The organism is Streptomyces sp. NPDC048523 (assembly GCF_043199815.1).
Taxonomy (GTDB): Bacteria; Actinomycetota; Actinomycetes; order Streptomycetales; family Streptomycetaceae; genus Streptomyces.
Genome location: NZ_JBICWQ010000004.1, coordinates 56,190 through 283,693, shown reverse-complemented (window position 1 = coordinate 283,693; position 227,504 = coordinate 56,190). Strand labels below are relative to the sequence as shown.

At 71.0% G+C, this 227,504-nt stretch carries 190 protein-coding genes, 2 pseudogenes and 1 riboswitch (1 of these 193 only partly in view); of the genes and pseudogenes, 89 read left to right on the top strand and 103 right to left on the bottom strand.

Annotated features, from left to right (window positions below):
* Positions 1 to 555, top strand: the 3' end of a protein-coding gene (locus ACGFWE_RS22160) for a glycosyl hydrolase 115 family protein (protein WP_393601952.1). The gene continues 2,349 nt to the left of window position 1, outside the view; the window shows 555 of its 2,904 coding nt (coding positions 2,350–2,904); the start codon falls outside the window, past its left edge; the stop codon is at positions 553 to 555.
* A 209-nt stretch (positions 556 to 764) separates the two neighbouring features.
* Entirely contained in the window at positions 765 to 1,535 is a 771-nt protein-coding gene (locus tag ACGFWE_RS22155; protein ID WP_352386657.1) for a LuxR C-terminal-related transcriptional regulator, read from the top strand.
* On the opposite strand, the gene ACGFWE_RS22150 is transcribed toward ACGFWE_RS22155, so the two are convergent.
* The 6 genes from ACGFWE_RS22150 to ACGFWE_RS22125 form a co-directional block, all read right to left on the bottom strand.
* On the bottom strand, positions 1,510 to 2,985 hold the full coding sequence (locus tag ACGFWE_RS22150) for an MFS transporter (RefSeq protein WP_352387132.1): 1,476 nt from the start codon (positions 2,983 to 2,985) through the stop codon (positions 1,510 to 1,512). The genes ACGFWE_RS22155 and ACGFWE_RS22150 overlap by 26 nt on opposite strands.
* Positions 2,986 to 3,092: 107 nt before the next feature.
* Complete coding sequence (locus ACGFWE_RS22145) at positions 3,093 to 4,538, bottom strand: alpha-amylase (protein ID WP_393601122.1); 1,446 nt, start codon at positions 4,536 to 4,538, stop codon at positions 3,093 to 3,095.
* A 62-nt stretch (positions 4,539 to 4,600) separates the two neighbouring features.
* A complete protein-coding gene (locus ACGFWE_RS22140) occupies positions 4,601 to 7,978 on the bottom strand; it encodes a pyruvate carboxylase (RefSeq protein ID WP_352386661.1) in 3,378 nt (1,125 codons plus the stop codon).
* Positions 7,979 to 8,113: 135 nt separating this feature from the next.
* On the bottom strand, positions 8,114 to 8,902 hold the full coding sequence (locus ACGFWE_RS22135; protein WP_352386663.1) for a DUF427 domain-containing protein: 789 nt from the start codon (positions 8,900 to 8,902) through the stop codon (positions 8,114 to 8,116).
* Positions 8,903 to 8,916: 14 nt separating this feature from the next.
* Positions 8,917 to 10,125, bottom strand: a complete 1,209-nt coding sequence (locus tag ACGFWE_RS22130; protein WP_352386665.1) for a cysteine desulfurase-like protein — start codon at positions 10,123 to 10,125, stop codon at positions 8,917 to 8,919.
* Between the two features lie 442 nt (positions 10,126 to 10,567).
* Positions 10,568 to 10,936, bottom strand: coding sequence for a MerR family transcriptional regulator (locus ACGFWE_RS22125; RefSeq protein ID WP_393601119.1), 369 nt, complete (start codon positions 10,934 to 10,936; stop codon positions 10,568 to 10,570).
* 100 nt (positions 10,937 to 11,036) lie between these two features.
* Here ACGFWE_RS22125 and ACGFWE_RS22120 point away from each other — a divergent pair, with 100 nt between their 5' ends.
* The 3 genes from ACGFWE_RS22120 (at position 11,037) to ACGFWE_RS22110 (ending at position 14,214) form a co-directional block, all read left to right on the top strand.
* Positions 11,037 to 12,110, top strand: coding sequence for an alkene reductase (locus ACGFWE_RS22120; RefSeq protein WP_393601117.1), 1,074 nt, complete (start codon positions 11,037 to 11,039; stop codon positions 12,108 to 12,110).
* Positions 12,111 to 12,184: 74 nt separating this feature from the next.
* Positions 12,185 to 13,444 carry a glycosyltransferase family 4 protein gene (locus ACGFWE_RS22115; RefSeq protein WP_352386671.1) on the top strand — a complete coding sequence of 420 codons (1,260 nt, stop codon included), beginning with the start codon at positions 12,185 to 12,187 and terminating at the stop codon, positions 13,442 to 13,444.
* On the top strand, positions 13,441 to 14,214 hold the full coding sequence (locus ACGFWE_RS22110; protein ID WP_393601115.1) for a hypothetical protein: 774 nt from the start codon (positions 13,441 to 13,443) through the stop codon (positions 14,212 to 14,214). The genes ACGFWE_RS22115 and ACGFWE_RS22110 overlap by 4 nt, the downstream gene beginning before the upstream one ends.
* Positions 14,215 to 14,226: 12 nt before the next feature.
* Here ACGFWE_RS22110 and ACGFWE_RS22105 read toward each other — a convergent pair whose 3' ends face one another.
* The gene (locus ACGFWE_RS22105; protein ID WP_393601113.1) at positions 14,227 to 15,384 is read right to left on the bottom strand and encodes a cytochrome P450; all 1,158 of its coding nucleotides are present in this window, start codon (positions 15,382 to 15,384) and stop codon (positions 14,227 to 14,229) included.
* Positions 15,385 to 15,505: 121 nt separating this feature from the next.
* On the opposite strand from ACGFWE_RS22105, the gene ACGFWE_RS22100 reads away from it, so the two are divergent.
* The 4 genes from ACGFWE_RS22100 to ACGFWE_RS22085 all read left to right on the top strand — a co-directional run bounded on the left by ACGFWE_RS22100 (position 15,506) and on the right by ACGFWE_RS22085 (position 20,505).
* Complete coding sequence (locus ACGFWE_RS22100; protein WP_393601111.1) at positions 15,506 to 16,882, top strand: hypothetical protein; 1,377 nt, start codon at positions 15,506 to 15,508, stop codon at positions 16,880 to 16,882.
* Between the two features lie 67 nt (positions 16,883 to 16,949).
* Positions 16,950 to 18,212 carry an AAA family ATPase gene (locus ACGFWE_RS22095; protein ID WP_393601950.1) on the top strand — a complete coding sequence of 421 codons (1,263 nt, stop codon included), beginning with the start codon at positions 16,950 to 16,952 and terminating at the stop codon, positions 18,210 to 18,212.
* A complete protein-coding gene (locus ACGFWE_RS22090; protein WP_393601109.1) occupies positions 18,209 to 19,477 on the top strand; it encodes a VWA-like domain-containing protein in 1,269 nt (422 codons plus the stop codon). Before ACGFWE_RS22095 ends, ACGFWE_RS22090 begins: the two co-directional genes overlap by 4 nt.
* A gap of 128 nt (positions 19,478 to 19,605) precedes the next feature.
* A complete protein-coding gene (locus ACGFWE_RS22085) occupies positions 19,606 to 20,505 on the top strand; it encodes an amidohydrolase (protein WP_352386681.1) in 900 nt (299 codons plus the stop codon).
* Here the strand turns inward: ACGFWE_RS22085 and ACGFWE_RS22080 are convergent.
* The gene (locus ACGFWE_RS22080) at positions 20,489 to 20,923 is read right to left on the bottom strand and encodes a GNAT family N-acetyltransferase (RefSeq protein WP_393601107.1); all 435 of its coding nucleotides are present in this window, start codon (positions 20,921 to 20,923) and stop codon (positions 20,489 to 20,491) included. The two genes, ACGFWE_RS22085 and ACGFWE_RS22080, sit on opposite strands and share 17 nt — an antisense overlap.
* A 26-nt stretch (positions 20,924 to 20,949) precedes the next feature.
* Between ACGFWE_RS22080 and ACGFWE_RS22075 the strand changes: the two genes are divergently transcribed.
* The 4 genes from ACGFWE_RS22075 (at position 20,950) to ACGFWE_RS22060 (ending at position 24,182) form a co-directional block, all read left to right on the top strand.
* A complete protein-coding gene (locus ACGFWE_RS22075) occupies positions 20,950 to 21,477 on the top strand; it encodes a CGNR zinc finger domain-containing protein (protein WP_393601105.1) in 528 nt (175 codons plus the stop codon).
* 130 nt (positions 21,478 to 21,607) lie between these two features.
* Positions 21,608 to 22,519: a metal ABC transporter solute-binding protein, Zn/Mn family gene (locus ACGFWE_RS22070; protein ID WP_393601103.1), complete on the top strand. Its 912-nt coding sequence runs from the start codon at positions 21,608 to 21,610 to the stop codon at positions 22,517 to 22,519.
* Entirely contained in the window at positions 22,516 to 23,316 is an 801-nt protein-coding gene (locus ACGFWE_RS22065; RefSeq protein ID WP_393601101.1) for a metal ABC transporter ATP-binding protein, read from the top strand. Before ACGFWE_RS22070 ends, ACGFWE_RS22065 begins: the two co-directional genes overlap by 4 nt.
* Positions 23,313 to 24,182, top strand: a complete 870-nt coding sequence (locus tag ACGFWE_RS22060; protein WP_352386691.1) for a metal ABC transporter permease — start codon at positions 23,313 to 23,315, stop codon at positions 24,180 to 24,182. The genes ACGFWE_RS22065 and ACGFWE_RS22060 overlap by 4 nt, the downstream gene beginning before the upstream one ends.
* Before the next feature lie 17 nt (positions 24,183 to 24,199).
* Here ACGFWE_RS22060 and ACGFWE_RS22055 read toward each other — a convergent pair whose 3' ends face one another.
* On the bottom strand, positions 24,200 to 24,976 hold the full coding sequence (locus ACGFWE_RS22055) for a helix-turn-helix domain-containing protein (protein ID WP_393601098.1): 777 nt from the start codon (positions 24,974 to 24,976) through the stop codon (positions 24,200 to 24,202).
* 70 nt (positions 24,977 to 25,046) lie between these two features.
* Here ACGFWE_RS22055 and ACGFWE_RS22050 point away from each other — a divergent pair, with 70 nt between their 5' ends.
* The 3 genes from ACGFWE_RS22050 (at position 25,047) to ACGFWE_RS22040 (ending at position 28,021) form a co-directional block, all read left to right on the top strand.
* On the top strand, positions 25,047 to 25,868 hold the full coding sequence (locus tag ACGFWE_RS22050) for a phytanoyl-CoA dioxygenase family protein (protein ID WP_352386694.1): 822 nt from the start codon (positions 25,047 to 25,049) through the stop codon (positions 25,866 to 25,868).
* A 2-nt stretch (positions 25,869 to 25,870) separates the two neighbouring features.
* Entirely contained in the window at positions 25,871 to 26,152 is a 282-nt protein-coding gene (locus ACGFWE_RS22045; RefSeq protein WP_352387136.1) for a hypothetical protein, read from the top strand.
* Positions 26,153 to 26,242: 90 nt separating this feature from the next.
* A complete protein-coding gene (locus tag ACGFWE_RS22040) occupies positions 26,243 to 28,021 on the top strand; it encodes a SpoIIE family protein phosphatase (protein ID WP_393601096.1) in 1,779 nt (592 codons plus the stop codon).
* Positions 28,022 to 28,033: 12 nt separating this feature from the next.
* Here ACGFWE_RS22040 and ACGFWE_RS22035 read toward each other — a convergent pair whose 3' ends face one another.
* The 3 genes from ACGFWE_RS22035 to ACGFWE_RS22025 are packed head-to-tail and all read right to left on the bottom strand — an operon-like array spanning position 28,034 to position 30,725.
* Positions 28,034 to 28,576 (bottom strand): hypothetical protein, encoded by a 543-nt coding sequence (locus ACGFWE_RS22035; RefSeq protein ID WP_352386698.1) that lies wholly within the window; start codon positions 28,574 to 28,576, stop codon positions 28,034 to 28,036.
* Complete coding sequence (locus ACGFWE_RS22030; RefSeq protein ID WP_352386700.1) at positions 28,573 to 30,033, bottom strand: HAMP domain-containing sensor histidine kinase; 1,461 nt, start codon at positions 30,031 to 30,033, stop codon at positions 28,573 to 28,575. The genes ACGFWE_RS22035 and ACGFWE_RS22030 overlap by 4 nt, the downstream gene beginning before the upstream one ends.
* On the bottom strand, positions 30,030 to 30,725 hold the full coding sequence (locus ACGFWE_RS22025) for a response regulator transcription factor (RefSeq protein WP_352386702.1): 696 nt from the start codon (positions 30,723 to 30,725) through the stop codon (positions 30,030 to 30,032). Before ACGFWE_RS22025 ends, ACGFWE_RS22030 begins: the two co-directional genes overlap by 4 nt.
* 98 nt (positions 30,726 to 30,823) lie before the next feature.
* Here ACGFWE_RS22025 and ACGFWE_RS22020 point away from each other — a divergent pair, with 98 nt between their 5' ends.
* Together ACGFWE_RS22020 and ACGFWE_RS22015 are read left to right on the top strand one after the other, a co-directional pair.
* Positions 30,824 to 31,687: a DUF3152 domain-containing protein gene (locus ACGFWE_RS22020; RefSeq protein ID WP_393601093.1), complete on the top strand. Its 864-nt coding sequence runs from the start codon at positions 30,824 to 30,826 to the stop codon at positions 31,685 to 31,687.
* Positions 31,688 to 31,750: 63 nt separating this feature from the next.
* Positions 31,751 to 35,071, top strand: coding sequence for a S8 family serine peptidase (locus ACGFWE_RS22015; protein ID WP_393601091.1), 3,321 nt, complete (start codon positions 31,751 to 31,753; stop codon positions 35,069 to 35,071).
* 88 nt (positions 35,072 to 35,159) lie between these two features.
* Here the strand turns inward: ACGFWE_RS22015 and ACGFWE_RS22010 are convergent, their stop codons facing one another.
* Complete coding sequence (locus ACGFWE_RS22010) at positions 35,160 to 35,609, bottom strand: ArsI/CadI family heavy metal resistance metalloenzyme (protein WP_352386707.1); 450 nt, start codon at positions 35,607 to 35,609, stop codon at positions 35,160 to 35,162.
* 89 nt (positions 35,610 to 35,698) lie between these two features.
* Between ACGFWE_RS22010 and ACGFWE_RS22005 the strand changes: the two genes are divergently transcribed.
* From ACGFWE_RS22005 to ACGFWE_RS21995, 3 genes are read left to right on the top strand one after another with little or no spacing between them, the layout of a single operon-like run.
* Positions 35,699 to 36,091, top strand: coding sequence for a metalloregulator ArsR/SmtB family transcription factor (locus ACGFWE_RS22005; protein WP_352386709.1), 393 nt, complete (start codon positions 35,699 to 35,701; stop codon positions 36,089 to 36,091).
* A complete protein-coding gene (locus tag ACGFWE_RS22000; RefSeq protein ID WP_393601088.1) occupies positions 36,088 to 36,858 on the top strand; it encodes an aquaporin in 771 nt (256 codons plus the stop codon). Before ACGFWE_RS22005 ends, ACGFWE_RS22000 begins: the two co-directional genes overlap by 4 nt.
* Complete coding sequence (locus ACGFWE_RS21995) at positions 36,855 to 37,274, top strand: arsenate reductase ArsC (protein WP_352386713.1); 420 nt, start codon at positions 36,855 to 36,857, stop codon at positions 37,272 to 37,274. Before ACGFWE_RS22000 ends, ACGFWE_RS21995 begins: the two co-directional genes overlap by 4 nt.
* 39 nt (positions 37,275 to 37,313) lie before the next feature.
* Here the strand turns inward: ACGFWE_RS21995 and ACGFWE_RS21990 are convergent, their stop codons facing one another.
* Positions 37,314 to 37,739, bottom strand: coding sequence for a secondary thiamine-phosphate synthase enzyme YjbQ (locus ACGFWE_RS21990; RefSeq protein WP_393601086.1), 426 nt, complete (start codon positions 37,737 to 37,739; stop codon positions 37,314 to 37,316).
* 122 nt (positions 37,740 to 37,861) lie between these two features.
* On the opposite strand from ACGFWE_RS21990, the gene ACGFWE_RS21985 reads away from it, so the two are divergent.
* From ACGFWE_RS21985 to ACGFWE_RS21965, 5 genes are all read left to right on the top strand, one after another.
* Positions 37,862 to 37,945: a putative leader peptide gene (locus ACGFWE_RS21985; protein WP_350495123.1), complete on the top strand. Its 84-nt coding sequence runs from the start codon at positions 37,862 to 37,864 to the stop codon at positions 37,943 to 37,945.
* A gap of 124 nt (positions 37,946 to 38,069) precedes the next feature.
* Positions 38,070 to 38,969 carry an ABC transporter permease gene (locus ACGFWE_RS21980; RefSeq protein WP_352386717.1) on the top strand — a complete coding sequence of 300 codons (900 nt, stop codon included), beginning with the start codon at positions 38,070 to 38,072 and terminating at the stop codon, positions 38,967 to 38,969.
* Positions 38,942 to 39,760, top strand: coding sequence for an ABC transporter ATP-binding protein (locus ACGFWE_RS21975; protein ID WP_352386719.1), 819 nt, complete (start codon positions 38,942 to 38,944; stop codon positions 39,758 to 39,760). The genes ACGFWE_RS21980 and ACGFWE_RS21975 overlap by 28 nt, the downstream gene beginning before the upstream one ends.
* Positions 39,761 to 39,802: 42 nt before the next feature.
* Entirely contained in the window at positions 39,803 to 40,819 is a 1,017-nt protein-coding gene (locus ACGFWE_RS21970) for an ABC transporter substrate-binding protein (RefSeq protein ID WP_393601083.1), read from the top strand.
* 39 nt (positions 40,820 to 40,858) lie between these two features.
* On the top strand, positions 40,859 to 41,935 hold the full coding sequence (locus ACGFWE_RS21965; protein ID WP_393601081.1) for an NAD(P)-binding domain-containing protein: 1,077 nt from the start codon (positions 40,859 to 40,861) through the stop codon (positions 41,933 to 41,935).
* A gap of 13 nt (positions 41,936 to 41,948) precedes the next feature.
* Here the strand turns inward: ACGFWE_RS21965 and mltG are convergent, their stop codons facing one another.
* Both mltG and ACGFWE_RS21955 read right to left on the bottom strand, forming a co-directional pair.
* Positions 41,949 to 42,800: an endolytic transglycosylase MltG gene (gene mltG, locus ACGFWE_RS21960; RefSeq protein ID WP_393601079.1), complete on the bottom strand. Its 852-nt coding sequence runs from the start codon at positions 42,798 to 42,800 to the stop codon at positions 41,949 to 41,951.
* Positions 42,801 to 42,862: 62 nt separating this feature from the next.
* Positions 42,863 to 44,719 (bottom strand): ABC transporter ATP-binding protein, encoded by a 1,857-nt coding sequence (locus ACGFWE_RS21955; protein ID WP_393601077.1) that lies wholly within the window; start codon positions 44,717 to 44,719, stop codon positions 42,863 to 42,865.
* A gap of 94 nt (positions 44,720 to 44,813) precedes the next feature.
* Between ACGFWE_RS21955 and ACGFWE_RS21950 the strand changes: the two genes are divergently transcribed.
* Entirely contained in the window at positions 44,814 to 45,251 is a 438-nt protein-coding gene (locus ACGFWE_RS21950; RefSeq protein WP_352386727.1) for a MarR family transcriptional regulator, read from the top strand.
* A 63-nt stretch (positions 45,252 to 45,314) separates the two neighbouring features.
* Here ACGFWE_RS21950 and ACGFWE_RS21945 read toward each other — a convergent pair whose 3' ends face one another.
* Both ACGFWE_RS21945 and ACGFWE_RS21940 read right to left on the bottom strand, forming a co-directional pair.
* Positions 45,315 to 46,685: a cation:dicarboxylate symporter family transporter gene (locus tag ACGFWE_RS21945; RefSeq protein WP_393601075.1), complete on the bottom strand. Its 1,371-nt coding sequence runs from the start codon at positions 46,683 to 46,685 to the stop codon at positions 45,315 to 45,317.
* Positions 46,686 to 47,033: 348 nt separating this feature from the next.
* The gene (locus ACGFWE_RS21940; RefSeq protein ID WP_393601073.1) at positions 47,034 to 47,759 is read right to left on the bottom strand and encodes a hypothetical protein; all 726 of its coding nucleotides are present in this window, start codon (positions 47,757 to 47,759) and stop codon (positions 47,034 to 47,036) included.
* A gap of 182 nt (positions 47,760 to 47,941) precedes the next feature.
* On the opposite strand from ACGFWE_RS21940, the gene ACGFWE_RS21935 reads away from it, so the two are divergent.
* From ACGFWE_RS21935 to ACGFWE_RS21920, 4 genes are all read left to right on the top strand, one after another.
* Positions 47,942 to 49,810 (top strand): ABC transporter transmembrane domain-containing protein, encoded by a 1,869-nt coding sequence (locus ACGFWE_RS21935; RefSeq protein WP_393601071.1) that lies wholly within the window; start codon positions 47,942 to 47,944, stop codon positions 49,808 to 49,810.
* Positions 49,807 to 51,588 (top strand): ABC transporter ATP-binding protein, encoded by a 1,782-nt coding sequence (locus tag ACGFWE_RS21930; protein WP_393601069.1) that lies wholly within the window; start codon positions 49,807 to 49,809, stop codon positions 51,586 to 51,588. The genes ACGFWE_RS21935 and ACGFWE_RS21930 overlap by 4 nt, the downstream gene beginning before the upstream one ends.
* A gap of 363 nt (positions 51,589 to 51,951) precedes the next feature.
* Entirely contained in the window at positions 51,952 to 52,422 is a 471-nt protein-coding gene (locus tag ACGFWE_RS21925) for a DUF5709 domain-containing protein (protein ID WP_352386737.1), read from the top strand.
* A gap of 90 nt (positions 52,423 to 52,512) precedes the next feature.
* A complete protein-coding gene (locus tag ACGFWE_RS21920; protein ID WP_020118411.1) occupies positions 52,513 to 52,773 on the top strand; it encodes a type B 50S ribosomal protein L31 in 261 nt (86 codons plus the stop codon).
* 20 nt (positions 52,774 to 52,793) lie between these two features.
* On the opposite strand, the gene ACGFWE_RS21915 is transcribed toward ACGFWE_RS21920, so the two are convergent.
* Positions 52,794 to 53,588, bottom strand: a complete 795-nt coding sequence (locus tag ACGFWE_RS21915) for a metal-dependent hydrolase (RefSeq protein WP_352386739.1) — start codon at positions 53,586 to 53,588, stop codon at positions 52,794 to 52,796.
* Between the two features lie 145 nt (positions 53,589 to 53,733).
* Between ACGFWE_RS21915 and ACGFWE_RS21910 the strand changes: the two genes are divergently transcribed.
* Both ACGFWE_RS21910 and ACGFWE_RS21905 read left to right on the top strand, forming a co-directional pair.
* Complete coding sequence (locus tag ACGFWE_RS21910) at positions 53,734 to 56,247, top strand: DEAD/DEAH box helicase (protein WP_393601066.1); 2,514 nt, start codon at positions 53,734 to 53,736, stop codon at positions 56,245 to 56,247.
* A 37-nt stretch (positions 56,248 to 56,284) separates the two neighbouring features.
* Positions 56,285 to 57,151: an acyl-CoA thioesterase II gene (locus ACGFWE_RS21905; protein ID WP_352386743.1), complete on the top strand. Its 867-nt coding sequence runs from the start codon at positions 56,285 to 56,287 to the stop codon at positions 57,149 to 57,151.
* Between the two features lie 23 nt (positions 57,152 to 57,174).
* Here the strand turns inward: ACGFWE_RS21905 and ACGFWE_RS21900 are convergent, their stop codons facing one another.
* Together ACGFWE_RS21900 and ACGFWE_RS21895 are read right to left on the bottom strand one after the other, a co-directional pair.
* The gene (locus ACGFWE_RS21900) at positions 57,175 to 58,056 is read right to left on the bottom strand and encodes a DUF6397 family protein (protein ID WP_393601064.1); all 882 of its coding nucleotides are present in this window, start codon (positions 58,054 to 58,056) and stop codon (positions 57,175 to 57,177) included.
* 124 nt (positions 58,057 to 58,180) lie between these two features.
* On the bottom strand, positions 58,181 to 58,594 hold the full coding sequence (locus ACGFWE_RS21895) for a roadblock/LC7 domain-containing protein (protein ID WP_352386747.1): 414 nt from the start codon (positions 58,592 to 58,594) through the stop codon (positions 58,181 to 58,183).
* Positions 58,595 to 58,688: 94 nt separating this feature from the next.
* On the opposite strand from ACGFWE_RS21895, the gene ACGFWE_RS21890 reads away from it, so the two are divergent.
* A complete protein-coding gene (locus ACGFWE_RS21890; protein ID WP_352386749.1) occupies positions 58,689 to 59,117 on the top strand; it encodes a PPOX class F420-dependent oxidoreductase in 429 nt (142 codons plus the stop codon).
* Between the two features lie 28 nt (positions 59,118 to 59,145).
* On the opposite strand, the gene ACGFWE_RS21885 is transcribed toward ACGFWE_RS21890, so the two are convergent.
* The 5 genes from ACGFWE_RS21885 to ACGFWE_RS21865 all read right to left on the bottom strand — a co-directional run bounded on the left by ACGFWE_RS21885 (position 59,146) and on the right by ACGFWE_RS21865 (position 64,169).
* The gene (locus ACGFWE_RS21885; protein WP_352386751.1) at positions 59,146 to 59,751 is read right to left on the bottom strand and encodes an ATP/GTP-binding protein; all 606 of its coding nucleotides are present in this window, start codon (positions 59,749 to 59,751) and stop codon (positions 59,146 to 59,148) included.
* 147 nt (positions 59,752 to 59,898) lie between these two features.
* Positions 59,899 to 60,312 carry a DUF742 domain-containing protein gene (locus tag ACGFWE_RS21880; protein WP_352386753.1) on the bottom strand — a complete coding sequence of 138 codons (414 nt, stop codon included), beginning with the start codon at positions 60,310 to 60,312 and terminating at the stop codon, positions 59,899 to 59,901.
* A gap of 22 nt (positions 60,313 to 60,334) precedes the next feature.
* Positions 60,335 to 60,808 (bottom strand): roadblock/LC7 domain-containing protein, encoded by a 474-nt coding sequence (locus tag ACGFWE_RS21875; protein WP_393601061.1) that lies wholly within the window; start codon positions 60,806 to 60,808, stop codon positions 60,335 to 60,337.
* Positions 60,805 to 63,330: a nitrate- and nitrite sensing domain-containing protein gene (locus ACGFWE_RS21870; RefSeq protein ID WP_393601059.1), complete on the bottom strand. Its 2,526-nt coding sequence runs from the start codon at positions 63,328 to 63,330 to the stop codon at positions 60,805 to 60,807. The genes ACGFWE_RS21875 and ACGFWE_RS21870 overlap by 4 nt, the downstream gene beginning before the upstream one ends.
* A 65-nt stretch (positions 63,331 to 63,395) precedes the next feature.
* On the bottom strand, positions 63,396 to 64,169 hold the full coding sequence (locus tag ACGFWE_RS21865) for an MHYT domain-containing protein (protein ID WP_352386757.1): 774 nt from the start codon (positions 64,167 to 64,169) through the stop codon (positions 63,396 to 63,398).
* Positions 64,170 to 64,320: 151 nt separating this feature from the next.
* Here ACGFWE_RS21865 and ACGFWE_RS21860 point away from each other — a divergent pair, with 151 nt between their 5' ends.
* Positions 64,321 to 64,920 carry a class I SAM-dependent methyltransferase gene (locus tag ACGFWE_RS21860; protein ID WP_393601057.1) on the top strand — a complete coding sequence of 200 codons (600 nt, stop codon included), beginning with the start codon at positions 64,321 to 64,323 and terminating at the stop codon, positions 64,918 to 64,920.
* Positions 64,921 to 64,926: 6 nt separating this feature from the next.
* On the opposite strand, the pseudogene ACGFWE_RS21855 reads toward ACGFWE_RS21860, so the two are convergent.
* Positions 64,927 to 65,043 (bottom strand): annotated as a pseudogene (locus tag ACGFWE_RS21855) (alpha/beta fold hydrolase); the annotation flags it as partial.
* 14 nt (positions 65,044 to 65,057) lie between these two features.
* Complete coding sequence (locus ACGFWE_RS21850) at positions 65,058 to 66,488, bottom strand: FAD-dependent oxidoreductase (protein WP_393601055.1); 1,431 nt, start codon at positions 66,486 to 66,488, stop codon at positions 65,058 to 65,060.
* 195 nt (positions 66,489 to 66,683) lie between these two features.
* Between ACGFWE_RS21850 and ACGFWE_RS21845 the strand changes: the two genes are divergently transcribed.
* Both ACGFWE_RS21845 and ACGFWE_RS21840 read left to right on the top strand, forming a co-directional pair.
* Positions 66,684 to 66,980 carry a hypothetical protein gene (locus ACGFWE_RS21845; protein ID WP_352386762.1) on the top strand — a complete coding sequence of 99 codons (297 nt, stop codon included), beginning with the start codon at positions 66,684 to 66,686 and terminating at the stop codon, positions 66,978 to 66,980.
* A gap of 136 nt (positions 66,981 to 67,116) precedes the next feature.
* Positions 67,117 to 68,109, top strand: a complete 993-nt coding sequence (locus tag ACGFWE_RS21840; protein WP_352386764.1) for a hypothetical protein — start codon at positions 67,117 to 67,119, stop codon at positions 68,107 to 68,109.
* Between the two features lie 56 nt (positions 68,110 to 68,165).
* On the opposite strand, the gene ACGFWE_RS21835 is transcribed toward ACGFWE_RS21840, so the two are convergent.
* Both ACGFWE_RS21835 and ACGFWE_RS21830 read right to left on the bottom strand, forming a co-directional pair.
* A complete protein-coding gene (locus ACGFWE_RS21835) occupies positions 68,166 to 68,348 on the bottom strand; it encodes a hypothetical protein (protein WP_352386765.1) in 183 nt (60 codons plus the stop codon).
* 130 nt (positions 68,349 to 68,478) lie between these two features.
* Positions 68,479 to 69,537 carry a fatty acid desaturase family protein gene (locus ACGFWE_RS21830; RefSeq protein ID WP_393601052.1) on the bottom strand — a complete coding sequence of 353 codons (1,059 nt, stop codon included), beginning with the start codon at positions 69,535 to 69,537 and terminating at the stop codon, positions 68,479 to 68,481.
* Between the two features lie 298 nt (positions 69,538 to 69,835).
* On the opposite strand from ACGFWE_RS21830, the gene ACGFWE_RS21825 reads away from it, so the two are divergent.
* Positions 69,836 to 72,640 (top strand): SNF2-related protein, encoded by a 2,805-nt coding sequence (locus tag ACGFWE_RS21825; RefSeq protein ID WP_393601050.1) that lies wholly within the window; start codon positions 69,836 to 69,838, stop codon positions 72,638 to 72,640.
* Positions 72,637 to 73,905, top strand: a complete 1,269-nt coding sequence (locus ACGFWE_RS21820; RefSeq protein WP_393601048.1) for an SWF or SNF family helicase — start codon at positions 72,637 to 72,639, stop codon at positions 73,903 to 73,905. Before ACGFWE_RS21825 ends, ACGFWE_RS21820 begins: the two co-directional genes overlap by 4 nt.
* On the opposite strand, the gene ACGFWE_RS21815 is transcribed toward ACGFWE_RS21820, so the two are convergent.
* Complete coding sequence (locus ACGFWE_RS21815; RefSeq protein WP_393601046.1) at positions 73,885 to 75,060, bottom strand: cytochrome P450; 1,176 nt, start codon at positions 75,058 to 75,060, stop codon at positions 73,885 to 73,887. The genes ACGFWE_RS21820 and ACGFWE_RS21815 overlap by 21 nt on opposite strands.
* Positions 75,061 to 75,112: 52 nt before the next feature.
* Positions 75,113 to 75,958 carry a patatin-like phospholipase family protein gene (locus ACGFWE_RS21810; RefSeq protein ID WP_393601044.1) on the bottom strand — a complete coding sequence of 282 codons (846 nt, stop codon included), beginning with the start codon at positions 75,956 to 75,958 and terminating at the stop codon, positions 75,113 to 75,115.
* 100 nt (positions 75,959 to 76,058) lie between these two features.
* Between ACGFWE_RS21810 and ACGFWE_RS21805 the strand changes: the two genes are divergently transcribed.
* Positions 76,059 to 76,739, top strand: a complete 681-nt coding sequence (locus ACGFWE_RS21805) for a TetR family transcriptional regulator (protein ID WP_352386775.1) — start codon at positions 76,059 to 76,061, stop codon at positions 76,737 to 76,739.
* Positions 76,740 to 76,892: 153 nt separating this feature from the next.
* Here ACGFWE_RS21805 and ACGFWE_RS21800 read toward each other — a convergent pair whose 3' ends face one another.
* The 3 genes from ACGFWE_RS21800 to xylA all read right to left on the bottom strand — a co-directional run bounded on the left by ACGFWE_RS21800 (position 76,893) and on the right by xylA (position 79,042).
* Positions 76,893 to 77,048 carry a hypothetical protein gene (locus ACGFWE_RS21800; protein WP_393601042.1) on the bottom strand — a complete coding sequence of 52 codons (156 nt, stop codon included), beginning with the start codon at positions 77,046 to 77,048 and terminating at the stop codon, positions 76,893 to 76,895.
* Between the two features lie 104 nt (positions 77,049 to 77,152).
* Positions 77,153 to 77,482 carry a hypothetical protein gene (locus ACGFWE_RS21795; RefSeq protein WP_352386779.1) on the bottom strand — a complete coding sequence of 110 codons (330 nt, stop codon included), beginning with the start codon at positions 77,480 to 77,482 and terminating at the stop codon, positions 77,153 to 77,155.
* A gap of 393 nt (positions 77,483 to 77,875) precedes the next feature.
* Positions 77,876 to 79,042: a xylose isomerase gene (gene xylA, locus ACGFWE_RS21790; protein WP_393601040.1), complete on the bottom strand. Its 1,167-nt coding sequence runs from the start codon at positions 79,040 to 79,042 to the stop codon at positions 77,876 to 77,878.
* A 145-nt stretch (positions 79,043 to 79,187) separates the two neighbouring features.
* Here xylA and xylB point away from each other — a divergent pair, with 145 nt between their 5' ends.
* The 5 genes from xylB to ACGFWE_RS21765 all read left to right on the top strand — a co-directional run bounded on the left by xylB (position 79,188) and on the right by ACGFWE_RS21765 (position 85,711).
* The gene (gene xylB, locus ACGFWE_RS21785; RefSeq protein ID WP_393601038.1) at positions 79,188 to 80,633 is read left to right on the top strand and encodes a xylulokinase; all 1,446 of its coding nucleotides are present in this window, start codon (positions 79,188 to 79,190) and stop codon (positions 80,631 to 80,633) included.
* Positions 80,634 to 80,640: 7 nt separating this feature from the next.
* Positions 80,641 to 81,849: an ROK family transcriptional regulator gene (locus ACGFWE_RS21780; RefSeq protein ID WP_352386783.1), complete on the top strand. Its 1,209-nt coding sequence runs from the start codon at positions 80,641 to 80,643 to the stop codon at positions 81,847 to 81,849.
* 309 nt (positions 81,850 to 82,158) lie between these two features.
* Positions 82,159 to 82,752: an N-acetylmuramoyl-L-alanine amidase gene (locus ACGFWE_RS21775; RefSeq protein WP_393601036.1), complete on the top strand. Its 594-nt coding sequence runs from the start codon at positions 82,159 to 82,161 to the stop codon at positions 82,750 to 82,752.
* A gap of 62 nt (positions 82,753 to 82,814) precedes the next feature.
* The gene (locus ACGFWE_RS21770) at positions 82,815 to 84,131 is read left to right on the top strand and encodes a GAF domain-containing protein (protein WP_393601034.1); all 1,317 of its coding nucleotides are present in this window, start codon (positions 82,815 to 82,817) and stop codon (positions 84,129 to 84,131) included.
* Between the two features lie 56 nt (positions 84,132 to 84,187).
* The gene (locus ACGFWE_RS21765) at positions 84,188 to 85,711 is read left to right on the top strand and encodes an aldehyde dehydrogenase family protein (protein WP_393601032.1); all 1,524 of its coding nucleotides are present in this window, start codon (positions 84,188 to 84,190) and stop codon (positions 85,709 to 85,711) included.
* A gap of 426 nt (positions 85,712 to 86,137) precedes the next feature.
* Here ACGFWE_RS21765 and ACGFWE_RS21760 read toward each other — a convergent pair whose 3' ends face one another.
* From ACGFWE_RS21760 to ACGFWE_RS21750, 3 genes are all read right to left on the bottom strand, one after another.
* A complete protein-coding gene (locus ACGFWE_RS21760; RefSeq protein WP_352386791.1) occupies positions 86,138 to 86,737 on the bottom strand; it encodes a TetR/AcrR family transcriptional regulator in 600 nt (199 codons plus the stop codon).
* Positions 86,738 to 86,886: 149 nt separating this feature from the next.
* On the bottom strand, positions 86,887 to 88,278 hold the full coding sequence (locus ACGFWE_RS21755) for an amidase (protein ID WP_393601030.1): 1,392 nt from the start codon (positions 88,276 to 88,278) through the stop codon (positions 86,887 to 86,889).
* Positions 88,265 to 88,471, bottom strand: coding sequence for a hypothetical protein (locus tag ACGFWE_RS21750; protein WP_352386794.1), 207 nt, complete (start codon positions 88,469 to 88,471; stop codon positions 88,265 to 88,267). Before ACGFWE_RS21750 ends, ACGFWE_RS21755 begins: the two co-directional genes overlap by 14 nt.
* A gap of 335 nt (positions 88,472 to 88,806) precedes the next feature.
* Between ACGFWE_RS21750 and ACGFWE_RS21745 the strand changes: the two genes are divergently transcribed.
* Positions 88,807 to 89,742 carry an MBL fold metallo-hydrolase gene (locus ACGFWE_RS21745; protein ID WP_393601028.1) on the top strand — a complete coding sequence of 312 codons (936 nt, stop codon included), beginning with the start codon at positions 88,807 to 88,809 and terminating at the stop codon, positions 89,740 to 89,742.
* A gap of 629 nt (positions 89,743 to 90,371) precedes the next feature.
* Entirely contained in the window at positions 90,372 to 91,448 is a 1,077-nt protein-coding gene (gene recA / locus ACGFWE_RS21740; RefSeq protein WP_393601026.1) for a recombinase RecA, read from the top strand.
* Between the two features lie 284 nt (positions 91,449 to 91,732).
* Here the strand turns inward: recA and ACGFWE_RS21735 are convergent, their stop codons facing one another.
* The 5 genes from ACGFWE_RS21735 to ACGFWE_RS21715 form a co-directional block, all read right to left on the bottom strand.
* Entirely contained in the window at positions 91,733 to 93,550 is a 1,818-nt protein-coding gene (locus ACGFWE_RS21735; protein ID WP_352386800.1) for a glycoside hydrolase family 15 protein, read from the bottom strand.
* Between the two features lie 25 nt (positions 93,551 to 93,575).
* Positions 93,576 to 94,994 carry a DUF2252 domain-containing protein gene (locus ACGFWE_RS21730; protein ID WP_352386802.1) on the bottom strand — a complete coding sequence of 473 codons (1,419 nt, stop codon included), beginning with the start codon at positions 94,992 to 94,994 and terminating at the stop codon, positions 93,576 to 93,578.
* Positions 94,991 to 96,577 carry a GMC oxidoreductase gene (locus tag ACGFWE_RS21725; RefSeq protein ID WP_393601023.1) on the bottom strand — a complete coding sequence of 529 codons (1,587 nt, stop codon included), beginning with the start codon at positions 96,575 to 96,577 and terminating at the stop codon, positions 94,991 to 94,993. Before ACGFWE_RS21725 ends, ACGFWE_RS21730 begins: the two co-directional genes overlap by 4 nt.
* A 79-nt stretch (positions 96,578 to 96,656) precedes the next feature.
* A complete protein-coding gene (locus tag ACGFWE_RS21720) occupies positions 96,657 to 97,571 on the bottom strand; it encodes a YhjD/YihY/BrkB family envelope integrity protein (protein WP_393601021.1) in 915 nt (304 codons plus the stop codon).
* Between the two features lie 296 nt (positions 97,572 to 97,867).
* Positions 97,868 to 98,800: a cyclase family protein gene (locus ACGFWE_RS21715; protein WP_393601019.1), complete on the bottom strand. Its 933-nt coding sequence runs from the start codon at positions 98,798 to 98,800 to the stop codon at positions 97,868 to 97,870.
* Positions 98,801 to 98,934: 134 nt separating this feature from the next.
* On the opposite strand from ACGFWE_RS21715, the gene ACGFWE_RS21710 reads away from it, so the two are divergent.
* On the top strand, positions 98,935 to 99,909 hold the full coding sequence (locus ACGFWE_RS21710; protein WP_352386810.1) for a DUF389 domain-containing protein: 975 nt from the start codon (positions 98,935 to 98,937) through the stop codon (positions 99,907 to 99,909).
* Positions 99,910 to 99,914: 5 nt separating this feature from the next.
* Here the strand turns inward: ACGFWE_RS21710 and ACGFWE_RS21705 are convergent, their stop codons facing one another.
* The 9 genes and pseudogenes from ACGFWE_RS21705 to ACGFWE_RS21665 form a co-directional block, all read right to left on the bottom strand.
* On the bottom strand, positions 99,915 to 100,478 hold the full coding sequence (locus tag ACGFWE_RS21705; RefSeq protein WP_352386812.1) for a gluconokinase: 564 nt from the start codon (positions 100,476 to 100,478) through the stop codon (positions 99,915 to 99,917).
* Between the two features lie 116 nt (positions 100,479 to 100,594).
* Entirely contained in the window at positions 100,595 to 101,014 is a 420-nt protein-coding gene (locus ACGFWE_RS21700) for a hypothetical protein (RefSeq protein ID WP_393601017.1), read from the bottom strand.
* Between the two features lie 273 nt (positions 101,015 to 101,287).
* Positions 101,288 to 103,065, bottom strand: a pseudogene (locus ACGFWE_RS21695) (cation:proton antiporter).
* Positions 103,066 to 103,171: 106 nt separating this feature from the next.
* Positions 103,172 to 104,212: a cytochrome d ubiquinol oxidase subunit II gene (locus ACGFWE_RS21690; protein ID WP_393601015.1), complete on the bottom strand. Its 1,041-nt coding sequence runs from the start codon at positions 104,210 to 104,212 to the stop codon at positions 103,172 to 103,174.
* The gene (locus ACGFWE_RS21685) at positions 104,212 to 105,696 is read right to left on the bottom strand and encodes a cytochrome ubiquinol oxidase subunit I (protein WP_393601013.1); all 1,485 of its coding nucleotides are present in this window, start codon (positions 105,694 to 105,696) and stop codon (positions 104,212 to 104,214) included. Before ACGFWE_RS21685 ends, ACGFWE_RS21690 begins: the two co-directional genes overlap by 1 nt.
* A 54-nt stretch (positions 105,697 to 105,750) precedes the next feature.
* Complete coding sequence (locus tag ACGFWE_RS21680) at positions 105,751 to 107,070, bottom strand: NAD(P)/FAD-dependent oxidoreductase (RefSeq protein ID WP_393601011.1); 1,320 nt, start codon at positions 107,068 to 107,070, stop codon at positions 105,751 to 105,753.
* Positions 107,071 to 107,076: 6 nt separating this feature from the next.
* Positions 107,077 to 107,913 carry an SDR family oxidoreductase gene (locus tag ACGFWE_RS21675; RefSeq protein WP_352386824.1) on the bottom strand — a complete coding sequence of 279 codons (837 nt, stop codon included), beginning with the start codon at positions 107,911 to 107,913 and terminating at the stop codon, positions 107,077 to 107,079.
* Between the two features lie 347 nt (positions 107,914 to 108,260).
* Positions 108,261 to 108,545: a hypothetical protein gene (locus tag ACGFWE_RS21670; RefSeq protein WP_352386826.1), complete on the bottom strand. Its 285-nt coding sequence runs from the start codon at positions 108,543 to 108,545 to the stop codon at positions 108,261 to 108,263.
* 92 nt (positions 108,546 to 108,637) lie between these two features.
* Positions 108,638 to 110,071, bottom strand: a complete 1,434-nt coding sequence (locus ACGFWE_RS21665) for an endo-1,4-beta-xylanase (protein ID WP_352386828.1) — start codon at positions 110,069 to 110,071, stop codon at positions 108,638 to 108,640.
* A 353-nt stretch (positions 110,072 to 110,424) separates the two neighbouring features.
* Between ACGFWE_RS21665 and ACGFWE_RS21660 the strand changes: the two genes are divergently transcribed.
* A complete protein-coding gene (locus ACGFWE_RS21660; protein ID WP_352386830.1) occupies positions 110,425 to 111,888 on the top strand; it encodes a non-reducing end alpha-L-arabinofuranosidase family hydrolase in 1,464 nt (487 codons plus the stop codon).
* A 51-nt stretch (positions 111,889 to 111,939) separates the two neighbouring features.
* Here ACGFWE_RS21660 and ACGFWE_RS21655 read toward each other — a convergent pair whose 3' ends face one another.
* The 4 genes from ACGFWE_RS21655 to ACGFWE_RS21640 form a co-directional block, all read right to left on the bottom strand.
* On the bottom strand, positions 111,940 to 112,773 hold the full coding sequence (locus ACGFWE_RS21655) for an endonuclease/exonuclease/phosphatase family protein (protein ID WP_393601008.1): 834 nt from the start codon (positions 112,771 to 112,773) through the stop codon (positions 111,940 to 111,942).
* A 66-nt stretch (positions 112,774 to 112,839) separates the two neighbouring features.
* A complete protein-coding gene (locus tag ACGFWE_RS21650; RefSeq protein WP_393601006.1) occupies positions 112,840 to 115,773 on the bottom strand; it encodes a hypothetical protein in 2,934 nt (977 codons plus the stop codon).
* A gap of 2 nt (positions 115,774 to 115,775) precedes the next feature.
* Positions 115,776 to 117,644, bottom strand: coding sequence for an HSP90 family protein (locus ACGFWE_RS21645; protein ID WP_352386836.1), 1,869 nt, complete (start codon positions 117,642 to 117,644; stop codon positions 115,776 to 115,778).
* Positions 117,645 to 117,721: 77 nt separating this feature from the next.
* Positions 117,722 to 118,705 carry a hypothetical protein gene (locus ACGFWE_RS21640; RefSeq protein WP_393601004.1) on the bottom strand — a complete coding sequence of 328 codons (984 nt, stop codon included), beginning with the start codon at positions 118,703 to 118,705 and terminating at the stop codon, positions 117,722 to 117,724.
* Between the two features lie 211 nt (positions 118,706 to 118,916).
* On the opposite strand from ACGFWE_RS21640, the gene ACGFWE_RS21635 reads away from it, so the two are divergent.
* A complete protein-coding gene (locus ACGFWE_RS21635) occupies positions 118,917 to 119,324 on the top strand; it encodes a RidA family protein (protein WP_352386840.1) in 408 nt (135 codons plus the stop codon).
* Positions 119,325 to 119,344: 20 nt separating this feature from the next.
* Here the strand turns inward: ACGFWE_RS21635 and ACGFWE_RS21630 are convergent, their stop codons facing one another.
* The 5 genes from ACGFWE_RS21630 to ACGFWE_RS21610 all read right to left on the bottom strand — a co-directional run bounded on the left by ACGFWE_RS21630 (position 119,345) and on the right by ACGFWE_RS21610 (position 125,319).
* A complete protein-coding gene (locus ACGFWE_RS21630; protein ID WP_393601002.1) occupies positions 119,345 to 121,081 on the bottom strand; it encodes an amylo-alpha-1,6-glucosidase in 1,737 nt (578 codons plus the stop codon).
* A 58-nt stretch (positions 121,082 to 121,139) separates the two neighbouring features.
* Positions 121,140 to 121,949 carry a carbohydrate ABC transporter permease gene (locus tag ACGFWE_RS21625; RefSeq protein WP_352386844.1) on the bottom strand — a complete coding sequence of 270 codons (810 nt, stop codon included), beginning with the start codon at positions 121,947 to 121,949 and terminating at the stop codon, positions 121,140 to 121,142.
* The gene (locus tag ACGFWE_RS21620) at positions 121,946 to 122,899 is read right to left on the bottom strand and encodes a sugar ABC transporter permease (protein WP_352386846.1); all 954 of its coding nucleotides are present in this window, start codon (positions 122,897 to 122,899) and stop codon (positions 121,946 to 121,948) included. Before ACGFWE_RS21620 ends, ACGFWE_RS21625 begins: the two co-directional genes overlap by 4 nt.
* Before the next feature lie 20 nt (positions 122,900 to 122,919).
* Entirely contained in the window at positions 122,920 to 124,167 is a 1,248-nt protein-coding gene (locus tag ACGFWE_RS21615) for an extracellular solute-binding protein (RefSeq protein WP_393601000.1), read from the bottom strand.
* 132 nt (positions 124,168 to 124,299) lie between these two features.
* The gene (locus ACGFWE_RS21610) at positions 124,300 to 125,319 is read right to left on the bottom strand and encodes a LacI family DNA-binding transcriptional regulator (protein WP_352386850.1); all 1,020 of its coding nucleotides are present in this window, start codon (positions 125,317 to 125,319) and stop codon (positions 124,300 to 124,302) included.
* Between the two features lie 396 nt (positions 125,320 to 125,715).
* Here ACGFWE_RS21610 and ACGFWE_RS21605 point away from each other — a divergent pair, with 396 nt between their 5' ends.
* Positions 125,716 to 129,315, top strand: coding sequence for a LamG-like jellyroll fold domain-containing protein (locus ACGFWE_RS21605; RefSeq protein WP_393601948.1), 3,600 nt, complete (start codon positions 125,716 to 125,718; stop codon positions 129,313 to 129,315).
* Positions 129,316 to 129,428: 113 nt separating this feature from the next.
* On the opposite strand, the gene ACGFWE_RS21600 is transcribed toward ACGFWE_RS21605, so the two are convergent.
* Positions 129,429 to 131,534 carry an alpha-galactosidase gene (locus ACGFWE_RS21600; RefSeq protein WP_393600998.1) on the bottom strand — a complete coding sequence of 702 codons (2,106 nt, stop codon included), beginning with the start codon at positions 131,532 to 131,534 and terminating at the stop codon, positions 129,429 to 129,431.
* 168 nt (positions 131,535 to 131,702) lie between these two features.
* Between ACGFWE_RS21600 and ACGFWE_RS21595 the strand changes: the two genes are divergently transcribed.
* The 6 genes from ACGFWE_RS21595 (at position 131,703) to ACGFWE_RS21570 (ending at position 140,179) form a co-directional block, all read left to right on the top strand.
* The gene (locus tag ACGFWE_RS21595; RefSeq protein WP_393600996.1) at positions 131,703 to 132,773 is read left to right on the top strand and encodes a LacI family DNA-binding transcriptional regulator; all 1,071 of its coding nucleotides are present in this window, start codon (positions 131,703 to 131,705) and stop codon (positions 132,771 to 132,773) included.
* A 463-nt stretch (positions 132,774 to 133,236) separates the two neighbouring features.
* Positions 133,237 to 134,547 (top strand): ABC transporter substrate-binding protein, encoded by a 1,311-nt coding sequence (locus ACGFWE_RS21590; RefSeq protein ID WP_393600994.1) that lies wholly within the window; start codon positions 133,237 to 133,239, stop codon positions 134,545 to 134,547.
* A 305-nt stretch (positions 134,548 to 134,852) separates the two neighbouring features.
* On the top strand, positions 134,853 to 135,809 hold the full coding sequence (locus tag ACGFWE_RS21585; RefSeq protein ID WP_352386857.1) for a sugar ABC transporter permease: 957 nt from the start codon (positions 134,853 to 134,855) through the stop codon (positions 135,807 to 135,809).
* Positions 135,806 to 136,660: a carbohydrate ABC transporter permease gene (locus ACGFWE_RS21580; protein WP_328975254.1), complete on the top strand. Its 855-nt coding sequence runs from the start codon at positions 135,806 to 135,808 to the stop codon at positions 136,658 to 136,660. Before ACGFWE_RS21585 ends, ACGFWE_RS21580 begins: the two co-directional genes overlap by 4 nt.
* 57 nt (positions 136,661 to 136,717) lie before the next feature.
* A complete protein-coding gene (locus tag ACGFWE_RS21575; RefSeq protein ID WP_393600991.1) occupies positions 136,718 to 139,312 on the top strand; it encodes a CBM35 domain-containing protein in 2,595 nt (864 codons plus the stop codon).
* A 75-nt stretch (positions 139,313 to 139,387) separates the two neighbouring features.
* Positions 139,388 to 140,179: an IclR family transcriptional regulator gene (locus tag ACGFWE_RS21570; RefSeq protein WP_352386861.1), complete on the top strand. Its 792-nt coding sequence runs from the start codon at positions 139,388 to 139,390 to the stop codon at positions 140,177 to 140,179.
* Positions 140,180 to 140,186: 7 nt separating this feature from the next.
* On the opposite strand, the gene ACGFWE_RS21565 is transcribed toward ACGFWE_RS21570, so the two are convergent.
* The 6 genes from ACGFWE_RS21565 to betA form a co-directional block, all read right to left on the bottom strand.
* Positions 140,187 to 142,625 carry an FAD-dependent oxidoreductase gene (locus tag ACGFWE_RS21565; RefSeq protein WP_393600989.1) on the bottom strand — a complete coding sequence of 813 codons (2,439 nt, stop codon included), beginning with the start codon at positions 142,623 to 142,625 and terminating at the stop codon, positions 140,187 to 140,189.
* Between the two features lie 178 nt (positions 142,626 to 142,803).
* Positions 142,804 to 143,769: an ABC transporter substrate-binding protein gene (locus ACGFWE_RS21560; RefSeq protein WP_393600987.1), complete on the bottom strand. Its 966-nt coding sequence runs from the start codon at positions 143,767 to 143,769 to the stop codon at positions 142,804 to 142,806.
* Between the two features lie 13 nt (positions 143,770 to 143,782).
* Positions 143,783 to 145,792, bottom strand: coding sequence for an ABC transporter permease (locus ACGFWE_RS21555; RefSeq protein ID WP_393600985.1), 2,010 nt, complete (start codon positions 145,790 to 145,792; stop codon positions 143,783 to 143,785).
* A complete protein-coding gene (locus ACGFWE_RS21550; RefSeq protein ID WP_393600983.1) occupies positions 145,792 to 146,880 on the bottom strand; it encodes a glycine betaine/L-proline ABC transporter ATP-binding protein in 1,089 nt (362 codons plus the stop codon). Before ACGFWE_RS21550 ends, ACGFWE_RS21555 begins: the two co-directional genes overlap by 1 nt.
* Positions 146,881 to 146,900: 20 nt before the next feature.
* On the bottom strand, positions 146,901 to 148,370 hold the full coding sequence (locus ACGFWE_RS21545) for an aldehyde dehydrogenase family protein (protein WP_393600981.1): 1,470 nt from the start codon (positions 148,368 to 148,370) through the stop codon (positions 146,901 to 146,903).
* A gap of 184 nt (positions 148,371 to 148,554) precedes the next feature.
* The gene (betA, locus tag ACGFWE_RS21540) at positions 148,555 to 150,225 is read right to left on the bottom strand and encodes a choline dehydrogenase (protein ID WP_393600979.1); all 1,671 of its coding nucleotides are present in this window, start codon (positions 150,223 to 150,225) and stop codon (positions 148,555 to 148,557) included.
* Between the two features lie 207 nt (positions 150,226 to 150,432).
* Between betA and ACGFWE_RS21535 the strand changes: the two genes are divergently transcribed.
* A complete protein-coding gene (locus ACGFWE_RS21535; RefSeq protein ID WP_352387141.1) occupies positions 150,433 to 151,179 on the top strand; it encodes an IclR family transcriptional regulator in 747 nt (248 codons plus the stop codon).
* On the opposite strand, the gene ACGFWE_RS21530 is transcribed toward ACGFWE_RS21535, so the two are convergent.
* From ACGFWE_RS21530 to ACGFWE_RS21515, 4 genes are all read right to left on the bottom strand, one after another.
* The gene (locus ACGFWE_RS21530) at positions 151,167 to 152,318 is read right to left on the bottom strand and encodes an aromatic ring-hydroxylating dioxygenase subunit alpha (RefSeq protein WP_393600977.1); all 1,152 of its coding nucleotides are present in this window, start codon (positions 152,316 to 152,318) and stop codon (positions 151,167 to 151,169) included. The two genes, ACGFWE_RS21535 and ACGFWE_RS21530, sit on opposite strands and share 13 nt — an antisense overlap.
* Before the next feature lie 88 nt (positions 152,319 to 152,406).
* Positions 152,407 to 153,567, bottom strand: coding sequence for an NAD(P)/FAD-dependent oxidoreductase (locus ACGFWE_RS21525; RefSeq protein ID WP_393600975.1), 1,161 nt, complete (start codon positions 153,565 to 153,567; stop codon positions 152,407 to 152,409).
* Positions 153,564 to 153,926, bottom strand: coding sequence for a bifunctional 3-phenylpropionate/cinnamic acid dioxygenase ferredoxin subunit (locus ACGFWE_RS21520; protein WP_352386878.1), 363 nt, complete (start codon positions 153,924 to 153,926; stop codon positions 153,564 to 153,566). Before ACGFWE_RS21520 ends, ACGFWE_RS21525 begins: the two co-directional genes overlap by 4 nt.
* Before the next feature lie 160 nt (positions 153,927 to 154,086).
* Positions 154,087 to 155,172, bottom strand: a complete 1,086-nt coding sequence (locus tag ACGFWE_RS21515) for an S-(hydroxymethyl)mycothiol dehydrogenase (RefSeq protein ID WP_393600973.1) — start codon at positions 155,170 to 155,172, stop codon at positions 154,087 to 154,089.
* A gap of 227 nt (positions 155,173 to 155,399) precedes the next feature.
* On the opposite strand from ACGFWE_RS21515, the gene ACGFWE_RS21510 reads away from it, so the two are divergent.
* Positions 155,400 to 155,537, top strand: a complete 138-nt coding sequence (locus ACGFWE_RS21510; protein ID WP_393600971.1) for a hypothetical protein — start codon at positions 155,400 to 155,402, stop codon at positions 155,535 to 155,537.
* Between the two features lie 47 nt (positions 155,538 to 155,584).
* Here the strand turns inward: ACGFWE_RS21510 and ACGFWE_RS21505 are convergent, their stop codons facing one another.
* From ACGFWE_RS21505 to ACGFWE_RS21485, 5 genes are all read right to left on the bottom strand, one after another.
* On the bottom strand, positions 155,585 to 157,960 hold the full coding sequence (locus ACGFWE_RS21505; protein ID WP_393600969.1) for an ATP-binding cassette domain-containing protein: 2,376 nt from the start codon (positions 157,958 to 157,960) through the stop codon (positions 155,585 to 155,587).
* 54 nt (positions 157,961 to 158,014) lie between these two features.
* The gene (locus ACGFWE_RS21500) at positions 158,015 to 158,362 is read right to left on the bottom strand and encodes a VOC family protein (RefSeq protein WP_352386884.1); all 348 of its coding nucleotides are present in this window, start codon (positions 158,360 to 158,362) and stop codon (positions 158,015 to 158,017) included.
* A 54-nt stretch (positions 158,363 to 158,416) separates the two neighbouring features.
* Positions 158,417 to 159,007: a TetR/AcrR family transcriptional regulator gene (locus ACGFWE_RS21495; RefSeq protein ID WP_352386886.1), complete on the bottom strand. Its 591-nt coding sequence runs from the start codon at positions 159,005 to 159,007 to the stop codon at positions 158,417 to 158,419.
* 24 nt (positions 159,008 to 159,031) lie between these two features.
* Positions 159,032 to 161,083 (bottom strand): discoidin domain-containing protein, encoded by a 2,052-nt coding sequence (locus ACGFWE_RS21490; protein WP_393600966.1) that lies wholly within the window; start codon positions 161,081 to 161,083, stop codon positions 159,032 to 159,034.
* A 157-nt stretch (positions 161,084 to 161,240) separates the two neighbouring features.
* Positions 161,241 to 162,890, bottom strand: coding sequence for a cellulase family glycosylhydrolase (locus ACGFWE_RS21485; RefSeq protein WP_393600964.1), 1,650 nt, complete (start codon positions 162,888 to 162,890; stop codon positions 161,241 to 161,243).
* Between the two features lie 176 nt (positions 162,891 to 163,066).
* Here ACGFWE_RS21485 and ACGFWE_RS21480 point away from each other — a divergent pair, with 176 nt between their 5' ends.
* Positions 163,067 to 164,233, top strand: coding sequence for an NUDIX domain-containing protein (locus ACGFWE_RS21480; protein ID WP_393600962.1), 1,167 nt, complete (start codon positions 163,067 to 163,069; stop codon positions 164,231 to 164,233).
* A gap of 157 nt (positions 164,234 to 164,390) precedes the next feature.
* Here ACGFWE_RS21480 and ACGFWE_RS21475 read toward each other — a convergent pair whose 3' ends face one another.
* Positions 164,391 to 169,103, bottom strand: coding sequence for a LamG-like jellyroll fold domain-containing protein (locus ACGFWE_RS21475; RefSeq protein ID WP_393600960.1), 4,713 nt, complete (start codon positions 169,101 to 169,103; stop codon positions 164,391 to 164,393).
* Positions 169,104 to 169,650: 547 nt separating this feature from the next.
* Between ACGFWE_RS21475 and ACGFWE_RS21470 the strand changes: the two genes are divergently transcribed.
* The 4 genes from ACGFWE_RS21470 to ACGFWE_RS21455 all read left to right on the top strand — a co-directional run bounded on the left by ACGFWE_RS21470 (position 169,651) and on the right by ACGFWE_RS21455 (position 178,293).
* Complete coding sequence (locus ACGFWE_RS21470) at positions 169,651 to 176,208, top strand: RHS repeat-associated core domain-containing protein (protein ID WP_393600958.1); 6,558 nt, start codon at positions 169,651 to 169,653, stop codon at positions 176,206 to 176,208.
* A gap of 69 nt (positions 176,209 to 176,277) precedes the next feature.
* The gene (locus ACGFWE_RS21465; RefSeq protein WP_352386897.1) at positions 176,278 to 176,529 is read left to right on the top strand and encodes a hypothetical protein; all 252 of its coding nucleotides are present in this window, start codon (positions 176,278 to 176,280) and stop codon (positions 176,527 to 176,529) included.
* Between the two features lie 66 nt (positions 176,530 to 176,595).
* A complete protein-coding gene (locus tag ACGFWE_RS21460) occupies positions 176,596 to 176,982 on the top strand; it encodes a DUF779 domain-containing protein (protein ID WP_352386898.1) in 387 nt (128 codons plus the stop codon).
* A 72-nt stretch (positions 176,983 to 177,054) separates the two neighbouring features.
* Complete coding sequence (locus tag ACGFWE_RS21455; RefSeq protein WP_393600955.1) at positions 177,055 to 178,293, top strand: phosphodiester glycosidase family protein; 1,239 nt, start codon at positions 177,055 to 177,057, stop codon at positions 178,291 to 178,293.
* Positions 178,294 to 178,304: 11 nt separating this feature from the next.
* Here ACGFWE_RS21455 and ACGFWE_RS21450 read toward each other — a convergent pair whose 3' ends face one another.
* From ACGFWE_RS21450 to ACGFWE_RS21415, 8 genes are all read right to left on the bottom strand, one after another.
* Positions 178,305 to 178,499 carry a hypothetical protein gene (locus ACGFWE_RS21450; protein WP_352386902.1) on the bottom strand — a complete coding sequence of 65 codons (195 nt, stop codon included), beginning with the start codon at positions 178,497 to 178,499 and terminating at the stop codon, positions 178,305 to 178,307.
* Between the two features lie 131 nt (positions 178,500 to 178,630).
* The gene (locus ACGFWE_RS21445) at positions 178,631 to 179,488 is read right to left on the bottom strand and encodes a phosphatidylinositol-specific phospholipase C/glycerophosphodiester phosphodiesterase family protein (protein ID WP_393600953.1); all 858 of its coding nucleotides are present in this window, start codon (positions 179,486 to 179,488) and stop codon (positions 178,631 to 178,633) included.
* A gap of 181 nt (positions 179,489 to 179,669) precedes the next feature.
* Positions 179,670 to 180,743: an acyl-CoA dehydrogenase family protein gene (locus ACGFWE_RS21440; protein WP_393600951.1), complete on the bottom strand. Its 1,074-nt coding sequence runs from the start codon at positions 180,741 to 180,743 to the stop codon at positions 179,670 to 179,672.
* Positions 180,740 to 181,921: an acyl-CoA dehydrogenase family protein gene (locus ACGFWE_RS21435; RefSeq protein WP_393600949.1), complete on the bottom strand. Its 1,182-nt coding sequence runs from the start codon at positions 181,919 to 181,921 to the stop codon at positions 180,740 to 180,742. Before ACGFWE_RS21435 ends, ACGFWE_RS21440 begins: the two co-directional genes overlap by 4 nt.
* Positions 181,918 to 182,886: an NADPH:quinone oxidoreductase family protein gene (locus ACGFWE_RS21430; protein WP_393600947.1), complete on the bottom strand. Its 969-nt coding sequence runs from the start codon at positions 182,884 to 182,886 to the stop codon at positions 181,918 to 181,920. Before ACGFWE_RS21430 ends, ACGFWE_RS21435 begins: the two co-directional genes overlap by 4 nt.
* Before the next feature lie 372 nt (positions 182,887 to 183,258).
* Complete coding sequence (locus tag ACGFWE_RS21425) at positions 183,259 to 184,095, bottom strand: prephenate dehydratase (protein WP_393600945.1); 837 nt, start codon at positions 184,093 to 184,095, stop codon at positions 183,259 to 183,261.
* 62 nt (positions 184,096 to 184,157) lie between these two features.
* Positions 184,158 to 185,825, bottom strand: coding sequence for a dolichyl-phosphate-mannose--protein mannosyltransferase (locus tag ACGFWE_RS21420; protein WP_393600943.1), 1,668 nt, complete (start codon positions 185,823 to 185,825; stop codon positions 184,158 to 184,160).
* Positions 185,826 to 185,908: 83 nt separating this feature from the next.
* On the bottom strand, positions 185,909 to 186,481 hold the full coding sequence (locus ACGFWE_RS21415; RefSeq protein WP_352386913.1) for an XRE family transcriptional regulator: 573 nt from the start codon (positions 186,479 to 186,481) through the stop codon (positions 185,909 to 185,911).
* Between the two features lie 64 nt (positions 186,482 to 186,545).
* Here ACGFWE_RS21415 and ACGFWE_RS21410 point away from each other — a divergent pair, with 64 nt between their 5' ends.
* The 5 genes from ACGFWE_RS21410 (at position 186,546) to ACGFWE_RS21390 (ending at position 191,226) form a co-directional block, all read left to right on the top strand.
* On the top strand, positions 186,546 to 187,481 hold the full coding sequence (locus tag ACGFWE_RS21410; RefSeq protein WP_352386915.1) for an NAD(P)/FAD-dependent oxidoreductase: 936 nt from the start codon (positions 186,546 to 186,548) through the stop codon (positions 187,479 to 187,481).
* A 29-nt stretch (positions 187,482 to 187,510) separates the two neighbouring features.
* A complete protein-coding gene (locus tag ACGFWE_RS21405) occupies positions 187,511 to 189,049 on the top strand; it encodes an ATP-dependent DNA ligase (protein ID WP_393600941.1) in 1,539 nt (512 codons plus the stop codon).
* Positions 189,046 to 189,507 (top strand): NUDIX domain-containing protein, encoded by a 462-nt coding sequence (locus ACGFWE_RS21400; protein ID WP_393600939.1) that lies wholly within the window; start codon positions 189,046 to 189,048, stop codon positions 189,505 to 189,507. Before ACGFWE_RS21405 ends, ACGFWE_RS21400 begins: the two co-directional genes overlap by 4 nt.
* 71 nt (positions 189,508 to 189,578) lie before the next feature.
* A complete protein-coding gene (locus tag ACGFWE_RS21395; RefSeq protein ID WP_393600937.1) occupies positions 189,579 to 190,964 on the top strand; it encodes an NADP-dependent succinic semialdehyde dehydrogenase in 1,386 nt (461 codons plus the stop codon).
* 25 nt (positions 190,965 to 190,989) lie between these two features.
* Positions 190,990 to 191,226, top strand: a complete 237-nt coding sequence (locus ACGFWE_RS21390) for a DUF6213 family protein (RefSeq protein WP_007380390.1) — start codon at positions 190,990 to 190,992, stop codon at positions 191,224 to 191,226.
* Between the two features lie 61 nt (positions 191,227 to 191,287).
* Here the strand turns inward: ACGFWE_RS21390 and ACGFWE_RS21385 are convergent, their stop codons facing one another.
* Entirely contained in the window at positions 191,288 to 192,514 is a 1,227-nt protein-coding gene (locus ACGFWE_RS21385; RefSeq protein ID WP_352386923.1) for an acyl-CoA dehydrogenase family protein, read from the bottom strand.
* Positions 192,515 to 192,686: 172 nt separating this feature from the next.
* Between ACGFWE_RS21385 and ACGFWE_RS21380 the strand changes: the two genes are divergently transcribed.
* Entirely contained in the window at positions 192,687 to 193,331 is a 645-nt protein-coding gene (locus ACGFWE_RS21380; RefSeq protein WP_352386925.1) for a TetR family transcriptional regulator, read from the top strand.
* 55 nt (positions 193,332 to 193,386) lie between these two features.
* Here ACGFWE_RS21380 and def read toward each other — a convergent pair whose 3' ends face one another.
* Positions 193,387 to 193,941 carry a peptide deformylase gene (gene def / locus ACGFWE_RS21375; RefSeq protein WP_352386927.1) on the bottom strand — a complete coding sequence of 185 codons (555 nt, stop codon included), beginning with the start codon at positions 193,939 to 193,941 and terminating at the stop codon, positions 193,387 to 193,389.
* A 113-nt stretch (positions 193,942 to 194,054) separates the two neighbouring features.
* Between def and ACGFWE_RS21370 the strand changes: the two genes are divergently transcribed.
* The 7 genes from ACGFWE_RS21370 to ACGFWE_RS21340 all read left to right on the top strand — a co-directional run bounded on the left by ACGFWE_RS21370 (position 194,055) and on the right by ACGFWE_RS21340 (position 201,789).
* A complete protein-coding gene (locus tag ACGFWE_RS21370) occupies positions 194,055 to 195,293 on the top strand; it encodes a MurT ligase domain-containing protein (protein ID WP_352386929.1) in 1,239 nt (412 codons plus the stop codon).
* 14 nt (positions 195,294 to 195,307) lie between these two features.
* Positions 195,308 to 196,036, top strand: a complete 729-nt coding sequence (locus ACGFWE_RS21365; protein ID WP_352386931.1) for a glutamine amidotransferase — start codon at positions 195,308 to 195,310, stop codon at positions 196,034 to 196,036.
* 196 nt (positions 196,037 to 196,232) lie between these two features.
* Entirely contained in the window at positions 196,233 to 197,258 is a 1,026-nt protein-coding gene (locus ACGFWE_RS21360; RefSeq protein WP_352386933.1) for a 6-phosphofructokinase, read from the top strand.
* A 103-nt stretch (positions 197,259 to 197,361) separates the two neighbouring features.
* The gene (locus tag ACGFWE_RS21355) at positions 197,362 to 198,312 is read left to right on the top strand and encodes a cytochrome c oxidase assembly protein (RefSeq protein WP_393600933.1); all 951 of its coding nucleotides are present in this window, start codon (positions 197,362 to 197,364) and stop codon (positions 198,310 to 198,312) included.
* 68 nt (positions 198,313 to 198,380) lie between these two features.
* A complete protein-coding gene (locus ACGFWE_RS21350; protein WP_393600931.1) occupies positions 198,381 to 199,748 on the top strand; it encodes a DUF6777 domain-containing protein in 1,368 nt (455 codons plus the stop codon).
* Positions 199,749 to 199,775: 27 nt separating this feature from the next.
* Positions 199,776 to 201,599 (top strand): protein kinase, encoded by a 1,824-nt coding sequence (locus ACGFWE_RS21345; protein ID WP_393600929.1) that lies wholly within the window; start codon positions 199,776 to 199,778, stop codon positions 201,597 to 201,599.
* Between the two features lie 13 nt (positions 201,600 to 201,612).
* Positions 201,613 to 201,789 carry a hypothetical protein gene (locus ACGFWE_RS21340; RefSeq protein WP_352386941.1) on the top strand — a complete coding sequence of 59 codons (177 nt, stop codon included), beginning with the start codon at positions 201,613 to 201,615 and terminating at the stop codon, positions 201,787 to 201,789.
* A gap of 3 nt (positions 201,790 to 201,792) precedes the next feature.
* On the opposite strand, the gene ACGFWE_RS21335 is transcribed toward ACGFWE_RS21340, so the two are convergent.
* Genes ACGFWE_RS21335 through ACGFWE_RS21320 form a run of 4 tightly spaced genes read right to left on the bottom strand, consistent with a single transcriptional unit; the run spans position 201,793 to position 205,815 of the window.
* Positions 201,793 to 202,998, bottom strand: coding sequence for a histidine kinase (locus ACGFWE_RS21335; protein ID WP_352386943.1), 1,206 nt, complete (start codon positions 202,996 to 202,998; stop codon positions 201,793 to 201,795).
* Positions 202,995 to 204,707 carry a cation acetate symporter gene (locus ACGFWE_RS21330; RefSeq protein ID WP_393600926.1) on the bottom strand — a complete coding sequence of 571 codons (1,713 nt, stop codon included), beginning with the start codon at positions 204,705 to 204,707 and terminating at the stop codon, positions 202,995 to 202,997. Before ACGFWE_RS21330 ends, ACGFWE_RS21335 begins: the two co-directional genes overlap by 4 nt.
* A complete protein-coding gene (locus tag ACGFWE_RS21325) occupies positions 204,704 to 205,063 on the bottom strand; it encodes a hypothetical protein (protein ID WP_393600925.1) in 360 nt (119 codons plus the stop codon). Before ACGFWE_RS21325 ends, ACGFWE_RS21330 begins: the two co-directional genes overlap by 4 nt.
* A gap of 2 nt (positions 205,064 to 205,065) precedes the next feature.
* Positions 205,066 to 205,815 (bottom strand): LytTR family DNA-binding domain-containing protein, encoded by a 750-nt coding sequence (locus ACGFWE_RS21320; RefSeq protein WP_352386949.1) that lies wholly within the window; start codon positions 205,813 to 205,815, stop codon positions 205,066 to 205,068.
* Positions 205,816 to 205,892: 77 nt separating this feature from the next.
* Here ACGFWE_RS21320 and ACGFWE_RS21315 point away from each other — a divergent pair, with 77 nt between their 5' ends.
* The 7 genes from ACGFWE_RS21315 (at position 205,893) to ACGFWE_RS21285 (ending at position 214,372) form a co-directional block, all read left to right on the top strand.
* Positions 205,893 to 206,381, top strand: coding sequence for an Lrp/AsnC family transcriptional regulator (locus tag ACGFWE_RS21315; protein WP_393600924.1), 489 nt, complete (start codon positions 205,893 to 205,895; stop codon positions 206,379 to 206,381).
* A 151-nt stretch (positions 206,382 to 206,532) separates the two neighbouring features.
* A complete protein-coding gene (ddaH, locus tag ACGFWE_RS21310) occupies positions 206,533 to 207,357 on the top strand; it encodes a dimethylargininase (protein ID WP_393600922.1) in 825 nt (274 codons plus the stop codon).
* Entirely contained in the window at positions 207,354 to 208,574 is a 1,221-nt protein-coding gene (gene rocD / locus ACGFWE_RS21305) for an ornithine--oxo-acid transaminase (protein WP_393600920.1), read from the top strand. The genes ddaH and rocD overlap by 4 nt, the downstream gene beginning before the upstream one ends.
* A gap of 95 nt (positions 208,575 to 208,669) precedes the next feature.
* On the top strand, positions 208,670 to 211,111 hold the full coding sequence (locus ACGFWE_RS21300; RefSeq protein WP_393600918.1) for a SpoIIE family protein phosphatase: 2,442 nt from the start codon (positions 208,670 to 208,672) through the stop codon (positions 211,109 to 211,111).
* Positions 211,112 to 211,169: 58 nt separating this feature from the next.
* Positions 211,170 to 212,414: a PP2C family protein-serine/threonine phosphatase gene (locus ACGFWE_RS21295; protein ID WP_393600916.1), complete on the top strand. Its 1,245-nt coding sequence runs from the start codon at positions 211,170 to 211,172 to the stop codon at positions 212,412 to 212,414.
* Positions 212,415 to 212,555: 141 nt separating this feature from the next.
* Positions 212,556 to 213,275: a lysophospholipid acyltransferase family protein gene (locus tag ACGFWE_RS21290; RefSeq protein ID WP_352386961.1), complete on the top strand. Its 720-nt coding sequence runs from the start codon at positions 212,556 to 212,558 to the stop codon at positions 213,273 to 213,275.
* A 74-nt stretch (positions 213,276 to 213,349) separates the two neighbouring features.
* A complete protein-coding gene (locus ACGFWE_RS21285) occupies positions 213,350 to 214,372 on the top strand; it encodes an NAD(P)-dependent oxidoreductase (protein WP_352387145.1) in 1,023 nt (340 codons plus the stop codon).
* Positions 214,373 to 214,445: 73 nt separating this feature from the next.
* Here ACGFWE_RS21285 and ACGFWE_RS21280 read toward each other — a convergent pair whose 3' ends face one another.
* The 8 genes from ACGFWE_RS21280 to ACGFWE_RS21245 form a co-directional block, all read right to left on the bottom strand.
* On the bottom strand, positions 214,446 to 216,059 hold the full coding sequence (locus tag ACGFWE_RS21280; RefSeq protein ID WP_393600914.1) for an alpha/beta hydrolase: 1,614 nt from the start codon (positions 216,057 to 216,059) through the stop codon (positions 214,446 to 214,448).
* Between the two features lie 129 nt (positions 216,060 to 216,188).
* Positions 216,189 to 216,956, bottom strand: coding sequence for an urease accessory protein UreD (locus ACGFWE_RS21275; protein ID WP_352386965.1), 768 nt, complete (start codon positions 216,954 to 216,956; stop codon positions 216,189 to 216,191).
* Entirely contained in the window at positions 216,953 to 217,630 is a 678-nt protein-coding gene (ureG, locus tag ACGFWE_RS21270; protein WP_352386967.1) for an urease accessory protein UreG, read from the bottom strand. The genes ACGFWE_RS21275 and ureG overlap by 4 nt, the downstream gene beginning before the upstream one ends.
* Positions 217,631 to 217,746: 116 nt before the next feature.
* Positions 217,747 to 218,421 carry an urease accessory protein UreF gene (locus tag ACGFWE_RS21265; RefSeq protein ID WP_393600911.1) on the bottom strand — a complete coding sequence of 225 codons (675 nt, stop codon included), beginning with the start codon at positions 218,419 to 218,421 and terminating at the stop codon, positions 217,747 to 217,749.
* On the bottom strand, positions 218,421 to 220,142 hold the full coding sequence (locus ACGFWE_RS21260) for an urease subunit alpha (protein ID WP_393600909.1): 1,722 nt from the start codon (positions 220,140 to 220,142) through the stop codon (positions 218,421 to 218,423). Before ACGFWE_RS21260 ends, ACGFWE_RS21265 begins: the two co-directional genes overlap by 1 nt.
* Positions 220,135 to 220,446 carry an urease subunit beta gene (locus ACGFWE_RS21255; RefSeq protein WP_393600907.1) on the bottom strand — a complete coding sequence of 104 codons (312 nt, stop codon included), beginning with the start codon at positions 220,444 to 220,446 and terminating at the stop codon, positions 220,135 to 220,137. The genes ACGFWE_RS21260 and ACGFWE_RS21255 overlap by 8 nt, the downstream gene beginning before the upstream one ends.
* A gap of 8 nt (positions 220,447 to 220,454) precedes the next feature.
* Positions 220,455 to 220,757, bottom strand: a complete 303-nt coding sequence (locus tag ACGFWE_RS21250) for an urease subunit gamma (RefSeq protein ID WP_037710300.1) — start codon at positions 220,755 to 220,757, stop codon at positions 220,455 to 220,457.
* A gap of 132 nt (positions 220,758 to 220,889) precedes the next feature.
* Positions 220,890 to 221,519, bottom strand: a complete 630-nt coding sequence (locus ACGFWE_RS21245) for a helix-turn-helix domain-containing protein (RefSeq protein ID WP_352386975.1) — start codon at positions 221,517 to 221,519, stop codon at positions 220,890 to 220,892.
* 101 nt (positions 221,520 to 221,620) lie between these two features.
* Here ACGFWE_RS21245 and ACGFWE_RS21240 point away from each other — a divergent pair, with 101 nt between their 5' ends.
* The gene (locus ACGFWE_RS21240) at positions 221,621 to 222,607 is read left to right on the top strand and encodes an ABC transporter permease (RefSeq protein WP_393600904.1); all 987 of its coding nucleotides are present in this window, start codon (positions 221,621 to 221,623) and stop codon (positions 222,605 to 222,607) included.
* 392 nt (positions 222,608 to 222,999) lie between these two features.
* Here the strand turns inward: ACGFWE_RS21240 and ACGFWE_RS21235 are convergent, their stop codons facing one another.
* Complete coding sequence (locus tag ACGFWE_RS21235) at positions 223,000 to 223,278, bottom strand: type II toxin-antitoxin system Phd/YefM family antitoxin (protein ID WP_352386979.1); 279 nt, start codon at positions 223,276 to 223,278, stop codon at positions 223,000 to 223,002.
* Between the two features lie 70 nt (positions 223,279 to 223,348).
* Between ACGFWE_RS21235 and ACGFWE_RS21230 the strand changes: the two genes are divergently transcribed.
* From ACGFWE_RS21230 to ACGFWE_RS21220, 3 genes are all read left to right on the top strand, one after another.
* On the top strand, positions 223,349 to 223,984 hold the full coding sequence (locus ACGFWE_RS21230; RefSeq protein WP_393600902.1) for an ATP-dependent Clp protease proteolytic subunit: 636 nt from the start codon (positions 223,349 to 223,351) through the stop codon (positions 223,982 to 223,984).
* 7 nt (positions 223,985 to 223,991) lie between these two features.
* On the top strand, positions 223,992 to 224,297 hold the full coding sequence (locus tag ACGFWE_RS21225; RefSeq protein ID WP_352386983.1) for a hypothetical protein: 306 nt from the start codon (positions 223,992 to 223,994) through the stop codon (positions 224,295 to 224,297).
* A gap of 301 nt (positions 224,298 to 224,598) precedes the next feature.
* Positions 224,599 to 224,810: riboswitch (cyclic di-AMP (ydaO/yuaA leader) on the top strand.
* Positions 224,811 to 224,813: 3 nt separating this feature from the next.
* Positions 224,814 to 225,287 (top strand): C40 family peptidase, encoded by a 474-nt coding sequence (locus tag ACGFWE_RS21220; protein ID WP_352386985.1) that lies wholly within the window; start codon positions 224,814 to 224,816, stop codon positions 225,285 to 225,287.
* A gap of 105 nt (positions 225,288 to 225,392) precedes the next feature.
* Here the strand turns inward: ACGFWE_RS21220 and ACGFWE_RS21215 are convergent, their stop codons facing one another.
* Complete coding sequence (locus ACGFWE_RS21215; protein ID WP_352386987.1) at positions 225,393 to 226,013, bottom strand: LysE family translocator; 621 nt, start codon at positions 226,011 to 226,013, stop codon at positions 225,393 to 225,395.
* 87 nt (positions 226,014 to 226,100) lie between these two features.
* Here ACGFWE_RS21215 and ACGFWE_RS21210 point away from each other — a divergent pair, with 87 nt between their 5' ends.
* A complete protein-coding gene (locus ACGFWE_RS21210; RefSeq protein ID WP_352386989.1) occupies positions 226,101 to 227,015 on the top strand; it encodes a LysR family transcriptional regulator in 915 nt (304 codons plus the stop codon).
* A gap of 6 nt (positions 227,016 to 227,021) precedes the next feature.
* Here ACGFWE_RS21210 and ACGFWE_RS21205 read toward each other — a convergent pair whose 3' ends face one another.
* Positions 227,022 to 227,480, bottom strand: coding sequence for an ATP-binding protein (locus ACGFWE_RS21205; protein ID WP_352386991.1), 459 nt, complete (start codon positions 227,478 to 227,480; stop codon positions 227,022 to 227,024).
* Positions 227,481 to 227,504 lie beyond the last annotated feature (24 nt).

The window sequence follows — 227,504 nt, the reverse complement described above, 5'->3', positions numbered from 1 at the left end:
TCGATCGACGCCGCCCACACCGACCAGCGGGTGTCGCGCGGTGGCTGCCGCTGGCGGACCGTGCGCGGGCTCGGACGTCGCACGGGAGCCGTCGAGGCCGTTCCGTCCACGGCGGCTCCGATCACCGCTGACTTCGCCTCGCGGGCACCGGAGTTGCGGTACCGGGTGCGGTTCAGCGGCACCGGCACCTTTCCCGTCACCGTCTTCCGGCTGCCGTCGCTGGACGAGCGCGGGCAGCGGCGGCTGGCCGTCGGGCTCGACGACCAGCCGGTGACCGTCCTGTCCGGGCAGGCCGTCGCGACCGGCAACCGGGGTGACGCCTGGGCCCGCCAGGTGGAGGACGGCGTCGAGAGACTGACCGCCACCGTGACGGTCGCCGAGGCCGGGGAACATGTGCTGAGGATCTTCATGGTCGATCCGGCGATCGCCGTGGACCAGATCGTGATCGACACCGGTGCGCTGCCCGCCACGTATCTCGCGCCGCCGGAGAGCTACCACCCGGTGTTCAACCCGGAGCCCGCGCCGGGCCCCGGCCTGGAGGCGCCGGACCAGTAGGTTTTCACGGCTTCGTGCGGGCCGCCGGTCCCCCGTGCCGGCGGCCCGCACGCGTCGCGGCCGGCGCTGCCGTCCCCGCGGGGAGACAGGCGTATCCGACGGGCCGCCCTCCCCCACTGCGGCCCGCCGGAGCTTCAATGTGCTGGAGTACATCCGAGAACGTCGATGTTGCTCGGATGAAGTGTGGGTCAGCGAGGTACTGGGCCGGTATGGGTACAACTGCGTATGAGCGGATGCTGTCGGTCGCGGTGGCCGCGCTCCACGAACGCGACCCCGATCGGCTGTGGCCCCTGCTGGCGGCCGAACTGCCGGACCTGTGCGGCGGCGACGCCCTGATCTACAAGCTGGACAACTGGAACGAGAACGAGGGCACCCTCGGGCTGTCCCCCGGCGCCGACACGGAGTTCACCTCGCTCGGCGACGAGGAGACGGGACTGCTGCGCTCGGGCTACCCGTTGGCCGGGCACTACGCGGGCCGGGCGGACCGGACGCCCGTCACGGCCCGCCGGGTGGCCGGCCGTTCCTGGTCGGGGAGCCCGACCGCGCGGCTGCTCGACGGTCTCCTGGACGTCGACCACGTGCTGGGCATTCCGCTGCCGCAGTCGACCACCCCGGTCACCGGATGCATGGTGTACCGCTCCGGGCGGGACTTCACCGACGACGAACTGCGTCTGGCCGAGCGGTTGCAGCCCCTGCTGGCCGCCGTCGAGCAGCAGCGGCAGCTCCTGCGGCGGCTCGACGCCCCCTCCGAGGAGGCGGCCGACCTGTCGCTCACCCCCCGGGAGACGACCGTGCTGCTCCTGCTCGGCGACGCCCTGACCGCCGTGTCGATAGGCCGCAGACTCGGGATATCCGAGCGTACGGTCCACAAGCACATCGCGAACATCTACCGCAAGCTCGGCACGCACGACCGTGTCAGCACGGTGCTGCACGCCCAGCGGCTCGGCCTTGTCCCTACGGCAGCGGCGGCCCGCCCTTGAGGCGTTCCAGGTCGGCGGGGCGGACCTGGATGGCCACGACGGCGATGAGCGCGGCGAGCACCGTGAAGATCGCGGCCACGACGAAGGCGGCCGAGACACCGGCGGTCAGGACCTCGTCGCCCCAGGAGCCCGGGAGTTCGCTGGTGCGGGCGAAGAGCCGGCGCTCCGCCGGGGTGGCCTGGGCGAGGAAGCGGGGGACCTGCTTCTCCGCCTCGTTGGTGCTGGCGGTGCCGAACATGGTGACCAGGATGGACAACCCCAGCGAACCGCCGACCTGCTGCGTGGCGTTGAGGAGACCGGAGGCCGCGCCGGTCTCCTCGTTGGGCACGTTGGACAGCGCCATCAGGGTCAGGGAGACGAACTCCATGCCCATGCCGAGGCTGAAGACGAGCATCGGGCCGAGGACACTGCCCGCGTAGGTGGAGTGGACGTCGGTCAGGGTCAGCCAGGCCAGCCCGGCCGCCGCGAGGATCGCGCCGCCCACCATGAAGGGCTTGGGCCCGTACACGGGCAGGAACCGCGAGGCGAGTCCGGCACCGAGGGCGATGACCGCGCTCACCGGCAGGAACGCGAAACCGGTCGCCAGCGGGCTGAAGTTCAGGACGTTCTGCACGAAGAGCGTCAGGAAGAAGAACATGCCGAAGATCGCGGCGGCGAGGCACAGCATGATGCCGTAGGTGCCCGCGCGGTTGCGGTCGGCGAACATGTGCAGCGGGGTGATCGGTTGCCGGGACCGCTTCTCGACCAGCACGAACAGTACGAGGAGGACGGCCGCCGCGGCGAACGAGGCCAGCGTGAACGCGTCCCGCCATCCTTCCTGTGCGGCCCGGATGAAGCCGTACACGAGCAGCACCATGCCCGCCGTGGCGGTCAGCGCTCCGGTGATGTCGAAGTGGCCGGGATGGCGCTCGGACTCGGGGATGAAGCGGGGCGTGGCGAGCGCGATGAGCAGTCCGATGGGGACGTTGACGAACAGCACCCACCGCCAGTTGAGATACTCGACGAGGATTCCGCCGGCCAGCAGCCCGATAGCGCCGCCGCCCGCCGAGACCGCGGCGAAGACGCCGAAGGCCCGGTTGCGCTCGGGTCCTTCGCGGAAGGTGGTACTGACCAGGGAGAGGGCGGTGGGGGACGCGATGGCGCCGCCGACGCCCTGGAGGGCGCGTGCGGCGAGGAGTTGGCCCTCGTTCTGGGCGAGCCCGCCGAGCAGCGAGGCCAGCACGAACAGCAGTACTCCGAAGACGAACATGCGGCGTCTGCCGAGGATGTCGCCGGTTCTGCCGCCGAGCAGCAGCAGCCCGCCGAAGGTGAGGGTGTACGCGTTCACCACCCAGGCCAGGCTGGTGGTGGAGAAGTCCAGGGAGCGCTGGATGTCCGGGAGCGCGATGTTCACGATGGTGATGTCGAGCACCACCATGAGCTGGCAGGACGCGATGACGAGCAGGGCCATGACGTTTCCGCCGCCGCCGGAGTCCGGTGTGGCCGTCCGTGGTGCAGAACTCGCCTGCGGGTCGCTGCTCATGGTCTCCGTTCGACGGTACGCCCCCGCCGTGGCGGTCACCACTTGAGGACGTGGTGGCCCCAGGCCTCCAGGGACACGAACAGACCGGAGCCGGTCAGTTCGTCTCCGTCACGGTCGTACACCGCGCCGGTGAGCAGGTCGGTGGCCCGGCACGAGCGGCCCCTGAGGTCGTCCCACGGCAGGGGCAGCCTTGCCTGGGCCGGACGGTCGGAGTGGTTCACGACAACCAGGTGGCGGGCGTCGGCGTGCGTCCACGTCCAGGCCAGCAGGTTGCGGTGGCTGTCGTTGTCCGGCAGACCCGTCGATGTCACCGGCCGCCAGTCTCCCCGGCGTACGGCGGCAGCGGCGGGCAGCAGCCGGCCGTAGAAGTCCCGCAGGGGCTCGTCGACGGGCTCCTGCGGTCTGCGGCGCAGGAAGACGGGGAGCCGCACCCGGCGGCCCTCGAACTGGCCCTCGTGCCAGAGCGTGGCGCCGGGCAGGGTCGCCACGGCGACGGCCGCCGCGCGTCCCCGGTCGCCGGGCAGGGTGGCGGCGGCCCGAGGCTCGTCGTGGTTCTCCAGGAAGCGGACGAGACCGCGCTGGTGGGCGAGGTCGGCGGCGAGGTGGGCGCGGACGGAGTCGGCGTCCTCGTGCAGCAGACGGTCGTAGAGGCGCTTGTCGTAGCAGTGGTCGAACCCCTGCTGCCGGAGGGGCTGTTCGAGGTCCCAATACGCCTCGGCGACGAAGAGGAAGTCGGGGTGGCGGGCCCTTGTGCGCGCGATGACGTAGGGCCAGAAGTCCTCGGCGGGGGCGGTTCCCGCGCGCTCTCCCCAGGTCCTGCCGAAGATGTCGTTCATCAGCAGCATGGCCATGTCGCAGCGCACGCCGTCGGCCTGGTCGCCGATGGCCACGAGGGTCGCGACGGTCGCCTCTCGGAGTGCCTCGCTGAAGGCGTTCACCTGCACGACGTCGGGCCAGGGCGGGAAGTACGGGTCCCGGCCGCGGGCGTAGATCCCCGCCCCTGCCTCGATGAAGCCGGCCGGGTCGCGGGCCAGGTCGTCGGCGGTGCCCCGGACGAGACGGTCGGGGGCCGAGGTGAGCCAGGGGTGGTCGGGGGCCACGTGGTTGGGGACGTGGTCGAGGATCAACCGCACTCCCCGCGCGGCGAGTTGGGCGCGGGCGGCGGCCAGTCCTTCCGGTCCGCCGAGTGCGGCGTCCACGACGTAGTCGCGTACGCAGTACGGCGATCCGGCGATGTCCGCCCCGGTGAAGCCGGGCAGGGCCTCGCGGAAGGAGGCCATGAGCCCCTGGTCGCGCAGGGCGATCTCCAGCCCGGCCGGGCTGCGTTGCCACACGCCCATCAGCCACACGGTGTCGACGCCGGGCGGCGCGACACCGTCCCAGACCTCGCCGGGCACGTCGCCGAGGGTGACGGGACGGCCGTAGCGGTGACTCAACTCGCCCAGCCAGACAAGGGTGTTGATTTCGTGGATCACTGTCATGCCGAGGGCTCCTCCCCGTCACCGGCCGCCCGCGGGGACTCCCCGCGGGCGATCGCGCCGGCTCAGGCGATCTCGACCAGCAGGTCACCGCCCTCCACCTGCTGGATCTTGTTGATGGCGAGGCGGGAGACCCGCCCGGCCTTCGCGGCCGTGATCGAGGCCTCCATCTTCATGGCCTCGATGGTGGCGACGGTCGCTCCGGCGGCGACCTCGTCGCCCTCGTTCACGGCGAGCGTGACCACTCCGGCGAACGGGGCGGCGACATGGCCGGTGTTGGAGCGGTCGGCCTTCTCCGTGGCCGGGATGTCCGAGGAGACCGCGGCATCGCGGATCTGGATGGGCCGCAGCTGGCCGTTGAGCGTGGACATCACCGTGCGCATGCCCCGCTCGTCGGCCTCGCCGATCGCCTCCAGCGCGATGAGGAGCCGCACGCCGGGCTCCAGGTCGACGGCGTACTCCTTGCCCGGACGCAGGCCGTAGAAGAAGTCCTTGCTGTCCAGGAGGCTGGTGTCGCCGTAGGACTGACGGTGTGTCTCGTACTCGCGGGTCGGGGCGGGGAACAGGAGCCGGTTGAGGGTCGAGCGGCGGTCCTTCTCCAGGCCGGTGCGGTCCTCGGCGTTCAGCTCCTTGACGGGCTTGGCGTCGGCGCGGCCCTGCAACGCCTTGGTGCGGAAGGGCTCGGGCCAGCCGCCGGGCGGGGTGCCGAGCTCGCCGCGCAGGAAGCCGATCACGGAGTCCGGGATGTCGAAACGGTCCGGGGTCTCCTCGAACTCCTTGGGGGTGACCCCGGCGCCGACCAGGTGCAGGGCGAGGTCGCCGACCACCTTGGAGGACGGTGTGACCTTGACCAGGTGGCCGAGGATCCGGTCGGCGGCGGCGTACATCGCCTCGATGTCCTCGAAGCGGTCGCCGAGGCCGAGCGCGACGGCCTGGGTGCGCAGGTTGGAGAGCTGGCCGCCGGGGATCTCATGGTCGTAGACGCGCCCGGTCGGTGAGGCGAGGCCCGCCTCGAAGGGGGCGTAGATCTTGCGGACGCTCTCCCAGTACGGCTCCAGGTCGCCGACGGCCCGCAGGTCCAGCCCCGTCGGCCGGTCGGAGTGGTCGGTCGCGGCGACGATCGCGGAGAGGGAGGGCTGCGAGGTCGTACCGGCCATGGAGGCCACAGCGCCGTCCACGGCGTCCGCGCCCGCCTGGATCGCGGCCAGGTAGGTGGCGAGCTGGCCACCCGAGGTGTCGTGGGTGTGGATGTGCACCGGCAGCTCGAACTCGCGGCGCAGCGCCGAGACGAGCTTGGCCGCGGCGGGGGCGCGCAGCAGGCCCGCCATGTCCTTGACGGCCAGGACGTGGGCGCCCGCGTCGACGATCTGCTCTGCGAGGCGCAGGTAGTAGTCGAGGGTGTAGAGACGCTCGTTCGGGTCGGAGAGGTCCGAGGTGTAGCAGAGGGCGACCTCGGCGATCGAGGTGCCGGTGGCGCGTACGGCCTCGATGGCGGGGCGCATCTGGCTGACGTCGTTGAGGGCGTCGAAGATGCGGAAGATGTCGATGCCGGTCTCGGCGGCCTCCTGCACGAAGGCGTCGGTCACCTCGGTCGGGTACGGGGTGTAGCCGACCGTGTTGCGGCCGCGCAGCAGCATCTGGAGGCAGAGGTTGGGCACGGCCTCGCGCAGGGCGGCGAGCCGCTCCCAGGGGTCCTCGGCGAGGAAGCGCAGGGCGACGTCGTAGGTGGCGCCGCCCCAGCACTCCAGGGAGAGCAGCTCGGGCAGCGTGCGGGCGACCGTCGGGGCGACCGCGAGCATGTCCTTGGTCCGCACGCGGGTGGCCAGCAGCGACTGGTGGGCGTCGCGGAAGGTGGTGTCGGTGACGCCGATGGTCGGCGACTCGCGCAGCCAGCGGGCGAAGCCCTCGGGGCCGAGCTCGGTGAGCTTCTGCTTGGAGCCCGCGGGCGGCTCCACCGCGGTGTCCACCCGGGGCAGCTTGCTGACCGGGTCGATCAGGTCGGGCCGTTCGCCGTGCGGCTTGTTGACCGTCACGTCGGCCAGGTAGGTCAGCAACTTCGTGCCGCGGTCGGCGGAGTGACGGGCCGTCAGCAGGTGCGGGCGCTGCTCGATGAACGACGTGGTGACGTTGCCCGACTGGAAGTCCGGGTCGTCCAACACCGCTTGGAGGAACGGGATGTTGGTGGCCACACCGCGGATGCGGAACTCGGCGACGGCACGCCGGGCCCGGTTGACCGCGGTGGTGAAGTCCCGTCCCCGGCAGCTGAGTTTGACCAGCATCGAGTCGAAGTGGGCGCTGATCTCCGTACCGGCGTGGGTGGTGCCGCCGTCGAGGCGGATGCCGGAGCCGCCGGGCGAGCGGTAGGCGCTGATGCGGCCGGTGTCCGGGCGGAAGCCGTTGGCGGGGTCCTCGGTGGTGATACGGCACTGGAGGGCCGCGCCGTGCAGCTGCACCGCCTCCTGGGAGAGGCCGAGGTCGGCGAGGGTCGCGCCCGCCGCGATCCGGAGCTGGGCCTGGACGAGGTCGACGTCGGTGACCTCCTCGGTGACCGTGTGCTCGACCTGGATGCGCGGGTTCATCTCGATGAAGACGTGGTTGCCCTCGCGGTCGAGGAGGAACTCGACGGTGCCCGCGTTGCGGTAGCCGATCTCGCGGGCGAAGCGGACGGCGTCGGCGCAGATCCGGTCGCGCAGGTCCGGGTCGAGGTTGGGCGCGGGGGCCAGCTCGATGACCTTCTGGTGGCGGCGCTGAACCGAGCAGTCGCGTTCGTACAGATGGATGACGTTGCCCTGCCCGTCGGCGAGGATCTGCACCTCGATGTGGCGGGGCTCGACGACGGCCTTCTCCAGGAAGACGGTCGAGTCACCGAAGGCCGAGGCCGCCTCGCGCGCGGCCGCCTCGATGGACTCGCGCAGCTGGGCGCGGTCCTCGACCCGGCGCATACCGCGCCCGCCACCACCGGCGACGGCCTTCACGAACACCGGGAAGCCGACGTCCTCGGCCGCCCTGACCAGCTCGTCCACGTCGGTGGAGGGCGCCGAGGAGCCGAGCACCGGTACGCCGGCGGCGCGGGCGGCGGCGACCGCGCGGGCCTTGTTGCCGGTCAGTTCGAGGATGTCGGCGCTGGGGCCGACGAAGGTGATGCCCGCTTCCTCGCAGGCCCGCGCGAGCTCGGGGTTCTCGGAGAGGAAGCCGTAGCCGGGATAGACGGCGTCGGCGCCGGCCTGGCGGGCGGCGCGGATGATCTCGTCGACGGAGAGGTAGGCCCGCACGGGATGGCCCGGTTCGCCGATCTCGTAGGCCTCGTCGGCTTTGAGTCGGTGCAGCGAGTTGCGGTCCTCGTGGGGGAAGACGGCGACCGTCCTCGCGCCCACCTCGAATCCCGCGCGAAACGCGCGGATCGCGATCTCACCACGGTTGGCGACCAGTACCTTGCGGAGCATTCCCGTTCCCTTCGGCCTGCCGGTGACGCACCCATGTTCTCGGCAAAGACCGCCGGTGGCCATGAGAGTCAGGTCACGTGTCGCGGACGGTTTGGGGATGATTCGCGCAGGTACGACGGTGGCCGCACGGGACGATCACTTCACGGTACCGGTGAAGGGGGTCACCGGCCGCTCCAGGCGCTCCCCGTCCACGGTGAGGTCGACGGCTTCGTTGAAGAACGCGAGCAGCCCCTTGACGGCGGCCACGGCGGGGAGCGGGTCCGGGTAGCTCCAGATGATGTTCGCGTGGTCGCCCAGCGACCAGTACTCGGCGGTGCCCTTGTAGGGGCAGTCGGTGTGGTGGTCGGTGGCTTCGAAGAGGTCGAGGCGGACGTCCTCCCGCGGGATGTAGTAGCGCGTGGGCAGGCCTGTCTCGAAGAGCAGGACGGGACGGTGGGTGTCGGCGACGACCGTCCCGTCGATCTCGACCCGGACATGGCGGCTGCTGGGCATGGCGTCGACCCGTTTGTGCGGGTCACGGGGGTGGACGAAGATCTCTTCCTCCTCCTCGTACCAGTGGTCGAGGCCGGTGCCCCAGCGCCGGAACCACGCGAAGGCGATGTGGCCGGCGAGGTCGGCGGCCGGGAAGGTCCAGGCGGCGTTCTCGACGAGTTCGCCGTCCACCTCGAGGTCGTAGAAGACCTGCGATCCGGTGTGGGTGCCGGTCGCCGGGTTCTCGGCGGGCCGGAGCAGGTCCTCACGGACGTCGGCCCGCGGGAAGGCGTAGACCGGTACGGGTACGTCGGGCTCCCATACGAGGACGGGGTGCCGGCTGTCGACGACGGTGACGTCTGCCTTGCGGCCGCGCACCCAGCGCTCGCTGGGCTCCCACAGCAGGCCTTCCGGGGTGGTCCGTACGTCTCGTGCGGTGGGGAACGTGGTCATGGGCGGCTCTCCCTTCACCTCTTCAGGAAGTCTGCCAGTCCTGTCAGGAGCCGGTCGACGTCCTGTACGTCGTTGTAGGGGGCGAGGCCGACGCGCAGGCCGCCGGTGTCGCCGAGGCCGAGGTGGCGGGAGGCCTCGACGGCGTAGAAGGAGCCGGCCGGGGCCTGGACGCCGCGCTCGGCGAGGAAGGCGTACGCGTCGGCCGTGCTGTGCTGCTCGAAGGTCAGCAGGACGGTCGGGGTGCGGTCGGCGGCCCTGGAGTGGACGGTCACGCCGTCGAGCGCGGCCAGCCCCTTGTCGATCCGGTCGCGCAGGACGTGTTCGTGGGCTTCGAGGGCGGCGAACCCGGCGGCCAGCCGCTCCCTCCGGCCGCCGGTGGCGTCCGGGTCCAGCCGCTCGGCGAGGAAGTCGACCGCCGCGGTGGTGCCGGCGAGGAACTCGTAGGGCAGTGTGCCCAGTTCGAAGCGCTCCGGGACGGTGTCGGTGGAGGGCAGGAGCTTGTCCGGGCGCAGGGTCTCCAGCAACTCCGGTCGGGCGGCGAGGACTCCGTGGTGCGGGCCGAGGAACTTGTACGGCGAGCAGACGAAGAAGTCCGCGCCGAGCTGCTCCAGGTCCACGAGGGAGTGGGCGGTGTGGTGGACGCCGTCGGCGTGGACGAGTGCGCCGACCTCGTGGGCCGCCTCGGCGATCGCGGGGACGTCGGGGCGGGTGCCGATCAGGTTGGAGGCGGCGGTGACGGCGACGAGACGGGTGCGCCCGGACAGCACGGCCCGGATCGCGTCGACCGTCAACTCCCCCGCCTTCGGGTCGAATTCGGCCCACCGCACGGTGGCACCGGCCTGTTCGGCGGCCTGGACCCAGGGGCGGATGTTGGCGTCGTGGTCGAGGCGGGTGACGACCACCTCGTCGCCGGGTGACCAGGCTTTGGCGAGGGTGCGCGAAAAATCGTAGGTGAGCTGGGTGGCGCTGCGGCCGAAGACGATCCCCGCCGGGTCGGCCCCGAGCAGATCGGCCATGGCCCGCCGGGCCTCGGTGACGATCCGCTCGGCGTTGCGCTCCCCCAGCGTGATCCGTCCCCGGTTCGACAGGGGCTGCGCCAGGGCGTCGGCGATGGCCCGGATGACCGGTTCGGGGGTCTGGGTACCGCCGGGACCGTCGAAGTGGGCGATACCGGCGGCCAGAGCCGGGAAGTGGGAGCGGAGGGCGTCGATGTCATACGTCACGTAAAGCTCCTCGGTCCGACCGACTGCGGTGCCCCCAGCGTGTCACGCCACGCGAAGGCCCTCGCGGCGGGCGGCGCGGTTCGTGGCCGCCAGCGGGGGTGGGGCGTCCCGGTGCGGATCAGGTGGACCTGGCGGTCCCGGAAGCCGAGCCCGTCAGCTCGTCCGCAGGCTCTCGCGGCGAACTCGATTCATGGCCGCCCCGGGGACGGATCAGGTCCCCGATGTGCCCGCAGAACCGGTCCCACTCCCCAGGCCGCCATCAGGCCCGGCGCGACGTCGGACACCCCTCGCCGCACCGCACGCGACGCCCCCTGGACCCGGCCGGTCCCGGGAACTCAGGACGTCACGGCGGCCCGCAAACTCCCCCGCCGGACCCGATTCATGGCCACCCACCCGCCGAGGGCGTCCCGGATGGACCGGTCGTTCCCGGAAACGCAGCCCGTCACCCCGTCCGCAAACTCTCCCGGTGGGCCCGGTTCACGGCCATCAGGCCGTCCAGGGCGTTCCGGGTGTGGATCAGGTCCTCGATGTGTTCGGAGAGTCGGTCGCGCTCCTCGGCCATCCTCTCCAGCGCGGCGTCGGAGGTCTCCGCGCTGGGGGACTCGACGCACGGGAGGAGTTCGGTGATCGTGCGGCTGGACAGGCCGGCCGCGTACATCCGCTGGAGGAAGACCACGCGCTCGACCGCGGCCTCCGTGTAGTGCCGCTGCCCGCTCGCGCTGCGCGCGCTGGTGAGCAGGCCCTGCTCCTCGTAGTAGCGCAGGGCCCGGACGCTGACCCCGGCCCGTGCCGACAGTTCCCCGATGCGCACGTGTTCCTCCCGAACGGACTTGACCCTCACGTCGACGTCAGGTTTTAGCGTAACCGCGTGCCCGGGACACGGGTACGACGGATCACGAAGGAGACGTGACGTGACGACGCTTTTCACCGGTTTCCGGCTCGGCGGACTGCGGCTGCCCAACCGGGTGGTCATGGCCCCGATGACCCGGGTGCGGGCCGCCGAGGGCGGTCTGGCGACGCCGTCGATGGCGCGCTACTACGCCCAGCGGGCCACGGCCGGCCTGATCGTCACCGAGGGGGTGCAGCCGAGCCTGGTCGGTCAGTCCAATCCGGGCACGCCGGGGCTGTACACCGACGAGCAGGTGGCCTCCTGGCGCCCGGTGACCGAGGCCGTGCACACCAACGGCGGCCGGATCTTCGCCCAGATCATGCACGGCGGCCGGGTCTCGCACCCGGACACCAACGGCCTGCGACCCGTCGGGCCCTCCGAAGTCCCGGCCACCGGCGAGGTGTTCACCCCCACGGGACCCCAGCCCGCACCGGTCCCGCGGGCACTCGCCACCGACGAAGTGCCCGAGCACGCCGAGTCGTACGCCGAGGCCGCCCGCCGCGCCGTGGACGCCGGGTTCGAAGGGGTGGAACTGCACGGTGCCAACGGCTACTTGATCTCCCAGTTCCTCTCCTCCAACGGCAACCTGCGCACGGACCGTTACGGCGGCTCGGTGGCCGGCCGGATCCGGTTCGCCGTCGAGGCGGCCGCCGCGACCGTGGACGCCGTGGGCGCGGAGCGGACCGGTATCCGTCTCTCGCCGGGCGGCACCTTCTGGGGAGTGGAGGAGACCGAGGTCGAGGAGCTGTACACCGCGCTGCTGACCGAGCTGTCCCGTCTCGAACTGGCCTACGTCCATCTGGAGGCCACCGCCCCGGAGGAGACGCTCCTCGCCCTGCGCCGGGCGTGGCCGGGTGCCCTCGTCATGAACCCCGTGCTGCCGCTGGGCGCCAAGCAGACCGGCCGTGCCGAGGCCGACCACTGGCTCGGCCTCGGCGCCGATCTCATCAGCTTCGGCCGCGCCTTCATCGCCAACCCGGACCTGGTCGAGCGACTGCGCACCGACCTGCCGATCGCCCCCGACGACGAGGCCACCTACTTCCAGGGCGGCGACAACGGCTACCTCACTTATCCCGCATACCAGTACACGGCATGACGTCCGGGCGGCGAGGACACCACGAATGGGTAACGGGGGTCAACCGGAGGCAGTGCCGGGTGGTCTAGCCCGGCATGAAGATCTCTTTCCTGCTCCACAACGCCTATGCGATCGGAGGCACCATCACCACCACGTTCAACCTGGCCCAGGCACTGGCCGAACGACACGAGGTGGAGATCGTCTCCGTACTGCGGCACCGGGAGTTGCCCAACTTCGTGCTGGATCCCCGGGTTTCGCTGCGGCCGCTGGTCGATCTGAGGCAGGAGAAGGAGCACCCGGCGCATCTGAGACCGGCGCGGGTGTTCCCGCGCTCGGAGTACCGGTACGGGCAGTACAGCGAACTGACCGACCAGCGCATATCCGAGGCCCTCGCCACCATCGACGCGGACGCGGTGATCGGCACCCGTCCAGGACTCAACGTGCATCTCGCCGGCCAGGCGCCGCCCCATGTCGCCCGCATCGGTCAGGAGCACCTCACCCTGGACAACCACTCGCCCCGGCTGCGCACCGCGCTGCGCCGGGCCTACCGCGGGCTCGACGTCATCACCACGGTCACCGAGGCGGACGCGACCGCCTACCGGCGCCGGATGCGGCTGCCCGGCGTACGGGTCGAGGCACTTCCCAACAGTGTGCCGGATCCCGTGCTTCCGGCCGCGGACGGCTCCGCCAAGGTGGTCGTCGCGGCCGGACGGCTGGTCGCGTTGAAGCGGTACGACCTTCTCGTGGAGGCGTTCGCCGCGGTCGCCGCCGAGCATCCGGACTGGCAGCTGCGCATCTACGGCAAGGGCGACGAGCACGACCGGCTGCGGCGGCTCATCACCGACCTCGGCCTGTGGAACAACGTCTTCCTGATGGGTGCCGCGGCTCCGATGGAGGCGGAGTGGGTCAAGGGCTCGATCGGGGCGGCGACCTCCGATTTCGAGCCCTTCGGCATGACGATCGTCGAAGCGATGCGCTGCGGTCTGCCCGTGGTGAGCACCGACTGTCCGCACGGGCCCGCCGAGATCATCGCGGACGGGGTCGACGGCCGGCTGGTGCCGGTCGGTGACCGGGACGCGCTGGCCGGCGCCCTCCTTGAGCTGGTCGGGGACGACGAACGGCGCCGCCGTATGGGCAGGGCGGCTCTGGAGAACGCCCAGCGGTTCGCCCCCGGCCCCGTCGTCGAGCAGGCGGAGCGGCTCATCGAGGAGGCGGTCGCGGCACGGAGGGCGGGCCGGCCAGTGGTGCGGCAGCGCCAGGGCGCGGCTCTGACCGCCCGGGGCTCGGCCGCCAGGGACACCGCGCTGATCGCGGCGAGCGGCGCGCTGCGCCTCGTACGGAAGGGACGTTCATGACCACGCCACGCGCCGGATGCACGGTCGACGCGGAGGGCCGGATCGCCTTCGAGCTGACGGCGGCCCAGGGCCACGGGTTGTTGCTGCGGCTGCGCCCGAAGAAGGGGCAGCCCGAGGAGACCCTGCACGTCCTCGACCTGGGCCCGGTCGGCGAGGGGCGCGCCCAGGCCGTACTGGGCCCGGATCCCGTGCTCGCGGAGGGGCGGTGGGACGTGTATCTGCTGGACGGGTCCGAGCGCACGCGTCTGCGTCCGGGCCCGCGCGACCTGCGGACCCTGGTCGACGGGCACGTCCGGGAGCGGCGCGGGCCGTTGGCCGTGCGGGTCCCCTATGTCACCGAGGACGGCTACCTCGCGGTGCGCACCTGGCTGCGGCCCGCGCACGCGGAGGTCGGCCGCGTCGACGTCACCGGCGGGACGCTGAGGATCACGGCCCGGCTGCACGGCGCCTCGCTGCCGGACGGAGCCGAGGTGCTGCTGCGGCCGCGGCAAGGTGAGGCGACCGTGCGCTCGCTTGAGCCACTGGTCGCGGAGGACGGCCGGAGCTTCTCGTTCACGGTCGCCGACGAGACTCTGGACCTCGGCATCTGGGACCTGTTCGCACGACCCGCTCCCGGCGCCGCGATGATCCGGCTCGCCCGTCTCCTGGACGACGTGGCGGACCGCAAGCGGGTCTTCGTCTACCCCGGCGCCACGGCCGGGAAGACCGTCGTGCGGCCCTACTACACGGTCGACAACGACCTGTCCCTGGAGGTGAAACAGGCCGGCTGAGCGCCGCTCAGCTCAGCCCCACCGCACGTGCAGCGTGGGCGGCTTGCGGAAGACCAGGCCGTGCGGGGCGGTCGGGTGGTCCGGATCGAGCCGGAGGCCCGGGAGGCGGTCGAGCAGCTGCCGCAGGGCGATGCGGGTCTCCAAGCGGGCCAGGTGGGCGGCAAGGCAGTAGTGGGGGCCGTGCGCGAAGGCCAGTTGGAGGCGGGAGTTCGCGCGGCGCACGTCGAAGCGGTCGGGGTCGGAGAAGACGGCGGGATCCCGGTTGGCGCCCGTCAGGGAGACGGTGACGAGGTCGCCCTGGTGGATCGTGGCCGGGCCGAGGGTGAGGTCACGGGTGGCGTACCGGTCCACGACAGCCGCGCCTGGTTCGAGGCGCAGCGACTCCTCGATCGCCCCGTCCAGCAGCGCGAAGTCGGCTTGGACGAGGGCGAGTTGGTCGGGGTGGCGAAGGAGGTGCAGCAGGGCGTTGGTGATCATCGCCTCGGTGGTCTCTATGCCGCCGAACATCAGCACCGCGGCGTTGGAGGCCACTTCCGGCAGCGCCAGCCGGCCGGCGGCGGAGGTCAGCAGCGAGGAGCCGGCCCCTTCCGCGACCGTGGCCTCGACCGCCTGCCGCAGCTGTGCGTACGCCTGGGGGCCCGCAGGTCCTGCCGCGCGGCCCTCGGTGAGGTCCGAGACCGACCGCACGATGGCGTCGTACCAGGAGAGCACCGTGTCCGTGCCGGCGCCCGCCAGCCCGAGTGCCTCGGTGACGACGGCGACGGCGAGCGGGCCGGCGAAGGCGCGGCGCAGTTCGGCGGCGCCCGCCGGTTCCAGTGCGGTGACGAGACGGTCGGTCTCCCGCTCGATGAACCCGGCGAACCCGTCCCGCACTTCACGCGGGCGGAAGGGCGCGGTGAACGGCTCGCGGTGGCGGGTGTGTTCGTCGCCGTCCAGGGAGAGCATGCTCGGGCCCACGACCTGCGCGGTCGAGAAGCGGGGGTCGTCCACGGTGAAGGACTCGGCGTCGCGCATCACGTCGAGCGCGAGATCGCGGCGGGTCACCAGCCAGCCGTTCAGCTCGGGCAGCCAGGACACGGGTTCGTGGGCCCGCAGCCGGGCCAGCCTCGGATGCGGGTCACCGGCGAGTTCGGCCAGTGTGGTGGCGGCGCCGAGCGGGAATGCGATCACGCCCCAGGCTAACCCCGTGGAAAACCCGTGGCGGATGCGCGGAGGGCGGCCTACGCTGCTCCACGATGACGACTCACACTCCTGAACGATGGGGGGTCCCGTCCGCGCAAGGTGAGTGCTGATGCTCACTTCGACCGCGAACGAGGACATCCGTACGTCCTTCTGGCCGCGCGTGCGCGAGTTCGCCGTGCCGGCCTCCATGATCGAGACCGCGACCGCCCGTCGCCTCGCCGGGGACTGGGCGGGGGCGTGTGCCGCCGCGGGTTTCGACGTCGATCTCAACCTCCGTGCGGTGGCACGCGATCACGGCCGGGAGCTGGCGTCCCGGGTCCGGTCCGATCTCCGCGCCCTCGCTCCCGACCTGCTGCGCTGGCACCTGCCGAGGATCGCCCCGGACGGGCTGCTGCGGCCCGGGCTGACCCTGACACTGGCACGGTACGCGGCCGTCGAGGGCCCCGTGCATCTCGTGGCCCGGACCGCACCCACCTGGGCCGATGCCGGGCAGCGGATCAGCCTCGCGCTGTGGTCCCGGTCCACGGGCGACGCCGTACGGCATCCGCATCCGCACCCGCGTCCGAACCGACGGTTCCGGCTGGATCTGCACCGGCATCTGTGGGATGCGGGCAGGGTCGGGGAGCTGCCGGGGCGGTCGGGGGCCGGCGAGCCACCACTTCCGTCGGCGTCCGAGCAACCTCCCTTCACTGAGCCCGAGTTGGAGATACCACCCGATTGTGCCGTCGACCGTTGGGCGGCCGAGGCGCGGATACTGCTCGCGGCCGAAGGGCGCTTGGGCGGTTGTGTGTCGGTGCGGTTCGGCGGACGGCACCGGCTGGTGCTGGAGCTCGCCGCGGACGACGACGTGCCACGGCCCGTGCCGACCCCCTCGGCCGCTGCCGTCTCCGCGCTTCCCGTCCTGCCCGACGCGGCGACCTGGGTGCTGCCCGACCTCCAGCTGCTGCGCGCGTGCGCGATCGGGGCGGACCGGCTGCACCCGCTGGTCGCCGCCGCGCTGGCTCCGGACAGCGCTGCCACCGGACCGCCCCGCACCCCCGACCGACCCGGGCGACCGCGTTTCGTGGAGTGCCGGGGAGCCCGCCACCGGATCGGCCTGGTCGACGGGGTACTGGCCCCGCTCGACCACGATCCGGACGAGATCCGGCGCGAGGCACTGCTGGTCGCGCTGACCGGCACCCCGCTCCCCTGTCTCCAGGCGATCGGCGAGGCACACCGCCGTCCGCACTGCCTGGACGGCGTCCGCGAACGTCTCGTGCACGGCGACACCGCCGGCGCGCTGGCCGTCGTGGAAGGACTGCTCGGGCCCGAGGCGCTGCTGCGCACCGGCCCCCTCCGGGACGAACTGGAGGCGGCCGCGCAACGGCGTGTCACCTACGGCCTGTTCAGGGCGGGCCTGACGGGCCCCGGGCCCACCCGGTTCCGCCCGCGTCCGAGCGAGCGTGACTCCCGCAACCGGCGTGCCCGTCCTCGTCACGCGAACTGAATTCTCCACCGGGAAACCGGTCTCCTCCTCCCTGCCACTCCCAGCCCTCAGGTGATGCCTCATGCCCATGACCGCCGCTGCTCCCGCTCCCGCTCCCGCTCCCGCTCCCGCTCCTGCTCCTGCTCCTGCTCCTGCCTCCCAACTCGACGTCGCCGCCGATCTGTTGACCCTCCTGCGCGACTCCACCACGGAACCGCGCCCCGACTCCCAGCTGGAGGCACTCACCCTGGCCGTGGCCGCCGATCTGCCGGTCCTGCTGTGGGGTGAACCGGGCATCGGCAAGACCGCGGCCCTGACCCAGCTCGCCGCGGCCCTGGACCTGCCGCTGACCACAGTGATCGCCAGCGTGCACGAGCCGTCCGACTTCTCGGGGCTGCCCGTGGTCGGGGACGATCCCGCCACCCAGGGCGTGCCGATGGCCCCGCCGGACTGGGCGGTACGACTGGTGCGGGCCGGACGGGGGCTGCTGTTCCTGGACGAGCTGTCCACCGCGCCGCCCGCCGTCCAGGCCGCGCTGCTCCGGCTCGTCCTGGAGCGGCGGATCGGCGCCCTCCAACTGCCGCCCGGTGTACGGATCGTGGCCGCCGCCAACCCCAAGTCCTCGGCGGCGGACGGCTGGGAGCTGAGCCCGCCGCTGGCCAACCGGTTCGTCCATCTCCAGTGGACCCACGACCACGAGGTCGTCGTCCGCGGGCTCGGTGGGACCTGGCCGCGGGCCACGCTGCCGAGGCTCGATCCGTTGAAGCTGCCTCAGGCCGTGGACTTCGCCCGGCGCGCGGTGTGCGGGCTGCTCGCCGCGCGACCCACGCTCGTGCACCGGCTTCCCACCAACGAGACCCGTCGGGGCGGTCCCTGGCCCTCGCCCCGGAGCTGGGACATGACGCTGTCCCTGGTCGCCTTCGCGACCGCGGCCGGCTCCGCGCGGGACGTGCTGTCCCTGCTGGTCCGGGGCACGGTGGGCGACGGTCCCGGACTGGAGCTGCTGGCGAGCCTGGACCGGCTGGACCTCCCGGACCCGGAGGACGTCCTCGCCGATCCCGCGGGGGCTGCCCTCCCCGAGCGGGGAGACCTGCGGCAGGCCGTGCTCGACGGTGTCGTGGCGGCCGTACGCGCCCGTCCGGACCGGGCCCGCTGGGACGCGGCGTGGGCGGTGCTGGTGCGGGCGCTGGAGACCGGGGCCCCGGATCTGGTGGTCGTGCCCGCGACCACGCTCGCATCGCTGCGGCAGCAGGACTGGGACGTACCGGCGGCGATCGACAGGCTCGCCGGGACGGTGGCGCTGTCACAGCGGGCGGACCGGGCCGCGGTCGCCGCCAAGGCCCGCCGATGAGCGCGAACACCCCCGAAGAGGGGGGACACCTGGACCGCGACAAGCTCTTCGCCGCCCGTCTGCACGCCGCCCGGGCCCGCCCGTACCTGGCCACCGCGCTGTTCGCGCTGCACACCGTCGAGTCGAAGCGGGTGCCGACGATGGCCGTCGACCGGCACTGGCGGTGCTATGTCTCCCCGGCGTTCGTGGACCGGATGCCCGTGGAGGAGCTGGCGGGCGTGTGGGTGCACGAGGTGTCCCACCTGCTGCGCGACCACCACGGGCGCGGTGACCGGGTCGCCCGGGAACGTGGGCTGACCGGGGTCGGGGACCGGCTGCGGATGAACATCGCCGCGGACTGCGAGATCAACGACGACGTGTACGGCGACGGGCTGGTCCAGCCCGAAGGTGTCGTGCGGCCGGGGCGGTTGAGGTTGCCCGAGGGGCGGCTGATGGAGGAGTACCTGAGCGGGATCAGCCTCGGACCGCTCACCCTCGACCTGTCCTGGCTGGACTGCGGCAGTGGAGCCGACGGCCTGGAGCGCGAGTGGGACCTGGGGCCCGAGGGGGCGGACGGGCTGAGCGAGCAGGAGCGGGACGCGGTCCGCTTCCGGGTGGCGCAGGGCATCAAGGCGCGTCCCGGGAGTACCCCGCAGGGCTGGCAACGGTGGGCGGAGGAGGCGTTCCATCCGCCGCAGCCGTGGCGGGACCTGCTGGGCGCGGCGCTGCGTGCGGCGGTCGCCGGCTCCGGCGCGGGCGACGACTACAGCTACGGGCGTCCGTCGCGGCGCTCGGCGGGGGTGCCCGGCGCGGTGCTGCCGAGTCTGCGGCGTCGGCCGCCCCGGGTCTGCGTGATCATCGACACCTCCGGCTCGGTCAGCGACAGCGAACTGGGCAGCGCCCTGCTGGAGGTCACCGCGATCTCCCGTGCCGTGGGCGGCCGCCGGGATCTGGTCAATGTGCTCTCGTGCGACGCGGCGGCCGGGGTCGTACGTCCGCTGTGCCGGGCCGAGGGCATCCCGCTGGTCGGCGGCGGGGGCACGGACCTGCGCACGGGCTTCGAGAAGGCGCTGCGCTCGCGCCCCCGGCCGGACGTCGTCGTGGCCCTGACCGACGGCCAGACGCCGTGGCCGAGCGCGCGGCCGTCATGCCGTACCGTCATCGGTCTGTTCCCCCGGCCGGGAAGGAGCCGGGTGCGACGGGAGAACAATCCGGAGTACGTGCCGGACTCACCGCCCGCCTGGGCCCGGGTGGTGGAGATCGGCTCGGCGTCCGGAAACCGGTGAGGCACGACGCTCCGAGCGGGGCGGTCGACCTCACGGTGCCCGCGGGGTGGACGTGGAGGTGGTCGGCCACGAGATCATGGGGGCAGGCGGAGTCCGGAGCACATCGCGGCCCGGGTGGGAGGAGCGCCATGACCAATGTCGACGTGCACCAGCATCTGTGGAGTCCGTCGCTGGTGACGGCCTTGAGGGCGCGTCGCGAGCCGCCGTACCTCGACGGCTGGACGCTGTATCTGGACGGTGAGCCGCCCTACGACCTTCCGCCCGCCGACCACGACGTGGCCCTGCGCGCGGAACTCGCCGCCAGTGACGGCCTCGGCCTCGCGCTCGTCTCCCTGTCGGCGCCGATCGGTGTGGAGTGGCTGCCCGCGGCGGAGGCACGGCCGCTGCTGGACGCCTATCACGAGGGCGCGGCCGCGCTGCCGCAGCCGTTCGGGGCGTGGGCCGCCGCCTGTGTGCGGGACATCGATGCCAGGGCGACGGCCGATCACCTCGACCAGGGATTCGTCGGCCTCCAGCTGCCCGCCAACGCCCTGGTGGACGCGGCCGGTTACGCCCGGTGCGCCCCGCTGCTCGATCTGCTCGAGGAGCGCGACCTCCCGCTGTTCGTCCACCCCGGGCCCGCGGCCGGTGGCGCGGAGGGGCCCGGCTGGTGGCCCGCGATGGTGCCCTACGTCCAGCAGATGCACGCCGCCTGGTTCGCCTTCCGCGCCTACGGCCGCCCCCGCCACCCGCGGCTGCGGGTCTGCTTCGCCCTGCTGGCCGGGCTGGCGCCGCTGCACGGGGAGCGGTTCGCCGCGCGCGGGGGTGACGGGACACAGCCGGACCCGTCGGTCTTCGTCGAGACGTCCTCGTACGGGCCGCGTGCGGTCGAGTCCGTCGTGCGTGCCCTGGGCGTTCAGGCCGTGGTCCAGGGCTCGGACCGGCCGTACGCGGAGCCGCCGCAGCACCCCGGCCACGGGCTCGGCGGAGCGGCGGCCTACGCCTTCCGTATCGCCAACCCGCGGCGACTGCTCACCGGGAAGGAATGACGGCGCGGTGAAGGGGCGCGCTCCGGACGGGAGCGCGCAGTTCCACCCGGGAGACGTCACGGTCCCGGAACCAGGCGAGCAGGCCGCCGATGACCGTAAGGCTGTGGTCGTGGCGCCGGTGGCCCGGATCGGTGACGACTCCGGTGACGTGCCCGGTCCGGCCGCCGGGCAGGTCCGGTCGGGGCGGGCGTCGGTCGATGGCGCCGATGCCGCAGGCGGCGAGCCCCTCCTCCTCTGCGTCCACCACCAGGACGCGCACGTCGTCCGCGGCGAGCTGTTCCCACAGCGCCACGGCCAGTGCGTCCAGCTCGTCGCCGTCGAGGTCCCCGGATCGCAGGGCCTGCAGACGGACGAGTTCCACGAGGTCCCACTCCACCGCCTGCCGTACCGCCCATGAGCGTGCGCTGCCTTGTCCCATGCCGATCACCTTGATGTAATGCCCTTGTGCGTCTCAACCCTTACGGCCAGGACCCCGTGAAGCTGGCCGCGGATCTGGCCAACCGGCGTCCGGCCGACGTCACGGAGCTCGCTGACCGCTGCCGCGCCGCCGGGGTGGCGCTGGACGGCCCGGTCACCGCACGGGATCTGGCCCGGACGGGTGAGGTGCTGGACGCGTGGGAGAAGGTCGTCGACGCGATGGACGAGAAGGAGCGCGCCGGGCTGCTCAACCGCATGCTGGCGACGGCCGCCGCCTATCCGAGGATGACCGACCACATGGGCACCGGCTGGCATCTGCACTACCGCGACGAGGGCCAGTCGCTCGGCGACGTGCTGTATTCCCTGATCTCCGTGGGCACCGCCCTGCATCTGGCGGGACGCGGCATGCACCGGTTGCGGCGCTGCGAGGTGACGGAGTGCGTCACGATCTTCGCCGACACCAGCCGCACCGGCCGGCAGCGGTACTGCTCCCACCGCTGCGCCAACCGCGACGCGGTCCGCCGCCACCGGGCCCGCACCGCGTCCTCGGACTAGCCGGGCGAGGTCCGGACCCGGGGCGGGTCAATTAATGGCAACGGTTTTCACATACCGGCCGCTCGACCTACTTACGACAATCATTTTCATCTAGCGTGAGGAGGCAATCAGAACCGCGCCTGGAGGATCCATGTCCACGTCCCCGTCCCGCCGTACGGCACTGCTCGTCGGTGTCTCCGTCGCCCTGCTGGCAGGCTGCGGCAACTCCTCGGCGGCCCCAGCCGCGTCGTCCAAGGTCGCCGTGGTGGCCTCCACCAACGTGTACGGCGACATCGTCTCGCGCATAGGCGGCGACACGATCTCCGTCACCTCGGTCATCAGCGACCCCGACCAGGACCCGCACTCCTACGAGGCCAGCACCCAGAACCAGCTGGCGCTGTCGAAGGCGAAGGTCGTCGTCGAGAACGGCGGTGGCTACGACGACTTCGTGGACCGGATGCTCACAAGCTCCGGCAATTCCTCCGCCGAGGTGATCAACGCGGTCAACGTGTCCGGAAAGACCGCGCCCAAGCGCGGCGAGCTCAACGAACACGTCTGGTACGACTTCCCCACGGTCGCCAAGATCGCCGACCGTATCGCCGCCGCCCTCGGCAAGGCCGACCCCGCGCACGCCGCCGCCTACACGAAGAACGCCGACGCCTTCAAGACGGACCTGAAGCCGCTGGAGGCCAAGGAGGCGCAGATCAAGAAGGAGCACGGCGGTGCGGCCATCGCCATCACCGAGCCCGTACCGCTGTACATGACTGGTGCGAGCGGCCTCGTGGACAAGACGCCCGCGGAGTTCAGCGAGGCGATCGAGGAGGGTGACGACGTCTCGCCCAAGGTGCTTCAGGAGACACTCGCCCTGTTCACCGACAAGCAGGTCGAGGCGCTGGTCTACAACGCCCAGACCTCCGGCCCGCAGACCGAGAAGTCCGAGCAGGCGGCCAAGGCGGCCGGCATCCCGGTGGTCCCGGTGACGGAGACCCTGCCGAGCGGCAAGGACTACCTCGCCTGGATGACCGGCAACGTCGACGCGCTCGCGAACGCCCTGGCCAAGTGAGCGCGGTCATCAGCCTGCGCGGAGCCGCCCTCGCCTACGGCCCGCGCCCGGTCTGGCGCGACCTCGAACTGGACGTGCGCGCAGGGGAGTTCCTCGCCGTGCTGGGCCCGAACGGAGCCGGTAAGACCAGCTTCGTGCGGGCCCTGCTCGGCCGACAGCCGCTGTCCGCCGGGGAGTTGACGGTCCTCGGCCGCCCTCCCCGGGAGGCCGCCCGGCACCTCGGATACGTCCCCCAGCAGGCGGCCCTGTCCGCGCAGGCGATGCTCCGCGCCCGTGACCTCGTGCGCTTCGGCATCGACGGTCACCGCTTCGGCCCACGCCTGCGAACAGCCGCCGTGCGCAGGCGCGTCGACGAGATCCTCGCCTCCGTGGGTGCCTCGGCGTACGCCGACGTTCCCCTCGGCCTGCTCTCCGGCGGTGAGCGCCAACGGGTCCGGATCGGACAGGCGCTCGCGACCGACCCCCGCATCCTGCTGTGCGACGAGCCCTTGCTCTCCCTGGACCTCCACCACCAGCGCGCCGTCACCGAGTTGGTGGACGCGCGGCGCCGCTCCCACGGCACGGCGGTGGTGTTCGTGACCCACGAGATCAACCCGGTGCTCGGCCTGGTGGACCGAGTGCTGTACCTCGCGCCGGGCGGCCATCGCATCGGCACCCCCGACGAGGTCCTCACCTCCGCGTCCCTGTCCCGGCTGTACGGCACCCGGGTCGACGTGGTGCGGGTGCACGGCCGGGTCGTGGTGGTCGGCGCCCACGACGACCACGCGCACCACCTGCCCGAGGAGGTCCGCCCATGAGCGTCTGGCACCAGCTGTTCGACTTCGGGAACTACGGCGACCTCCTCGTCCTGGTCCGCAACTCGCTCATCGCGGGAGCGGCCCTGGGCCTGGTCGGCGGCCTCGCCGGGGTCTTCGTCGCGATGCGCGACCTGCCCTTCGCGGTGCACGGCATCAGCGAGCTGTCCTTCGCGGGTGCCTCCGGAGCGCTCCTCCTTGGCACGAACATCGTGGCGGGCTCGATCACCGGATCGCTGCTCGCGGCCGGCGCGATCGGCGTGCTCGGCACGCGCGCGCGTGACCGCAACTCGGTGATCGGCATCCTGATGCCGTTCGGACTGGGGCTCGGGGTGCTCTTCCTCGCCCTCTACAAAGGGCGGGCGGCGAACAAGTTCGGCCTGCTCACCGGGCAGATCGTCGCCGTGGACACCCCGCAGACGACCTGGCTGCTCGCCACCTCCGCCGTGGTCCTGATCGCCCTCGCGATCATGTGGCGCCCGCTCGCCTTCGCCAGCTCCGACCCCGACGTCGCCGAGGCCCGCGGGGTCCCGGTGCGCGGGCTGTCCTTCGCCTTCATGATCGTGCTCGGTCTCGCGGTCGCGCTGTCCGTGCAGGTCGTGGGTGCCCTGCTGGTGCTCTCCCTGCTGATCACCCCCGCCGCGGCCGCCGCTCGCGTCACCGCGTCACCGGTCCTGCTGCCGCTGCTGAGCGTGGTCTTCGCGATGGCGTCGATCGAGGGCGGCATCCTGCTGGCCCTGGGCAGCAGCATCCCGATCAGCCCGTACGTCACGACGATCTCGTTCGTCCTCTACGCCGGCTGCGCCGCGGCCGGCCGGCACCGGACCCGGCGACGGGGCACCCGGCGTACGGCTGCGGCGCCCGCCTGAGCCTCGCTCGCCCCGCTCTATCCATGCCGCTCCCGTACGGCCCGCGGCGAGGCCCCCAGCTCCTTGCGGCAGGTCTTGTTGAAGGCCTGGAGGTCGGGGACGCCGACGGTCGCCGCGATCGCCGGGATGGCCAGCGTCGAGGCGATGAGCAGGTGCCGGGCGCGCTCCATGCGGCGGCGCCGGATGTGGGCGACGACGGTGTGTCCGGTGTCCTTGCGGAACAGCCGGGTCAGATGGGTGGGCGAGACCCCGGCGGCACGGGCGATGCCGGGCACGGTCAGGTGGCCGGCCAGGTGCTCCTCGATGTAGGCGATCGCCGTCCGCAGCGCGGGATGCCGGGCCCGGTCCTCGCCGGCGCCGGCCAGGCCGGTCGTGCGCCACAGCACCGTCCACAGTTCGGCGGAGGCCCGGGCCGGGGACTGCGCGGTCGCCGCGACCGTCTGCCGCAACAGCCCGGTCAGCACCGCCGCGTCCGCGCCGGCGTCCTGCATCACCGGGACCCGGCGCCGCTCGCCGTCACCCGGCAGCCGGAAGTGGGCGTACAGGTGCTCGCAGCGCGTGGCGTCGTAGTGGAAGTGGACCTCGGTGTCGGGCGGGACGAGGCTCACGTGGCCGGGGCGGATCGGATGCCGGGAGCCGCCGAACTCCAGGGTGCCCGAGTAGCCGTAGAGATGGAGCTGCCACAGGCGTGGGAGGCGGAAGACGTCGTGCGGGCCCGCGGAGCCGTGGACGCCGACGCCCGCGTTCTCCACGTGGGGCGGCAGGTCGAGGGCCAGATCGACGTGGCGGGTCATGGTGGAAAATTACCAGTGGTCGTCGATTACAGCCCACGACCGCGGGGCTCGTTGTTCCTACGGTTGCCGTATGTCAACCACACGACAGCTGTTGAGCTCCGCCCGGGTGGCGCGGTTCGTGGCCCACGGCTTCCTGCGCCTGGACGGCATCGTGCCCCCGGAGATGAACGAGGAGGCGCTCGGGGTCTTCGCCGCCGGGCTGCCCTCCGTGCCGTACGGCACTCCCGTGCCGAAGGCGTTCCCCGAGGGTTCCTTCGCCCGCCGGCTCGTCGAACTGCCTGCGGTCGCGGGGGCGTTGGAGAGTCTGGTGGGCCCGGATCCGACCGTGGACCACCACTTCGTACACGTCCGTGAGCCGCGTGAGGGCAGTGCGCAGCCGCTGCACGGCGACGCCGTCATCGATGTGCGGCCCGACGCGTTCGACGTCCAGCTCATGTACTACCCGCGGGAGGTCACCGCGGAGATGGGCGGCACGCTCATCGTGCCCGGCAGCCATCTGCGCCGCACCAACGAGTCCGACACGGGCCGCTACCAGAACCTGCGCGGCCAGACCCGGCTGACCTGCCCGGCCGGCACGGTCGTGCTGCTGCACCACGGGATCTGGCACGGCGGGCGGCGCAACGACAGCGACACCGTGCGCCACATGTACAAGATCCGCTTCAACCCGACCGTGCCGCAGGTGCGGCTGTGGGACACCGCGGACCTGGACGCTCCCGCCGTCCGCGAGGAACTGGGGCGCGGTTTCCCCTGGTACGAGCAGGCCACTGGCCGGCTGGAGATCCTGAACCGGATCAGGCTGTGGCGTGCTCTGACCGGTGATCCCGCGTTCGACGTCGAGTACTGGGCCACCCGCATCGCCAACCGGCCCGCCGCACGAAGGAGTCAGGCGTGACCATGTCCACCACCGTGCGCCAGCAGGTTCTCGTCCTGTACCTGGACACCTCCGCGCTCGACTCCCGGGTCGTCGGCTGGGCCCGCTACGACGGCACGGGCACCACCCGCCCGACGACCGGGGACAGCGACGAGCCGCCGTACGAGACGGGCGTCGCCGCCCTGGAGGACGGGTGGCGGCTCTTCCAGGCTGCGCAGCTGATCCCGCCGTATCCGGGGACGGAGCACGAGACGTCGTTCCTCAAGCACGAGTTCTTCTTCGAGAAGCTGGTGAGCGGCGGATGAGACGCAGCCCATAGCCTTGCCGCCTCGATTGTGGTCCAATACGCCATAAGTATGACGAATCGGACTCCCCCCTTCGAGGAATCACACCCCATGACCCACCCCCGTGTGTCCGCCCGATCCGCCCCCTTCCTCTCCTCGGGGACGCTCCGGGAGCTGTCGGAGGCGGCCCGGGAGGCGGGGACCGGGGAGGTGCCGGCCGAGCTGTGGACGGCCCGCCGGTTCCTGGACGGGACACCGGCGGCCGTCGCGGTCCTGGACGCCGACCTGCGCTATCTGTACCTCAACGACACTCTGGCCGAGTTCAACGGGCTGCCCGTCGAGGACCACCTCGGCCGTCCCATGCTCGAGGTGATCCCCGGGTCCGGGCCCTCGGCGGAGGTGGCCCGCGAGGTGCTCCGCACCGGTCGGCCGCAGACGGTCGTCTTCGACGGCCGGGCGCCCGACGACACGGTGGACGTGCCGCGCTGGTGGCTCGGCGCCTTCCACCGGCTGGCGGACGAGGACGGCGCGATCCTCGGTGTCGCCGCCGTCGTCATGGAGGTCACCGAGGGCATCCGGCAGCGCGAGTCGCTCAGGCGGGCCCAGGAGCGTCTGGAGCTGCTGGAGGAGACCGCCGCCCGGGTCGGCGGCACGCTCGACGCGGCCGAGGCCTGCCGGGCACTGACCGCTCTGCTGGTGCCGCGGTTCGCCGACTACGCCGCCGTCGACGTGCTCGACCCCGAGGGCACCCGCAGGGCTCCGGCCACCCCCGTCCCGGTGCGACTGCGGCGCATGGCCGTGACCGCCGCTCCGGACGTTCCCGCACCGCACACCCCCGCGACCAGAAGCGGCGAGGTGATCTTCCACCAGGCCACTTCGTCGATGTCGCAGGTGCTGACCGGACACAAGACCGTGGTGCTCAACCGGCCCGACGACGACACCGTGCGCCTGCTCGCCCCCACGCGGCAGCGGCTGGAGCACTACCGGGCCCTGGAGCTGCACTCCGTGGCCTACCTGCCCCTCATGGTCGGCGGGGAGCCCGTCGGGGCGGTCATGCTCGGCCGCAGGGCGCACTCCCCCGAGTTCACGCCGGACGACGTCGAGCTTCTGGAACTGCTGACCCCCCGGGCTGCGACGGGCATCGGCCACGCCCTGCGCTACACCCACGAGCACGAGACCGCGCTGGAGATGCAGCGGGCCTTCCTGGCCACCCCGCACATTCCGGGCCCTGGCGTGGAGATCGCCAGCCGTTATCTGCCCGCCGGGCGGGGCGCCGAGGTGGGCGGCGACTGGTTCGACGCCGTCGCACTGCCCTCGGGACGCACCCTGCTCGTGGTCGGGGACGTCATGGGACACGGGGTGCGCGCCGCCGCGGCCATGAGCGAGTACCGCTCCCTGCTCCGCGCGCTGGCCCTGCAGGGGCTCGCCCCCGACCGGCTGCTCACCGAGGCGGACCGCACCGCCCACGCCCTCGACCTGGACCGCGTCGCCACCTGTGTGCTGGCCCTGCTGGACCCCGCCGCCGAGGAAGCGGTCCTGGCCACGGCCGGCCATGTCCCGCCCCTGCTGGTCCGGCCCGGCAGCGCCCCCGAGCTCGCGGATCTGCCGGTCGGACCTCCCCTGGGCACGGGCTTCGGCGGGTACGAGAGCCGGCGCCGTCCGATGCCGCCGGGCTCCCTGCTGCTGGCCTACACCGACGGGCTCGTGGAGAGGCGCGGCGAGGACATCGACACGGGCCTCGCCGCCCTCGCCCACGTCCCCATCGCCTCCGGCCACGCCCTCCCGGACATCCTCACCACCGTCGTCGACCGCCTGGCCCCGGCCGACTCGGAGGACGACGTCACGCTGCTCGCCGCGCGCACCCTGCGGGAGCCGCTCGGACCCCGGTGACCTTCCGCCTCCTCACCGCTCGGGGCAGCCCTCGTCCGACGCCCTCACCCGCCATCCATCGCCGCCGGTCACTTCAGCGGTGACCGGGGCGTCGGACGGACGCGTGAGGCGGTACGCGGCGGCGGCCGTGCAGACGATCTGCCGCACCCCGGTGCCGCTGAGCCTGTCCATGCCCGCGGGGAGCCGGATCGTCATCGCGTTCCCCTTCACCGTCACCGTCGGGGTGTCCGGCGAGGGCGGGTCGCCGGGCCCGTCGGTGGCGGGCGGGAGTGCCATGGCGGTCGGCACTCCCGGTACCTCGGTGGCAAGGCCGTCCTGGCGTCCCTCCCCGGCCAGCGGACCGGCCATCAGCAGCCGCAGCGCCGCCTCCGGGTCACCGGGCCGCTCGGTCGTGCGGGACATCGCGACGAGTGCGCCGCCCTCGACGAAGTAGACCGGCGTCTGCGGAAGGGTCCCGCTCGCGGGGCCGCCGGCCTCCACCACACCGGTCGCGGGGATCCCGCAGGAGGTGAGCGCGAGGAGCGCCAGCAACGGGACGCGGCACAGCAGCTTCATGACGGACTCTCCTCGGGCGACTCGTCCCGTCGCAGCGGAAGTTCTACGGTGAAGACGGCGCCGCCCGCAGGGTGGTTGGCCGCGCGGACAGTCCCGCCGTGGATCCGGACGTTCTCGGCGGTGATGGACAGGCCGAGGCCGCTGCCCTCGGAGCGGATCCGGGCGGTGTCCGACTTGTAGAACCGCTCGAAGACATGGGGCAGGACGTCGTACGGGATGCCGGGACCGCTGTCCCGCACCTCGATGACGGCCGCCGCGTCGCCGCCGCTCAGACGCACCTGTACCGGACGCTCACCGTGCTTGAGCGCGTTGCCGACCAGGTTGGCCACGACCACGTCGAGGCGGCGCGGGTCGACACGTCCGCGCACCGCGTCCGGTGGCGGCAGTTCGGTGGTCACCGTGTCCGTCCAGCCGCGGGAGGCGAGGGTGCGGCGGATCGACTCGGCGAGGTCGATCTCGTCGAGGTGCAGCACCGCCGCGCCCGCGTCGAAGCGGGAGATCTCCATCAAGTCGTCGACGAGACGGGCGAGTTTGAGGGTCTCCTCGCTGATGAGCCGGACCGCGGTGGCCGTGTCCGGGTCCAGTCGGGCGGCGTCCTCGTCGAGGACGTCGGTGACCGCGGACATGGCGGCGAGCGGGGTGCGCAGTTCGTGCGAGACGTCGGCCGCGAAGCGGCGGGCCCGGGACTCCATCTCGCGGAGCTCCGCGACCGACGACTCCAGTGCGGCGGCCGTCTCGTTGAACGTGTGGGACAGGTCGGCGAGTTCGTCCGAGCCGTTGACCGCGAGCCGCGTGTCCAGGCGGCCTTCGGCGATCCTGCGGGTGGCGAGCCGCAGCTTGCGCACCGGCACCAGCACCCCGCGGGCGGCGAGGAGCGCGAGCACGACGGCGAGCGCGAGGGCCACCACCATGGCCCGTTCGACAGCGGTGACCAGGGCGTCGACGTACGCCTGTTCCGTGGTCTGCGGAACGACGAGGAACACGCGGACCCCGGTGACCGTGGCGGTCGTGTCCCGGCCGCCGAAGAGGATCGACATGCCGACGACGAGGGAGGTGCGTCCCTCGCCGCGCACCCGCTGGAAGACGGTGGCCCGGCTGGATCCGACGGCCTCCCGCAGGGCGGGCGTGACCTCGGTGAAGGAGTCCCCCGGGGCCGAGGAGCCGCTGAGGTCGCCGTAGGTCACCAGCACCCGCCAGCTGCCCTGCGACTCGGTGGCCGCCACGTCCCGCGCGAACTTGGCGAGCTCCGACTCCTCGGGGGGCACGGCGATGTCGCCGGCGTGCTGATTGAGCTGGGCCCGCAGTTGTCTGATGGTGGCGTCCTGGCTCTGCTGGAGGACTCCGGTGCGCGCCTCCCGGAAGGTCAGGGCCCCGGTCGAGATGGCCGCGACGGCGGCGACGAGCCCGAAGGCCACCACCAGACGGGCCCGCAGGCCCCGCAGCCGGCGCTTCCTCACGGCGCCGCGAAGCGGTAGCCGAAACCGCGCACGGTGTGGATGTAGCGGGGTGCGCGGGGCGGCTCGGACATCTTGGTGCGCAGTCGCTTGACGCAGGCGTCCACCAGCCGGGCGTCACCGTGGTAGTCGTGCTCCCACACCGCCTCCAGGAGTTGCTGACGGCTGAACACCTGGCCCGGTGAGGCGGAGAGGGTGAGCAGAAGCCGTAACTCGGAGGGGGCGAGGGCGATCGGCTCGCCGCTCAGCGCGACGGTCAGGCCGGCCCGGTCGACAGCGAGGTCGCCGTAGGTGTCGATCTTCGGCAGGCCCCCGGCGCCCGGCGCGGCCCCCGCCGTCCGGCGCAGGACGGCGCGTATCCGCGCGTCGAGCACCCTGGCCAGTACGGGTTTGACGACGTAGTCGTCGGCGCCCGCCTCCAGGCCGACGACGATGTCCACTTCCTCGCCCCGTGCCGTCGCCATGATGATCGGCAGGGTCTGGTCGACGGCCCGTATGCCCCGGCACACGTCCAGGCCGGTCATGCCGGGCAGCATCAGATCGAGGACGACGATGTCCGGCCGGAAGGCCCGCAGCCGGTCCATCCCCTCCTCACCGGTGGCGGTGGCGGCGACGTCATGGTTCTGGCGGCGCAGGGCCAGGGCGACCCCCTCCCGCACGGCGGGGTCGTCTTCGATCAGCAGTACACGTGGCATGCGCACAGTATCCACACGGCCATGACCACGAGGAGGGTTATCGGTTCGTTATCTTCCGGGCCAGGTCCGATCACATGGCGATCACATCGTGAACCACCGTGACAGCGCACAAACGAAACCCCACCGGCAACCGTCGCCGGAAGCGCTCCGAGCGGAGTGTGAAGAGCCAACTGACGGGCGGCCTGGCCGCGTTGGCGGCCTTCGCGGCTGTCGGTGGCGCGGTGGTGGCGTGGCTGCCGTCCGATGCGGGGCGAACGTCCGTGGCTCTCCCACCAGTTGAGAGTCCGGCGGCTCAAAGGACCACCGGGTCAACGGAACCGGGGCCGGAGGCGGACCCGGACTCGGACTCGGACTCGGAAGAGTCCAGCGCGTCTCCCGGTCCCTCCACGACTCCCCTCCCCCAGAGCGGTCCGGGGACCTTCGTCACCGCGCCCGGCGGCAGCGCACGGGTCGGCAAGGGCACGCCGTTGCGCTACCGGGTCGAGGTGGAGAAGGGCATCACGATCTCCCCCGAGGACGTCGCCGAGCAGGTGGAGCGGACCCTGGCGGACCCGCGTGGCTGGACGGCGGACGGCCACTCGGCGTTCCAGCGGGTGTCCAGTGGCCCCACCGACTTCCGGATCCGGCTCGCCACCCCGGCGACCGTCGACAAGTTCTGCGCCGAGGGCGGCCTCGACACCGGCGGCAAGGTCAACTGCAGCGTCAACCACAACGTGATGGTCAACCTCAGACGCTGGGTCCTGGCCACCGAGTTCTATCCGAAGGACGTCGTCGGGTACCGCTCGCTGATCATCAACCACGAGGTGGGCCACTTCCTCGGCCACGGCCATGTGACCTGTCCCGGAAAGGGGCAGCCGGCCCCGGCGATGATGCAGCAGATCAAGGGCCTGCTCGGCTGCGTTCCCAATGTCTGGCCGTACGACAGCGACGGCCGTCTCCTCACGGGCCCCTCCGTCCCGTGACGCATTGATCCCCAACTGTCAGGAGTTCAGATGGAGTTACGCGTACGCCACAGACATGCGGCCATGGCCGCGGGAGTGGCTTCCGCGGCCCTGGTCCTCGCCGGTCTCCCGGCCGGTGCGGGAGCCGTCGACACCGGGAGCGGTCGTACGGCCGCCGCGGTACGGACGGTCACGCTGGTCACCGGCGACCGGGTCCTGATCGGCGACAAGGGCCAGGTCTCCGGAGTGGAGCGGGCACCGGGCCGCAAGGACGTGCCGTTCTCGGTCCGGGAGGTCGCCGGACACATCCGGGTCGTTCCCGGTGACGCCGAACTACTGGTCGCCCAGGGCAAGTTGGACACCCGGCTGTTCGACGTGACGCAGCTGCTCAAGGACGGCTACGACGACGCGGGCCGGTCCGACGTACCGCTGATCGTCACATTCAAGGGCAGGAAGGCGCCCTCGATGAGCCCGTTCACCGAGGCCGGGGCCCGGATGGGCCGTACGCTGCCCGTGGTCAACGGCAGGTCGATGCGTTCCGTCAAGAAGCGGACCACCGACTTCTGGGACACCGTCACCACCGAGGAGTCCGGGACCGTCGAGAAGGTCTGGCTGGACGGCCGGCGCAAGGCCTCGCTCGACAAGAGCGTCCCGCAGATCGGCGCACCTGCCGCGTGGGCCGCCGGATACGACGGCACCGGGGTGAAGGTCGCCGTCCTGGACACCGGGGTCGACACGTCCCACCCCGATCTCGCGCACCAGGTGGTCGAGGAGAAGGACTTCTCGGGCTCCGACGGCACCGGCGACAAGTTCGGACACGGTACGCACGTGGCGTCCACCGTGGCCGGCACCGGCGCCAAGTCCGAGGGCAAGTACAAGGGGGTCGCACCGGGCGCGAAGATCCTCAACGGCAAGGTCCTGGACGACACGGGCTTCGGCTCGGACTCCGGGATCATCGCCGGCATGGAGTGGGCGGTGGCCCAGGGCGCGGACGTCGTCAACCTCAGCCTCGGCGGCACCGATCTGCCGGGCACCGACCCGATGGAGGAGGCCGTGAACCGGCTCTCCGCCGACTCCGACACGCTCTTCGTCGTGGCGGCGGGCAACGAGGGCGAGTACGGCGAGGGCACGGTCGGCTCGCCCGGCAGCGCGGACGCCGCGCTCACCGTGGGCGCGGTCGACAAGTCCGACGCGCTCGCCGACTTCTCCAGCCGCGGCCCGCGGGTCGGCGACAGCGGCGTCAAGCCGGACCTGACCGCGCCCGGTGTCGAGATCACGGCAGCGGCGGCGGCCGGCAGCATCGTCGAGAAGGAGTACCCCTCCGGCGTTCCCGGTTACGCCACCCTCGACGGTACGTCCATGGCGACCCCGCATGCCGCGGGTGCCGCCGCCCTCCTCGCCCAGCAGCATCCAGACTGGAGCGGCGAGCGCCTCAAGGCGGTCCTCACCGGCTCCGCGAAGCCGGGCACGTACAGCTCCTTCCAGCAGGGCACCGGCCGTACCGACCTGGTCCGGGCGCTGGAACAGCAGGTCGTCACCGAGCAGGGCCCGCTCGACTTCGGCGAGCAGCAGTGGCCGCACGGCGACGACAAGCCGTCCACCCAGCAGCTCACCTACCGCAACCTCGGCACCGAGCCGGTCACCCTCGACCTGTCCGTCGACGCCTTCGCGGTGGACGGCAAGCCCGCCGCCGAGGGCATGTTCAGTGTGTCCCCGCAGCGGATCACCGTCCCCGCGGGCGGCACCGCGAGTGCCGAGGTCACGGCGGACACCCGCGCGGGGAGCGCCGACGGCAGCTTCGGCGGTTCGGTGCAGGCCGCCTCGGCCGACGGCAAGGTCCAGGTGCGGTCCGCCGTAGGGGTGGCGCGCGAGGTGGAGTCGTACAGCCTGACGCTCAAGCACCTCGACGAGGACGGCCGGCCGACCGGGGACGCCGCCACCGCCGTCGCCGATTTCGACGGCGACTTCTACGCCGAGTACGCCGACGAGCAGGACGGCGAGCTGACGGTACGGCTGCCCAAGGGCGACTACATCCTCAGCGGGGTCATCCACCCGGAGACCTCGTCGCCCGCCCACGGCATTCTGGTGGAGCCGAGGTTCCGGCTGGACGGCGACAAGACCGTCACCGTGGACGCCCGGCAGGCGAAGCCGGTGGACATCACCGTGCCGGACCCGACGGCCGAGAACACCGACGCCGGCGTCCTGATCGGCTTCGGACGCGGCGAGGACAAGCGGGACGGTTCACTCCAGTACCTGATGCCGAGCTTTCAGGGCTCGCGGTTCGGGCGGCTGGGCGGCGGGGAGCCCGTGGACGGTCTCAACGCCCTGTACTCCGGAAGCTGGAGCGGTCGGGGAGCGGACGGCGACCGGGTCAACTACCACGCGGCCTGGCGCCGGGAGGGCAGCGTGGACGGCTTCACCGCCAACGTCGAGCGGAAGCAGTTGGCGAAGGTCGACCTCCAGGTGGGCGAGGCCGTCGACGGCCGACGCGTCCAGGCCGAGGTGAGCCCGCATCTGCCCGACGGCGAGCTGGTGTTCGGCTTCACCGACATGCGGGGCGACCTGCCGTTCCGGAGCACCGAGTACATCCTCGACAACGGCGTGCAGTGGTCCCTGCGCACCTGGCAGGTCTCGGGCGACAGCCAGGACTCGGTCTTCGAGAACTTCCTCATGAGGATGCCGCGGATCTGGAAGGCCGGTCACCGCTACCAGGAGCGCTTCAACGTCGGCGTCTTCGGCCCGGCACCGGTCGGCACCGGACAGCTCGGACCGGCCAGGGGCTTTCCCGGTGTCGCCCGCACGGGGAACACCGTCAGGGCGTACGTCCCGCTGTTCGGCGACGGGGCCGGACACTGGGGCATCAGCGACACGACCGCGGTGACGACCAGGCTGGAGGCGGACGGCAAGGAGATCACCGACGACTACGGCATCCCGCCGACCGACGGGGTCACCGAGTACACGGTCCCGGAAGGGGACACCGCGTACCGGCTGACGGTGGACAACTCCCGTGACCCTGCCGTGTATTCGGTCAGCACCCGCGTCCACGCGGAGTGGACCTTCCGCTCGGCGAAGACCCCGGAGGACGAGTTCACCGCACTGCCGCTGTCCACGGTCCGCTTCAGCCCCGACCTGACCCTGGCCAGTACGGCGAAGGCGGGCAAGCGGTTCGAGGTGCCCTTCACCGTCGAGGGCGCGGCGGCCGGACAGCGCCCGGCGAAGCTCGCCTTCCAGGTGTCGTACGACGAGGGGAAGACCTGGCAGCCCGCCAAGTCCGTCGGCGGCACGCACCTGTCGCTGAAGCACCCGGCGACGGCAGGCTCCGTCTCCCTGCGCGCGGAGCTGACGGACCGGGCGGGCAACACCCTGACCCAGACGATCGAAAGGGCCTATCTGACCACCCCGTAACGCCTCCGTACGCACCCCTGCCCGGGACGGCCTCGCCGCTGTCCCGGGCAGAGAGCTTGGCGGACACTCCGCGCCGGGAGGCAGGGGGTCAGCTTCCGCAGGCACATCCTGCGGCGGACTTCGCCCCGGTGCAGCAGGCGTCCGGGGAGGTGTCGGTCTTCTCCAGGGTGTCGGCGTCGGCCTTGACCACGTACACCTCCCACGGCTCCTTCCCCGGGCCGTGCACCCACACCTTGTCCTGCAGGGCGTAGCAGCAGGAGGTGTCGTTCTCCTCGAACGTGGCCAGGCCGGCCTCCTTCAGCCGGGTCGTGGCGGCGCTCACGTCCTCGGTGCCGGCGACCTCGATGCCGAGGTGGTCGAGGCGGGTCTCCTCGCCGCTCCCGCCCTCGATGAGGACCAGCTTCAGCGGGGGCTCGGTGACGGCGAAGTTGGCGTAGCCCTCGCGCCGCTTGGCGGGCTCGGTGCCGAAGAGCTTGGCGTAGAAGGCGATCGAGCCTTCCAGGTCGGCGACGCGCAGGGCCAGCTGGACTCGGGACATGGCGGTCTCCCATCCGGGACGATGCTGTATCGACAAATATCGATACAGCGGAGGTTGCCACCTGGATAGACGGATGTCAACATAGAGCCATGTCGAAACAAGCTGATCTGCCGGTGCTCGGTCAGGACGAGGCCTGCTGCGCCCCGATGGTCCGTGAGCCGCTGGGCGAAGTGGACGCGGCCGAGCTGTCGCGCATGTTCAAAGCGCTGTCGGACCCCGTCCGGCTGCGTCTGCTGTCCCTGATCGCCTCCCACGAGGGCGGCGAGGCGTGCGTGTGCGACCTGACCGGCCCCTTCGACGTCTCCCAGCCGACCATCTCCCACCATCTGAAGGTGCTGCGCGAGGCCGGGCTGGTCGGCTCCGAACGGCGGGGGACCTGGGTGTACTACTGGGTGCTCCCCGAGGCCCTGGGCAGGCTGTCCGCCCTCCTCGAGACACCGGCCGTACCCACACCGTCCGTACCCGCGAGGGCCTCCGCATGAGCACCTCTGTCCCTCTCGCGCGGCGGGCGGCGACCGAGGCCGTCGGCACGGCGGCGCTGGTGGCAGTGGTGGTCGGCTCGGGGATCCAGGCGAGTGAGCTGACCCGCGACATCGGTGTGCAACTGCTGGCCAACTCCCTGGCCACCGTGTTCGGTCTGGGCGTGCTCATCGCCCTGCTCGGGCCCGTTTCCGGGGCGCACTTCAACCCCGTCGTGACCCTCGCCGCCTGGTTCACCGGCCGCCGTACGGCCGACGGACCCGGCCCGCGAGAAGTGGCGGCGTACGTGACCGCGCAGATCGCCGGGGCCGTCGCCGGCGCGGTCCTGGCGGACGCCATGTTCGGCCGGCCCCTGGTGCGGTGGTCGACGCACGACCGGTTTGCGGGACATCTGTGGCTGGGCGAAGCGGTCGCCACAGCGGGACTGGTCTGGCTGATCTTCGGCTTGGCGCGGGCAGGCCGGGCGCACCTGGCACCGGTGGGGGTCGCCTCCTACATCGGCGCCGCCTACTGGTTCACCTCCTCCACCAGCTTCGCCAATCCGGCCGTGACCATCGGCCGGGCCTTCACCGACACCTTCGCCGGCATCGCTCCCGCGTCCGTGGCACCGTTCCTCGCCGCGCAGTTCGTGGGCGCGGTCATCGGCCTCGCGCTGGTCGCCGTCACGTTCGGCCGGTCCACGCCGGTGACCGGGGACGAGGTCGTCGCCCCGCACGGCGATCAGCAGTTCCCCGCCCGCCCCGCAGAAGAAAGCGCCGTGTCCTCATGAGCTCTCCCGTCGCCCCGTCCGTGCTGTTCGTGTGCGTGCACAACGCAGGCCGGTCCCAGATGGCCGCCGCCTTCCTCACCCGTCTCGCGGGGGACAGGGTCCAGGTCCGCTCCGCCGGTTCCGCGCCCGCCGACGCGGTGAACCCCGCTGTGGTGGAGGCCATGAAGGAGACCGGCATCGACATCTCCGCCGAGACCCCGAAGGTCCTCACCGCCGACGCGGTCCAGGCCTCCGACGTGGTCATCACGATGGGCTGCGGAGACGCCTGCCCGTACTTCCCGGGCAAGCGGTACCTGGACTGGAAGCTGGACGACCCCGCAGGGCAGGGCGTCGGGGCCGTCCGGCCGATCCGCGACGAGATCGAACGGCGCGTCCGCGACCTGCTCGCCGAGCTCGACGTGGAGGTGACGCCGTGAGTACGGCAACGGGGTGCGGGCTCTGCTTGAGTTCGCCCACTAGCCCGCGAGAAAAGTGAGGCGCACCTTCCGCTGAGGGTTGTCCCTGTTCGTGTCCACCAGGCACACCGACTGCCAGGTCCCCAGCTCGAGTTGCCCGTTCACCACCGGCAGTGTGGCATGTGGAGGCACGATCGCCGGGAGGACGTGGTCGCGGCCGTGGCCGGGGCTGCCGTGGCGGTGCTGCCAGCGGTCGTCGGCGGGGAGGAGGGTCTGGAGTGCGGCCAGGAGGTCGTCGTCACTGCCGGCGCCCGTCTCGATGATCGCGACGCCTGCCGTCGCGTGCGGGACGAAGACGTTGAGGAGGCCGTCACGGCCTGCGGCGGTCTCCCTCAGGAAGGCCGCGCAGTCGCCGGTGAGGTCGACGATCCGCTCCGCGGAACCGGAGGCGACGTTCAGGACTCGGGTGGTGAAAGCGTCTGACATGCCCCTATCCTCACCCCTCCCGCGGGATTCACTCGTCCTGGACGGCTCATCCTGCGATACGGCGGTCCCAGTCCGCGAGACGCCATTGACCGTGGACACGCCGACTGACTAGCTTCGGCCACATGTTGCGTTCAGTCCTGCTCACCACGCGCGGTCACATCGACCTGCTGCGGGTGGCCTCCGCCGCGTGTCGCCGCGGCTGCTGACGCCCCTTCCCTTTCTTCCCCCACCCTCGCTCCGCTGACGGACGCGTGCACTGATCCGTGCCGTCCTGTGCGGTGGTGTCGAGGCGTGCCCCTCACCGGCCGCTCTCCCCCTCCGTGGAGCATCATGAGCATCAGCCATGCCCCGCCCGGCTCGCCTGCACCCGACATATCCGAAACGTCCCGTCAGGATGCCGTCGGGCTCACCACCCCCGGCCCCGCTCCCGACCTCGAACCCATCGTCCCCACCTCCTCCCGCCGCACCCGCGTCCCCCGCTGGCTGCGCCGCACCACCGGTCCGGTCCTGCTGCTGGCGTTGTGGCAACTCCTCAGCAGCACAGGCGTGCTGACCGCCGACGTTCTGGCCTCCCCCGGCCGTATCGCCCAGGTCGCGGGCGATCTGATCGCCGACGGTTCACTGACCTCGGCGATGACGACCTCGCTCCAGCGAGTCGCGGGCGGGCTGCTCCTCGGTACCGTCATCGGCACCGGACTCGCCCTCGTCTCGGGCCTGTTCCGGGTGGGCGAGGACATCGTGGACGCACCGGTGCAGATGCTGCGGACCGTGCCGTTCGTCGGTCTGATCCCGCTGTTCATCATCTGGTTCGGCATCGGCGAGGCCCCGAAGATCGCCATCATCACCCTCGGCGTGACCTTTCCGCTCTACCTGAACGTCTACGCGGGCATCCGTGGCGTGGACTCGCAGTTGATCGAGGCCGGGGAGTCCCTCGGTCTCTCCCGGTGGGGGCTCGTACGCCATGTCATCCTGCCGGGCGCGCTGCCCGGCGCCATGACCGGTCTGCGCTACTCGCTCGGCATCTCCTGGCTCGCGCTCGTCTTCGCGGAGCAGGTCAACGCGGACTCCGGCATCGGCTTCCTCATGGTGCAGGCACGGGACTTCCTGCGCACCGACGTCATCGTGGTCTGCCTGATCGTCTACGCCTTCCTCGGCCTGCTGGCCGACTTCATCGTCCGCTCCCTCGAAAGGCTGCTGCTGCAATGGCGACCGACGTTCACCGGCCGGTGATCTCCCAGGTGTCCCGTACGTCCGACACAGCTGAAGCAGCTGAGGCAGCGGAGGCGCCCGAAGCATCCGACGTTCCCCGCCCCGCGCAGGCCGTGCGCGTCGAAGGTCTGACCCGCTCCTTCGACGGCCGTGCCGTCATCGACAACCTCCGACTCGACGTCCGGCCGGGCGAGTTCGTCGCCCTGCTGGGCCGCAGCGGCTGCGGCAAGTCCACCCTGCTGCGCATCCTCGCCGGACTCGACCGGGACATCGAGGGCACCGTCCTGGTCCCGCGCCGCAAGGCGGTCGCCTTCCAGGCACCCCGGCTCATGCCGTGGAAGAAGGTGTGGCGCAACGTCCTGCTGGGCCTGCCCGGCAAGCCGGCCCGTGCCGTCGCCGACCAGGCCCTGCAGGAGGTCGGTCTGAGCCACCGTACGGACGCCTGGCCCAAGACCCTCTCCGGCGGCGAGGCACAACGCGCCTCTCTGGCACGGGCGTTGGTGCGCGAGCCCGATCTCCTGCTGCTGGACGAGCCGTTCGGTGCGCTCGACGCGCTCACCCGGATCAAGGCCCAGCGTCTGGTGGGCGAGTTGTGGCAGCGCCGCGGTTGCGCGGTGCTGCTGGTGACGCACGACGTCGAGGAGGCGGTCCTGCTCGCCGACCGGGTCCTCGTGATGGACGAGGGGGTCATCGCGCACGAGCAGGAGATCGACCTCGACCGGCCGCGCGACATCACCGATCCCCGGTTCGCGGAGATCCGCGGGCAGCTCCTGGAGCGCCTGGGCGTCGACACCGCAGCCGAAGCCGCCTGAACTCCCCCACCCACAAGCCAAGTTCGACAGAACGGATCCCCCATGCGACGTCGCCTCGCCCCCGCCGCACTGCTCCTCCCCCTCGCCCTTCTGCTCACCGCCTGCGGTGGGAACGCGTCCGCCGGCACCGACACCGACGGCAAGGGCTCCCTCACGCTCGACGTCGGGGACCAGAAGGGTGGTTCGGAGGCGATCCTGCGTGCCGCCGGGGAGCTCGACAACCTCGACTACAAGATCAAGTGGTCCACCTTCACCTCCGGTCCGCCGCTTCTGGAGGCCGTCAACGCCAAGGCTGTCGACATCGGCGGCGTCGGCAACACCCCGCCGGTGTTCGCGGCCGGCGCCGACTCGAAGATCACAGTGGTGGCGGCCTGGCACGGGACGTCCAAGGGCGACGCCATCCTGGTGCCGAACGACTCCGAACTGACCGACCCCGCGCAGCTCAAGGGCAGGTCCGTCGCCGTGGCGCAGGGGTCCTCGGCCAACTACCAGCTGGTCGCCTCCCTCAAGAAGGCCGGGCTCGGCCTGAACGACGTGAAGGTCAAGTACCTCCAACCGGCCGACGCCCTCGCCGCGTTCACCTCCGGCAAGGTCGACGCGTGGGCGGTGTGGGACCCGTACACCTCGCAGATCCTCCAGTCGAAGCAGGGCCACGTGCTGACGACCGGGGACGGCATCACCAACGGTCTGACCTTCCAGGTGGCGGCGCCGGGCGCGCTGAAGGACAAGAAGAAGGCCGCCGCGATCGACGACTACCTGAAGCGACTGCGACGCGCCTACAAGTGGGTCTACTCCCACGAGCCGGAGTGGGCGAAGGTCTGGGCGAAGGAGACGGGGCTGCCCGAGGACGTGGCGCTGGCCGCGGTGAAGCGGACGTACACCACCCGGGTCGCGGTTGCCGTGGACCAGCAGCTCATCGCCTCGGAGCAGGAGATCGCCGACACGTTCACCTCACTGAAGCTGATCCCGGGGAAGGTGGACTTCGGGAACTTCGTGGACACGCGGTTCAACGGCGATCTGCCCGCGTCGACCTCCGCGCCCCGCCCCTCCGAGGGCTGACCCGGGAAGATCCACGGCCTCGCCACCGTTAGTAGAAACGTGAACAACACGCGCGAGGTCGAGGTCGTCGTCGTAGGCGCTGGTCAGGCAGGTCTGTCCAGCGCCTACCACCTGCGCCGTACCGGTTTCGAGCCGGAGCGCGACTTCGTGGTCCTCGACCACTCCCCCACCCCCGGCGGCGCCTGGCAGTTCCGGTGGCCGTCGCTGACGTACGGCAAGGTCCACGGCATGCACGCGCTGCCGGGGATGGAGCTCACCGGCGCCGACCCGCAGCGGCCGTCGTCGGAGGTGATCGCCGAGTACTTCACGGCGTACGAGCGCGCCTTCGACCTTCGGGTACGGCGGCCGGTGGACGTTCGTGCCGTGCGCGAGGGCGAGGGTGGCCGGCTGCTCCTGGAGACCTCGGACGGCACCTGGTCAACACGGGCGCTGATCAACGCGACCGGCACCTGGGACCGGCCGTTCTGGCCACGCTATCCGGGCCAGGAGACCTTCCGGGGGCGGCAGTTGCACACCGCGCAGTACCCCGGGCCCGAGGCCTTCGCGGGGCTGCGGGTGGTCGTGGTGGGCGGGGGCGCGTCCGGCACCCAGCACCTCATGGAGCTCGCCCCGTACGCGGCCGCCACCACCTGGGTGACCAGGCGCGAGCCGGTGTTCCGCGAGGGCCCCTTCACCGAGGACGTCGGCCGGGAGGCCGTGGCGCTCGTCGAGGAGCGGGTACGGCAGGGACTGCCACCGAAGAGCGTGGTGTCGGTGACCGGCCTGCCGCTGAACGACGCGGTACGACAGGCGATCGCGGACGGGGTCCTCGACCGGCAGCCCATGTTCGACCGGATCACGCCCGAGGGCGTGGAGTGGAACGACGGGCGGCAGGTGGACGCCGATGTGATCGTGTGGGCGACCGGCTTCCGGGCCGCCGTCGATCACCTGGCCCCGCTGAAGCTGCGCGAGCCGGGTGGCGGGATCAGGGTCGAGGGCACGCGCGCGGTCGCCGACCCGCGCGTCCATCTCGTCGGCTACGGCCCGTCGGCGAGCACCATCGGCGCCAACCGCGCGGGCCGCGCGGCCGTACGCGACATCAGGCGACTGCTGACGGCAACACCCGCCGCCGCCTGACACACCGCCAAGGTCACCCCGTTCCGGCTGACTTGCTCTGGTTCTTGTTGAACTCGGCAACGTTGCGCCGGTGTTCGTCGAAGCTGTTCGTGAAGCGGGTGTCCCCCGTCTTCACCGTCACGAAGTACAGCCAGTCCCCCGGCGTCGGGTTGATCGCCGCGCGCATCGCGGCCTCGCCCGGATTGTCGATCGGGGTCGGCGGCAGCCCCATGCGCTGGTACGAGTTGTAGGGGCTGTCGATGCGCAGGTCGGCGCCGGTCGTCCGCAGCGTGGAGCGGTTCAGGGCGTAGTTGATGGTGGAGTCCATCTGCAACGGCATCCCGCGCTCCAGGCGGTTGAAGACGACCCGGGCCACCTTCCCCATGTCCGCCTCGGTCGCCGCCTCGGCCTGGACGATGCTCGCGATGGTGACGGCCTGGTAGACGTTCAAAGCGTTGCGCTGGGCGCCTGCCGCGACAGGGGCGCCGCTGAACTTCTTGTTCGCGGTGTCGACCATGAACGACAGCAGCGCCTCGGGCGTCGTCTTCCTCCCGTTGCGCTCCAGGGGATACGTCGCCGGGAAGAGATAACCCTCGGGATTGCCCTCCGCCTCGGCCGGCAGCCTGAGGTGCGCCTTGGCCAGGGATTTCTTGGCGGTGCCCGGAGGCCGGGCGAGGGCCTTGTCGACGGCGTCGTAGATCTGCCCGGCCCGCCAGCCCTCCGGGATCACCAGGGTGGTGGGCGCCTTCTCCCCCTCGCCCCGCAGGCTGAGCAGCGGCACCGCCACGGCGGTGCCGGCCACGACGGCCCCGGTCGCGATGAGGACGAGACGGCCCCGGCGCGTCAGTCGAATCGTGCTCCGTGGCGGAGGAGTGTTCCTGTACATGCGGGCACGGTAACCCGCATATCGTCATAAACCAGGCATATCTTCGGCTTGTCGGTTTTGGTTCAGCTGGTCGGTTCCAGTTGCGCGTCCTCATGCGCGGGGTCCCGTCGGGGATCCTCGTGCGCGGGGTCCAGTCGGGCGTCCCGGCGTACGAGCTCCGCGTACCGCCCTTCCTTCTCCAGCAGTTCCTCGTGCGTCCCGCGCTCGGCGACCTGACCGGAGTCGAGGACCACGATCTGGTCGGCGTTCCGGATGGTGGACAGGCGGTGCGCGATGGTGAGCGTGGTGCGGTTGGCCGACAGCGCGTCGATGGCCTCCTGCACGGCGTGCTCGGTACGGGTGTCCAGCGCACTGGTCGCCTCGTCCAGGATGAGGACGGGCGGGTCTCGCAGAATGGTCCGCGCGATGGCCAGGCGCTGCTTCTCACCACCGGAGAACCGGTGGCCGCGCTCGCCGACGACGGTGTCGTACCCGTCGGGCAGGGAGGCGATGTGGTCGTGGATCTGGGCCGCCCGCGCCGCCTGTTCGAGTTCCTCGTCGGTCGCGTCCGGCTTGGCGAAGCGCAGGTTGTCGGCGACCGAGGCGTGGAAGAGGTACGTCTCCTGCGAGACGACCCCGATGGCACGGGCCAGGGTGTCGAAGTCCAGGTCGCGGACGTCGACCCCGTCGAGGGTGACCCGGCCGCCCGTCACGTCGTAGAGCCGCGGGACCAGATAGCCGAGCGTGGACTTGCCGGCGCCGGTCGGGCCGACGACCGCGAGACTGCTGCCCGCGGGGACGTCGATGTCGATGCCGTCGAGGATGGGGCCGCCCTTGCCGTCGTACCGGAACTCGACGTTCTCCAGGCGGACCTCGCCCTTGACGTGGTCGAGGTGGACCGGGTCCTCGCGCTCGGTGATGTCGATCGGCAGGTCGAGGTACTCGAAGATGCGCTGGAAGAGCGCGAGCGAGGTCTGGATCTGGACGCCGGTCGACAGCAGGCTCACGGCCGGGCGGAACAGGCCCTGTTGGAGCGAGACGAAGGCGACGATGGTGCCGATGGAGATGTCGGGGCCGCCGGCCTGGAGGGCGATGCCCGCGGTCCAGTAGATGAAGGCGGGCATCGCCGACATGACGATCCCGATGACGGCCATGCGCCAGCGGCCGGCCATGTTCGACCGCACTTCGAGGTCGACCAGCCCCTCGGACTCGTCGGCGAAGGACCGGGTCAGTGAGTCGGAGCGGCCCATGGTGCGGCCGAGGAGGATGCCGCTGACGGAGAGCGACTCGGTGACGGTCGCGGCCATCGCGGCCATCTGCTTCTGGCGCTGGGTGGTGATCTTCTTGCGCTCGTTGCCGACGCGGCGGCTGATCCACACGAACACCGGGAGCAGGAGCAGCGAGACGACGGTCAGGCGCCAGTCGAGGGCGATCATCGCGACGATGGTGGCGATGACGCTGGTCAGGTTGGAGACCAGGGAGGTGGCCGTCGAGGTGACGGTGGCCTGCATGCCGCCGATGTCGTTGGCGATGCGGGACTGCACCTCGCCGGTGCGGGTGCGGGTGAAGAAGGCGAGCGACATGCGCTGCAGGCGGCCGTAGACCGCGGTGCGCAGATCGTGCATGACACGCTGGCCGACCGTCGTGGAGATCAGGGTCTGGAGCACGCCGAAGATGCCGGTGAGGACGGCACTGAGGATCATGCCCAGCGCGAGCAGGCTGAGCAGCCCGGTACGGCCCTGGGGGATGGCCACGTCCAGCGTTTCCTTCAGCAGGAAAGGGGTGGCCACGGTGACGAGGGAGGCGGCGGCGACCAGCAGGCCGACGACGGCGAGCTTCGCACGGTACGGCTTGAAGAGCCGGAGGATACGGCGCACCTGACGGGGCTGGTCGGTCGAGGTGCCGGGGGTGGGGGTCCAGTCGATGTGGTCGCGGGGCATGGTCTCCTACGGAAGGTGAGGTGATGCGGACTGACGGAGCCTAGCTCATTGTTACCTATGCTCACAATGAACCAGGTCCTGATATTGTTCCCGCATGACCACGCCAGATTCCGACAGCCTGCTCGCCGAGCAGTTGCTCAGGCTCACGCGCCGGGTGCACGGCATCCAGAAGCGCCAGCTCCATGAGCGCGGTCTCGGCGTGACCCCGGCCCAGTCCCGGCTGCTGCGCACCCTCGCGCACTGGGACACACCGCCCCGCATGGCCGATCTCGCGGAGCGGCTGGAGGTGGTGCCGCGTGCGGTGACCACGCTCGTCGACGGGCTGGAAGCGAGCGGCAAAGTGCGCCGGGTGCCCGATCCGGCCAATCGCCGGGTGATCCGCATCGAGCTGACCGAGGACGGGGTGAAGGTTCTTCAGGAACTGCACGCCGTACGCAGGGCGGCTGCGAAGGAGATCCTCGCTCCCCTGACGGACGAGCAGCGCCGAGCGCTCGGCGGGCTTCTGGACACACTGGTGGACACACACGGCTGAACAGACCGCGCCCACCGCTCCGTAATCCTGGAGCGGTGGGCGTGCTCTGTTCGGGTTCACCGGTCAGCCGGCCTCGGAGACCGCCGGCTCCCTTGCACTCCCGACCGGTAGGTCGGCGGGCGGCTCCGTCGCCACGGGCTCGACGGGCCCGCCGTCCAGCACCCTCTTGGCCTTGTCGATGTCCAGTGCCCCCTCCCAGCGGGAGACCGCGAAGACCGCGACACAGTTGCCGAGCAGGTTCGTCACGACGCGCATCGAGTCCATGATGCGGTCCACGCCGAGGAGCAGGGCGACAGCACCGGCGGGGATGGCGCCGAGCGAGGAGGCGGTCGCGGACAGGGCGAGGAAGGCAGAGCCGGGGATGCCCGCCATGCCCTTACTGGTCAGCATCAGGACCAGCACGACGGTGATCTGCTGACCCAGGCTCAGGTCGACGCCCACCGCCTGGGCGATGAACAGCGTGCCGATGGAGAGGTAGAGCGAGGCGCCGTCCAGGTTGAAGGAGTAACCGGTCGGCAGCACCAGACCCACGGCGTCGTCGCGGGCTCCGGCCTTGCGCAGCTTCTGCATCACGCGCGGCATGACGGACTCGGTGGACGCGGTGCCGAGCGCGAGGAGCATCTCCTCGCGGATGTAGCGCAGGAACTTCCACAGGCTCAGCCCGGTGACCGCCTTGAGCGCGACGGCGAGCAGCGCGATGAACAGGGCGGCGGCCGCGTAGCACAGGACGATCAGCTGGGCGTAGGTCTCGATGACGCCGAGGCCGTACTGACCGATCAGGACTGCCATCGCGCCGAAGACCGCGATCGGCGCGAGGCGCATGACGAAGCCGACGACCGCGAAGATGATCTCCTGGGCCTGCTCGACGGCGGGCAGCACCTGCGGGACCTTGGTGTGACCGAGGTGCAGCAGCGCGGCACCCACCAGACAGGCCAGGATGAGCACTTGGAGCAGGGAGTTCTCGGCGAAGGCGCCGATGAAACTGGTGGGCAGCGCGTTGACGATGAACTCGGTCGTCGAGGGCAGGTGGCCGCCGCCGGTCTTGGCGTCCACGGCCGCGGTGTCGAGCGTGGCCGGGTCGACGTGCATCCCCGAACCGGGCTGGACGATGTTGGCGGCGAGCAGGCCGATGATCAGCGCCAGGGTGCTCGCGACCTCGAACCAGATCAGCGCCTTGAGCCCGATCCGGCCGAACGCCTTCAGGTCACCGGCCTTGGCGATGCCGACGACGACCACGCAGAACACGAGCGGCGAGATGATCGTCTTGATGAGCCGGGTGAAGCCGTCGCCGAGCGGCTGGAGGTCCGAGGCGAAGCCGGGCCACAGCTTTCCGACGAGGACGCCGAGCACGAGCGCGCAGGCGACCTGCGCGAAGAGTGAGGTACGCAGTATGCGTGCGACACGTCGCGGCAGGGACGGGACGGACGGCGGCACGGGCACTCCTTGAGCGATGGGGACGTACAGAAGCCGGGGGGAAGACTTCTGCGATACGGAAAGCGGTTTCCGCGTCGATCACTCTGGAGGGACGGTTGATCACGCGCGAGACCGCCGCGTTTCGGCCGGGTAAATCACCTGTCCTGTGACGCATCGCACACCATGTGCCTCAGTAGGCCGTCGACACTGACCGACTCGTCGTTCGAGGCTTGCTGCCGAAGGCGGGGGCGGGTGACGACGTACCGGAGAGACGGCACCTTCGACGGCACCGCCGGGTACCGGTGTCGAGTGTCAGCACCCGGTCCGCGCCGAGGCCTCGCGCTCCGGGTGGCGCCTCCCCCGACGCCCTCAGTCCTTCAAGTCCGCCCTGTCTCCCATCACCACCACAGGACGCCGGTCCGGGTCGAGCGTGCGCAGCAGATACCGCATCGCCGACCTGGACACGCTCACACAGGCCGACGTACCGCTGCCATGGTCCATGTGCAGCCAGATTCCGCCGCCCTTGCCGTAACCCCCGGGCCGCGTCTGGTTGTTCGGCGGGGTGCCCGTGACCCGGTTGTAGTCGATGGCGATGACGTAGTCGAAGTCGTGCCAGTACGACCGTGGCCACCAGCGCGGGGCCGCGATGGCGGCGGACCTCGTGTACGGCAGCCGGGCCCCGGGGTCAGGGAGCGCGCCGCCCGCGTCGCTCAGCGTGAACACGCCGACGGGGCTGCGCCTGTCGCCCTCGCGGTGGTCGGTGGTCCAGCCCTTCTTGCCGTTGTGCGCGGGCCAGCCGCGGACCCGGTCCCAGACGGAACCGCGCTTGGTGTAGAGCACGACGGTGGCGTCCGGGGAGTCCTTGCCGTCGCCGTAGACCGCGACGACCTGGCGGGAGGACGCGGGGATGCGGCGCTGGAGACGGTCGCCGACGCCGGGGATACGGGTCGGTCGGTCCGCGGGTTTGCCGGCGACCTTCGCGGGGGCGCTGCCGGTGCCTGCCGAGCCCGGACCGCCGCATCCCCCCAGGGGGATCAGCAGCGCACCCAGGACCGTCGTCGTCACCACGGCACTCCGTGCGCCCGCACCTCGCATCGCTCCATCGTCGCACCGCGGGCGGGGGAAGGCCGATTCCACGAGCGCAGCCGGATCTGTCCGGCACGACGGAAAACCTGTTGCCTCCGACCACGCTCTGCCGCGAACCTTTCACGGTTTGCAGCCGCCGTGTGCGGCTCCCTCCCACCCCCCTGACACGAGCCACTGGGACGTCACACGTCATGCAGATCCAAGACCTTCCGTACCCCGACCCGGGAGTGCCGGACGCCCGCTCGGGCCCCCGGTTCCTGTGGTGGCTCTTCAGGAACCAGCTGGGCGGACAACTCAAGTCACTGGCCTGGGGACTGCTGCACTTCCTCTCCATCTCCGCACTGCCCTTCTGCGTCGGCGTGGCCATCCAGGCGGTCGTCGACCACTCCGGCCGCCGACTCGCCCTCGCGGGCGGCCTGTTGGCACTGTGCTGCGCCGGCAGCGCACTCGGCGACACCTTCCTGCACCGCACCGCCGTCACCAACTGGATCACGGCGGCCGCACGCGTCCAGCAACTCCTGGCCCACAAGGCCGCGAACCTGGGCTCCGCGCTGACCCGGCGGGTCGCGGCAGGCGAGGTCGTGGCCGTCTCCACCGGCGACGTCGAGAAGATCGGTTGGTTCGTGGAGGCCTGGTCACGGTTCACCGCGGCGGCGGTCACCATCGTCGTGGTCTGCGCCGGCCTGGTCGTCTACCAGCCGGCACTCGGCGGGGTGGTCGCCGTGGGCCTGCCCTTCCTGGCCCTCGCGGCACTGCCCCTGCTGCCCCGCGCGACCAAACGCGCCGACTTCCAGCGCGAGAAGGCCGGCCGCGCCACCGAACTGGCCTCCGACACCGTCGCCGGCCTACGGGTGCTGCGTGGCATCGGCGGCGAGGAACTCTTCCTCGACCGCTACCGCAAGGCCTCCCAGGAGGTCCGCCACGCGGCCGTGCGCAGCGCCCGGATGTGGTCCCTGATCGCCGCGATCCAGGTACTGCTGCCGGGGCTGCTGCTGATCGCGGTCGTCTGGTACGGCGTCCATCTGGCCCGGCAGGGCCGCGTGGAGATCGGCGAACTGGTCGCCGTCTACAGCTCCGTCATGATCCTCACCTATCCGCTGCGGCACTTCGAGGAGATCGCCATGGCGTACTCCTTCTCCCGGCCCTCGGCCACTCGGGCCGCCCGGGTGCTGTCGCTGGAGCGGGCCACGTCCGCCGAGGGCTCGCAGGACAGGGCCGGGGACGCCCTGCCGAGCGGGGATCTGTACGACCCGGCCACCGGTCTGCTCGCCCCTTCCGGCCGGCTCACCGCGGTGGTGTGCGGCGACCCGGACGTGGCGGGGCTGCTGGCCGAGCGCCTCGGCGGCCACCCCTCGGAGGAGGGCACGTCGGTACTGCTGGGCGGGGTGCCGCTGGACGAGCTGCCGCTCGGCTCGGCGCGCACGGCGATCCTGGTCCAGGACAAGGACCCGGTCCTGCTCTCCGGGACCCTGCGCGACCTGCTCGACGTGCCCGCCTCGGGTGCCGTCGGCGCCGAGGAGGCGCTCGCGGCCGCGCAGTGCGCGGACGTGCTGGCGGCCCTGGTCCAGGGATCCCTGGACACCGAGGACCCGATGGACGCGCGCATCACCGAACGCGGGCGGTCCCTCTCGGGCGGCCAGCGCCAGCGGCTCGCCCTGGCCCGGTCCCTGTTCACCGACCCGGAGGTGCTCGTCCTGGACGAACCGACCTCCGCCGTCGACTCGCACACCGAGGCACGGATCGCGCAGGGCGTGCGGGACCTGCGGGCCGGACGCACCACCGTGGTGTTCACCTCCTCGCCGCTGCTGCTGGACCACGCCGACCGCGTGGTGCTCGTGCACGAGGGCGAGGTCGTGGCGGTCGGCGTGCACCGCGAACTGGTCCGCAAGGAGCCGCGGTACCGGGCTGTCATCACTCGCGAGACCGACGAAGAGGCGGCCCTCGACGGCGTCCGGAACGAAGACGACGTACTCACTGAAGACGCTGTACTGAATGAAGACGCCGTACTGAACGAAGACGCCGTTCTGAACGAACTGGAAGAGATCGAGGAGACAGCATGATCGGCGTGGCGCCACCGGCCTACGACCCGGCGGCACCGACGACGGCGAACACCCTGCCCGTCGGAGCCACCGCGACCGTACGCGCCTACGTGGCCGAACTGTTCCACCGGCACCGCCGCGCCTTCGCGCTCCTCGTCGGCGTCAACACCGTCTCGGTGATGGCCTCCATGGTCGGCCCCTGGCTCCTCGGCGACCTCGTCGAGCGGGTGTCGGACGGGGCTCGCGAACTCCATCTGGAGCTGACGGCCGGGCTGTTCGTGATCGCACTGGTCGTGCAGGCCGTGTTCGTACGGCAGGTGAGGCTGCGCGGTTCGATGCTCGGCGAGCGCATGCTGGCCGACCTGCGCGAGGACTTCCTCGTGCGGGCGGTCGGCCTGCCGCCGGGTGTCCTGGAGCGGGCCGGGACCGGTGACCTGCTATCCCGTATCACCACGGACATCGACCGGCTCGGCAACGCGATGCGCGAGGCCGTGCCCCAGCTGGCGATCGGCGTGGTGTGGGCGGCCCTCCTGCTCGGCGGACTTGTGATCACCGCGCCGGCCCTGGCCGCTGCTGTGCTGCTCGCCCTGCCGCTGCTGGTGGTCGGTTGCCGCTGGTACTTCAAACGGGCGCCCTCGGCCTACCGCTCGGAGGCCGCCGGGTACGCCGCCGTGGCCGCCGCGCTCGCGGAGACCGTGGACGCCGGACGCACCGTCGAGGCGCACCGGCTGAGCGCGCGCCGCATCGCGCTGTCGGAGCGGCGGATCAAGGAGTGGACGGCCTGGGAGCGGTACACGCTGTGGCTGCGGTCGGTGCTCTTCCCGTGCATCAACGTCAGCCACGTGATGATCCTTTCGTCGGTGCTGATGGTCGGCGGGGTGTTCGTCCTCCACGGCTGGATCGGGGTCGGCCAGCTGACGACCGGCGCGCTGATCGCCCAGATGCTGGTCGATCCGGTCGGGCTGATCCTGCGCTGGTACGACGAGCTGCAGGTGGCCCAGGTGTCGCTGGCCCGGCTGGTCGGAGTCCGGGACATCGAGCCGGCCGGCGCGGACTCCGGGCTCGCGCCCGAGGGGCGGGACGTCCACGCGGACCGGGTGCACTTCGGCTACCGGGAGGGCGTGGACGTCCTGCGCGAGGTGTCCCTTCAGGTCGCGCCCGGCACCAGGCTGGCGCTGGTCGGCCCGTCGGGTGCAGGCAAGTCCACCCTGGGCAGGCTGCTGGCCGGCATCTACGCGCCCCGGGACGGCCGGATCACCCTCGGCGGGGCCGAGCTGTCCCGGATGTCCGCCGAACGGGTCCGTGAGCACGTGGCCCTCGTCAACCAGGAGCACCACGTCTTCGTGGGCTCCCTGCGCGACAACCTCCTGCTCGCCCGGACAGACGCCACGGACGCCGAGCTCTGGGCGGCCCTCGGCGCGGTCGACGCGGACGGATGGGTGCGGGCGCTCGACGACGGCCTGGACACCGAGGTCGGCTCCGGCGGACTCACCGTCACACCGGCCCAGGCTCAGCAGGTCGCCCTGGCCCGGCTGGTGCTGGCCGACCCGCACACGCTGGTCCTGGACGAGGCGACGTCGCTGCTGGATCCCCGGGCGGCCCGTCACCTGGAACGCTCCCTGGCCCGCGTCCTCGACGGCCGCACCGTGGTCGCCATCGCCCACCGCCTGCACACCGCCCACGACGCGGACGTCATCGCCGTCGTCGAGAACGGCCGCATCAGCGAACTGGGCAGCCATGAGGAACTGGTCGCGGCGGACGGGGCGTATGCGGCGTTGTGGAGGTCTTGGCACGGGTGAGGGGAAGCCGGGGCGGGGTGAGTGTCTGGGTGCGTCCTGTGCGTCCTGTGCCAGGTGCTGGGGGGTGTTCGGGCGCACTGCAGGCCGTGCCCCCGCGAAGCCCGATGCAGCCATGCACCCGGCTCCGGACCAGGGCGCGGCCCACACCCCGGCCCCCCGCACAACCCCCGCTCCAGCGAGCGCAGCGACCACGTGGCGTTGCGCAGTGCCGAATGGGGGTGGAAGGCTGGACAGCAGCACAGGCTCAGGGAGCGCTCGCGGACGGCACGGTTCGACGGCGGGCGCGGCAAGTGCCCCGTGAGCCCGTGGTCCGCCCCGGGCCGCGGGAGGACCGGGTCCGTCCCCCTTCACCTGGAGGTACCCGTGGAAAGCTCCGACGGATGGGGAGACGACGTCTACCAGCCCGACGACTCCGAGATCCAGGACGACGCGGGTCTGCTCGACGCGGAGGACACCCTGGAGGACGACGGAGTCGGTGACCCCCTCGACCGCGGCTGGTCCCCGCCGGAGCGACCGTGGGCGGTGGAGCACAGCGGTGTGACGGCCGCGGAGCGCCGGCAGGGCGAGACGCTGGACCAACGACTCGCCGAGGAGACGCCCGACCTCGCGCCGGCCGACGGTGACGGCATCGGTGACTGCGACGGCACCGACGGCGAGCTCCTGGACAACGAGGTCGGCGCGCTGCGTTCCGGCCGTCTCGTGGCTCCCGACGAAGGGGCTCACGAGGACGAGGAGAGCGCGCTGATCGCCACGGACGTCGGCATCGACGGTGCCGCCGCGTCCGCGGAGGAGGCCGCGATGCACATCGTCGACGAGGAGTACCTGCCCGGCTGACCGCTGCGGCCGCCCGGCCGCTTCCGGACCGCCCACCCCGTCCACCGTCGCACCGCCAGTGCCGTATTCCGCGCCTCCCGAGGAGCAGCCATGCAGCAGGACAAGCACCCCGACTACCACGAGGTCGTCTTCCGCGACCGCTCCGCCGGCTACGCCTTCCTGACCAGGTCGACCGCCACCAGCGACCAGACCATCGAGTGGGACGACGGCGAGACCTACCCGGTGGTGGACGTGGAGATCTCCTCCGAAAGCCACCCCTTCTACACCGGCAAGGCGCGGACGGTGGACTCGGAGGGACGCGTGGCCGCCTTCGAACGGCGCTACGGAGGCGGGACCGGTCAGGGCAGCTGACAGGGGACTGCGGCGACCCGTCAGATGAAGTTGAGGGCCGCCGCGCAGCCCACTCCCCCGAGCAGCATGAACGCCGGCATCAGCACCTTCAGCTCGACCCAGCTGCCCGCCCGGAAGCGCATGACCTTGGGCGGGCCGATCGGGTACCAGCGCTTGCGGCCCAGCGGGATCGGCCACAGGATCGGGCAGCCGGAGACCGTCAGCGCGTCCCCGATGTCGTGCACGAGCGCGCCCAGCACGACCGGCAGCCCCAGCCACAGGTACTCCTGGCCCGGCTGCGTGAACAGCCAGTCCGAACCGTTGCCCGGCTTGTCCAGGACGCCCGCGACGATCCAGGCGCTGGCCGCGGCCAGCAGCCAGACCAGGACGTCCGCGCTGGAGCCGCGGGTCGCCCGCCACAGCAGGCCCTCGATCGCCAGCACCATGTGCACGAAGAGGATCGCCAGCACCGCCCAGCGGCCACCGGTGATCGCCGCCACCGAGCAGCCCGCGCCGATCAGCACCGCCCACAGCCAGGTGTGGGTGAGCGTGCGGTGCCCGCCGGAGCGACGCGGGTCGCCCTGCTTCCTGGTGGCCTTGTAGACGGCGTACGAGAGCTTGTCGACGATCTCGCACAGGGCCCATGAGATCGGCCCGAAGGCCCGCGAGATCGTGGCCGCCTTGTGGTCGAGGTCGGGAGCGAGCGCGGCGCCCGCGCAGATCAGGGCTCCGGCCAGCAGCACGGGCCACGGCATGGTGTGCCCCGTGGCGGCGGCGGCCGCTCCTACGCCCAGCCAGGCCGCGGCGCCCGACAGTGAGTGTGCAGGTCCCATCATCGGCGTTGATCGCCCCGTTCCTCTTGTGCCACTGTCCAGTTGACCGGCTGCGCTGACGCTCCGTCGGCGACACAGCGTACTGGTCGTGATCTTCGGCCTCGCATCCGATTCCCCCATCGGGCATCCGGGCAGGCAAGATGGGTGGGTGACCCTCATCGATCAGCTGCCGCCGACCGCCGACCCCGACGCCCTCTACGAAGCCTTCGAGTCGTGGGCCGAGGAGCGGGGTCTGACGCTCTACCCCCATCAGGAGGAGGCGCTGATCGAGGTGGTCTCCGGCGCGAACGTGATCGTGTCGACGCCCACCGGGTCGGGCAAGAGCATGATCGCGGCGGGTGCGCACTTCGCCGCCCTCGCCCGTGACGAGGTCACCTTCTACACCGCGCCCATCAAGGCGCTCGTGTCCGAGAAGTTCTTCGAGCTGTGCAAGATGTTCGGCACGGAGAACGTCGGCATGCTGACCGGCGACGCCTCCGTCAACGCCGACGCTCCCGTCATCTGCTGCACCGCCGAGGTGCTCGCGTCGATCGCGCTGCGCGACGGCAAGAACGCGGACGTCGGCCAGGTCGTCATGGACGAGTTCCACTTCTACGCCGAGGCGGACCGCGGCTGGGCCTGGCAGATCCCGATCCTGGAGCTGCCCCAGGCGCAGTTCGTCCTGATGTCGGCCACGCTGGGCGATGTCTCGATGTTCGAGAAGGACCTGACCCGGCGCACCGGCCGGCCGACGTCGCTGGTCCGCTCGGCGACCCGGCCCGTGCCGCTCTCCTACGAGTACAAGTTCAGCCCGCTCACCGAGACGCTGACGGAACTCCTGGAGACCAAGCAGGCGCCGGTGTACATCGTGCACTTCACGCAGGCGCAGGCCGTGGAGCGGGCGCAGGCGCTGATGAGCATCAACATGTGCACGCGCGAGGAGAAGGACCGGATCGCCGACCTGATCGGCAACTTCCGCTTCACCACCAAGTTCGGCCGCAACCTCTCCCGTTACGTCCGGCACGGCATCGGCGTCCATCACGCCGGCATGCTGCCCAAGTACCGGCGGCTGGTGGAGAAACTCGCGCAGGCCGGTCTGCTGAAGGTCATCTGCGGGACGGACACCCTCGGCGTCGGTGTCAACGTGCCCATTCGCACGGTGCTGTTCACGGCGCTGACCAAGTACGACGGCAACCGCGTCCGCACCCTGCGCGCCCGCGAGTTCCACCAGATCGCCGGCCGCGCCGGCCGGGCCGGCTACGACACGGCGGGCTTCGTCGTCGCCCAGGCTCCCGAGCACGTCATCGAGAACGAGAAGGCGCTCAACAAGGCGGGCGACGACCCGAAGAAGCGCCGCAAGGTCGTGCGCAAGAAGGCGCCCGAGGGGTTCGTCGGCTGGACGGAGAACACCTTCGAGAAGCTGATCACCTCCGATCCGGAGCCGCTGATGTCCCGCTTCCGGGTCACGCACACGATGCTGCTCTCGGTGATCGCCCGTCCCGGCAACGCCTTCGCGGCCATGCGGCACCTCCTGGAGGACAACCACGAGCCGCGCAAGCAGCAGCTGAAGCACATCCGGCGGGCGATCGCCATCTACCGCTCGCTGCTGGACGGCGGCATCGTCGAGAAGCTCGACGAGCCCGACGCCTCCGGCCGCATCGTCCGCCTCACCGTGGACCTGCAGCAGGACTTCGCGCTCAACCAGCCGCTGTCCACGTTCGCGCTCGCCGCGTTCGAACTGCTCGACCCCGAATCGCCCTCCTACGCCCTGGACATGGTGTCCGTCGTGGAGTCCACGCTGGACGACCCCCGGCAGATCCTCGCGGCCCAGCTGAACAAGGCCAAGGGCGAGGCTGTGGCCGCGATGAAGGCGGACGGTGTCGAGTACGAGGAGCGCATGGAACGCCTCCAGGACATCACGTACCCGAAGCCCCTGGAGGAGCTGCTCTTCCACGCCTACGACACCTACCGCAAGAGCCACCCCTGGGTCGGCGACCATCCGCTCTCCCCGAAGTCCGTCATCCGCGACATGTACGAACGGGCTTTGACCTTCACGGAGTTGGTCTCCCTCTACGACCTCGCCCGCACCGAGGGCATCGTCCTGCGCTACCTGGCCAGCGCCTACAAGGCGCTCGACCACAACATCCCTGACGACATCAAGTCCGAGGACCTGCAGGACCTGATCGAATGGCTCGGCGAGACGGTCCGCCAGGTCGACTCCAGCCTGCTGGACGAGTGGGAGCAGCTCGCCAACCCGGAGGTGATGACCGCCGAGGAGGCCCAGGAGAAGGCCGACGAGGTCAAGCCCGTCACCGCCAACGCGCGCGCCTTCCGCGTCCTGGTCCGCAACGCCCTGTTCCGCCGCGTCGAACTCGCCGCCCTGGACCAGGTCGAAGAGCTCGGTGAGATGGACGGCGAGGCCGGCTGGGACGCCGACAGGTGGGGCGAGGCGATGGACAAGTACTGGGACGAGTACGACGACCTCGGCACCGGCCCCGACGCCCGCGGCCCCAAGCTGCTGCAGATCGAGGAGGAGCCGCAGAACCGGCTGTGGCGCGTCCGGCAGACCTTCGCCGACCCGAACGGCGACCACGACTGGGGCATCAGCGCGGAGATCGACCTCACCGCCTCCGACGCGGAGGGCCGTGCGGTCGTCCGGGTCACCGACGTCGGCCAGCTGTGAGCCATGGACCGGCTGTGAACACAGGAGAATCCCACCCATGACGAACCCGGCCGAGAGGCTCGTCGACCTGCTCGACCTGGAGCAGATCGAGGTCAACATCTTCCGTGGCCGCAGTCCGCACGAATCCCTCCAGCGGGTCTTCGGCGGCCAGGTGGCGGGCCAGGCGCTGGTCGCCGCCGCACGCACCACGGACGGCGAGCGTCCGGTGCACTCGCTGCACGCGTACTTCCTGCGCCCGGGCCGGCCCGGCGTACCGATCGTGTACCAGGTCGAGCGGGTGCGCGACGGGCGGTCGTTCACCACCCGCCGGGTCACCGCGGTGCAGCAGGGCCGCACGATCTTCAATCTCACCGCCTCCTTTCACAAGCCTGAGGAAGGTCCCTTCGAGCACCAGCTGCCTCCCGCCCGCAAGGTCCCGCCGCCGGAGTCCCTGCCGACGGTCGGCGACGAGATCCGGGAGCATCTGGGCGAACTGCCCGAGCAGTTGGAGCGGATGGCGCGCCGCCAGCCCTTCGACATCCGGTATGTGGACCGGCTGCGGTGGAGCGCCGAGGAGGTCAAGGACGCCGAGCCGCGCAGCGCGGTGTGGATGCGTGCGGTCGGGCCGCTCGGGGACGACCCGGTCGTGCACACCTGCGCGCTGACCTACGCGAGCGACATGACTCTCCTGGACGCCGTCCGCCTCCCGGTCCAGCCCCTGTGGGGCCCGCGGAGCTTCGACATCGCGTCGCTGGACCACGCCATGTGGTTCCACCGGCCGTTCCGCACGGACGAGTGGTTCCTGTACGACCAGGAGTCGCCGATCGCCACGGGTGGCCGCGGTCTGGCCCGTGGCCGGATCTACGACCTGGAGGGACGTCTGCTGGTGTCCGTCGTCCAGGAGGGTCTGTTCCGGCCGCTGTAGGTCAGGCGTAGGTCAGGCGTAGGTCAGGCGCTTCTGCGGCGGAGCCAGCCCAGCAGCCCGCGGGACGGTTCCTGCGGCGCCGGCTCCCCCGGGGGCAGTGTGGGCGGTGCCTGCCGGGTTGCCGGGCGTGGCGCGGGACGGAACCGGCGCGCGTCGGCCAGGACTTGGGCCAGCTCGGTCCTCAGCCATGCGATCTCGGCCGGGTCGTCCGCCGTCATGATCTTCTCGCTGAGGTGGGCGGCGGGTGAGCCCTGCGCCCCGTGCGCGGGCGGTCCCGGCCGGAAGCGGCCCAGGTGGGACCGCTCGTAGGGGTCCGGGACGAGCTCCGCGACTTGGACGGGGCCGAGGAACGCGGCGAGGGCTCCGGCGCTCTCCCAGGGGTCTTCGGCCAGGCGCAGCAGGAAGCCGCGGTGGCGTCCGCGCCAGTTGCGGGCGCGCAGGTCCACGCCCTCGTCCAGCATGTCGCGCAACCCCTCGGGCAGACGCCGCGCGGTCAGCAGCGGGGTGTTCTCTTCGACTGCCGTGAGCTCCTCCAGTTCGTCGGCCAGATACAGCCACACGACGGCCCGATACCGGTTCAGATAGAAGCGCACCGGCGAGAACAGGCCGAGGCGTGCCAGGCGGGTGAACCTGCCGACGGAGATCTTCATGGCCTCCGCGCCCTCGGTGGTGCCCACGAGTCGTACGCGTTGACGCAGTGCGTCGGGGAAGCCGTCCGTGGCTCGCAGCCGGTCGATCTCGGACCGGCTGACGCGTCGGCCTCCGCCCCCTTCGTCGGGCACCGTCCGGATCTGGCCGAGGTGTACGGCAAGGTCGAATTCGCTTCGCTTGAGGCCCAGTTCCCGCGCGGCGCGGCTGGGGGTGTAGGCGTTGCGCTGGAATGGCGTGATGGTGTTGCTCGTCATGGTCGCTCCCCCGTGGAGTCGTCGCTCACGCTGTGTGCGTTCGCCGTGACAGAAACCGTAGCCGGTGGGGCGGGATGCGTGGCGAGCCTGTGGATAACTCCAGCGGGTCGAATAAAACCCCAGGTCAGAGGTCTGTCGCCGGGCTCCGCTCGGGCCGGCGGGCGTCCACGTCGAGGTGCTCGCCGACCCGGTTGACGAGCAGGGTCATCTCGTAGGCGATCCGGCCGATGTCGGCGTCGGAGCCGCTGAGCACGCACAGACAGCTGCCGGTGCCCGCCGCGGTGACGAACAGCACCGCGTCGTCGAACTCGATCATCGTCTGCCGTACCTTGCCCGCGCCGAAGTGGCGCCCGGAGCCCTTGGCCAGGCTGTGCAGTCCGGACGACACGGCGGCGAGATGGTCCGCGTCCTCACGGCGCAGTCCGGTGCTGGCGCCTGTCACCAGCCCGTCGTTGGACAGCACCAACGCGTGCCGCACATGGTCGACGCGCTCGGTCAGATCGTCCAGCAGCCGGCCGAGCCCCTGCTTCTGCGGCATGTGTCCCGTCTCCCCGTGTGACGTCTCCTCCTGCCCGGAGGATCTCCCAGCAAGCCTTCCCCACGACCGTCAACGGGGCAAGGAGAATGGGGACATGGCACAGAAGATGACCGATGAGCAATGGCGGGAGTTCGTCTCGCACGGCACCCGCACCGGCAAGTTGTCGACCGTCCGGGCCGACGGGAGCCCGCATGTGGCGCCGATCTGGTTCGTTCTCGACGGCGACGACCTGGTGTTCAACACCGGAAAGGAGACGGTGAAGGGGCGCAATCTGGCGCGGGACGGGCGGGTCGCCCTGTGCGTGGACGACGACCGGCCGCCCTTCGCCTATGTGGTGCTGCAGGGCCGGGCCCGGCTGTCGGAGGATCTCGACGAGGTCCGGCACTGGGCCGGGCGGATCGGGGCGCGCTACATGGGCGAGGAACGGGCCGAGGAGTTCGGTGCCCGCAACGGCGTTCCGGGGGAGCTCCTCGTCCGTGTGAGTATCGACCGGGTGCTGGCGGAGAGGGACCTCGCGGAGTGACCTGCCGGTGGGCCGGCTCCGGCCGAGGTCAGCCCACCGAGTCGAGGAGCCGGGCGGTGTGCATCCGCCCGGCGTACTCGACCAGCCGGATCAGCACCTCCTTGCCCGAGTCTCGGTCCCGTGCGTCGCACAGCACCACAGGTGTGCCCTGGTCGAGGTCGAGGGCGCGCGAGACGTCGTGGGCGCCGTAACTCCTGGCTCCGGCGAAGCAGTTGACGGCCACCACGAACGGGATGTGCCGGTGCTCGAAGTAGTCCACGGCGGGGAAACAGTCCTCCAGGCGCCGGGTGTCCGCGAGGACTACGGCACCCAGGGCCCCTTGCGACAACTCGTCCCACAGGAACCAGAAGCGGTCCTGTCCCGGGGTGCCGAAGAGATAGAGCGACAGGCCGGAGCGGATGGTGATCCGCCCGAAGTCCATGGCGACCGTGGTGGTGACCTTCTGGTCCACGCCATCGGTGTCGTCCACCAACTGCCCGGCCTCGCTCAGCAGTTCCTCCGTGCGCAGCGGCCTGATCTCGCTGACCGCGCCGACCAGGGTGGTCTTGCCCACGCCGAACCCGCCGGCGACCAGTATCTTCAGCGCGAGGGCGGTCGTGTCGCCGCCCTGGGCGTCGGAGTTCTCGGAGACCATCGATCACTTCTCTCGGGAGGGCCGGCATCGGGCGGTGACGTCGGTACGGGGTGGCGAAGGCAGCATCGGTCGCGAAGGCAGCATCATGACAACTGGGACTCCCCTTCGAGGGGTTGGGCCGCTTATTGCCCGGTTCTGAACGTTCATCTACAGAGCCCGGAGCCCTTCGATCACCTCGCGCAGAATCCGTTCGTCGGGCAGCTGCGCGGGCGGCACCGGACGACTGACGGTGACGCAGCCGAGTTCCAGGAGGTCCCCCAGGAGCACCCTGACCACGCCAACGGGCAGGTCGGCGCCCGCCGAGAGTTCCGCCACCGACTGCGTCTCCGTGCGGCACAGGTCGATCAGGGCCCGGTGCTCCGGTCCGAGCGCCGTGTCGTCACCGGCCCCGGGCGCGCCGGCGTCGAGGGTGACGAGGGCGATCAGATCGAAGCGCACCCCGGTGGGGCCGGGTTTGGTGCGTCCGCCCGTCATCGCGTAGGGGCGGACGAGGGGCCCGGCCTCGCCGTCGTACCACTGGCTGCCCTGTTCGAACGGGACGCCCGCCATGTCCTCCGTCATCGGAGCCGACCGCCCTTCGTTCTCATCCGGCGGCGGGCGGTCGCGCGCCCACGCGCGGTGGCGTGTAGAGGTGCTCGCCGACCCGCTTGACCAGGCGTGCCATCTCGTAGGCGACGAGGCCTATGTCCGCGGTCACCGCGGTGAGAACGGCGAGACAGGAGCCGTCTCCCGCGGCGGCAACGAACAGGAATCCGTCGTCCATCTCGACCATGGTCTGGCGCACTCCCCCGGCGCCGAAGTGCCGGCCCGCGCCCTTGGCCAGACTGTGGAAACCGGAGGAGACCGCGGCGAGGTGTTCCGCGTCCTCACGGCGCAGGTCCGTCGAAGAGCCCACGGCGAGGCCGTCGTTGGAGAGCACCACGGCATGCCGTACCTCGCTCACGCGCAGCACCAGGTCGTCCAGCAGCCAGTCGAGTTCGCCGGACCTGCCCCATTCCCGGTTGCGCTCGCGCGGGGGGACCCCCATGTCGGCCCTCATGTTCGGGTCCTGGATCATCCTCGGTCTCCTTCGCTGCTGTCTCTGCCCGCTGGGGAATCTGGGGTGGCACCGCGCCCGGGCCGCCTGCCGCCGCCGCGCGCCCAGCCGTCCCGGTACGCCGCCATCCGGTCCCGGACGGTTTCGGGTGTACGGCCTTCGTCGTCCCGGCGGTCTGCTGCCGGGGCCGGTTCCTCGGAGCGCTGCTCGCGCAACTGGGGAGCCAGGCTCGCCTGCCGTACCCGGCGGGGAAGGTCGTCGGACTCCTCCGGTTCGTCGGGCGGCCGGTGCAGACGCAGGGCGGTGACGCCGGAGGGCGGTGCCTCGGCAGTTCCCCGATCGGCGGCGGCTGTCAAGGGAGCCACCAGGGCGGGGCGCTCGGCCGGGGCGGGGACGGACTCCTGGTCCCGTTCGGCGGCGGCCACGCGCGCGTACTCGCGTTCCGTGAGCCGTTCCCGGTCGGTGGCCTTGGCGGGGGAACGTTCCGCCGCCTTGATGTGCAGCAGCGCCGTGGGCAGCAGGACGACCGCGGTGGTGCCGCCGTAGGGCGAGGTGCGCAGGTGCACCTTGATGCCGTGCCGCGCCGCGAGCCTGCTGACCACGAACAGGCCCAGCTGGTCGCTGTCGAACAGGTCGAGCGCCTCGGACTGTTCGATGCGCCGGTTGGCCTCCGCGAGGGTCTCCTTGCCCATACCCAGACCACGGTCCTCGACCTCGACGGCGTAACCGTTGCCGACGGGTTCGCCGGTGACACGCACGCGTGTGTGGGGCGGTGAGAACTGGGCGGCGTTCTCGATGATCTCGGCCAGCAGGTGCGTGAGGTCGGCGACCGCCGCGCCGACGACGGAGGCGTCCGGCAGCTGACGCACCTCCACGCGCGCGTAGTCCTCGACCTCGGAGACGGCCGCGCGGACCACGTTGGTCAGTGAGACCGGCATGCGCCAGGCGCGGCCGGGTGCCGCTCCGGAGAGGATGATCAGGCTCTCCGCGTGGCGGCGCATGCGGGTGGTGAGGTGGTCGAGCCGGAAGAGGTCGCTCAGTTCGTTGGGGTCGTCGGAGCGGCGTTCCATGCTGTCGAGCAGGCTGAGCTGGCGGTGGACGAGGATCTGGCTGCGGCGGGCGAGGTTGACGAATACCCCGGAGATGCCGCTGGCGAGTTCGGCGCGCTCCACCGCGGCCCGCAGCGCGGCGCGGTGCACGGTGTTCAGGGCCTCGGCGACCTGGCCGGCCTCGTCCTCCGCGGGCGGTCCGGGTGGGGCCTCGGACCGGATGTCGATCTCGTCGCCTGCGCGCAGCCGCTCCATGGCCTCCGGGAGTTTGCGGCGGGCGATCTCCAGGGCGCTGTTGCGCAGGCTCACGAGCTCGACGACGAGGCCGCGACCGATGCGCACGGAGATGACGAGCGACGCGGCGACGGCGATCAGGCCGAGCAGCACCGCGGCCCCGGCCGGGGTGAGCAGACCCCGGGTGAACGGGTCGGCACGGTGGGCGACCCCGCTGCCCGCCGCCTCTTCGACGGCCCGCATGCCGTCCTGCACACGCGTGTGCCCTGCCCGCCAGGTGGCCTCCGGCGTCGACTCGACGGCGCGGACGCCGGGAGCGGCGGCCAGTATCCGGTCCTCTGCGGCGGTCACGGTGGCGTAGGCGCCGCTGCCGGCGATCTTCTGCCAGGCGGCGCGGTCGGAGCCGCGCAGGTCGGTCACGGCCGCCTCGGTGAGGGTCCGGCGGGTGTCGACGGCCCCGGTGAACAGCCGCAGCCGTTCTCCGGCGAGGACGCCCGCCAGCCGCGCGCTCGACAGTACGACGTCCTCCTGGGCCAGTGACTCGCCCGCGCGGGAGAACTCGAGCAGCACGCGCGCGTCGGAGCCGAGCTCGGCGTCCTGGATGCCGGTGAGGGCACCGCCCACCGCGAAGGCGCCGGCGATGGTCCTGGTGTAGCGGCCGTACGTCTCGTCCCACCCGGCGCTGCGGTCCAGCACGGCGGCGCGCACGGAGCGCAGCCCTTCCGCGCCGGTCACGAAGGCTTCGAGGCGCTGGGCGACACCGGCGGGGAGCTCCTCGCCGTCGGCGACGGTGTTGTCGTCGCCGAGCCGCAGTCGTGCCACGGCCTGGTCGGTGCGCTCGGCGAGCTTGCGGAGGTCGTCGCTCTGCGCGGCGGACGGATCGGTCGCGTAACGGACGGCGGCGGCACGCTCCGTCTGGAGCGCGGTCACGGTGTCGGCGACGGGCGAGCGGACGGCGTCGTCCACGCGTTGCAACTGCCGCAGCCGGGACACGTCCTGGGCGGTGCTGACGGTGGCGTACGCCCACAGCGCGAGCAGTGAGACGACGGGCACCATGAGCAGGCAGACGATCTTGGCGCGGACCGTGCGGGGGCGTATCCGCCAGGGTCCCGCGTGCACGGGTATGTCCTCGGCCGGAGGACCCACGGGGTCGTCCGGGCTTTCGTCGGCCGGTGGTCCGGCATGTGCGCGACGCCCGCGCGCGGGTGTCTGGTGCGGCGACTCGGCGCCGGCTCTGGGGGTCCTACGCGATGTACGCATGGCCTCCTCGCTCGGGAGTGGTTCGGGGGGCGTGTCGTCGGGCCGTCCGGGGCCCGGGTCCGCCGCTAGGAGGTGACGCTCTCGACCGTGCGCTGGGCCGAGGCGGTTGCCTCGCGCTCTCCTGTCGTGGGAGACAGCGCGACGAAGGCCGAGGTCAGGAACAGGTAGGAGCCGAGTCCGACGGCGAGCGGGAAGATGAACTGCATCGCCGTCGCCCCGGGCAGGACGCCGCCGGAGGGCGAGACCCGCACGCTCACCGCGAACATCCCGGTGTAGTGCATGCTGCTGACCGCTGCGCCCATGATCAGGGAGGCGATGGTGACGGCGACGGGCGACTTGATGTTGAGCGCCGCCCACAGGGCCGCCGTCGCCGCGACGACGGCGATGAGGACGGAGAGTCCGACGAGGACAGGGTCGTACTGGACGCTGCCGTGCAGCCGCACGGCGGCCATGCCCAGGTAGTGCATGCTCGCCACGCCCAGGCCGGTGGTGAGTCCGCCCAGGAAGAGCGCGCGGACCCGGTCATGGCTGTAGCCGACCGCGAAGACGCCGGCGGAGACGACGACCATCGCGACCAGGAGGCTCGCAATGGTCCGTGGTACGTCGTAGCGGATGTCGGTGCCGCTGACGCTGAAGCCGAGCATGGCCACGAAGTGCATGGTCCAGATGCCGGTCGCGATGGCCGAGGCCGCGGTGACGAGCCAGTTGCGGCGCGAACGTCCGGTGGCTCCGAGGGCACGCATGGTGCAGCGCAGGCCGAGCGCGGCGCCGATACAGGCCATGACGTACGAAAGCGTGGGCGTCAGCCAGCCCAGGGCTGCGTGGTCCAGGTGTCCCATGGCCAAGGGACGCTAGCCGGGGCAGGGGCGCACAAAGAGGGCGCATTTCGAAAGGTGTTGCAATCTGGCGCAAGATGCGTCTGAACGATCGCGTCACGTTCGAACGTGTGCACCGCGCCTTCATCCCTGTCGGTGAGGGACCATGCGGAGCATGAGCGACGACCACACACACGTTCAGGACTTCTTCTCGCCCCGTGCCGCCGACTGGGACAGCCGGTTCCCGGACGACGGTCCGGCCTACGCCGCCGCGGTCACGGAACTCGGTCTGCGCGAGGGCGACCGCGTGCTCGACGCCGGCTGCGGCACCGGACGGGCCCTGCCGCCCCTGCGTACGGCCGTGGGGCGCTCGGGAGTGGTCGTGGGGGCCGATCTGACCCCGGCCATGCTGGAAGCCGCCGTACGGGCCGGCAGGGACGGGGACGGACAGCTGCTGCTCGCCGACGTGGCCGCCCTGCCGCTCCGCTCCGGCTCGCTCGACGCCGTCTTCGGAGCGGGACTGATCTCCCATCTGCCCCGGCCTGCCGACAATCTGCGCGAGTTGGCCCGGGTGGTACGGCCCGGTGGCGTCCTGGCCCTGTTCCACCCGATCGGCAGGGCGGCGCTGGCCGCGCGCCAGGGGCGGCGGATCACCCCTGAGGACCTGCGCGCGGAGCCCAACCTTCGTCCTCTGCTTGCCGGTTCCGGATGGCGCATGACGTCGTACGTCGACGAGGACTCCCGCTTCCTGGCCCTGGCCGTCCACGAGGACTGAACGCGTTCACGTCGTCCCGGCGACCGCCGCGACGAAGGCGTCGGGGTTGTCGAACATGACGTTGTGCCCGGCGCCGGGGACAGTCACCACACGCACGCCGGCCGTCTCCAGCGTCTTTCGTCCGCGTGTGCCGAGCACTACGCCCGGGACGACCCGGTCTCCTCCGGCGTCTCGGGCGGCTCGGTCGGGGTCGGCGCAGGTGGGCCGAAGAGGACGGCCCTGGCCACGGGCGGGGCGAACAGGGCGGTGACGGGTTCGGAGAGGGTCACGACGGCGCGGAAGGCCCGCCCCACCACCGGGTCGCCGGGGGCGCGCTCCTGGACGCGGCTCAGGTACCACCCCGCGAGCCGGTCCCCGGGGCCGCCGTCGATCGCGGTGCCGACCGCGCCCGGCATCTTGCGGTCCGCGCCGGCGGAGATGTCCCACGCGAGCCGGGACGCCGCGAGGAGCGCTTGCTGCACGCGCCGCGTGGTGGGCGTCCGGCGCCGGTCGGCCAGCACGTCACGCAGGGCGACCGCGCTCATGGCGGCTACGGCCATGCCCTGCCCGTAGATCGGGTTGAAGGTGCACAGGGCGTCGCCGGTGGCGAGAAAGCCCGCCGGATGGCCGGGAAGGTCGTAGCGTCGGCGGATGTTCGAGGTCCGGCGGAAGCCGAACGGCGGGGAGAGCGGCTCGGCCTCCTCCAGCCACCGGTGCAGGAGCGGATGCGGCAACCTCTTGGCGTACGTCACGAACTCGTCGTCGCCGGTGGGTGGTTCGTTGCCGCGCAGCCCCGAGACGATCACCAGGTGGCTGCCGTCCTCCAGGGGCAGTGCGCCACCGGCGTGCACCTGTTCGGGATCGGGATACACGTAGTAGCCGCGGGTCTCGCCGTCGAGTGCGCCGTTCGTGCCGCGGTAGACGCGGGAGGCGTAGGCGAGTCCGGTGTCGATGGTCTCCTCGCGCGGGCGCTCGGCGCCGATCGCCGCGAGCCACTGCGGGGCCTTCGTGCCGCTGCCGGAGGCGTCGACGACCAGGTCGGCCTCCAGGGGACGGGGCTCCGCGCGGGTGTCGCCGGAGCGGTCCCGCACCAGCACGCCCCGCACGCGCGTGGCGTCGCCGAGGAACCCGATGACGTCGGTGCCCTCCCGCACGCTGATCACCGGGTTGGCGAGAACCCGCCGCCGCACCAGTTCCTCGAGCTGCGCGCGGGAGCCGGTGTGGATGTGTGTCGTCGCGAGCACGCGCCTGAACCAGCGGCCGCTCTGCCACAGCACCATGTCGGCCGGCATGCCCACCCGAGGCGCTCCCGCCTCCCGCAGCTCCGCCACGTACCCCGGCAGCAGTGACTCCAGGGCCGTCTGTCCGCCCTGGAGCAGAACATGCGGGTGACGGCCCTGCGGCACGCCGGGCCGCGGCCTCGCGCCCTCCGGGAACCGGTCGCGCTCGAGGATGGTCACCCGGTCTGCGTGCCCGGCCAGGACGTGCGCCGCGAAAAGCCCTGCGAGGCTCCCGCCGACGACGACGGCGTGCCGTCCGCCCCTGCCGCCGCCTTCTCCCCGACCGCCCGTCTCTCCGGCAGAATTCACCGATCACTCCCCCTGGTCGCCGTTCGCGAGAAGACACAAGTATCTCGTCCCGCCCACCTGGTTGACCGTTTTCCGGCCCTTCTGAGCGACACGGGAACTCCGGCCCTCTTCTGCGGCCAAAGCTCCGACTCTACGTTGAGGAGCAGAAGATGAACGTTCGACGGGATCACGTCACGCAGGGGGAAGGTGGTCGGCATGTGGGCCAGGATCCGCAGGTACAGCGCCGGGTTCGTCAATTCGTTGCGCATCGAGGCGCCCACCGGTCGGCAGGCCGGCACGCACAATCTCTTCGAGGCCGCCGCCGCGTACGTCTCGGCCTGCGCGGAGGACGATCAGGACCGTATCGACGAGGCTTCGGCCTGGGTCTCGCCGGAAGCCCTGTCGTTCGGGGTCAACGAGCTCGCGTGCCGGGCCGTCATCGCCCTCGCGCGGGAGCGCGACGAGTCGCCGGGTACGGTGGCCCGTGCGCTCCTCGGACTGCCGGCGGCCTGAGCGGTCGGCAAGTGAGGGTCGATTCGCCCCCGTCCAGCCGGAAAACTGCAGCTCCGGGTGTTCTTGTGAGTCGTGACAAGCGCCTTCCGCGCACACTAAGGTGCGCGCCGTTGGACGAACCGATGGGGAGGCTGGGATGGCCGGGACGGACGAGGACGCCGTCGCCGCCGCGGACGACGCGCTCTATGTGCTGACGGCGGTGCTGTTGACGCCGGCGAAGTTCCCGAGCGTGCTGGGCGACGATTATCCGGAGGCCTGCGCGGCGCTCGGTCTGGCGCCGCTGGCCGACGGGTACGGCCTGGTCATGGGCCAGGACGGCAGTGGCGCCCGGTGGACGGTCGTCATCGACGACGTCTCGCTGGTCGCCGTCGCCATCGCGTCCTGGGACTGCGGCATGGAGTACGACCTGTCGCCCGACGAGCGCTCGGTCGTGGCCGCCCTGCCCGGTTGGCCGCTCGCGGTCGCCGTCGCCGCGCCCGGTGTGCCTGCGCCGCACGACCCCGATCCCGAGGCCGGCGACGGCCCGCCGCTGACGCCGCCGGACACGTCGACGTGGGGATCCGCGCAGCGGCGTCTGGGTGCCGATGAGATCGCGCTCAGGTGGGCGATGTGGCGGGGCCAGATCGACGACGCGAGCTTCGCGAGGCCGAACGGCGGGTCGGCGGGGGGCGACCAGGCCATGGTCGGTCGGACCGTGGACGGCGAGATCGCGGATCGCGTGACCACGGGCGGCGACGCCTTGTCCCGCGATGTCTCACAGGACCAGGCCACGAACGGTGCGGCCGCGCGCGACAGTGCTGCGGGAGCCAGTGCCGCGGGACACGCGGCCTCGGATGTGGCCGAGAAGGAAGGCCCCAAGGGCCACAGCGGCGTCCGGCGTGTCCTCGCGGAGGCTCGCGCCTACGTGGATTCGCCGCCGCCGCTCGGGCGGGTGCGGTCGTCCTTCGCCTCGGGCCACGCGCGGATGCTGCGCGCCGACGGTCCCGGCTGGTCACTGGTGGCCAGGACCGACGACATCGCGTTCGTGCTGCTCGACGACGAGCCCGGAGAGGTCCTGCCGGTGGGCCGGGGCCCGGAGCTGCCGGGACTGCTGGAAGCGCTCGACAAGATGGCCGTACGTCCCAGCTGAGCCGCCACGCCGCACCGTCCGGGTCTGTCGGATCCCGGCCGGTGCGGGCGGGTGCGTCAGCGGCCGAGTTCCTTGCGGGTCACGCGCCGCAGCCTGCGCCGCTGTGAGGGGTCCAGGGTGAGGTACGCGGCGGCCGGGACTCCCACGATGATCAGGAACGCGGCCCACCACGGCAGCCAGATCAGCAGGAGCAGCCCGACCGCCACTCCCCCAGCGGCGATCTTCGCCTTCTTCGACATGTGCGTCGCCTCCTTCGCGGCGGTTGCCGCTCTCTGTCCAGAAGAACGGGTCCGTGCTTCCTGCAGTTCCGCACCGCGCCCCTGAGACATCCCTGAGAACTCCCCCTGAGACGCCCCGGATGCGCGCCTCCTAGCGGTCCGCCCGCAGCGGCTCGCCCACCTTGTGCATGTGGCCCAGGGCCTGTCGGTAGGAGTCGACGAGCCCGGTCTCCGTGTAAGGGATACCCAGATCCCTGCAGTGGGCGCGCACCAGCGGCTGCGCGAGGCGCAGATGCGGCCGGGGCATGCTGGGGAAGAGGTGGTGCTCGATCTGGTAGTTGAGGCCGCCGAGGAACCAGTCGGTGAGGGTGCCGCCGCGGATGTTGCGGGAGGTGAGCACCTGGCGGCGCAGGTGACCCCAGGACTCGCCGTCCGGGTCCGGCATCTCCATGCCCTTGTGGTTGGGGGCGAAGGCCATTCCGAGGTGCAGGCCGAACAGCGCCTGGTGGATCGCCGCGAAGGCGAGCGCCTTTCCGGGAGACATGACGGTCAGCAGCAGCGTGGCGTAGGCGGCGACGTGGCTCACCAGGAGAGCACCCTCGACGGCACGCTCCCCCGGCGCCTGTCGGCGCAGGGCCCGGAATCCCTGGATTTTCAGGGCGATGCCTTCGAGGAGGGTGAGCGGGAAGAACAGCCAGGCCTGGTGGCGGGTGAGCCGGCGCCTGAAGCCGGTGCGTACCGTCGCCTGTTCACCGGTGAAGACGAGGATGTCGGCGGCGACATCGGGATCCTTGTCGATGTGGTTGGGGTTGGCGTGGTGGCGGTTGTGTTTGTGGTTCCACCAGGAGTAGCTCATCCCGAGCAGCAGGTTGCCGTGGATCAGACCGATGAGGCTGCCGGTCGCCTTGTCGCCGGTGATCTGCGCGTGGCCCGCGTCGTGCCCTATGAAGGCGGTGCGGGCGCAGAACACGGCGAGAAGCGGCGCCAGCAGCAGAGTTCGCCAGGAGTCGCCGGACAGGGCTACGGCCGTGACGAGGCCGGCGAGGGCGAGCGCGTTGACGGCGATGGCCCGGACGTACCAGTCGGGGCGGCGGTCCAGGAGGCCCTGGCTCTTCACCGCGCGCAGGAGGGGTGAGAACTCGCTTTGGCCGGGCGAGGAGCCGGACGTACCGCGCGGGTGGGGTGCGACGGTTGTGGCGCTCTGGGGCATGTCCGGACTCCGGCTCTCTCAGGAAACGCGCTGACCTGAGGAAACGTACGAGCCGATGGCCTGTCGAGACCATGCGGCGACCCCCCGTGCAGGGACGGGGGCCAGCACCGGGCGCATAGGGGGGTTGACAACACCACCGCGCGAATGTGATGCAGGGCACTGCCCTGAAGGCCTGTGAGGTGATGTACTCTCGACCACTTCGACGACGTAGTCAAGTTTGAGGAGTCCCGCGATCTCTGCCCAGAGGTTTCCTGCGGCATCACCGTCCGAGATCTCCGAACTGGCGTCGTGCTGCGCCGTGTTCGTGCCCGGCGACCCGGCCCGCACCGGCAGTGTGGCCTTCTGGCGGCCCGACGGCGCCCCTCCTCCCGCTGTCGCGGCGGGGACGGCCGAGGACCTGGCGCTCGTGAGGCCCGGCGACGGCGGTGTGGAGCTGGTGAGGCTTCCCGCGGTGCTGCTCCCGGTGCACGCCGCCCTGCCGGTCCTCACGCGTGCGCGTACCTCCGCGGACGGGCACCGGGCCAGCGTCTTCTGGGGTGCCGCGGGCGTGCTGGCCCTGCAGTGCGTGGCACGGGGGCTGCTGTTGCCCGGCCTGTCCCCCACCGATCACGACGCCTGGCGCGTGGGTCCCCTGGGCGCCGCGGACGTCGAGCGGGTCCGCCGGCTCGCCGCGGCGATGCCGCCCGAGGCGCACGCCGTACCGCTGAGCACCGCAGAACCCCTGCGGCTGCCCGATCCCGAACAGTTGCTGCGCGCCTTCCTGGACGCGGTCGCCGACGCTCTGCCCCGCTCCCCCGCGGCGCCCCTCGTGACGGGCGGACCCGCCTACGCCGCCCAGGAACCTCGGCATGTGCCCGAGCAGCGGGCGTGGGCGGGGGATGTCGCCGCGGGACACGACGCGGGCGTACGCGTCTCGTTGCGGATCGAGGTGCGCGGCCTGACCGGTGATGGCGGCCTAACCGGTGATCGAGGCCTGACCGGTGATCAGGCGCCCGCCTTCCGGGCCGTGCTCCAGGTGCACAGCGTGAGCGATCCGACGATCGTGGCGGGCGCAGCCGATGTGTGGGGCGGGGCCACCGCCTTCGGCCCGCACGCGCGCATGGACGGCCTGCTCGCGCTCCGCAGGGCCGCACGCGCATGGCCCCCGCTCGCCCCGCTGCTCTCGGCGGCCGTCCCGGACGCGGTCGAACTCGCCGACGAGGAGATCACCGAACTGCTGGGAGCCGGCGCGCGAGCTCTCGCCGACCTGGGCGTCGAGGTGCACTGGCCGAAGGACATGGCCAGAAGACTCACCACGCGCGCGATGGTCGGTCCGCCGGACCACGACCGGGCACCCTCGGACACCGAGTCGTTCCTGTCCGCCGACGCCCTGCTCGCGTTCGACTGGTCGTTCGCGCTGGGCGACCGGCAGCTCACGCGCGAGGAACTGGACCGGCTCGCCGAGGCCAACCGCCCGGTGGTGCGGCTGCGTGACCAGTGGGTGCTGGTCGACCCTCAGGAGGCGCGCCGGGCCCGCGCCCGGCAGGACCACAAGGTGACACCCGTCGACGCCCTGAGGGCCGCTCTGACGGGCTCCGCCGAGGTCGACGGCCACCTGGTCGACGTACAGCCCACCGGGTGGCTGGCAGCCCTGCGGGACCGGCTTGCGGACCCGGAGGCCCAGGAGCCGGTCCCGCAACCCGCCGCACTCGCGGCGACCCTCAGGGACTACCAGCGCCGGGGGCTGAGCTGGCTGGCCCGTATGACGTCCTCGGGCCTCGGCTGCTGTCTGGCCGACGACATGGGACTCGGCAAGACGATCACCCTGATCGCGCTGCATCTGCACCGGCAGACCGACGCGGCGACCGCCGGTCCCACCCTCGTGGTGTGTCCGACGTCGCTGATGGGCAACTGGCAGCGCGAGATCGAGAGGTTCGCACCGGGTACGCCCGTGCGCCGCTTCCACGGTCCACGGCGTGAGCTCGACGGCCTGGCGGACGGGGAGTTCGTGCTCACCACGTACGGCACGATGCGCCTGGACGCGTCCCGGCTCGCCGAAGCCTCGTGGGGGATGCTCGTGGCGGACGAGGCGCAGCACGTGAAGAACCCGTACGCGGCGACCGCCCGGGCGCTGCGCTCGATCGGGGCACGCGCACGCGTGGCGCTCACCGGAACCCCGGTCGAGAACAACCTGTCGGAGCTGTGGGCGATCCTCGACTGGACGACCCCGGGTCTGCTGGGCAGGCTCGGCACGTTCCGGTCCCGGTACGCGCAGGCCGTCGAGAGCGGTCGGGACCCGGCCGCCGCGGAGCGTCTGGCCCGGCTGGTGCGCCCCTACCTGCTGCGGCGCCGCAAGTCGGATCCGGGAATCGCCCCGGAGCTGCCGCCGAAGACCGAGACCGACCGCGCCGTGTCGCTCACCCCGGAACAGACCGGCCTGTACGAGGCCGTGGTGCGCGAGACCCTGGCGGAGATCTCCGGGGCGGACAGCATGGCGCGGCGCGGGCTGATCGTGAAACTGCTGACCGGGCTGAAGCAGATCTGCAACCACCCGGCGCAGTTCCTCAAGGAGGAGGAGCCGAGGATCGCCGGCCGTTCCGGCAAGCTGGAGCTGCTGGACGAGCTCCTCGACACCATCGTCGCCGAAGGAGCGAGCGTCCTTGTGTTCACGCAGTACGTGCGCATGGCCCGTCTCATCGAGCGGCATCTCGCGGCGCGTGGCGTGCCGTCGCAGTTCCTGCACGGCGGGACGCCGGTCGCCCGGCGTGAGGCGTTGGTGCGCCGGTTCCAGGAGGGTGAGGTGCCCGTGTTCCTGTTGTCGTTGAAGGCGGCGGGCACCGGCCTGAACCTCACCCGGGCCGAGCACGTCGTGCACTACGACCGCTGGTGGAACCCTGCCGTCGAGGCGCAGGCCACCGACCGCGCGTACCGCATCGGCCAGACACGTCCCGTGCAGGTGCACCGTCTGATCGCCGAGGGGACGGTCGAGGACCGCATCGCCGACATGCTGCGCCGAAAACGGGAGTTGGCGGACGCCGTGCTCGGCTCCGGCGAGGCGGCACTGACCGAGCTGACGGACGCCGAGCTGGCCGATCTGGTGGAACTGCGAGGGGGCGTTCGATGACCGGACACGAGGGTGACGCGGAGCGCACGTTCGCGGCGCTGCCGCCCGCGCACGGACGGGGCTTCGCGCAGACGTGGTGGGGCATGGCCTGGCTGCGGGCCCTGGAGGACGCCGCGCTGGACTCGGGCCAGGTGAAGACGGGCCGCAAGCTCGCACGCGCGGGCGCGGTGGGCGCGGTGTCGGTACGTCCCGGGCGCATCACGGCCGTCGTGCAGGACCGAGACCGCACCACGCACCGCGCCGACGTCCTGCTGGCCGAACTGTCGGCCGAGCAGTGGGACCACCTCCTCGACATGGCCGTCGAACGGGCGGGGCACGTCGCGGCGCTGCTGGACCGCGAGATGCCGCCGCACCTCGTGGAGGACGCGGCGTCCGCGGGCATCGAGCTCCTGCCGGGGCTGGGCGATCTGGAACCGGAGTGCGACTGCGACGCCTGGGACCACTGCGGCCACACGGCTGCCCTCTGCTATCAGATGGCCCGGCTGCTGGACCAGGACCCCTTCGTGCTGCTGCTGATGCGCGGTCGCGGCGAACATGCCCTCCTGGAAGACCTGCGGGCCCGCAGCGCCGTGCCCGCGGAGGAAGCTCCCGAAACGGAAGGGGTGGCTGCCGTCGAGGCGTATGCGACCGGTGACATCCTTCCGCCCCTTCCCGCGCCCCCGGAGCTGCCCGAGGAGCCCGGCCTGCCGCCCTCGCTGGACACCGAGGCCCCGCCGGGACCGGGAGTCGACCCGGTCGCCGTCCGCCATCTGGCCGCCCGGACCGCCGTAGAGGCACATCGGCTGCTCGCGGAGGCTCTTCGGCCACCGTCCGATCGCCCCGTCCTGGTACCCGAATTGACGGTTGCCCAGGACGCGGTACGTCTTGCCGTCGCCGCGCCCGACCAGGCACTGACGGAACGGCTCGCCGCCGGATCGGGCCGCGATCCGCAGTCGCTGGCGGACGCCACGCGCGCGTGGGAGCTCGGTGGTGCGGACGCGCTGTCCGTCCTGGAGGACGAATGGGAGCCTTCGGGCGGCGCACTCGCACGCGCGCGTGCCGCTCTGGGCTCGGCCTGGGACGAGGACGAACGACCGTCACTAAGGGCGGAGGGGAACCGCTGGACGGCCCTCGACGCTCCGGCCCAGGTGCGCCTGGGGCGGGACGGACGGTGGTGGCCGTACCGCCGGGAGCAGCGACGCTGGGTACTCGCGGGCCCGGCGGCCCTTGATCCGGCGACGGCTCTGGCCTCGCTGGAAATCGCCTCAGCCGAACCGCAGCGGTAGTTCTGCCAGGCCCCGCAGGAGTGTGCTGCTGCGCCAGGTCAACGTACCCGGATCGGTCGCGAAGGCGAGAGCGGGCCGGTGGCGCAGCAGCAGGCGCAGTGCGACGGCCGCCTCCGCGCGGGCCAGCGGGGCGCCCAGGCAGTGGTGCGGACCGTGGCCGAACGCCAGGTGCCCACGCGTGGGACGCCGTAGGTCGAAGCGGTCGGGGTCGGGAAAACGCAGCGGATCGCGGGAGGCCGCGGCGAGCGAGACCTGCACGGAGTCGCCCACCTGGATCCGGGTGCCGTCGATGTCGAGCGGCTCGGCCGCGAAGCGGAACGCGGTGGCGTGGACCGGTGAGTTGTAGCGCAGGGACTCCTCGACGGCCGGGCCGGTGAGGTCCGGTTCGGCGCGCAGCAGGGCGAGTTGGTCCGGGTGGGCCAGCAGCGCGTGGACGGTGCCGGAGATCAGGTCGACGGTCGTCTCGTGGCCGGCTACGAGGATCAGGAACGCCATGCCGAGGAGCTCTTCGGAGGTGAGGTCCGAGGCTGCCACGAGATCACCGAGCAGACCTGTCGCCCGCCGTTCGCGAGCTCGGGCGAGCAGGCCGGCGAGGTATTCCTCCAGTGAGGCTGCGGCAGCGGTCGCCGTCTCGGCCGAGGCGGGCATGACGAGTTCGTCGGCCCAGGTGTGGAACGGCGCGCGGTCGGCCGCGGGCACCTCCAGAAGGTCACAGATCACCGTGACCGGCAGCGGCAACGCGTACCTGGCGACCAGGTCCGCCGTTCCCCGTTCCGGCAGCGCGTCCAGGAGTTCGAGGGCTGTGGCTTCGATGCCAGGTCGAAGCGCGGTGATCCTGCCCGGCGTGAAGTGAGCCGCCACCAGTCGACGCAGCCGGGTGTGCTGCGGAGGGTCGCTCTGGAGCATGTTGCGGCCGACGGCGTGTCCGCCGTCGCTGCGCCAGGACGAGGAATGGCGAATGTCGTTGCGCAGGCGCGGGTCGGTCAGCGCGGCTCGCGCCGCGTCATGGGCGACGACGAGCCAACTCTCACCACTTCCGGGCACGAGGACGCGGTGCACGGGGCCCTTGGTCCGCAGCGCGGCGTAGACGGGGTACGGGTTCGAGGCGAAGTCATGGCCGCCCGGGGTCAGCTCCTCCAGAGTAGGCGCGGACACGGTGATTCCTTTCGGTAGGGGTCGTCAGGCTTACGGCGTCCCTGCCCGGCCTTCACCGCTGGGCGTGCCAGAGCGGGTGCACCGAGGCCGCGAGGGCCGTCCCCTGGGCGTGGCCGGCCCGGGCGGCCGCGGGGCGGTGCGCGTCGGACGTCATGTCGCGGCCCATAACCCGGCGTGCGGCGCGATCCGGCGTCACGAGGGTCACGTGGGCGCCTGCGGCGGCGAGGACGGCCGCCTGCTGTTCGGCACCGGGATGAGGACCCACGGCGGTGGGGATCGGGGCGATGGCCAGGACGTGGTGATGGCCGTGTGCGAGATGGATGTTGGCCGTGGAGCGGCTGCCCCCGTCCATCCAGCGGCGCCCGGTCAAGGTGATCGGGGGCCAGACCACGGGCACCGCGCAGCTCGCGGCGACGGCTTCGAGGAGCGTGACGTCCGACGCGGCGTCGAAGGCCGTCAGCTGGCCGGAGAGGGCGTCGACGGCCGTGATCCGCAGTGTGCGGTCGGGCCAGTCGCCCACGCCCCGCAGCAGTGGGCGCAGAGCGTCGTACACATCGGACTCTGGCCCCGTGCGGGCCTTCAGCGCCGCTCGCCCGAGGCGAAGCACGGAACGCTCCGGATCGCGGCAGCCCAGCGCGGCCCACAGGAACCGAAGCATCTGAGCAGACGTCACTGGGAGGTCAACCCGGTCGGCGCCCGAGAGTTGACGTTCGTACAGCTCGCGGGCGGGCTCGCCGGCGCGGAGACGTGAACCGAAGATCGCCCCGGCCGAGGTCCCGATGACCACATCCGCGCGGGCCGGGTCGACACCGGCGTCGCACAGGCCGGCGAGAACTCCCGTCATCCAGGCTCCGCCGACGAGGCCTCCCCCGCCGAGGACGAGCGCTGTGCTGCCCATGTCCCACCCCTCCCAGCCAACCGGGGAGTACTCCCCGTTTCCCCGGACGACGATAGCATCACTAACGGGGAACACTCCCCGGTAGTGCGAAGGGGCGATCATGGCGGACGACGCGACGGCGCCGGTACGGCGCCGCGATGCGCGACGCAACCGGGAGTTGCTGATCGAGGCCGCTCACGAGGTGTTCACGGAGCAGGGGTTGGAGGCGCCCCTGGACGTCATCGCGCGGCGGGCGGGGGTGGGAAACGCCACGCTCTACCGGCATTTCCCGAGCCGGGCCGCCCTGGTCGACGCGGTCTTCCGTGCCCCCCTGGCGGGCACCATGGCCGCCGGTGAGCGGGCCCGGGCCACGACGGACCCCTGGAAGGGACTCGTCGGCTACATGGAAGCAGTGTTCGCCGTCCTGGCGACCGATCGCGGTACGAACGACCTGATGACCACGCATCTCGAGGGCGTCGAGTCGTTGCAGGCCGTGCACGCCCACAATCGGGCGACCATGGAGCTGCTCCTGCGCCGTGGGCGTGAGGAGGGAAGCGTCCGGGCGGACGTGACGACGGAGGACGTTCTTTTCGCGCTGGCCGCGCTCGGCCGGGCCGTCCCCTCCCTCGCCGCGGCCGTCGGCCCCGAAGCCTGGCGTCGCCCTCTCAGCCTGCTCCTCGACGGCCTGCGCGCCTCGCCGGCCGTCGTCCCCCTCCCGTCCCCCGCGCTCACGGCGGGCGAACTCGGCGATGTGCTCCAAGGATTGGGGCCGCACCGACCGCCCCGCAGCTCGTCCGGCTGAGCATGCGGCACGCACGCGTGCGCCGCGATGTCGGCCGTCGCACGTCCCGCGTCTCGCCCACCTCGCCATGAGGAGCTGTGAACGAACCCTTGCCGTTCGTTGTTCGGCGGGCACGTCACCCGGATATCAGTCGGCCGAACCTGGGGGTTGGCCTCAGCGGATGAGTCCCGAACCTGCGCGACGCTCGGGCCCGCCGCGGTCTTCCAGCCGCGCACCGGCGACGAGGTTGCGGTTCTCGCCGAAGACGAGGTTGCGGTTCTCGCCGAAGAAGAAGGCGGTCGCCGTCGAGTACGGGCACCGCTCCGTCACCGGAGCCGCTCGACGATCCGGCGGCCTCGGGCGTGCCCGTCCTCGCCAAGAAGCCGGTCGTCGACCTGGGCAGGATCGAGGGCGTCGAATGGATGGAGACCGACTCACCCGATCAAGGACGGCAGCAGCGACTCCAAGTCGCTCGGGAACTCGCTGGGGAGGTCGCTCGGGAACTGCGACGGGAGTTCGCTGGGCAACTCGCTCGGCAGCTGCGTCGGCAGGCTGAACGACGGCTTCGGAGATCGGCTCGTGCTGGTGGCCGGGGCCGGGTTCTTGTCCGGCGAGTCGTCGCTGCCCGATGCCATGAGAAGCACGGCGGCCACCGCGACCGCGGCCACGATCACAACAAGCAGGGCGAGCAGCGGGCTGCGGCGCCTTCTCGGGCCGCTCGACCCGGGGCCGCCGACCGAACCCATCGGCTGGGTCGACGGCATAGCGCCGTACGGGGTCGGGACGTTGCGCCCGAAGCCGTCAGGGGGTGGTCCGAAGCCACCGCCCGGAGGCGGGGTGTCACCCGGCGGTCCGGGTGGCTGAGGCGGTACCGGCGGCATGGCCATACCGTCCAGAGTCGCCTCGAACCGGTCATGACGCGACCCCCGCGCGGACGTTGATACGGCCTCATGCCGTGGATCGCACGATTCCGGCACACTCCGCGCGAAGGTCACGGCACGCGTGAAGGTCACGGCACGCGTGGAGGTCGCAGCTCGCGCGAGAAACCCGGCAGGCGCTAGGGCCGCGACTGCCGCGACGATCACGGCAAGTCCGCACGCGCGCGTGCCGTCGGCGGAGGCCACTCACGGCCGACGGCACACGCGCGTGGGCTCTGCTCAGCCGCGCGCACCCAGGAGGTGGTCCATGGCGAGCTGGTCCAGCTGCTCGAAGGCCATGCCGCGTGCGGCGGCCTCCTCCACGTCGAAGTCCTCGAAGGCACTGCGGTCCGCGAGCAGCGACTTCAGGCCGTCCGCCGCCGTCTGCTGTGCCAGCTCGTCCAGACGCGAGGCCCGCAGCGCCTCCTGGACCTGCGGGTCGGCGCGGAAGGCGGCGGCACGCTCCTTGAGGATGAGGTAGTTGCGCATGCAGCCCGCGGCCGACGCCCACACACCGTCGAGGTCCTCGGTCCGCGGCGGCTTGAAGTCGAAGTGCTTCGGGCCGGCGTACCCGGCGCTCTCCAGGAGGTCGACGAGCCAGAAGGCGGCACGCAGGTCGCCGGCGCCGAAGCGGAGGTCCTGGTCGTACTTGATGCCGGACTGGCCGTTGAGGTCGATGTGGAAGAGCTTGCCCGCCCACAGGGCCTGCGCGATGCCGTGCGGGAAGTTCAGCCCGGCCATCTGCTCGTGCCCGACCTCGGGGTTCACGCCGTACAGCTCGGGGCGCTCCAGGCGCTCGATGAACGCGAGCGCGTGGCCGACGGTGGGCAGGAGGATGTCGCCGCGCGGCTCGTTCGGCTTGGGCTCGATCGCGAACTTCAGGTCGTAGCCCTGATCGGTGACGTACTCGCCGAGGAGGTCGAAGGCCTCCTTCATGCGGTCCAGGGTGACCCGCACGTCCTTGGCCCCGCCGGACTCGGCGCCCTCGCGGCCGCCCCAGGCGACGTAGGTCTCGGCGCCGAGCTCGACCGCCAGGTCGATGTTGCGGATCGTCTTGCGCAGCGCGTAACGGCGCACGTCGCGGTCGTTGGCGGTGAACGCGCCGTCCTTGAAGACGGGGTGCGTGAAGAGGTTGGTGGTCGCCATCGGCACCTTCATGCCGGTCGCGTCCAGGGCCTCGCGGAAGCGCTTGATGTGACCCTCGCGCGCACTGTCGGACGATCCGAAGGGAATCAGGTCGTCGTCGTGGAAGGTCACGCCGTGGGCGCCGAGCTCGGCCAGGCGCTGCACCGTCTCGACCGGGTCGAGGGCACGGCGGGTGGCGTCGCCGAACGGGTCCCTTCCCTGCCAGCCGACGGTCCACAGGCCGAAGGTGAACCTGTCCTCGGGGGTGGGCTGGTAGTTCATGACGCGGCTCCTTGCTGCTCCGGACTATTTCGTCATGGCGGTTTACAAATTAGTATGCACACACGTCTCCGGGAAGAGACAAGGCGTCTGCGGTGGAGACACCTGCCGCATCGAGATCATGAGCCGCGCAAAAAGGGAGAGCCCGATGTCAGCAGCCGAGGGTCCGCTCGTCGTCGGCGTGGACACGTCCACCCAGTCCACCAAGGCCCTGGTGGTCGACGCTGCCACCGGCCAGGTCGTCGCGCGCGGTCAGGCACCGCACACCGTGTCCGCCGGGGCCGGCCGGGAGAGCGACCCGCGCCAGTGGTGGGACGCGCTGTCCGAGGCCCTGCGCCAGTGCGGGGACGCCGCGCGCGAGGCTGCGGCGGTGTCGATCGGCGGCCAGCAGCACGGCCTGGTGACGCTGGACGCGCAGGGCGAGCCGGTACGCCCGGCCATGCTCTGGAACGACGTCCGCTCGGCGCCGCAGGCCCGGCGTCTCATCGAGGAGCTGGGCGGTCCGAAGGCCTGGGCGGAGCGGACCGGAAGCGTGCCGGGCGCCTCCTTCACGGTCACGAAGTGGGCCTGGCTCGCCGAGCACGAGCCGGAGGCCCTGCGCGCCACGAAGTCGGTCCGCCTGCCCCACGACTACCTCACCGAGCGGCTCACCGGGGAGGGCACCACCGACCGCGGCGACGCCTCCGGCACCGGCTGGTGGGCATCCGCGACGGAGTCGTACGACAGCGAGATCCTCGCGCACGTGGGTCTCGACCCCGCCCTGCTCCCGCGTGTGGTCCGGCCCGGCGAGGTGGCCGGCACCGTGCGCGACGGCCATGACCTGCCGTTCTCCAAGGGCACCCTGGTCGCCCCCGGCACCGGCGACAACGCGGCCGCGGCGCTGGGCCTCGGGCTGCGCCCCGGCACGCCGGTGATGAGCCTGGGCACCTCGGGCACGGTCTACGCCGTGTCGAAGCGGCGTCCGACCGACCCGACCGGCACCGTGGCGGGCTTCGCCGACGCCCACGGCGACTGGCTGCCCCTGGCCTGCACCCTGAACTGCACCCTCGCCGTCGACCGCATCGCGGCGCTGCTGGGCCTGGACCGTGAGGCCGTGGAGCCGGTCTCGGGGGTGACCCTGCTGCCCTACCTGGACGGCGAGCGCACCCCGAACCTGCCGAACGCCTCCGGACTGCTGCACGGCCTGCGCCACGACACCACCGGCGGCCAGCTCCTCCAGGCCGCCTACGACGGTGCCGTGCAGGCACTGCTCGGGGCCCTGGACCTGGTGCTCGACGAGGACGCGGACCGTTCGACGCCGCTGCTGCTGATCGGCGGCGGCGCCCAGGGCACCGCCTGGCAGCGGACCGTACGCCGGCTCTCGGGACGGCCCGTCCAGGTGCCCGAGGCCAAGGAACTGGTCGCGCTCGGCGCCGCCGCGCAGGCCGCGGGGCTGCTGACCGGCGAGGACCCGGGTGCGGTCGCCCGGCGCTGGAACACCGCCGCCGGTCCGGTGCTGGAGGCCGTGGAGCGGGACGACGAGACGCTGGGCAGGATCGCCGGGGTACTCTCCGACGCGGCGCCGCTTCTGGAGCGGGGGACCTCTGAAGAGTGAGGGAGGCATGACCGCACCGCTGCGTGACGGCCACCCGGCGAGGCCCGGGCGCGGTCTGCCCGACACTCAGCAGGGCATGCGCCGCCGCAACCTGGCCCGTGTGATGCACACCGTGAGTGCCGACGGACCGCTGTCGCGCGCCGCGGTCGCCTCGCGCATCGGCCTGACCCGGGCCGCGGTGTCGACCCTCGTCGACGAACTCATCCGCTCGGGACTGCTGGAGGAGCTCGGCCCCGAGCGTCCCGGCCGGGTCGGCAGGCCGGGTTCGGCACTCGCCGTCAGCGGTCGCGGGCCTGCCGGCATAGGTGCCGAGGTCGGCGTGGACCACCTCGCGGTCTGCGCGGTGGATCTGCGCGGACAGGTGCGCTCGCGGCTGGTGCGGTACGGCGCGAATCGGGGCCGTTCCCCCGAGCCGGTGCTCGCCGAACTCACCTCTCTGGTGCGCCGGGTGGTGGCGGAGGCGGAGAGCGAGGGCCTGTGGCCCGCCGGTCTCGCGGTGGCGGTGCCCGGTCTGGTGGCACGTGACGCCCGCACCGTCGTGCGCGCCCCGAACCTCGACTGGCACGACACGGACCTGGGCACCCTGCTGCCCGAGGACCTCCCGCTGACCGTGGGGAACGAGGCCAACTTCGGTGCGCTGGCCGAACTCTGGCTCGGCGACGGCACCCCCCATGACTTCCTGCACGTCTCGGCGGAGATCGGCATCGGCGCGGCGCTGGTCGTGGACGGGCAACTGCTGCGCGGCACCCGCGGTTTCGCGGGCGAGCTCGGCCACGTCCCGGTCCGCCCGGACGGACCCCGGTGCCCGTGCGGCGGGCGCGGCTGTCTGGAGCAGTACGCCGGCGAGGAGGCGGTGCTGCGGGCGGCCGGCCTGGAGCTGGGCGAGGACCGCGTCGGACTGCTCGGCCGGCACGCGGCGGACGGCGACGAGGCCGTACGGGGAGCCCTGCGCGAGGCCGGGGAGGCGCTCGGCATCGCGCTGACCGGAGCGGTCAATCTGCTGGACCCCGAAGCCGTGGTGCTCGGCGGTGCGCTGGCCGGGCTCGCACCCTGGCTGCTCCCTTCCCTGCGGGACGAGCTGGCCCGGCGGACAGCGGGTCCGGCCTGTCCGGTGTCCGTGTCCGGCCTGGGTTCGCAGGGCCCGCTGCTGGGGGCCGCGCACTCGGTGGTGCGGGCCGTACTGGACGACCCGGCAGCCGTGGGCGAACGGGCCTGAGCGCCTGTCACTCACCCCTTCGGGTGAGCGAGTTATCCACATTCCCGACGTCGTCCACCGGAACAGCGAGCGCCCTCCTGCCCAACCGGCAGCCGCCGTACCGTGATTCACGCAAGGCACACAGCTGCCGTGGACGATCGGTCTTGGCCAGGTCCTGTTCGTCTGCGACACCAGCCACACCCGCGTGGCGAAGATCCGCAAGGAAGGGCTGCCGGCGCGCGAGACTCACCGCGGAGCGCACGACCGGCTCCATGAGATCGCGGTGCCGCCGCGCGGCTGAACACCGCTGAGACGAAAGGCAGTTGATCCATGGAACGCGCCAGACCGCTGCTCGACCGACGGCGGCTGCTGAAGGGGGCCCTCCTGGCCGCCGTACCGTACGCACTGCTTCCCGAGACGCGGGCCGGGGCTGCCCCGCAGCCCGTCGACCACCCGCTCGCCGAGTGGCAGCCGGCGACGCCGTCCAACTTCACGGTGTCGGACCGCCCCTGGTCCTACCAGGTGGACCGGGTGGTCGTCCATGTCACCCAGACCGACTACACCGGCACCCTGGACATCTTCCGCAACCCGGAGAAGAAGGTGTCCGCACACTACGTCGTGCGATCGGCCGACGGTCATGTCGCGCAGTGCGTGCGGGAGGCGGATGTCGCCTGGCACGCGGGGAACTGGGACTACAACACCCGCAGCATCGAGCACGAGGGATGGGTGGACAAGCCCGCCTACTTCACCGAGGCCTTGTACCTCGAGTCCGCGAAGCTGACGGCGGGGGTCTGCGAGAGATACGGCATCCCCAGAGATCGCGCGCACATCATCGGGCACTACGAGGTGCCGGGCGCGGACCACACCGACCCGGGGCCGTACTGGGACTGGGACCGCTACCTGAGCATGGTCGAAGCCGTGTGAGTCACCCATCGTTCGGATGACGGCGGTCGGAGAGGTTGTCTGGGCGCGTACCGGGAGTGACGATGTCCCCCATCGCACCGCCTTCCCGGGAGGCCGAGTTGACCGATCCATGGGTGGCCCTGGAGCCGGGGGCCGACCCTGCCGAGCGGGTCCGGCTGCTGCGGCGGGCGCACGAGACGTTCACCGAGGCGGGCACGGTGCAGCGGCCGGTGCGCCCGGTGGTGGCCGACTCGTGGCGGCGTTCCGCGCGGGCCGGCGTCGGGCCCGACGGGACGGCGAACGTCGAACTCGGCGAAGGCGACCTCGGTTCCTATCGGGCCGAGCATCCGCTGGCGCGGGTCATGCCGCTGTTCCGTGAGCTGATGGGGACCTTCGCCTCCGACGGGGAGCACCTGCTCGCCGTGTGCGACGAGCACGGCAGGTTGCTTTGGGTGGAGGGCCATGCGGGGACCCGTCGGCAGGCGGAGTGGATGAACTTCGTGCCGGGTGCGCGGTGGGCGGAGACCGCTGTCGGGACGAACGCTCCGGGGACGGCGGTCGCGGTGGACCGGCCGGTGCAGGTGTTCGCGGCGGAGCACTTCATCCGCCGGGTGCAGCCATGGACCTGCGCGGCTGCGCCGGTGCACGATCCGCGGACCGGGCGGGTGCTGGGAGCCGTGGACATCACCGGCGGCGACGGGCTCGCGCATCCGCACAGCCTGGGCTTCGTCCAGGCGGTCGCGCGGGCCGCCGAGTCCCAGCTGGCGCTGCTCCTCCCGCAGCAGCCGGCCACCGACGGGCCCGAGCTGAGCGCACTGGGCCGGGACGAGGCGCTGCTGGTCGGCGGGGGTCGCAGGGTCAGGCTCAGCCGCAGGCACAGCGAGATCCTGGTGCTGCTGTCCCGGCATCCGGAGGGTCTCACCGGGGACGAGCCGTTGTGCGCCCTGTACGAGGACGAGTCGGTGCCGCCGGTGACGCTGCGGGCCGAACTGGCGCGGCTGCGCAAGGTTCTCGGGCCGGGGCTGCTGGTGTCACGGCCGTACCGGCTGACCGTGCCGGTCGAGTCGGACGCGGCGATCGTCGAGCGCCGGCTGGAGAGCGGGGCGGTCGCGGCGGCGGCGAAGGGGTACGCCGGTCCGCTGCTGCCGGCGTCGCAGGCACCGGCGGTGGTGCGGCTCAGGCGCCGGGTCGCGGACGCGCTGCGGACGGCGTTGGTCGCCCGCCGGGATCCCGACCTGCTGGCGGACTGGGCGCACGCGCCGTGGGGCGAGGACGACGTCGAGGTGTGGCGGGCGCTCGCGGCCGTACGTCCCACGGCGAGCGTCCGGGCCCGGCTGGCCGCGCTGGAGTCGGAGCTGGCCGCGCCGACGGCAACGTGGTTGCAACGTCCGCGCTCCTAGCCTCACGCGCAGAGCTGCCCAACGGCGGGCGGCGCTGCTGAAGGAGGCTGGCCACCATGACCCGTTACGCGGCACCCGGCACCGAGGGCGCGATCGTCTCCTACCAGGCGCGCTACGACCACTTCATCGGTGGCGAGTACGTGCCGCCGGCGCGCGGGCAGTACTTCGAGAACCCGTCACCGGTGAACGGGCAGCCGTTCACCGAGGTCGCGCGGGGCACCGCGGAGGACGTGGAGCGGGCACTGGACGCCGCGCACGCCGCCGCCCCGGGCTGGGGCCGGACCTCGGTGACCGAGCGGTCCGGCATCCTGCTGAAGATCGCCGACCGCATGGAGGCGAACCTCGAAAAACTGGCGGTCGCGGAGAGCTGGGAGAACGGCAAGCCGGTGCGCGAGACGCTGGCGGCCGACATCCCCCTCGCCATCGACCACTTCCGCTACTTCGCGGGGGCGATCCGCGCGCAGGAGGGTTCGCTCGGCGAACTCGACGACGACACGGTGGCGTACCACTTCCATGAGCCGCTCGGGGTCGTGGCGCAGATCATCCCGTGGAACTTCCCGATCCTGATGGCGGTGTGGAAGCTGGCCCCGGCCCTCGCGGCGGGCAACGCGGTCGTCATCAAGCCCGCCGAGCAGACCCCGGCCTCCCTCCACTACTGGATGAGCCTGGTCGCCGACCTGTTGCCGCCGGGCGTGGTGAACATCGTCAACGGCTTCGGGGTGGAAGCGGGCAAGCCGCTCGCGTCCAGCGCGCGGGTGGCCAAGGTCGCGTTCACCGGGGAGACCACGACGGGGCGGCTGATCATGCAGTACGCCTCGGAGAACATCAAGCCGGTCACCCTCGAACTCGGCGGCAAGTCACCGAACATCTTCTTCGACGACGTCTGGGCGCGGGACGACGACTTCCGGGACAAGGCGCTCGAAGGGTTCACGATGTTCGCCCTCAACCAGGGCGAGGTCTGCACCTGCCCGTCCCGGGCACTGATCCAGCGCGGCAACTACGCCGAGTTTCTCCAAGCGGCCGTCGCCCGCACCGAACTCATCAGGCCGGGCCATCCCCTCGACACCGACACGATGATCGGCGCCCAGGCGTCCAACGACCAGTTGGAGAAGATCCTCTCCTACCTGGACGTCGGCCGGCAGGAGGGCGCGAAGGTCCTCACCGGCGGCGAACGCATCGAGTACGACGGGGAGTTGAAGGGTGGCTACTACGTCCAGCCGACGATCTTCGAGGGCGACAACCGTATGCGGATCTTCCAGGAGGAGATCTTCGGCCCCGTCGTCTCGGTGACGTCCTTCGACGACTTCGACGACGCCCTGAAGATCGCCAACGACACGCTGTACGGCCTCGGGGCGGGCGTGTGGACCCGGGACATGAACACGGCGTACCGGGCAGGGCGGGCGATCCAGGCGGGCCGCGTCTGGACGAACTGCTACCACGCGTACCCGGCGCATGCGGCGTTCGGCGGGTACAAGCAGTCGGGGATCGGGCGGGAGACGCACAAGATGATGCTGGAGCACTACCAGCAGACGAAGAACCTCCTTGTTTCCTACAGTCCGAAGAAACTTGGGTTCTTCTAGAGTCTCAAGTCGGTTGCCTGGAGACTCCGTTCCACTCCAGGCAACCTCTGCACCTACGCTACTCTCCGCGATCGCCTCAGCACCTCGCGGACCAGTAGCGGACCAAACGGCCCCGTCAACCCCTGTCCGGACGACGCACACAAGCTGGACATCCACCGCGTCATGCCACCGGCCGAAGCCTGGAACTCCGGCGCTTCGACGTGGCCTGCGAGTAAGCCGGGACGCTACGCGTACGACTCGATGATTCGCGGTCCCTGCGGGTGGTATCGGCGGCGACAAGGCCGAATGCGAAACCGCAGGTCAGGACTCGCTGGCCACCGGATCAAGAATGGCGCCGCATTCAACATGATGGGGCCTCGTAAAGACGTCCCGGCAGGACGGCTCTCATATAACACCAGGCGCCAGACCGCCCGAAGAGCGAAGGGGTCAGCTCTCGGGCTGGGTGGGGCGAGCACCGGCCTCGACCTGCAGGGCGTACACGGCGTTCGTCACGAGCTCACGCGCGTATGCGGCATCCAGTCGGCCGGGGCGGAAGAGGATGCGGTACATGATCGGCGCCACCACACGGTCGATCAGCAGTTCCGTGTCGGGCACCGGCTCCCCTCGCTGCACCGCACGGGCCAACACGGCGTCGATCTGCTCTGCGGCATACGCCGAACACTGACCGGCATTGGTGCCGTCGGGGTCGCCGAGCAGGGCGTCCCGGATGTAGGCACGCCCGGGCGGCGAGGCCATCTCGTCGAGGAATTGTTCCGCCCACGTATCGAGATCGGCCCGCAGGCTTCCGAGATCGGCCGGATCCGTTTCCGGGCGCAGGCGTTCGACGGCCACGTCGGACAGGAGTTCCTGCAGGTCGCCCCAGCGACGGTAGATCGTGGAGGGGGTCACGCCCGCCCGAGCGGCCACCATCGGGACCGTGAGCGCGTCGCGGCCCACCTCCCCTACGAGTTCACGTACCGCCGCATGGACGGACTCCTGTACGCGTGCGCTGCGCCCGCCGGGGCGGACCATGGGCTTGGGACTCATGCGATCCACCTTAATGCGAATTTGTTGCTTCTAGGCGATGGTCCGCGTCGGCGACCGGCAGGGCTGCGGGCTGCGCATCCGGGCGCCCGAGCAGGCGTACGCCCCTGCGGCGACGCAACCGTATGTCGGGCTGGAACGTCCGCCTTCCCTCAGGCAGCGAGGGGAGCGAGCCGCCCCGCGCCGGCCACCGACTCCTCGTAGACCCGGCCCACACGGAGCACCGTCGCGTCGTGGAAGGGGCGCGCCATCAGCTGCATTCCGATCGGCAGTCCGGCGTGGTCGTGACCGACCGGCAGGGTGAGGGCCGGGACGCCGGTGATGTTGGCGGGGGCACAGAGGCGGACGTAGCTGTCCGACACGGCCTCGGTCGTGCCATCGGCCCACTCGACGGCTTCCTGCCCCTCCTCGGCGGCGGTCATCGGCACCGTCGGCGCGGCGAGGACGTCGATGCCGTCGAACATGCGAGCCCAGGCGTCTCGCATCAAGGTGCGGGCCCGCTGGGCGCGGAGGTAGTCGCCCGCGGAGGTGAGTTCGCCGGCCTCCAGCAGGATGCGAACGTCCGCCGCGTACAGGTCGGGGGTAGCCCGCAGCGACCGCTCGTGGTACACGGTGGCCTCGGGAACCATCAGCCCCCACTGAACGGCCTGGATGTAACGCGCCATCGGGATCTCGACGTCGACGAGCTCCGCCCCCAGCTCCGCCAGCCGCTCGATGGCGCCGCGTACGGACTCCTCGACCTCGGGCGTGACCCGGTCGAAGTAGTGGTTCCGCGGTACGCCGACCTTCAGTCCTCGCAGGTCGCCTCCCGGAAAGCGGTCCAGCACAGAGCCGGACACGCTCGCCGGGTCGCGCGGGTCGTGGCCGGCGGTCGCCGACAGCACCAGCGCGGCGTCCTGGACGGTGCGGGTGAGAGGGCCCACGTGGTCCAGGGACCAGGACAGCGAGGTCACGCCCGTGCGGGGGACCAGGCCGTAGGTCGGCTTGAGGCCCACCACGCCGTTCAGGGCCGCGGGGACCCGGATGGAACCGCCCGTGTCCGTGCCCATGGCGAATGTCGCTCCGCCGGCGGCGACAGCTACCGCCGAGCCGCCGCTCGACCCGCCCGCGACCCGGCTGTGGTCCCAGGCGTTGTGCGTCTGCGGAGTGGTCAGGCCGTAGGCGAACTCGTGCGTGTGCGTCTTGCCCAGGAGGACGGCTCCGGCGGCGCCGAGCCGTTCGGCCACCCGGCTGTCGCGTTCCGCCACGTGCCCGGTCCGGACGTGCGAGCTCGCGGTGGTGGGCATCCCCTCCGCGTCGATCAGATCCTTGAGCGCCATGGGGATCCCGTGCAGCGGCCCGCGCGGTCCGCTTCCGGAGATCTCCCGTTCGGCGCGGACCGCTGCGGCCAGGGCCGCGTCGGCGGCGACGGTGACGTAGGCGCCCAGCCGTCCTTCGACGGCGGAAATACGGGCGAGCACCGATTCGGTGAGTTCGACGGGGGACAGCTCCCGTGCGCGCACCGCACGGGAGGCTTCGGTCAGCGACAGCTCAAACGGCTGCATCGGCGTTCCCCTGTCCGGCTCGGTAGGAGGGCGCGGGAGGTGTCTCGCCGAAATCGAGCTCGCGCAACATGCTGATCACGGAGTGGATGTGGTTGGCCGTCATGGCCACTTCTTCATGTCGGTCGTCCCCGAGGGGGAGCCCCGCCCGCAGCGCCCCTCGGGCCGCCTCTTGGGGGGTGAGTTCGCTGGTCATGACTTCCTTCCGGATCTGTGCGGCGCGACGGGCCGGGGCTGGTACAGGACCTCCGGCCACCGTAAAAGCGAATCCTTTGCTTTAGTCGACCGTAGGGCCTACGATGACTTAAAGCAAACCAATCGCTTTTAGCGCGGCAGGACCCTCATCACCGTGGCCTTCAGAGCGACCGTCGCAGTCGCGATGCTGACCTCGCCGCTGCGCAGCCGGCGCCGGACACCGTTCCTGGACGCCCGCTCCCGCCCGGCAACGAGCAACCGGACATCCGCCTCACCCGACACACCCGCTCCGGACAACTCCGTCCTCACGACCCGTAACAGGTAAGGAAAGTCTCCGTGCTCACCTCATCGCAGACGACCAGGTCCACCACTCCCCCGGCCCCCTCGTGGACGGTGGGCGAACACACCGTACGACGCATCGACGAAGTGGTCCTGCCCGCCCAGACCGGTCCGTGGCTGCTGCCCGGGGCAACCACCGACCTAGTGAGCCGGACTCCCTGGCTGAGCCCTGAATTCGCCGACGATCAAGGCGTCCTGCGCCTGGCGAGTCACAGCTTCGCCGTCGAGATGGACGGCGTGCGGGTACTGGTGGACACCGGCATCGGAAACGGGAAGCGGCGCGCCAACCCCGCCTGGCACAACCTGGACAGCGACTACGAAGCACGGCTACGGGCGGCGGGCTTCGCGCCGGAGAGCGTCGACCTCGTCGTCCTGACCCACCTCCACGCCGACCACGGGGGGTGGAACACGCGCGCCGAGGGCGATGCCTGGGTGCCCACCTTCCCGAACGCGCGCTATCTCACCTCACGCACCGAGTGGGACTACTGGGCGGGTGTCGACATGGAGGAGGCGCGTCGGCAGATGTTCCGGGACTCGATCCATCCCGTCCGGGAAGCAGGTCTGTTCGACCTCATCGACGTCGCGGACGAGGGCACGGACGTCGCGCCGGGCATCCGTCTGCTGCCCACCCCCGGTCACACACCGGGGCAGGTAGCGGTGGAACTGAGCAGCCGTGGCGAAACCGCGCTGGTCACCGGCGACAGCATCCACCACCCGGTCCAGATGGCGCACCCGGAGCTCTGCAGCTGCGTGGACATAGCTCCCGAACTCGCGGCCATGACCCGGAACCAGGTGCTCGGCTCACTGGCCGGCACGTCAACTCTCCTGCTGGGGAGCCACTTCCCACCGCCGACCGCCGGACACGTGCGACGCGAGGACGGCGGATTCCGGCTGGTCCCGGCTCCCTCAGGGGTCACGCCCAACGGCGGCTGAAGCGGATCGGAGCACCCGGGACGGCCGCGCACGAGTCGCACCGAGTCCATGCGGGGACGTCCCGGGCATCCGCGACCGGACGGCCGGGAGCGGCTCTGAGACTCCCCCGTCATGCGCTCCGTCGTCACCGATGGTGCCGGACGAGGTCATGACCGATCACACGCGGCCTGCCTCAGTCTCACGAATCGAGCGTCAAGAATGATGAACGCACGTCGCCGACATCATTCGCACGAACCCCGCCACGCCCTGTAACCGCAGGTCAGGCGAGTTGGACTGCGCGACTACGACATCGCGATCGGCACCGGCCACCTGAGTACACCTCATGCCGACGAGGAGGTCGACGCAGCGAGGTCTCACGTCACGAAGGCGGTGGAGGGCATTCCCGGAAGCAGTGACGACATTCGACGGCGCCGCGGTTCAGCGAGGGAAAGCGGGCGGCGGCGCGGTCTGCGTCCGGAGCGGTCCGGCGCGCGACCCGTCCCATACCCCTCATGTTTGGTACCTTTCAGTGGACACGCAAATCGATCGGATGTTCGTTTATTGGGGTCTCCGAGAGGTCCGTTGTCGGCAGTAGACGCTCACGTTCTCCGACGTGCGGCGTGCCACACAATCGGACCGGGTGAAAGCTCATGGCAGGAACCGACCACGAAAAGGCGCTGGACACCGCGCTCGCACAGATCGAGCGGAAATTCGGCAGGGGCGCGGTCATGCGCCTCGGCGAGCGGCCCAATGAGCCCATCGAGGTGATCCCTACAGGATCGACCGCGCTGGACGTGGCGCTCGGCGTGGGCGGTCTGCCCCGCGGCCGTGTGGTGGAGGTATACGGGCCGGAGTCGTCCGGCAAGACGACCCTGACGTTGCACGCGGTGGCGAACGCGCAGAAGGCCGGCGGCTTGGTGGCCTTCGTGGACGCCGAGCACGCACTCGACCCCGAGTACGCCAAGAAACTCGGCGTCGACACCGACAACCTCATCCTGTCCCAGCCGGACAACGGTGAACAGGCGCTGGAGATCGTCGACATCCTGATCCGCTCCGGCGCGATCGACTTGATCGTGATCGACTCCGTCGCGGCCCTGGTGCCACGCGCCGAGATCGAGGGCGAGATGGGCGACTCCCACATGGGTCTGCAGGCCCGTCTGATGAGCCAGGCCCTGCGGAAGATCACCGGCGCGCTGAGCCAGTCCAAGACCACCGCGATCTTCATCAACCAGCTCCGCGAGAAGATCGGCGTGATGTTCGGCTCCCCCGAGACCACGACCGGTGGCCGGGCGCTGAAGTTCTACGCCTCGGTGCGACTCGACATCCGCCGCATCGAGACCCTGAAGGACGGCACCGACGCGGTCGGCAACCGCACCCGCGTCAAGGTCGTCAAGAACAAGGTCGCGCCGCCCTTCAAGCAGGCCGAGTTCGACATCCTCTACGGCCAGGGCATCAGCCGCGAGGGCGGCCTGATCGACATGGGCGTCGAGAACGGCTTCGTCCGCAAGGCCGGCGCCTGGTACACGTACGAGGGCGACCAGCTCGGCCAGGGCAAGGAGAACGCCCGCAACTTCCTCAAGGACAACCCCGACCTCGCCGACGAGATCGAGAAGAAGATCCTCGAGAAGCTCGGAATCGGGGCACCGGCGAAGGCCGCAGTCGCCGAGGACACGGGTGCCGTCACGGTCCCTGGTGCCGCCCGGACCTCGGCGGGAAACGCCGCCTGACAGGCACGGGCGCGGCCTGACCGGGGGCAGGCTTCCGACATGTTCAGCGTCTCGACGTGCTCCACGGCCCACATCCGCTTCCGTGCCGAGCGGTCAGACCACCCTGGCGCAACTCGCCGCCGACCCCACGCGTGGTCCGTCGGCGCCCTGGTGGGGGTCCTGTTGTTCAAGGGCATCGCGTACACGCTCTGCCTGGGCAGCCTGCGGACTCGGCGTCATACCGGGCATGGCGGCGGGCATGACGGCTCGGAGACCGTCCCCGTGATCGTGCTCGCCGCTGTCGTTCAGCGCGGAGCCCGGTCGAGCGCGTCGTCCAGTGTGGTCGCGGCCATGATGAGGGAGAGGTGGGTGAACGCCTGGGGGAAGTTGCCGAGTTGCTCGCCGCTCGGGCCGATCTCCTCTGCGAACAGGCCCACGTGGTTCGCGTACGTCTGCATCTTCTCGAAGGTGTAGCGGGCCTGCGGGAGCCGGCCTGCGCGGGCCAGGGCGTCGACGTACAGGAACGTGCAGAGGCTGAAGGTCCCTTCGGAGCCGCGCAGTCCGTCGGGGGAGGCCTGGGGGTCGTAGCGGTAGACGAGGCTGTCGGAGACGAGGACCCGCTCCATGGCGTCGAGGGTGTTGAGCCAGCCGGGGCTGCGGGGGGACACGAAACCCACCCGGGGGGCCAGCAGCAGGGAGGCGTCCAGGACGTCGCCGCCGTAGTGCTGGACCATGGCCTGTTCCTTCTCGTTCCAGCCGCGTTCCATGACCTGGTCGAGGATCTCGTCGCGAGCCCGTGTCCAGCGCGCGGTGTCGGCCGGCCTGCTGAACTCCGCTGCCATCTTCAGACCGCGGTCGAAGGCCGCCCAGCACATCACCCGGCTGTAGGTGAAGTCCTTGCGTCCGCCCCGGGTCTCCCAGATGCCCTCGTCGGGGCGGTCCCAGGAGTCGGCGAGCCAGTCGAGGGTGCGGGTCAGGCCCTTCCACCCGTGGTAGCCCGCCTGTTCGCCGACGTGGCGGCCCTCGGCCAGGGCGTAGAGGGCCTCACCGTAGATGTCGAGCTGGAGTTGGTCGGAGGCGGCGTTGCCGGCGCGGACCGGGTAGGAGCCGCGGTAGCCCTCGAAGTGCTCCAGGATCTCCTCGGTCAGATGCGGGTCGCCGTCGACCCGGTACATGATCTGGAGGGGTTCGTCGTCCGGTCCCTCGCGGGCCCGCAGGCGGTCGCCGAGCCAGTGGGTGAAGCGGGTCGCCTCCTCCACGAAGCCGAGGTCGAGCAGCGCCCGCACCGAGAGGGAGCCGTCCCGGACCCACGTGTAGCGGTAGTCCCAGTTGCGCTCGCCGCCGACCTGCTCGGGCAGTCCCATGGTGGCGGCGGCGACCGGCGCGCCGCTGGGGGCGTAGGTGAGGAGCTTGAGGGTGATCGCCGAGCGGTGCACCATCTCCATCCAGCGGCCGTGGTAGTTGGAGGTGCGTACCCACTTCTGCCAGAAGTCGACGTTCGTCCAGAGCTCTTCGGTGATCTGTTCCGTGGTGGGCGGCGGTGGCGCCTCCCCGTCCGGCGCGCACACCGTGAACACCACGGCTGCCGAGTCTCCGTCGCTGAGGGTGATGCCGCCCCGGACGTCCTGGCCGTCCCGTTCGAGAGGGATGCCGCCCTGGAGGTAGGCGGTCGTGCCCGGGGCCCGGAAGGTGGCCGTGCCGTCCGTCAGGTCGAGGTCGTGGGTGGCCCGCGCGTAGTCGAACCGCGGCCGGCATTCGAGAGCGAAGTGCACGGTGCCGCGCACCGCGCGGACGATGCGTACCAGTTGGTGCCGGTCCGTCGGTGTCGGGCCCGGCAGGACCGGCATGTGATCGACGATCTCGCCGACTCCGTCGGGGGACATGAACCGGGTCACCACGACGGCGCTGTCCGGGTAGTAGAGCTGCTTCCAGGTGCCCTCGGGATGATCGGGCGCGAGGAGGAAATGACCGCCACCGTCATGGTCCAGCAGGGCGGCGAAGACACTCGGCGAGTCGAAGCGCGGTGCCGCGAACCAGTCGATCACGCCGTGGGACGAGACCAGGGCCGCGGTCTGCAGATCCCCGACGAGTCCGTGATCGGCGATGGGCGGGTAGCGTTCCATGGCGTTCTCCCTGCTGGTCGCCTCGTCAGGCCGCTTGGGCCGTTACCCGTCCCGTACGGACGGCATCGACGAGTGCCTGGTGGTCCTTCTCGTTCTGGTCTGCGTAACGCTCGGCGAAGGTCACCAGCGCTCGGTCGAAGGAGTCGCCCCCGCCCAGGTACGCGGCGATGGCGATCCGGTCGCCCGACCGCGCGTGTGCGCGGGCCAGCGTGGCGCCGCACAGCTCGCCGAAGGTCCGCATTCCGGCCGGCACCATCGCCTCGGGTTCGGCGATGCCCTTCCAGTCCCTCAACTGCCGTACGTAGAAATCACGTCGGCGACCGTCGATCCCCTCGACCCGCTCCCAGCCGAGGAAGATGTCACTGGTGGCCTGCATGAGCCGCTGGCCGGAGACCACGCGCTCGCCCTGCGTACCGTAGGCACTGGCGCCCGCGAAGGGTGCCAGCACCGACTGGTCGGCCTCCTTCGCCTGCAGCAGCAGCGGGTCCTGGTCGTCCCGGCCGAGCAGGAGCACGATCCAGCAGCGGGTGCCCACGCTCCCGACCCCGACCACCTTGCGGGCCATGTCGGCCACCCGGTACTGCTCCAGAAGGGAGCGCCGGTCCGACTGCAGGGTGCGGCCGTACCGTTCGATCAGCCGGTGGATCTCCTTCTCCAGCGCGTCGCGTTGGACGCCCTGAAGCAGGTCTTGGAGCGGGGTGATCAACGGCGGAACCGGGGCGATGCGGACCTGGCCGTCGACGATGTGGGTGAGCTTGCCGAAGGCCTGGAGACCGTCCCGGCTGCGTGCCTTGGTCACCGCCTGCGACCACCGGTCGCGGCCCCGTGCGCTCAGTTCCGCGCCGAAGTGCTCCCGCACCCACGTCTCGTCGAACTGGGCGTACCACACGGCGAGGTTGCCCTCCTTGGCGAAGCGTCGCATCCACTCGCGGTAGGAGCGCACCGTCGCCCGGACGATGCCGGCCCGTTCCTTGGTGCTGAAGCCGTTCGCCCGGCCCGCGATGACCAAACTCGTGGACAGTCGCTTGACGTCCCACTCCCACGGGCCGGGCAGCGTCTCGTCGAAGTCGTTGATGTCGAACATCATGCGGCGCTCGGGCGAGGCCAGCAGCCGGAAGTTCAGCAGGTGCGCGTCCCCGCACAGTTGCGCCCTGATCCCGGACACGGGCGTGTCGGCGAGGTCCCCGGCCATGATGGCAGCGGCACCGCGGTAGAAGCGGAACGGCGACTCGGTCATCCGGCCGTAGCGGATCGGTACGAGCTCGGGAACCCGCGTCGCGGACTGCGCGTCGATGATGTCCACCGGGTCGGGTCGTTTCACCGTGGGCGCGAACTCGGCGTGGCTGGAGCGGGGCACGGACGACCGGGCGGCCTTGCCGCGTTGGGCTCGCTCCTGAGGTGTGCGGTGCCGGATGTGGCCGCTGTCCGGATGGTTCGGCGTCATTGCAGTCGCTCCGCGATGTGGTCGCCGACGCGCAGGGCGTTGGCGATGGCGGTCAATGAAGGGTTGACCGCTCCGATGCTCGGGAAGAAGCTCGTGTCGACGACGTAGAGGTTGTCGAGGTCATGCGCCTTGCAGTTGACGTCCAGCACGGAGCTTTCGGGGTCGTTGCCGAAGCGGACGGTGCCCGCCTGATGCGCGGTGGCGCCGATGGGCATGCCCTTGTGCAGGTAGATGCTGTGCGACAGCAGGTGGTGTTCGTGCATGCCCAAGTGACCGAGCATGCCCTGCAGTTTGTGCCGAAGGTGCTTCAGGCCGGCGACGTTGTTCTTCTCGTCGAGCGCCAGATGGATGCCGCCGTCCCGGTCCAGGGTGACGCGGTTCTCGGCGAGAGGCAGATCTTCTCCGCACAGCCAGAAGTCGACCGCGTGGTGGGCGAGCACCTCGAAGGGCATGTCGGGAGTGACGGCCCCGGCCCAGCGGGGCGCCTCGCCGTGGATCTGCTCGGAGTCGGACTTGCCCAGCATCTGGATGCCGCCGAGGGGGTAGTCCCAGTCGTCGGATCCCAGATACCAGTCGTGCAGCGCCAGGGTCTTCTGGAACTTGGTGTCGTTGGGTTCCTTGGACACGGCCATCAGGGCGAGGTTGTTGTGCCGCATGTAGTGCCGGCCCACCACGTCCGAGCTGTTGCCCAGGCCCTGCGGATGCCGGTCACTGGCCGAACGCAGCAGCAGGGCGGCCGAGTTGACCGCACCACAGGCGACGACCACGATGTCGGCGCTGTACTTCACGGTGGCGGGGTCCCCGTCACCCACCGTCGCGACGACCGAGGTGACACTGCCGCCGGTCCCGTCCGTGTCGAGGCGCCGCACGTCCGCGTGCGTGACCATCTCGACGTTGGCGTGTTCGAGAGCGGGATCGACACAGATGACCTGTGCGTCGGACTTGGCGCCGACCAGGCAGGGGAAACCGTCGACCCGGTCGCAGCGGATGCAGGCACTGGTGTGTGTGGCCCGGCCCCGGTCGTCCTGGGTGAGGTTCACCCCGATCGGGAGGTGGAAGGGGTGCAGTCCCTGCTTCTCCAGATCGTGGCTGAGCTGCTGGATGCGCGGCTCGTGCTGGACCGGCGGGTGGGCGTACTGGGCGCTGGTGGGGCCCTCGGACGGGTCCTCGCCGTGCCTGCCGTGGACGAGGTAGAGGTGTTCGGCCTGCGTGTAGTACGGCTCGAACTCGTCGTAGCTCAGTGGCCAGGCCGGGGAGATGCCGTCGTGGTGCCGGAGTTCGCCGAAGTCCTCGGGGCGCATGCGGAAAAGGGCGGTGCCGTAGAACTTGGTGTTGCCGCCCACGTAGTAATTGACCTCGGGCGGGAACTGGTTTCCGTTCTTGTCGTACCAGAACTCCGGAGCGCGGTATTTGCCTTTGACGAAGACCGCGGTGGATTCCCAGTTGTCGCGTTCTCGGGGCAGATAGTCGCCGCGTTCGAGGAGGAGAATCCGTTTTCCGGTCGGGGCCAGGCGGTGGGCGATGGTGCCGCCGCCCGCACCGGTACCGATGATGATGACGTCGTAGTGGAATTCGTCGGTCATTCCGGCCACCGTCCTCGGAGCATGCTCCGGTCCCGCCGGGTGGAAAGGGCTCCTGATCCACTACCAACGTATCCCCGGGTTACTTTTCCGGCGAGTTGGGCCGAGCGGGTGATCCAAGACGTCGGGCCGCGGCGGGTTCCTGGGCGATGACCGCACCGACGGTGATGGAGACGGCCACCACGACGCAGAGTCCGATCAGCCACGACAGCACGGTGAAGACCGCGCCGAGCGACCCGTACCGGTCAAGGCTGCGGTTGAGCGCGGCCGGCACGTAGAACTTCGCGATCACCGACAGCACGGTCAGGGCGACCCCGGTGAGGACCGCCCCGGGAAGCAGAGGCATCCAGGGAAGGCGACCGGCCAGGAGCAGGTGCTGGGTCCACCACCACACGGCCACCTCCACGGTCAGCAGGAGCGGCACGCCCAGCCACAGTCCGACGCCGAACCCCTCCCGCAACGGCCCCTGCAGAACGACGACGACAAGCCATACCGCGATCCACACAGGCCATCTCCACGCGGCGACACGGGCGCCCGCACTCGGCAACCGCCAGGCCCGCTGGCACAACCGCTGCATCGCGCGGCTGCAGGCGGTCGCGGAGAGCAGCACCATCAGTGCGCTGACGACCCCGGTGCTCTGCTGCAGATCGGCGGGGTTGGCCTGGTAGACCTTCTGCAGCTCGTGGTCGGCGGCGCCGTGGATGCCGAAAAGGTCGTGCACGGAGTCGATGATCTGGTTGCGCAGGCCCTGTGGGGCAAGAGAGGCGACCAGGAAGAGCAGGGGTACGGCGGTCAGGAAGGCCTGGGCCGCCAGCCGCGTCGCGGAGTCCAGCAGGTTCACCGCGATCAGGTGGGCGGTGAGGCGGGTGATCACCGGGAAGCGCTCCTCGGCGGTGCTGCGCAACCTGAGCAGTCGGCCCTTCAGATCCGCCGCCCGTTCGCGCCGTCGGCTCTTCCCGCCGTCCGCGGGCGAGCCGGATTCTCTGTCTGCGCGCATGCTGCTCCCGCTGTCCGGTCCGGGCGTCACGCCCGGGGCGCGACCGCCTCACCAGAGTGCCGCCCCGGGCGGCCGACGATGCCCGCGGCGCGGGCACGACTGTGCCGTACGGGTGAGGCGGGTGGTGGCGGCGTTTCCGGGGGGCCTCGGGCCGAGTCCGGCTGCGCACATGGCGGACCACAGGACCGGACAGTCGCCGTCTGGTGGGCAAAGCGTCCACCAGCTGACCGCCTGAATCCTGGGACGCCGGGCGATCGCCCCTCTGCCCTCTGCCGTCTGCCGTCTGCCGTCTGCCTTCACAGGATCGCGAGGGGGTTGACCGGGGAGCCGGTGGCCGTCGGCAGCCGGAGAGGGGCGATCACACAGAGGAACGTCCAGCGGCCCTCCCCCGCGCAGATCGGCGCGAGGTCCTCGAACCGCAGGTAGTCGAGCAGATGCAGTCCCATCGCGTGGACGGCGAGTACGTGCACGGGAAACGCGACGCCCTCCACCGGACTGGGGGCCGTGTCGCTGTTGCCGTCACTGCCGAGTACGGCCGCCTCTCGCTCGGCCAGGAACTCCATGGCGGTCGGGTGGAGTCCGGCACGGGCGTCGGACACGTCCCAGGGGCCGAGCTCCTCACGGCGTCGGCGGTGCCCGACGCGTACGAGGACGATGTCACCCCGGCCCACCCGGACCTCCTGCCGCGCCTCGGCCGCGGCGAGGTCCTCGGCCGTCACGCTCGTTCCGGGTTCGAGCCAGGGCACGCCGTGCAACCGGGGAACGTCGAGCAGGACCCCGCGCCCGACGATGCCGTCGCGGACCAGGTCGACGGAGAGCACGCTCGCTCCGGCCGGGGACAGGGCGTCCGCCGCCGGTGCACCGCCGTGCAGGGTGCCGTCGTAGATGACGTGGCACAGTGCGTCCAGGTGGCTGTTCACATCACCGTGGATGTTCATGGCGAAGCGGTCCCGCGCGAATTCCAGGCCCTTCTCCGCAGGTTCGGCGTCCGCCGGCGCCGTGAGCCGGTGCTCGGCCGGATCGGGGTCGTCCGGTCCGGGGCGGGTGTTCACCGGGGCCGCGAGCGACAGCGTACGTCCCGACCGCACCTCGCGGACGGCCGCCCGCACCTGTTCCCCGGTGATCGTGTCCAGGGCACCCCTGGAAGTGCCACCGCCGGGGGCCGTGGCACGCAGGCGGCGGTACAGCGACCGGAAATCGCCTTCGCTCAGCTCGTCGGGCGTTCGCATACCCCCACCCTCCGACAGGCGCCGGACACCGGCACGCCGAGTTGCCGGGGCCGGGGACCGCCGTGTTAATGGATGGGCGCCCCGACCGGGGCCGCAGGCCGCCGCACCGAACCGAACCGATCCGCGGAGTCCGGATGGACATGATCCATGTCCGAGCGGTGTGCCCGCCGGACCTCACCGAACGCACCATGGCCCTGCTGAGCGCCGAGACCTGCGTGCTGAATCTGCATCTGCAGACGGGCCGGGTAAGCAACCCCGAGGGCGACGCCATCGAGTGCGACGTGCTGACCGGAGCCGCGAACGAGGTGCTGCGCGGCCTGCGGGACCTCGGCCTGGAACACCGCGGCACCCTCGTGCTCGAGCCGGTGGACACGGTGTTCTCGGACCTCGCGGCCAGGACCGGGACCGAGGAACTCGGGGCCCGCCTGCGTGCGCCGGTGTGGGAGCAGGTGGAGGCCCGGATCCGGGCCGAGGGCAGGTACCCGCCGAGCTTCTACCTGTTCCTGGTCATCGCCGGGCTCATCGGCGCGGTGGGCATCATCACCAACTCGCAGATCCTCATCGTCGCGGCCATGGTGGTCGGACCCGAGTACGGGGCCATCACCAGCATCGCGCTCGGTATCGACCACCGCGCCCGGCCGCCGATCGAGCAGGGCCTGAAGGCGCTGCTCGTCGGCTTCCTGCTGGCCGTCGCCGCGACCTTGCTCTTCGCCCTGTTGGTCCGGGGCTTCGGACTGCAGCCCAAAGCCTTCGAACTGGGGCTCAGGCCCGTGTCGAGCCTGATCGACACCCCCAACTTCTTCTCCGCCGCGGTGGCGGTGCTGGCAGGGATCGTCGGCATCGTCTCCCTGGCCGAGGCCCGCACGAGCGCGCTGCTCGGTGTCTTCATCTCGGTGACCACGATTCCGGCGGCGGCCGACATCGGCGTCTCGACGGCGTTCGCCAGCTGGAACGAGGCCTGGGGCTCACTGCTGCAACTGCTGCTCAACATCGTCGTACTGATCGTGGTCGGGACCGGCACCCTCAAGTGTCAGCGGGCGATCTGGCGCCGGGTGAGCGCACGCCGACGCAAGCGGGCAGCCGGGCCGACGGCAGAGGAGGCCCTCTGATCCGCTCACTTGCCCGCGCGCCTGTCGCTGCGTGCGACAGCGGCCCGCACCCGGCTGAGAAGCTCCGGAAGATCGGCGGTGGCGTCCAGGGTCATGCCCGGCTCGTCCGGTTGCAGCGGTTCCAACGTCGCGAACTGCGACTCGACCAGCACGGCGGGCATGAAGTGACCGGTACGCCGGGACACCCTGTCCCGCGCGGTGGCCCGGTCCAGGGCGAGATACAGACACCACAGCCCGGCACCTGCGGCCGACCGAAGTTCGTCCCGGTAGGCACGCTTGAGCGCCGAACAGGCCATGACCAGCCCTTCGTGGGCCTCGGCGGACTGACGGATGCGCTCGGCAAGGGCGCGCAACCAGGGCTCGCGGTCGGCGTCGTCCAAGGGGTGGCCGGCGCTCATCTTCGCGATGTTCGCTGCCGGATGGAAGTCGTCGCCCTCGAGAAACGGCACTCCGAGCTGCTCGGCGACCGCCTTGCCGACGGTGGTCTTCCCGGAACCCGAGGCCCCCAGGACCACCACGCACGGCGACCCGTGGGCGGTGCGGGTCACAGGTTCACCGGTCCCGGTCACGGGCTCTCCGACTCGCGGCCGGGCGCCGTCTTCGGACCGGCCGGCCGCGGAGCCGCGAGTCCGGATCGCCACACGTCACTTATCACGACATCGCCTTCCGACCCGGTTCAGCGGGATCAGCCGGTGCGGGCCTCTCGGCTCCTTCCGGCGCACAGCGCCCAGATGACGAAGGCGTCCACGGCGATCAGCACGACGGCCCAGACGGGGTAGTACGGCAGCCACATGAAGTTGGCGATCATCGACAGGCCCGCGAGCGCGACGCCGATCACCCTCGCCCAGAGCGCTCCACCGAAGAGGGCGATGCCGGCGGCCAGGACGAGGACGCCGAGGACGAGGTGGATCCAGCCCCAACTCGTCAGAGAGAAGTTGTAGGTGTAGTTGCGAGTGGTGACGAACACGTCGTCCTCGGCGATGGCGGCGATGCCTTCGACAATCGCCATCGCTCCGCCGAAGATCATCATGACCCCGGCGAAAGCGGTCCAACCGGACGCCCACACTCCCCCGGTTCGGTGGTGGTGCATTCCCGCTGTAGTCATTTCTCGGGTCCTCCAGCATCGACCTCACCACTGACCTGCAACCGATCGGTGGCCCGTATTTCAGCGTGCCACGAGAACCGCCGACCGGCAGAACATGCACAGGTGCCTACGGTGTTCGATAAAAGAAATCTGTGCACCGAGAATTGCGCCCTGCTGAAAGTCGGCCGGTATTGCCACTGGTTTCGCACGGCTCGGGGCGAGCGTCGTCGGCCTTACGCTGAGAACAACCACCTGGGCCGGCAGATGACGGGCTCCGAGCGGCCGACGGCCCGATCACCCTTGCGGGCTCTCGCCGGCCCGTCCGCCCGGTGTCAGCAGGACGACCGTGTCTCCTGGCCGGGGCAGCGGTGTGCTGCCTGCCGTGACCGATCGAGGCGGCCGTCCTGCCGCACGAGGAACAGCGGAGCGCTGCCGGGCCGCACGGCGTCGTCGGCCGGCTGCCCGAGCACGGTTGCCCCTTCCGCGTATCTACGGGAGAACGTCGGCCACGTCAGATCCGGGCCGAACAGAACCTCGCCGCCGATGAACGGTGCCACCACGCCCTGGCTGTCGGCCGGTGCGTTCAGGCGGTGGACCGTACCTTCCACGCTGCCCCGCAGAAGCACCGCCGCCAATGCGTTGAAGTCGTCCTCGGCGGTGAGGAAGTACACCGCCGTGATGCCCTCCAGCTCGGCGGCCCCGCCCGTGGCGGCACCCAGCAGCTCACCGGGCGCCAGTTCGATCCCCGCCCGACGGATACGGTCGCGCTGTTCCTCCTCCCCTGCCCACATCAGGACCTCCAGTCCTGCCGCTTTCAGGGCCACGCCCAGGTCGACCACCCAGGGGGCACCTCCGACGAGCAGGGGCCGCGAGCGGGACGGGCGCACGACGCCCAGGCGCCGGGCGACGGGCGAGGCGGTCAGGCCGTAGACCGTCACGGTCGCGACGATGACCACGAAGGAGGCCGGAAGGATCTTCGACGCGCCGTCGATCCCCTTGGCGACGAGGCCCGCCGAGAACGTCGAGGCCGTGGCGGCCGCGACGATGCCGCGCGGGGCCATCCAGCCGACGAAGCCCCGTTCGCCGCGTGTCAGGTCGGTGCCGAGGGTGGACACGGCCGCGACCAGCGGCCTGACGACCACCACCAGAAAGGCGGCGAGGCCGAGCGCGGGCAGCCACACATGGCGCAGTGAGTGCGGGGTGACGGTGGCAGAGATGGAGATGAAGAGCAGGCCGAGGATCAGGCTGACCAGGGTCTCGAAGAACGGCCGGCGTGCGGGTGCGCTCATGCCCGGAAGGTTGGCGACGGCCAGGCCCATCACCACGGCGGCGATGAGTCCCGTGTCGTCCCGCAGCACATCGCACAGCGCCGCCACACCGATCACCGCGGCCAGTTGGGCTGTGGTGCCGAGGACCTCGCCGAGCCGCAGTACCCGGAACAACAGCCACAGCGAGGCCGCCCCGACGGCTCCTCCGGCCGCTCCGACGCCCACGCTGGCCAGGAACTGTGCCGCTCCGCTGCCGAGGTGGCGGGCCGAGCTCGCCAGGACCGCGTGGAAGACCAGTGCTCCCAGTACGCCACCAACCGGGTCGATGAGGGAGCCCTCCCAGGTCAGGATGTGCTGGAGACGGTCCTTCGGTCGCACAAAGCCGAGGAGCGGTCCTACGACCGTCGGTCCCGAGACCACGAGGATCGCGCCGATCATGACGGCCGCACGTCGGGACATCCCGAGCAGGGGCGCGGCGAGGAGCGTGCCGAGCAACCAGGTGATCAGGACACCGATCCAGAGCAGCCGGACGACGACGCGGCGGGTGTGGCCCTTGAGCCTCGCCAGATTCAGCCCGAGGCCCGCGTCGTAGAGGATCACGGCGACGGCCAGCGACACCAGCGGTGAGAACGCCGCCCCGAGCAGCTGCTCGGGATCGACGTCGTCGATCAGCGCGCCCGCGGCGAAGCCGACCGGCAGCAGCAGAATGAGGGCAGGGATGCGCAGGCGGCCTGCCAGGACCTGCGATCCGACGGCCAGGACGAGGATCAGGCCCACGCCGATGAGCACCTGGTCCGTTGTCACAGAAGGGCCTTTCGATGCGTGCTGGACGAGTCGGTGCTCTTGCCGTGGATCGGGTCGGGAGGCTCTGCTCACCGGGGCCGAGGCGGACGAGCAACAGGCTGCGGCGCTACAGGTTGTCCCCCGCTGCTCGGACGGCACCGGTGTCGGCGTCGGTGAGCTCCTCCAGCTCGCCCATCGTGTCGAGCCGGTACAGCACTACCAGCGCCGGACCGACCAGGACGATCGCGATGGCGGTGACGATCACCAGCCAGCGCAGGGTGGGGGCGGCGCCCGCCGCTTCGGCCACCGTCAGCGAGGTGGGCAGCGCATAGGGCCGCTGCGCGCAGCCCCAGGCGCCGACGGTCAGGGCGACACTCGCCACCGAGGTGTAGCGGGTCCAGCCGTGGGACCGGCGCAGCAGAAGCAGCACCGTCGCCAGTCCGCAGACCCCGGCCAGGATGATCAGCAACAGGCCCAGGCCCCCGGTGAGGCCGTCCCAGACGTACCGGGCGTCGTCGTGGGTGACGGGCAGGGCGATGAGCGCGAGGACCACCACGGCGCCGAAGGCGATCAGTGCCCGTACGCGGAAGTAGTCGACGAGATCGTGCGCGCCGAACCGCAGGGCGTCGGAGCAGAGGAAGACCGCCCCGAGGAACGCGGTGGCCGCGACGGCCAGCAGGCCCGTGAGAACGGAGGTTCCATTGGCCCAGGCGTCCGCGGAGGCGGTCGTGCCGACCTCGACCCGGCCCGAGGCGATGCCACCGAGCACCGCCCCCAGGAAGAACGGGGTCACCAGTGACGAGACGGCGAACATCGCCCCGTAGATGCGTCGTTGGGCCAGGCGTCGGGTCGGCTTGCGCAGGGCGAACCCGGCGCCGCGGAGCACCAGGCCGACGGCGGCGAGGGCGAGCGGCAGCCACAGGGCGGAGAAGACGGCTTGGAACACCGTCGGGAAGCCGGTCCACATGATGACCAGGACGAAGATCAACCAGACGTTGTTGGCCTCCCAGACCGGTGCCATCGCGTGGTCGATGAGCCGGCGGGGCCGCTTGCCGCGCTCCGCGCCCCCGGCCAGGAGGTCCCAGAAGCCGGCGCCGTAGTCGGTGCCTCCGGCGCAGGCGTAGGCGGCGATCGCGAGCACCAGTACCCATGCGATGAACTCGGCCATCACGACGCACCGCCTGACGTGTGGCCGGACCCGCCGTCGGGCGCGGCCCCGGTGGCTGCGGGTTCGGGCTCGCTTCGGGGCCCGTACGGGGTGTCGGCCTCCGGGGAAAGATCGGCGCGGGCGACGGCCGAGCCCTCGTCGGCGATGCGCCATCGGGTGCGCATCTTCAGGACGACGGCGAGGAACGCGCCGAACACCAGCGCGTACACGGCCATGACGATGCCGAGCATGGTCCAGAGCCCCGAGGCGTGGGTGCTGGTCACCGCCTCCGAGACCCGCATGTGGTTGTAGACGATCCAGGGCTGACGGCCGACCTCCGTGGTGATCCACCCGCACTCCACGGTGACCAGGCAGGAGACGCCCGCGAGCGCGGCGCAGCGGTAGAACCAGCGGCCACCGGGGTTGTCCCGGTGCCGCCACCAGGACCAGGCGTACCAGAGCGCGAGCAGGATGAGGAGGCTGCCGATGGTGACCATGATGTCGAAGGCCCAGTGGGCGATGGTGGCCTGGACGGCGGTGGGACGGTCGGCAGCCGGCACCGAGGTCAGTCCCGTCACCTGCGTGCTGGGCTTGAAGCCCGCCAGGATCGAGTCCAGTTGGGGGATCCTGAGTCCGCCGGAGATCGTCCCGTCACTGTTCAGCCGTCCGAACATGTACTCGGGCACATGGGTGTCGGTCTTCCAGACGATCTCAGTGGCGGCGAACTTGATCGGCTGCTTGTGGAACACGGCGCGAGCGGCGGAGTCGCCGAGCATGAACTGGACCGGTGTGAGGATCGCGGCCACCGTGAACGGCAACGTGAATCCGAGCCGGTGGTATCGGTCCCGGCGCCCGCGCAGCCAGCCGACCGCGTACACACCGGCGACCACGTAGGCGGCGGTCAGGAGCATCGCGACGACGAAGTGCCAGTACTCCGGGCCGAAGATCGGTGTGAAGATCGCCTGCCGTACGTCGACATGGACCGGCTTGCCCTGGGCGTCGAGGCTGAACCCCTGGGGGGTGTTCATCCAGGAGTTGGCCGCGATGATGCCGAACGCGCCCATCAGGGCGGCGAGCGGCAGCGGTACGGCCAGCCAGAAGTGCGTCCAGGGCTTGAGCCGGCGCCAGCCGTAGAGGTAGATCGCGATCAGTACGGCCTCCAGGAAGAACGCCCACGCCTCGACGCCGAACCCGAGGCCGAAGACGTCGCCCCAGCGGCCCATCATGCCGGGCCACAGCAGGCCGAACTCGAAGGACAGCACGGTGCCGGTGATGATGCCGATGGCGAACTGAACGGCCATCACCGCCGACCAGCGCCGGGCGAGCAGGAGGGCGACGGGATCGTTGCGTCGCAGCCCCCGGTGGTGCATCAGCAGGGTGATGAACGGCAGTGCCACACCGAACGGGACCAGCAGGATGTGTGAGGCCAGGGTGAAGGCCATCAGCTCGCGGGCCGGCAGGAGTTGGTCCGGCGTGTTCGCGAGAAGGACCGCTGAGCGGAACATGTACGCCTCGGAGGTCTGCCCCGTACGTGCAGGCGGGGCTGGGGAAGGACGGGTTCATTGAGGGGGTGGCCCGGCGGCAGGAGCGTCGGAGTCGGTCAGGGTGAAGGCGCGTTCGCGGCGCGAGCCGGTGGCGAAGGCGACGGACCAGCTGAGCACCGCTCCCAGCCTGCTGCGGAAGCCGGTGAGGAAGGCCAGGTGGATGAAGAGCCAGACGAGCCAGCCGCTGAAGCCCGAGAGATGCAGCGGACCGGCCTTGACCACGGCCCGGCCGCGGGCGATGTAGGCGGCGCTGCCGAGATCCACGTACGTGAAGGGCTTCGGCTTCTTCGTCCTGCCTTCGACCTGATGCCGCACCGTCCGGCCCGCGTAGGCGCCCGACTGCATGGCGACCTCGGCCAGGCCCGGCAGATGGTTCAGGCTCATCACGTCGCCCGTGACGCGGATCTCCGGATGGCCGGGAACGGTGAGGTCGGGTTCGACCAGGATGCGTCCGGCCCGGTCCTGTTCGGCACCGGTCGCACGGGCCAGGGCGGTCGCGATCGGCGGCGCCTCGACGCCCGCCGTCCACAGCACGGTGCGCGCGCCGAACCAGGTCGCCTTGCCGTCGTGGTCTCGTACCGTCAGGCCGCGCGCGTCGAGGTCGGTGACCCTCGTGCCCAGGTGGAGTTCCACACCGAGCCCCCGCAGCGTTCGGGCCGCGCGGTGGGCCAGTGCCGGGCCGAACGCGCCCAGTACGGCGTCGGACCCCTCGAAGAGCAGCACCCGCGCCGTGGCGGAGTCGATCTTCTGGAACTCCCGGTCGAGGGTGTGGCCGGCGATCTCGCGGATCTGTCCCGCGAGTTCCACACCGGTCGGCCCGCCACCGACGAGCGCGAAGGTGAGCCAATGCTGCCGTTCGCGGTCGTTCGCCGCCGTTTCGGCCATCTCGAACGCCCGGTAGATCCGTCGGCGGATCTCGAGCGCGTCGTCGAGGGTCTTCATGCCGGGAGCATGCGCGGCGAACTCGTTGCGCCCGAAGTAGGACTGGCGCATCCCCACCGCGAGGATCAGTTCGTCGTACGGCAGCACGAGGACTCCGCCGTCGGGCCGCCGGGCGTGGACCAGCCGGGCGCCGGCATCCACGTCGGTGGCCTCGGCGAGCACGCACCTCACGTTGTGGTGGCGCCGCAGGACCCCGCGCAGCGGCTGGGCGATCTGCCCCTCGGAGAGGATCCCGGAGGCGCACTGGTACAGCAGTGGCTGGAAGAGGTGGTGGGCGCGGCGGTCGACCACGGTCACCGCGACCGGTGACTTCCGCAGGGCACGGGCGGCGAACAGTCCGGCGAACCCCCCGCCGAGGATCACCACCCGGCGGGGCGTGATGTGATCCTGCACCGGAGCTCAGCCTCCGGTGGCGAAGCCGGGGAAGAGCGTCATTCCGCCGTCGACGTAGAGAGTGCTGCCGACCACGTAGTCGAGCAGGTCGGACGCCATGGCGACGACGGCGTTGGCGATGTCGTCCGGATCGCCCACCCGGCGGTACGGGATCAGGCGCAGCAGGTCGGCCTCGGCCTCGGGGGTGTCCCAGGCATCACGGTTGATCGGTGTCCGGATGGCGCCGGGTGCGACGGCGTTGACCCTGATCCGCTTGGGTGCCAGCTCCTGGGCGAGGGTCTGCATCAGCATGCCGACCCCGCCCTTGGAGGAGGCGTAGTTCACGTGGCCCGCCCACGGGACGATCTGGTGGACCGAGCTCATGCAGATGATCTTTCCCGCCGAGCGGGAGACCTCCTCCACCACTCCGCGCCGGATGAACTCCTTGGCCGCCTCCCGCGCGCACAGGAACTGGCCGGTCAGGTTGACGTCGATGACCTTCTGCCACTGGGCGAGCGTCATCTCCGTCACGGCCGCGTCCCGCTGAAGGCCCGCGTTGGCCACCATGATGTCGATGGTGCCGAACTCCTCGACCATCCGCGCGACCATGGCGGTCACCTGGTCCTCGTCGGACACGTCGGCCTCGTGGGCGTAGGCGCGGACGCCGAGGCTCTCGATCTCCTTCACGACCTTCTCGGCCTCGTCCGCACCGACGACGTAGTTCACCACGACGTCCGCTCCGGCCCGGCCCAGGGCAACGGCGGTCGCCAGGCCGATGCCCGAGTTGGCCCCGGTGACCAGTGCTTTCTGGCCCCTGAGAAGTTGTGCGGACGTCGTGCCGCGGCTCTCGACTTTCGTTGTCATCGCGATGTCTCCTCGGACGTTTCGGACGGCACGCCCTCAGGAATCGGGCGGGGCATGAGCTGGGCCGGGCCACGGCCGGCCCACCAGGACAGGCACAGGAGCCGGCCGTCGCACACCCGGCCTCAGACGAAAGCACCCCGCGTCGCGGGCGGCACCGACCGGCACACGGTGCCGCCGATCTGGGCGGGGCATGTCACACCGTCGGGCTACCGGCGGCCGGGCCGTGCCTCGGCCCGCGCGGCAGCCGAAGCGGCCGTCGCGTGCGACGGCCCCGTGGTTGTCGTATTCAGCCCGGTGGCGCCTGCCACGACCATCGGGCGTGGCAGGTCCAGGAGGCGGCGCCGGACCTAGCGGGCGACCGACCCGTTCTGGGCGTCGGACGCGGTCTGCCACGCCCGCGCGCCCGCCAGGGACGCCTCCTTGGCCTGTCGCCACTTCATGGCTGCCTGCTGGGAGGGGGGCACGTCCATCTCACGGATCATGCGCCGGCCGGCCGAGAACACGGCGAAGGCCGCGACGCCCATGCCGGCGCACGCCACCGCGGCACCGGCCGCGGTGAGCACGGCGCCGGTCCTGATGAGCCGGGTGTCGATCTCGATCATCCGCTGAGACTGGCGGTAGTTCTGGTTCATGGCTCCACCTTCCAACGGGGGGAGCCGCCTCGCATCCCGACCAACGGCCCGGCGGTTGCCTGGGGGCTTCACTCCAGGCAACCCCGAATCCGTCAGGTGCGGGTCCAGTGCTGGTTGCTTCCGTTCGAGCAGGAGTAGAGCTGGATCAGGGTGCCGTTGGCGGTGCCGTTCGCGACGGCGTCGAGGCAGAGGCCGGACTGGACGCCGACGATGGAGCCGTCGGAGTCGAGGCGCCATTTCTGGTTGTCGGCGCCCCAGCAGCTGTAGATCTGGACCCTGGTGCCGTTGCCGGTGCCGCCCGCGTCCAGGCACTTGTTGCCGTAGACCCTGAGCTCACCGGCGGCGGTGTACGTCCACTGCTGGTTGGTGCCGTTGTTGCAGTCCCAGAGTTGGAGCTGGGTACCGTCGGTGGTGCTGCTGCTGGGCACGTCCAGGCAGCGGCCCGACCCGACGCCCTTGATCGTTCCGGAACCCGAAGGGGGCGTGGTGGTGCCGCCGTTGAGTGCGTTGAGGACGGCGGTGTAGGCGGGCTTCTTGCTGCCGTCGCCGTTGAAGAGGAGCGGCGTGTCCTGGGATCGCCAGGAGTCGGTGTCGCGCACGCCCCAGACGGTGATGCCGAGGCAGCGCGAGACGGCCAGGCAGTCGTTGGTCACGTTGGCGTACGTCGTGGCCGAGGCACCCTGGATGTCGAGTTCGGTGATGGCCACGTCGACGCCGAGAGCGGCGAAACTCTGCAGGGTGGTGCGGAAGTTGCTGTTGTAGGGGCTGCCGCTGTTGAAGTGCGACTGGAAGCCGACGCAGTCGATCGGCACGCCGCGCTGCTTGAAGTCCCGCACCATGGCGTACACGGCCTGGGTCTTGGCCCAGGTCCAGTCCTCGATGTTGTAGTCGTTGTAGCAGAGCTTGGCCGCCGGATCCGCGGCGCGAGCGGTGCGGAAGGCGGCCTCGATCCAGTCGTTGCCCGTGCGTTGCAGGTTGGAGTCGCGCCGGGCTCCCGAACTGCCGTCGGCGAAGGCCTCGTTCACGACGTCCCATTGCGCGATCTTGCCCTTGTAGTGGGCCATCACGCCGTTGATGTGGTCGTTCATGGCCTGGCGCAGTGTGCTGCCGCTGAGGCTCTGCATCCAGCCGGGCTGCTGGGAGTGCCAGGCAAGGGTGTGGCCGCGCACCTTCTTGCCGTTCTGCACCGCCCAGTTGTAGACGCGGTCGCCAGCGGTGAAGTTGAACTGGCCTCGCTGCGGTTCGGTGGCGTCGATCTTCATCTCGTTCTCGGCCGTCACCATGTTGAACTCGCGGCCGGCGATCGTCGTGTACGCCGAGTCGCCCAGTCTGCCCGAGGCGATGGCGGTGCCGAAGTACCGGCCGCTCTGCGCCGCCGCGGCGCCGAGCGTGTTCTCGGCGGCGTGTGCGGTCGGTGGTGGCGGGGCCAGTGCGGCGACCGCGCCGAGGACACCGACGGCCAGCGCCGGCACCAGGCCGCGGATCTTCCGGCGGATGACGGTTCTGGGAAGGGCAGACGAGCGCATGGCTGTGCCTCCAAGGTGGACATCACGCAAGGACTGAAGCGCAGGGGAATGTGTCGTCCATCAGTCACGGGGCAGACCGGGACGATCGCGACTACGGCCGGCACGGTTCGGTATCTCGAACTGTGGCCGCTTTCTCAGACAGGGATGATTGAGGCATTGACGAGGCATCGTCAATACTCCGCGCAGAAGAAGTTTCCGTTCGTCGCCCGAAAGTTTCCGGAACCCCCTTCGCGTGGGCAGATCGGTGACAGGCCTTGACCGGAGGGCCCCGCATTCCTAGCTTGTGGCGTCGAGCCATCCGGGAATTCTTCGAAACTTTCGGATTGTCCCCGCCCCTCAAAGGAGGCCCCGCGATGTTGTTGCGCCACCCGTCCCCGGTCCGCCTCAGACGATTACTGGCCGTCCTCGCGCCCCTGCTGCTCCTGGCCGCCTTCCTCGGCGCCCAGCCCGCCGAGGCGGCGACCGTAGACCCCAACGCCTCATATGTGCTGGTCAACCGCAACAGCGGCAAGGCCCTGGACGTCTACAACATGGCGACCGAAGACGGCGCCCGCATCACCCAGTGGACCAGGAACGATCAGGCCCAGCAGCAGTGGCAGTTCGTCGATTCCGGGGGCGGCTACTACCGCATCAAGTCCCGCCACTCGGGCAAGGTCCTGGACGTCTACAACTGGTCCACCGCGAACGGCGGCTCGATCGTCCAGTGGGCCGACCTGAACGCCGCCAACCAGCAGTGGCGGCTGGCCGACAGCTCGGACGGCTACGTGCGGTTCATCTCGCGCCACAGCAACAAGGCCCTCGAAGTACAGGGGGCTTCCACCGCCGACAACGCCAACACCGTCCAGTACGACGACTGGGGCGGCGCCAACCAGCAGTGGCAGCTCGTCAAGGTCGGCGACGACTCCAGTGCATGCGATCTTCCGTCGACGTACCGCTGGTCATCGACGGGCGCACTGGCGCAGCCCAAGGCCGGGTGGGTCTCCCTCAAGGACTTCACCGTCGCCCCCTACAACGGCAAGCAACTGGTCTACGCGACGACGCACGACACGGGGACGAGTTGGGGTTCGATGAACTTCAGCCCGTTCACCAACTGGTCGGAGATGGCCTCGGCCGGCCAGAACACGATGTCGTCCTCGACCGTCGCGCCCACGCTCTTCTACTTCGCGCCGAAGAACATCTGGGTACTCGCCTACCAGTGGGGCGGGAGCGCCTTCTCCTACCGGACATCGAGCGATCCCACCAACCCGAACGGCTGGTCGTCTCCGCAGGTGCTCTTCTCCGGAAGCATCTCCGGCTCCGGAACAGGGCCCATCGACCAGACGCTCATCGGTGACGGGACGAACATGTACCTGTTCTTCGCCGGTGACAACGGCAAGATCTACCGGGCCAGCATGCCGATCGGGAACTTCCCGGGCAGTTTCGGCTCGAGCTACACCACGATCATGAGCGATACGACGAACAACCTGTTCGAAGCTCCGCAGGTCTACAAGCTGCAGGGCCAGAACCGCTACCTCATGATCGTCGAGGCTATCGGCTCTCAGGGCCGCTACTTCCGCTCGTTCACGGCCACGAGCCTGAACGGCTCATGGACACCCCAGGCCGCGACGGAGAGCAACCCCTTCGCCGGCAAGGCCAACAGTGGCGCCACCTGGACCAACGACATCAGCCATGGCGAACTGATCCGCACCAGCGCCGATCAGACCTTCACCGTCGATCCCTGCAACCTGCAGTTCCTCTACCAGGGGCGCAGCCCCAGCTCCGGCGGGGACTACGGCCTCCTGCCCTACCGTCCGGGTCTGCTGACACGGCAGCGCTGACGGCGTGGCGGGCTCGGCGAAAGGCCGGGCCCGCCATGGTTCAGCGTGGAGTCAGGCCACGTCGGCGTACACCATGTGGTGGTCCGAGACCGGGCTCGGATGCACTCGCTGCCTGAGGGGGACGTACCCCCGCAGGAACACGTAGTCGAACTTGCTCTGCCAGTCGGTAGTGGGCTCGCAGGTGCCGTCGGACCCGAGGCGGCACTGGGGGTCGGCGTCCTTGGCCAGTGCAAACATCCGGGTGAGCTCATAGGCGTCCGGCACGGCGTTGAAGTCGCCGATGACGATCGCGCGGTCGTGCCGGGCGACCTCCTTGGCGAGGACGGCTACCTGCTCCGCCCGGACCGCCTCCTGACGCCGTTCGGCGAGGTGGGTGTTGAAGACCCGGACCGGGCGGCCGCCCACCGTGGTGGTGACCTCCATGTAGCCACGGTCCTCGGAGCCGCCGTCGGGATATTCCTCGGTGACGACATCGGTCATCGGGGCCGCCGAGAGGATCGCCTCGCCGTAGCCGCCCGGGTTCCAGGGCGCTCCCCCGCAACGGCCCCAGCTCTGCAGAACCGCCCCGTACTCGACGTGGTAGACGAGCCCGTGCAGGTTCTCCAGATACTCCCGGATCTTCTCGACGTCACCCACGCACGCCTCCTGCAGGCCGATGACCTGGGGCGCGAACGCGGCGATCTCCGCCGCCCGGTCGTCGTTGCCCGTCTCGCAGGGGTTGCAGAGGTTCCACGTCATGACCCGGTTCGGTACGGCGTCCCGGACAGACTTGGCGGGCAGTGCTTTGGCGTCGAGGGATCCGCTCGGGGCGCTGGGGCCCGAAAGGACCATCCAGGCCACGACCATGGCGCCCACGAGCAACCACGTGCCCTTTCCGAGCACCATCGCCTCCCCGACGCGGATTCCCCAGGCCAACTGACGTCTGCGTGAACCATGCTAGGCGACGCGGACTCACTCCTCGTCGCGCAGCCGGGCCGCCAGGGAGGCCAGCGTCTCGGTCTCCTCGGTGTGGCCGAGGGCGGTCAGGTGGGCGACCGCCGCGTCGAGGCGGGTGAGGGCGGGGGCCGGGCGTTTCAGGTAGAGGCCCTCCACGGCGCCCGCGAGGCGGACACACTCGGCCCACTCACCGGCCCGGTCGTCCTCCGGTCCGAGTTCGCCGAGCAGGGTCAGCGCCTTGTCCAGGGCGGCCAGCGCGTCCTCGTACGCGCCCGCGTAGGCGTTGACCCGCCCGTGCTCGTAAGCCAGGGCGGTGTCCAGGGAGCGGCCGCGGGCCTCGTACCCGGCGGCGCGGGCCTCGTCGGCGATCCGGCCGGCGTCGGCGAGGAAGGCACGGGCGTCGGCCAGGCCCTCGGGGCCCTGCTGCTGGGCCTGGAGGCGGGCGAGTTCCCGCAGGCAGTTGCTGAGCAACTCGTAGCGCGGGTCCCGGGCGTGGGCGGCGATCGCCTGGTCCGCGGCCTCGCGGGCCGGGCCGAACTCGCCGGACTCGCCGAGGAGTACGGCCGTCTCGGCGGCGATCATCGCGTGGCTGCCCGGGTCGTCGTCCCAGCCGGCGGACTCGGCCGCGAGTGCGGCGAACTCGGCCGTGGCGGCCTTGAGGTCCTCCCCCGTGCGCAGTGCGCGGGCGCGGGTCAGGCGCAGTTGGGCGGCGAGCCGGTCGTCCAGCTCTCCGGAGACGACGTCCGGTTCGGCCAGCAGGGAGTCGAGCAGGGCGATGCAGTCCTCGACACGGCCCAGGTCGAGGCTGAGCTGGGCGGCGTTGCTGTAGGTGCAGAACGCGTCGATCCGGTTGCCGCCGCGGAGGTTCACCTCCGCCGAGCGCGTCAGGTGCCGCAGCGCCTCGTCGGGGCGGCCCAGGTGCATGCAGGCCTCGGCGAGATCACCGTGCAGGCGGCCGGTGTCGACCGTGTCGGCGGGCCAGTCGGCGGCCAGTCGCAGCGCTTCGGTGAGGTTCGCGTGCGCGGTCTGCGTGTCCTGGAGCACGAGCTGGAGCCGGCCGCGCAGCCCGAGGGTGCGGGGCAGGTGCCAGGCCGGGCCGTGCGCCTTCAGCCGGTCCAGGAGGGCGTCGATCTCCGTGACCGCGGCGGGCAGGTCGCCGGAGATGGCGTGGGTGCTCGCCCGCAGCAGCAGGGCACCGGAGATCTGCCCGGCGAGGTCGTGCCGGGTGGCGAAGGCGTGCAGCAGCTCCGTCTCGGCGAAGACCGGTGCGACGTGCTCCTTGCTTCCCGTCGTCTGCAGGCGCAGGCCGAGCGCGGTCGCCCGCAGCCGCAGCAGACGGGCCTCCAGGTAGGGAGCGAGACCGGCCGTCTCCTCGTGCAGGCGGACCACGGACGCGTGGGCGGCACTCAGCGCGGCCGCCTTCGCCTCGGTGTCGTCCCCGTTCTCTTCGGGGATCTGGGCGGTGGCGAGCAGGGCGCAGGCGCGGGCGATCGCCGCGTGACCGGGCTCCGCGGCGTCGTCGTAGAGGGCCGCGGCCTCCTCGTCGAGCGCGGCGGCTTCGGCGAAATCGTCCTTGTTGGCCGCCGAGGTCGCCTCGTCGGCCAGCAGGTCGGCGCGCAGCCGGACCAGCGGGCCCACGGCCGGGTCGTCGGGGTGGGTGTAGCCGCGGGCGGCGACCAGGGTGCGCAGCCGGGCAAAGCAGGCCTGGGCGTCCGGGTGTCCCTGTTCGTCCAACCTCCTTGCCTGAAGGATGAGTTCGGGCAGGGCATCGGGAACCGCAGCGGTCGTACGGGAGGCCGGTGCGGTGACCGGGGCGGCCGGGGCGACGTCGTCGAGGCTGCGGGTGCGCAGGGTCAGTTCGAGCGCGTCGAGGAGCGGGGCCCGGCCGAGGCGGGCCCTGCGGCGGCCGGTGTGGGCCGGAGTTCCGTTGCGGGCGTCGAAGCGGGCGGCGAGATCGTCCGCGCGGCCGCGCACCTCGGCGTGCAGCGCGGACACCGTCCAGGTGCGGCCGGGGTATCCGGAGGCGGGCAGTTCGCCGTGGCCGAGGTGCTCGACGCGCTGGAGGAGGACCTCGACGCCGGTGAGGAAGTCGAGCTGGTCCAGGGGCGAGTCGACCTCGTCGAACAGGTTCCGGTTCTCGGCGAGCAGTTCCAGGCCGCGGGCCTCGTTGCCGGTCAGCGCGCAGAACTCCAGGTGCCGGCCGACCTCCCCGGACATCGAGGGGTTGCGGCGGCAACCGCGGTAGCCGGCGAGGTGCAGTTCGCGGGCCCGGTCGGCGGCACCGGTGCGCAGCAGGGGCAGCAGCGCGTGGGAGAGAGAACGGGCCGGCTCCTCCTGACAGGACTCCTTGCCGTTCAGGACGGGCTCCCAGGTGCGCAGGGCCCGCTCGTCGTCGCCCGCCGCGAGGTGGAACAGGGCGCGCTCGCAGATCTCGCAGGCCTCGCAGTCGCTGAGCCGGGTGCGGGCGCGGCCCGCCCACAGCTCGTAGGCGGCGGTGGTGTCCTCGCCGACGTGGGCGGCGAGTTGATAGGCCTGGCTGTAGTACGGCTGGAGGCCGAGGCCGGCCTTCTCGTAGCGGTCGCGCATCTCGGTCAGCCACTGGCGCAGGCTGGCCAGCGGTATCTCCGGCAGCTGACGCAGGGCGTGGCCCACCCACTTGAACCGCCAGAACAGCAGGTGGCGCAGGCGCTCGTCGAAGATGTCGGGCTGCTCGTCGAAGAGGGTGAGCAGACGGGCGAAGACGACGGGCGACTTACGGGGTTCCGAGCCGTAGGTGTACGCCTCCTGGAGTTCGAGGAGGGCGTGGATCAGCGGTACGGGCTCCTCGAACTGCTCGGCGGCGTCGACGAGTTCCTCGGCCGTGACGGTGCGGGTGCGGCCGTAGGGGCGCTCGTCATTGTCCTGGAGCGCCTGGTACAGCTCGTCGGTGGTCTGGATCGCGGTGGGCATCGTCAGCTGTCCTTGCGGAGGGCGTGGGCGAGGAGGTCGAGGAAGGAGCGGTTGATGAGGCTCGACTCGGCGGGCCTGAGCGGGCGGCGGGACAGCATCGCGGCCTGCCCGTAGAGGGCTTCGGCGCTGGTGCGGGCCAGCTCGGGCTCGTCGATGGTCACCGCGGTGCGCACCAGCGGGTTGAGCTGGTTGAGGATCAGCTGGGCCCGCGGGGCCTCCTGGCGCAGGGCGCCGAGAATGTCGCCCCACACGCCGCCCTGCTGCTCGCGCGCGAGCTGGGAGCGGGTGCGTTCGTGCCGGGCCTCGCGGCTGTCGAGGAGGAGGGCGGGGGCGGAGGCGGGCTGGAAGGTGCGCAGCGCGACATCGCAGTCGAAGACGGCGAGGGCGTCGCGGGCCTGGGCCAGGTAGGCCGCTGCGGCCAGCTCGGTCTCCCGGTCGACGGGGTCGAGGTGGGCGGTGAGGGTCGCCGGATCGAGGTCGGCGACGCTGACCTCGGGCCTGACCTCGGGCAGCCGGTGGACCAGTGCGCGGTCGTAGGTGTAGCCGCCGTTGACGACGCCGAGTCCGGCGGCGGAGGCGATGGCCGCCACCTGGCGGAACTCCTCGACGCTCGAGGTGACGAGCACGGTGCGGTGGGTGCGCGCGAACTCGTCGAGGGTGGCGTGTCCGTCGGTCGTCTCGAACGGCAGCCAGGGCAGCAGCATCCGCATGATCTCGTCGTCGTGCACCGCGAGCGACTTCACGGCCAGGTGGTGGACCTGGAGGAAGCGGCCGAGCAGTTCGGGATCGCTGGCGGCGGCCCGGGCGATCCACGCGCGCAGGTGTTCGGCGAGGGCGTCGCGTACGGCGGCGAGGGTGTCGTCCTCGTACAGGGCCTCGCGGGACGCGGTCGGGCGCAGGCTCTCGGCGTCGATGACGCAGCGGACGAAGAACGCCCAGTCGGGCAGGATCTCCTCGGCCTGCTCGGACAGGAGCATGCCTTTGACGTGGACGCGGTGGCCGTGGCGGCGCCCGGCGGGTACCGCCTCGGGCAGCACGCAGGCGATGCCCTTGAGGCCCACGGCCGGCAGGTCCAGTTCGATGGTGTCCAGCGGCGTGAACCCGAAGACCTGCTCGCCGTAGGCGGCCAGGGCGCGGGAGCGGGCTCCGGGGGTGGGGTGGGTGCGCGCCCAGGGTGCGGGCTCGGGGTTGACGGGTGCTCCCACGGACGCGCCCGGTTTGCCCGGTCCGCCGGTGCCGTCGTCGAAGGTCACCGGGTGGCGCAGCAGGGACCCGAAGTGCCGGGCCAGCGCGTGCACTTGGGGCGGACGGGTCCACTCGCCCGCGTCGGCGCGGGGCGTCAGCGTGACGGTGGTGCCGGGCCGGGGGCGGGCGGTGGTGGGCAGGGTGCGGACGGTGTAGCTGCCGTCGCCGCGCCCGCGCCACTCCACGGCGGGTGCGTCGGGGGTGCGGGCGGAGCGGCTCAGGACGTGGATCTCGTCCGCGACCAGGAAGCAGGAGAGCAGGCCGATGCCGAACTGGCCGATGAAGTCGGCTCGTTGGTCGGCGATCTGCTCGGCGCGCTTGCTGCTGCGGCCGATCGTCGCGAGGAAGGTGTGCACGTCGGCCTCGGTGAGACCGACGCCGTCGTCCTCGACGCGGACCACGGCGCCGTCGGCATACAGGCGGATGCCGAACGCGTCGGCCGGGGCGCCCTGTTCGAGGCCATGGCGGGCGGTCAGCGCGTCCACCGCGTTCTGCAGGAGCTCGCGCAGGTAGACGCGGGGGCTGGAGTAGAGGTGGTGGGAGAGGAGGTCGACGAGGCCGCGCAGGTCCACCTGGAAGGTGCGGTCGGCGGCGGCGTGGTCGGGGGTGTCGTGGCGCAGAGGCATGGGCAGTCCGGGGAGAAGGAACGGCGGGTGGGGGCGATGGTCCGGCCGGGACGGGCGGGGACCGTACGGCCTTCGGCTCAGAAGGCCTTGCGGAAGCGTGCGTAGGCTTTCTGGGGGTCCGCCATGAACGTCCACGGCCACTCGGTGAAGACACCGTCCAGCTCGCGGAAGACATTGGAGGCCTTGCTGCTGCCCGCCAGCGAAAGGGCCATGGCGAAGATGTTGTAGTCGCCCTGCCAGCCCAGGCCGCGTTCGTACGCGTGGTGCAGGATGCTGCGCTCCGCGGCCTCCCTCAACTCGGCCCGGATCCGCGGGTCCTGCAGGCAGTCACGATCCTCGGACTCCACCCACTCCTCGATGTGGGCCATGGCGACCACACAGCCGAGGCGGTGCCCGTCGGGCGCGCCGGCGAAGGCCTCGCGGGCGAACGCCAGCGCCTGGCCCGGCTCGCCGCTCCATCGGGGCTGCAGCTGGGACACCCACTCGATGTGGGTCTCCAGGTCCAGCGGGTCGCGGCGCAGGGCGGCGTCGCGCCGGGTCTCGTTGACGGCGGGGCCCAGCGACATGCCACGCCCCGAGGTGAGGAGGCGGCGCCACGGGGTGACCCAGTCGGGCCGCAGCTCGGCGGCTTCGAGCAACTGCTCCTCGGCGATCTCGAGTCGCTCGTGGAAGATCCGCCACTGCTCCTGTGTGACGTCCACGGCGCGTGCGGAGGTGCGGGCCTCCCAGCCCCAACTGATGTGGCGCGCCCCGGATATCAGCAGGGCCGTGGCCCGGTGCTCCTTGTCCTCCTCGACGGCCCGCCCGATCCAGTCCTGCAGACCGTCCAACTCGGCGAGTTCGCTCAGCACCGCGTGGTCACGGCCGAGATCGAAGGGAGCCAGGGCCGACTTGACCGCCTCCCAGTCACCGGTGTCGGCCGCTTCCACCAGCGCGAGCACCCGGGTGTCCCCGAGGGCGCGCAGCCGGTACGTCCCGTTCTTCTGTCTGCGCGGGACGGGCAGGGCGTACGGATTCGCCCCCGGTCTCTCCGCATCCTTTCCGAACAGCTTGCCGAACATGCCGCGCCCTCCCCTGGTCCCGCGTGATCGTTGGTGCAGCATAAACGGCCCCACCGACACCGCCGTCCGGGCCGCTGAGCTGCTGGGTCACCGCCGGGTTACCCGGTCACGGAAAAGTGCGTTCTTCCATGTCAGCGGACGCTCTCCTACGGTTTTCCAGTAACCACAAGAGACTACGGGCGTGCAGCGCCCGACGATGGAGGCACAGAGGATGGCCATCACCTTGCTGAATCCCGAGGGACTGCCGAAGATCGACGTCTACCGGCAGGTGTCGATCGCGTCCGGCACGAGGCTGGTCTTCGTCGCCGGGCAGGTCTCCTGGGACGCCGAGGGCCGCACGGTCGGCGAGGGCGACCTCGCCGCGCAGGTCGAGCAGTGCTACCTCAACGTCGGCACGGCCCTGGCGGAAGCCGGCGGTTCCTTCGACGACGTGGCGAAACTGAACGTCCACGTCGTCGACTGGACGCCCGACAAGATGCCCCAACTCCTGGAGGGGATCTCACGGGCGGCCGCGAAACTGGGAGTCACCCCGGTTGCGCCGGCCACACTCCTGGGCGTCGCGGCACTGGACGTCCCCGACCACCTGGTCGAGGTCGAGGCCACCGCGGTCCTCGACTGAGCGAGGCGCCCGTACCGTTCTCACCGGCCGTCCCGTTGTGCGTGTGCCTCGGCGAGGAGGAGGTAGGCGGCGGCCGTCCAGGTGTAGGCGCGGTCGCGCAGGCCCGTGCCGGCCAGGGCGTCGAAGTTCTCCGCGAAGCCGTGGTTCTCGCACAGCGCGCGGAAGCGGGTGCTGATCTCGTCCGCCAGCCGGTGGTGGCCGCCGCGGCGCAGGCCGTCCTCGACGAGGATCGTGGCGGGGGCCCAGATCGGGCCGCGCCAGTAGCCGTCGGGAAGGTAGTGCGGCGAGGTAGGCAGCTCGGTGGCCAGGCCGTACGGGGTCAGATGGGCCTCGATGCGTTCGGCGAGCACGCCACTGATCTCGCGCGGCAGGTGCTCGCCCAGGACGATGGGCATCAGGTCGAGCAGACTGGACGTGCTCCAGGTGTCGCCGCTGTCGACGCCCCGGGTGACGAACCGGTCGCCGGTCCAGAGCTGGTCGAGCATCGCCCGCTGTGTCTCCTCGGCGGCCCGCGTCCACCGACGGGCGTCGTCCGGTCTCTCCAAGTACGCTGCCAGGTCGGCGAGTTCATGCAGCTGGAGGGTGAGGAAGGCGGCCAGGTCCGCGGTGACGACCACGCGCTCGGGGTCGAAGGTGGTGGCGTTGTCCCAGCCGCTGTCGTTGCCGTGCTGGTAGTGCGGCAGGGCGGCGCCGGGAGCGCGCCGGGCGGTGAGCCAGAACTCCGTCCAGCGTTCCAGCCGGTCGTACGTCCCGGTCAGCTCCGCCCGCTCCAGGGGGGTGGGCAGCCGGCGGCGCAGATGGCCGAACGCCCAGCCGTGGATGGGCGGTTTGACGAAGTTGCGGAGCACCTCGGAGTGGGTGACGGAGTCGGGCAGGGCACCGCTGTCGTCCTGGTGGTCGAAGGGCAGCTGGAACTGGTCCCGGGCCAGTTCGGGGCAACCGGACGCCAGGGCGAGGGCGTTGAAGCAGTGGTCCCAGCTCCAGACCTTGTCCATCCAGTGCTTGGACATCAGGACGCCGGGCCGGGTGACCAGACCGGCCGGGCGTACGGTCGCCGACCACAGGACGTAGGCGGCGAGTTCGGCGGCCGGGGTGGTGGACGAGCGCCAGGGGGCCACGGAGTCGACGAAGTCCGCGAAGGCGTTCCGCGTGGCCTCGACGACCTTGCCGAAGGCCGCCGACGACGCGTAGGGCGGGCGTGCGGTGTCGAGTTCCTCGAGGGCGATCTCCCATCCGCCGTCCGCGCCGGCGGCGACGGTGACGCCCCGGTCGGCGCTGCCCAGGGCCTGGCTGCCGAACACCTCGGACACCGTGCCGGACAGCAGGGTGATCCGGTAGCGGCGTCCGGTCTCGTACGAGGTGAACACGTACGCGTCGGCGGCCGCTTCGCGGTAGAAGTACGTCCCGCTGAACGGGGTCAGGGTCCGGGCCGCCGCCGAGATCCGCAGCGGGGCGCCCGCACCGCGCAGCCGTACGGTGTCCGGCGTCTCGTATGCGAGATCCACCCGCCCGGCCGGGCCGGTCCAGCTCAGCAGGGCCGGTGTTGCCTCGACCAGGGTCTCGGCCCGCTCGCCCGTGGCTGCGTCGAGGGGCACGAGGCTCAGGACGGCGTGCATGCCGTTCTGGTGCGAGACGAGGTGGAGGTCCTCGGCGCGCGTCTTCTCCGCAAGCACGGGGGAGATGCCGAACCAGGAGCCGTGCGTGCTGAACGGAATGTCCTGGACGGAGAAGGCCGGGCCGGAGCGGTCGGCGGTCATGAAGAGGCACTCGTTTCTCGAGCAGGGATCGTCAGGGGGGAAGGCCGCGCCGCGCAGGTCAGTCCTTGACGGCGCCCGCGGTGACGCCGGCGGCGACATAGCGCTGGGCGAGGACGAGGATGACCGCGGCCGGCAGGGAGGCGACGACGGCGGTGGCCATGATGGCGTTCCACTGTTGGTTGTTGTTGCCGATGTAGTGGTAGATGCCGAGGGTGATCGGCTCGTGGGCGCCGCCGCCCGCGAGGGTGCTGGCGAAGATGAAGTCGGACCAGGACCACAGGAACGCGAACAGCGACACGGTGACGACGGAGTTGCGGCTCATCGGCAGTACGACGGACCAGAAGGTGCGCAGGGCCCGCGCTCCGTCCACCTGCGCGGCCTGGAGGAGTTCGCCGGGGATGCCGGACATGAACGCGGTGAAGATGAGCACCGCGAAGGGCACGGCGAGGGTGGAGTCGGCGACGATCAGGCCGGGCACGGACTGGAGCAGGCCGAGTTGGAGGTAGATGGCGTAGAAGCCCATCGCCATGATGATGCCGGGGATCATCTGGGCGGCCAGGAGGACGAAGCTGAGGATGCCGCCGCCGCGCGGGCGCAGTTTGGCCAGTGCGTAGCCGGCCGGGGCGGCCAGGGCCACGGTCAGGGCGACGGTGCCGAGGCCGATGACGAGGCTGGTGCCCAGGTAGGGCAACTGCTGGTCGATGACGGCCCGGTAGCCCTCCAGGGTGGGGTGGGCGGGGAACAGGTCCGGCGGGCTCTTGCGCATGTCCTGGTCGCGAGTGAGGGACACGTTGAGCATCCAGTACACCGGGAAGAGCATGATCCCGGTCAGCAGCAGGCCGAGGGCGGTCTTCAGGCGGGTGGTCATGACAGCGCCTGCTTTCGCTGGAGGCGCACGTAGATGAGGCCGAAGACCAGGGCGGCGAGCACGAGCAGGTTGCCGACGGCCGCGCCGGGGCCGAAGGCGGGCAGCAGGTTGCCGAAGCCGAGCTGGTAGGACCAGGTGGCGAAGGTGGTGGAGGAGTCGGCCGGGCCGCCCTTGGTCATGATCCAGATGATGTCGAAGACCTTGAGGGTGTAGACGAGACCCAGCAGGAGGGTAATGGCGGAGACCGGGCGCAGCAGCGGGAAGGTGATGCGCCAGAAGCGCTGCCAGGCGTTCGCCCCGTCCAGGGCCGCCGCCTCGTACAGGCTGGCCGGGATGGACTGCAGGCCGCTGTGGAGTACGACCAGGTTGAACGGGACGCCGATCCAGATGTTCGCGATGATCACCGAGGTCAGCGACCAGGTCGGCGAGGTCAGCCAGTTCACCGGGTCGACGCCGACCGCGTGCAGGACGGCGTTGACGATGCCGGAGTCGCTGTTGAGCATCCACGACCAGGTCGACGCCGACACGATCAGCGGCAGCAGCCAGGGCACCAGGAACAGGGCCCGCAGGGTGGCCGAGAGCCGGAAGTGCTGGCTGAAGAAGACCGCCAGCGCCAGACCGACCGCGTACTGGAAGACCAGGCACACGGCGGTGAACACCACGGTGTGCAGCAGCGCCGGGGCGAAGGTCGGGTCGTCGAAGACCGTGCGGTAGTTCGCCAGGCCGGTGAACGGGGCGTCGCCCCGCACGAAGGAGCGCACGGTGTAGTTGCGCAGGCTCAGGTCGAGGTTGCGGTACAGCGGATAGGCGTAGAAGAGGACGAGGTAGAGGGTGACCGGGGCGAGGAAGGCCCAGGCGGCCCACTGCGGGGAGGCGGGCCGGCGCCGCGCCTCGGGGGCCGCGCCCTTGGAGTCGGTCCGCGGGCGCGGCACTTGTGTCGTCTGGCTCATCAACTGGCCCTGGGATGCGCTCACTTGACGGCGGACTGGGCGTCGGTCAGCGCGTCCTCCGGGGACTTCGAGCCGCTGAGCGCGGACTGGACGGCCTTCCACATCTGCTCGGAGATCTTGGGGTACTTGGTGCCCAGGTCGTCACTGGTGCGTCCCTTGGCCGCCTTGACCGCGGCGACCCAGGGCGTCAGCTCCGCGTTCGCGGCCACCTGCTTGTCCTGGACCTCGGCGGTGGGCGCCACGTAGGACAGCGTGGTGTCGGTGTCGTACAGGTTCTGGGTGCTGGTCAGGCAGGTCGCCAGCTTCTGTGCGGTGGCGTAGCGGCCGGTGTCGTCCTGCACCGGGAGGGTGACGAACTCGCCGCCGGTCGGGGCGGCCGCGCTGCCGCCGGAGGCGCCGGGTATCGGGAGCACGCCGTAGTCGAGGCCGGCCTTCTTGGCGTTGCCGAGCTGCCAGGTGCCGTTCTCGGCGAAGGCGTAGTCGCCGGTGGCGAACTCCTGCCAGCTGGTCGTCTGGGTGTTGTTGAGGACCGAGTTGGGGGCGTAGCCGGCCTTGACCCAGTCCTTCCACAGGGAGAGCGCCGACTCGCCCTGGGCGGAGTCGAGTTGCGTCAGCTTCGCGCCCGCGCCCCAGAACCACGGCAGGAACTGGAAGCTGCCCTCCTCGGTGCCGATCGCGGAGAACGTGATGCCCTTCTTGCCGGCCTTCTTCACCTTCTCCAGCGCCGCCGTCAAGGACGTCCAGTCCTTCACCGAGGCGATGTCGACGCCGGCTTCCTTCAGGACCTTCTTGTTGTAGTAGAGGGCGAGGGTGTTGGCGCCGATCGGGGTGCCGTACGTCTTGCCGCCCGACTGGCCGGCCGCGAGGAGGTTGGGGTCGACCTTCGAGGTGTCCAGCTTGTTCTCGTCGGTCGTGGTGAGGACGCCCCCCTCGGCCAGGGTGGAGACGACCGGGTTGTCGACGATGAGGATGTCCGGGGAGTTGCCCTGCTGGGCCGCCAGCAGGGCCTTGTTCGTCAGGTCGCTGGTGTCGAAGCCCGTGCGCTTGATCTTCACGCCCGCCGCGGTGCCGCACTTGTCGAGCAGCTTCGTCCAGGCCGAGCCCTTGGCGAACTGCGGGTACGGGTCCCAGACGGTGTACGTGCCGCTGTCGGCGCCCTTGGTGCCGCTGCTGCCCGAGCCGGAGCCACAGGCGGTGACGCCGGTGGCGACGGCCAGGGAGATCAGGACCGCGGCGGTCGGACGGTGCCGTCTGGAGAAGCTGTTCATGGCGGGTTCCTTCGGTCTGAGGCATGCGGGTGCCGCGGCGGTGGGTCGCGCGGAGAAAAGGGCACCGCGAACGACGCCGTCGAGGGTTCGGGCGTCAGCGGTGTGACGGGTGACGAGTACGTGAGGGACTGATCAGGTCTGCGGGGTCCCTGCGGGGCCGGTGCTGGCCCGCAGGGAGATCGGTGGGGTCAGGAGGTGTTGCCGGGGTGGCGCGTCGGAGTGGTCCAGCCGCTCCACGAGCAGGTCGACGGCGAGCCGGCCCATCTCGGCCGCCGGTACGTCGGCCGCGGTGAGCTGCGGGGTCACCGTCTCCGCCCAGCGGTTGGCGACGACACCGGTGACGGAGAAGTCGCGCGGCACATGGCGGCCCGCGTGGGCGAGCCCCCGGTAGAGGCCGCCCAGAGCGGCCTCGTTGAGGGTGACCAGAGCCGTGGTGGCCGGGTCGTCGTGCAGGATCCGTTCCAGGCAGGCCTGGCCCGCGGCGGCGTCGTCCCCGCAGCAGTACGTGCGCACCGTCAGCCCGCGTTCGGCAGCGGCTTTGGTGAAGCCGTCCAGGCCGCGGTGCGCGGACTCGTACCCGGTCCTCAGGAGTTGTTCGGGCCGGTTGACGAAGGCGATGCGGCGGTGACCGAGGTCCGCGAGATGGTGGACGCAGGCCGCGGCCAGCGCGGTGTGGTCCAGGGCGACGTACCAGCCGTCCTCCGGGTGGGCGGTGCGGCCGATGGCAACGGAGGGGAAGCCGAGGGCGGCCAGGTGATCGGCCCGGTCGTCCGCCAGCCTGATCTCCATCAGGATCGCGCCGTCGACCCGCCGTTCCCCCAGCAGCCGCTGGAAGGAACGGTCGCTGTCGACGCCGCTGGGCGAGAGCAGCACGTCGTAGTCGTAGGCCGCGGCGGCCTCCACCACGCTGCCGATGAAGTCCAGTTGCATGCCCGTGTAGTGGTTCCCGGCGGGCGGGAACACCAGGCCGAGGGTGCTGGTGCGGCCGTTGGCCAGGGCGCGGGCGCTGGCGCTGGGCTGGTAACCCAGTTCGTCGACGATCCGCTGGATCTTCCGGCGCGTGTCCTCCGACACGGGGCGCTTGCCGCTCAGCGCGTAGGACACGGTGCTGCGCGAGACACCGGCCCGCCGGGCGATCTCACCGATGTTCACGGCGACTCCTCGGGGCAGGGCGACCGGCTGTCGAACCGGTTCGCGTGGAAGTGAACGTAGGAACTGCCCGGGCCGGTGTCAATACTCGTGCGGCAATCCCTGGTGGGAACCGAGCAGTGGCGAGATCTCTGCGTCGAGGGGATTGCTGGCCGGATGGCCCGGTGCTAGCTTCGCCGAACCGGTTCGGCGCAGTCGCCCCGTGGCGACTCCCCCGCCACGCCGTCACAGAGCCGCCCCACCCGCCTCCCTCTCCACGTGTCTTGTCCCCCCACGCCCGCTCGGATCGAATCGGTTCGACGGCGACCGAGGCGGGCCGACCCGAACCCGTTACTCGACGATGAGGACGAATCCATGTCATCCGCTGACAGAGCCGCCCGCCGCCGCGCGCCGGCCGCCATGGCACTGGCCCTCGGCGCGGGCCTGCTGGCCGCGCCCGCCGTGCCCGCCCACGCGGCCGAGGCGCCCGGGCCCGCCGCCCGCTACACCTTCGACCAGGACGACCTCGCGTCCGGAAACATCACCGACAGCTCCGGCAACGGCCTGACAGCGAGCCTGGTGAACGCCGCGACGGCCCAGTCCGTGGCGGGCACGGACGGCGGCAAGGCGCTGGCCCTGCCCGGCGGGGCCCCCACCTCCGACGGTGCCTACGTCCGTCTGCCCCGCGAAGTGGTCGGCGACGCGAGCGACCTGACCGTCTCCGCCCGGGTGAAGTGGAGCGGCGACACGTCGTCCTGGCAGCGCATCTTCGATCTGGGCACCGACACCAGCAGGTACCTCTTCAGCACGCCGTACAACGGCAACGGGCTCTTCCAGACCTCCGTGACGACCGGCGGAGGCGGCGCGGAGACCCAGGTCCGCGGCTACGCGGCGCTGCCCGCGGACGCGTGGCGCACGGTCACCGTCACCCTCGACACCACCGCGGGGCGGCTCACCACCTACCTCGACGGTGTGGCCGTCTCCTCCGCCGCGACCGCCATCAAGGCCAAGGACCTGCTGAGCGGTTCGGCGACCGCCGCCGGCTACATAGGCAAGTCCCTCTATCCGGACCCGCTCCTCAAGGGCGCCGTCGACGACTTCGCCGTGTGGCACTCGGCACTCAGTGCCGAGCAGGTGGCCGGCCTGGTCGGGACCGTGCCGACCCTCCAGGGCCTCTCGAAGACGTCCTTCGACGTCCGTACGACCGACGGAACCGCCCCGGCCCTCCCGGCCGCCGTCCGCGCCACCTACTCCGACGGCTACGACCGCGACACGCCCGTCACCTGGGACGCCGTACCGCCCGAGAAGTACGCCCAGCCGGGGACCTTCACGGTGGCCGGAACCGCGGCCGGACGGGCGGTGAAGGCGAACGTCACCGTGGTCCGCGAGGGACAGCTCACCGTCGACCTCGGTTCGGACACCGGCGCCTTCCACGGCGGCGCCTCCGGCACCCTGTACGGCGTGTACGGGCCGGACGTGCCCACCAACAACCTCATCGAGGGCATGGGCCTGCGCACCGTCTCCACCAAGGCGCAGGACGGTCCGCAGCACCCCGGCGCCGACGCACTGGACGTGGTCAAGCCGCTCGCCGACTCCACCGACGGCGATGTGTACATATACATGACCGACATCCACCGCGGCTTCCCGTACGAGTGGCCCGGCAGCACTCCGCAGGAGAAGCTCAAGCTCTACGAGGCGAAGATCGCCAAGCAGGTCGACCAGGTGCTCCAGTTGCCGAAGCAGTACCAGGACAACATCGTCTTCGTGCCGTTCAACGAGCCCGAGGGCAACATGTTCGGCACCGGCGAGTGGAGCTACGACAAGGTCAGCTGGCTGAGCGACCCCAAGGACTACTTCGCCGCCTGGGACGAGGCCTACAAGCTCATCAAGGGCAGGATGCCCAGCGCCCGCATCGCCGGTCCCAACACCAGTGTCCTGTACGACCAGGTGAAGGGCTTCCTCACCCACGCCCTGGCCGCCGGCACCCTCCCGGACGTCATCACCTGGCACGAGCTGAGCCACCCGGAGGCGGTGCGCACCAGCGTCGCCAAGTACCGGGTCTGGGAGAAGGACCTGTTCAAGGGGACCGACCGCGAGGGCACCCAACTGCCCGTCAACGTCAACGAGTACGCCTTCAACTACCACACCTCGGTGCCCGGCCAGATGATCCAGTGGGTCTCCGCGATCGAGGAGTCCAAGGTGGACGCCGACATCGCCTACTGGAACATCGACGGCAACCTCTCCGACTCCGCGGTGCAGTCCAACCGCGGCAACGGCCAGTGGTGGCTGCTGAACTCGTACGCCTCGATGAGCGGGCACACCGTGACGGTGAACCCGCCGTTCCCCGGCGAGAACTACACCATGCAGGGCGTGGCCACGCTGGACGAGAAGAAGAAGCAGGCCCGGCTGCTCTTCGGCGGCTCCACCGGCAAGGGGCACATCACCTTCTCGGGCGTCCCGAAGAAGCTCTTCGGGACGAACGTGCACGCCTGGGTGAGGGAGATCGAGTGGAGCGGCCAGGTCGGTGACTCCTCCGGCCCGAAGCTGCTCACGGAGACGAACCTGAAGGTCGCGGACGACGGCACGGTCGCCGTCGACTTCGGTGCCGGCGCGCTGCCGAAGCTGAAGGAGTCCTCGGCGTACGAGATCGTCCTCAGCCCGGCCGGGAAGGCGGCGAAGACCCAGTCCCCGCCGGTGCGTTGGCAGGGCTCCTACGAGGCGGAGGACGCGGCGCACACCGGGTCCGGCTACTCGAAGAACGGCCCGGAGGGCTCCACCTCCGACGTGTCGAAGTTCTACACCTCGGGCGGCTACGACGTGGGCGGGCTGCGCACCGGCTCGGACGTCACGCTCGACTTCACCGTGGACGTGCCCGAGGACGGCACCTACGACCTGAGCGTCTTCGCCAACTCCCTCAACACCTTCGACAAGGTGAAGGAGCAGGGGCCCACCAACGTCTTCCTGCGCGTGGACGGCCAGGCCGGCACCGAGCAGCAGTTGTATCTGCCGCTCGGCTACAAGTGGGTGGTGTGGGACCACACCGACACCAAGGTGAAGCTCACCAAGGGCAAGCACACCCTGACGCTCGCCGCGAAGAGCCTGGACGGCACGCGCGTGACGAAGGGCGACGCCATCGTCGACCGCCTCACCCTCGCCCTGCCGGGTGCCTCGGCCGGCACGCAGGTGCACGAAGGCGAGTTGGCCTGGCTGTCCGGCGGAGCGCAGCCGGTCTACAACCTGCCGGGCTCGGGCTCGGGCGCGGCCCGGGTTGCCAAGGGCCAGAGCGCCACGTTCTGGGTCTACTCCCCCGCCGACCGTGAGGCCACCCTCCGGGTCGACACCCTCGGCGGCACCGGCGCCCGGCTCTCCGTCAACGGGCACGACGTGCTGCGCCTGGCCAAGGACAGGAACAGCGTCGCCGTCTCCCTCTCCGGAGGCGTCAACAAGGTGACGCTGACGGGCGGTTCGTCCGCCACCCTCGTCGACCGCCTCACGGTCACGCCGAGCGAGGGCGCGCTCAAGGCGCGTACGTACGAGGCCCAGAGCGCCGTACTGGCGGGCTCGGCCACGCTCACCCCGCTGTCACTCGCCACCGACGGCACGGCGATCACCGGCATCGGCGGAGACCCGGGCAACGGCAACACCGCGACGTTCACCGTCACCGCGGACAAGGCGGGCCTGTACGCGCTGCGCGTCCGCTACTCCAACCCGGAGCAGTCCGAGGCCACCCACTACAACCCGGACCCGCTGGCCCGGCACGCCGACATCAGCGTCAACGGCGGCGAGACGCGGCGCGTCGGCTTCCCGCACAGCTTCCACGAGAACAACTTCTGGGAGCTGACCATCCCCGTCACCCTGAAGAAGGGACAGAACACGATCCTCTTCCGCTCCGAGGAACTGCCGAACTTCGACGGCACGACCTACGCCTCGGACACCTTCCCGGGCGTCCTGCTCCGCTCCCGGTACGCGCCGCTGATCGACCGGATCACCGTGGCGCCGTACGCACGCGAGGTGCGGTGAGGTGATCCCTGGCCCCGGCGGCGCGGTGAGGCGCCGCCGGGGCCCGGCCTGTGTTCAAGGTCAGCGGGACACCCGGTAGTCGTCGCCCCTCCTGACAAGGTTCCAGCTCCCGCTCACACAACCGTTCCCAGCCTCAGCAGTACCGCCGTGTCCGTGCGCGGCAAGCACACGGTGAGCGTTCCCTCGGTCGCGTCCCACTCCGCCGTGGCGTCGGCCGTCGTGGGCTGGAGCACCTCCGGGCGCAGTGCGAGGCCCCGCAGGTGGGGAAGCGGGAGCGTACGGCTCGACGGGGCGTCGGCTCCCTCCCGTCGCCACACCGCGAGGTAGGTCGCGTCGCGCCCCCGCAGACCGTGGGCGATCCAGGCGTCCTCCCAGTCCGGCAGGCCCAGCGGCCAGAAGGGGCGGGCGTCGGCGATCTGCGGCCGGATGTCCTTGTACACGCGGATCGCCGACCGTACGAGGTCGAACTGCTCCTCGTTCATGCGGTCGAGGAAGCCCGAGAGATGGACACGGCCCAACAGCGCGCCGGTGAGGGTGAAGGCGATCCGGTCGGTGGTGTGGTCGGGCTGGGGGTAGGCCCACACCGCGGCCTGCTCGGGGGCCACGGCGGTGGCGGCGGACGCGGCGATGGGCGGGTAGCGCAGGGGGTCCTGCTGGTCGCTGGTGGACTGGAGCTGGGCGACGGCGAGTTGGGCGTAGTCCATGCGCAGACCGCCCGAGCCGCAGCTCTCCAGGACCAGGCCGGGATGCCGGTCGAGCAGGCCGGACATCCAGTCGAGGTGGGCGCGGTGATGGCCGAGCAGGCCGGCGCCGGGGCTCTCCGGGCCGCTCTCCGTGCCGGGTCCGATGTTGATGTTGTAGTCGAGCTTGAGGTACCCGACGCCCCACTCGCCGACCAGCCGGTCCACGACCGCGTCGAGGTGGGCCCGGGCGGCCGGGTGACGCAGGTCCAGGTGGTGGCGGCCGTGTTCCGTCACCCGCAGGCCGCCGCGCCGGAAGAACGCCTCGGGCGGCAGGGTGTGGGCCAACGGGCTGCGGACGCCCACGACTTCGGGCTCGAGCCACAGTCCCGGGACCATGCCGAGGTGCCGGATCGCGTCCAGCACCTCCTGGATGCCGCCGGGGAAACGCCCCCGGGCGGGCTCCCAGGCACCGACGGCGTCCCACCAGCCCTGCGCGTCGTCGTCGTACCACCCCGCGTCGATGACGAAGATCTCGGCACCGGCCCTCGCCGCCGCGTCGACCAGCGGCAGCAGCTTCTCGGTGGTCGGGTCGCCCATGAGGGTGTTCATGTAGTCGTTGTAGATCACCGGCAGGGCACGGTGGTCGGGGTGGTCGCGGCGGATCAGCCTGCGGTAGTCGGTGAGTTCACCGAAGGCCGCGTCGAGGCCGCCCGTCGCGCCGCCGACGAGGACGGCGGGAACGGTGTGGAAGTCCTCGCCGGGCGCGAGGGTGTGCTGCCACTGGTGGTGGGCGTCGTCGGGGCCGAACAGGGCGACATAGGCGGCGCCCTCACGTTCGCCGGTCTCGAAGCGCCAGCCCGCGCTGGACTCGATCTGCCACAGCCAGGTCCGCCCGGCACGGTCGGTGAGCGCTCCGATCGGCAGATGGCGGCCGGTGGACCAGCTCCCCTGCGAGAAGCGCTCGAAGCAGCCGCGTCCCTCGTGACCGTGCGCGAACCGGCTCAGTTGGACGACGTGGTCACGGAAGGGGGCCTGGCGCCAACGGCACTCGGCGAGCCAGTCGTTGTCCGCCCAATGCAGGGTCAGTCCGTCGAGCCCGCCGCCCGCGTCGGTGATGCCGCCGACGGTCAGGGTGCTCACGCTCTCCAGCCGCAGCGGTGCGTCGCCCTCGTTGACCAGCCGCACCCGTGAGCGCAGGAAACCGGCGCCAGGAGCCGTCTCCAGGACCACCTCGGCGGCCAGGCCGGTCTCGGGGTCCGCGAGCCGGATCGTCGTACGCTCGCGGCCCGCCTCCCGGACCGTCTCGTGGTCGCGGTAGGTCAGGCGCTCGCCGATCGCGGTCTCGATGAAGCGCTCCCCCGACCACAGGCGTCCGTGCCCGGTGGCGATGACCTCGACGAGCGGCACCAGAGCGGCCGGGTCCTGACCGGGCGCCCCCAGCCGGACCGATCCCGTGGCGTCCAGGACGGCGTGCAGCCCGAGTTCCGGGTGCGACCAGAGACGGGATCTCTCGAGTGTTCCGACGACTGCGGTCAACGCAATTTCCCCTTCCGGGATGGTTCGGTACTGCCACGGTCTCACCGGGCTGAGCTGGGAATTCGCGCTCGGCGGGAGAGAGTTGGCCGCGTCGGCGGTTGTGTTTGAAAGGTAAATCCCCAGTTACGGTCTCTTGACGCCCGCGATGTGACCGCTCACAATCCTCGCATGCATGTGACCGGTCACACAAGCTTCGGCGGCCAGACCGCCCCCTCCCCGGGGCAGCGCAGGCCCGCCAGCATCCGCGATGTCGCCCAGGCGGCAGGCGTCTCCTACCAGACCGTTTCGAGGGTCATCAACGGCCGCCCGAACGTGAAGGAGGAGACCCGCGGACGTGTCGAAGCGGCTGTGCGAGCCCTGGGGTTCAGGCGCAACGCCACCGCGTTCGCCCTGGCCAGCGGGGTGACCCGAGCAGTCACGGTCCTCACCTCGAACACCGTCCTCCATGGCTACGCGGCCACCCTGCAGGGTCTGGAGGAGGCGTCCCGCGCCGCCGGGTACGCGCTCGGCGTGCGGGTGGTGACACCGGAGAACGACCTGGACCGTACGGTCGCCGCGGCCGCCGACACCGGTGGCGGCCTGGTGGTCATCGGCTACGACCGTCTCGGCGCCGCCGTCCTGGACCGCGTACCGGCGCATGTGCCGTGCGCGGCCCTGGTGGAGGCGCCGCCGCCCGGCCGGACCCCCCGCAGGCCGGCCGTGTGGGCCGACGACCGGGAGGCGGCCCGGACCGCCACCGCGCACCTCCTCGCGCTCGGGCACGCGACCGTGCACTACGTGGCGCTGCCCGCCTCGACCGGAACCCGGGGCACGGCATCACCGCGCGCCGAGGGCTGGCGTCGGGCCCTCAGGGCGGCCGGTGTGGCTCCTCCCCCGCCGTCCGGGCGGGGCTGGGACGCGCAGGCCGGATACGAGGCGGGCAACAAGCTCGCCCGGGACCCGGCCGTCACCGCGATCCTGTGCGGCAACGACGACCTGGCCCTGGGTGTCCTGCGGGCCCTGCACCACGCCGGCCGGCGGGTACCGCAGGACGTCAGCGTCATCGGCTTCGACGACGCCCCGCACTCCGCCTTCCTCACTCCGTCCCTCAGCACGGTCCGCATGGACTTCCACGGCCTGGGCCGCGCCGCCTTCGGTCTGCTGCGGGCCCAACTCGACACCGACCGACAGGAGCCCGCGCACGTGCCGGCCGAACCCACCCTCGTGCACCGCGAGAGCGCCGGCCCGCCCGGTTCCTGAACCGGACCGGCATCCGGCCTCCCTCCCGTCCCCTCCCCGACAGCCCCCGCTCTCCGCCGTACCCCCGCGGCTGCTGAACCCGACCGACACCCGACCACCCGCCCTCCGCCGCACCGCACGCCTCCCGACTCCGACCGGCACCCGGCCTCACGCCCCCGACAGTCACCCGCCCCGACCGGCACCCGGCCTCACGCCCCGACAGTCACCCACCCTCCGCCGTACCCCCGCGGCTGCTGAACCCGACCGACACCCGACCACCCCCCCCTCCGCCGCACCGCACGCCTCCCGACTCCAACCGGCACCCGACCTCCCGACTCCGACCGGCACCCGACCTCACGCCCCCGACAGTCACCCGCCCTCCGCCGTACCGCATCGCAGACACCCACCGCAGCACCGCACCGCGATCTCCGCCGCACCGCCTCTGACCCTCACCCTCACCCTCCGCACGACCAAGGATCCCGCCATGAGAAGAGCCGTCTCCGTCCTCGCCACCGCCTGTGTCATCGGGCTGACCGCCACCGCGTGCAGCGACAGCACCGCCGGCGGCAGCGGCGCCGCACCCACCGGGTCGGTCGACGCCACCGCCTCCCTCAAGGGCGTCAAGCTCACGATGTGGGTCGCCCAGAACAGCGTCTCCGAGCCCAAGCAGGCCATCGAGGCGTTCGAGAAGGCCACCGGGGCCAAGATCTCCACCGAGGTGATCCCCGACCCGTACGAGTCCAACGTGCCGACCAAGCTCGCCTCGGGCACCAAGCCGGACCTGATGTTCTGGCAGCCCACCGGCAGCACACTGCCCTTCATCCAGCCGGCCCAGAACCTGCTCCAGCTCGACAAGGAGGACTGGGTCTCCAAGCTCGGCAAGACCGAGCAGAGCCTCGGCCAGGTCGACGGCCACCGCTACGCCGCCATCGTCACCAGCCCCGCGGTGCTCGGCGTCTACTACAACAAGGCCGTCTTCAAGAAGGCCGGCATCACGAAGATGCCCACCAGTTACGACGAGCTGCTCGCCGACGCGAAGACCATCAAGGAGAAGGCGGGCGTCGCCCCCTTCTTCGAGGTCGGCGGCGACAAGTGGCCGCTGCAGTGGCAGGTGCAGCTCCAGATGACGGACCTGTCGCAGACGTTCTGGGACAGCCTCAACAAGAACAAGGACTCCTGGACGAACAAGACCATCGTCGACGCCATCACCAAGTACAAGACGAAGGTCCTCGACGGCGGGCTCGCGCAGAAGAACTACAAGACCGCGACCTTCGTCGACCAGGGCAAGGCGATCATGGACGGCAGCGCCGCGATGGCCGTCAACGTCACCTCGCTCCAGTCCGAGATCCAGGCGACCTTCGACACCGCGGACATGGACGAGAAGCTGGGCTGGTTCCCCCTGTCCAACAGCGCCGCCAAGGCCGAGTACTCGCCGGACCAGACCAACGGCGTGGTCGCGTTCAACACCGGTGACGACAAGCGCCAGAACGCCGCCCGGCAGTTCCTGTCCTTCTGGCTCGGCAAGGACTACCCGGCCTACATCAAGGCCAACAAGCTCGTCTCGGTGCAGCCGTCCGTGCCCAACCCCGCCGGACTGCCGCAGACCGCGATCGCCCAGGCCGAGGCGCTCTCCACCGCCACCGGTGTCTTCCAGGTCAAGGCGCTGACCGCCCCCGACATCCACCTCGCCCTCGCCGACATGATCTACGGCAAGAAGAGCCCGAAGCAGGTCGCCCAGGCCGCCGAGGACCAGTTCGACCAGGTCCTCAAGGCCCGCGGCGTCTCCGGCTTCTGACCGGCACCATCCCCTGGCGGGTGCCTTGCGGGTCGCTCCGGTGGCAGGGGGCCCGGCGGACGAGCTCCAACCGCTCGGGCGGACTGTGCTCCTCAGCCGCGTCGTCGCCGGTCGTCCCGGAGCGGAAGGCGTCTCGGCATCCCCCGCTCCGCGTCCGGGCGCAGCGCATCGCACCCCGCTCGGCCCGGCCCGCCTCCCTCGCGGCGCCGGTCGGAGCGGACCCGGTCCCAGGACACCCTCAGCCAGCCCCATCCCCGGGCCGCCCGTCGGCGGCGAGCCCGGGGCCCCGTACCGGAGGTTGAATCGTGGCGGACACAGCCACCCTCGGCGTCGGTGACGCCACGCGCACGCAGGAAACGGACCGGGCCGCGCGTCCCGGCCGGCGCGGGCGGTCCCGTCGCGGGGCCAGCCAGCCGTGGTGGTTCGCGGTGCCCGCGCTCGCCGTGTTCGGGGTGTTCTTCCTGCTGCCGAACCTGCTGAACTTCGTCTACCCGTTCACCGACTGGTCGGCGTTCCACCCGCAGATCGGCTTCGTGGGCTTCTCGAACTTCTCCACGATCCTGCACGACGGGTCGATGGTCCGCGACATCCGCATCACCCTGGAGTACGCGGTCCTCGTGGCCGTCTTCCAGAACGGCTTCGGTCTCGGGCTCGCGCTGCTCCTGGAGCGCGACACCCGCTTCAACCGCTTCTTCCGCGCGGTGTTCTTCCTGCCCGTGCTGATCTCCGCCCTGGCGGTGGGCTACATCTTCCGGGCCCTGCTGGCCCAGGACGGGGCGCTCAACGGCGTGCTGTCCTCGCTCGCGGGTCACCCCGTCGACACGCCCTGGCTCGGCTCGACCACCTGGACGCTGGTCGTCGTCACGCTCATCCACGGCTGGAAGTGGATGGGGCTGGCCATGCTGATCTATCTGGCGGGGCTGAAGAGCATGCCCGGTGATGTGCTGGAGGCGGCCCGGATCGACGGGGCCGGTGGCTGGCGGACCTTCTGGTCGATCAGGTTCCCGCTGCTGGCACCGGCGGTGACGTTCAACGTGACCACCGCGCTCATCGGCTCCATGAACACCTTCGACATCGTCCAGGCCACCACGGCGGGCGGACCCGGCAGCGAGACCGAGGTGTTCAACATCTACATGTTCCGCATCTTCGGTCAGGGGCTCTACGCGCAGGCCTCGGCGATGAGCCTGGTGCTGTTCCTCATCGTCGTGGTCCTCGCCGTGCCCGTCATCGTCGGTCTGCGCCGCAGGGAGAACAACCAGTGACCACCGTCGGCGCGTTCGCGCCCGTCCACCGGCGCCCGTGGCGCTGGGTCCAGCCCGTCGTCGTGCTGCTGATCGCCGCCGTGACCATCGGCATCCCGCTGTGGCTGGTCGCGGTCACCTCGGTCAAGCCGCAGGCCGAGGCCATCAAGCCCAACCTGTCCCTGCCCCACCACGCCCAGGCCGCCGCGAACTACCAGCAGACCTTCGACGAGGGCAAGATCGTCCAGGGCTTCGTCAACAGCCTTCTGGTGGTGGCCCCTTCGGTCGTCCTGGTCCTGCTCCTCGGGGCCGGTGCCGCCTGGGTGTTCGCCCGTCGCAAGGGGCGGCTGGTCAACGCCCTGTACGCGCTGAGCATCAGCGGACTGCTGCTGCCCCCCGCGGTGATCACCATCGTCATGGAGCTGCGCCAGCTCGGCCTGGCCGGCACCCGGCCCGGCATGATCGGCGTCTACGCCGGGATGTACCTGTCCACCTCGATCTTCTTCATGACCGGGTTCATCCGCGCGCTCCCCGAGGAGTTGGAGGAGGCGGCGCGCATGGACGGGGCCGGTCCGGTGCGGGTCTTCTGGCGCATCATCCTGCCGCTGCTGCGGCCGGTCATCGCCACCGCGACGATCATGGTGATGCTGTTCGCCTGGAGCGACATCTTCTACGCGTTCTTCGTGCTCGGCGGCGGGGACAGGGCGACCCTGCCGCTCAACCTCTACCAGGTCGCCAGTGCCCAGCTGTACCTCAACAACTGGCATCTGATCTTCGCCTACGTCGTGATGATGAGCCTTCCCATGGTGCTCGTCTTCGTCATCGCCCAGCGCCGCATCGTCTCCGGCATCACCAGCGGCGCCGTCAAGTAATCCCACCCCCGAAGCCGTCCGAGCCTCCCGCAACGGTGCGGGAGGAGGAGGTCCGTCATGCCCCGTACGTCAGCCCTACCTCGTACATCCGCCCTGCCCGACAAGCCCCGCAGAACCCGGCGCCTCGTCGGCCTCGTCGGCGCGGCCGCCGTGTCCGCACTCGTCGGCTCCTTCCTCGCCTCGCCCGCCGCCGAGGCCGCAGCCCCCCAGCTCAAGGTCGACCTGGGCACCACCACCGGCGCGGTCATGCACGGCGCCAACGGCGCCCTGTACGGCCTCAGCGACGACGGTGTGCCCGGGGACAGCGTGGTCGCGCCCCTGCATCTGAGGACGATCGCCACGAAGGCGCCGGACGGGGCCCAGCACCCCAACGGCGACGCGCTGGTCGTCCAGTCCCAGTTCGCCCGTACGGGGGGCGGCGACAACCTGATCTACATGCAGGACGTGTACGCCAACTGGCCTTACGAGAACAACGGGTTGAGCGACTACCTGGCCAAGGTCGACACCATGGTCCGCAAGGTGGCGGCCCGTCCGGACGCCTCCGCGTTCGTGTGGGTGCCGTTCAACGAGCCGGACGGCAACTGGTACACCGGGCTCGGCAGTTCGGACGCCACGACCTACGCGAAGGCGCTGAGCAGCTTCGAGAGCGACTGGGCGACCGTCTACGCCAAGATCAGGTCGATCATCCCGAACGCCCGGATCGCCGGCCCCAACGAGACCCACTACGACTCCCGGCTCATGGGCGACTTCTACCCGTGGGCCAAGGCGCACCACGTCCTGCCGGACATCACCACCTGGCACGAACTGGACCCCGGTTCCCTGGCGCACTTCGAGTCCACCCTCGCCGCCTACCGGACCCTCGAGACCAAGACGGGCATCAGCCCCCGGCCGGTCAACATCAACGAGTACGCCGACCGCCGTGACCTGTCCGTGCCGGGGCAGATGGTCCAGTGGATGTCGATGTTCGAGCGGAACAAGGTCGACGCCGACCTCGCCTACTGGGACATCGCCGGGAACCTGGACGACAACGTCGCCCAGACCAACATCCCGAACGGCAACTGGTGGCTGATGCGCTGGTACGCGGGCCTGAGCGGCAAGACCGCCAAGGTGACCCCGCCGCAGGCCAACACCACCGACACGCTCCAGGGCATCGCCTCCCTCGACACCGGCCGCAAGCAGGCCCAGGTGCTCCTCGGCGGCGGCACCTCCGGCGCGGCCGACACCGTGATCCAGCACATCCCGTCCTCCTTCGGCCGCAAGGTCGACGTCTCGGTCGAGCGCACCGCCTGGAGCGGTTACGAGGGCGGAGCGCCCGCGCCCAGGGTCCTGGCCCGCAGCACCTACAAGGTCGCCGCCGACGGCAGCATCACCGTGCCCCTGACCGGCCTCGACCCGATGTCGGCCTACCGCGTCACCGTCAACCCGGCCGGCAAGGACGCGCCCGCTCCGCCCTCCGTCCCCTGGTCGGCGTCGTACGAGGCCGAGAACGCCGCCATCACCGGCGGGACGGTCTACACCCAGGGCTCGGTGTCCAACGCCTACGGCTACGCCACCTCGGGCACCAAGGACGTCGGCAGCCTCAACCAGCCGACCAGCAAGGTCGCCTTCACGGTCGACGTCCCCACCACGGGCACCTATGACCTCGACGTCTTCTACGGCAACCAGTCCGGCGCCCCGGCGACCCAGACCCTCACCGTGGACGGCGGCGCGGCCCAGACCGTCACCTACGGTCCGACCCTGAACTGGACCTACCGCGCCACCGCCCGCGCCTCGCTGTCACTGACCGCGGGCAGCCACACCATCGCCCTCGCCAAGGGCACGAACGAGGTCACCCTCGACAAGGTCGACCTCACCGCCGCCTCCACCGCGGACACCCTCTACCCGGCCACCTACACCGACGTCACCGGCACGCCTGGCTACGGCTACTCCGTGTCCGGCATCACCGGCGCCGGTGCCCTGACCCTGGACCGCGCGGACTCGGCGACCTTCGACGTGTACGCCCCGACCGACGGCTACTACACGGTCCGCACCGACTACGCCGCCAACGGCATCGGCACGCTCTCCCTGGACGGCGCCACCGCCGTGAAGCTGGCCTCCACCGGCGGCAAGGCCACCACCAGGACCTCACGGCTGTACCTGTCGGCGGGCAACAACCGCGTCACCGCCGCCGCGTCGGGCTCCGCCACCCTGACCCTGCGCGACCTCCGCGTCGCCGCGAGCGCCGACACCACCGGCGTGACCGCCTACCAGGCCGAGGACGCCACCCTCGCCGGGACCGCCGTGGTCACCTCGGACACCTGGGCCTCCGGCGGCAAGTACGTCGGCTACATCGGCAACGGCGCGGACAACACGCTCACCTTCAAGGTCAGCGCGGCGAGCGCCGGGCGTTACGTCATGAACGTCCGCTACGCCAACAACCAGGTCGCCGGCTCCGGGAACTACAACACCAACGTGGTCTCCCGCGCGGCCCGGATCAGCGTCAACGGGACCGACCGGACGGTCATGTTCCGCAACAACTACAGCTGGAACAACTACTGGGAGCTGCCGGTGCCGGTGACCCTCTCCGCGGGCACCAACACCGTCACCCTGGCCAACCCCACGGCGTACGCGCCCAACGTCGACCGGATCACGGTCGCACCGCTCACCCGCTGACGGCCGCGCGCCGTGCGGGGCCCGGTGCCGGACACCGGGCCCCGCACGGCTGACCTGTTCGCATATGGTTCCGCCATGAGCAACAACGGCACCGAGTCCGGGGGCGCGTCCGGCGGCGGGGTGCAGTCCGTCGACCGGGCCGTCACCGTGCTGGAGATCCTCGCCCAGCGCGGCGAGGCAGGCGTCAGTGAGGTCGCCGAGGCGATCGACGTCCACAAGTCCACCGCGTTCCGTCTGCTCGGCGCGCTGGAGGCGCACGGGATGGTGGAGCAGGAGGGCGAGCGCGGGAAGTACCGGCTCGGCTTCGGCATCGTGCGGCTGGCCGGCGCGGTCACCGGGCGCATCGACGTCACCAAGTACGGCCGCGGGATCTGCGAGCGCCTCGCCGACAAACTGGGCGAGACGATGAACATCGCGGTCCTGGAGTCCCACCATGTGATCAACCTCGACCAGGTGCGCGGCCGGTCCGCCATCACCGCGCAGAACTGGGTCGGCCGGCTGACGCCGATGCACTGCACCTCCAGCGGCAAGGTCCTGCTCGCCCATCTCACGGACGAGCGCCGGGGCGAGCTCGTCGCCACGGCCGGTCTAGAACGGATGACGGCCCGCACACTGACCTCGCCGCAGACGCTGGAGGCGGAGCTGGTCCGGGTCCGAGAGCAGGGCTACGCCATGACGGTGGAGGAGTACGAGGAGGGCCTCAACGCCATGGCGGCGCCGGTGCGTTCGGGCGACGGCAAGGTCGTCGCCGCCCTCACCGCCTCGGGTCCCGCCTTCCGCCTCACCGAGGAGCGGATGCACGAGCTGGCACCGGTGCTGGTGGCGGGCGCCGACGAACTCAGCCGCCGGCTCGGCTACGTGGGCTGACGCCCGCTCACCCCCGGAGCCGGGACATCGCCGGGTCGAACAGCGGCTCCTCGGCCACGACCGCCTCCACGCGCCGGTCGAAGTAGCCGATGTGCAGGGACCGGCCGGCCACCGCGAGCTCCGCCGGCAGCCAGGAGTAGGCGATGCCCTTGCCGATCGTGTGGCCGAAGGCCGCGCTGGTGACGTAGCCGACCGCTCGCTGCCCGTCGTACACCGGCTCCTTGCCCATGACGACGGACCGCGGGTCGTCGATCGTCAGGCAGGTCAGCTTCCGGCGTACGTCGGCCCTGCGGCGCTCCAGTGCCGCCTTGCCGACGAAGTCCTCCTTGTCGGCCTTGACGGCGAAGGCGACTCCGGCCTCGTAGGGGTCGTGCTCGTAGGTCATGTCGGTGCCGAAGGAGCGGTACCCCTTCTCCAGGCGGAGGGTGTTGAAGGCGCCCCGGCCGGCGGCGATCCCGCCCAGCGGCCGGGCCGCCCGCCACAGGGTGTCCCACAGCTTCTGGCCGAGGTCGGCGGTGGTGTACAGCTCCCAGCCGAGCTCGCCGACGTACGACAGGCGCATGGCCGTGACCGGGACGGGCCCGATGTGGGCGCGCTTGGCGCGGAAGTACTTCAGGCCGGTCGCCGAGAAGTCCTCGTCCGTGAGCGGCTGGAGGACGTCCCGGGCGAGCGGTCCCCACAGTCCGATGCAACAGGTGCCGGGGGTGATGTCGCGGACCTGGACGGTGCCGTCGGCGGGCAGGTGGCGGGTGAACCAGTCGAGGTCGAGGTTGCCGTTGGCGCCGACCTGGAAGAGGTCGGGGGCCAGCCGCGCGACGGTGATGTCGCTGCGGATGCCTCCGTCGTGGTCCAGCAGCAAGGTGTACGTCACCGAGCCGACGGACTTGGCGACCTTGCCGGTGCACAGCCGCTCCAGGAAGTCGGCCGCTCCCCGCCCGCTCACCTCCAGGCGCTTGAGGGCCGTCATGTCGTACATGGCGACGGTCTCGCGGGTGGCCTGGGCCTCGGCGCCGACGATGGGCGACCAGTACCGCGCGGCCCAGTCGTCGGGGGTGACGATCGAACGGCCTTCCACCAGGTGTGCGTTGGCCTCGTACCAGTGCGGCCGCTCCCAGCCGTTCGCCTCAAGGAAGAAGGCGCCCAGCTCCTGCTGGCGGGCGTGGAAGGGGCTGGTGCGGATCGGGCGGGGATCGCCGGAGGGCTGGAGCGGGTGGAGGATGTCGTAGACCTCGACGAAGTTCTGGCAGTCGCGGGCCAGGACGTACTCCGGGGAGAGCTGGTGCGGTTCGAAGCGGTTGACGTCGCACTCGTGGAGATCGAAGGAGGAGCAGTGGCCGTCGACCAGCCACTCGGCGACGGCCCGGCCGACGCCGGCGGAGTGGGTGACCCAGACGGCCTCGGCGACCCAGAAGCCCTTGACGTCCGGGGACTCGCCGAGGAGGGGCAGCCCGTCGGTGGTGAAGGAGAACAGGCCGTTGATGGCCTCCTCGACCTTGGCCTCGCGGGTGGCGGGGAGCAGTGACTGGGTCTCGGTCCAGGCGTCCGCGAAGTCGTCCTCGGTGAACTTCAGGACCGACGGCATTCCATCGGCCTCGTCGACGGAGAGGATCTCGTCGGCGGTGATGGGCATGGGGCGGTGGCCGTAGTAGCCGATGCCGAGGGTGTCATGGCGGTCGCGGTAGTAGAGGTCGGCGTCCTGGTGCCGCAGGATCGGGCGCACCGCCTCCTCGGTCTGACCGGCGAGCGCCGGGACCGGGCCGGTCCAGGCGAGCTGGTGGGCGAGCGGGGTGAGCGGGAGGTTCATGCCGGCCATGCGGGCGATCTTCGGGCCCCAGATGCCGGCGCAGCACACGACGATGTCGGCCTGCAGGTCGCCCTGGTCGGTGCGGACGCCCGTCACTTCCCCGTCGGCCTGGAGGACGTCGAGGACCTCGTGGCGGGCCAGGAAGGTCACTCCGCGCTCGGTGGCGCGGCGGATCTGGGCCTCGACGGCGAGGACGGCCTTGGCGAGGCCGTCGGTGGGGATGTGGAGGCCGGCGAGGACCCGGTCGCGGTTGACCAGGGGGTGCAGGTCGACGCACTCGTCGGCGGTCACGATCCGCGACTCCACGCCCCAGGAGGTGAGCCAGCCCTGCCGGCGGTGGAGTTCGGTGACGCGTTCCGGGGTGGTCGCCACCTCCAGGCCGCCGACCTGGAGGAAGCAGGGCTGTCCGTCGACGTCGAGGGAGCTGAGCTTCTCGACGGTGTAGCGGGCCAGCTCGGTCATGGTCTTGGAGGAGTTGGCCTGGAAGACCAGGCCCGGGGCGTGCGAGGACGATCCGCCGGTGGCCGGGAGGGGGCCCTGGTCGACCACGGTCACCTCGGTCCAGCCGCGTGTGGAGATCTCGTCGGCCAGTGCCGCGCCGACGACGCCCGCTCCGATGATGACCACTCGGGGTCCCGCCATCGCCGCACCTCCGGTTAAGTTGCTTTGTACGCAACACGATTCAGGCTGCGCAACTCAATGTGCCTGCCGTTCAGGTGGGTGTCAAGAGGGCTGTGACCTCGTGGAAAGACCTCGAAAACGGCAATGCCCGGTGGGCGGTGCGCACTGTGCGCACCGCCCACCAGGCACCGTGAACGCCCTACTTGATCCAGGCGTCGACCTTGGCGCGGTTGGCGTCGACCCACTTCTTGGCCGCCGCGTCCGGCGTCATCTTGTCCACCGCGATGTACTTGGCCACGGTGTTCTGGTCGTCGTTGGTCCAGTTGAACTTCTTCACCAGGTCGTAGGCCGGGCTGCCCGACTTGGCGAACTTCGCGCTGACGATCTTGTCGAGGTCGTAGACCGGGTAGTCGCAGGCGACCTTGGCCGCATCGGCGTCACAGCCCGTCTTGTACGCGGGCAGGTCGACCTTGACCAGCGGCACCTCGGACAGGAACCACTGCGGCTCGTAGAAGTAGCCGATCACCCACTCCTTGTTCTTCTCGGCGTTGCGGTACGCCTGGATCAGCGCGGTCTCGCTGCCCGCGTACACCACCTTGAAGTCCAGCTTCAGGTTCTTCACCAGCGCCTCGTCGTTGGTGACGTACGACGGGTCGCCGTCCAGGAGCTGGCCCTTGCCGCCGGACTCCGAGGTCTTGAACTGCGCGGCGTACTTGTTGAGGTTCTTCCAGTTCTTGATGTCCGGGTGGGCCTTGGCCAGCCACGGCGGCACGTACCAGCCGATGATGCCCTTGTTGCCGGTCGAGCCGGCCTCCACTGCGGTCTTCTGCTGGGTGATGTACTTCTTCTTCAGGTCGTCGTGGCCCCAGTTCTCCAGGACGGCGTCGACCTCGCCGGTCCCGAAGCCCTGCCAGGCGATCTCCTCCTTGAGGTCCTTCTTGGTGACCTTGCACTTCAGGTCGTGCTCGGCGACGTACGCGACGACCGCCGCGTCGGCCTCGTAGCCCACCCACGGGTTGACCGCGAGGTTGAAGGTGCCGCACGTGCCGGAGCTGCCCGAGCCGCCGGCCTCCGAGGAGTCACCGACCTTCGCGCCGCCGCAGGCCGTGAGGGAAAGGCCGAGGACGGCCAGGCCGGCCGCGCCGGCTCGCCAGTGTCTTGCCATCGTGTCGTGCTCCTCAGTTACTGGTGCGGCGAGCCGCTGCTTGAGTGATCCGGTCGAACATGACGCCGAGCAGGACGATGGCGAGTCCGGCCGCCAGGCCCTTGCCGTACAGCTGTCCCTGCGAGAAGCCGGCCACCACGTCGTAGCCGAGCGCGCCGGCGCCCACCAGGCCGCCGACGACGACCATCGACAGCACGTAGATCAGGCCCTGGTTGGTCGCGAGCGTCAGGGCGCTGCGGGCCATCGGCAGCTGGACCTTGGTGATGATCTGCCAGGTGTTGCACCCGGTGGAGGTCGCCGCCTCGACGGTGGCCGCGGGCACGGTCCGCACCCCGTCGGCGATGATCTTGATGGCGACCGGGGCCGCGTAGACGATCGCGGCGACGATGGCCGTGAATCGGGTCGCCCCGAACAGGGCGAGGAACGGCACGAGATAGACGAAGGGCGGCATGACCTGGGCCGCGTCGAGGGTGGGCCGTACCAGCCGGTCCACCAGCGCGCTGCGGCCCATCCACACCCCGACGACCATGCCGAGCAGCATGACCAGGACGGTGGCCACGACGGTCGAGGCCAGGGTCGTCATGCCGTCCGACCACACGCCGGTGGCGACCAGGAGTCCCACGCACACGGCGGTGGTGACGCCGGCGCGCCAGCCGCCGAGCACTACGGCGATCCCGATGAGGGCGGCGCCGACGAGCCACCACGGGGAGTCGGTCAGCAGCGTCTGGAACGGGTTGAGCAGGCCGTTGGTGATGACGTCGCGGAAGCCGTTGGTGAGCCCCGACAGGTTGTCCTGGGCCCAGGTGGTCACGTCGTCGGCTGCCTTGGCGATGTTGCTGCCGGTGGTGCCGTCGCCGGGGAACTCGGCCGCCCACACGTAGGTGTGCGACAGATACACGAGTACGGCCGCCACCACTCCCCCGGCGGCGAGCAGGTGCCGCCGCCACTTGAGGAGCGGGTTACCGGAGCGCCGGGCCGCCTCCGCGCGTCCGCTCGCCGCGGTGGTGACGCGGTCCAGGACGATCGCCATGACGACGATGGCGAGGCCCGCGTTGAAGGCCGTACCGACGTCGAGGGACTGCAGGGCCTGGACCACGGTCTTGCCGAGTCCGGGGGCGTCGATCAGGGCCGCGATGGTCACCATGGCCAGGGCGGCCATGATGGTCTGGTTGACGCCCATCACCACGGTCCGCTTGGACATCGGCAGCAGGACCTTCAGCAGCGACTGTCTGCGGGTGGCTCCCATGGAGGCGGCGGCCTCGACCGTCGTCGCGGGCACGGAACGGATGGCGTGCGCGGTGATGCGGATGGCCGGTGGTGCCGCGTAGATGACGGTGGCGATGGTCGCGGAAGCCCCGCCGATGAGGAAGAACAGGGTCAGCGGCGCCAGGTAGACGAAGGTCGGCATCGTCTGCATGAAGTCCAGGAAGGGGGTGACGATCCGGTTGACCCGCTCGGACAGGCCCGCCCACACGCCCAGCGGGAGGGCGAACAGCAGCGCCACCAGGACCGCGGAGAGGGTCAGGGCCAGGGTGTCCATGCTCTCCTGCCACAGGCCCTGGAGCCCGAGGAAGGTGAAGCCGGCCACGGCCAGCAGCGCGACCCGCCAGTTGGCCACCGCCCAGGAGACGTAGCCGGCGAGGCCGACGACGCCGAGCCAGCCGATCTGCGGGAGCGGCCGGTCGCCGGACGGCTGGGAGATCAGGTCCTGCACGAAGGTCACCAGGTTGTCGATGACCAGCCGGATCTCGTTGAAGCCGTACAGGAAGAGCGGGTTGGAGTTGCGGTCGGCGCCGATGGAGTCGTTGACGTCGTTGAGCCGGCGGTGCAGATCGGTGAGGTCGGCCGCGGCCAGCGACAGGGTCTGCTTTCCGCGCAGTACGGCGAACAGGAGGAGCCAGACGACCAGGATCGCGCCGACCACCATGGACCGGCTGATCCTGCGTACGGGGGTGGCGGGCGGAGGGGGTTCGGCCTGCTTCGTCTGCCCCGGTTTCCCGGGTTTCTCGATGGCGACGGTCATCACGCGTCGCCTTCCTGCCCGGCGACCACCGCGAGGATCTCCTCGTCGCCGACGATGCCGATCAGTTTGCCGTTCTCGACGACCTTGACGGGTCTGTCGGCGGCGAGGACGGCCCGGGTGGCCTCCTTCACCACGACGTCCGGGCCCAACTCGGGTCCGTCCAGAGGGTCTTCGGGAGTGGCCGGACGCATGATCCAGCGCAGGGTCAGCACATCGCCGCGCGGCACGTCCTTGACGAAGTCGCGTACGTAGTCGTCGGCGGGAGCACCGACGAGTTCGTCGCCGGTGCCGCACTGGACGGTCTTTCCGTCCCGCATGATGAGGATGCGGTCGCCGAGCTTCAGCGCCTCGGAGAGGTCGTGGGTGATGAACACCATCGTCTTGCCGACCTCGTGGTGCAGCCGGATGACCTCGCTCTGCATGTCCCGGCGGATCAGCGGGTCGAGTGCCGAGAACGGCTCGTCGAAGAGGAGGACGTCCGGGTCGCCGGCCAACGCCCTTGCCAGGCCCACGCGTTGCTGCATACCGCCGGAGAGCTGGTCGGGGTAGGAGTTCTCGTACCCCGACAGGCCCACGAGTTCGACGACCTCCAGCGCCCGCCTGGTGCGCTCGGCCCGGCCCAGGCCGCGGATCTCCAGGCCGAACGCCACGTTGTCGACGACGCGGCGGTGGGGCAGCAGACCGAAGTGCTGGAAGACCATGGAGAACTTGCTGCGCCGCAGTTCGCGCAGTCGCCGCTCGTCGGCGTCCCGGATGTCCTCGCCCTCGAAGACGATCTCGCCGGCGGTGGGCTCGATCAGCCGGGTCAGACAGCGCACCAGGGTGGACTTGCCGGAGCCGGACAGCCCCATGACGACGAAGACCTCGCCGGGCGCGACGTCGAAGCCCACGTCCCGCACGGCGGCGGTACAGCCGGTGCGGTCCATGAGTTCGCGGCGGGTGAGCCCGCGCAGCTCCTCGGAGTCGGGTACCTGGTCCGCCTTCGGCCCGAACACCTTCCACAGCCCGCGTACGGATATGACGGGCGTGGGCGCCGCGTCCTCAGGGGTGCCGCGGCGCGGCGGCACCTCGGTCTGGGTTGGGGTCATGGTCGACCTCTTCTCGGCGTTCAGCCGCGGAACCAGTGCTGCGGCCGGGGTTGGATGTTCTGCCAGATGTGCTTGGGCTCGCGGTACTCGTCCAGGCCGGTCGGTCCCAGTTCCCGGCCCACACCGGAGTGCCCGAAGCCACCCCACTCGGCCTGCGGCACATAGGGGTGGTAGTCGTTGATCCACACCGTGCCGTGCCGCAGCCGGCGGGCGACCCGCTGGGCCTTGCCGGCGTCCTGCGTCCAGACGGCACCGGCGAGGCCGTACTCGGTGTCGTTGGCGATGCGTACGGCGTCGTCCTCACCGGAGAACCGCTCCACGGTCAGCACCGGCCCGAAGGACTCCTCGTGCACCACCCGCATGTCCTGCCGGCACTCGTCGAGCACGGTGGGCGGGTAGTAGTGGCCGTTCGCGAGGGCGGGGTCGGCGGGACGCTCACCACCGCAGCGCAGTACGGCACCTTCGGCGAGCCCGGCGGCGACGTACGCCTCGACCTTCTCCAGGTGCTGTGCCGAGATCAGCGCCCCGGTCTCGGCCTCGGGGTCGAAGGGCCCGCCGAGGCGGATCTGCCGGGCCCGGCGGACCACCTCGTCGACGAACCGGTCGTGCAGCGAGTCCTCGACGATCAGCCGGGCACCGGCCGAGCAGACCTGCCCCGAATGCAGGAAGACGGCCGTGAGCGCGAAGTCCACGGCCGTCTCGAAGTCGGCGTCGGCGAAGACGACATTGGGATTCTTGCCGCCGAGTTCCAGCGCGACCTTCTTCACGCTCGCGGCGGCCGTCGCCATGATCCGTTTGCCGGTCTCCACGCCTCCGGTGAAGGAGACCATGTCGACCCGGGGATCCTCCGAGAGCGGCGCGCCCACCTCGGGCCCGGTGCCGAGGACGAGGTTGGCCGCACCGGCGGGCAGTCCGGCCTCCTCCAGGGCCCTCATCAGCAGGATTGCGGTGGAGGGGGTGAGCTCACTGGGCTTGAGGACGATGGTGTTGCCGGCGAGAAGGGCCGGGGCCACCTTCCAACTCGCTTGCAGAAGTGGGTAGTTCCACGGTGTGATCAGACCGCACACCCCGATCGGCTCGTAGACCACGCGGCTGACGGCGTCGTCCCGGCCGGTGTCGATCACACGGCCGGCGTCGGTGCCGCCGAGCCCGCCGTAGTAACGCAGACAGGAGACGACGTCGGCGATGTCGTACTCGCTCTCGACCAGCCGCTTGCCGGTGTCCAGCGACTCGGCGCGGGCGAACTCCTTGGCGTCGCGCTCGATCAGGTCTGCGGTGCGCAGCAGCAGGGCGCCCCGCTCTCGCTCGGGGGTGCGCGGCCAGGGCCCTTCGTCGAAGGCCCGGCGGGCGGCCGCGACGGCCGCCTCGGTGTCGGCGCGGGTGCCTTCCGACACGGTCGCGGAAAGCGTGCCGTCGGCGGGACAGCGGATCTCCCGACGGCCTCCGGCCACCGGCTCCCGCCACTTCCCGTCCACATACAGGTCTGCCACGTCGGGAGCCCTTCGAGCGAATCTCGTTGCGCATCGCGCACCGCATTGCTTGTGGTGGAACACTCTGGAGAATGCGTGAACCCACGTCAAGGGGTTGGGGATGACGGTTTGGGCACGCGGACGCCCTGCGCGCACCCCGGAGACAGCCGGTTTCCGGGACAAGCGGTCCCGCGAAAATACTGCGTTACCCCGCCTGGGTCCGGGAGTCCCGGTGCCGGTAGTAGACGGCTTCGGACGGCGCGAGCGGCGCCTTGCCGAGGATGAGGTCGGCCGCCTTCTCCGCGATCATCATCACCGGCGCGTAGATGTTTCCGTTGGTGACATAGGGCATCACCGACGCGTCGACGACCCGCAGCCCCTCGACCCCGTGCACGCGCAGGCTCGTAGGGTCCACGACGGCCATCTCGTCGGTGCCCATCTTGCAGGTGCAGGAGGGGTGCAGGGCGGTCTCGCCGTCCTTGGCGACCCAGGCGAGGATCTCCTCGTCGCTCTCGACGGACGGGCCGGGCGAGATCTCCCCGCCGTTGTAGGGGGCGAGGGCGGGCTGGTTGAGCAGCCTGCGCGCGACACGGATCGCCTCGACCCACTCGCGGCGGTCCTGCTCGGTGGACAGGTAGTTGAAGCGCAGCGCCGGGTGCTCCTGCGGATCCCTGCTCCTGATCTTCACCGAGCCTAGGGCGTCGGAGTACATGGGCCCCACGTGCACCTGGTAGCCGTGTCCGCCGGCGGGCACGGAGCCGTCGTAGCGGACCGCGATGGGCAGGAAGTGGAACATCAGGTTGGGGTAGTCCACGTCCTCGTTGCTGCGGGCGAACCCGCCGGCCTCGAAGTGGTTGGTCGCGGCGGGGCCCTTGCCGAAGAGCCACTGCAGGCCGATGAAGGGGGCGCGCCACTTCGCGAGGTACGGCTGCATGGAGACGGGCTGCTTGCAGGCGTACTGGATGTACACCTCCAGGTGGTCCTGCATGTTCTCGCCGACGCCCGGCAGGTCGTGCACGACGTCGATGCCCAGGGCGCGCAGTTCCCCGGCGTTGCCGACGCCGGAGAGCTGGAGCAGCTGCGGGGAGTTGATCGCGCCGCCGCAGAGGATGACCTCCTTGGCGCGCACCTGCTGCGGCGCGCCCTTGCCGTGCCGGTACTCAACCCCGACCGCCCGCTTGCCCTCGAACAGGACGCGGGTGACGAGGGCGCGGGTGGTGACGGTGAGGTTGGGGCGCCTCCTGGCGGGCTTCAGATAGGCCTTGGAGGCCGACAGCCGGCGTCCGCGGTGGACGTTGCGGTCGAACTTGGCGAAGCCTTCCTGCCGGTACCCGTTGACGTCGCCGGTCGGCGCGTACCCCGCCTCCTCGGTGGCCTTGAGGAAGGCGCCGAAGAGCGGGTTGGTGGCCGGGCCGCGCTCCAGGACGAGCGGGCCGTCGTGACCGCGGAACTCGTCGTCGGGGTCGGCCGCGAGGCAGTTCTCCATGCGCTTGAAGTACGGCAGACAGTGCGCGTAGTCCCAGGTCTGCATGCCGGGATCGGCGGCCCAGCGCTCGTAGTCCATGGGGTTGCCGCGCTGGAAGATCATGCCGTTGATGCTGCTGGAGCCGCCCAGCACCTTGCCGCGGGCGTGGTAGACGCGTCGGCCGCCCATGTGCGGTTCGGGCTCGGACTCGTACTTCCAGTCGTAGAAGCGGCTGCCGATCGGGTAGGTCAGGGCCGCGGGCATGTGGATGAAGACGTCCCACGGGTAGTCGGGACGGCCGGCCTCCAGGACCAGCACGCGGTTGCCGGGGTCGGCGGAGAGCCGGTTGGCCAGTGCGCTGCCGGCCGATCCACCACCGACGATGACGAAGTCGTACTGCTGAGGAGCCATGGTGCCTCGTCTCGCTCGCGCCGTCGATATGCGCGGCATGGTAGTACGGGTAGCGCGATACGCACCAGGTTGCGAAGCGCGCAACCTGCACGACATGTGCACGGGGTCCCCGAAACACCTCCCACCCTTGTTTTTTACCCGCCGTATAGTTGCGTTGTGAGCAACTACAACCCGGATAACGAAACGACAGGGTCGTCGAGCGGCGGGGTGCAGTCCGTCGACCGGGCCATTCACGTGATGGAGATCCTGGCCCAGCGCGGCGAGGCGGGCGTGAGCGAGGTGGCCGCCGAGATCGACGTTCACAAGTCCACGGCGTTCCGGCTCCTCGGCGCCCTGGAAGCGCGCGGCCTGGTGGAACAGGCGGGTGAACGCGGCAAGTACCGCCTCGGTTTCGGCATCGTGCGCCTGGCCGGCGCGGTCACCGGACGCATCGACATCACCCAGCAGAGCCGCCCGGTCTGCGAGGACCTCGCCGAGGAGCTCGGCGAGACCGTGAACGTCGCCGTGATGCAGGAGCGCTACGCGGTCAACCTCTACCAGGTGCGCGGCCCGGGCGCCGTCACCGCGCAGAACTGGGTCGGCCAGCTGACCCCGTTGCACGCCACGTCGAGCGGCAAGATCCTGCTGGCCCACCTGCCCGCCGAGCAGCGCGCCGCGCTCCTGACGGAGACCGGCCTGAAGAAGGTCACCCCGCGCACCATCACCGCGAAGACGAAGCTCGAGAAGAACCTCGCCGAGGCCCGTGAGCGCGGTTACGCCTGGGCCCTGGAGGAGTTGGAGCTGGGTCTGCACGCCATGGCCGCGCCGGTCCGCGACCGGGACGGGGAGGTCATCGCGGCGCTCAGCGCCTCGGGACCCGCGTACCGGCTCTCCGAGGAGCGGCTCCACGAGCTCGCCCCGGTCCTGGTCAAGGGCGCCGAGGAGATCAGCCACCGCATGGGCTACCTGGGCTGAGCCCCGTCAACCGGACCGACCCCGACTCCCAGCCGGGCCTGGACCCAGTCGTGGAACTCGCCGATGTGGTGCTCGCTGGGCACCAGCACCCCGCCCTTGGCGTACAACCGTGAGCGCATCCCGGGCTGGGTGCGCTCGCACGCGTCGAAGTCCTGCCGGTTGACCCGGTCGAACAGCTCCACCGACCGGCTGACGTCCTTGCCGCTCGCCACGACCTGGGGCAGATACAGCCAGTCGCACTCGACGATCGTGCGGTCGGCGGCCACCGGGTACATGCGGTGGAAGATCACATGGTCGGGCACGAGGTTGATGAAGACCTGCGGCCGCACGGTGATCGCGTAGTAGCGGCGGTCCTGGTCCTCGGAGACTCCGGGAATCCGGTCCAGCCCCTCCGAGCCGTCGACGGTGAACCCCCTGACGTCCTCGCCGAACTCCGCGCCGTGCCCCACGTAGTACTGGGCCGCGTATCCGTCGGCGAACTCCGGGAGCACCTCGGTGAGTTCGGGGTGGATCGTCGCGCAGTGGTAGCACTCCATGAAGTTCTCGACGATCAGCTTCCAGTTGGCCTTCACGTCATAGACGATCCGCCGGCCGACCTCCAGCTCCCCGATGCCGTAGTGCTCGATCGACTCGGTGTCGCCGAGGCGCGCGATCACGTCCTGGACGACCTCGTCGAAGGGCGGCGGGTCCTCCGCGAGGCACACCCACACATAGCCCAGCCACTCGCGCACCGCCACGCTCGCCAGGCCGTACTCGGTGCGGCCCACGTCCGGCATCTTCGTCAGGTTGGGCGCGGCCACGAGCTTGCCGGTCAGGTCGTACGTCCAGGCGTGGTACGGGCATTGGAAGGCCCGCTTGACCTCGCCGGACTCCTCGGTGCACAGCTTGGCGCCCCGGTGCCGGCACACATTGAAGTAGGCGCGGATCGAGTTGTCCCGGGCCCGCGTGATGAGGATGCTCTCGCGGCCCACCTCAACCGTCCTGAAGGCACCGGGTTTCGGCAGGTCCACGGCGCGGACGGCGCAGAACCACATCGCTTCGAAGATGCGCTCCTGCTCCTGGGCGAAGATCCCGGGATCCGTGTAGGAGGCGCCGGGGAGGGTGGCGATCAGGCTGTCCGGCAGGCTGGTCGAGGTCACAGTGCACTCCTCGGGGAACGTCGTGGGCCGGTGGTGCACGCCGGGAAGAGCGGACGGCGTGGTGAACGCGGCGACAGCGGCGGTGCTGTCAGGCCGCGGCGGCGAGCTGCTTGCGCCAGCGCGTGAACAGCCGCGGCTGGTTCATTCCGAGCACGGCGACCGGCTGCCCGGAACGCCGGTAGACGGCCAGGACGTTGCGGTCGTCCCGGGCGCCCTCCTCGATCGTCACGCTGTCGGCGGCGGCCGCGTGACCGGCGAACTGGATCTTCACGCCGTACTGGTCCGACCAGAAATACGGCGGCCTCGGCGCGCTCGGTTCCACCGCGCCGCCCGCCAGCAGCGCGGTCACGGCCGCCTCGGGCCGCTCCCGGGCGCCGGTCCAGTGCTCGACGCGGCGGTGCAGTCCCGCGCGCGGGTCGTACCAGGAGGCGCAGTCCCCGACCGCGACCACCCCGGGCAGGTTGGTGCGGCCGTCGGCGCCGCACCTGACGCCGTCGTCGAGCTCGATGCCGGAGCCCACGAGCCACTCGACGCACGGACGGGCGCCGACCCCCACGACCACGATGTCGGCGGGGACGCTGCGGCCGTCCGCCAGCAGGACGGCCTGGACCCGGCTCGCGCCGCGCAGTCCCTTGACGCCCACTCCGCACAACAGCCGTACGCCGTGGTCCGCGTGGAGGGCGGAGACGATGCCGCCCATGGTCTCGCCGAGCGGTCCCGCCAGCGGGGTCGGGGCCGCTTCCACGACGGTCACGTCGAGTCCGAGGGCGTAGGCGGTGGAGGCGACCTCGGCGCCGATGAAGCCGCCGCCGATCACCACCAGCCTGCCCCCGAGGGCCAGTTCGTCGCGCAGGGCGCGGGCGTCGTCCAGGGTGCGCAGGGTGTGCACCCCGGCCAGGGCGTCCGCGCCGGGCAGGGTCCGGGCGGCGGCGCCGGTCGCGATGACGACACCGTCCGCCCGTACCTCGCTGCCGTCGGCGAGCCGTACGGCGCGCTGCGGGCCATCGAGACCGACGGCGCGGACGCCGAGCAGCCACTCGGCCCGCAAGTCCTCGTCGTCCGGCTCCAGCGCGAGGTCCGCCTCGGCCAGGGAGCCGGCCAGGAACTCCTTGGACAACGGGGGCCGGTCGTACGGGCGGTGGGGTTCGTCGCCGATGACGACGAGCCGCCCGTCGTAGCCCTGCTTGCGCAGCGAGCGCGCCGCCGAGAGACCGGCGAGCGAGGCGCCGACCACGGCGACCGTTCTCACGCGGGTCCGCCGGCGAGCCGGGCCGTGACGCAGGGCGGCAGGTTGGGCGCGTCCAGGGACAGCCGGACGTAGATCATGCCGTCCTCGACGTGGACCTCGTGGGTGCGGACCGGGCGCTTGGCCGGCGGGGCGTCGACGGCCCCCGTGCGCAGGTCGAACTTCGAGGCGTGCAGCGGGCATTCCACCTCGCAGCCCTCCAGCCAGCCGTCGGCGAGCGAGGCGTCCTGATGGGTGCAGGTGTCGTCGATGGCGAAGACCTCGCCGTCGTCGGTGTGGAACACCGAGACCGGCGGATCGATGTCGAGCCGGTAGGCCTCGCCTCGGGGGAGATCCACGAGACGGCACGCGGGAATCATCATGACACCTCGGTGCGTATAGCGAAACGGATTGCGTTGAACGCAACGTCAGTTTGAGGGCGCCCGCAAACCCTTGTCAAGGAGTCCAGGAGAGGGACCCTCGCGGGAATTTCTGTTGCCTCAGATGCAACGCTGTGCGCAGTACACAACCCCGAGAGGCGGTTCACAGCACCACCACGGAGCGCAGCACCTCGCCGCGGTGCATCTTCTCGAACGCCTTCTCCACGTCCCCGAGGCCGATGGTCTCGGAGACGAACGCGTCCAGGTCGAAGCGGCCGTCCAGGTAGAGGTCGATGAGGGCCGGGAAGTCGCGCGAGGGCAGGCAGTCGCCGTACCAGCTGGACTTCAGGGCGCCACCGCGTCCAAAGACGTCGAGCAGCGGCAGTTCCAGCTTCATCTCCGGGGTCGGCACCCCGACCAGGACGACGGTGCCGGCGAGGTCGCGGGCGTAGAATGCCTGCCGGTAGGTCTCGGGGCGGCCGACCGCCTCCACGACGACGTCGGCGCCGAAGCCGCCGGTCAGTTCGCGGATCGCCGCCACCGGGTCGTCCTCACGCGAGTCGACGGTGTGGGTGGCTCCCATCGCCCTGGCCCGCTCCAGCTTGCGCGGGTCGATGTCGACGGCGATGACCTTGGTGGCGCCGGCGAGCCGTGCCCCCGCGACGGCGGCCGTGCCGACCCCGCCGCAGCCGATGACGGCGACGGAGTCCCCGCGGCCGACGGCGCCGGTGTTCACGGCCGCGCCGAAGCCCGCCATGACCCCGCAGCCGAGCAGTCCCGCGGCCGTCGCCGGGGCCGCCGGATCCACCTTGGTGCACTGCCCGGCGGCGACCAGGGTCTTCTCAGCGAAGGCCCCGATGCCGAGGGCGGGCGAGAGAGGGGTGCCGTCGAGCAGGGTCATCGGCTGCACCGCGTTGTGGGTGTCGAAGCAGTACCAGGGCCTGCCCTTGGCACACGCCCGGCACTTTCCGCAGACGGCACGCCAGTTGAGGATGACGAAGTCACCGGGCTCGACACCGGTGACGCCCTCCCCGACGGCTTCGACGCGACCGGCCGCCTCGTGCCCCAGCAGGAAGGGGAAGTCGTCGTTGATCCCGCCCTCCCGGTAGTGGAGATCGGTGTGGCAGACCCCGCACGCCTCGACCTTCACCAGTGCCTCGCCGGGACCGGGGTCCGGGACCACGATCGTCTCGACGGAGACGGGGGCGCCCTTCGCGCGGGCGACGACAGCACGAACCTCATGAGCCATGGGTCACTCCTCCGACCTACCTATGGGTTGCCCCATCCGGTACACGCATCACCATGCGCAACTGAGCATCGTGGAGGGCGGGCCACGGGTCAAGAGGCCGGATCCGGCCGGATCGCCCGGGGCGGGGCCGCCACCGCCCTGCCGCCCTCCTTCAGCGGCGCGAGGGCCGAGGACTGGGTCCCGGCAGAGATCTCCTTCACCGTGAGCACGACCCACAGTTGCCCGCGGTGGTGGAGGCCGCGGCGTGGGACGGGAAGGGGCATGTGCCGGTCGAGGGCGCCTCCGTCGCCTGGGCCACCGCCTCCGGCGAACCGAGCGTGATCACCTTCGACGCCGGATCGGCGTGGCTCACGCCGAAGCCGTGAACCACGCCGACCGGAGAGTCAGGGGACCTGGGACCGGGAACGCCCCGTCACTTGCCCACGTACGCCGCCAGATGCTTCGCCGTGAGCGTGCCCCCGGTGGCGACGAGTTCCGCCGGTGTCCCCTCGAACACGACCCGTCCGCCGTCGTGGCCCGCGCCCGGGCCGAGGTCGATGATCCAGTCGGCGTGGGCCATGACCGCCTGGTGATGCTCGACGACGATGACGGACTTGCCGGAGTCGACCAGCCGGTCCAGCAGGCCGAGGAGCTGCTCGACATCGGCGAGGTGGAGACCGGTGGTCGGCTCGTCGAGGATGTAGATCCCGCCCTTCTCCCCCATGTGGGTCGCCAGCTTCAGCCGCTGCCGCTCACCGCCGGACAGCGTGGTGAGCGGCTGGCCGAGGGTGAGATAGCCGAGCCCGACGTCCGCGAGGCGCTCCAGGATCCGGTGCGCGGCAGGCGTACTCGCCTCACCGGTACCGAAGAACTCCGCCGCCTCCGTCACCGGCATCGCGAGCACCTCGCTGATGTCCCGCCCGCCGAGGTGGTACTCCAGTACCGAGGCCTGGAACCGCTTCCCCTCGCACTCCTCGCAGGTCGTGGCGACCCCGGCCATCATCGCCAGGTCGGTGTAGACGACCCCGGCGCCGTTGCAGGTCGGACAGGCCCCCTCGGAGTTGGCGCTGAACAGTGCCGGCTTCACCCCGTTGGCCTTCGCGAACGCCTTGCGGACCGGTTCGAGGAGTCCGGTGTACGTCGCCGGGTTGCTGCGCCGCGAGCCCCGGATGGCGCCCTGGTCCACGGACACCACCCCCTCCGTGGCGGGGATCGACCCGTGCACGAGCGAGCTCTTGCCGGAGCCCGCGACCCCGGTGATGACGGTCAGCACCCCGAGCGGGATGTCGACATCGACGTCCTGGAGGTTGTGCGTGCTCGCGCCGCGGATCTCCAGCGCGCCCGTCGCCTCACGGACGGTGTCCTTGAGCCCGGCCCGGTCGTCGAAGTGCCGGCCGGTGACGGTACCGCTGGTGCGCAGCCCCTCGACGCTGCCCTCGAAGCAGACCGAGCCGCCCGCCGTACCGGCACCGGGGCCGAGGTCGACGACATGGTCGGCGATCACGATCGTCTCCGGCTTGTGCTCCACGACCAGCACCGTGTTGCCCTTGTCCCGCAGGCGCAGCAGCAGGTTGTTCATGCGCTGGATGTCATGGGGATGCAGCCCGATGGTCGGCTCGTCGAAGACGTAGGTGACATCGGTGAGCGAGGACCCTAGATGCCGGATCATCTTGGTGCGCTGCGCCTCGCCGCCTGACAGCGTGCCCGAGGACCGGTCGAGGGAGAGATAGCCGAGCCCGATCTCCACGAAGGAGTCGAGGGTCTCCCCCAGCGCCGTCAGCAGCGGCCCGACCGACGGCTCGTCCAGGGCCCGCACCCACTCGGCGAGGTCGCTGATCTGCATCGCGCAGGCGTCGGCGATGCTGATCCCCTTGATCTTCGAGGACCGGGCACCCTCGCTCAGCCGGGTCCCCTCGCACTCGGGGCAGACCATGAAGGTGATCGCCCGGTCCACGAACTCACGGATGTGCGGCTGCATCGACTCGCGATCCTTGGCGAGCATCGACTTCTGGATGCGCGGGACGAGACCCTCGTAGGTCATGTTGATGCCCGCGATCTTCATCCTGACCGGCTCGCGGTACAGGAAGTCCTGGAGCTCGCGCTTGGTGAACTTCCGGATCGGCTTGTCCGCGTCGAAGAAGCCGGACTCGCTGTAGAGGCGGTAGTTCCAGCCGCCGGCCTTGTAGCCGGGGATGGTCAGCGCGCCCTCGCTGAGCGACTTGGAGTCGTCGTAGAGCTGGGTCAGGTCGATGTCGTTGACCGTGCCCCGGCCCTCGCAGCGCGGGCACATGCCGCCGACGATGCTGAAGCTGCGGCGCTCCTTCACGGTCTGTCCGCCACGCTCCATGGTCACCGCGCCCGCGCCGCTGATCGAGGCGACGTTGAAGGAGAACGCCTTGGGCGAGCCGATGTGCGGCGTCCCGAGTCTGCTGAAGAGGATCCGCAGCATCGCGTTGGTGTCGGTGACGGTGCCGACGGTGGAGCGCGGGTCGCCGCCGAGGCGCTGCTGGTCGACGGTGATGGCGGTGGTCAGGCCGTCGAGGACGTCCACGTCGGGCCGCGCCAGGGTGGGCATGAAGCCCTGCACGAAGGCGCTGTACGTCTCGTTGATCATCCGCTGCGACTCGGCGGCGATGGTGTCGAACACCAGTGAGCTCTTGCCGGAGCCGGAGACCCCGGTGAAGACCGTGAGCCGGCGCTTCGGGATCTCGATGCTGACGTCCTTGAGGTTGTTCTCGCGCGCCCCGTGCACGCGGATCAGGTCGTGACTGTCAGCGGCGTGCCGGTCGCCCGCGGTGGCCTTGCCCATGGTGATGTCCTCCCGTTTTTCGCCGGCTTCGAACACTACGACGACGCGCTCGCCTCAGCGCGGCTCCTGGACGCGGATCAGGTTGCCCGCGGGGTCCAGGAAGGCGCAGTCCCGGATGCCGTCCCGCTGCTCGATCGGCTCCTGGATCACCTCGGCGCGGGTCTGGAGGCGCTCGAAGACGAAGTCGAGGTCGGGGGTGGCGAGCAGGAGCCCGGGGTCCTCGCCCACCGGGTGCAGCACCACCGCGACACCGGCCTGGCCCGCGGGCCCGACGGTGAGCCGGCGCGTCCTGCCCCGGCCCACGTCACCGCGCACCTCGAAGCCCAGCAGGTCCCGGTAGAAGGCCAGGGCGGCCTCCGGGTCGTGGTGCGGGAGGAAGCTCGCCCGAATGCGGATGTCCATGTCCGTCACGCTAGCCACGGGCCCCGGCCAGCGCTTCTCGAATCCTGACCGGTCTCAGCGCACCAGGCCCGCGATGTGCGCCGTGACCGTGTCGAGGATGTCCTCCCAGGCGGCCGCGTCGCCGAGGACGAGGTAGTTCAGCGTGAGGCCGTCGGTCATGGCCGCGAGATAGCGGGCCAGCACGGAGACGGGCACCTTCAGCTCCAGATCCATGCCCCGGCGGAGCTGCTCGATCAGCTCGGCGTACGCCTCGCCGTACAGCTCGTACTGGCGCCTGGCCAGGTGCTCGAACCCGGGCTCGCGCAAGGCGTACTGGGTGAGCTCGTAGGTGAGCATGTGGGCCTCGGGGTGGGCGCGGACGTGGTCCCAGTACGCCCGGAACCCGGCGGCGACGGTCTCCTCCAGGGTGTCCTTGGGACGCAGCGCCTCCTGGACCACGCTCACCGAGTGACCGGTGAGCGTGGTGATCACGGCCTCGACGAGGGCCTGCTTGGAGTCGAAGCAGTAGTGGAAGACGCTGAGGGACACACCGGCCTCGGCGGCGATGGACCGGGTCGTCGTCTTCGCGACGCCGTCCCGGGCCATCGCCCTGATCGCCGCTTCCGTCAGCTGTCTGCGCCGCTCGGCCGACGGCATGCGTGCCATGTGTATCCCCCGCTGTCGAAAGAATCAGCCGCTGTGGACTCCCACCTCGTAGAGCGAGTATCCCCAGTCGGTCCCGCGGCCGAGACCGTGGACCCGGACGTAACGGGCGGGAGTGCCGGTGAACTTGGCGGTGTCCAGGCCGCCGTCCCCGGAGGTGGTCGACCAGACGGTCTGCCAGTTCGTCCCGTCCGTCGACAGCTCGATCCGGTACGACTTCCCGTACGCCCGCTCCCAGTCGAGCGTGACCTTGGAGACCCGGTTCGTGGAGCCCAGGTCGACCTGCCACCACTGGTCGTCGCTCCAGTCACCGGCCCAGCGGCTGGAGTCGTCCCCGTCCACGGCCCGGCCCGGCTGGTAGCTGGTGAACGGGTTGGACTCCCACGAACTGGCCGTCGCTGTCCTGCCGTTGGCGAGATTCACGGACGCCTGGTGCTGCTCGGCGGCGCCCCAGGTGTCGAGGTAGGACTCGGCGCCCCGGAAGAGGTCGTCGACCACGCCCTGCCCGCCGACGAGCCGGATGTCCTCGATCCAGTCGGGGATCATGCCGACGTGGGCGGCCCCGTCGGTGTTGAGGTCGAAGGTGCGCTGCCCGGACGTCTGCTTGTCGATGACCGAGCCGCCGTCGACGCTCTTGAAGGGGTACGTCACCTTGTTCGCGGCGTTGGCTCCGCGCGGTGCGGGGTGGTCTCCGATGCCGTTGAAGTCGGTGCCGTAGCCGTAGCCCACGCCGTACTTGTCGCGCAGCGCGTCGGTGCGCCTGGCCTCCGCGGCGAACCCCTCCGAGCCGTGCATGTACTGGGCGACGAAACCGCCGAGGGCATAGACCCGCTCGGTCCAGTTGAGGTCCATCCAGCTGTGCGAGGACAGCACGCCCGGGTAGTTCGCGGCCTCGAAGATGTCGAGAACCTGGCCGGTGGCCTTGACGCTCATGTGGTCGATCTCGAGCATCATCTTGCGTTTCATCATGCCGCGCACCGCGTACTCGCCGAGATCGGTGAGCCCGCGGACGTTGCACTGCGCGGCCTTGTCGTACTCCGGGACCTCGGTGCCGGCCGGCAGGTCGTCCTCCGCCGCCGAGGCGGCCGTACCGATGGGGTTGTCGTGCTGCGGGCCCTTGCAGGTCTCGGTCTTCCAGAAGGTGCCGGTGGACAGGAACTGCCCGACGTTGATGGCGGTTCCGAGGCCGCCCTCGTCGAAGCGGACACCGCACAGGGCGTTGTCGAACTTGTGGCACAGGAACATCGAGCGCACGCCAAGGCCGTACAGCTCGTCCAGCCCCTTGTCGATGTCCGCCTTGCTGCACTGCCCGATGTCGAGGATCTGCTTGCAGCCGAACGGCTCTGAGGTCTCGACGCCGAGGACGACCGCCAGCTTGCCCTGCTGGATGACCTGCCGTGCCTGCGCGCTGTCGGTGACGATCCGGAACCAGCCCTTGCCGGTGCCGCCGTACATCTTGTCGATGAAGGCCTGGAGGTCGTAGGTCATCTTCGCCTGCAGGCGGATCGAGGTCATCTCGTCACAACTGCGGTCCTTGAAGGGGTAGACCGAGCAGATCATCCCGTTGGTGACGAGGTCGTTGACCAGCACCCGCTGGCCACCGCGCCAGGCCCGCTCCACCCAGGCGTAGTAGTTCGCCTGATGGGTCATCGAGTCGTACGCCGGCCAGTCCTTGAAGGTCGGCCAGCCGGTCGGGTCGTGCTTGCCGTCGCCGCCGTGGGTGATGTAGTCGAAGAGCGCGAGGGAGCCGTCGGGGTAGTGCTCGGGACAGTCCTTGAGCGCGTCGGCGACTCCGGACTCGGAGAACACCTTGCCGCAGATCAGCCGGCCGCCGAAGGCCTCGTTGGACAAGAGGTGGTTGTGGGCGTCGATGAACCCCCGCACCTCTCCCGCCGAGTTGGTCCCGGTGAAGGGCGCTCCGGTGACATTGACCTGGGCGTCGGGGGTGGGCCTGGCCGTCGGAGTCCACCAGTCGGTGGCCGCCGAACTCTGCGTGGGGCCCAGGATCGTGGCCAGCACCAGGAGAAGCAGGGAGGTGATGGTGATGTTCTTGCGTCTGCGGCAGGTGCGTCCGGCCATGGCCCACGTCCCTCGGTCGGCGGGAGGCGCCGTCGACCGAGGGCGTTTTGACTGCCCTTGGATTTGTCATGACCGGCGCAATAGATGCGTCGAGGATCGCGACCCAGCGCGCTCCGAGTCAAGAGTCCGGGACAGTTGACCTGATACCTGGGGTACATCAACCGTTCACGCAGGCCGCTCCGTTGAGGGTGAAAGCGGCCGGCGCGGTGTTCGTGGCGCCCTTGCTGCCGATGAAGCCAAGGGTGACCGAGCCCCCGGCCGGGATGGTGTTGGTGTAGGAGGCGGGCGTCACGGTCACCGAGCCACCGCTCTGCGCGGGCGTCCCGCCCCACATGGTGGAGACGGTCTGCCCGTCGGCGAAGACGAAGCCGAGCTTCCAGCCGCTGAGCGAGGCGGTGCCGGTGTTGCGGATGACGATCTCGCCCTGGAAACCGCCCTGCCACTCGCCGACCACGCGGTAGCCGACGGAGCAGCTCCCGGCGGGCGTGGTGGCGGTGATGAGGCTCACCGTCGCCGAACGGGCCGACCTGTTGCCGGCCGCGTCGCGGGCGTACACGGCGAAGGAGTACGCCGTGTTGGCGGTCAGGCCGGTCACGGTCACCGAGTTCGCCGTCGCGGACGCGACCTTCGTCTCGGTACCGCCGCCGACCCGGACGACGTCGTACCCGGCGACGCCAACGTTGTCAGTGGACGCCGTCCAGGTCAGGTGGGCGGAGGTCGCGGTCACCGCGGAGGCGGTCGGGGCACCCGGGGCGGTAGGGGCCTGGGTGTCACTGGAACCCCCACCGAAGACGGTGGCTTCCTTCGCGGTCTGCGCGATGCCGTTGGCGCCGTGGAAGATGCGCTGACCCCATGACGTCATCTGCGCCGGGTCGAAGTTGAGCACGAGGTCGAGGATCGGATCGGTGTTGCCGCTCCAGGACCAGGCCAGGTACCCGATGTCGAGCTGCTCGGCGGTGGCCATCATGGTGTCCTCGTCAGGATCGCCCCACTGGTCGGCGGGGCCGCCGAACTCCCCGATCACGATGGGCAGTTTGGCGCTCACGAAGGCGTTCAGATAGTCGGTGACCTCGGCCGCGGTGTCGAAGACGCTGTACATGTGGATCGAGAAGAGCAGGTTGCCGGTGGTGTCGGCGGCGTAGACCGACTGGGCGTTGGTGCGCATGACCTGCTGCCAGTCCTGGCCCCAGTTGGGCGCGTCCACCATGATCGTGTGCTCGAAGCCGGCGCCCCGCAGTTTCTGGATCGCGGCGACGGTCGGGGCGGTCCAGCCGGCCGGGTCGGTGTTGCCCCAGGGCTCGTTGCCGATATTGATGATGATGTAGTTCTCCTGGCCGACGAGCACACTCTTCAGGCCGATCCAGTAGTCGGCGGCCTGGTCGAGGGTGCCGGCGGCGCTGTCCTCGCCGTATCCGGTGGTGTCGTGCACCTCCAGGACGCAGATGAGCTTGTTGGCCTTGCACTGCGCGACAACGTTGGCCACGTCCGAGGCGCTGTTGGCGGTCCAGCGGTGGCCGTCCGCGAGGACCACGCGGACGGTGTTGGCGCCCTGCGCCTTGATGTCGGCCAGCGACCCCGACTCGTCGGGGTACCAGGTGTGGGCGTGGTTGACGCCACGCATGACGAAGTCGTTGCCGTTGCCCTCGACCAGCCGGCCGTTGCTGATGTGCAGACCGGTGGCCTGGGTGCCGGGCTCCTGGGCGGCCTGGGCCGTGCCGGGACACAGGACGCCGAGCAGCACCAGCCCGACGAGGGCGGTCAGCCGGGCCAGAAGGGTACTTAAGGGGCTCTTTCTTGTTCGTCTCACTGCGGCTCCAGAGGTGGGTGAGGGGCCGAACAGGGCATGGGAGCGCTCCCATGGAAGCCGCCATGCCAAGTACACGTCAAGACAGCTGACGGAAATGGGCCGTGCTCCTGGCCAACTCGGCGGGAGCGGCGCTCACATAGGCTTCCGAGCCACGACCACCGCACCCGGGAGACACGTTGACCACGCGCCCCCTCGACCCCGACTCCGCCAACGCCGAGGCCTGGCACGCCTACGGCGACCACCATCTGCGACACGGCACCGTGCTTCCGGAGCTGGAGCGGTTTGACTGGGGTTTGCGCGGCACCGGCCCGGGCGCCGAGATCCTCGGTGAGCTCGCCGGGCGGCGGGTGCTGGACCTCGGCTGCGGCCCGGGCCGGCACGCCGCGCACCTTGTCCGGGCGTACGGCGCCCAGGTGGACGCGGTCGACTCCTCCCCCACCCAGCACGAACGCGCCCACGCCCGCTACGACGCCCTGCCCGGCCTGCGCCTGATCAGGGCTGACGCCGTCGAGCACCTCGGCACGGCGGAGCCGTACGACGTCGTCTACTCCGTCAACGCGGTGCCGTACCTCGATCCCCGCCGGCTGCTGCCCGCCCTCGCCACGGCACTCAGGCCCGGCGGGACGCTGTGCTTCACCGTGCTGCACACCAACTCGCGCGGCGACGGACCCTCCTCCGTCGTCGAGTCCCGGCCCGAGATTTTGCGGCTCGCCGGGGGCGGGGAGGCGACCGTGCGGATGTGGGTGCTGACCCCGGAGCTCTGGACGGACCTGCTCGGCGAGTACGGCCTGCGGGTCGAGGGCGTCGATGTCCTCGACACGCCTGAGGAGGGCAACCGTGCCTCGTACCGGCTCTTCCGGGTGACCCGGCCGGTCCGGGTCTCCTCCCGCGAGCGCAGCGCCCGCGGCCCCGTACCGCACGCGGCGATCGGCGTCGGCGCCATCCTGTACGGGCGCCGGGGACTGCTTCTCGGCCGGCACCGGCGCGGCACCTGGGAGCTGCCCGGCGGCACGGTGGAGCCCGGGGAGTCTCTGGCGGAGACGGTCGTGCGGGAACTGCGCGAGGAGACCGGGATCGAGGCCCGCCCGGCCGACGTCCGGCTTCTGGGCACGCTCCTCGACGATGTCGCCGGCGTGGTGCGGATGACCGTGGCGGCCCAGGTCACGGCGTGGCGGGGCGAGCCGTCGGACCAGCCGGACGAACGCGTCGGCGACTGGCGCTGGTTCCCTCTGGACCGGCTCCCGGAAAACCTCTTCGTGTGCAGCGCCCAGGGCCTGACCGCCTGGCGCCCGGACCTGCCGATCGACCACACTCCGGCCCACTTCACGCCGTTCGCCGGCTAGGAGGGGAGCGCCTCAGGGTGCCCGCGGTGGCGGTGGGCGGGGCCTGCCGGACCTGCCGGGCGCGGCCAGGCCTGCCGGGCGCGGCCGGACCTGCCGGGCGCGGCCGGGAGACAACCGTCTCCCGGCCGCACCGGCAGTCAGAGGCGCTCGGCCGGTGTCACAGCAGTTGTCTGTTCAGAGCGTCGGCCTCCTCGGGCGTGAGCGCGTAGTTCCAGGCTTGGACGTGACTGACGGCGCCGGGCACGAAGTCGGTGGCCACGCCGTCGTACTGGCCCCGGCCGACGGTGAAGGGACCCGAGGAGCCCCAGGAGACGGCACCGGTGGTGGTGGCGGCGAGGGCGCCGTTGACGTACAGCCTGGCCGTCCGGGTGGTGGCGTCGTAGGTGCCGACGAGATTCGTCCAGGTGCCCGCGGTGACACCTGAGGCGTAGGCGTTCCAGAACCCGGCGTCGGCGGTGTCGCTCTTGCTGAGGCTGAACGACCAGCCGGAGGTGCCGCCGCCGGCGTTGTACTGGAGCATGAAGGGGCTGGTCTGGCTGCCGTCCTGGGCGGCGATGGTGGCGTTGTGGGCGGGCAGGGAGGACAGCTTGACCCACGCGGAGACGGAGTAGCTGTGGCTGGTGTCCAGCGCGCTGCTCCCGGATGCGGCGCAGCCGCTGGTCCCGTCGAGGCTCAGCACCTCCCCGCGGGTCGTGTCGTTGGTCCAGGTGGCGCCTCCGCTCAGGGTCAGCGGATTGTTGCCCACCGTGGCGTCGGGCATCGCGTAGGCGGTGTCGGTGGGCGCGGTGTCGTTGGCGAAGGTGTAGCCGTCGCCGTCGTCCAGGTTCCAGCTGTGGTGCGGTGAGTCGTACACGCCGACAATGGCCCCGAAGCCCGCCGACTTGGGGTTGAGGTGGTCCCAGCTGTCCGCGCCGGGCGCGAGCTTCTCCTCACCGTTCGTGGTGTCGATCATGGACAGGGTCGTGTCGATGTCGGTGACGAAGACGGGCGGGGTGTCCCACCACCCGCCGAGGTTGTAGCTGCGCAGCCAGTCGTTGACCGCCGAGCGGTACTGGTCGACGGTCGTGGTGCACGGGTCGTTGACCGGGGACGTCGTCGAGGTGCCGCCGCCGGTGTAGCCGTCGCAGGGGGTGAGCGTGCTCACCGTCGTGCCGATCCCCCAGCCGGAGAGCTGCTGGACGAGGGCGGTGTAGCCGTTGGTCTCCAGGTCGACGTCGGTGCGTCCGCCTTCCAGCACGTCTTCGAGTCCTTCGTAGACGACGACGCTGTTCACTCCCGGCTGGTCGAGTACGTCACGGTCTATACGGGACAGGAGTGAGGGGCCGGACGCGGGGAAGGCGCCGTCGGCGTAGTCGCTCATGACCTGGTTCGCGGAGATGCTCTCGGTGATCTCGCCGAAGGCCTGGTCGGTGGAGGCGTCGGCGCGTTGCAGCACGTCGTCGATCTGAGTGCCGCTCGGCAAGGACTCGGGGCGCGAGGTGTCGAACTCGCCGTCCCCGATGATGGCGCGCGTGGGAGCGCCGGCGGTCGTGACGTCGACATCGGTGAGCAGGTGCGTGATCGGCGTCCCTTCCCACTTGGAGCTGGTGAACGGGACCCCCGTGGTGTCGGTGGTCTTGTCGCCGGTGCCGGGGTCGGCCAGATACTCCAGGCCGGTGTTGGCAGCGCTGTGCCAGACGATCGCGCTGACCGAGTTCGTCAGGTAGTACGAGACGAGCAGAAATCTGTTGCGGGTCACGGGGAAGGGCAGCGGATCGCTGTAGATCATGCCGCCGGCGGGCACGGTGACGCTCTGGCTGCCCGAGAAGGTCAGCGAGGTCGGGGTGCCTGCGGGAACCGAGGAGGGCTCGGCGGGATCGGGAGCGGTGTCGGACGACGTGGCGACGGTGGCGTGTCCGAGGGTCAACTTCGAGGAACCCAGCGCGTTGTCCAGCTTGATGCGCACGGTGCTGCCGGACACGGAGGGACGCAGCGCGACCCGGAAGGTCTGGTTGCCGAACGGTCCCATCCCGCCGTCCTCGCCCTCGCTGGGGCTGCCCCAGGCGCCGGTCCATGTCTGGCCGCTCGGTGCGGCCACATTGGTGCCGTTGGACTCCGTCGTACGTACGGTGGTGTTGCGTGTGGCCAGGGAGAAGACGTGCAGCGAGGGCGTGTGGTTGCCGATCTTGTTGCCGACGTCGGGCAGGGTGACCGACGCGATGGTCCTGGACGGGTCCAGGGGGACGGAGAACGCGTACAGCCGCCGCTTGCTGGCGGTCTGGCCGCTCGCGTTGTTGCGGTGCGGAAGGATCACCGCGGCGATCGAGTCGTCGGTGACGGTCCAGCCGGGCACCGTCAGGGCGTACGAAGTGGACGTGCCGTCGGTGTAGTTGACCGTGCCGGTGGCCGCGCACGGCCCGTCGGGCGTGGTGCCGGTGAAGCAGTAGGTACCGGTCACGGAGCTCCCGGCGGGCACATACGGCGCGGTCGCCTGGCCGTTGACGGCGCCGGGGTCGGTGAAGTTGGAGTACGAGGACGAGGCCAGGAACTCCAGCGCGTTGCCGGAACCGCTGTAGGTGACGGTCTGATTGGCGGCCAGCACGTTGTCCTTCTGCCCGGATCCGAAGGCGGGCAGCGCGAACGTGGCGCCGTCGATGGTGACCTTGCCGCCCGAGGTCCAGCCGACGTTGTTCAGGTCGGTGGCGGAGTAACTGCTGCCGGTGCCGTCCATGTCGGCCTGCGACGGCGTGGCGTCGGCGCTGATGCCGGTGTTGTTGTAACAGGCGGTCAGGCTCGCGCAGGTGGTGGCGGTGTGACCGGTGGCCAGGAAGCGGTACGGGTGGGTGGCGGAGAAGTCGCCGGCCGCGTCGATGGCGTACACGTACAGGGTGTGCGGGCCGGGGGCGTACGGAGTGACGGTCACCTTCGCCGCGTTGCTGATGGCCGGGACGGTCTGGGAGGCCAAGGGGCTGACGGTGGGGTCGAGACCGACGTCGAGCGAGTAGACGAACTTCGTGGCGCCGGCGCCGCCGCTGGTCGCCACGTCGAACGTGCCCGCGGTACCCGCCACCGCACCGACCCCACCCCCGTTGTCGGTGTCGGGGTAGAGGCTGTTCTCCGAGGTGACGGTCGGCTCGTCGGGGGCGGTGGGCTGGGCGACGAAGTGGCAGATCGAGGAGTAGGTGGTGGTGTCCTCCCCGTCGGTGACCTTGGCCTGCCAGTCGACGATCTTGCCGTTGGTCAGGGCGCTGGTGAAGCTCGCGGGCAAAGAGGCGGTGGCGTAGCTGCCGCTGGCCAGGTTGTCGCCGCTGAGCACGGTGGCCTTGGTGGTGGAGCCGTCCACCCAGTACTGGAAGGTGGCCTGCAGCTTGTCGCCGTCGCCGTCGCTGATCTTGGCCTTGAGCACCGGCGGGGTGGAGGCGATGGTCTTGCCCATGTACGGGTACGGGGCGGTGGTGTCGCAACCCGCCGAGTGCGCGCCGGAGACCGCGGACATGGTGCTGACGGCCGGTGTGTTCGGGATCGTGTTGTAGAAGATCTCCAGGCTGGGATTGTCGGCGAAGCGGGAGAAGCCGGACGCGTTGTGGGCGTCCTCGGCCGAGTCCTCCTTGAGCGTGACGGCGAAGGTGGAGGAGCGCCCGAGGGCGTCGGCCTTGATGGGGGTGAGCACGTTCAGCCCGTGCGTGACATCACCGTTGGAGGGGCAGTAAGTGGGGTTCCAGGCACGGGCGTACGACGCCGAGGTGGAGTAGCTGTTGAAGCCGGGCCGGTTCGACCAGTCGGTGCCCTTGCCGAAGCCGCCGGACCAGTGCAGGTTGACGGTGTAGCTGCTGGAGCAGGAGGCGGAGTAGACCTCGGTGGCGTTCACGGTCGCGGTGTTGATGTGTGCCCCGTACAGGGTGGAGGACAACTTCCACTGGTACAGGGCGTGTTCCAGGCCGGCCGCGCAGTCGCCCTCCGACCAGCCGTTGTAGCCCACACCGAGCCGGCCCGAGTCGGACAGCGCGTCGGTCTTGTCGTAGAACGAGGTGTTGGGGCAGCCCTGCTTGATCTCGTCGAAGTGGGGCGCGGCCGGGTCGTACGGATGCCAGTTGAACGTCGGATCCACGTACAGCGGGAACACCGTCCCACGGCCCGTCAGCAACCGCGTGTCCGGTGTCAGGGTGAGCGACCTGGCGGAGGTCTTCAGCCCGACCGGGGCCAGGCGGGCGGCGAGCCCCGGGTGGCCGGCGTCCGAGGCGTCGGCCGCGACCTTGGCGCCCGGCGTCACACGGGTCGAGTGTGCGGGTCGCAGGATGGTGTTGGAGTCCCACATCTGCGCGGCCGGGGCGTCCATCACGTCGCGGCCGTGGGTGTCCAGCAGGCTCAACCCGCCGTCCGGGGCACGACGCAGTCCGCCCCCGGTGACCGTGGTGCCCAGTCTCAGGGCTTTCACCGAGGGATCGTCGGCCGCCGCCCTGTTCTTGACCACCAGGGTGTCGGTGAAGCCGCCGGCCGCGGTCGCCGCCACCACCAGGTCCACGCCGGGCAGCGCGTCACGGTAGGTGGCTGTCGCGCCCTTCACGACCGGGGCGGGCAGCCGCCGGGGCCACGCGACGGACACGGTCGCGCGCCCGTAACCGGTGCTGACGAGAGGCGCGTTGCCACCCGCGGAGAACGAGACGCTGCCGTACGCGGTCGCGGTCGGGGCCAGGCGCCCGCTCGCGGCGGGCTGCAGCCGCAGGTCGATCGGCACCCAGCGGCCGTGCTGCCTGGTGCGCACCGGCTTGGGGTTGCTGTCCAGCTCGAAGCCGCCCTGAGGGAGCGCTCTCACCTGCTGCACCGGAGTGGTCAGGGCGGTGACCGTGACCTTGGTCCCGGAGCTCCGCGCGGTGGCGCCGGCTCGCTCCATGGCCCGGCGCTCCGCCGGGGTGGGACCGAACCCGTCCGGGAGCTCAGGCAGGTTTGGGTCCCTCGCGGGATGACTGGCTCGCGCCGTTTGCGTCCTGCCTGAGGAGATCGGGGCCGAGGAGTCGCCGACCCGTCCCTGACCGGCGGTGAGCGCTTGCGCGGGCGCGACCCCGACCGCCAGGGCCAACGCCACCAGGCCGGTCAGCGCGGCCCGTCTCGCGCGCCATGACCCGTGACGGCCGCCGCGCATGCGGTGAAGGTGCATGAAGGATCCTTTGCTCGCTGCTCCCGGGTGACAGCAGACGAACGTAGGAAGTGCGGCGCCTTCCGGCCAGATGAGATGAGGCAGGATTTGAGCGACCTTGCCAGGAATCCTGCCCATATTCGATCACATAACTTTCGCAAAGATATGCCCACGAACTGGTTCTCGCGGACCGGCCGCCGGTGCCGCCGGGATACGTTCCCGCTCGTTTCGAACACAGCGGCAGCACAGTCAACTTGTGGGGGGCGCGACCGTGGCGGTCACCGGAGCGAGCGCAAGTCGGGCCATGAGACCCGGAGTCGGGAAGCGGTTCAGGAGCGGCCGGATCACGGCGCGCTGGCCCGTGGTGCTCGTGCTCGCCCTCCTGGCACCGGCGTTTCCGGGCACCGGTCCCGCCGCGACCGCCGCCACCCTTCGCCACGCCCCGACTCCCGTGCACAGCAAGCCCATTGCCGTCCACGAGGTGCGCTCGCACTACCGCGCCCCCCGTCGGATGCCTGCCTACAGGACCCCGCACGTCGGCTGGCCCACCGGAACCGCGTCCCTCACCGTTCCGCGGGCGGCCGGCAGGACCGCGAGCGCCGGCTCCCTGCCTGTCAGGATCGGACGCGCCGACCACAGCGGGGCCCCGGACCGGCTGCGCGTACAGCTGCTTCCGCACCGGTCCGCCACCGCCGCGGGCGTCCACGGAGTGCTCCTGAACCTCACCGGTACGCCGTCCACCGGTGCAACGGCGCGACCGGCGGGCGGCAAGGTCACGGTGAGCCTGGACTACTCCGCGTACGCGGGAGCCTTCGGCGGTGACTACGCCTCCCGCCTGCACCTGGTGCGGCTGCCCGCCTGTGCCCTCACCACACCCGACGTCCGTTCGTGCCGCACCCAGACGCCACTGGTCTCCCGCAACGACACCCGCGACCACACCCTGCACGCCGACGTGCCCCTGCCCGGCACGCAGTCGTCAGGCCCACGGCAGACCGCCGTGTCCGGCACCGAGTCGGCCATGCTGCAGACCGCGAGCACGGCGGTGGTCGCGGCGACCTCGGACAGCGGTGGCGGAGGCGGTGACTTCTCGGCCACCTCCCTGAGCCCGTCCGGTTCGTGGCAGGCGGGCGGCAGCTCCGACGCCTTCGAGTGGTCGTATCCGATGTCCGTCCCCGGCGTTCCCGGCGGGATGGCGCCGAAGCTCGGGCTGAGCTACAACTCCCAGGCCGTCGACGGCCTCATCTCCTCCACCAACAACCAGGCGTCCGTCGTCGGCGATGGTTTCGGCCTCCCGGCCAGCTTCGTCGAGCGGTCGTACAAGTCCTGCAACGAGAACCCGGCGGGCACCACCAGGACCCGGGACTACTGCTGGTCGGACGACAACCAGCTGACGCTCTCCCTCAACGGCCAGACGTCCACGCTCGTCAAGGACGACAAGACGGGCACATACCACCCGCTGAGCGACTCCGACGAGAAGGTCGAATACCTCACCGGCGCCGCCAACGGCGCCCAGAACGGCGAGTACTTCCGGGTCACCACCGACGACGGCACGCAGTACACCTTCGGCCTCGACGAACTGCCGGGCTGGGCCTCGGGCAACACGAAGACCAACTCCGTACTCACCGAGCCCGTCTACGCCACCGCGTCGGGCCAGCCGTGCTACAACGCGACCTTCTCCAGCTCCTGGTGCCAGCAGGCGTACCGCTGGAACCTGGACTACGTGAAGGACACACACGGTGACGTGATGTCCTCCTTCTACACGGTCGACACCGCCTACTACGCCCGCGACCTCGGCACCACCGCGAACACCCCGTACAGCAGGGACTCCCGCCTCGCCCGCATCCAGTACGGCCAGCGCGACGGCTCCGTCTATTCGACCAGCCCCGTCGCACAGATCACCTTCAGCTACAACGGCCGCTGCAAGACGTCCGCCACGGGCTGCGCGACCTCCACGCTGTCCTCCTCGACGGCCGCGGACTGGCCGGACATCCCCTACGACCTGAACTGCTCCAACGGCTCCTCCTGCAACGTCAACTCGCCCACCTTCTGGTCCGAGTACGAGCTGAGCACGGTGCAGACCCAGGAGCTGTCCGGCACCACCGAGACCAACGTCGACAAGTGGGACCTCACATACTCCTTCCCGGCGACAGGCGACTCGACCTCACCCGCACTGTGGCTGTCCACCCTGGTGCACACCGGCCAGGACACCACCGGCGGCGGTTCCACCGCACCGATCGCCATGAAGCCCGTCACCTTCTCCGGCACCCCGCTGTCGAACCGGGTGAACGTCACCAACGGCTACGCGCCCATCACGCGCCACCGGCTCACCACGATCACCACCGAGACCGGCGCGATCATCAACGTCAACTACTCGGCGCCCGACTGCGCTTCCGGCACACCGTCCGACCCGAGCACCAACACCAAACGGTGCTTCCCGCAGTACTGGACGCCCACCGGGCAGACCAGCCCGATCATGGACTGGTTCAACAAGTTCATCGTCACCGGCGTCACCCAGCAGGACCCCACCGGCGGCGGTGTCAACGACACCGTCTCCACCCACTACGCGCCGATCGGCGGCGGTGCCTGGCACTACGACACCAACCCGCTGACGAAGTCCTCGCAGCGCACCTGGAACCAGTGGCGCGGCTACCAGGGCATGACGGTCACCACGGGTACCGCTCCCGATCCGGTCACGCAGACCGACACCACCTTCTTCCGCGGCATGGACGGCGACACCCTGCCCGGCGGCGCGACCCGCTCGGTGAGCATCACGGACTCCCGCGGCGACACCCCGGTCAAGGACTCCAACCAGTTCGCCGGCCAGACGTACGAGTCGATCACGTACAACGGCAGCGGCAGCGGCAAGGTGGTCAGCGACGCCGTCACCACCCCGTGGACGTCGGCCGCCACCGCCCTCCACGCGGTCTCCGGGCTGCCCGACCAGCAGGCGTTCCTGACCGGCGCCGCGGACAGCAAGGTCTACACCCCGCTCACCGCCGGCGGCACCCAGGTGACCGAGACCGCCTTCACCCATGACGCGTACGGTCGCGTCACCAGGACCGACGACCGCGGCGACGTCTCCACCACGGCCGACGACCTGTGCACGACGACCAGTTACGCGGACAACACGGCAAAGTGGATCCTGGACACCGCCGACGAGGTCCGCACGGTGTCCGTCGACTGCGACACCACGCCGACCCTGCCGAAGGACGCCGTCTCCGACACCCTGACCTTCTACGACCTCTCCACCACCCTGGGGGCGGCCCCGAGCGTCGGTGACCCCACCTCGACGCAGAAGGCCACCTCCTACACCGGTTCCACCCCCGTCTACACGACGATGGCCAGCAGCACCGTCGACCAGTACGGGCGCCCCGTCACCTCGACCGACGCCGACAAGCGCACGGTCCGCACCACCTACGCCCCGACGACCGGTGCCGAACCGACCTCCATCACCGAGACCGACCCACTCGGCTACGCCACCGTCAGGACCTACGACCAGCTGCGCAACCTCCCGCTGTCGGTGACCGACCCGGCCGGCTACAAGGCCTCCGGTACTTTCGACGCGCTGGGCCGCCTCACCCAGGTCTTCAACCCCGGCATCACGTCGCCGGTCACCAAGTACGTCTACACACTGAGCAACACCGCCCCGTCGACGATCACCACCCAGTCGCTCAACGACGACGGCACCTACCGCAGCGCGACCATGCTCTACGACGCGCTGTTGCGGGTGCGGGAGACCCAGACCCCCACGCCCGACGGCAGCCGGGAGGTCAGCGACACCGTCTACAACACCATCGGCCAGGTGGCCAAGACGGCCGGCCCGTACAACGCCAGCGGCGCCCCGGACAGCACCCTGGTCCAGGCGCAGGACGGCCAGATCCCCTCGGAGACCGGCTACACCTACGACGGAGCCGGCCGCAGGACGGCCGCCACCGCCTACAAGCTCGGGTCCGAGACCTGGCACACGAACACCGTCTACGGCGGCAACTTCACCACCACCATCCCGCCGTCCGGCGCCACGGCCCAGAGCCTGCTGACCGACGCCCGCGGCCGTGTCACACACCTGTACGAGTACCACACCGGTGCGGCCGCCGATCCGGTGAACGACACCGCCTCGGACTACTCGGACACGAAGTACACCTACTACCCGGACGGGAACCAGGCCTCGGAGACCGACGCCGCCGGCAACACCTGGTCCTGGAAGTATGACCTGCTCGGCCGGCGGATTTCCGCCTCCGACCCCGACAGCGGCACGGGCACCACGGCCTACGACGACGGCGGACTGGTGCTCAACACCACCGACGTGCGCGGGAAACAGGTCTCGTACAGCTACGACGGCGACGGACGCAAGACCGGCGCGTACGACACCACCGGAGGCGTCGCCCAGTCGACCGCGAACCAGATCGGCGCGTGGACGTACGACACCCTCAAGAAGGGCATGCCCACCGCCAGTACCTCCTACCAGATGGGCACCGGCAGCCCCTCGGCCACCACAACGGCCCTGGCGTACAACTCGCTGGGCAAGGTCGCCGCGGAGAAGACCACCCTGGCCAACCTGCCGGCCGACGAGGCGGCGCTGGCCCCAGCGGCCGGGTACACCACCAGCTACACGTACAGGCCGACCGGGGCACCGGCCACCGAGTCCGATCCAGCCGAAGGCGGTCTGCCGGCCGAGACGCTCACCACCGGCTACGACGCCCTCGGTGAACCGACCAGCCTCAGCAGCAGCGGCACCAATGCCTGGACCTACGTGAGCGCCATCGGCTACTCCGAGTCCGGCCAGCTGCTGCAGTACACCTTCGGCCCGTCCACCAACTGGGTCGCCCTCTCCCTCGGTTACGACGAGCAGACGGGCGCGCTGACGGATGCGCAGACCACGGACTCCACCAGCAGCACCGTGGTGGACCACGCCCGCTACACCTGGGGCGACACACGCATCTCCAAGGGCGCGGGTCTGCTCACCGCGGTCAGCGACGCACAGGACGGCGGAGCCGTCACCGACACCCAGTGCTACACCTACGACTACGCCGACCGGCTGAGCAGCGCCTGGACCGCCACCGACGGCTGCGCCGCCGTCCCCACCGCAGGCGCGAGCAGCACCGTCGGCGGCCCTGACCCGTACTGGCAGAGCTGGACCTACACCGCCGACGGTCTGCGCAGGACACAGACCGACCACGCCACCACCGGCACCACCGCCGACGACACCACGACCACCTACAACTACCCGCCCGCCGGTTCGTCGACCGACCAGCCGCACACCCTCACCAGCACCACCGCCACCGGCCCCGGCGCCGCCGCCAACACCGCCTCGTACACGTACGACACGGCGGGCGACACCCAGACCATCAGCGGCGGGGCGGCCGGGAAGCAGGACCTCACCTTCAACGACCAGGGCAAGCTCGCCACCGACACCGCCAGCAGCGGCACGACCAGCTATCTGTACGACGCGGCCGGCGGTCTCCTCCTGCGCACCGACCCCGGCAAGGCCACGCTGTTCATCGCGAACGCCCAGATCGTCGAGGACACGGCGACCCACACCCTCTCGGGCACCCGCTATTACTCGGTCGCCGGCCACACCATCGCGCAGCGCTCCAGCTCGGGCGACATCCAGTACCTCATCCCGAACCGGCAGGGGACCGACACCCTCGCCGTCGACTACCAGACCCAGTCCGTCACCCGCCGCCAGTACCTGCCCTTCGGCCAGACTCGCGGCGGCTCCGCGAGCACTTTCCCGAACGGCACGGGCTTCGTGGGAGGCACCCCGGACCCGGCGACCTCGCTGGTCAACCTCGGGGCCCGGGAGTACGACCCGTATACCGGCCGGTTCCTGTCGGACGACCCGGTGTTCGAGTCCATGGACACGAACGAGCTGCCCGGCTACGACTACGCGGGCAACGACCCCGTGACCCTGTCCGACCCGACCGGCGAGGACAACTGGTGGGCCGACCCCACCATGAATGTGCCGGTCACGCCGGACGCTCCGCCGATCTCGCAGAGCCTCGCCGACGAGCAGGGCTTCGGCGGCCTGTGCAACGCGCACAACTGCTCGAACTATCACCCGCATCCCGTCTTCATCTCGCCCCACTTCGGCTTCAGCGCGAACACCCCGAACATCAAGCAGCTGGCCGCTGCGTTCGCGAAGGAACTGAAGACGCACTACGACAAGATGTTCGACCCCCGTGCGGCGACGTACAAAATGCCCGACAAGATGCTCGCCTACGGCACCGAGGTCGGCACCTGGGACGACGTGTGCAAGGGGAAACCGGGCCTGTGCTCCAAGTCGTTCGCCGATGAGGTGAGCGGGCTGCACGCTGCACTCGACAAACAGGCCAAGGCGAATGAACGCGGCACCATGTGCATGTTCTTCGGCGAGTGCCACTGGTGGAAGGTGACGGCGGCCGGTGCCATCTACTTCCGCACGATGCGTGCCGGGGCGGACGGAAAGCCGATGCTGGGCAACTCCGGACGCACCCTGGGAGGCCGGACAGCGGACTATGAGGACAATCTGGACGAGGACGGGAACATCGTCGTCGAAGGAGACACGCCCCCGGGTCTCTCGACCACCCAGGATAATCTGGCGAAGATGCACCCTTCGAGACGGCCGAACTGGCTCCCGGGCGGTCAGTCCAAGGATCCGCTCTGGGCCATCAAGGGCAATGTGCTCTCCTCGCGCGGGCTGGCCGCGCGGCCGGAACGCGGAAACAGGTTCCACGTCATGCTCGGGCCGGACGAGAACGGCGTGTCACCCGACGACTACAACGGCCGGATCCAGTCCACCCAGGGCGACTGGATGGCCGTCGACGCCGAGTCCATGGAGGAGTTCCAGGGGTTCCTGGCGGAAGTCGAAGGCATGGAAGAGTAGCGGCGCCGGGCAGACCGCCCGGTCGGACCCATTGGTGGTGAGGACTTGGTATGGAGACTGGAGGACGGCATGGAGCTCAAGGATGTGCTGGCCGACTGGCTCGACGATGACGTCGCGGCGTTCCGGCTCGGTGTCTTTCTGGGCGTCTTCCCGCGTGACCAGAAGTTCTCCTCGGTGAAGCGGATGTTCTGGATCGACGGATATCCCCTGGGAGACATGCTGTTGGAGATTCTTGACCGCATGGCGCAGGCCGGAGTTCTCCTCAAGGACGAGGACGACGCCCGGTACAAGTGGAACCCGGCGCCCATCGACCTGTCCTGAGGCCGGCCGACAAAGCACCGGAGCTGCAACCCCCTCGCAACCTTTCCCGTGCTGCACTCGACGACCATGGACGACGATTCCGCACGTGCCGGGTACGACGAAGTGCCGCGAGTCGAGCTGACGCCCGCGGCGGCTGAGCTGCTGCGGCGGTTGCGGGAGACGCACGGGCCGCTGATGTTCCATCAGTCGGGCGGCTGCTGCGACGGCAGTGCGCCGATGTGCTTCCCGGCGGGCGAGTTCCGCACCGGCGGCTCGGACGTGCTGCTCGCCGAGCTCGACGTGGCAGGGGTCGGGGAACCGGTGACCTTCTGGATGTCGAGGAGCCAGTACGAGGTGTGGGCCCACACCCGGCTGATCGTCGATGTCGTCGAGGGCCGGGGCAGCGGGTTCTCTCTTGAGGCACCCGAGGGGGTGCGTTTCCTCGTCCGTTCGCGTGTGGTCGGCGCCGAGTAGCCCCTCGGGTCGCCGTCGTCTGGTGCACTTCCTCTGAGTTCTGGGACAGTTGACAAGACCTCAGGGAGAGCTGTGACGCACCGTCAAAGACGTTTGGGCGCAGGCAGATCGGTACTCACGTTTCTCGCGGCACTCGGCACGCTGGCCGGTGCGGCCCTGGTGGGAGCGGCACCGGCCGGCGCCGCGCCGGGGTGGACCCAGCTCGCGACGGGCGTGCACTACGAGCAGTTCGACGTCTCCGCGGCCGCAGGAGTGGCCCACGCCCATGTGATCCGCGTGGACCTGAGCGATCCGCGGGTGCGGGTGGAGCTGCTGTACCCGGGGGCGGTGGCCGCGCGGGCCACGGTGTCCCGGCTGGCCACCGCGCAGGGCGCCCTCGCGGGGGTGAACGGCGACTTCTTCAACATCTCGGAGAGCCAGCACCCCGGCGTCGAGGCCACCGGCGCGAGCGTGGGCCCGGCGATCGGGCAGGGCCGCGCGCTGAAGGCGGCGGTGCCGAACGGCCAGCGTTTCGGGCCGGCGCTGCCGCCCGGCACCAGCACCAAGGACGTGTTCGGTGTGGGCACCGACCGCCTGGCCCGCCTCGACGCCCTGGCGCTCGACGGGTCGGCGCGCACACCCGAGGGGCAACTGCCGCTGCGCGGGCTGAACCAGTACGCGCTGCCCGTCGGTTCGGTCGGGGCCTTCACCTCGGACTGGGGCAGCGCGTCCCGGGTGCGGGCGACGTGCGGGACGGACCGGGACCGGGCCGCCCCGTGCAGCGAGGACACCCAGGAGGTCACGGTCCGCAACGGGCAGGTCGTCGCCACGGCCGACACCCCGGGCAGCGGGCCGATCGCCGACGGCACCACCGTGCTCGTGGGCCGGGAGGCGGGCGCGCAACAACTGCGGAAGCTCTCGGTCGGCTCGGCGGTGACGGTGCAGCACCGACTGGTCGCGGCCTCGGCGGGGACCCCGTACCGCTTCGCACTCGGCGGCTACCCGGTGCTCGACGGCGGCCGCCCGCTGCCCGGCCTCGACGACACGACCTCGGCCGTGCGCACGGCGGTGGGCATCGCGGACGGCGGACGGCGGCTGTATCTTCTCGCGCTGGACGGCGCGCCGGACTATCGCGGCGGGCTGACGATCGCCGAAGTCGCGGACGCCATGCGGACGTTGGGCTCGGTGGACGCCTTCAGCCTGGACGGGGGCGGGTCCACGACGATGGCCGCCCGAAAGCCGGGCGCCGGTGCTGTCAGCGTCCTCAACCACCCGTCGGGCGGCGCCGAGCGGCCCGTGGCGAACGGCATCGGGGTCTTCTCGACGACCTGACGCGGCGCCGGTCAGGGGCGCAGACCGCTGACGATGTCCGCCGTCGCCGCGACGGTGCTGTGAATGGTGGGCGCGAGGCCCGTACTGGCCAGGTAGAAGCCGAGCAGCGCGCACACCAGCGCGTGGGAGACCTTGAGTCCGCCGCTGCGCACGAAGATCACCGCCAGGATCAGCAACAGCACCAGTACAGAAAGGGAAATCGCCATGACCGGTCTCCTCCGCCACGCCGACGAGTCCGTTTCGCGGCGTTGGGCCGCAAGTGTGGCGTAGCGAAGGGTTCGTCCGGGCGGCTGAGGTGTCCTCCGAACGAGTGGTGTTCAGGCCCGCTCGAAGGCGCCTAGCGGTGGGCGTCCAGGAAGGCCTCCAGGCCCGCCAGGTCATCGGTGTTGAAGTAGTCGACACCGGCGGCAAGGAGTTCGGTCCACAGCGCGTCCCGAGCAGGGCCGGCCAAGTCCGGGGTGGCCCAGAACCGCACCTTCTGCCCGTGCGCGTGGGCCTGCTGGACGAGGTTCCGCAGCTTCAGCCGCTCGGCGTCGGGGAAGGGGCCCTCGCCGAGCCAGGTGAAGTTGAGCGTCCAGTTGTCGCTGATCAGCGGGATCAGGGAGGCGGGCGCCGAGGTGCCGAGGTCGGCGAGCCGGCCGTCGTAGAAGGCCCGCCGGACGCTCTGCGCCTCCATGGGAATGCGGGCGGCCCGGTCGCCGGAGATGACGGCGGTCACAGGTCCCGGAATGACCTTGCCGTGCACGTACGTCGTGAACAGGTGCCGGTAGCGGCGCAGATGACGGTCGAGTTCGAGGTAGGTCGAGGAGCCCTCGGTCTTGATGTCGACGAGCAGTTGGAGGGGCCGGCGGTGACCGCGGTACACGGAACCGCGGTTGGCCTTGACGATCCTGGCCAGCGGGTCGAGGTAGAGGGACTCCAGGGTGCGCGTCGGGTCGAGGTCGTCCGGGGTGTGACCGACGAGGAGCTGGTCGCCGACGAGGAAGATGTCGGCCTCGACGCTGCCGAAACGGTGGTCGAGGGCGTCGAGGAGGGGGCGCGGATGCTCGTAGTCGTTGTGGGCGTGGGCCCGCCACAACGGACGGGGCCGGTGCCGGTGGCCGTCGGCCCATGCGCCGGCCACGGGCGGGGCGAGGGTCGCCGCGGCCGTGGCGCCGAGGGTGGTGAGGGCTCTGCGGCGGGTGATGAGGGCCATGTTCTGCCTCCCTGTGGGGCGGGTCGCAACCACAGGGAGTATGGGGCCCTTCGGCCGTCAAGGGACCTGTACGTGCCAGGAGTTGGCCGGACTGCCGCCGCCCGTTCACTCCTTCCGTGCAGGCGCACGGAAAAGCCCGCCCCAGGTGGGGCGGGCTTCGCCGGCGTTCACCGGGTGACGCTCAGGGCGCCTGGAGGTCGACGAGTTCGGCCAACCGGGCGCGATGGGTCCCCGCTGTGCCGTAGGCGATCGAGTCGGCCTTGGCCCGCTTGAGGTACAGATGGACCGGGTGCTCCCACGTCATGCCGATCCCCGCGTGCAGCTGGAGCGCCTCCTCGGCGGCGTGCACGGCGACGGACGCCGCGTAGGCCTGCGCGACGGCGACCGCCACGTCGGTGTCCTCACCCGTGGCCAGCGCGTCGGCGGCGTTGCGGGCGGCGGCGCGGAGGTTGACGACCTCCAGCCACAGCTGGGCGAGCCGGTGCTTGAGCGCCTGGAAGCCGCCGACGGGCCGGTTGAACTGCTTGCGCTCCTTGAGGTAGCGCACGGTCTCGGTCAACGTCCACTCGGCGAGGCCGAGTTGCTCGGAGGCGAGCAGTCCGGCGCCGGCCCGCAGTGCCCGGTGCACGGCGACTTCGGCATCGCCCAGCAGGCGGCCCTGCGCCCCGTCGAGGGTGACGGTCGCGAGCGGGCGGGTCAGGTCGAAGGTGACCTGCGGGGTGACGGTCGCGGCGGAGGCGTCCACCGCGTACAGACCGCCGTCGTCCGCGGGCACGAGCAGCACGTCGGCCGCCCGCGCGTCCGCGATCGCGGTCAACTCCCCGTGCAGGGCCCCGCCTTCGTGGCGTACGACCTTGTAGGCGCCGCCGGGAGCGACGTTCAGGGCGACGGCGAGGGCGCCGATCCTCCGCCCGGACGCGAGCTCGGCGAGGAGGCCGTCGGCGTCGCAGGCGAGCAGGGCCTCGGTGGCGACGACCGCACTGGTGAGGTAGGGCACGGGAGCGACCGCGCGGCCCAACTCCTCCAGGACGACGGCGACTTCGCGGTGCGAGGCACCCTGGCCGCCCTTGTCCTCCGGGACCAGGAGCCCCGCGAGGCCCATGCCGTCGGCGAGGGCCTTCCAGGCCGCGAGGTCGTGCGGGGTGTCCGACTCGGTGCGGGCGATCACGCCCGGCGCGTCGCAGTGGTCGGCGAGCAGGTCCCGCACGGCGGCCCGCAGCGCCTCTTCCTCCTCCGAGTACAGCAGGTCCGTCATCGAGCGAGGTCCTTCCAGGCGACGTCCTTGTCGGTGCGCGGCTCGGCCGGCAGGCCCAGGACGCGCTCGGCGACGATGTTCAGCAGGACCTCGCTGGTCCCGCCCTCGATGCTGTTGCCCTTGGAGCGCAGGTAGCGGTAACCGGCGTCACGGCCGGTGAAGTCCACCAGTTCGGGGCGGCGCAGGGTCCAGTCGTCGTACAACAGGCCCTCCTCTCCGCGCAGTTCGACCTCCAGGCCGCTGATCTCCTGGTTGAGGCGGGCGAAGGCGAGCTTCATGCCGGCGCCCTCGGGACCGGGCTGTCCGGCGACGAGCTGCTGGCGCAGTCGCTCGGCGGTGAGCCGGGCGACCTCGGAGTCGACCCAGAGCTTCAGCAGCCGCTGGTGCAGGTCCTGGGTGCGCAGTTCGGGGCGCTCGCGCCAGGTCTTGGAGACCGGGCCGATCATGCCGCCCTCGCGGGGCAGCCGCATACCGCCGATGGCGACGCGTTCGTTGTTCAGCGTGGTCTGCGCGACCCGCCAGCCGTCGCCGACCTCGCCGAGGCGGCGGGAGTCGGGGATGCGGACGTCGGTGAGGAAGACCTCGTTGAACTCGGCCTCGCCGGTGATCTGCCGCAGCGGGCGGACGTCGACGCCGGGGTCGGTCATGTCGCAGATGAAGTAGGTGATGCCCGCGTGCTTGGGCACGTCCGGGTCGGTGCGGGCGATGAGGATGGCCCAGCGGGAGTTGTGGGCGCCGGACGTCCACACCTTCTGCCCGTTGACCACCCAGCTGTCGCCCTCGCGCACGGCCCGGGTGCCGAGCGCGGCGAGGTCGGATCCGGCGCCGGGCTCGCTGAACAGCTGGCACCAGATCTCCTCCCCCACCCACAGGGGCCGCAGATAGCGCTGCTTCTGCTCCTCGGTGCCGTACTTGAGGATCGTCGGCGCGGCCATGCCGAGGCCGATGCCGTTGCGCCGGGGGTCGTTGTCGGGGGCGCCCGCGGCCTCCAGCTCGGCGTCCACGACGGCCTGGAGGGAGCGGGGCGCGTTCAGGCCGCCGAGACCCTCCGGATAGTGCACCCAGGCGAGCCCCGCGTCGAAGCGGGCCTTGAGGAAGTCGATCCGGTCCGTGGTCGCGGGCGGGTGTGCGGCCAGCAATTCGGCCGTGCGGCGCCCCAGTTCTGCTGCGTCGGTCATGCCTGTGCTCCCGTGGGTACGACGGCGATGCGGCCCGTGGTCACCCCGTCACCGAGGCGCTGCACGGCGTCCGCGGCCCCGGCCAGCGGCACCCGCTCGCTCACCAGCGGCTTGATGGCACCCCGGGCGGCCAGTTCGGTGAGCTGTTCGTGGCAGTGCTGGACCAGCTTGGGGTTCTTGGTGTTGTACAGGCCCCAGTGCAGGCCCAGGATCGCGTAGTTCTTCACCAGGGCGTGGTTGAGCGACGGGCTGGGGATCGTGCCGCTCGCGAAGCCGACCACGACGATCCGGCCCTCGAAGGCGACGACCTTGGTCGACTGCGTGTAGGCCTCGCCGCCCACGGGGTCGTAGATCACGTCGGCGCCCCGGCCGCCGGTGGCCTCCTTGACGGCGCCGATGACGTCCTCGCTCCGCCGGTCGACCACCACGTCACAGCCCAGCTCCCGGGCCACGGCGGCCTTGTCGGCACCGCCGACGACACCGATGACGGTGGCTCCGGCCGCCTTGCCGAGCTGCACGGCCGCGCTGCCGACCCCTCCGGCGGCAGCGTGGACGAGCAGCGTCTCACCGGCTTCCAGGCGGGCCCGGCGGTGCAGACCGAACCAGCCCGTCTGGTAGCCGATGTGCAGCGCGGCGGCCTCGGCGTCGTCCAGCGAGTCCGGTGCGGACAGCAGAGCGGAGGCGTCCGCGACGGCGTACTCGGCGAAACCGCCGTGCGGCAGCGCGGGGTTGGCGATCACGCGCCGACCGTCCTCGGTCTCGCCGCAGATCTCCACGCCCGGCGTGAAGGGCAGCGGCGGGCGGACCTGGTAGTGGCCGCGGCACATCAGCACGTCCGGGAAGTTGATGTTCGCGGCGCGCACCTTCAGCAGGACCTGGCCGTCGCCGGGCACGGGCCGCGCCACGTCCGCGAGGCGCATCACCTCGCTCGGCTCACCGTTCTCGTGCACTTGCCAAGCCTGCATGGGGGGGCCTCCACGGGACTGCGTCGTCATGCCGGGGTCTGACCGGAGTCCTCCGCATACTAAGCGGTCGCTTGCCGATCAGGGAACAGTCGGCCGGGGAAAGTGTCGGCATCCACACGTGCCGCGGCCACCGCACGGCCGACCGCCGGCTGATCGTGGATCGAGGGGATGTCGAGGGGGCCGGGTCGGAACTGCTCGGCGACGCCCTGCGTTGCACGATCGCATCCGTCGTCGTGCCCACGGTCGGCGTGATCCTGGGCGACCGCCCGCACGGCGGGGCCTCCCGGCTCGATCAGGCACCGCCGGTGCAGAGCCGGTCGCAGGTGATCGCCGCCGACGCGCCACCGGCGCGTCCTGTCGCCGCGACCGTGTTCAGTGCTCCAGCCGGTGCGGGTGGGCCGGGTACACGCCCAGGATGCGCACCTCGGTGGAGAAGAACCGCAGTTCGTGCAGGGCGAGGGCGATGCGCTCCTCGTCGGGGTGGCCCTCGATCTCGACGTAGAAGCGGCTGGCGTTCAGGCCCGCGCCGATCTGGTAGCTCTCGATCTTCGTGAGGTTCACCCCGCTGGTGGCGAACCCGCCGAGCGCCTTGAACAGGGCGCTGGGGATGTTGCGCACGGAGAAGAACAGGCTCGTCATCGTCGGCTGCCCGGTGTCCGGGGCCACGGCGGCCTCGCGGGACAGGACGACGAACCGGGTGGTGTTGTCGGGGTCGTCCTCGACCCCGGAGCGCAGCACGTCCAGGCCGTACAGCCCGGCCGCCGCGGGCGGGGCGAGCGCCGCGTGCCGCGGATCCCCCAGCTCGGCCACCTCACGCGCCGCTCCGGCCGTGTCGTCGGTGACGAGGGTGCGCCAGCCGCCCTCCCGCAGCACCTTGCGGCACTGCCCGAGGGCGTGCACATGGCTGCGTACGCACTCCACCTGATCCGCTGTCGCCCCAGGCACGCCCATGAGGTCGAAGCGGATGGCGAGGAAGTGCTCGGCGATGATGAAGAGCCCCGACTCGGGCAGCAGATGGTGGACGTCCGCCACCCGCCCCGCCGCGGAGTTGTCCACCGGGATCACGGCGACGTCGGCCGTGCCGAGCGTCACCGCGTCCAGCGCCTGCTCGAAACCCGTGCAGGGCTGCTCGGCGCACCCGGGGTACAGGGTGTGCGCGGCGGTCGCCGAGTTGGATCCGGGTTCACCTTGGTAAGCGACGGTCGTCACGGGGCTCGGTCTCTTGTCGTCCGGTGGCAGAAGCTCCGTAACGTATCAGGGCTGCTCCGTCCTCAGATCCAGGTGTCCAGCCACATCCGGGAGTGCCAGTCGGCGTACGGGATGGTCTCCCCGGTGTAGAGCGGGAAGAAGTACACGAAGTTCCAGGCGATGAGCAGGACGAGGGCGCCCGCGGCCACCGCGCCTCGGGTGCGCCGTCTGCGGTCCGCCCCCGGCGGTCCCAGGATCGCGCCCACCGTCATCGCCACGGCCAGGCACAGGTACGGCACGAAGACGACCGCGTAGAAGGAGTAGACCGTGCGGTCCTGGTAGAGGAACCAGGGCAGATAGCCGGCGCCCACCGCGCACAGGACGGCCCCGGCCCGCCAGTCACGGCGCAGCGCCCAGCGGAAGAGCAGGTAGAGCAGGGCGCCGCACGCCGACCACCACAGGAGCGGGGTGCCGAGGGCGAGGACCGTCCGGGAGCAGTCGACCGCCGTACCGCAGCCGTCCTGTCCGGGTTTCGCGGACTGGTAGTCGAACAGCACGGGGCGGCCCTGGACGAGCCAGCTCCAGGGATTTGACTGGTACTTGTGCGGGGTGTGCAGGCCCACGTTGAAGTCGTACACGGCGGACTCGTAGTGCCACAGGCTGCGCAGCGGGGCGGGGATCCAGGACCAGGTGCCGCCGCGGCCGTCGGCCCAGTGGCGGTCGTAGCCGTCGTCGGACAGGAACCAGCCGGTCCAGGTCGTCAGATAGGTCGCCGCCGCGACCGGGACCATTGACAGGAGGGACCAGCCGAGACCCCTGTTCAGCACCGCCAGGTAGGGGCGGGGGGAACCGGCCACGCGACGGGAGCCGACGTCCCACAGCACGGTCAGGACCACGAAGAAGACCAGGACGTACAGGCCGTTCCACTTGGTGGAGGCCGCCAGCCCCAGGAAGACGCCGGCGGCGAGCCGCCAGGGACGCCATCCGGTGCCGGTGTGGTCGCCGGTGTGCTCGTCCGGGCGCGCGCGGCCGTCCTCGCCGACCGGCAGGGCGGCCGCGAGCCGGGCGCGCGCGTGGTCCCGGTCGGCCAGCAGGCAGCCGAACGCGGCCAGGACGAAGAACATGACGACGAGGTCGAGCAGGGCGGTACGGCTCATCACCACATGCAGGCCATCCACCGCGAGGAGCGCGCCGGCCAGGCAGCCCAGGAGCGTCGAACGGAACAGCCGGCGTCCGATGCGGCACAGCATGAGCACCGACAGGGTGCCGAGGGCCGCCGTCATGAAACGCCAGCCGAACGGCGTGAGGCCGAACATCCACTCACCGAGGGCGATCACCCACTTGCCCGTCGGCGGGTGCGCGACGAACGCCCCCGTGTCGGAGAGGGAGACGACCTGCGGGTGGGCGAGGACCTGCGGGTCGGCGATCTTGCGGTCCGGCCACGTGCCCTCGTAGCCGAGCCGCAGCAGCGACCAGGCGTCCTTGGCGTAGTAGGTCTCGTCGAAGATCACGGCCCGCGGCCGGCCGAGGTGCCAAAAACGGATCGCCCCGGCCAGGACGGCGACGAGCACCGGACCCAGCCAGTCCCACACCGACGGCTTCGGAAAACGCGGAACGAGACGCTCGCGGAGGTCCGGCCCCGGACGGGCCGCGTACCCGAACCGTCGAAGGCGCGCCTCCCAGTCCCGGGGCGCTGTCGTCGGACGGCCGTCCACGACGGGGGAACGGCTCGTCACGTCGCTGCTCGTCACCGGGCGACCTGCCGTGCCGTCAGGTGCGCCCGGGTCGGTATTTCGTCCATCCGGTGAACCTACCTGCCGGCAGGCGGAGTTCCTCACGCCTTCCGGGGACGGGCCCGCACGTGCATCCGCTCGCCCTGCGGCCCGAAGAGACTGAGGAACTCCGCGGGACCCTCCCCCGTCGACCCGAACCAGTGCGGCACCCGGGTGTCGAACTCGGCTGCCTCCCCCGCGCTCATCACCACGTCGTGGTCCCCCAGCACCACCCGCAGCCGCCCCGCCAGCACGTACAGCCACTCGTAGCCCTCGTGGGTGCGCGGCTCCGGCTCCTCGTCGCGGCGCGGCACCAGCACCTTGAAGGCCTGGAGGCCGCCGGGCTGCCGGGTGAGCGGCCAGAAGGTACGCCCGTGCCGTTCCAGCGGCGCCGACCGCACCCGGGGATCGCCGACCGGCGGGGCGCCGACCAGTTCGTCCAGCGGCACCTGGTGGGCCTGGGCGATCGGCAGCAGCAGCTCCAGGCTGGGCTTGCGCAGGCCGGACTCCAGCCGGGAGAGCGTGCTCACCGAGATGCCGGTCGTCTCCGAGAGGGCCGCGAGGGTGACCTCCCGGTCCTTGCGCAGCCGCCTGAGCCTGGGTCCCACTTCGGCGAGAACGTCGTCGGTACTCATACCCGTATTGCAGAATCGGCAAAGTTGTTTGTCAATCCCGCATCCACGGAGCGACCGTGGCGGCATGACCGAGACATACGACGAGACCTACGAAGTGATCGTGATCGGTGGCGGCGCGGCGGGCCTGTCCGCGGCCCTGGTCCTGGGCCGGGCCCGGCGCCGCACCCTGGTCGTCGACGCGGGCGAACCACGCAACGCGCCCGCCGCCCACATGCAGGGCTTCCTCACCCGGGACGGCATGCCGCCCGCCGAGTTCCTGGCCATCGGCCGCGAGGAGATCAAGGGCTACGGCGTCGAGCTGGTCCAGGATCTGGTGACCGAGGTCGCCCCGGGCTTCGCCGTGGCCCTGGCGAGCGGACGCGTGGTCCGGGCCCGCCGCCTGGTCGTCGCGACCGGCCTCAAGGACGAGCTCCCGGACGTGCCCGGCGTCGCCGAGCGCTTCGGCAAGGACGTCCTGCACTGTCCTTACTGTCACGGCTGGGAGGTCCGCGACCGGGCCTTCGGCGTGCTCGCCACGACCCCGCTGAGCGTGCACCAGGCGCTGATGGTCTCCCAGTGGTCGAAGGATGTGACCCTGTTCCTTCACAAGGTCACGGAGGACGCGCTGACGGACGACGACCTGCGCAGACTGGCCGCGGCCGGTGTCCGGGTGGTGCCGGGCGAGGTCGCCGAGCTGGTGGTGACCGAGGACCGGCTCACCGCCGTACGGCTGAAGGACGGCACCACGCACGCGCGTGAGGTCGTCTTCACCGCGCCCCGGGCCGTCCCCCGGACCGGCCTGCTGGAGCGGCTCGGCGCCGAGCTCCAGGAGACGCCCTTCGGCAGCTACCCCGTGGTCGACGGGAACTGGCAGACGACCGTGCCCGGCGTGTACGCCGTGGGCAACGCGGCCGGCTTCGCCGAGCAGGTGATCAACGCGGCGAGCGCGGGTTACCGGGCGGCGGCCACGATCAACGGAGAGCTGCTGATGAGCGACCTCGACGCGGCCGTCGGGGTGTAGACCCGCCCCCTCCGGTGCACCCTGGTTGCATGCTGCTTGCCCGGCTGGCCCATGTGTCCCAGGAGGTCGCCGCCACCTCGGCGCGGTCCCGGAAGATCGCGCTCCTCGCCGAGCTGTTCCGGGACGCCGAGGCGGACGACGTGCCGATCGTCATCCCGTACCTGGCGGGACGGCTCCCGCAGGGCCGGCTCGGCGTCGGCTGGAAGGTGCTGAGCCGGCCGGTCACCCCGGCCGCCGAGCCGACCCTGACCGTGCGCGAGGTGAACGCCCTGCTGAGTGAACTGGGCAAGGTCGCGGGCGCCGGCTCACAGGCCGAACGCGCCCGGCTGGTCGGTGAGTTGCTGGGCGCGGCCACCGAGGACGAGCAGCGGTTCCTGTTCGGGCTGATCAGCGGGGAGGTACGGCAGGGGGCTCTGGACGCCGTCGCCACCGAGGGGCTCGCCCAGGCCACGGGGGCGCCTCCCGCCGACGTACGCCGTGCCGTGATGCTCGCGGGCTCGCTCCAGACGGTCGCCGACGCCCTGCTCACCGACGGGCCGTCCGCCCTGGACCGCTTCCGCCTCACCGTCGGCCGCCCGGTCCTGCCGATGCTGGCGCACAGCGCCTCCTCGGTGGCCGAGGCGGTCGAGAAGCTCGGCACCTGCGCGGTCGAGGAGAAGCTGGACGGCATCCGCGTGCAGATCCACCGGGACGGCGACGTCGTACGGCTGTACACGCGCACCCTCGACGACATCACCGACCGGCTGCCCGAACTGACGGCTGCCGCGCGGGAATTGAGGGGCGAGCGGTTCATCCTGGACGGTGAGGTGATCGCCTTCGACGAGGACGGGCGGCCGCGTTCCTTCCAGGAGACCGCGGGTCGGGTCGGCTCCCGCGTGGACGTGACGACGGCCGCCGAGGCGGTCCCCGTCTCCCCCGTCTTCTTCGACGCCCTGTCCGTCGACGACCGCGACCTCCTCGACCTGCCCTTCGCCGAACGGCACGCGGAGCTGGCCCGGCTGGTGCCCGAGCCGATGCGGGTGCGGCGCACCCTGGTGTCGGGACCCCAGGACATCCCGGCGGCCGAGGAGTTCCTCGCCGAGACCCTGAAACGCGGCCACGAGGGCGTCGTCGTGAAGTCCCTGGACGCCCCCTACAGCGCGGGCCGGCGCGGCGCGTCCTGGCTCAAGGTCAAGCCCGTGCACACCCTCGACCTGGTGGTGCTGGCCGCCGAGTGGGGCCACGGCCGCCGTACCGGCAAGCTCTCCAACCTGCACCTCGGCGCCCGCACGGCCGACGGCGGCTTCGCCATGCTCGGCAAGACCTTCAAGGGCATGACCGACGCGATGCTCACCTGGCAGACCGAACGCCTCCAGGAGCTGGCCGTCGACAGCAGCGGTTACGTGGTGACCGTACGCCCCGAGCTCGTCGTCGAGATCGCCTACGACGGCCTCCAGCGGTCGACCCGCTATCCGGCCGGCGTCACCCTCCGCTTCGCCCGTGTGGTCCGCTACCGCGAGGACAAGCGGCCCGAGGACGCCGACACGGTGGAGACGCTGCTGGCCGCCCACCCCGAGGTGAGGCCGTGAGGACGAGCGCGGGCCTGCTGTTGTTCCGGCACACCGGCGACGGCCTGGAGGTGTTGCTGGGCCATATGGGCGGCCCGTTCTTCGTCCGGCGGGACGCCGGGGCGTGGACGGTCCCGAAGGGCGAGTACGAGCCGGACGCGGAGTCGGCCTGGGCCGCGGCCCGCCGCGAGTTCCAGGAGGAGCTGGGGCTGCCGCCGCCCGACGGGGAGGCCGTACCGCTGGGTGAGGTCCGGCAGACGAACGGGAAGGTCGTCACGGCGTGGGCGATCGAGGCGGACCTCGATCCGTCGACCGTGGTCCCGGGGGTGTTCGCCATGGAGTGGCCGCCGAAGTCCGGGCGGACCCAGGAGTTCCCGGAGCTGGACCGGGTGCAGTGGTTCGGCCTCGACCGGGCCCGGACGGTGATCGTGAAGGCGCAGGCCGCGTTTCTCGACCGGCTGGCTGAGCACTCGGCCTGACGTCCACGCGTTGCGGTCGCCCCCGCCGCGCGGGAAGGTCGAAGCACAGTCAGCTCTTCAGGAGGTCGGTCATGCCCATCGCGACGGTGAACCCGGCGAACGGCGAGACGCTCAAGACGTACGAGGCCATGGGCGAGGAGGAGATCGAGCGCAGGCTCCAGCTCGCCCAGGCCACGTTCCGCACCTACCGCACCACGTCCTTCGCCGAGCGCGCCGGTCTGCTGAACCGGGCCGCCGAGCTCCTCGACGACGCCACGCAGGACATCGCCCGGGTCATGACCACCGAGATGGGCAAGCCGGTCAAGCAGGCCCGCGCGGAGGCCGCCAAGTGCGCCAAGGCGATGCGCTGGTACGCCGAGCACGCGGAGTCGCTGCTGGCCGACGAGGAGCCCGCCGCGTACGACGTCAAGGACTCCGGCGCCTCCCGCGCCCTGGTCCGCTACCGGCCGCTCGGGCCCGTGCTCGCGGTGATGCCGTGGAACTTCCCGCTGTGGCAGGTGATCCGCTTCGCCGCGCCCGCACTGATGGCGGGCAACGTCGGCCTGCTCAAGCACGCCTCGAACGTGCCGCAGACCGCCCTGTTCCTGGAGGACCTCTTCCATCAGGCGGGCTACCCCGAGGGCTGTTTCCAGACGCTGCTCGTCGGGTCCGGGGCCATCGACGACATCCTGCGTGACGAACGCGTCAAGGCGGCCACGCTCACCGGGAGCGAGCCCGCGGGCCGGGCGGTCGCCTCCACCGCCGGGGACATGGTGAAGAAGACCGTGCTGGAGCTCGGCGGCAGCGACCCGTACATCGTGATGCCGTCGGCGGACGTCGACCGGGCCGCCGAGATCGCGGTGACCGCGCGTGTGCAGAACAACGGGCAGTCCTGCATCGCCGCCAAGCGGTTCATCGTGCACACGGACGTCTACGACCGGTTCGCCGAGCGGTTCGTCGAGGGCATGAAGGCCCTCAAGGTCGGCGACCCGCTGGAGGAGGACACCGAGGTCGGGCCGATCTCCAGCGAGCAAGGACGGACCGATCTGGAGGAACTCGTCGACGACGCCAGGCGCAGTGGGGCGAGTGTGCTGTGCGGCGGGGAACGGCCCGACGGGCCCGGCTGGTACTACCCACCGACCGTCGTCGCCGACGTGAGCCGCGAGATGCGCATCCACCGCGAGGAGACCTTCGGTCCGGTGGCCACGCTGTACCGGGCGGCCGACCTGGACGAGGCGGTGCTGATCGCCAACGACTCGGCCTTCGGGCTGAGTTCCAACGTCTGGACCCGCGACGAGGCCGAGGTCGACCGCTTCGTGCGGGATCTGGAGGCCGGCGGAGTGTTCGTCAACGGGATGACCGCCTCGCATCCGGCGTTCCCGTTCGGCGGGGTGAAGCGGTCCGGGTACGGGCGTGAGCTGTCCGGGCACGGAATCAGGGAGTTCTGCAACATCACGACGGTTTGGCACGGAGCGTGACACTTGCGCGGTTACCATCCCCGGTGTGAACCGCGAAGTGACTCTGCCTCTGATCGTCGACGACCGCGGGACCCTGCAGGTGGCCGCGGCCGATGTGAGCAAGCTGCTCCGCAGCCTCGGCGGGCGGTGGCTGCACCTGGTCGAGGCCGGCGCCGACGGGCTGGACGAGGACACGGTCGCCGCCCTGACGATCGAGCTCGCGAAGCTCGCCGATCGGATCGACGTGGCCTGCATCGCGCACAGCAGCGGCGGAGCGCCCTAGGAGCTGTCGGCCGCTTCGGCCCGCACTGCGGCCGGGGCGCCCGGGCCCCGGCCCAGCGCCGTCAGCGGATGGACATGCCGGACAGGGTCCGGGCGATGACCAGGCGCTGGATCTCGCTCGTGCCCTCGAAGATCGTGTAGATCGCGGCGTCGCGGTGCATGCGCTCCACCGGGTACTCCCGGGTGTAGCCGTTGCCGCCGAGGATCTGGACCGCCTGCGCGGTGACCTTCTTCGCCGTCTCGCTGGCGAAGAGCTTCGACATCGAGCCCTCGGCGGCGGTGAACTGCTTGCCGTTGATCGCCATCCAGGAGGCACGCCAGACCAGGAGCCGGGCCGCGTCGATGGAGGTGCGCATGTCCGCGAGCTGGAAGGCCACGCCCTGGTTGTCGATGATCGGCCGCCCGAACTGCTCACGCGTCTTGGCGTAGTCGAGGGCGACCTCGTACGCGGCCCGGGCGGTGCCCACGGCCATGGCGCCGACGGCCGGACGGGACGCCTCGAACGTGGCCATCGCCGCGTTCTTCACGCGCTCGCCGCCGCTCTTCGCCCGCTCCCGGGCCCGGGCGAGGCGCTGGTCGAGCTTCTCCTTGCCGCCGAGGAGGCAGGAGCCGGGCACCCGGACGTTGTCCAGCACGACCTCGGCGGTGTGCGAGGCGCGGATGCCGTGCTTCTTGAACTTCTGGCCCTGGGACAGGCCCGGCGTGTTCGGCGGCACGATGAAGGAGGCGTGGCCCTTGGAGCCGAGCTCCGGGTCGACGACCGCGACGACGACGTGGACGTTGGCGATACCGCCGTTGGTCGCCCAGGTCTTCGTGCCGTTGAGCACCCACTCGTCCTTGGCCTCGTCGTACACGGCACGCGTGCGCATGGAGGCCACATCGGAACCGGCGTCCGGCTCGGACGAGCAGAACGCGGCGACCTTGACGTCGTTGGCGTCGCCGTACATCTGGGGGATCCAGGTGCCGATCTGCTCCTCGGTACCGTTGGCGAGGACGCCGACCGCGGCGAGACCGGTGCCCACGATCGACAGGGCGATGCCCGCGTCGCCCCAGAACAGTTCCTCCATCGCCATCGGGATACCGAGCCCGGTGGGGTCGAAGTACTGCTGGGCGTAGAAGTCGAGGGAGTAGATGCCTACCTTCGCGGCCTCCTGGATGACCGGCCAGGGAGTCTCCTCACGCTCGTCCCATTCGGCGGCCGCGGGGCGGATGACGTCGGCGGCGAAGCCGTGCAGCCAGTCCCGGACCTCCTTCTGTTCGTCGTTGAGCTCCATGGTGAACTCGGCCATGTCCCCTCCAGCGGCGACGCACGTGCATGTTACTTGCGGTAACCCGAGTCTGTTACCCACGGGTAGTAAAAGTCAACTCCCCATGACCAGTCAGCAACCTGTTCGATGCCGAGCACCGGTCGAGTGTTAGTTTGCGCAGGCGTTACCGATTCAGCACGGGTGGGGAGAGCTCATGGACACCACACAGCGGACCGATCAGCAGCGGTCCGCCGACCGCCGTCGGCGCGAGCTGCTGGAGGCCGCGGACAGAGTGGTGCTGCGCGACGGCCCGCATGCCTCCATGAACGCCATCGCCGCGGAAGCCGGCATCACCAAGCCGATTCTGTATCGGCACTTCGGCGACAAGGGAGGACTTTACGCTGCGCTTGCCAAGCGGCACACCGACGCCCTGCTGGACTCGCTACGGGCGGCGCTGGACGCTCCGGCGGAGCGGCGTGAGCGGGTCGAGGCCACGTTGGACACGTACCTGGCCGCGATCGAGGCCCGGCCCCAGGTGTACCGGTTCCTGATGCACCCCGCCGAGGGGGGCCAGGCCGGGGACCAGGGGTTCGACGTCGGTCAGCATTCCGCGCCCCTGCTGCGGAGGATGGGTGAAGAGTTGGGGCAGGTCATCGAGGAGCGGCTGGACCTCGGGCCGGGAAGTCAGCTGCTGGCCCGGGTGTGGGGGCACGGGATCGTCGGGATGATGTACGCGGCGGGTGACTGGTGGCTGGGGGAACGGCCCTGCCCGCGGGCGGAGTTGGTGCGGAGTCTGGCGGATCTGTTGTGGGGGCGGCTGGCGGCCGTGAGGGACAAGGTCGGGGGTCCGGGGTTCTGATCGTCGTGTGACGCCTGCGGGGCAGTGGGGGCTGGTCGCGCAGTTCCCCGCGCCCCTAAGTGGGATCAGGCCCCGTGTGCCAAGCGGCTCGCCCAACCTGTCGTAGCAGTCGGCCACGGCGCCAACCCTTCACACGGTCCGCGTAGACCGTGCCGTCCAAGTGGTCCGTCTCGTGTTGCAGGCACCTTGCGAAGAAGCCCGTGCCGTCGATCGTCACGGGCTCGCCCGTCATCGTGAAACCCTCCACGACCGCGTGGTCGTGACGTTCCGTTCCCGCCTCCAGGCCCGGCAACGACAGGCAGCCCTCGGGGCCCCTCAGCACCACACCGTCCGTCTCGACCAGGCGGGGGTTCACCACATGTCCCAGGTGGCGGACCTCCTCGTCGTCCGGGCAGTCGTAGACGAAGACGCGCAACGGCACCCCGATCTGGTTGGCGGCGAGGCCCACGCCCTCGGCCGCGTACATCGTCGCGAACAAGTCCTCCACCAGGGTCGCCAGTTCGGGGCCGAAGTCCGTGACGTCCTCGCAGGGTGTGTGCAACACCGGGGTGCCGAGCAGGGTGACCGCGCGGACGCGCCCCCGCGTGCCCGGAATGGAGCCGTTTCGCATGGCCGCAAGGGTACGGCGATTCGGGAGTGCCTACGGATCTCGAATAGGCTGAGGTCCACACCACGTGGCCGGAGGCTGAGGCGCGGCGCGTACGCAAGGAGGATCGAGATCTGATGACAGGCAACTCGGACCCGCTCTCGCCGCGGGCCAAGCTGGCCGTGACGGCGGGCAAGGCCGTCGCGGCGGCATCCCGGGCCGCGGGTCGCGGCAGCGGTTCGGTCATCGGCGGCAAGGTGGCCCTCAAACTCGACCCCGACCTCCTCGCCCGGCTCGCCCAGCACCTGGACGTCGTCCTCGTCTCGGCGACCAACGGGAAGACGACCACGACTCGTCTGATCGCGGAGGCGCTGGGCGCCGCCGGACCCGTCGTCTCCAACGCCCTCGGCGCCAACATGCCCGCCGGTATCACCTCGGCGCTCGCCGGTGGCTCGGACGCCCGGTACGGCGTCATCGAGGTCGACGAGAAGTACCTGGCGGGCGTGGCCCGGGACACCGACCCCAAGTGCATCGCCCTGCTGAACCTCTCCCGCGACCAGCTCGACCGTGCCGCCGAGACCCGCATGCTCGCCGAGAACTGGCGCGAGGGCCTCGCGGGTTCGAAGGCCGTCGTCGTCGCCAACGCCGACGACCCGCTCGTCGTATGGGCCGCCTCCTCCTCCCCCAACGTCATCTGGGTCGCCGCCGGGCAGATGTGGAAGGACGACGCCTGGTCCTGCCCGTCCTGCGGTGGCGTGATGCAGCGCCCGGGCGACGACTGGTTCTGCGGCGAGTGCGGGTTCCGGCGGCCGACGCCCAGTTGGGCCCTGTCCGGTGACCATGTGCTCGACCCGCACGGCTCCGCCTGGCCGATCCACCTCCAGCTGCCCGGCCGCGCCAACAAGGCCAACGCCGCCTCCTCCGCGGCCGTCGCCGCCGTCTTCGGTGTGCCGCCGCAGGTCGCCCTGGAACGCATGTACCAGGTGCAGGCCGTGGCCGGCCGCTACGACGTGGTCCAGTTCCAGCAGCGCGACCTGCGGCTGCTGCTCGCGAAGAACCCGGCCGGCTGGCTCGAGACGTTCAGCCTGATCGACCCGCCGCCGACCCCGGTGATCCTCTCCGTCAACGCCCGCGGCGCCGACGGCACCGACACCTCCTGGCTGTGGGACGTCGACTACACCCGGCTCACCGGCCACCCGATCTGCGTGATCGGTGACCGGAAGCTGGACCTCGCGGTGCGCCTGGAGGTCGCGAACCAGAACTTCCAGGTCTGCGACAACCTCGACCAGGCCGTGTCGATGAGCCCGCCGGGCCGCATCGAGGTCATCGCGAACTACACCGCCTTCCAGGACCTGCGCCGCCGCGTCGGCAACTGACTCAGGGGACTTTTGTGAGCGACAACCAACTGCGGATCGTCTGGATCTACCCCGACCTGCTCAGCACCTACGGCGACCAGGGCAACGCCCTCGTCATCGAGCGCCGGGCCCGCCAGCGCGGCCTCGACGTGGCCCGTCTGGACGTGCGCAGCGACCAGCCGATCCCCACCTCCGGCGACATCTACCTGATCGGCGGCGGCGAGGACCGGCCCCAGCGGCTGGCGGCCGAGCGGCTGCGCCGGGACGGCGGTCTGCACCGGGCCGTCGGCAACGGCGCGATCGTCTTCTCGGTGTGCGCCGGCTACCAGATCCTCGGCCACGAGTTCATCAACGACCTCGGCCAGCGCGAGCCCGGCCTCGGCCTGCTCGACGTGGTCTCGGTGCGCGGCGAGGGCGAGCGCTGCGTCGGTGACGTGCTCGCCGACATCGACCAGCGCCTCGGCCTGCCCCCGCTGACCGGCTTCGAGAACCACCAGGGCGTCACCCACCTCGGCCCCACCGCCCGCCCCTTCGCCAACGTCCGCCTCGGCAAGGGCAACGGCACCGGGGACGGTACGGAGGGGGCGTACAACGACACGGTCTTCGGTACGTACATGCACGGACCCGTGCTGGCACGGAACCCGCAGATCGCGGACCTGCTGCTCAAGCTGGCCCTCGACGTGAACGCGCTGCCGCCGACCGACGACCGCTGGTACGAGGCCCTGCGCAACGAGCGCATCACGGCCGCTCAGCAGCCCGCCTGAGAGGAAGTTCACCTGGGTTCCAGGCGTTCGTCACCAGCCCGTCTGACGACGAGTCCGCACAGGTGAGCGGGGCCGTCCAGCAGGCGGACGCGTTCTTCGGCCCCGCCCCCTCCTGCCGCTAGGGTGGCGGGGTTCGAGCCGGACAGCGTGGTCCGGACCCGTGCCACGTCCCCTCGCTGAGAAGGTTCCCGCGGCTATGCGCATTGGTGTCCTCACGTCCGGCGGCGACTGCCCCGGCCTGAACGCCGTCATCCGGTCCGTCGTGCACCGTGCCGTCGCCGACCACGGCGACGAGGTCATCGGCTTCCGGGACGGCTGGAAGGGCCTCCTGGAGTGCGACTACCTCAAGCTCGACCTCGACGCGGTGGGCGGCATCCTGGCCCGCGGCGGCACGATCCTCGGCTCCTCCCGGGTCCAGCCCTCGCATCTGCGGGACGGCGTGGAGCGGGCCAGGGGCCATGTCGAGGAGCTCGGGCTCGACGCGATCATCCCCATCGGCGGTGAGGGCACGCTCAAGGCGGCCCGGCTGATGTCTGATGCCGGGCTGCCGATCGTGGGCGTGCCCAAGACGATCGACAACGACATCGCGGTCACGGACGTCACCTTCGGGTTCGACACGGCCGTCGGTGTCGCGACCGAGGCGCTCGACCGGCTGAAGACCACCGCCGAGTCCCACCAGCGGGTGCTCGTCGTCGAGGTCATGGGGCGGCACACCGGCTGGATAGCGCTGCACTCCGGGATGGCGGCCGGCGCGCACGCCATCGTCGTACCGGAGCGTCCCTTCGACATCGAGGAGCTGGCCCGGCGGGTCGGTGAGCGGTTCGCGGCCGGGAAGCGGTTCGCGATCGTCGTCGCCGCGGAGGGCGCCAAGCCGGCGCCCGGCTCCATGGCCTTCGACGAGGGCGCCAAGGACATCTACGGGCACGAGCGCTTCGCCGGGATCGCCCGACAGCTGTCGATCGAGCTGGAGGAGCGGCTGGGGAAGGAAGCCCGGCCGGTCATCCTCGGGCATGTGCAGCGCGGCGGCACGCCGACCGCCTACGACAGGGTGCTGGCCACCCGGTTCGGCTGGCACGCGGTGGAGGCCGTGCACCGCGGGGAGTTCGGTCACATGACCGCTCTGCGGGGGACCGACATCGTGATGGTGTCGCTCGCGGAGGCGGTCGAGACGTTGAAGACGGTGCCGGAGGACCGGTACGCCGAGGCGGAGTGCGTGCTGTAGGCCGCAGCGCGGTGGTGGGCCCCGGTCCCGGAGGCGACCGGGGGCGGTCTTAGTCTGGGTGCGGACAGACTTGCACAACCCCCACGAATCAGGAGCCGCCGCGATGGACCACAGCGGGCACGGCATGACGCACGACCTGCCGCCGTTCACGCTGGGACGAGGGCTGCAGTGGTCGGCCGACCCCTTCTTCCTCGTCGCCTGCCTCCTCGCGCTCGGTCTGTACGCGTGGGGGGTCGTGCGGCTGCGCCGGCGGGGCGACTCGTGGTCGGTGGGGCGGACCGTTTCCTATGTGGTCGGTGTGCTCACCATCGGGCTGATGATGTGCACCGGGCTGAACGACTACGGGATGGTCATGTTCAGCGTGCACATGGTGCAGCACATGGTCATCAGCATGCTGTCGCCGATCCTCATCCTGCTCGGCGCCCCGGTCACCCTGGCCCTGCGGGCACTGCCCGTCGCGGGCAGGGGGCACAAGGGGCCCCGTGAGCTGCTGCTCGCGCTGCTGCACAGCCGGTACATGCGGATCATCACGCATCCGGCGTTCACGATCCCGCTGTTCATCGCGAGTCTGTACGGCCTCTATTTCACGCCGATCTTCGACTTCCTGATGGGGTCGAAGACCGGGCACGTCGCGATGATGGTGCACTTCCTCGCCGTGGGTGTCGTCTTCTTCTGGCCGATCATCGGCGTGGATCCGGGGCCGCAGCGGCCCGGGTATCTGATGCGGATGCTGGAGCTGTTCGCGGGGATGCCGTTCCACGCGTTCTTCGGCATCGCGCTGATGATGGCGTCCGAGCCCATGGTGGAGACGTTCAAGAACCCGCCCGCCTCGCTCGGCATCGACGCGCTCTCCGACCAGAACTACGCCGGCGGTATCGCCTGGGCGTTCAGTGAGATTCCCTCCGTACTCGTGCTGATCGCCCTGCTGTTCCAGTGGTACGGCTCCGAACAGCGGCAGGCCAAACGGTCGGACCGGGCCGCCGACCGGGACGGCGACAAGGAACTCGAGGCATACAACGCGTATTTGGCCTCATTGAGCACCCGCGAGCGTTGAAGGGCTTCGTCTTTCCGGAGCATTCAGTAGCATGAAGCGCGTTGGGGGAACCGCCGGGGGGAGCGGTCATGACACTTCGCGCATTTATGCACAGGATCGCCTTGCCGGCGATTTTCTCGCTGCTGCTGAGCGGCTGCGACAAGGGAAATCCACTGACCGTGGTCAAGGCGGCCGCCGTCGGCGTGCCCTCGCTCGCTCCGTTCTTCGAGGAGAGCAACGGACTGGGCGAGGACGCGGCGACCGTGCGGTCGCAACCCGTCCAGGGAAGTCTCCAGCAGGGGGACACGCCCGGCCTGTACGGCGGCAGCAAGCAACCGACCATCTGTGACGTCGTCAAGCTCGAGCGATTCCTCACCGATCCCAGGAATCACCAAAAGGCACAGGCGTGGGCCGACGTCCTGAACATCGGCACGGACGGCATACCAAAATATCTGGATCGGCTCACACCGGTTCTGTTGCGTCACGACACTCTCGTCGAGAACCACGACTACAAGAAGGAAAAGGCCGTCCCGTACAACTCCTTGCTCCAGGCGGGAATCGCGATTCTCGTCGATGAACAAGGGCTTCCGGCTGTGAAGTGCTCGTGTGGAAATCCACTGCGCCCCTTCCAGGGTGACACCGGCCGGATTTCCGTCCAGTTCGAGGACGGCAACAAGAAGTGGGCGGGATACGAGCGGGAATCGGTGGTGGCCGTGAAGCCCGCGCCGCGGAAACTGGAACGGGTCGCTCTCGTGGACGTCCAGGAACCCGCCCGCGGCATCGACCGTCCGGTCGGCACCACCGGTGAGAAGGACACCGCCTTCGACGCCGAGAAGCGGCGCACGGTGCCGCACCTCGCCGGGAGGAGCTTCGCCCAGGCCCGTCGAGAGCTGATCGGCGCCGGGTTGGCGGCCGGGTACGCCGGGCAGGGGGTGCCGCCCGAGGGCGCGAAGGTCACGGCGACCGATCCGCCCGCGGGGACGGAGCTGCCGTTCGGGCGGTACGTGATGCTGTCCGTGGCCGGGGGCGGCACGAGTGGGTCCGGCGGGACGAGCGGGCCCACGACACCCACGACCACTCCCCCGCCGACGTCCTCCGGGCCGAGGACTCCGCCCACGAGCACACCACCGTCGTCGGGTTCGTCCAGCGGCCGGCCCGGGACGTCCTCCTCACCACCGCGGTCGTCACCGCCGTCGTCGAGTACGGCGTCGAGTACGGCTCCCGGCTCGCCGTCGCCCGGGAAGTCGAGCAGCCGGCCGAGCCCACCGCCCTCGACCGGTTCGCCGTCGACCGGCGCCCCGGTCACCAGCAGCGCGCCCGCTCCGCCACCTCCGCCGCCTCCGTCGACGACCAGTGCGCCCGCGACATCGGGGCCGGCCACCGGTCAGCCGGCGACGAGCGGGCCCGCCACCAGTGAGCCCGCCGATGACGGACCGAGCACCGCCGTCGCCACGTAGCGTCCCGCAGAACCGGGGAGTCACCGGATGCCTTCAGGATCACCGACGTCGGGAGTGGGCCGGATCATCGCCGGCCGGTATCTGCTGCTGAACCCGCTCGGCAGCGGCGGCATGGGCCATGTGTGGCTCGCCCACGACCAGAGACTCGCCTGCGAGGTCGCGCTCAAGGAGATCGTGTTCCGGGACCCGCTGGAGGCGGGTGAACGGGAGGCCCGGGTGGCGCGGGCCCGCGCGGAGGCCCGGCACGCGGCGGGGCTGCGCGGCCACCCGCACGTGGTGACCGTGCACGACGTGCTGGAGCACGAGGGGCTGCCCTGGATCGTCATGGAGTACGTGGCGGACGCGGTGGACCTGCGTGACCTGGTCGACTCCCGGGGACCGCTCGCCCCGGCCGAGTGCGCCCGCGTCGGCCTCGCCGTGCTGGACGCGCTGACCGCCGGGCACCAGCGGGGCGTGCTGCACCGGGACGTGAAGCCGGCGAACATCCTGCTGGCGCCGGACCGCGCGGGATCGCCGTACGGACGCGTCCTGCTCACCGACTACGGCATCTCCGTGCAGCCGGACGCCGGGGAGACCCGGTACACGCTGGCGTCGGTGCTGGTGGGCACGGCGGGCTATCTGGCGCCGGAGCGGGCCACGGGCGGCACGCCCACCCCGGCCGCCGACCTGTTCTCACTGGGCTGCACGCTCTACCACGCGGTGGAGGGCGTGGGTCCCTTCGAGCGGGACTCGCATCTGGCCGAGGTGACCGCGGTGGTCATGGAGGAGCCGCGGCCCGCGCTGCGCGCAGGTGCGCTGGGTCCCGTAGTGCAGGCGCTGCTCGCGAAGGACCCCGGGCGGCGGCTGTCGGCGGCGCAGGCGGAGGCCGCACTGTCGCGGATCGTGACACCGCAGCCCGAGCCGTACGTCCGGACGCAGACCGACCTCGGTTCCCAGCCACCCTGGGCGGAGGCGCGGGTGCCGCCGCCCGGGCCGCCTCCGAACGGACACCGGCCGCCGCCGGGCGGCCGCAGGCGGCGGGAGCATTCGCACGCCCTGCGGGCCGTCCTCGCCTGCGGTCTCGGGCTGCTGCTGGCCCTGGGCGGTGTGTGGTACGCCATGGCCGACCGGTCCCCGGACGGCGGGGGCGGTCACCAGGGCTCGCGGCAGCCGTACGGCGAGACGGTCGGGCTGACGAAGCCGCTGCGGGACGGTGACTGCGTGATCGCCGCCTGGCCGGGGTCGGAACGGTTCCGGGGGACACCCCGGCTGCGGCTGGACCCCAACTGCGGCACGGCCCCGGACGGTCAGGTGGTGGCGTTCGCCGCGGCCGCGTCGGCGGACGAGGCACGGCGGACGGGGGCGGCCAAGTGCGAGGAGCGGACGCGGGAGGTCCGGGAGCGGCTCGCGGACGTCCGCAGCCAGGCCGTCGTACCGACCGACGGGGGGTTCGAGGCCGCGGGACGGCGTACCGCGTGTCTGGTGCTGGGCGGGAACGGGCCGGTGTACGGGCCGATCGGCACCCGTCGCAGGCCGGGCTCGGGGTTCACGGACACGGCGACCATGCAGCGGCGGGACTGCCTGGACGTACGCACCAACCGGGACGCCCGGCTGGTCTCCTGCGAGGGCTCCCACGACGAGGAAGTGCTCGGATTCACCCGACTGGACCCCGACGTCACACTGTCCGAGGCGCGGACCGAGTCGGACACGGCGTGCGCGCGTGACGTGCCGCCGGCCGACTACGGCTTCGATCCGTCCGTGTACACGGCGGGCTCCTGGACCAGTGAGGGGCCCTGGAAGAACGGCACACATTTCGTCGTCTGCACCGTGCGCAGGCAGAACGGGGGCACCATGGAGGGGGACGAATCCTGAGGAGGGTGTTGCGATGCCCGGTACCGGTTCCACGGATGGCTCGACCCGGACGATGGGGGTGCTCACCGTCGGCGGTCTCGTCGCGGTGACCGCCTACACGGTGGCGCTCGGCAGCAACGGCTGGCTGTGGTTCGGCTGGGTCGTGCTGGGCCTGATCACCCTCGGCATGGTGGCCACCAGCAGTACCTGACCTTCAGCCGTCCGTGAGACGGCCCGCCGAGTGCACGCCCGGCTGGTACTTGGGCAGCCGGGCGGTGATCTTCATGCCCGCGCCGACGGCCGTCTCGATGACGAGGCCGTAGGAGTCGCCGTACACCTGGCGGAGCCGGTCGTCGACGTTGGACAGTCCGATGCCGCCCGAGGGGCTGACCTCGCCGGCGAGAATACGGCGGAGCAGGGCCGGGTCCATTCCGGCGCCGTCGTCCTCGATGACGACCAGGGCCTCGGCACCGGTGTCCTGCGCGGTGATCTGGAGCCGGCACTTGTCGGTCTTGCCCTCCAGGCCGTGCTTGATGGCGTTCTCGACGAGCGGCTGCAGGCACAGGAACGGCAGGGCGACCGGCAGTACCTCCGGGGCGATCTGCAGGGTGACGGAGAGGCGGTCGCCGAAGCGTGCCCTGACGAGCGCCAAGTAGTGGTCGATGGCGTGGAGTTCGTCGGCGAGGGTGGTGAAGTCGCCGTGCCTGCGGAACGAGTAGCGGGTGAAGTCGGCGAATTCGAGGAGTAGTTCGCGGGCCCGCTCGGGGTCGGTGCGGACGAACGAGGCGATCACCGCGAGCGAGTTGAAGATGAAGTGCGGGGAGATCTGGGCCCGTAGTGCCTTGATCTCGGCCTCGATCAGCCGGGTGCGGGACTGGTCCAGGTCCGCCAACTCCAACTGGACGCTCACCCACCGGGCGACCTCCCCTGCCGCGCGGACCAGGACGGCCGACTCACGGGGCGCGCAGACGACCAGGGTGCCGTGGACGCGGTCGTCGACGGTGAGCGGGGCGACGACCGCCCAGCGGACCGGGCAGTCCGGGGTGTCGCAGGTGAGCGGGAATGCCTCGCCGCGGCCGGTCTCCAGCGGGCCCGCGAGGCGTTCCATGATCTCGGTGCGGTGGTGGCCGCCCACGCCGTCCCAGACCAGGACCTGTTTCTGGTCGGTGAGGCACAGCGCGTCCGTACCGAGCAGTGAGCGCAGCCTGCGGGCCGACTTGCGGGCGGTCTCCTCCGTCAGGCCTGCCCGCAGCGGGGGCGCGGCCAGGGAGGCGGTGTGCAGGGTCTCGAAGGTGGCGTGTTCGACGGGGGTGCCGAGGCCGCCCAGGTTCTGCGGGCGGGCCGTGCGCCGGCCGAGCCAGAAGCCGGCGGCCAGCAGCGGGAGGATCGCCACGCACAGCCCGGCCAGGAATCCGCTCATGTCTTCACCTCCGCCCGCAGCTCTTCGGGCAGGTGGAAGCGGGCCAGGATCGCCGCCGTGCCCGCCGGTACCCGGCCCGCGGTGGCCAGGGACACCAGCACCATGGTGAGGAAGCCGAGCGGCACCGACCAGAGCGCGGGCCAGGCCAGCAGGGCGTGCAGCGCGCCGCCGGCCGGGAAGCCGGCCATGGTCGCGGCCACGGCGAGGAAGGCGGAGCCGCCGCCGACCAGCATGCCCGCGGCGGCGCCGGGCGGGGTCAGGCGCCGCCACCAGATGCCGAGCACGAGCAGCGGGCAGAAGGAGGACGCGGAGACGGCGAAGGCGAGCCCGACCGCGTCGGCGACGGGCAGCCCGCCGACCAGGACGCTCGCGGCGAGCGGCACGCACATCGCGAGGACCGTGCCGAGCCGGAAGTGCCGTACGCCGCGCGCGGGCAGGACGTCCTGGGTGAGGACGCCCGCCACGGCCATGGTGAGTCCGGAGGCCGTGGACAGGAACGCGGCGAAGGCCCCGCCCGCCACCAGCGCCCCCAGCAGGTCGCCGCCGAGGCCGCCGATCATCCGCTCGGGAAGCAGCAGGACGGCTGCGTCGGCGTCGCCGGTGAGGGTGAGCTCGGGGGCGTACAGGCGGCCGAGGGCGCCGTAGACCGGGGGCAGGAGGTAGAAGCAGCCGATCAGACCGAGGACGGCGACGGTGGTGCGGCGGGCGGCGACGCCGTGCGGGCTGGTGTAGAAGCGGACGACGACGTGCGGCAGGCCCATGGTGCCGAGGAAGGTGGCGAGGATCAGTCCGTACGTGGCGTAGAGGGGCCGGTCCTCGCGGCCCGCGGCGAGGGAGGTCGACATGCCGTCGCTGGTGCCGCGGTCGGCGGTGGGGACCGTGGTGCCCTTGGCGAAGGTGAGGCGGGTGCCCCGCTCGATGTGGTGGGTGCCGGTGGGGAGTCGGAGCTTCTGGTCGTCGTGCGGGCGGCCGTCGACCGTGCCGGTGACCGTGACGGTCAGGGGGCTGTCCAGTTCGAGGTCGAGGGTGGAGTCGACGCGGACGACCCGTTGTTCGCGGAAGGCCGCCGGTTCCTCGAAGGCGTGGCTGGGGGCGCCGTCGCCCTGCCAGGCGAGGATGAGGAAGAGGGCGGGGACGAGCAGGGCGGTGAGTTTGAGCCAGTACTGGAAGGCCTGGACGAAGGTGATGCTGCGCATGCCGCCCGCGGCGACGGTGGCGACCACGACGGCCGCGACGATCACCCCGCCGAGCCACTGGGGCGCCCCCGTCAGCACGGTCAACGTCAGCCCGGCGCCCTGGAGTTGGGGCAGCAGATAGAGCCAGCCGACGCCGACGACGAAGGCGCCCGCGAGCCGTCGTACGGCCTGCGAGGCGAGCCGGGCCTCGGCGAAGTCGGGCAGCGTGTAGGCGCCGGAGCGGCGCAGCGGGGCGGCGACGAACAGGAGCAGGACGAGATAGCCGGCCGTGTAGCCGACCGGGTACCAGAGCATGTCGGGGCCCTGGACGAGGACCAGGCCCGCGATGCCGAGGAAGGAGGCGGCGGAGAGGTACTCGCCGCTGATGGCGGCCGCGTTGAGGCGGGGGCCGACGGTGCGGGAGGCGACGTAGAAGTCGGACGTCGTGCGGGAGATGCGCAGGCCGAAGGCGCCGACGAGGACGGTCGCCACGACCACCAGGGCGACGGCCGGTACCGAGTAGCTGGAGTTCATCGGTCCTCGACCAGGCGCACGAAGTCCCGTTCGTTGCGCTCCGCGCGGCGCACGTACCAGCGGGCCAGCAGGACCATCGGGACGTAGAGGCCGAAGCCGAGGACGGCCCATTCGAGACGGTGGGCGTCCGGCATGGCCGCGAAGAGCAGCGGGAGCGGGCCGATGAGCAGTCCGAGGAAAGCGAACACCGCGAGGGCGGCGCGCAGTTGGGTGCGCATCAGGGAGCGGACGTAGGTGTGGCCGAGGGTGGTCTGTTCGTCGATCTCGGTGCGCGGCCGGTAGTAGCCGGAGGCCGGGCGGCCGCGGCGGGGCGGGCCGGTGACGACGACCCGGCGCTCCACGGGGTCCTGGGCCATGGCTACGGCCTCCTCATCAGCAGGTCCCGCAGCTCGCGCGTGTGCCGACGGCTGACCTGGAGCTCCTCGCCGCCGACGAGGACGCTCACCGTGCCCGCGTCCAGGCGGAGTTCCCCGACGTGGCGCAGGGCGACCAGATGGCGGCGGTGGATGCGGACGAAGCCGCGGGAGCGCCAGCGGTCCTCCAGCGTGGACAGCGGGATCCGCACGAGGTGGCTGCCCTTGTCGGTGTGCAGCCGGGCGTAGTCGCCCTGGGCCTCGACGTGGGTGATGTCGTCGACGGCGACGAAGCGGGTCACGCCGCCCAGTTCGACGGGTATGTGGTCGGGGTCGGGTTCGTGCACGGGGATGCGGGGCGCGGCGTCGAGGCGTTCGGCGGCGCGGCGGACGGCTTCGGCGAGGCGTTCCTTGCGGACCGGTTTGAGGACGTAGTCGACGGCCTTGAGGTCGAAGGCCTGGACGGCGAAGTCCTCGTGGGCGGTGACGAAGACGACCAGCGGCGGCTTGGCGAAGCCGGTCAGCAGCCGGGCGAGGTCGAGGCCGTCGAGGCCGGGCATGTTGATGTCGAGGAAGACGACGTCGATCGCCTCGGGCCCGTCCGGCCCGGACTCCAGCGCGCGGTTGATGCGGCGCAGCGCCTCGGTGGCGTCACCGGCCCCTTCCACACTGCCGATCCGGGGGTCGGCGCTCAGCAGGTAGAGCAGTTCCTCCAGCGAGGGGCGTTCGTCGTCGACAGCCAGGGCGCGCAGCATGAACCCGGAGTGTAGGAGTAATTCGTACGACTGGACACGTGCACAGGTGGGGTGCCGCCGCTGGATACAGTGCCGACATGAACAGCAGGACCGTCGCCTTCGACGAGCTGGACCGGAAGATCATCACCGCGCTGATGGCAAACGCGCGGACGTCCTTCGCGGAGATCGGTTCGGCGATCGGGCTGTCCTCCACGGCGGTGAAGCGGCGCGTGGACCGGCTGCGGGAGACCGGGGTGATCACCGGGTTCACGGCCACGGTGGAGCCGTCGGCGCTGGGCTGGCGTACGGAGGCGTACGTCGAGGTGTACTGCGAGGGCGCGGCCCCGCCGCGGCGGCTCGCGGAGGTGGTGCGCAACCATCCGGAGATCACCGCGGCGATGACGGTGACCGGGGGCGCGGACGCGCTGCTGCACGTGCGGGCGCGGGACGTGGAGCACTTCGAGGAGGTGCTGGAGCGCATCCGCGTGGAGCCGTTCATCCGGAAGACGATCAGCGTGATGGTGCTGTCCCACCTCATCCCGGAAAGCCCCGAGGCGGGGGCGAGCCAGCCTGCGCCGGAGGCATAGCCGCTAAACGCACCAACCATGCGTTTCACCGGAAGAACACGCAGCGTTCCTGCACAGACACGCAATTCTTGTTGCTTGTCGGGCCTGCCGCCCGTTTTCTACCGTGGTGTCAACCCTCAGTCGACACCGCAGGAAGCGGAGGAACCCCTCTGTGTCCGACCCCCGTGTGCCGCGCCGGCGGCGATTCCTCGTCTGCGAACCCAGACACTTCGCCGTGCAGTACGCGATCAATCCCTGGATGCATCCCGACACCCATGTCGACGTGGACCTCGCGCAGGAGCAGTGGCGGACCCTGATCCGCGCCTACGAGGACCACGGGCACAGCGTCGACGCCGTGGAGCCGGTTGCCGGTCTCCCGGACATGGTCTTCGCGGCGAACTCGGCGGTCGTCGTCGGCGGCCGCGTCTTCGGCTCCCTCTTCCACGCGCCGCAGCGGCGCCCCGAGTCCACGCACTACGACCTGTGGTTCAAGAAGGCGGGCTACGAGGTCCGGCGCCCCGGGTCGGTCTGCGAGGGCGAGGGCGATCTCGTCTGGACGGGCCGGTACGTGCTGGCCGGCACCGGGTTCCGCACGACCCGGGAGGCGCACCGCGAGGTCCAGGAGTTCTTCGGGCACCCGGTGATCAGCCTGACGCTGGTGGACCCGCACTTCTACCACCTGGACACCGCGCTGTTCGTCCTCGACGACTCCGAGGGCGGCAACAACATCGTCTATTACCCCGAGGCCTTTTCGCCGGGCAGCCGCGCGGTACTCGCCCAGCTGTACCCGGACGCGGTGCTCGCGACCCGCGACGACGCGATGGCGTTCGGTCTGAACTCCGTGTCCGACGGCCGGCACGTCTTCATCGCCCCGCAGGCCGAGGCCCTCGCCCTGCGCCTCGACGACCACGGTTATGTCCCCGTCCCCGTCGACCTCTCCGAGTTCCACAAGGCCGGCGGTGGCATCAAGTGCTGCACCCAGGAGATCCGCTCATGACCGCACCCGTAGGCACGCGTTCCTCCGCCGATCTCATCAGCGCCGAGGAACCGGTCCTCGCGCACAACTACCACCCGCTGCCCGTGGTCGTCGCCCGGGCCGAGGGCAGCTGGGTCGAGGACGTGGAGGGCCGCCGCTACCTCGACATGCTGGCCGGGTACTCCGCCCTGAACTTCGGCCACCGCCACCCGGCGCTGATCGAGGCCGCGCACCGGCAGCTGGACCGCCTGACGCTGACCTCCCGGGCCTTCCACAACGACCGCCTCGCCGAGTTCGCGGAGCGCCTGGCCGAGCTGACCGGCCTGGACATGGTGCTGCCGATGAACACCGGCGCGGAGGCGGTGGAGAGCGGCATCAAGGTGGCCCGCAAGTGGGCGTACGAGGTCAAGGGCGTCCCGGCCGACCGGGCGACGATCGTGGTGGCGGCGGAGAACTTCCACGGCCGTACGACGACGATCGTGTCGTTCTCCACCGACGAGACCGCGAGGGCCGGCTTCGGCCCCTTCACCCCGGGTTTCCGGATCGTCCCCTACAACGACCTCGCGGCGCTGGAAGCGGCGATCGACGAGACGACGGCCGCGGTCCTCCTCGAACCCATCCAGGGCGAGGCGGGCGTGGTCATCCCGGACGACGGCTATCTGACCGGCGTCCGCGAGCTCACCCGCCGCAAGGGCTGCCTGTTCATCGCCGACGAGATCCAGTCGGGCCTCGGCCGCACGGGCCGCACGCTGGCCGTCGAGCACGAGGGGGTCGTCCCCGACGTCCTGCTCCTGGGCAAGGCGCTGGGCGGCGGCATCGTCCCGGTCTCGGCGGTGGTCGCCCGCCGGGACGTCCTCGGCGTACTGCGCCCGGGCGAACACGGCTCGACCTTCGGCGGCAACCCGCTGGCGGCGGCGGTGGGCACGGCGGTGGTCGAGCTCCTGGAGACGGGCGAGTTCCAGCGCCGGGCGGCCGAGCTGGGGGCGGTCCTGCGGGACGGTCTGGCGGACCTGGTCGGCAAGGGGGTCGTCGGCTTCCGTGCCCGGGGTCTGTGGGCCGGCGTGGACATCGACCCGTCCCTCGGCACGGGCCGCGAGGTGAGCAAGCTGCTGATGCACGAGGGTGTTCTGGTCAAGGACACCCACGGCTCGACGATCCGCCTGGCACCCCCGCTGACGATCACGGCGGAGGAACTGCGATCGGCACTGGGAGTGCTGGAAGGGGTACTGAGGCGGTAGGTTCACCCGCTTCTCCCCGGCCGCGCACTCCACCACACCGGGTGAAGATGTGACGAAGAGGTGATAGACCACTCTCAGCGACAGAGAGGTCGGCCGTGGGCGCTCAGGAGGAGCACGACACCGCGCGGCACCGGTTCGACGTGGCCGATGCCGCGCCCCTGCTGCTCGACGCCCACGGCACGGTGACCGGCTGGACCAGGGACGCCGAGCGCCTGCTGGACTACCCCGCCACCGAGGCCGTGGGACAGAGCGTCGCGGCCCTTCTCGCCCCCGAGGACGCCCGCCGGCTGCCGGAGATCACCGAGCGCTGCCGGGCCGACGGCAGCTGGGCGGGGCTGCTGACCGCCCTGCACAAACACGGCCGGCCGGTCCCGGTCATGGTCCGGATCACGGTGGCCGAGAACTCCGACGACTCAGACCACTCGGAACGCTGGCTGGTCCTGCTCTCCGAGATGGCGCAGGCACCCGGCTGGGACATGAGCCGCCGCGTCCTGGAACAGATGGTCACCCGGTCGCCCATCGGCATCGCGATCGTGGACACGGACCTGCGCTGCGTGTGGTCCAACCCGGCGCTGGAGCAGTTCGGCAGCGCCCCGGCCCAGCGGCGCCTCGGACTGCGGTTCGCGGAGATCCAGCCGGGTCTGGACGCCGAGGCGATAGAGGCGCAGATGCGGCGCGTGCTGGAGACCGGTGAGCCGATCGTTGAGTACGAGCACGTCGGTCGGGTGCGCTCGGCCCCGCACCGCGAGACCGCGCACACGATGTCGTTCACCAGGATCGACGACGACCGGGGTCACCCGATGGGCGTCTACTACACGGTCGTCGACATCACCGAGCGGCACCGGGCCCGGCAGCGCCTCGCCCTGCTCGACCGGGCCGGCGAGTACATCGGCCGCAGCCTGGACATCCGGCGCACCGCGCAGGAGCTGGCCGACGTGGCCGTACCGGCGCTCGCCGACTACCTCACCGTGGACCTGCTGGAGTCGGTGCTGCGGGGAGCGGAACCCACCGCGGACGTGACACTGCTGCGGGCCGGGCAGCAGTCGGTGAACGAGGGCGTCCCCGAGGCCGTCGTCGAGATCGGCGAGGTGGCCGCCTACCGGCCCGGGTCGCCCCCGCTGCGGTGTCTGGCCGAGGGCACGCCCTGGCGGGAGGAGCGACTGGACCCGCTGGCCGCGGAGTGGGCGACCGGGATCCCGGGCGACCGCCGGGCGACCTTCCTGGAGCTGGGCCTGCACAGCGTGCTGGTCGTGCCGATCCGCGCGCGGGGCGTCACCCTGGGCGTCGCCACCTTCTTCCGCAGGCGCCGCCAGGAACCCTTCGACGAGGACGATCTGAACCTCGCCGAGGACCTCGTCTCCAGGGCCGCCGTCTGCGTCGACAACGCCTGGCGCTACACACGGGAACGCGAGGCGGCGCTCGTCCTGCAGCGCAGTCTGCTCCCCCACCGGCTGCCCGAGCAGGACGCCGTCGAGGTGACCGCCTGCTACCGCCCCGCCGACGAGCTGACCGGCCTCGGCGGGGACTGGTACGACCTCATCCCGCTCTCCGGCGCCCGGGTCGCCCTCGTGGTCGGCGAGGCGCCCGGGCACGGGATCGGCGCCGCCGCGGCCATGGGCCGGCTGCGGACCGCCGTTCGGACGCTGGCGGCGCTGGATCTGCCGCCCGAGGAGGTGCTGGGTCATCTGGACGACCTGGTCGCCCGGGCGGCGCGTGAGGAGGGGGCGGGGCCGGAGACGGAGGACACCGACAGCGCCCGGGGCTCCGGGTGCGTGTACGTCGTCTACGACCCGGTCGACGGGCAGTGCACGATGGCCGCCGCCGGCCATCCCGGGCCCGCCGTGATCCTGCCCGACGGCACGGTCGCCTTCGTGGACCTGCCGCAGGGGCCCTCGCTCGGCGTCGGCGGTCCGCCCTTCGAGTCGGTCGAGGTGGCCCTGGCCGAGGGCAGCACCCTGGCGCTGCACACCGACGGGCTGCTCGCCCGCGGCGAGGAGTGGGCCGTGGACGCGGGCCGCAACCGGCTGCGCGAGGCCCTGGAGAGGCCCGCGTCCTCGCTCGACCTGCGCTGCCGCTCCGTGGTCGACGCCCTGGCCCCGGACCGGCCGTACGACGACGTGGCCCTGCTCATGGCCCGCACCCGGCTGCTGGGCCCCGACCAGGTCGCGGACTGGGACGTGCCCGTCGACCCGGCCCGGGTCGCCGAGGCCCGCAAGACGGCGTCCCGGCAGCTGACGGAGTGGGGCCTGGAGGAGTTCGCCTTCACCACGGAGCTGGTCGTCAGCGAACTGGTCACCAACGCCATCCGCTACGCCGTCGGCCCGATCCGGCTCCGGCTGATCCGTGAGCGGTCCCTGATCTGCGAGGTGTTCGACAGCGGGGACACCGCGCCCCATCTGCGCCATCCGCGCACCACCGACGAGGGCGGCCGGGGACTGCTGCTGGTCTCCCAGTTCGCCCGGCGCTGGGGCACCCGGTTCGTACCCGACGGAAAGATCATCTGGGCCGAGCAGTCCCTCGCGGATCCGCCGGACTGACCGCCGGACCCCGCATACCGTGGGAAAATAGGGCAGTCCCGGCAGGGAGGCGGCAGCCATGAGCGACATACCCAGCGACACCGACTCCATCGACTACCCAGCCGTGTTCCAGGCCCTGCCCGGCATGGTCGCGCTGCTCACGCCCGACCTGGTGTACGCGGACGTCAACGAGGAGTTCCTGCGCACGACCGGGCGCCGGCGCGAACAGGTCGTGGGCCACTACCTCTTCGACGTCTTCCCGGACAACCCGAACGAACCCGCGTCGACCGGCATGCGCAATCTGGCCACCTCCCTGCGCCGGGTGCTGGAGACCGGGGAGCGCGACTCCATGGCCCTGCAGCGCTACGACGTCGAGGCGCCTGGTCGGCCGGGGGCGTGGGAGGAGCGCTACTGGAGCCCCTGCAACGCGCCGGTGCTCGACACGGACGGCAAGGTCCGGCTGCTCGTGCACCGGGTCGAGGAGGTCACCGAGCTGATCCGGGCCCGCGGCGGCCCGAGCACCGGCCAGAACCGCGTCCTGGAGGCCGAGCTCTACACCCGCGCCCGTGAACTCCAGGACGTCAACGACCGCTTGCGGCAGGCCCACGCCCGTGACCGCGAGGTCGCCCTCGCCCTTCAGGACGCCATGCTGCCCACCGGCAGGCAGACCTTGCACCACCGGGCCGCCGTGCGCTACCGGCCGGCGGTCGGCGCGCTGCACGTGTGCGGGGACTGGTACGACCTGGTCGACCTGGTGGGCGGGCACCGCGTCGGTGTCTCGGTCGGTGACGTGGTGGGCCACGGTCTCGCGGCCGCCGGGGTGATGGGGCAGCTGCGCAGCGCCCTGAGCGCCGCCTCCCGGGTCGCCGCGGGGCCCGGTCAGGCCCTGGACGTGCTGGGCCGGTACGCCCATGTCGTCGACGGTGCCGAGTCGGCCACGGCGGTCACCACCTTCATCGACCTCGACCACCGCACCATCACCTACAGCAGCGCGGGGCACCCGCCGCCGATGCTGGTGCACCCCGACGGCCGGGTGGAGTGCCTGGACAGGGCGACCGACCCGCCGCTCGACGCCCGCCCCGATCCGATGCCCCGGCCGCAGGCCGCGACCAGCTTCACCAGCGGCGCCACCCTCGCGCTGTACACCGACGGCCTGGTGGAGCGGCGCCGCGAGGACATCGACACGGGGCTCGCCCGGCTCGCCGACTCCCTCGCCCGGCACCGCGAGGACGACCCCGAGACCCTCGCCGACGCGGTCCTGCTGGAGCTGCTCCCGCCCGGCGGCGCCACGGACGACACGGCGTTGGTGATCGTACGGCTGTGAACAGGCCAAGGTCCGGTGAGACCTCTCCTCGTCCTGTTCCGGGCGTCGCCGCCTGCGCCTACACTGACAGCCCCGCCTCACGCCGGTTGACCAGCCAGAACGCGGAGTTGAGCCGTCCGCCCGACCGAGGAGCGCCCCCTCTTGTTCTACTACCTGCTCAAATACGTGCTGTTGGGGCCGTTGCTGAGACTGGTCTTCCGGCCCCGAATAGAAGGTCTGGAGCACATCCCGGAGTCGGGTGCGGCCATCGTTGCCGGGAACCACCTCTCCTTCTCCGACCACTTCCTGATGCCCGCGGTGCTCAAGCGGCGCATCACCTTCCTGGCGAAGGCCGAGTACTTCACCGGCCCCGGCGTCAAGGGCCGGCTGACCGCCTTCTTCTTCCGCAGCGCCGGGCAGATCCCGGTCGACCGCTCCGGCAAGGAAGCGGGTCAGGCCGCCATCCGCGAGGGGCTCGGTGTGCTGAGCAAGGACGAACTGCTCGGCATCTACCCGGAGGGCACCCGCTCCCACGACGGCCGTCTCTACAAGGGCAAGGTCGGCGTCGCGGTGATGGCGCTCAGGGCGCAGGTTCCGGTCATCCCCTGCGCGATGATCGGCACCTTCGAGGCCCAGCCGCCCGGCAAGGTCATCCCCAACATCCATCCCGTGGTGATCCGCTTCGGCAAGCCGCTGGACTTCTCCCGCTACGCCGGGATGGAGAACGAGAAGGCGATCCTTCGGGCGATCACCGACGAGATCATGTACGCCATCCTGAAGCTGTCCGGCCAGGAGTACGTCGACCAGTACGCGGCCGTGGTGAAGGCCGAGGAGACCGCCGCGGCCAAGGAGCGCAAGTTCCCGCGGCTGCCGTTGGGTTGAGGTCTGCCGTCGGCAGAACCCCCTGGAGGACGAGGGGGTGAGCGCCGTACGGTCGCCGCATGACACGACGTGCTGTGGTGGTCGGAGCGACGGGACAGATCGGGCGGGCGGCCGTGGGCGCGCTGGCCCGGGACGGCTGGGAGGTGACGGCCGTCTCCCGGGGCGGCGGACGGGACGAGAGCTGGCCCGCCGAGGTGCGTACCGCGCGGGCCGACCGGGCCGACGAGGCCGCGCTGGCCGCCGCGGTGGGCGAGGGCTGCGAGGTCCTGGTGGACATGGTCGCCTACGGCCCCGCGCACGCACGGCAGTTGGTGTCGCTGGCCGGCCGTGTGGGCTCGGCCGTGGTGATCTCCAGTGTGTCGGTGTACGAGGACGACAAGGGCCGGGGCTTCGACACCCAGGAGGAGCCGGACGGCTTCCCGGAGTATCCGGTGCCCCTGACCGAGGACCAGCGGACCGTCACGCCGGGCGACACCTCGTACAGCACCCGCAAGGCGGGGCTCGAGCGTGAACTCCTCGCGGCCGGGGAGCGGTTGCCCACCACGCTGCTGCGGGCCGGCGCGATCCACGGACCGCACTGCCGGACACCGCGCGAGCTCTACTTCGTCAAACGCAACCTGGACGGCCGGACCCGGCGCGTTCTCCCCTTCGGCGGCAAGAGCCGCTTCCATACCGCGGGCGTCCACAACATCGCGGAGCTGATCCGGCTCGCGGCCGAGAGGCCGGGGACCCGGGCCCTGAACGCCGTCGATCCGGACGCCCCGACGGTGGCGGAGATCGCCGCCGCGATCGACGCCGTCATGGGCGTGCAGACCGAGACGGTCCTGCTGGACGGGCCGCCACCGTCGTCGGCCGTGGGCGACACTCCGTGGTCGGTGCCGGTGCCAGTCGTCTGCGACATGTCCGCCGCGGAACGGGAGTTGGGCTACCGGGCCGTGGTGCGGTACGCGGACCGGCTGCCGGAGACCGTCGCCTGGATCGAGGCGCAGCTGGCCGGGCGGGACTGGCGGGAGGCGTACCCGAAGATGTTCCAGACGTACGGCGACCTCTTCGACTACGCGGCGGAGGACGCGTATCTCGACTCGCTCGGCGCATGAGAATCAGCGCATGAGAAAAGGCGGCCGGTGGCTCCGGCCGCCTTGCCCCGTGGTGCGTGCTACGTGCTACGTGCTACGGCTTGGGTGTGGCGTGCGGCGCGCACGTCACGTCGGTCTTGTCCAGCTTGCCGGTGAGCAGGTAGGCGTCCACCCGCGGGTTGATGCACGGGTTGACCAGGCCGGTCACACCGTGCGAGCCCGCGTCCTTCTCGGTGATCAGGCGGGAGCCCTTGAAGCGCTTGTGCAGTTCGACGCCGCCGTCGTACGGGGTGGCCGCGTCACGCTCGGACTGCACGATCAGCACGCCGGGCAGCCCCTTGCCGGTCCTGACGTTCACCGGGGTCTGCTGCTTGACCGGCCAGGTGGCGCAGGGCAGGTTCAGCCAGGCGTTGGCCCAGGTCATGAACGGGTACTTCTTGTGGAGCGCGGTGTTGTCGCGGTCCCACTTCTTCCAGCTGGTGGGCCACTTGGCGTCGGTGCACTCGACGGCCGTGTAGACGGCGGTGCCGTTCTCCGAGGAGATGTTGCCCGCGGTGTCGGTGAGGTCCGGGGCGGCCGCGTCGACGAGCGCCTGGGTGTCACCGGCGACGTACTTGCTGAACACCGTCGCGACCGGCACCCACGAGGAGTCGTAGTACGGGGCGCTCTGGAAGAAGCCGATCAGCTCGGCCGGGCCGACGACCCCGCCGATGGGGTTCTTCTTGGCGGTGGCGCGCAGTTCGAGCCACTTCGCCTCGACCGCGGCCCGGGTGGTGCCGAGGTGGAAGGCGGCGTCGTTGGCGGCGACCCAGTCCTCCCAGTCCTTCCAGCGGCCCTCGAAGGCGATGTCCTGGTCGAGGTTGGCCTCGTACCAGACCTTCTCCTTCGACGGGTTGACGACGCTGTCGACGACCATGCGGCGGACGTGGCCCGGGAACATCGTGCCGTAGACGGCGCCGATGTAGGTGCCGTAGGAGACGCCCAGGTAGTTGAGCTTCTTCTCGCCCAGCGCGGCACGGATGACGTCCAGGTCGCGCACGGTGTTGGGCGTGGTCATCTGCTGGAGCATCGCCTTGCCGGTGCGCTCGGCGCAGCCCTCGGCGTACTCACGGGCCAGCTTGCGCTGGGCGCGCTTGTCGGCCTCGGAGTCCGGCACCGGGTCGGCCTTGGGCGCCTTCACGAACTCCTGCGGGTCCATGCAGGAGATGGGCGCGGAGTGGCCGACGCCGCGCGGGTCGAAGCCCACGAAGTCGTACGCCTTGGCCGCGTTGGCCCAGATCGGGTTCTTGTTGGTGACACGGAGCGGGAAGCGCATGCCCGAGCCACCGGGTCCGCCCGGGTTGTAGACGAGGGCGCCCTGGCGCTCCGCCGCGGTGCCGGTGTTGCCGATGTGATCGACGGCGAGCTTGATCTGCTTGCCGTTCGGCTTGGCGTAGTCCAGCGGCACGCTGACCCAGCCGCACTGGACCGGCTTGGCGATCCCCCAGTCGGCGGGGCAGTCCGCCCAGTCGATACCGGCCTTCGCGGCGCGGGCGGCGGCGATCGCGGTGCCGACGGCCTCCCGGTCCTGTCCGTGCCGGGCCGTCGTGTCGGACGTGTTGGCGCCGGACGCGGGTGCCGCGACGGCACCGGATATCAGTGTGGCCGTGATGAGCACTCCGGCCGAACCGAGTGCCGTCGTGCGCCACTTCGGTCTCGTCTCCCTCAAGAGGGATCCCTCCCCGTACGTCGTTTCGAATTCGTACGGGGATCCTCGTCGTTGTGAAGTCTCTGTGAACAGGGTTTGCCGGGCTTCTTTGCCAATCCGATAAACGGAAGAAGCTGTTCGCTCGGCGGACTAGGGGGCGAGCGTCAGCAGCGCCGCGTCCAGCACCCGGCGCAGCAGCAGGGCGTCCGGGGCCACGGCGGTGACGAGCGCGGCGGGTCCGGCGAGCGGCACGACGGCGGCGCCCTCGCCGAGGACCTGCGCCGGGACCGGCTCGTCGGCGAACTCCGGCCGTACGACGAGGAGCTGACCGACCGCCCGGTGCCCCGCGAGCACGGCCGGGCCGTCCCAGCCGCCGGGCGCCCCCGGGCCGCAGGACAGCTCCTGATCGAGCACGGTCCGGCCCGCGACGCGCAGTACGAGCCGGCTGCTGAGCCGCCCGGGCTCCTCCCCCACCCGCCCGAGGACCTGCTCCTCCCGCAGCACGAGCCGGCCCGTCGCCGCGAGGTCGATCCGCGTGGTGACGTACAGGTCACTGCCGCCCGCGGAGATCAACTGCTCGGGCAGCCAGCGCAGTTCGCCGCCGTCGGCGACGGTGAGCCGTACGTCGTAGCGAGCCTCGCCCTTGGTCTGGCCCGGCAGGGCGATGGTGGCGGCGGCCGATCCGACACGCAGCCGGGCGCCTTGCTGGATGTCGGCCGTCACGGTGAAGTGGTCGCCGCCCAGAGGCCCGCTCATCGCGCCGACGAGCATGACCCGCGTCTCGGCGCCGCTCCCCCGGGTCCGCCGCAGCGCCAGTGGCCCGTCGCTCTCCAGTACGGGCAGGGCCGTGCCGCCGCGGCCGTCGTCCCGCGCGACCATCCGCGCGGTGGCCCGCACCCCGGTCACGGCCGCGGTCATGCCGTCCACGCGGCGAGCCGCGCCCGCACCCAGTCGGCGACGGCCGTGACGCCCGCCTCGCTGCGCAGGGACTGGAAGACGACGGGCAGTTCGGCGCGCTGGGCCTTGGCGTCGGCGGCCATCCGCGCGAGGTCGGAGCCGACGTACGGGGCCAGGTCGGTCTTGTTGACGATGAGCAGGTCGGCGGTGGTGACGCCGGGACCGCCCTTCCTGGGGATGTCGTCTCCTCCGGCCACGTCGATGACGAAGATCTGGGCGTCCACCAGGCCCTTGGAGAAGGTGGCGGTGAGGTTGTCGCCGCCGCTCTCCACGAGGATGAGGTCCAGGGGTCCGACCTCGTCCTCCAGGTCCTCGACGGCTTCCAGATTGGCGGAGATGTCGTCCCTGATCGCGGTGTGCGGACAGGCGCCGGTCTCCACCGCGGTGATCCGCTCCGGGGGCAGCACGGCTTCCCTGAGCAGGAACTCGGCGTCCTCGCGGGTGTAGATGTCGTTGGTGACGACGGCGAGGGACAACTCGTCGCGCAGGGCCCGGCAGAGGGCGGCGACGGTGGCGGTCTTGCCGGAGCCGACGGGGCCGCCCAAGCCGATACGCAGGGCTCGGTGGGAGCCGTCGGGTCGGTGGGCGTCGGCGCTTACGGCGGCGGGGCCGTCGTGGTGGTGGTCCAAGTGCATGTACGGCTCCTCTGGTTTCGTGGTCGGGTGCGGGTCAGTGGGGGCTGGTCGCGCCCACGCGGCGGAGCCGCATATCGATGCAGCCCCGCGCCCCTGAGTGGGTCACCTGAGCGCCCCTATGACGCGAACAGGCGTACTGGCCATGCCGCGTGTACCTCCGCTCCGATTTCCAGCAGCGGCGCCGACGCCGACGGCAATGCGTCGACCCCCTCGTCGGTAACCCTCCGCGCTGCCTCCAGCGCCCTATCCGCAACCCGGTCCAACTCCGGTGCCAACCGGGCGAGTACGGCCGTGGCGTCAAAGGGGTCGAGGCTCAGCAGCCGGACCGTCGCACTGGAAGGCCCGCTCACGCTCTCGTACACCGCGCAGTACGCCGCGTCCGCGGCCTCAAGGCCCGCCGCCCGTGCCGCCAGCCCCAACACGACGGGCTGGTGGGCGCCCTTGGGGAACTCCCGTGCCACCGCGTCGAGTTCGTCCGACGGCCAGGTCGCCCGGGCCGCCCGCATCAGCTGTCGCCCCAGTTTCCGCGCGGCGGCCCGCAGAGCGGGCGACGGTGTGCGGGCGTCCGCCGCCGCGTCCAACTCCCGCGGGTCCGCACCGAGTACGGCCGCCGCGGCCAGCGCCGCCGACACCAGCCCCGTGGTGTGCAGCCGGCCCCGGCAGAAGGACTCCAGGCTCTCCGCCCCGGTGATCCGCCCCGCCTTGACGGCCGCCTCGGCCCCGCCGGAGTGTGCGTGGCCCCCGGCGGGGAAGCGGCCGTCGGCCAGGACGAGCAACGCAGCCCTGGACATCAGAAGAGGAAGTAACGCTGGGCCATGGGCAGTTCGGCCGCCGGTGTGGCCTCCACCAGCTCCCCGTCGATGTGCACGGCGAAGCTGTCGGGGTCCACCCGTACGTCGGGCCGCGCGTCGTTCTCCCGCATGTCGGCCTTGGTGACCCCGCGCGTCGACTCGATGGCCACGAACCGCTTCCCGAGCTGGAGCCGCTCCGGAAGCCCGTCGTCTATGGCGAGCGGCGCCACGAAGTTGAAGGAGTTCGAGGAGGGTGCCCGCCCGATCGCCCCGTACATCGGCCGGGGAAGGATCGGCTGCGGGGTCGGGATGGAGGCGTTCGCGTCGCCCATCTGCGCGTAGGCGATCTGCCCGCCCTTGATCACGAGATGCGGCTTGACCCCGAAGAACGCGGGCTCCCAGAGCACCAGGTCGGCCAGCTTGCCCGTCTCCACCGACCCCACCTCGTGCGCGAGCCCCTGAGCGACGGCGGGGTTGATCGTGTACTTGGCGACATAGCGCCGTACGCGGTGGTTGTCCGCCCGGCCGTCGCCCGGCAGGGTGCCCCGGCGTCGCTTCATGACGTGGGCGGTCTGCCAGGTCCGCATGATGACCTCGCCCACGCGCCCCATGGCCTGGGAGTCGGAGGAGATGATCGAGATGGCGCCCAGGTCGTGCAGGATGTCCTCGGCGCCGATGGTCGTGGGGCGGATGCGGGACTCGGCGAAGGCGAGGTCCTCCGGCACCGCCGCGTTGAGGTGGTGGCACACCATCAGCATGTCGAGGTGTTCCTCGGCGGTGTTGACGGTGAACGGCCGGGTCGGGTTGGTCGAGCTCGGCAGCACGTGCGGCTGGGAGACCACGGTCATGATGTCCGGCGCGTGCCCGCCGCCCGCACCCTCGGTGTGGTAGGCGTGGATGCCCCGGCCGGCGATCGCGGCAAGCGTGTCGCCGACGAAACCGGCCTCGTTGAGGGTGTCCGTGTGGATGGCGACCTGGATGCCGGTCCGCTCGGCGACGGTCAGCGAGGCGTCGATGACGGCCGGGGTCGAGCCCCAGTCCTCGTGCAGTTTCAGCCCGAGGGCGCCCCCGCGGATCTGCGACAGCATCGCCTCGTGGGAGACGGTGTTGCCCTTGCCGAGGAAGCCGATGTTGAGGGGGTACTGCTCCATCGCCTCCAGCATCCGGGCGAGGTGCCAGGGGCCGGGGGTGACGGTGGTGGCCTTGGAGCCCTCGGCGGGTCCGGTACCGCCGCCCACCAGGGTGGTCACGCCGGACGCCAGCGCCTCGTCGGCGATCTGCGGGCAGATGAAGTGGACGTGAGCGTCGATGGCGCCCGCGGTCAGGATCCGGCCGTTGCCCGCGATGATCTCGGTCTCGGGGCCGATCACCAGGTCCGGGTGGACCCCGTCCATGGTGTCGGGGTTGCCCGCCTTGCCGATCCCGGTGATCCGGCCGTCACGGATGCCGACGTCGGCCTTGACGACACCCCAGTGGTCGACGACGACCACGCCTGTGATGACGGTGTCGGGGGTGCCTTCTGCGCGCGTGGCACGCGACTGGCCCATCGACTCGCGGATGACCTTGCCGCCGCCGAACACGGCCTCGTCACCGGCGAGCCCGGGGCCGCCGGACCGGTCCTCCTCGACCTCGATCAGCAGATCGGTGTCGGCGAGCCGGATGCGGTCGCCGGTGGTGGGGCCGAACAGGTCGGCGTAGGCGGCACGAGAGATCTCAGGCATCGAGGGCACCTCCGGTCTCCCCGCGCAGACCCGGCACCACGCGGGCGCCGCTGAGCGGGACGAGTTCCACGTCGACCGGGATGCCGGGCTCGAAGCGCACGGCGGTGCCGGCGGCGATGTTCAGCCGCTTGCCGCGGGCCGCGGCCCGGTCGAACTCCAGGCCGGGGTTGGCCTCGGCGAAGTGGTAGTGGGAGCCGACCTGGACGGGCCGGTCGGCGGCGTTGAGGACGGTCAGCCGGGTGACCTCGCGGCCCTCGTTGTAGGCGATCGGCCCGTCGGCGAAGAGGATCTCTCCGGGAATCATCGGTGCCCCTAGACGATCGGGTCGTGGACGGTGACGAGCTTGGTGCCGTCCGGGAAGGTCGCCTCGACCTGAACGTCGTGGATCATCTCGGGGATGCCCTCCATGACGTCGTCGCGGGACAGCAACGTCCGCCCGGAGGCCATGAGTTCGGCGACGGTACGGCCGTCACGCGCGCCTTCGAGGATGTGTGACGTGATGAGGGCGACCGCCTCGGGGTGGTTGAGCCTGAGCCCGCGGGCCCGGCGCTTCTCGGCCACGTCGGCCGCCACGTGGATGAGCAGCCTCTCTTGCTCGTGCGGGGTCAGTTGCACGTCCCACCTCACAGTCCTCGCTCCGGACCGTGCGGGGCCCGGTTGCCTCAGCCCCGGGGCAAAGTCCCTGGTGGCGTGGATCCGCAGGCTAATTGGATCCGGTTTCAGGCACGTTAACCGAGCTGTGATCCATCAGCGCGTGTCGGCTTCGTCCCGCATGCTCATCAGCGCCCGCAGACCGTCGCTCAGTACCTCGGCGGGCGTCGGTCCGAACAGGGCCTGCTGGGCGAGGAAGCCCATCGCGGTCGCCATCATGGTGCGGGCCACGTGCTCCGGGGGGACGTCCGAGCGCATCGTCCCGGCGTCCTGGTACGCCCCGACGATCCGCGTCCAGGTCTCGCGCACGGCGCCGTAGCCCTCGCGCAGAAGGGCCGCGAGCTCCTCGTTGCGGAGGGTCTCGGTCCACACCTGGACGACCAGCCGCGGGAACGCCGGCCGCCCGTCCACGGTCAGGGACTCCTTGGCGGCGAGGACACGGCCTAGCACGGACGCCACCAGGACGTCCGGGGGCGGGGGCGGGCTGCTGCGGGCCGCCTCCTCGAAACCCTCGTGGACCTGGCCGAGCACTTCCCCGACGATCGCGCCGATCAGCTCCTCCTTGCCGCTGAAGTAGCGGTACACGGCCCCGGCCGAGAGATCGGCCTCCTTCAGGACGTCCTGCATCGACGTGGCATGGAAGCCGTTACGGGCGAAGCAGACCGCCGCACCGTCGAGGATCTGCCGGCGCCGGGCGTCGAGGTGGGCCTGGGATACGCGAGCCATGCCGCCAACGTAGAACGAACATTCCTTCTTGACAAGGCGGGGGGACGGCGGGACGGTGGGAGCAATCCCAAAACGAACGATCCTTCTTTTTGGAGACTCTCATGTCCACCCGTCGTCTGCTCGGGGTCGTCGTCCTCGTGCCGCTGCTCGCCGCCCTGGCCCTGTGGGCGTTCGCCTGGCCCGCCGCCCGTACCGCCCCTCGCGACCTGCCGCTCGGCGTGGCCGGCCCGGCCGCCGCGACCGCACAGGTGGAGAAACAGCTCCGGCAGCACGCGGGCGCCTTCGAGATCCACCGCTACGCCGACGAGCGGGCCGCACGGGCGGCGATCGAGGACCGGACCGTATACGGCGCCGTCGTCGCCACCGCACAGGGCCCCGAGCTCCTCACCGCGTCGGCCGCGAGCCCGGTCGTGGCCCAGCTTCTCCAGCAGGCCGTGACCCGGCAGGCCGGGGCGAGCGGCGCCGAGGTGACGACCGTGGACGTCGTCCCGACGCCGGCGTCCGACCCGCGGGGGGCGGCCCTGAGCTCGTCCGTGCTGCCGCTGGCACTGAGCGGGATCGTCGCGGGCGCGGTCGTGACCCTGCTCGGACTGCGCGGCGTGCGCGCCGTGACCGCGCTGATCCTCAGCGCCGCTCTGGTGGGCGTCGTCGCGGCCGCCCTGGCCCACAGCTGGCTCGGCGCGCTCACCGGGAACTGGTGGGCGGAGGCGGGGGCGCTGGGCCTGGCGACGCTGGCGGTGAGCGCGGCCGTCGCGGGACTCGCCGCCCTGGTCGGCCCCGCGGGGATCGGCGCCGTCGGGTTCCTGGTGATGTTCCTCGGCAACCCGTTCTCCGGTGCCGCCTCGGCCCCCCACCTGCTGCCCGAGCCGGTGGGCACGATCGGCCAGTGCCTGCCGCCGGGGGCGAGCGCGACCCTGCTGCGCTCGGTGTCGTTCTTCGACGGCGCGGCGACGACCGGTCCGGTCCTGACGCTCACCTGGTGGGCCGCGCTGGGTCTGGGTGCCGTGGTGCTGGGGAACGCGCTGAAGACCCGTTCGAAAGGCACCACGCCCACCGCCGGCGAACGCGAACTCGCTCACGTCGACTGACCGGACCCGCGCTCCCGACCCCACGGCCGGAGTCACCCGCGTCCCTACGAGCCGCGGCGCCGGCGACGCCGCTCGTAGGCGTCACGCCCAACACCGAGCAGACGCGAACTCACCCCATCGGCTGACCAGATCCACTCCCCCGCGTCCCCGGCCCAGACGCCGGGCGCACCCGCCTCTTCACGAGGCACCGCACCCGCCCCCGGCAGGCGTGAACCCGCCCCCTCCCACCGGCCGACCGAACCCGATCCCCGTGCCCTCCGGCCCCGACGGCCGGGGGCATCCGCGTCCCTACGAGGCGGCACCCCCGCCATCGGCGAACGCGAACTCACCCCGTCGGCCGACCGCACCCGCCCGCCGTGTCCCGGCCCGGCCCGTCACGGGCACCCGCCTCTCTACGACGCGCCGCGCCCCCGGTGATGCGCCGTGATGCCGAACCGCTGCTGTTCGCGAGGAGCGGACGCGACCTCCCGCACGGTGGAGACCGCGCTGATCACCGGCGCCTCGACGGGCTCCTGCGACTCCTCCAGCCGTTCGAGGTCGGCGGCCGAGACCAGGGCGACCAGCGGCTTTCCGTGCCGTGTGACGACGACGCGCTCACCGCCGTACACCACCCGGTTGATCAGGTCGGCGAGTTCAGCCCTGGCTTGCGTCACCGGAATCTCATACGCCATACCCCCATCATAACGTCACGTACGTCCTGTACATTTTTTACAGACAGCCTGCCGCGAGGAGGGGTACGCGATGACCCGACCCACCGCACGTCACGTCCTGCCCGAGTTCCATGAGCGCACGAGCTACGGGCACACGACGACGGATCCGTACTCGAAGCTGCTGGAGGAGCGGATCGTCTTCCTCGGGACGCCGATCGACGACACCTCGGCGAACGACCTGATGGCGCAGTTCATGTACCTCGAGTACCAGGCCCCCGACCGGGACATCTCGCTGTACATCAACTCCCCCGGCGGCTCGTTCGGCGCGATGTCGGCGATCTACGACACGATGCAGTACGTCAGTTGTGACGTGGAGACGACATGCCTCGGCCAGGCCGGCTCCTCCGCGGCGGTGCTGCTGGCGGCGGGCACGCCGGGCAAGCGGTCCGTCCTGCCGGGCGCCCGGGTGGTGATCCACCAGCCCGCGCTGAGCGAGCCGGTGCAGGGGCAGGCCGGCGATCTGGCCATTCAGGCCGACGAGTTGGTCCGGGTGCGGGCCCGCCTGGAGGAGATGCTGGTCCGGCACACCGGCCGCAGCCCCGAGCAGGTGAGCGCGGACATCGAGCGCGACAAGGTCCTGGACGCGCGGGGCGCCGTGGACTACGGCCTGGCGGACGCGATCGTCCCGAGCCGCAGGCCCTCCCGTACCGCGCCGGGCGCGAGGTGAGCCGTCGATGGTGCCTGACCTTCCACCGCTGCCCGCGCTCACGCGCGCCGAGGGTGAACTGATCGACCGTTATCTCGACGTGGTCGACCTGCTGGGCCGGATCAACCCGGCCCGGCGCGAGGACACCTACGGCGGACTGCGCGCGGCGCAGGCGCTGGTGAGCAGGGCGACCGAGCTGCGCGACGCGCTCGTGCTGATGCACAGCAGGGGTGAGCGCGAACTGCACGCCGCGACGCTGGCGCGGGCGCTGCGGGTCCTGGACGGCGAGCGGCGTACGGCCCGGGTCACCGTGCCTCCGGGGCCCGACAGTTGACGAGGCGTCCGGAGCTGAGTCGAAACGGACCAAACGACGTACCCCCTATTGGAGGAGGCGCGGCTCCTTTTTTGCGAGCGTCGGAGTTGCACAACGCGCCTGTTTCGGGACCGGAATGAGACCCTTCCGTGCTGGTCCGGGGGTCTGTGAACCCCTCGACACCCCTTCCTTCGAAGGGGTGTCCACCCAAACGGGTGAGTGGTGAGTAACACCACAAATCAACGGTTCCGTTGGGCTTTTCGCACTTCCGTGCGCCAAGATCCCTGTCTGACGACAAGCCCCCGCCGCAGTGGCGGGGCGATCCGGGCGGACGCCGAGTCCTGCCGCCGCCCGGATGACCGGTCGACAGAAGTGGATCGGCAGGAGTGGAGGACCCAAGCACGACGGGTCGCCGGAACGGTCACGCCATGACCGCGCCGAGTGTCCCTTGGGGTGAAGCCGCGTCAGCGGCCGGGCAACTTCGCCAGCCCGAATCCGACAGGTCATCCTTCACAGGCGGCTGACGAAGGGTTGCGCATGACTGCGCTCAATCGTGTCCCGTCGCTGATGGTCCGGGCCGGTACGGCCTCGGCCTTCGCCATCGCCGCCGTGGGCGGCTCCGTCGTGGTCCCGGGCCTCGCGCCCGACGCCGCGGCCGCGACACCTGCGACGAAGGCACTCAAGGTAGCGGCCTCCAAGAAGGGCTCGCCGTACAAGTACGGCGCCACAGGGCCCCGCCGCTTCGACTGCTCAGGGCTCACGCTGTACTCGTTCAAGAAGGCGGGCAAGAAGCTCCCGCGCACGGCGGCCCAGCAGTACAACAAGACCCGCCACATCGGCGTGGGCAGCCGCAAGGCCGGCGACCTGGTGTTCTTCCACTCGGGTTCGAACGTGTACCACGTCGGCATTTACGCCGGGAAGGGAAAGATCTGGCACGCCCCGAAGACCGGGGACGTGGTGCGACTGCAGAAGATCTGGACGAAGAGCGTCTGGTACGGCCGGGTCAAGTGACCCCGAGGGGGCGGCGGCGACCTGACCTCCCGCCGCCCCCTCGGGCTTCCGAAGCGCAGGACGGCACAGCCGCCCCGATGCCTCCGTCGGCGCAAAGCGAGGTGGTCAGACCGCGAGCAGCGGCTCGGCCAGGAGCATCACGCCGAGAACCGTCAACGCGCCTCCGGTGACCCCGCCGACGGCCCGGGCCGCCCGCGGCCGGCGCAGCCACCGCCCCAGCCGGTCCACGAGCACGGCTACCGCCGGGAACCACACCAGCGCGAGAGCGACCACGATCAGCGCGAGCAGCAGCGTCCTGGGCAGCGTGGAGCTCCCCTGGGGCACGAACTGCGGCAACAGGCTGAGGAAGGTGATGGGGACCTTGGGGTTGAGCGCGTTGGTGACGAAGCCCTGCCGCAGGGGACGTACCGCCACGTCGGCCTCGACGACGGTCTGCGTGCCGGTCCGCCGCAGCTCCAGCAGGGTCCGTACACCCAGGTACAGCACATAACCCCCGCCCAGCAGTTGAAGCGCCCGGAACAGCGCGGGCACGGCCGTGAGCACCGCGGCGACCCCGGCCACCGCGAGCGCCGTGTGGACCAGTAGCCCGGCCACGACGCCGAGCGCACAGACGACCCCGGCCCGGCGGGAGACCAGGGCGTTGCGTACGACGACGGTGAAGTCGGCGCCCGGCATGGCGACCATGCCGGCGGCGATCCCGGTGAAGGCGACGATCTGTCCGTTCATGCGGACCAGCCTGCCGCGCCGGAGCCTTCAGCAGGTATGTCGAATAACCTGGGTTTCCCTTAAGCACTCCTTTAGGCAGGCCTCGCCATGTACGACCCGGTCCGCCTCGCCGCCCTGGTCGCCGTCGCGGAGGCGGGCTCGATCACCCGGGCCGCCGAGCGCCTCGGCTACACCCCGCCCGCCCTCTCCCAGCAGCTGGCCAAGCTGGAGCGGGAGGCGGGTACCGCTCTTCTCGTACGGCATCACCGCGGCACGCGGCTCACCGGTGCGGGCGAGTTGCTGGTGGCGCGGGCCAGGCGGGTGCTGGACGAGCTGGACCGGGCCCGGCACGAACTCGCCCGGCTGACCGGCCTGTCGGGCGGCACGCTCAGGCTGGGCACCTTCCAGACGGCGGGCATTCAGCTGCTGCCGCCAGTGCTGAGCACGTTCCGCCGGGCGTACCCGGACGTGGAGCTGTCGGTCGCCTTCCACGAACCCACGGCCGGGATCACCGCGGTGGCGGCCGGTGAGATCGACCTGGCGCTGACGCACGCCTATGAGCCGGGCGAGCCCCCCGCCCTCCCGGCCACCCTGAGCGCGGAACCGCTGCTGACCGAGGAGCTGGTCCTCGTGACTGCCCCCGGGCATGCCCTGGCGGGCGGCTCGACGCGGCTGCCGCTGGCGGAGCTCGCCGGTGAGCCGCTGATCAGCATGGCGCCGGATCATCCGGCCCGGCGGGAGGTGGAGGCGGTGCTGGCCCGGATCGGGACCACACCGTCGGTGCTGGTGGCGACCCCGGGATACGCCCTGGTGTGCGCGCTGGCCAGCGCGGGGCTGGGGGTCGGGGTGGTGCCGGAGATGGTGGCTCGGACGGCGGCCACTCCGGTGGGCACGCGGCTGCTGGAGGCCGGCGCGTTGCGCCGTACGATCTCGGTCGTCCACCGGACCGGCGAGGCGGCACCCGCGGCGGACGCCTTCCGGGCGCTGCTGCGGGGAGCGTTCGGCCGCGCGCGGCCGGTATGAGCTCTCCTACGGCTCCTGCTGCCCCGCCGCCGTGACCGGCTGCACCGGAACCGTCCACGGGAGTTCGACGGAGACGGTCTTGCCGCCTTCCCGGGTGGGCCTGACCCTCAGCTTGCCGCCGTACTCGGCGGCGAGCCAGCGGATGATCACCATCCCCCGCCCGTTGTCCTGCTGGACCGCGGCCGGCAGCCGCTTGGGGAAACGGGGGTGGCTGTCGGTGACCCCGATGCGCAGTTGTTCGTCACGGTCCAGCTCGATGTCCACCGTGAAGGTGGGTGACTGCCCGAAGGTGTGCTGTACGGCGTTGGTGGTGAGTTCGGAGACGATGAGCCGGACGGTCTCGGCGGTGTCCGTGGTGGACGGCAGCCCCCACTCCGCCAGTGTGCTCAGGACATAGGTGCGGGCCGCGGAGACCGAGGCGGGTTCGCTCGGCAGAGTGACGGATGCTTCCAGGTGGTCTGCCATGGCGACGTCGTCCCTTTCCCACGG

What these genes read in the sequence shown, in the direction of transcription:
- ACGFWE_RS21255 (WP_393600907.1), bottom strand. Translation starts at nt 220,446, where the DNA reads ATGATTCCCGGAGAGATCCTCTTCGCCGACGGGCCGATCGCCTACAAC.
- ACGFWE_RS21950 (WP_352386727.1), top strand. Translation starts at nt 44,814, where the DNA reads ATGACCACGCCAGATTCCGACAGCCTGCTCGCCGAGCAGTTGCTCAGG.
- ACGFWE_RS21895 (WP_352386747.1), bottom strand. Translation starts at nt 58,594, where the DNA reads ATGCCGCAGAAGCAGGGGCTCGGCCGGCTGCTGGACGATCTGACCGAG.
- ACGFWE_RS22045 (WP_352387136.1), top strand. Translation starts at nt 25,871, where the DNA reads ATGTCCACCACCGTGCGCCAGCAGGTTCTCGTCCTGTACCTGGACACC.
- ACGFWE_RS21550 (WP_393600983.1), bottom strand. Translation starts at nt 146,880, where the DNA reads ATGACCCCAACCCAGACCGAGGTGCCGCCGCGCCGCGGCACCCCTGAG.
- ACGFWE_RS21980 (WP_352386717.1), top strand. Translation starts at nt 38,070, where the DNA reads ATGAGCATCAGCCATGCCCCGCCCGGCTCGCCTGCACCCGACATATCC.
- ACGFWE_RS21385 (WP_352386923.1), bottom strand. Translation starts at nt 192,514, where the DNA reads ATGGCCGAGTTCACCATGGAGCTCAACGACGAACAGAAGGAGGTCCGG.
- ACGFWE_RS21450 (WP_352386902.1), bottom strand. Translation starts at nt 178,499, where the DNA reads ATGGCGATTTCCCTTTCTGTACTGGTGCTGTTGCTGATCCTGGCGGTG.
- ACGFWE_RS21335 (WP_352386943.1), bottom strand. Translation starts at nt 202,998, where the DNA reads ATGAGCGGATTCCTGGCCGGGCTGTGCGTGGCGATCCTCCCGCTGCTG.
- ACGFWE_RS21870 (WP_393601059.1), bottom strand. Translation starts at nt 63,330, where the DNA reads ATGCGTACATCGCGTAGGACCCCCAGAGCCGGCGCCGAGTCGCCGCAC.
- ACGFWE_RS21760 (WP_352386791.1), bottom strand. Translation starts at nt 86,737, where the DNA reads ATGAGTCCCAAGCCCATGGTCCGCCCCGGCGGGCGCAGCGCACGCGTA.
- ACGFWE_RS22115 (WP_352386671.1), top strand. Translation starts at nt 12,185, where the DNA reads ATGAAGATCTCTTTCCTGCTCCACAACGCCTATGCGATCGGAGGCACC.
- ACGFWE_RS21715 (WP_393601019.1), bottom strand. Translation starts at nt 98,800, where the DNA reads ATGCGAACGCCCGACGAGCTGAGCGAAGGCGATTTCCGGTCGCTGTAC.
- ACGFWE_RS22070 (WP_393601103.1), top strand. Translation starts at nt 21,608, where the DNA reads ATGTCCACGTCCCCGTCCCGCCGTACGGCACTGCTCGTCGGTGTCTCC.
- betA (WP_393600979.1), bottom strand. Translation starts at nt 150,225, where the DNA reads ATGGCTCCTCAGCAGTACGACTTCGTCATCGTCGGTGGTGGATCGGCC.
- ACGFWE_RS21880 (WP_352386753.1), bottom strand. Translation starts at nt 60,312, where the DNA reads ATGACGGAGGACATGGCGGGCGTCCCGTTCGAACAGGGCAGCCAGTGG.
- ACGFWE_RS21495 (WP_352386886.1), bottom strand. Translation starts at nt 159,007, where the DNA reads ATGGCACGCATGCCGTCGGCCGAGCGGCGCAGACAGCTGACGGAAGCG.
- ACGFWE_RS21930 (WP_393601069.1), top strand. Translation starts at nt 49,807, where the DNA reads ATGATCGGCGTGGCGCCACCGGCCTACGACCCGGCGGCACCGACGACG.
- ACGFWE_RS21410 (WP_352386915.1), top strand. Translation starts at nt 186,546, where the DNA reads ATGACCGAGACATACGACGAGACCTACGAAGTGATCGTGATCGGTGGC.
- ACGFWE_RS22100 (WP_393601111.1), top strand. Translation starts at nt 15,506, where the DNA reads ATGCTCACTTCGACCGCGAACGAGGACATCCGTACGTCCTTCTGGCCG.
- ACGFWE_RS21620 (WP_352386846.1), bottom strand. Translation starts at nt 122,899, where the DNA reads ATGAGCCAGACGACACAAGTGCCGCGCCCGCGGACCGACTCCAAGGGC.
- ACGFWE_RS21330 (WP_393600926.1), bottom strand. Translation starts at nt 204,707, where the DNA reads ATGAACTCCAGCTACTCGGTACCGGCCGTCGCCCTGGTGGTCGTGGCG.
- mltG (WP_393601079.1), bottom strand. Translation starts at nt 42,800, where the DNA reads ATGTACAGGAACACTCCTCCGCCACGGAGCACGATTCGACTGACGCGC.
- ACGFWE_RS21460 (WP_352386898.1), top strand. Translation starts at nt 176,596, where the DNA reads ATGGACGACGATTCCGCACGTGCCGGGTACGACGAAGTGCCGCGAGTC.
- ACGFWE_RS22025 (WP_352386702.1), bottom strand. Translation starts at nt 30,725, where the DNA reads ATGCCACGTGTACTGCTGATCGAAGACGACCCCGCCGTGCGGGAGGGG.
- ACGFWE_RS21370 (WP_352386929.1), top strand. Translation starts at nt 194,055, where the DNA reads ATGACAGGCAACTCGGACCCGCTCTCGCCGCGGGCCAAGCTGGCCGTG.
- ACGFWE_RS21245 (WP_352386975.1), bottom strand. Translation starts at nt 221,519, where the DNA reads ATGGCTCGCGTATCCCAGGCCCACCTCGACGCCCGGCGCCGGCAGATC.
- ACGFWE_RS21445 (WP_393600953.1), bottom strand. Translation starts at nt 179,488, where the DNA reads ATGGCCCTCATCACCCGCCGCAGAGCCCTCACCACCCTCGGCGCCACG.
- ACGFWE_RS21655 (WP_393601008.1), bottom strand. Translation starts at nt 112,773, where the DNA reads ATGGTGCTCGGAAAGGGCACGTGGTTGCTCGTGGGCGCCATGGTCGTG.
- ACGFWE_RS21260 (WP_393600909.1), bottom strand. Translation starts at nt 220,142, where the DNA reads ATGCCTGAGATCTCTCGTGCCGCCTACGCCGACCTGTTCGGCCCCACC.
- ACGFWE_RS22135 (WP_352386663.1), bottom strand. Translation starts at nt 8,902, where the DNA reads ATGACCACGTTCCCCACCGCACGAGACGTACGGACCACCCCGGAAGGC.
- ACGFWE_RS22000 (WP_393601088.1), top strand. Translation starts at nt 36,088, where the DNA reads ATGAGCACCTCTGTCCCTCTCGCGCGGCGGGCGGCGACCGAGGCCGTC.
- ACGFWE_RS21340 (WP_352386941.1), top strand. Translation starts at nt 201,613, where the DNA reads ATGCCCGGTACCGGTTCCACGGATGGCTCGACCCGGACGATGGGGGTG.
- ACGFWE_RS21265 (WP_393600911.1), bottom strand. Translation starts at nt 218,421, where the DNA reads ATGTCCAGGGCTGCGTTGCTCGTCCTGGCCGACGGCCGCTTCCCCGCC.
- ACGFWE_RS21775 (WP_393601036.1), top strand. Translation starts at nt 82,159, where the DNA reads ATGGAACGCGCCAGACCGCTGCTCGACCGACGGCGGCTGCTGAAGGGG.
- ACGFWE_RS21615 (WP_393601000.1), bottom strand. Translation starts at nt 124,167, where the DNA reads ATGAACAGCTTCTCCAGACGGCACCGTCCGACCGCCGCGGTCCTGATC.
- ACGFWE_RS21555 (WP_393600985.1), bottom strand. Translation starts at nt 145,792, where the DNA reads ATGACCGTCGCCATCGAGAAACCCGGGAAACCGGGGCAGACGAAGCAG.
- ACGFWE_RS21885 (WP_352386751.1), bottom strand. Translation starts at nt 59,751, where the DNA reads ATGGTCTCCGAGAACTCCGACGCCCAGGGCGGCGACACGACCGCCCTC.
- ACGFWE_RS21940 (WP_393601073.1), bottom strand. Translation starts at nt 47,759, where the DNA reads ATGCGAGGTGCGGGCGCACGGAGTGCCGTGGTGACGACGACGGTCCTG.
- ACGFWE_RS21725 (WP_393601023.1), bottom strand. Translation starts at nt 96,577, where the DNA reads ATGACCGACGAATTCCACTACGACGTCATCATCATCGGTACCGGTGCG.
- ACGFWE_RS21240 (WP_393600904.1), top strand. Translation starts at nt 221,621, where the DNA reads ATGTCCACCCGTCGTCTGCTCGGGGTCGTCGTCCTCGTGCCGCTGCTC.
- ACGFWE_RS21835 (WP_352386765.1), bottom strand. Translation starts at nt 68,348, where the DNA reads ATGTCGAAGAAGGCGAAGATCGCCGCTGGGGGAGTGGCGGTCGGGCTG.
- ACGFWE_RS21985 (WP_350495123.1), top strand. Translation starts at nt 37,862, where the DNA reads ATGTTGCGTTCAGTCCTGCTCACCACGCGCGGTCACATCGACCTGCTG.
- ACGFWE_RS21350 (WP_393600931.1), top strand. Translation starts at nt 198,381, where the DNA reads ATGACACTTCGCGCATTTATGCACAGGATCGCCTTGCCGGCGATTTTC.
- ACGFWE_RS21315 (WP_393600924.1), top strand. Translation starts at nt 205,893, where the DNA reads ATGAACAGCAGGACCGTCGCCTTCGACGAGCTGGACCGGAAGATCATC.
- ACGFWE_RS21515 (WP_393600973.1), bottom strand. Translation starts at nt 155,172, where the DNA reads ATGGCTCATGAGGTTCGTGCTGTCGTCGCCCGCGCGAAGGGCGCCCCC.
- ACGFWE_RS21320 (WP_352386949.1), bottom strand. Translation starts at nt 205,815, where the DNA reads ATGCTGCGCGCCCTGGCTGTCGACGACGAACGCCCCTCGCTGGAGGAA.
- ACGFWE_RS21215 (WP_352386987.1), bottom strand. Translation starts at nt 226,013, where the DNA reads ATGAACGGACAGATCGTCGCCTTCACCGGGATCGCCGCCGGCATGGTC.
- ACGFWE_RS22010 (WP_352386707.1), bottom strand. Translation starts at nt 35,609, where the DNA reads ATGTCCCGAGTCCAGCTGGCCCTGCGCGTCGCCGACCTGGAAGGCTCG.
- ACGFWE_RS21650 (WP_393601006.1), bottom strand. Translation starts at nt 115,773, where the DNA reads ATGCCCACCGCGATCCAGACCACCGACGAGCTGTACCAGGCGCTCCAG.
- ACGFWE_RS21865 (WP_352386757.1), bottom strand. Translation starts at nt 64,169, where the DNA reads ATGGGACACCTGGACCACGCAGCCCTGGGCTGGCTGACGCCCACGCTT.
- ACGFWE_RS21920 (WP_020118411.1), top strand. Translation starts at nt 52,513, where the DNA reads ATGCAGCAGGACAAGCACCCCGACTACCACGAGGTCGTCTTCCGCGAC.
- ACGFWE_RS21395 (WP_393600937.1), top strand. Translation starts at nt 189,579, where the DNA reads ATGCCCATCGCGACGGTGAACCCGGCGAACGGCGAGACGCTCAAGACG.
- ACGFWE_RS21590 (WP_393600994.1), top strand. Translation starts at nt 133,237, where the DNA reads ATGAGAAGAGCCGTCTCCGTCCTCGCCACCGCCTGTGTCATCGGGCTG.
- ACGFWE_RS21915 (WP_352386739.1), bottom strand. Translation starts at nt 53,588, where the DNA reads ATGATGGGACCTGCACACTCACTGTCGGGCGCCGCGGCCTGGCTGGGC.
- ACGFWE_RS21830 (WP_393601052.1), bottom strand. Translation starts at nt 69,537, where the DNA reads ATGCCCCAGAGCGCCACAACCGTCGCACCCCACCCGCGCGGTACGTCC.
- ACGFWE_RS21430 (WP_393600947.1), bottom strand. Translation starts at nt 182,886, where the DNA reads ATGCAGGCTTGGCAAGTGCACGAGAACGGTGAGCCGAGCGAGGTGATG.
- ACGFWE_RS21605 (WP_393601948.1), top strand. Translation starts at nt 125,716, where the DNA reads ATGGCACTGGCCCTCGGCGCGGGCCTGCTGGCCGCGCCCGCCGTGCCC.
- ACGFWE_RS21490 (WP_393600966.1), bottom strand. Translation starts at nt 161,083, where the DNA reads ATGGCCGGACGCACCTGCCGCAGACGCAAGAACATCACCATCACCTCC.
- ACGFWE_RS21975 (WP_352386719.1), top strand. Translation starts at nt 38,942, where the DNA reads ATGGCGACCGACGTTCACCGGCCGGTGATCTCCCAGGTGTCCCGTACG.
- ACGFWE_RS21520 (WP_352386878.1), bottom strand. Translation starts at nt 153,926, where the DNA reads ATGATGATTCCCGCGTGCCGTCTCGTGGATCTCCCCCGAGGCGAGGCC.
- ACGFWE_RS22140 (WP_352386661.1), bottom strand. Translation starts at nt 7,978, where the DNA reads ATGCTCCGCAAGGTACTGGTCGCCAACCGTGGTGAGATCGCGATCCGC.
- ACGFWE_RS21970 (WP_393601083.1), top strand. Translation starts at nt 39,803, where the DNA reads ATGCGACGTCGCCTCGCCCCCGCCGCACTGCTCCTCCCCCTCGCCCTT.
- ACGFWE_RS21205 (WP_352386991.1), bottom strand. Translation starts at nt 227,480, where the DNA reads ATGGCAGACCACCTGGAAGCATCCGTCACTCTGCCGAGCGAACCCGCC.
- ACGFWE_RS21380 (WP_352386925.1), top strand. Translation starts at nt 192,687, where the DNA reads ATGGACACCACACAGCGGACCGATCAGCAGCGGTCCGCCGACCGCCGT.
- ACGFWE_RS21440 (WP_393600951.1), bottom strand. Translation starts at nt 180,743, where the DNA reads ATGACGGACCTGCTGTACTCGGAGGAGGAAGAGGCGCTGCGGGCCGCC.
- ACGFWE_RS21355 (WP_393600933.1), top strand. Translation starts at nt 197,362, where the DNA reads ATGGACCACAGCGGGCACGGCATGACGCACGACCTGCCGCCGTTCACG.
- ACGFWE_RS21475 (WP_393600960.1), bottom strand. Translation starts at nt 169,103, where the DNA reads ATGGAGCGAGCCGGCGCCACCGCGCGGAGCTCCGGGACCAAGGTCACG.
- ACGFWE_RS21225 (WP_352386983.1), top strand. Translation starts at nt 223,992, where the DNA reads ATGGTGCCTGACCTTCCACCGCTGCCCGCGCTCACGCGCGCCGAGGGT.
- ACGFWE_RS21275 (WP_352386965.1), bottom strand. Translation starts at nt 216,956, where the DNA reads ATGACCGCGGCCGTGACCGGGGTGCGGGCCACCGCGCGGATGGTCGCG.
- ACGFWE_RS22005 (WP_352386709.1), top strand. Translation starts at nt 35,699, where the DNA reads ATGTCGAAACAAGCTGATCTGCCGGTGCTCGGTCAGGACGAGGCCTGC.
- ACGFWE_RS21670 (WP_352386826.1), bottom strand. Translation starts at nt 108,545, where the DNA reads ATGAACCAGAACTACCGCCAGTCTCAGCGGATGATCGAGATCGACACC.
- ACGFWE_RS21295 (WP_393600916.1), top strand. Translation starts at nt 211,170, where the DNA reads ATGAGCGACATACCCAGCGACACCGACTCCATCGACTACCCAGCCGTG.
- ACGFWE_RS21750 (WP_352386794.1), bottom strand. Translation starts at nt 88,471, where the DNA reads ATGACCAGCGAACTCACCCCCCAAGAGGCGGCCCGAGGGGCGCTGCGG.
- ACGFWE_RS21405 (WP_393600941.1), top strand. Translation starts at nt 187,511, where the DNA reads ATGCTGCTTGCCCGGCTGGCCCATGTGTCCCAGGAGGTCGCCGCCACC.
- ACGFWE_RS21720 (WP_393601021.1), bottom strand. Translation starts at nt 97,571, where the DNA reads ATGCGCGCAGACAGAGAATCCGGCTCGCCCGCGGACGGCGGGAAGAGC.
- ACGFWE_RS21435 (WP_393600949.1), bottom strand. Translation starts at nt 181,921, where the DNA reads ATGACCGACGCAGCAGAACTGGGGCGCCGCACGGCCGAATTGCTGGCC.
- ACGFWE_RS21820 (WP_393601048.1), top strand. Translation starts at nt 72,637, where the DNA reads ATGACCGGACACGAGGGTGACGCGGAGCGCACGTTCGCGGCGCTGCCG.
- ACGFWE_RS21570 (WP_352386861.1), top strand. Translation starts at nt 139,388, where the DNA reads ATGAGCAACAACGGCACCGAGTCCGGGGGCGCGTCCGGCGGCGGGGTG.
- ACGFWE_RS21235 (WP_352386979.1), bottom strand. Translation starts at nt 223,278, where the DNA reads ATGGCGTATGAGATTCCGGTGACGCAAGCCAGGGCTGAACTCGCCGAC.
- rocD (WP_393600920.1), top strand. Translation starts at nt 207,354, where the DNA reads ATGACCGCACCCGTAGGCACGCGTTCCTCCGCCGATCTCATCAGCGCC.
- ACGFWE_RS22050 (WP_352386694.1), top strand. Translation starts at nt 25,047, where the DNA reads ATGTCAACCACACGACAGCTGTTGAGCTCCGCCCGGGTGGCGCGGTTC.
- ACGFWE_RS22055 (WP_393601098.1), bottom strand. Translation starts at nt 24,976, where the DNA reads ATGACCCGCCACGTCGATCTGGCCCTCGACCTGCCGCCCCACGTGGAG.
- ACGFWE_RS21565 (WP_393600989.1), bottom strand. Translation starts at nt 142,625, where the DNA reads ATGGCGGGACCCCGAGTGGTCATCATCGGAGCGGGCGTCGTCGGCGCG.
- ACGFWE_RS21665 (WP_352386828.1), bottom strand. Translation starts at nt 110,071, where the DNA reads ATGCGCTCGTCTGCCCTTCCCAGAACCGTCATCCGCCGGAAGATCCGC.
- ACGFWE_RS21230 (WP_393600902.1), top strand. Translation starts at nt 223,349, where the DNA reads ATGACCCGACCCACCGCACGTCACGTCCTGCCCGAGTTCCATGAGCGC.
- ACGFWE_RS21795 (WP_352386779.1), bottom strand. Translation starts at nt 77,482, where the DNA reads ATGCCGTCGACCCAGCCGATGGGTTCGGTCGGCGGCCCCGGGTCGAGC.
- ACGFWE_RS21860 (WP_393601057.1), top strand. Translation starts at nt 64,321, where the DNA reads ATGAGCGACGACCACACACACGTTCAGGACTTCTTCTCGCCCCGTGCC.
- ACGFWE_RS22015 (WP_393601091.1), top strand. Translation starts at nt 31,751, where the DNA reads ATGGCCGCGGGAGTGGCTTCCGCGGCCCTGGTCCTCGCCGGTCTCCCG.
- ACGFWE_RS21840 (WP_352386764.1), top strand. Translation starts at nt 67,117, where the DNA reads ATGGCCGGGACGGACGAGGACGCCGTCGCCGCCGCGGACGACGCGCTC.
- ACGFWE_RS21780 (WP_352386783.1), top strand. Translation starts at nt 80,641, where the DNA reads ATGACCGCACCGCTGCGTGACGGCCACCCGGCGAGGCCCGGGCGCGGT.
- ACGFWE_RS21220 (WP_352386985.1), top strand. Translation starts at nt 224,814, where the DNA reads ATGACTGCGCTCAATCGTGTCCCGTCGCTGATGGTCCGGGCCGGTACG.
- ACGFWE_RS21505 (WP_393600969.1), bottom strand. Translation starts at nt 157,960, where the DNA reads ATGGGCAAGGCCACCGCGGGCGACCGGCACGCCGCTGACAGTCACGAC.
- ACGFWE_RS21415 (WP_352386913.1), bottom strand. Translation starts at nt 186,481, where the DNA reads ATGAGTACCGACGACGTTCTCGCCGAAGTGGGACCCAGGCTCAGGCGG.
- xylB (WP_393601038.1), top strand. Translation starts at nt 79,188, where the DNA reads ATGTCAGCAGCCGAGGGTCCGCTCGTCGTCGGCGTGGACACGTCCACC.
- ACGFWE_RS21765 (WP_393601032.1), top strand. Translation starts at nt 84,188, where the DNA reads ATGACCCGTTACGCGGCACCCGGCACCGAGGGCGCGATCGTCTCCTAC.
- ACGFWE_RS22110 (WP_393601115.1), top strand. Translation starts at nt 13,441, where the DNA reads ATGACCACGCCACGCGCCGGATGCACGGTCGACGCGGAGGGCCGGATC.
- ACGFWE_RS21810 (WP_393601044.1), bottom strand. Translation starts at nt 75,958, where the DNA reads ATGGGCAGCACAGCGCTCGTCCTCGGCGGGGGAGGCCTCGTCGGCGGA.
- ACGFWE_RS21465 (WP_352386897.1), top strand. Translation starts at nt 176,278, where the DNA reads ATGGAGCTCAAGGATGTGCTGGCCGACTGGCTCGACGATGACGTCGCG.
- ACGFWE_RS21625 (WP_352386844.1), bottom strand. Translation starts at nt 121,949, where the DNA reads ATGACCACCCGCCTGAAGACCGCCCTCGGCCTGCTGCTGACCGGGATC.
- ACGFWE_RS22150 (WP_352387132.1), bottom strand. Translation starts at nt 2,985, where the DNA reads ATGGCCCTGCTCGTCATCGCGTCCTGCCAGCTCATGGTGGTGCTCGAC.
- ACGFWE_RS21645 (WP_352386836.1), bottom strand. Translation starts at nt 117,644, where the DNA reads ATGCCTCTGCGCCACGACACCCCCGACCACGCCGCCGCCGACCGCACC.
- ACGFWE_RS21360 (WP_352386933.1), top strand. Translation starts at nt 196,233, where the DNA reads ATGCGCATTGGTGTCCTCACGTCCGGCGGCGACTGCCCCGGCCTGAAC.
- ACGFWE_RS21730 (WP_352386802.1), bottom strand. Translation starts at nt 94,994, where the DNA reads ATGACGCCGAACCATCCGGACAGCGGCCACATCCGGCACCGCACACCT.
- ACGFWE_RS21325 (WP_393600925.1), bottom strand. Translation starts at nt 205,063, where the DNA reads ATGGCCCAGGACCCCGTGGAGCGCCGGGTCGTCGTCACCGGCCCGCCC.
- ACGFWE_RS21955 (WP_393601077.1), bottom strand. Translation starts at nt 44,719, where the DNA reads ATGCCCCGCGACCACATCGACTGGACCCCCACCCCCGGCACCTCGACC.
- ACGFWE_RS21900 (WP_393601064.1), bottom strand. Translation starts at nt 58,056, where the DNA reads ATGACGAGCAACACCATCACGCCATTCCAGCGCAACGCCTACACCCCC.
- ACGFWE_RS21990 (WP_393601086.1), bottom strand. Translation starts at nt 37,739, where the DNA reads ATGTCAGACGCTTTCACCACCCGAGTCCTGAACGTCGCCTCCGGTTCC.
- ACGFWE_RS21560 (WP_393600987.1), bottom strand. Translation starts at nt 143,769, where the DNA reads ATGGCAAGACACTGGCGAGCCGGCGCGGCCGGCCTGGCCGTCCTCGGC.
- ACGFWE_RS21630 (WP_393601002.1), bottom strand. Translation starts at nt 121,081, where the DNA reads ATGACCGCCGACCGCTCCGGCCCGGCCTTCTCCGTCCAGGACATTCCG.
- ACGFWE_RS22090 (WP_393601109.1), top strand. Translation starts at nt 18,209, where the DNA reads ATGAGCGCGAACACCCCCGAAGAGGGGGGACACCTGGACCGCGACAAG.
- ACGFWE_RS21805 (WP_352386775.1), top strand. Translation starts at nt 76,059, where the DNA reads ATGGCGGACGACGCGACGGCGCCGGTACGGCGCCGCGATGCGCGACGC.
- ACGFWE_RS22085 (WP_352386681.1), top strand. Translation starts at nt 19,606, where the DNA reads ATGACCAATGTCGACGTGCACCAGCATCTGTGGAGTCCGTCGCTGGTG.
- ACGFWE_RS21755 (WP_393601030.1), bottom strand. Translation starts at nt 88,278, where the DNA reads ATGCAGCCGTTTGAGCTGTCGCTGACCGAAGCCTCCCGTGCGGTGCGC.
- ACGFWE_RS21995 (WP_352386713.1), top strand. Translation starts at nt 36,855, where the DNA reads ATGAGCTCTCCCGTCGCCCCGTCCGTGCTGTTCGTGTGCGTGCACAAC.
- ACGFWE_RS21345 (WP_393600929.1), top strand. Translation starts at nt 199,776, where the DNA reads ATGCCTTCAGGATCACCGACGTCGGGAGTGGGCCGGATCATCGCCGGC.
- ACGFWE_RS21710 (WP_352386810.1), top strand. Translation starts at nt 98,935, where the DNA reads ATGGACATGATCCATGTCCGAGCGGTGTGCCCGCCGGACCTCACCGAA.
- ureG (WP_352386967.1), bottom strand. Translation starts at nt 217,630, where the DNA reads ATGCACTTGGACCACCACCACGACGGCCCCGCCGCCGTAAGCGCCGAC.
- ACGFWE_RS21640 (WP_393601004.1), bottom strand. Translation starts at nt 118,705, where the DNA reads ATGTTCGGCAAGCTGTTCGGAAAGGATGCGGAGAGACCGGGGGCGAAT.
- ACGFWE_RS21210 (WP_352386989.1), top strand. Translation starts at nt 226,101, where the DNA reads ATGTACGACCCGGTCCGCCTCGCCGCCCTGGTCGCCGTCGCGGAGGCG.
- ACGFWE_RS22145 (WP_393601122.1), bottom strand. Translation starts at nt 4,538, where the DNA reads ATGACAGTGATCCACGAAATCAACACCCTTGTCTGGCTGGGCGAGTTG.
- recA (WP_393601026.1), top strand. Translation starts at nt 90,372, where the DNA reads ATGGCAGGAACCGACCACGAAAAGGCGCTGGACACCGCGCTCGCACAG.
- ACGFWE_RS21595 (WP_393600996.1), top strand. Translation starts at nt 131,703, where the DNA reads ATGCATGTGACCGGTCACACAAGCTTCGGCGGCCAGACCGCCCCCTCC.
- ACGFWE_RS21635 (WP_352386840.1), top strand. Translation starts at nt 118,917, where the DNA reads ATGGCCATCACCTTGCTGAATCCCGAGGGACTGCCGAAGATCGACGTC.
- ACGFWE_RS21575 (WP_393600991.1), top strand. Translation starts at nt 136,718, where the DNA reads ATGCCCCGTACGTCAGCCCTACCTCGTACATCCGCCCTGCCCGACAAG.
- ACGFWE_RS21875 (WP_393601061.1), bottom strand. Translation starts at nt 60,808, where the DNA reads ATGATCCAGGACCCGAACATGAGGGCCGACATGGGGGTCCCCCCGCGC.
- ACGFWE_RS21735 (WP_352386800.1), bottom strand. Translation starts at nt 93,550, where the DNA reads ATGGAACGCTACCCGCCCATCGCCGATCACGGACTCGTCGGGGATCTG.
- ACGFWE_RS21845 (WP_352386762.1), top strand. Translation starts at nt 66,684, where the DNA reads ATGTGGGCCAGGATCCGCAGGTACAGCGCCGGGTTCGTCAATTCGTTG.
- ACGFWE_RS21470 (WP_393600958.1), top strand. Translation starts at nt 169,651, where the DNA reads ATGAGACCCGGAGTCGGGAAGCGGTTCAGGAGCGGCCGGATCACGGCG.
- ACGFWE_RS21770 (WP_393601034.1), top strand. Translation starts at nt 82,815, where the DNA reads ATGTCCCCCATCGCACCGCCTTCCCGGGAGGCCGAGTTGACCGATCCA.
- ACGFWE_RS21660 (WP_352386830.1), top strand. Translation starts at nt 110,425, where the DNA reads ATGTTGTTGCGCCACCCGTCCCCGGTCCGCCTCAGACGATTACTGGCC.
- ACGFWE_RS21685 (WP_393601013.1), bottom strand. Translation starts at nt 105,696, where the DNA reads ATGTTCCGCTCAGCGGTCCTTCTCGCGAACACGCCGGACCAACTCCTG.
- ACGFWE_RS21905 (WP_352386743.1), top strand. Translation starts at nt 56,285, where the DNA reads ATGACGAACCCGGCCGAGAGGCTCGTCGACCTGCTCGACCTGGAGCAG.
- ACGFWE_RS22060 (WP_352386691.1), top strand. Translation starts at nt 23,313, where the DNA reads ATGAGCGTCTGGCACCAGCTGTTCGACTTCGGGAACTACGGCGACCTC.
- ACGFWE_RS22095 (WP_393601950.1), top strand. Translation starts at nt 16,950, where the DNA reads ATGACCGCCGCTGCTCCCGCTCCCGCTCCCGCTCCCGCTCCCGCTCCT.
- def (WP_352386927.1), bottom strand. Translation starts at nt 193,941, where the DNA reads ATGCGAAACGGCTCCATTCCGGGCACGCGGGGGCGCGTCCGCGCGGTC.
- ACGFWE_RS21700 (WP_393601017.1), bottom strand. Translation starts at nt 101,014, where the DNA reads ATGACTACAGCGGGAATGCACCACCACCGAACCGGGGGAGTGTGGGCG.
- ACGFWE_RS22155 (WP_352386657.1), top strand. Translation starts at nt 765, where the DNA reads ATGGGTACAACTGCGTATGAGCGGATGCTGTCGGTCGCGGTGGCCGCG.
- ACGFWE_RS21500 (WP_352386884.1), bottom strand. Translation starts at nt 158,362, where the DNA reads ATGGACATCCGCATTCGGGCGAGCTTCCTCCCGCACCACGACCCGGAG.
- ACGFWE_RS21690 (WP_393601015.1), bottom strand. Translation starts at nt 104,212, where the DNA reads ATGGCCGAGTTCATCGCATGGGTACTGGTGCTCGCGATCGCCGCCTAC.
- ACGFWE_RS21890 (WP_352386749.1), top strand. Translation starts at nt 58,689, where the DNA reads ATGGCACAGAAGATGACCGATGAGCAATGGCGGGAGTTCGTCTCGCAC.
- ACGFWE_RS22035 (WP_352386698.1), bottom strand. Translation starts at nt 28,576, where the DNA reads ATGAAGCTGCTGTGCCGCGTCCCGTTGCTGGCGCTCCTCGCGCTCACC.
- ACGFWE_RS21675 (WP_352386824.1), bottom strand. Translation starts at nt 107,913, where the DNA reads ATGACAACGAAAGTCGAGAGCCGCGGCACGACGTCCGCACAACTTCTC.
- xylA (WP_393601040.1), bottom strand. Translation starts at nt 79,042, where the DNA reads ATGAACTACCAGCCCACCCCCGAGGACAGGTTCACCTTCGGCCTGTGG.
- ACGFWE_RS21935 (WP_393601071.1), top strand. Translation starts at nt 47,942, where the DNA reads ATGCAGATCCAAGACCTTCCGTACCCCGACCCGGGAGTGCCGGACGCC.
- ACGFWE_RS22040 (WP_393601096.1), top strand. Translation starts at nt 26,243, where the DNA reads ATGACCCACCCCCGTGTGTCCGCCCGATCCGCCCCCTTCCTCTCCTCG.
- ACGFWE_RS22080 (WP_393601107.1), bottom strand. Translation starts at nt 20,923, where the DNA reads ATGGGACAAGGCAGCGCACGCTCATGGGCGGTACGGCAGGCGGTGGAG.